Below are 230,686 nucleotides of genomic sequence, written 5' to 3' on the forward strand. Positions count from 1 at the left end.
ATTGGTATAGTGGGACTTAAAAAAGTAAGACGTCCAGTATTGTTTGGTGAAAAAGAAGTTTTAGAAGAGAGAGGATGGAAAAACGTGATGGACAAAAATAATGTATCTGAAAATACGACTAGTTATATAGGAGAGGGATGGAATAGCCCAATTGTACCGAGTCAACCGGTAAATAGTGACCAAATTGATTCAGATACGCAACATGTCTTCTCGAATGAAAATAGTAATGTGTATGAATCAAACAAGCATCGAAATGATTCCGCATTAAACCGCACTATTTCTTTTTTCGGGGACAATGTGAAATTGCCAAGGAAGGCAAAAGTTGAGCAAGGTAATTATGAGTTTCGTATTGACAACATAACTACTAAAGAAAATGTAGCAGGAAAATTCGGAATATATGACCAGTTTTTGATTACATTCTCCATTCAAAAAGTTGGTATGGAAGTACCAAAGCAAATCACTATTCCATATATCATATCAACAAAAGCTGAGTCAGCATTAATGGTATTCCTTGCTAGCTTTAAATCTATTTTTAAAGGGCAGAACATTACTATTACCCAGTTAGTTGGATTGATTGGAACATGTGAAATTAGTCATTTTGAAACAGCTTCAGGTGATGTATATGAAAGATTACTAGTTATAAGCGTAAATTCATAATTCTAATAAGTATTTTTAAGAGTAGGAATAGGCTCATAAAGCCTATTCCCTACCCAAGTAAGGAGAAATGACATGCTAGAAGTAAACAACTTGAATGATTATATTTCAAAATATCCAATTAGCAAAGTAAGGTTGCTAGAATCGACTACAAAAACAAAAACAAAAATACTGTCAATAGATATTAAAGAAAATCTTTCACTAATTGTTACAGCAGTTAAAATGGTTTCTTACGAAGAAGGTGCTGCCCTCTTCTCTGCTTTGATGAATCATGTACATGAAACAACAAGACAAGTTGCTAATGAAATGTACAATAATGCTAAATTAGTGTCTGAATCCCTTGTTCCGTTAGAACTACTGGAAGAATTAACACTTATCCTTATGGTTGGAAAAGCAGAGGAACGTGGGTATTTATATGATGAAAAGAAAAATAGCTACACGTTCAATGCCAATGCATTTGCAAAGCACTTTAAAAAAAGATGTAATGTACGCTCAACGAAGGATGGGCGATTGTTCCTTTACAACAGAAAAGGTGTGTATGAAGAGCTTTCTGAGGTTAGTCTTGGAAAGGTCATACGAACAATTATGCACGAGGGTAGATGGAACAGTTGGAAAAGTCCTTATGAATCGGAAGTAGTAAAAGCACTTCAACGTGAAGCAATTATAGTTAAAGAAATGAATACAAATCGTAACTACATTAATGTGAGGAATGGGATGCTCAGCTTGACAACATTTACACTTCATCCTCACTCACATGAATTTTTATCAACCGTACAAATTCCGATAGAATATAACCCTAATGCCACCGCCCCTCTTTTCATGAATTTTATGAAAGATATTACCATTGATGACAGCCAGCTAATTAATGTTCATCAAGAGTTAATAGGGTATTGGCTGACAGTCGAAACAAAAGCTGAAAAGGCAGTTTATTATTATGGTGGTGGGGCTAATGGCAAAAGTGTTATGGCTTCCATAGTTACTGCTCTTGTAGGTGAAGATAATGTTAGTAGTGTCCCTCTCTCAGAATTCAGCCAAACATTTGGCATGGAAAACCTTATTGGGAAATCGCTTAATATTGCAGCTGAGAATGAAATGGGCGGTAAAGCACTCAAAACCGAAAACTTTAAGGCAATTGTTAGTGGAGATAACATCACTATTAACATAAAGTATCGCCCAGCTATTAATTATCGACCATACTGCCGGTTGGTTTTCTTAGTCAATAATCTTCCCGACTCATCAGACGTAACAGAAGGCTATTTTCGGAAAATTATTATCGTTCCTTTTCCAAGAACCTTTAAAAAAGAAGAACGAAACGTAGAATTGAAAAACGAGCTTCTCAAAGAACTTCCTGGAATTCTTAATTGGGCTATTCAAGGATTGAAGCGGCTTAGAAGTAACAACTATCAGTTCAGTGAGTGTAAAGCTATTAAGGAAACCGAAAGTGCTTATCATGATGAGCAAAATCCAGTGAGAGAATTTTTCCATTCCCATGTAGTCCAAGTGGGCGGTTCCCGTACTAAGCAGTCTGACTTTTACAATATGTACAGCCAATGGTTAACTGTTCAAGGGATTGATGACAAAGGAACGAAATCTCGTCAAGTATTTTGGCGCTATTTCAAAGTAATTTTAGACAGTGAAAATATCCCGATTGTGAAGAAAAAAGTCAAAGGAACTGTCTACTATGATGGAATAAAGCTAATAGAGTTGGGAGATTTACACTTCCCTACTATAGCTGGCGATAGTATTCAGTTTTAAGGGGGATAGGGGGTGTGTGAAAACCAAAAAAATCATACAATACCTAAAGCTAAAAACTAAAATAAAAGAGTTTTGTTTTAGCTAACCACCCCTCCCCCCAGTTCTTTACAAGGAATTGAAATATATATTATTACTTCGATGAGGTGAGCTTATCATGAAAGAAAAAGAAGCTTCTATCAATGAATATCAAAATCTGTTAGATATCTTAGCAGAAATGGTCACAGAGTACCTTACTAAACAACCTAAAGGAGAAGAGTCCAATGATAAAAAATTATGAAATTGTACAGCAGAATCTAGACAATTTGGTAATCTACACTAGAAATACATCTTGGACCCAACCCGAGGGGTATCGAGTACACCGAAACATCCAAGTTTTAAAAGACAAATGCGAGCAGGCAGGATATCAAGTTAGCAGAGTTTACTCAGAGCCAAGTTCGGAATCTGCGTACAAAGTAAGACCAGTATTAAAGCAAATGTTGAAAGACGCCGCTAGTGGCTTGTTTGCAGTGTTAGTTGTATGGGATGTATTCACACTATCTCCTGATGGAGAGGAGCTTCAGCAAATAGAAAGAGAGTTTGCTGAATATGGTGTAGTGCTTTGTTCAGCAACAGAGTATTTTGATACTTCTACAGAAGAAGGAGTGAAAGTGTTTGAGTATATGTGCAAACTTCTAAATACTAAACATTTATCCTTATCAGCTATGCAAGGAATTCCATTGTCACAGGTAGCTCGTTGGTTAATAGATGACGACAATAAGAAAGGAGGTAAGAACGATGCCAAGCCATACGAGTCATGCGCGACAGCTAAACGACCAGCTTGACCAACTCAGCCAAATTGGAACACAGAAAAGAGCAGCTATCTATGCCCGAGTCTCCACGTTGGAACAGGCAGAAGAAGGGTACAGTATTGACGAACAGGTACGAGTTCTGAGAGAAATGTGCGAGCGAGAAGGTTACGTTGTTCATAAGGAATATGTGGACAGAGGTAAAAGTGGAAAAAATATTAAAGGTAGACCTGCCTTACAACAACTACTGCATGATGCCAATAGTAAAGACTTTGAATTAGTGCTTGTATGGAAGGTGAATCGCTTTTCTCGAAAGACGAAAGATTTGCTTAATATTGTTGAAGAACTTGAAGGGAAAAATATTGTTTTTCGCTCATATACTGAAAACTATGAAACAGCAACTCCTGCTGGAAAAATGCAGTTTCGTATGTTAGCAGTCATTGCTGAATTTGAACGAGACAATATCGCTCAAAACGTAAAAATGGGGATGTTGGCTCGAGCAAAGGAAGGTTCCTGGAATGGCGGTCAGGTGCTTGGTTATGATGTCGTAAGCGTACCAGGAGAAAACCGTAAGAGAAAGCTTTCTACCCTTGTGATTAATCCAACAGAAGCTCAAACGGTTCGAAAGGTATTTGACCTTTATGTTGAGGGGAATGGCTACAAATCCATCGCAAACAAACTCAACAATGAAGGACACCGGACAAAAAAGAACAAAGACTTCTCCATCAATGGGATAAAAACGATTCTAAGCAATCCCCTTTATGCAGGATTTATTCGCTATAATGTCCGGAGAGATTGGAACGAGAAGAGAAGAAACAATATTAATCCTCACCCTGTAATTGAAAAGGGGCAGCACGAAGCTATCATTACAGAAGAAACATGGGAAAAAGCAAAAAATATCATGGCGAGTAGAAGCGGCAAGCCTAATCGAATACATGACGGCGAGTTCCCTCTCACTGGTATCATGAAGTGTCCTGCATGTGGGGCAGGAATGGTGATTGGAAGGACAACGAATACACTCAAAGACGGAACAAAAAAGGTTCTGGAGTATTATGTATGTGGGGCTTGGAAGAATAAAGGTTCAGCAGTTTGTCGCTCGAATGGAGTAAGAACGGATTATGCAGACCCTTATGTACTTGAAAAGCTATCAAACATAGCTACAAGTGATGTGCTTATAGAGCAAATTGTTGAACGTATTAATAACAAGAAAGAACGAGATTCTTCTCCGCTTCAGCACGAATATGAGACCTTGAAAAAGGCACTAGAGTCCAATCAACAAAAGAAAGAGAAAGTCCTTGGTTTGTACGAAGATGATTTGATTCAAAAAGCTGACCTTGTGCAGCGGCTATCCACTTTGAATGAAGAAAAGGAACGACTTGAAGAAAGACTATCTCCAATTGAATTGCAAATGGGGGAAGGTGGTACACAACTTATAAACTTTTCAATGGTCAAACAGGTCATGCAGAACTTCAAAAGTGCCTATCAAGAGTCATTGACCAGAGAGCAGAGGAAAAGGCTGTTGCACCTGCTCATCCGTCAAATCACCATCAATGAGAACCGAAAGATTGATACGATACAAATACAACTCAATAAAGAAGTTGCAAAACACTTCACCTTTAAAGGGGGAGAGGATTCATCGATTACGGATGAGTTCTCTCCCCCTTTTTCTATTTTAATCGACCTATGAAAAGGAGCAAGTTAACCTATGAGCATAATTAATGTATTCAGGAATTACATGGAGGAGCATCACCCACACTTAGCGTGGAAGGAATGGAAAGCCGACGTTAGAACTCTTTCAGTGGAAGATAAGCAACGAAGCGGTAAAGGCTACTATTCCAGATGAAAATAGACCAGAACTAACATGTTGGGTATTCTTCTATGATGGCGGTGCATCAAACGTTGTGTACTTATTAAAGGATAAGCATGGTTTGAAAGATATCGGAATTTGTCTGTTGAAAGATGGTGAACTTGTTAAGCCTATTAGCTTCGTATGAAGAACTGGCAGTCGGAAAGGTAGAACAATCAATACGCTTAGAAGTCAGAGAGGTTTGCTCTATAAGAGTTTTCGTCTCTGTTTTCGTGTTTGATTTTCCGGTAAAGGAGGTGAGTTCATGACACCAATTGACCTATTCAAAGCAGGCGTGGCGTTTGGCGTATCAATTTACTTATATGTGAAGAAGAACACTAATCTAAAAAAATAATGGGGGAATAGTAATGCAATACTTTTTGTTGGGAACAGCTGTAGGAATTGTAGTTTCATTGGCAACAGAATTGACACAAAAACCAAATAGGAGCTAGTACTAATGAAAAAAATAAAATGTTTAAATGAGTTTAATAACCTTATAGAAGTGCTTCCAACTGAATTTATTGATTATTTGAATTGCGAATTTTATCACCTCTATGAATATCTAAGTAATAACGAAAAGCTGGAGGACTTCATATTACCAAGCTATCAGAATATGGTAATATTAGAAAGTGAAGAAGAGATTAATAATATATTGATTAATACATTAGACTTAGAGTTTATAGAAGAGGTTGAACTAAAAGAGGTTACAATCATAAGAATAGGTATAATTTGTTATGAAGATATACAACTCCACTATGTGGAAAAGAGATTAGGAGGAAGTATTTTATGAAAAAGGTTGAAACACTTGGGACAGTGCAAGATGTGGCTAATGTAATTCAAGAATTGTATCAGCATATGGAGATTATCATAGAAGGACCCGGTAGAGAAGAAGTAGGTGAAAGTGTTATAAAGGTATTAATAGATTTTAAAGTTACACACACTGAAAAAATAATAGATGAAGGTCGCTACATTAAAATTTATGACTGATAAAAAATAAGTATTTCACTGTTTATTCACATTATAAACAAGGAAGGGAAACATTCGTCTAATGGGTGATTTCTCTTCTTCTTTTTTAGTTTTATTGACTTAGGAAATGAAAGACTTAGTACGATTACAAAAAAATTAAAACGTAGTTTATGTAAAAAGAGGAATATTGTTACAGTATGTCGAAAGTATGGGTATTATAGTAATTCAGATGGAGGAAAAAAGTATGATACCTACTACTTTGACTGAACTAAATAGAGTAAGAGAAGAATGTAAAGCTATGGTTAACAAAAGGGCTTCGGCTTCAGCAGCAGCGGCAGTTATTCCAGTACCAGGTGCCGACGTTGGTGCAGATGTTATCATAATGATGGAGCTTCTACCTGCGATAAACAAAAAATTTGGATTGTCTCCAGAGCAAATTGACCAGTTGGATTCTGCAATTAAGGGAAGAATTGCAGTTATTATTTCATCAATTGGTAGTGAACTAGTAGGTAAATATATAACAAAACAGACAGTTACAATGTTATTAAAGAAAGTAGGAGCTCGTATTGCTGTTAAACAGGTCACAAAATATGTCCCATTTATAGGACAAGCAGTTTCTGCAGGAATTAGCTTTGGAGCAATGAAATACCTTGGAAATTCACATATTGACGAGTGTTTTGAAGTATGTAAAAGAATAATAGAAGTAAAGAAAACTGAATCTGCATAAGATTAATAGTTAACCTCTTAAGCGATTATGCTGAAGAGGTTTTTTAAAGAAGTATTACACATACCTATTGATAAAGTGAACAGAATGAAACAAACTTTTCATTGCCATCAATGAGAACCGAAAGATTGATACGATACAAATACAACTCAATAAAGAAGTTGCAAAACACTTCACCTTTAAAGGGGGAGAGGATTCATCGATTACGGATGAGTTCTCTCCCCCTTTTTCTATTTTAATCGACCTATGAAAAGGAGAAAATGACCTATGAGCATTATTAATGTATTCAGGAATTACATGGAGGAGCATCACCCACATTTAGCTTGGAAGGACTGGAAAGCGGATGTTAGAACTCTTTCAGTGGATGACATAAGCAATGAAGAGGTTAAGGCTACTATTCCAAATGAAAACAAACCAGAACTAACATGTTGGGTATTCTTCTATGATGGAGGTGCATCGAATGTTGTGTACTTATTACAGGATAAGCAAGGACTGAAGGATATCGGGATTGGACTCTTGAAAGATGGCGAACTTGTTAAGCCTATTAGCTTCGTGTGAAGAGTGGGCAGCCAGAAAAGTAAGATAATCAATACGCTTAAAAGTCAGAGAGGTTTGCTCTATAAGAGTTTTCGTCTCTTTTGCTGTGTCTAATATTACTTAAAGGAGGTGAGTCCATGACACCAATTGACCTATTCAAAGCAGGTGTGGCGTTTGGCGTATCCATCTATGTGTATGTGAAGAAAACAGTAGCCGAAAAATAAAAGGGGGGGATTGTAAGGCAATACTTTTTAATGGGAACAGTGGTTGGAATTGTAGCTTGTTTAGTATCAGAGCTTACACAGAATCCTTCAAGGAATTATCGCCGATGAAAAGGATTCAATGTTGAAAGACCTTGATAACCTTGTAGGTAAGATTCCAAATGAATTTTTACAGTACTTAAACAGCGAGTTTAATTGTCTCTATGAATATCTTAGCAATAGTGAGGAACTCGATAACTTCATAATAGGTAAATATCAAAATATGGTAATATTAGAGGAGGATGATGAGATTCTAAAATTTTTGCTTAATGTTCTAGACTTGGAATTTATTGAAGAGGTCAAGCTAAGTCAGATTACAATCATCAGAATTGGTTTGAATTGTGATGAAGATATACAGCTGCACTATGCAAAAAAAGGGGGAACATATATGCCAATTAGTTTTTTAGATAAAAATTTTGGAAGCACATTCTTTTCATTATTAGATTCAACAAAGAAAAAGATTCGAATTATTTCTCCTTTTATTGGTTATAAAACAGCATTAGCCTTAGTTAATTTTATTGAGCAAACGGATAATGAGTTAGACTGTGTATTAATTACACGCTTTGATAGAGAGGATTTTATTAAAGGTGTTAGCAGTATAACCGGTTTAGAGCTACTTAAAAGGGCTGGTGTGAAAATGTATGCACTTCAAGGTCTTCATACCAAGCTTTATATCTTTGATAATGAATCAATAATAATGGGCTCAGCTAATTTTACTTTTAATGGGTTTTATAAAAATCATGAGTTTGGGGTTTTCATGGAAGAAGAGCGTGAATTCTCCGTGGAGTGTAATAATTATTTTGATGGTTTACTTAAAGACATCAAGAATCATGGTGACTGGGAGATAACTCAAGACCTTATCGTAAAGGAAAAACCTTATTGTGATGATGCAGTAACAGGAAGAGCCCATTCGCAAAAGAAGGCTAGAAAAAACGAGTTACCTGTAACTATTCAGCCCAATAGAGTTAAATGGGGAGCAACTCTTGATATGAATGGTCAACAACGATTTGATAACAATATAGAAAAGGACATTGTAGAAGAAATTCTAAAAGAAGAATCCGAAAATCAAATTCAAATACGTAACACGGGTATTTGGTTAAAGTTTGAAGGTAACAGTGAAAATCGTATTCCCAACAACCTAACCTACTTTGAAAGAAGGAAAAAGGAACATAGAAGGCGTACATTTTTCCCAAAACCACCTTCTGGAATAAAAGGTGGTCAGCTATTGTTCATGACAATGGTAAGTACAGATAAAGAGGACAAAGGGACTCCTATAATAGTAGGTTATGCGATTACATCAGGGTTTAATGAAACTAATATTGTAGATGATAATGCACCTTTTAATTCCAAAGATAGAAAAGGTAGATATCCTTACTTTGTTGAACTAACAAGTGGACGGTTTTTAAAGGCTCCAATCAAAGAAGGGATTACATTAAGGGAGCTTGCTCGTGAGTTACAAACTGACTTGTATCCTAATCCAAAGTCAAACTTCAATGAGATTATTTATACTCATAGACAAAAGTCTCACCTTCAAGTAACAGAAAGAGCACATGACTATATAATGCAAAGGTTAGACTCATTATTTAAAGAATATGGTTATGAAGAGCTGTAAACAAACATTAATAAAAATTATTAAAAAGAGGTCGTTACGTTGAGAGAAGTTTCCGATGTTTATAACCTAATGAAAGAGTTAGAAAGAAGGAGTAAGATAATTAGGAGTTCAAGAATCGAAGCGTCAAAAAGATATAAAGAAGATGATAACTTTTACAGGTTTATAACGATATTTTACTCTATTATTGTTACTGTCGTCTCAATCAGATTTGCTTTTGGTTTGGATACTTTGAATCCAATCGGGAATCAAAAGCTCTCAATTCTTCTTTTAGTTATGTCAGTTTTCGTTACTTTATTTACGATGTATGTGTCCATAAAAAATGCTGGAGAAAAAGTAGGTAGATTTCAATCTAACTATATGGAATTAACAAGATTACTTGCAGATATTCAACTTGCTAACACTTCGTATACGAGAGAGAGTGAGTCAGAGTTAGAAATAGTTAATGAAGATTATAAGAAATTTTCAAATAGGTATGCTTCTTTACTTACGCAATCTGATAACCATGATGATATTGATTATTGGAGGGCGGTAAAAAGAGAAGAAGAAGAAAATACGGAAAAAGTAAAAATTGCTGATGAGAAAATAAAGGTCTTTAAAAGATGGAAGTATTTAAAAAGAGTAGTAGCATTTTTATCTGTACCTTTACTTTTAGTCCTCATATTTTTGATTGAGTTCTGTTTAAATTATTTTTGGTGAATGGAGGTTATTACAAAAAACCTCATTTAGATACATCACGGAGAACCGTACCACAAATAGTGGAAAATAGGAAAGTAGCAGTAGCAGTATATTCGAAAGACGTCTTAAGTTAATCTCTTTTAAAAGATAAATCACCCCTGCTTAATGCGCTTTAAGTTATAATATTGCACTTGGACCGACTCCTTGCAGATAAATATATCTGCTTTAGTATTCTCTGATAGGAGTTGGTGTGTTCGTTCAACAGTTATTCGAGCAGGTGTAACCATTCCAAAGGAAAATTCAATTTAGGATACTCTTTCTGTCTCACAAATAGGGCAAGTTTGGTGATCAGGGCTTTTTTATTATTTTATGACCACTTTTGCACCGTATCAGCTTGATGATATTGTTGGTATGCTTCAGCCTCGAATATGGCACAAGTTCGCCCCTAGCTATGCGCGCGGAGGCTCGACAATTTTAGAATCCTACTTCTTGAGTCCACTAGCTTTTATATGTAAGAGGTCGAGGAACGGTTGAGGTTTTAAAACCTTAGTCTTTATGCTTACGGATTCAGGAAGAAGCCGAAAAAATTCTAATATGCTACTGACACTGTTGTCAGTAGCATATTTATATATTGGAGTGAATCAAGAAGAATGAGGGGTGTGTTTTTATGAGAAGTACTGCTGATGCGTTGCAATTGTTTGAAAAGAGTGTGGAACGCTATTTATTTGAATTGGAAGACCTTACAATGGAACAGTTACTTGCAGCACCAAACGAGGAGGAGTGGTCCATTGGGCAGATGTTTGTGCATTTGATTCAGTCGACGCATTATATGCTGCGTAACGTTGAGCAATGTTTGGCTGGAGGCGATGATGTGACGGGGGTAACGAAGGGGAAAACGGAGGATGGCAAGGCTTTATTTGAGTTAGGAAGTTTTCCGCCAATTCGAATAAAAGTCCCAGCTTCGTCGTACACAACACCGCAGCCGGAGGGCAAGGAGCAACTGATAGAAGGACTTCGAGACGTATTGGAAAGGATGAAAAGAATAGAAAGAGTATTGAATCAGGCTCCTGACGGCAATAAAGCTATTCATCCAAAATTCGGTGCATTAAATGCTAAGGAATGGTTTTTACTGGTAGAGATGCACTTCAGGCATCATTTCTTGCAGCTTGAACGATTGTTAAATGTCCTAGAAAAATGACGATGTGGAATTAGTATCTGCCTCAAACAAATCTATTAGCGTTAAAAGTTGCAATTGAAGCAGCAAAAGCAGGGGAACAGGACAATTGAAGAAACAAATAGCATTGAATATATCTCAAGCTCTTGAAAAAGTCAAAATAGTAGCAGACAACAGTGTGAAATCAAGTCAAGAAAGTTCAGCATCAACTCAGGAACAGTTAGCAACAATGGAGGAAGTTTCTAGTTCTGCCCAATCTTTATCTTTCCTGGCGGAGGAATTACAGCAGTCTATCTCAAAATTCCAAACAAGATAAAGAGGAGTGTTTAAACTAACAAACATATAGATAAATTATTCTAATTAGACTGAACTATTCACTTGTAGTTTAGTCTTTTTTACAAGGTAAGAAAGCAAAATGGATTTGAACAAAAAAGTCCCCTGGGCTTGATACGAGGTGTCCGAAGCTGCGCAGCAGAAGGATCCTTAAATGAAGTATAAATGTTGAAAGAAATATAGTAATAAATACTCATTTAGTAAGAATAGCAAATTTATAAGAGTAACTTATTGAAATATTCTGATTTATAGTTTAACATTATTACTGAAAGCGCTTTCGTAATAATGTTAGCAAAAATCTATGAATATTGTTTTTTTTACCCTAATACTAACGCGCGTTAGTTAAATACTTTAAATTAACAGCTCTATTCAATAGACATCTTAAAGAAATTCAGTATATGTTAATTTTCAAAAATAGTAAGAGGCTCACTCCTACAAGAAAATTACATCTACAATGACACTTTTAATCAGGGTTATTATGAAAAAATGAGATAATTTTTTGCTTTGCTTTCTCTTCTAACCTGTATTGTTTACTTTGGAAAAAGAAGAAAAGTAAAAGAGTATACAAAGGATAGCTAGCATTAAGATCAATCTAGCGAAGTATAGTGAATTATTTTGTTTTGTAATACAAACTAAATTAAGGAGTGGTTATAATTAACATTTCCAATAAAATTAGACTTTTAATACTGACGCTAATCATGATGTCTTTTACAGTGGTGACTTATGCCCAAAACCCAGTAACAAAGGAAGAAGTTTATCATTCGTTTGATAGGCATGATGGGCAAAAATGGGAGATAGCTGATGGTTGGAGAAATGGTGATACTTTTTTTGGCTGTCATTGGAGTAATAATCGGGTCAATTTCTATAATGGTGCAATGGAATTGTCTCTTCGTGCAAATTATTCATATTCAGCACCATATAACTATGAGTGTGGGGAATATTCGACGAGTAACTTCTATGGCTATGGTTTGTACGAAGTATCAATGAAACCTGCAAATGTATCGGGCGTAATTTCTTCTTTCTTTACGTATACGGGTCCATCATTTAATGGAGCACCGTGGGATGAGATTGATATTGAATTTCTAGGAAATGATACAACGAAGATACAATTCAATTATTATACGAACGGTGTAGGAGGAAATGAGATTGTCCACGATTTAGGATTTGATGCATCACATAGTTTTAATACGTATGCATTTGATTGGCAAGAGGATTATATTAGCTGGTATGTTAATGGAGAGTTGGTAGCTACTGCAACAAATAATATTCCAAGTAACCCCAGTAAAATTATGATGAATATGTGGAATACTTATGGAATTGATGAATGGGCAGGTAGATATGGTGGAGAGAATGCAAACACCTCTTATGAGTGGGTCCGATATACACCGAATAGTGGAAGTGGGGGTTCAAATCCTTCAGTTGCGGCTGACTTTCAATTGAATGCGTGTGATTATACAGATTCAAGCGGGATAACATCTTGGAATTGTGGTGTAGGAACTTTTCATTCCGGTAACTGGATAAAATTTGATAACGTTGATTTATCTACAGGGTATAACGCATTTGCTGTTAGCTATGCCTCACCTGATAGTGGTAGTTTCGATATTAGACTAGGTAGTCCTACTGGACAAAGAATTGGAACTGTGAACTATGGTCCAACTGGTGATTGGTCTACCTATCAATGGAGTGGTACCCCATCATTGAATGCAGCTGTGAGGGGAATGCAGGATATATTTATTGTATCTACTAGTGGAGCAGCCAATTTAAGAGAATTTTGGTTTAAAAATGAATAGTTAAGTGGTTTTGAAAAAATAGTCACTTTATGCTTTCTATAACTTGAAGGAGGTTGTCCAGTAGGTTTATATGACCCTACGACAGCCTCTTTTTATATGAAAAGATGGAATAAGTCTACAATTCTCTAATAAGATAAATATCATTAATTATGTGGAGACTTTGTGCGTAGTGAGGACTTGGCTAAACTTCTAGGATTATCTAGAAGTACAAAATCAAGAGTTATTAATCATTATCCAGATATACCACCATCCACAAGAGAAAAGGTACTTAGAAGGGACAATTTTAGTGCAGCTCTTTATGTAGATATAAGATTCCGATATACCGCTAGAGTCTTTTTCCAAATTGAATGACGATACTATAAAAAAGCCTCACACACTATGCAGATGTGCAAGGCTTTGCTGTTATTGAGCTTTATGATGAAAAGGACACTCGCCCTTTACCGGTTCTACGTCATCTCCAATGAAGAATTGCTTCCATTCATTGTGGTCAGGATCTCCAAAGTGAGAAATATCGGGATGTGTAGGGAGGTTATCCCATTTTTCGACGCGTTCTCTCACTTTTTCACGAGACATAATTCCGCCTTTTTGTGTTCCTTCAAGTCCTTCAAAAATCTTTCGTGGTTGAAAACCAAGGATAAGGCTGTTACCGAGATCACGAGTTTTTCGTTGTTTGTATGCAGGTGCATTTCCAAACACAAAGATTGGTTCCCCACCAAAATGAAAGTCCCATAAATAATGATCAGGGTCTTTAGGTTTGTCATCTGGCCATTCCTGTGGATCATTTTCATGTAAGTTTTGTAAAATGTTCCAAAACCTTTTACGGTAATGTTCAAGGTCATCCTTCTCTTCTTCAGGTTCTACAAAGACAAAAAGACCATGACGTATGTATGGAGGTTCTTTAAAAAGAGTTAAAAATTCTTCAACAGCTTCAGGTAGGTTAGACCAATCTTCTTGCGTGATATAAGCATAACGAAGTTCACCCTTTGTCTCTGCTTTCATTCCAAAATAGCAGGGAAATGTTTTCTCCGTTACAATTTGATGGAAGGTGTTGTATTCATGTATTACCCATTCAGGAACAATCTCAGGGTTTGTGATATCTTCTTTGGTTAACAATACTTTGCTTGTTGCCTGCATGTCATTTCTCCTTTTACTAGTCTTTTCTCAATAGTTACCCAAAAATGTTTAACTTCAAACAAATGGAAGCCTTTACTATAATGAGAGGGCGTGCAGAAATAGTAACCTAAAAAGATTACCTACATATAGAAGGTGCGTATGATTTAGAAAGAAACGATCATTAAATAACCTATCTTGATATGTACTTTGTTTATATCTTATTATTCAGAGACGAAATATTATATGCATTTTAAACACATAATAATGATATACTAAAGAAAATAATGACTATTGGAGACTATATGTTAACATTTGAAGAGAAATTAGCCATAATTGAATCTTTCCCTGAACTTGAAAGAAATGATGTTTCATTAAAACGAGTGAATTTTCATTATAATGATAGTTCATATGACAATAAAAACGTTGTTTATCACTTACATCCTAATGGAAATGGTTTTGTGTATGCTGGAAAAATGACGGGGTATGAAACAAACGATAAAGGTATGGTCAATATCCGTGATTTTGCAGAGAAAGAATTACGTGAAATTATTAGAGATTCTATCTCTTCACTAACCTATAAGAAAATAGAGAATCCAGATGAGCCAACGGAAGAAGTGTGGATGAATGAGAATACGATTACACTTACCGTTTTAAACGAAGAGGATCTTTGGAATGTTTATTCAGAAGATGGTGGACTTGATGGTACGTTTAATACGTATAAAGAAGCAAGTAACTATCTTGAGACTGAAGGATTTTCTCGTATTTAATAGTAAAGCAACAAAGAGAAGTCGCTGTTTGACTTCTCTTTATTTACGTACTCTCCAATTTTTTTACTAAGCTCTGGTAAAAAGATGTGGCTGATTAATTGGTGAATACAGTCGTAGTCCTAGTTATGAAATTAGATTAAAGATGTATAGTTGAGGAATCGGGGTAGATGAGAAATTGATCAAAGTAATGACGATATTTGGAACAAGGCCTGAAGCTATAAAGATGGCACCATTAGTGAAAGAATTGGAAAGGACACCTAATATCCAGTCAATTGTTACGGTGACAGGACAGCATAGGGATATGTTGGATACTGTGTTAAAGGTATTTGAAATTGTTCCGGACTATGATTTAAATATCATGAAGGTAAATCAGTCACTGGCTGATATTACAACAGCTGTTATTCAGGGACTGGATAGGGCTATAAAGGAAGTTAGACCAGATCTAGTATTGCTTCATGGTGATACTACTACTACTTTAGCAGGGGGACTTGCTGCTTTTTATAACCAAGTTAAAATTGGACATGTAGAGGCAGGCCTCCGAACGAACGATAAATATTCTCCTTTTCCTGAAGAAATGAACAGGCAGTTAACTGGTGTACTAGCGGATTTCCACTTTGCACCAACTGCGCAAGCAAAGCAAAATCTGTTGAATGAAGGAAAAGATGAGAAATCTATCTTTGTCACGGGTAATACAGCTATAGATGCATTAAAAACAACAATTCAGCAGGATTACTGTCATGAGATTTTTGAAAAGATAAATAATGATAAGATCATCCTTTTAACTGTGCATAGACGTGAAAATATTGGCGAGCCTATGAGAAATATATTTATGGCAGTAAAAAGAATAATGAAGGAATATAAAAACATTCAAGTTGTTTATCCTGTGCATTTGAATCCTAAGGTAAGAGAGATAGTAGATGAAATGCTCCAAGGAAATAACCGGATTCATTTAATTGAACCATTAGATGTGATTGATTTTCATAATATTGCAGCGCGTTCTCATATTATCCTGACAGATTCAGGGGGAATTCAGGAGGAGGCACCTTCTTTGGGGAAACCTGTTTTTGTGCTGAGGAATATGACAGAAAGACCAGAAGGAGTAACCGCTGGTACGTTGAAGCTTGTAGGAACGCAGGAAGAAGATATTTATAGGTATACCAAAGAGTTATTAGATGATGAGGCTACGTATAATAAAATGGCCACTATACGAAATCCATATGGTGACGGAGACGCATCTAAGCGGATTGTAAAAGTGATCTTAACGCATTTATAGTACCTTAAGGTTGTGTGAACGATAAGTAAGATATGAATAAAGAGCCATAAACTCTTTGAATAGGAGTTATGGCTTTTTTGTATTTCTAAGGAAAGCTATTAGATAAGGCATGTCTCCTTTTTCTGTTTAATCTGAAAATAACGAAGAAACTACGCTAGATAGGGGATTCATATAAAAAATTTTATAGTCATTATTAATAGGTTAGTGATATAATTTCGATTATATATTTTTTGGAAATATTTGAATTTAAGCTGGATACGATATTGGGAGTATCTAACAAATAATGAAAAATAGGAGATTGGAATGCTTGAAAAAGAGAAATAGGAAACTAATTTTTTTCATTGTGATGTTTCTTTTTCTAGTAGCATCACTCTCAATATATATAACTACTTTTACGGAAGAAAACATATATCCCAACTCTAATAAACGGCATGCTATGCTCAGGCTCGAAGACGTGGGACCGGGTGGAGAATATAATAGTTTAGAAGCTTTAGGGAAGTTAAAAGCAGTTATACAATATATTGAGTCAGAAAATATCGCCTTTCATATAGCTGTTATTCCAAGAAGAATGGACCTTGACGAGGAAGGAACTTGGAATGAAAGAGGAATTGATGATCCAGATTCAGATAGGGTTAGTAGGTCATTTATTAAACTGCTAAAAGAAGTGCAACAGCAAGGTGGTATTTTAGGCATGCATGGATATAGCCATCAGTATGGTGACTCAGCGATGGAAGGGAACAATCAGAATTCAGGAACTGGTTCTGAATTTAAGGTGAATGGAGCTCCCGAAACAAAAACAGTATCCTATGCAGCCGAGCGGATAACAAACAGCCTAGAAGCCTTTGTTAAAAATGACTTACAGCCGGCTTTTTGGGAGTCGCCTCACTATCAAGATACACGTGAACAGGAAAAAGTATTTCGCTCTTTTATTGGGATACTGTATCAGCCAGATTATTACTCATTACGCTCTTTTAAAGATATAAATGCTCATGAAACAATAAACAGCTATGGGCAGGAAAGTTTGGGATCATTCTATGTGCCTGCACCTTTGGGTTACATCAGTGACCAGAAATCTGTTAATAAAATGCTATCAAAGATAGAAAAAAATGATGATTTAGCTTCATTATACTATCACCCATTTATGGAATTTCCTTATTTGGAGAAAGAAGTATTAGCAGATGGAAAGCCCAAAATTGAAGATGGATTACCGGTTTATAAATATAAGGAAACCGGTGAAAGTTCATATCTACACCAATTAGTAGAAGGCTTTAAAAAAGAAGGATACCAATGGATGACATTGCATGATATTATCCCGTTTACTCCGGCTCATCGTGTCAAAATACCGCTTAATGTAAAGGCCGAGCAAATCTTGATAGGGAATGTAAAGGGTCATAGGAATGCTGATATTGTGGTGCGAGAGAAACACCGTATCGTATTAATACCAGGAACTTATACACTACCACGCAATCGTCCTCAGAAGGCAACTGAGATATGGCTAAAGGAATCATTTTCTACTGAAGAACAAGTCATGCTTAGTGACCTCAATAACGATGGAAAACAAGATTTACTGGCGTATAACCAAAAGAAAGGTGATTTTCGGGTTAGCTGGGCTGGAGATGAAAGGTTTCTTAATCCTACACTGCTTGGTAAATTACCGCCGAATCTAGATTCCTTAAAACCTTTTCAATCGGAAAAAGGGAATGGATTAATAGCTTATGGTGATGGGCAAATTATCTACATTTATTATAGTGATAATCACTTGAATACAGAGAGGATAAATCATTCCTTTCCAGTAAACAATGGTCTCTATTTAGGGAAGTCTCAAGGCTTCACCCAAAGTGAATTTCTTTACGTATCATCTGATAACCAGAATGTTTTTAGCCTACAGAATTTAGGCAATCGTTTAACAACACCTCAAAAGATAAAGGGGGTTTCGTTAAATGAAGAGGATCAGTTACTCACGGGAGATTGGAATGGAGATGGAACGACTGATTTATTGATATATACAGCAGAAACAGGAGTTTGGAAAGAATATGTGAACGGAGGTGCAAATCAATATAATCCATTGAATAACTCCTTTGGTCCATGGGCACAGGGAGATGGCAGAATCGGGTTTGCTGCTGATTTTGATGGGAATGGAAAGACAGATGTTGCCTCTTTTGATGAAGTTAATAATGTTTTGGATATTGCACTATCATATCAAACACCGTAAGTGTGAAAGGAAGAAATCATGCAACACTTTTTCATTGTCATTTCAAATATCTTTCAGGTTCTTATTTTTTCAGTTAGTTTTTACCAAATTATTATTAGTTTGGCTGGTTTTAAGAGAAATAAAAAGGTTGTAAAAGAGCATCAACCACAAAAGTCCTTTGCCATACTCGTTGCAGCACATAATGAAGAAAAGGTCATTGCTCCTCTCTTAGAGAATCTCGCTAAGTTGCATTATCCAAAGGAGTTATATGAGGTTTTTGTTATCTGTGATAACTGTACAGACAATACTGTGCAGATTGCAAATATGCATCAAGTTCACGTGATGGAGAGGATTGACCCACTCCGAAGGGGGAAGGGTTATGCTATGGAATGGATGCTAGAAAAACTATGGCAAGGAAAACGTGAGTTTGATGCGATTGTTGTATTTGATGCAGACAATCTCGTTAGTAAAAATTACTTAAGTGAAATGAATAATAAGCTAGTGGATGGCCATCAAGTCATTCAAGGCTATATAGAAACGAAAAATCCATATGATTCATGGGTTTCCCTTTCTTATGCCATCACATACTGGTATATTAATCGAATGTGGCAGCAGGCAAGGCATAACTGGGGAATGGCCAGTACGTTAGCAGGCACAGGGATGTGTTTTGATTCAAAATTACTCAAGGAAATAGGCTGGAACGCAACGTCACTTACAGAAGATGTAGAATTTACAGCACGCTGCCTTGGTAATGATATCTATCCTACTTGGGCAAATAATGCAATTGTCTATGATGAAAAGCCTGTTACACTTATAAGTTCTGCAAGACAGAGATTACGCTGGATGCGCGGACACACGGATTGTGCCCGAAGATATATGAAGCCACTTTTTATAAAATCTATTCAAAAACGAAGTTTCACACAATTTGATGCAGTCATGTATTTATTTCAGCCCATCAGGTTTCTATTTGTAGCTGCTGTATGGGTAATGTCCTATTTACAACTAGCTACTCCATTATATAGCCAATTCGAACTGCTGAAGGTTGTTCCAGACTGGGGATGGATTGCGTTAAACGTGGCATTGTTTCTACAGTTTCCAATCGTCATGATGATGGAGCGAAGACCTATAAAGGCATACCTAGGACTGGTGCTATTCCCGGTATTCCAATTCACTTGGTTTCCGATCACTCTTTATGGTTTATTTACAAGTAATAATAAAAATTGGAACCATACAATTCATAGTCGTTCGATCCGAATTGAAGATTTGAATGGATAAATAATATAGATCTAGTTAAAAGGATAATAGAAGAGCTGTAGATCAGAGCAGAATGACAAATTCTGCTCTGATTTTTTATATAGAAAAATCATCTTCCTGCTTTTCTACCTTAGCCTTTATTTTATCCATAGCATTAGATCCATAGCCTTTTTTACATTGGTTCTAAGTGGTACAGTAAATAATAGGTAAAAAATTAGAAATAGCAAGGTAAGGTAATAAGAGGAAGGGGAAAAAATCCATGAATCTAGAAAAAGTACGTTGGGGTATTATTGGCTGTGGAGATGTGACAGAGGTGAAGAGTGGCCCGGCATTTCAAAAGGTAAAAAATTCAGAGTTAGTTGCTGTTATGCGAAGAACAGGTGAGCTAGCAAAAGACTATGCAAAAAGACATAATGTTCCCATATGGTATGATGATGCTGACGCACTAATTAATGATCCTGATGTAGATGCTGTTTATATTGCCACACCACCAGGCTCACATAAGGAATATACATTAAAAGCTGCAGGTGCAGGAAAGCCTGTTTATGTAGAAAAGCCTATGGCACTTAATTGGGCTGAATGTAATGAAATGATTGCTGCTTGTAAAAAAGCGGGTGTTCCTTTATTTGTTGCATACTACCGTAGGGCCCAGCCAAGGTTTGTAAAAATAAAAGAACTCTTGGAAAATAAAATGATCGGGGATATTCGTTTCGTATCAACAACACAGTATCAAAAAGCGAAGGAAGATGTGAAGGATTCAAAAAATCCCCCATGGAGAGTTCAACCTGTATTATCCGGTGGAGGTTTGTTTTTTGATTTAGCCAGTCATACTCTGGATATATTGGAATATTTGCTAGGACCTATCAAGGAGACAAAAGGATTTTCATCAAATCAAGCAGGTTTTTATCAAGCGGAAGATATTGTTACAGGTACTTATCGCTTTCAATCTGGAATCCATGGTGTAGGTAATTGGTGTTTTTCTGCTTTTGAAGATGAGGATGTGAATAAGATTGTCGGCAGTAAGGGGAGTATTACCTTTTCTACATTTGGGAATGACCCAATTGTTCTGAAGACTGAGAATGGACAAGAACAATGGAAATTTGAACGCCCTCAGCATGTCCATCAGCACCTAGTTGAAACTATTGTTACTGATTTAACAGGAGATACCAATTTGTGCCCAAGCACTGGAGAAACTGGTGCGAGAACGAACTGGATTATGGAAGAAATGGTTAAGGGTTAAGGATGAACATTTAGAGAACTTCACAGCAAAAAGGTTGCAGACGATCCCAATCAAAGGGAGATCGTCTGCAACCTTTTGCTATGTGTGGAAGCTAGCCTTTAATAAGGGTTAGCTCTCTATTCACATGATATCGTCCTATAGGGATGACTGAAGGAGATCCAGAAACAGGGTCTTCTATTACAGTGCAATGAAGTCCAAAAATGTCTTCAATTAATGTACTTGTAATAACCTTTGATGGCTCACCCTCTGCAACAAGTCTTCCTTTTTGAAGAGCGAAAATATAGTCTGCATAACGAGCAGATAAATTGATATCATGAAGAACCATAACAATGGTTGTTCCATATTTTCGGTTAAGATCTGTCAGCAGATCAAGAATTTCAATTTGATAAGTGATATCTAAATAGGTTGTTGGTTCATCAAGAAATAATATGTCTGTTTGTTGAGCTAATGCCATTGCAATCCAGACACGCTGTCTTTGACCACCTGAAAGCTCATCGATGCTTCGATCGGCAAATTCAGTGATGTTCATCATTTCCATTGCGTCACCAACTGCTTCATAATCCTTCTTTGTCCAACCCTTTAGAAATGTTTGATGTGGAAATCTTCCTCGTCCAACTAAATCTGCAACCGTTATTCCTTCAGGTACAATCGGTGATTGAGGTAACAGTCCCAATACACGTGCCAACTGTTTGGGAGGAATTTTATTGATTGGTTTTCCACCCAAAGTAACTTGCCCAGAGGTAGGTTTAATAAGTCTAGCCATTGTTTTAAGAAGTGTAGATTTACCACAACCGTTGGCTCCAATGATAATGCTTATTTTGTTGCTAGGAATCGTTATGCTTACATCATGTAAAATGGTTTTATTATCGTAGCCAGCAGTGATTCCTTCCGTTTGAAAAGCTTGTGTCGGTTTCATTATAAATCTCCCTTTCGATTCATTCGAATTAGCAAGTAAATCAAATATGGAGCTCCAAGTATGCCTGTGATTACACCTACAGGATATCTAGCCACGAATGCGAATTGTCCGATTAGATCTGATCCTAAAACTAAAATGATGCCAATAAGACCTGCGGGAATAATGCTTGAAAAACCTACTCCAACTAATCTTTTTGCAATAGGTCCAGAAAGGAACGCGACAAAAGCGATAGGTCCTGTTGTAGCTGTTGCTAACGCAATAATAAGGACCGAACTGATCACAAGTATAAATCGTGTTTTGTCAGTATCGACTCCAAGTGATGTTGCTGCTTGCTCTCCAAGCTCTAGCATATCTAAGTTCTTCCCGAGAACAACGATAATTGGTGCGAAGATAAGGACGGTAATCATTAATGGATAAAGATTCTCCATTTTAGCACCATTTAGACTGCCACTCAACCATCTCATTGCCGTAGGAACATCATTTTGCTGACCAATAAGTAATAAGTACGATATGACAGCGTTTAGCATGGCTTGAATGCCAATTCCTATTAAAATTAATCGACCAATTGAAAAAGAAGTACCTCTTGATAATAGAAAAATTATGATAACTGTTGCTAGTCCACCAATAATAGAAGCAATTGAAACAACGGTTGTGCTTGCTTGTAGAACGATGATACAAAACACAGCAGCTGCACTTGAACCAGCTGTGATACCGATGACATTTGGGTTTGCTAAAGGATTACGAAGCATTGTTTGAAATACATGTCCAGCAACACCAAAAGCAAATCCAGCAAAAACACCTGCAACCATTCTTGGAAAACGTATTGTTTCGACGGCAAATGATGCACCTTTTATTTTCTCACCGAGTAAAACACTTATAACATCGGAAAAAGGATAAATTGTGTTTCCTAGCATGAGCATTGTGCAGCAAAGTGCTAGGGAAATGATTGCAAGTAAGAAAGTGACAAGGAAAAAACGACGTTGTCTTTTTATTCTACCTACCATAATAAAATTCATAGATTCATTCATCATAAGGCACGCATTTTCGCTTTCATAGTTATTAAGATTAAAATAGGAGCTCCAATAAATGCTGTTACTACACCAACTTCAAGCTCGCCAGGACTTCCAAGAATTCTGCCGACCACATCTGATATTGTTAAGATAATAGCACCTAAAAGTGCTGACATTGGAATAATATAACGAATATCAGGGCCAATTAGAAGTCGAATAACATGTGTTGCTAATAATCCGATAAAGCCAATAGGACCTGCTAGTGCTGTTGCTACGCCACATAATAGCACTCCAGCAAACGCCGCAATAAGTCTAAGTGTTCCTGTACGTACTCCTAGTCCTGTTGCTACTTCATCACCTAAAGCGATTGCATTTAGTGATGGAGCGGAGAATAGGGCTATTAGTATTCCAATAATAAGAAAGGGAATAAAAATTGAGATAGAGTTCCAATTTCCTGCTCCGACACTTCCTACCTGCCAATATCTAAATTGGTCCATAACGTTTGAGCGAGGAATCATAATTGCCATCACGAGAGATGATAAAGCAGCACTTGTAGCAGCACCCGCTAAAACGAGTTTAAGGGGCGTGGCACCGCCACTCCCCATCGAACCAATTCCGAATACAAAAATGGCAGTTATGATTGCTCCTACTAATGCAAACCAAATGTATTGACTAGCGGAACCAATATTAAAGAAGGAAATTCCACAAACCACGAAAAGTGCAGCCCCTGTGTTCACTCCGAGTATGCTAGGATCTGCAATAGGGTTGCGAGTGACTGACTGCATGAGAGCCCCAGAAACTCCTAATGCTGCACCACACATAATACTAAATACAGTTCTAGCCATTCTTTGGCGAACAACATTTGCTCCGTGGGTCTGTACATCAGGATGGAATAAACCATCCATTAGTTCCTTCCATCCAACGAGACGAGACCCAAAAGCAAGAGAAGCCAATACACATATACCGAGTAAAACAATAGAAAGTATAAGTACTTTTATGAAATTTTTCGGTATATGCAACTGCTTATTTTCTGAAACGGAAGTATTACTCATATTATTTTACTTTGCTTACAGCTTCTGAGAGTAAAGTTAAGTATTCGTCAATTGAGTATTCAATTGAAAGTGGACTTGGAGTTCCTGATGCTGCAAGTGGTGTGTTATCTCCAATAATTACGACAGAACCTCTTTCAATTGCTGGGATTTTTGCAAGGATTGGATCAGCTTGTAAAGCTGCTAGTGTATTTTCATCACCATATGATACTAATATATCAGCACCGTTTAGCATATCTGCATTTTCAGCACTTACTTCTATAAAGAATTGATTTGGATCTGTAATTTGACTTGTCACACTTTCAGGATATTCCATGCCTAACTCACTAAGAAATGCACCACGTGGATCTCCAGGTGTGTATACGTAGAATTTAGATAAATCAGCAGCAGTAATACTTACGAAAGTAGCTTTTTTACCTTTGAGTTCAGGATATTCACTTGCTTTGTCAGCAATTAATTTCTCTGTATCAGCAATAAGTTGTTTCCCTTCTTCTTCAAATCCCATACCCATTGAATTGTATGTAACTTGTTCACGCCATGAAGCTACCCAAGGGCTAGTTTGATAAGCAACAACTGGAGCAATTTCACTTAATGTATCATATTCTTCTTGAGTAATACCAGAGTATGCTGCAAGAATAACATCTGGATTAGAATCAGCAATTGCTTCAAAATCTAAACCGTCTGTATCTTGATAGATATTTGGGCTTTCTTCACCAAGTTCTTTTAATTTCTCAGCAGTCCAAGGTAACATTCCGCTATCATCTTGAACACCATAGTTTGCAGCGGAGAACCCTACAGGTACAACGCCAAGTGCAAGAGCAACGTCATGGTTTGACCATGCAATAGTAGCAACGTTTTCAGGTTTTTCTTCAATTGTTGTTTCACCAAATGCATGCTTAATCACAATTGGATATTCTGTTGTTGATTCTTCGTTTTCAGCAGTTTCTGTATTCGTTTCTTCAGTAGATGGCTCAGATTTTGCATTTGATTGCTGAGCTGAATCTGAACAACCAACGAGTGCAATCATAAGCATAGCCATAAGTAATGATGTAAATAATTTTGCATTCATTTTATATATCATTCCTTTATATGAGTTAGTTGATAATAATTATCACTATCAATACTGTATATCCTCTTTAATAAGTTGTCAATACAAAATTAAAATGAAATATAGGCTAAACTACTTATAGGTGGCTCCTTTATATGTGCCTATTTCACTTAAGAATCACGAGTATAAGTAATTATAAAATGATGAAACCTAGGATGAATATATTGATCGACAAAGAAATAAATAGGAGTAGCACTAAAATACAATCACCGAAAAAAGACTTCAACTTTAACTAATTTTATTTGATATTATTTCGTAATCATAACTTACTACTCAAAGCTATTTATAAACCAAAAAGAAGTCATCAAAGACTTCATTTTGGTTTTTTCTCACATTTACTTTTTCACAAATAAAAACTGGACCAAGGTATTTCCTGGTCCAGTGCACTTGAGCCTTTGTTCTTAGTGTGTCATATTTCCTTGTGGTTGAGCCTTTGCATAAGCGCTTAACATTTGATTCATGTCTTGTTGCATTAGTTGTGGCACTTGGTAGTACCCATGTTTGTTTTGATATAAGAAAATTTCATAACTTAATTCAATAAAGTTCGGTACACTATCAGCCATAACACGACGCAATACTGGGTTTGTGATCTCTAGGGCAGACATTGCTAATAATGTTGATAATGATTTTGTGTTTCCAAGCATATATGCAGAAAGACCTTGATCGGAAAGTTCGTTAATAGATTTATTAGGTTTTTTCGGTTGACCAGGCTTTAATCCATATACAACCTCATTATTTTGATTCATTTTATATTGTTGAGTAGGAACAGATGGATCTTGTCCTGTAGAGAAAGTGTCAACAATTGTATTGTATGTTTGTGTCACAAATGCAGCTTGACGTTGAGCGATGCTTTTTAGCTCAGGGTCTTGAATATGCTGTTCGTACATTTGATACTGATCTAACATACTGATGATTCCTGCGAGTACTTCATGAGCATCAAATATTTCATGACCACCATGATTTTTACTAACCTGCATATTCGGTGCCATTTGTTGTTGTCCTGATTGGTTCATGTTTTGATTTTCCATACGTAAAACTCCCCCTCATGATTGAATATAACTTACGTATTTATAATGGCCTTTTTCCGGTTTGTCATGTATGACGAATAGTGGTTTTTTTTCTACATTTTACATTCAACAATTTGCTTATCGTAGAATGTTCAAAAACATTCTTAGTTCATCTAAGTTTGAGATATCAATTGAGTTAACATGTAACACTCATAAGGAAGTGCAGTAAGTAATTAAAAGTGGATAAAAAAATTATATGAATTTCATAAAAACAACAACTCGTTTGTTATTGCTAGCGATAGTCTTCTTATACATAAATTAATAACGAGAGGAAACGATAAAGAAGATAATAAAGAGGGAAGGCAGGAGAGGAACATGAAATCGTTCAAACCAAGTTGCTGGTCAGAACATGGGGAACTTGAAGTTGTTATGCTTTGCTCACCATCTAGTTTAGATATTCCAGATTTAAAAACAGCTGAAGATGTTCAGTGGAGTGCTCCTGTTAATCAATCCAAAGCACATGAAAATTTTAATGAGCTAAAAGCAGCGTTTGAAACGGAAGGAATACAGATCATTGACTATTCCGAAGAGTTAACAGAGGAAGAGAATCGATTAAGTAAACAGCTAATTAACCGTTTCTTTGTTAGAGACCTTGCTTGTGTATTTGGAGACATTATCATTCCAGGTGAACCTGGAATTTCAATGAGACGACCTGAATATATCCAATCACATCTGCTAATGAAAAAGTGGTTTCCAGAGCAATTTTTAATAAATGAAAATAATGATGTAAAAGCTCTAGAGTATGGAGATGTGCTTATTCTTAACAAAGATGCTGTATTTATTAATGTGGGGATGAGGACAAGTATTTCAAGTGTAGAGAGAATAAAGGACAAAATATTTCAAGCAGGCTTTTCTGAGATTGGTTTGATTGATTTACCACGTCGCTCAGATACACTTCACTTGGATATGAATTGTAATGTTGCAAACGAAGATCTTGTGATATCAAAAAGTTATTTGCGTTATTTCCCGGTAAATGTTTTAACTGAAACAGAATCTCGTTATGAAATGTCAGAACAATTTTTAAATCGTCATGGATTTGAGGTTTATTGGCTGAAAAATTATGAAACAATACCTGATATTAATTTTCTTAATATTAATCCAGAAACATTATTATTAAGTAAACAAGCACATAAACAGAGTATTAAAAGTCATCCTAAATTGCAAAAAAAGAACATTATTGAGATTGATGTCACAGAGTTAGAAAAATCTGGCGGAGGCATCAGATGTATGACATTACCGCTAAAGAGAAAATCTGCAAAATAATGCATATCTATTAAAGGTGTTCGATCCTGTTCTAATTCTTGCTCTTAGTCATTAGTGAGAAGGACGAAATGAAGATTGGTATTTTCCTGAGGATGTAGCTTGTACCAAAATCATAAAGAAAATCAAGCAGACTTAAATCTTTTGATAGTCTGCTCTTTCTATAAGATGTGGTTACTTTTAAATAAGCCTACTTTAAAAGCCAGAAAACTTGTTCTTCATACTAGTAAAAGGACATTTAGAAGGGCTGCTATCATCATCACTCAGAAAATACTGCTTCCATTCATGATTATCTTCTGCGCCATACCATTTTAAATCAGGATGACCAGAAACTCCATCAAACTCTACAAGCCGTTTACGAATAAGTTTTTTCATTTTACGCCCAAATACGGTTGAGTCATTTATTTCATCAAACACCCAGCGTGGTTGAAACGCCAACATCAAACAGGGAAAATAGCGGCTTTGACGTATTTGATGTGCAGGTGTGGCACAAAACGCAAAGTAAGGTTCTCCATCGAAACAAAATTCCCATTTATGGTCGGAAGGATCTGTTGGTATACCTTCTGGCCATTTTTTTTCGTCAAATGATGTTACGTTATTTAATATACTCCAAAATAATTTGCGATAATCCTCTACATTGTACCTCTCCAGAATGTCTTTAGGTGTTTCGACAAACACGGCTAAAGATGCATACTTACCCGTTTCACGAGAAATATTTCTATACTCTTTTAACGATTGTGCAAGCTCCTTTGCAGAACTTACTTCACGGGGGTCACCCATAAAGCTAAAACGAAGATTATTAGATAAAAATCCTTGTCTTGCTGGGATACAAGGATACGTATTTTCATTATCTGCAATAAGAGAAGAAAAAGCTTGATAAGCTTCTTTTTTCCATAAAGGGAGTGTTTCTATTTGTTCCTCTAACCACTCTTTATCAAAAAGTACTTTCATTTTTTTACCCTCCTTCTTTACACCAATACAATATTAAAGAAGGACTAAATGGGTGACTGTCTAGCTAATTATAGTTGATAATTAAACTGAGTTATGTTTTTTATGAGCTCTATGTCTGTTTCTTTGCTGAGAACAATTGCTATCTCTAAAGGAATAAGATAAAGAAACCATTTCAAACCCATAGCTCTATGCTTGAATCCTAAGATTTAGTGAATTCCACTTTTTGCTTATTTCAGTCTCTTGGAAGGACTTCACACTTTTTTATAAGCTCTAAATAGTTTATAATAATCAGATAATACTAGATATTTTAATCTATAAATAATTATAATAGGGAATATGATATGCTTATATAATTGATACAGAAAAGGTGTTTTCCTAGGTCGCTCCTGGCTATTTGTAACACCTAAGCAGGAGCGCCTGCAAATATAGGGGATAAGGAAGGGTATAATGAGCAACGTACAGAAAAAAACAGACGTTATCTTAATTGGTGCCGGTGTCATGAGTGCGACTTTGGGGACACTTCTGAAAGAATTAGTACCGGAATGGGAAATAACAGTGTTTGAGAAGCTCGCAAATTCGGGTGAAGAAAGTTCAAACGAATGGAATAATGCGGGAACAGGGCATGCGGCACTTTGTGAGCTTAACTATACAGATGAAAAACCAGACGGATCTATAGATATTAGCAAAGCTATAAAGGTAAATGAGCAGTTTCAAGTGTCAATGCAATTTTGGTCTTTCCTTGTAAATAACAATCTGATTAAAAATCCGCAGGACTTTATTATGCCATTGCCTCATATGAGTATGGTACAGGGAGAGCAAAATGTCACGTTTTTAAAGAAACGTTTTGAAGCATTAACAACTAATCCATTGTTTCAAGGAATGGAATTTTCTGACGATCCTGAGAAACTAATGGAATGGATTCCTCTTATTATGCAAAACCGTTCATTAAATGAATCGATTGCTGCAACAAAAATCGATACTGGAACTGATGTAAACTTTGGCGCTTTAACGCGAATGCTGTTTGATCATCTAAAGAATAAAGATGTTGATATAAATTATAACCATAGTGTTGATAATATAAATCGCAGCAGTGATGGATCATGGGAGCTAAAAGTACGTAATGTTGAAAGCGGTAACGTTGAACATCATTCAGCAAAGTTCGTCTTTATTGGTGGCGGCGGAGGAAGTTTACATTTACTTCAAAAGTCTGGCATTCCTGAAGGCAGGCATATCGGTGGATTCCCAGTGAGTGGAATATTCATGGTGTGTAATAATCCAGAGGTTGTTGCACAACATCATGCTAAAGTATACGGAAAAGCTAAGGTTGGCGCTCCTCCGATGTCTGTGCCGCATCTAGATACAAGATTCATAGAGAATAAAAAATCGCTGCTATTTGGACCTTTTGCTGGATTTTCACCTAAGTTTTTAAAAACAGGTTCAATCTTTGATTTAATCACATCTGTTAAACCAGATAACCTCATCACGATGTTAGCAGCAGGGGCAAAAAACATGTCTTTAACAAAATACCTAATTCAGCAAGTGATGTTATCGAAAGAAAAGCGTATGGAAGAACTAAGGGAATTTATTCCGAATGCACAAAGTGAGGATTGGGATTTTGTTGTAGCTGGTCAACGTGTGCAAGTGATTAAAGATACTGAAGCTGGTGGCAAGGGTACCCTGCAATTTGGTACAGAAGTGATAAGTGCTGCTGATGGCTCAATAGCAGCATTACTAGGTGCCTCTCCAGGTGCATCAACGGCTGTTCATGTTATGCTTGATGTGATTAAAAGATGTTTTCCACAACATATGGAAGAATGGGAACCAAAAATTAAAGAAATGATTCCATCTTATGGTATATCACTAATGGAAAACCCGAAGCTCTTACAGGAGATTCACACCTCGACCTCAGAAACTCTGGGTTTAAGTGAAAAAAAAACGGCCTATAGCTATTCTTGATATAAAAACAAAGGTATGAAATCAATAGATAAGCAACTTTGATAACTCTTTTCAAGAAGAAATCATTATTTCTTCAATATGGAACGAGTTTAATCAGAACCTATTTCTACTAGTAGGTGTTTGAATGGCACTATTAAAATATAAATACTTTTATTAAGGCTATAAAAGCTTAATGTTGATTTTTAGCACTTTGTTGATTGGGAGTGAAAGGCATGAGACTCCTGCGGGAGAAGCGTGTCGAAGGGAGACCCCACAGGCGCTTGCGCCGAGGAGGCTTCCGGACCTAGGAAAAAACGAACTGCATTTTTTCTCGGGAAAGCGAATGCCTGTAACGGAAATCAACAACAAAGTTTAACAGAGCCTTTTAAAAAAAACACCTTTATTAGTTAATTCTGATAAAGGTGTTTTTTTTGGTTATAGGTAAGTAATGATAAAGATCATAATTATTTTTGTTTAGGTACTTGTTCTTTACTCATTTTTTTCCTCCATGAAACATTGTTGTATACCTATGATTTATATGGATTAACGGAAAAAGATTGCTATAGACCCACATAACTCTCGCTTGGTAAACTATTCAAGCAGTGATTGGAGGAGAAGAAGTGAACGAACAAAAGTACTCAAACCTTAAATTAGGAGAGCGAGGAGCGATTATTAGTATAATTGCTTACTTATTCTTATCCATAGTAAAGTTAGTTGTGGCAAATCTTAGTCATTCAGAAGCTTTAAAGGCTGATGGGTTAAATAATAGCACGGATATACTGGCCTCAATTGCAGTACTAGTAGGGTTAAGGCTATCACAAAAACCAGCTGATGAAGATCATCCTTATGGTCATTGGAAGGCTGAAATGGTTGCTTCTATGTTCGCATCTTTTATTATGTTCGCTGTAGGTGTTCAAGTACTATTCAGTGCTGCTCATTCTATCTGGAATGGAGTAGAAGAAGCTCCTGATATGATTTCCGTATGGACAGGTTTACTATCCTCAGCCATTATGTATTTTGTTTACCGATATAATAAAAAACTCTCCCTTAAAATAAAAAGTCATGCGGTGATGTCAGCAGCAAAGGATAATCTTTCTGATGCATGGGTTAGTATTGGAACAGTGATTGGTATTGTAGGATCACAGTTTAATCTACCTTGGCTTGATCCTCTTACAGCAACAATCGTGGGTATGCTAATTTGCAAAACTGCATGGGACATATTCAAAGATGCTTCACATCAACTAACAGATGGCTTTGATCAAAGTTTAATCAGTGAATATAAAGAAGCTATAAGTGAAATCAATGATGTAAGAAACGTTAAGGATATTAAGGCAAGAAATTATGGAAATAACGTTGTTGTAGATACAGTAATAACTGTAAATTCTAATCTAGATATTCAAACAGCACATGATATATCTACAAAAGTTGAGAAAAAACTAAAAGAGGATTTTGAAATTTATGATGTACATGTTCATGTCGAACCTAATGAATACATATAAAGTAATGTACCCTTGGTAACGATTGGTTACTTTAGAGAAATAAAACAGCGAAATTTCATTTTTTCTAGCAGTACTTTTACATTAACTTACTGATATGATTAAGAAGGTCAAAGGTACTGACGAAGAGGAGGCATGCATCACGCCCTGAGAAAGAAGACAAAAAGGTCTGCTGTGGTGTTTATTATCTACTAATCAAATAAAAAAACAGGAAATCTTTACAATTTCCTGTTCGCACTTACTTTCTAATAAACAACAACTGGATCATAGATACTTAGATTATCGTAAACTGATTTCATCACACTAGGCGATACATTTACACAGCCTCCAGAACCTGCTGTAAGATAGGCATTGCTTGCCCAGTTGCTACGCCAACTAGCATCATGAAAACCTTGCCCACTGTTTGTAAATGGTGCCCAATAGTCTACTTCAATTGAATAATTAGGATTGCCTGCAGAACTACCCGACAGTGTGTAGGGAGATCTTTTATAAAGGATATACCACACTCCTGGTGATGTATCTTCTTGTGTGCTATGTTTTCCGGTCACAACATTAGTTGTGACAACCAATTTTCCTTCTTTGTAAATCCAGATACGCTGTTCTTTAATAGATACTTCAGCATAAGTTTCACCTATGCCATTGTTTGTGATCGTTTCATAGCCATAGCCCTCATTGCTCCAGCCATTTCCAATAATATTAGATGCCGCAATCGATTTTTCCCCTTTTTCAAAAATACCTTGAATAAGTGCTGTTTCCTTATCAACATCAAGTGCCCAGCCATACCCTTGTCCTTTAACTGATATGACTGATCCTGAATGGGTCTTAAAGGTAAAGTTTTTTCCTAATGTGGATTGAGAGATATTGATTTCACTGATTTTATTTTTGATATGACTTGGATCTATGGTAATTTTCATGTCCTTTGAAATTGAGGCATTTTTAATAAGGTCGCTTGCTTTTAGTGAGTAAACCTTATCTTGTACCTTATAATCAACACTATTCTCAAGGAGTTCTTGTAATTTCCTTTCTTCATTCATAACAATCTGACTATCTTCCTTAATAGGTTGCTTGAATACAGGATTTAGCTTAATTTCACTAATATATTCCTGTTTTTCGAACTCTTCTAGAAGTTTAGGAACATCATATTGTGTTCCATCAACACTTTTCGAAATTGTTATTTTTCCTTGCTCAAGAATCGCTTTTGCATCTTTAGGTGCTGTTAAATTTTTGTTCATTAGAAGGAGTTTTTCTTCCACTTCGGCTTTTAAGGTTTCGTTTCGGTATTGATCACTTTTACTAGGCAATAACGAATATTTCATTTCCTTAGTGGAAGGAAAGAATGTCCATTGACTTTTTAACAGTTTTTTAACCTGTGGTAAATCTTCTTTTGTAAACACCATTTGAGTATTTTTTCCATCTATTATTCGTTCTTGTCCAATATAAACATCATTATCTAGTTCAGTAGCTTGAAGTTTATTCAAGGCTTCTTCTGCAGACATGCCGCTAACGTTTACATTATTGATCGTTATATTTTGATTAAAGTGGTACATTTGATAATAGCTCATTATAGCTACAATGAGTGCGATAATAATGATAATGATTGTTGTGATAACCTTCCAGCTTTTATACCACTTAGTTTTTTTGTGTCTTGGTTTGTAAACTTCTCCAACTGATTGTTCTATAACATTTTCCATAATTGCCCCTCCACATACCCTTTAACATCTTTACCCTTTAAAATTATACTCTTTTATTATAATTCTACTAGATAGTATAGCGTAAACTTTGTCGTTATTTGTAATATTAAATATTTATTATGTAAAATTTTAGTAAGCAGAACAAGTTGTGGAATTACTCTTAAAAATGATTAATGGATTGTGTAAAAGGTATGAACCAATTAGACCATAAAAAGTCCTATATATCTATTAGATTGTTTAACAATTACTACCTTTAGAATAACTTGATCATTAGAAAAATAACATAAATTTACATTAGTTATTCGAGATGATGATATGCTTACAAATATAAAAATAGAACAATTTGCTGCTAATGTTTACGTGTGATATTTATTACATACCAGTACTAATTGTCATGTTATGATTTGTTCAATACTAAAGGATTTTGACAAGGCTCCTAGGTCGGCAGTTTTTTCAGAAAAGAGACATACTAAAAAACATCATGAATTTTGAAATTATTATATATAGATAGCTGAACTTTTAATAGAAAAAATATAAATAAACGGAGGAAAACAAAATGAATTTAACTCATGGAAATAAAGTAGTATTAGTTGGAACTGGGGCAGTAGGATCAAGTTATGCTTACGCATTAATGAATCAAGGCATATGTGATGAACTAGTTCTTATCGATTTAAATGAGGAAAAAGCAAAAGGCGATGTTATGGACTTAGATCATGGAATTGTTTATGCCCCAAGTGCCATGAATATCAAATTTGGTAACTATAAAGATTGTCAGGATGCAGCAATTGTTGTGATTTGTGCGGGTGCGGCACAAAAACCTGGAGAAACTAGATTAGATCTTGTAAGCAAGAATGTAAAGATTTTTGAATCAGTTGTTGGAGGTATTATGGAGTCTGGGTTTAATGGTATTTTCTTAGTAGCTACGAACCCGGTTGATATTTTGGCTTATGCTACATGGAAAATATCTGGTTTACCAAAAGAACGAGTGATTGGTTCTGGAACAGTTTTAGATTCTGCTAGATTTCGATATTTATTAGGTGAAGAATTTGAAACAGCTCCAACAAGTGTGCATGGATATATTATTGGTGAACATGGCGATTCACAGCTTCCAGTTTGGAGCTTAGCAAATATATCAGGAACACCCATTGCACAGAAGTTAACAGAAGAAAGAAAAGAAGAGATCTCAATACAGGTTCGTGATGCAGCATATAAAATTATTGAATCTAAAGGTGCAACTTATTATGGAATCGCAATGGGGTTAGCGAGAATAACAAGAGCCATTTTAAGAAATGAGAATGTTGTTTTACCAGTAGGAGCATTGCTAGAAGGTGAAAACGGGCATAGTGATGTATATATTGGTATTCCTTCAGTCATTAACCGAACAGGAATTAAAAAGGTTGTAGAATTAACATTGAACGAAAAAGAACAAGCGCAACTGGCGAAATCTGTGAAAACACTTAAGGATATCCAAGAGCAAATTTGGAAGTGAGATTCATTAAGATTAGAATTATGAAACTTGATTGGATAGGTAAATGAAAAAGTCTCCAAACTGAAGGTGTATTTAAGAAGGTTGTGACAAGATATGTTGCTAATTAATGGCTTTATCAGTTAGAAACAGTGTACTACCGGATAAAAGGTTTGTTTCTTAGAAAGAAAAGATGCCACTAGACTTGATAAAGAGTTGTTTCCATAACTATTCTAGAAAACAATAAAGATTAATAAAATAGCCATAATTAAAAGAGGGTAGGACATAAGTATTTAAGCTAATGATAAACCCGAATTATTAGGTGATATGTCAAGTAAACATTCGCCTAATAGTTCGGGTTTTTATTTGCTGTTTTTAATGATTTTTTTGATTTTGTATATTATTTTTAAGAACTAGTGGAATGGAGCGGAAGACAATCGACTCCTACGGGAATAGAGGAAAGGCTAAGACCCCGCAAGCGTAGCTGAGGAGGCTTAGCTTCCTCCCCGGCGAATGGAGTGTCTGCAGCGAAATGGATCGAACTTGTTCCTTTCAGCTTAATTAATTATGTCCCAGCCTATATTTTTAAAAATATTACATTATGCAGTGAAATTCCCATCATAACTTAACATAACGGCAGATTTAATGCCTACCATACTGGAAATCGTATTAATAAAATTCATGTCAGAGTTCTGTACACGGATTTCATAAGTAAGTTCGAAGTCATTCCCCGGCATAACAGACTTAGATTTGATCGTAAATTTATTAACATGCTCTGAAATAATGTGATTTAGTGATTTTTCAACACTAATGTCCTGATATCGTACAACTAATAAGTAAGGATTTTCAATTTTAATTTTATTTACAAAGATGATTAACACTAAACCGATCAGAACAGAGCCGATAATTGCTAAGATAATGAAGCCCGCTCCACATAATATACCGACAATAATAGCCCAAAAGAGATAGACAATATCCATTGGATCTTTAATAGGTGTACGGAAACGAACAATTGATAGCGCCCCAACCATTCCTAGTGACAGCAAAACATTTGAAGAAATCCCCATAATAATCAATGATGTTGCCATTGACATAATTATGAGTGAAATATTAAACGTGTGTGAATAGATAACACCCGAGAAGGTTTTCTTATAAACCACATAAATAAATAATCCAATAAAAAATGCGACAAGCAGACCAATCAACGAGTCGATAATTGAGATACTACCTGTTTTCTCCAATATACTTGATTTGAAAATATCTTTAAAATTCACTGTGTTTTCCATGTTTATTCCTCCAGTTGATGGTATTGATTAACCATACATCCTACTAATCTGATATTTTGAATAAGTGCCCATTCTTCTGTGTCCAATTTGCAGCAATTGCTTAATAACTGTGGGTAGAAACTCATCATATTTCACTTCGAGGATAACGATATCTGGATTTGTTTCAACCATTGCTAAATGAGGGTTAAGCACATCATTATTACGCAAACTAGTTTTAATAGAGCTATCAAATGTAACCCGTACATTGCCATATTGATAGATGAAGACTTCGCGCTCATAATCAACAACGGTTAATGGCTTTAGTTGAAAAAGAATACTTTGATAATATAAATCTCTTATTAGTGATCTTGTATCATTTTCCATCCAGTTGATATTGCCTACTCTCATTTGTTCATATTCCTCGGCCGTTATTTGACATTTTTGTTTGAATGTCAGGTTATTTCGTTTACTCTTCTTTTCGAGATGAAGAAATTTCATATTAAAATCGTAAAGTCGTACTCTAAATTTATCTCGATCATAAAACCCTTCTTTCTTTTGGTTAAGTACTTTGTTATCGAAGTTATCAAAATAAACACTTCTAATTAAATACTTCCCATCATCGTTTGCGTGAGGATCAACATTCATATAATGTTTTAACTTATTTCTAAGTAAATAACAGTCCATTTTAGTTATTTCATGTTTAATCTCTCTTCGGCCTTTACTACCATTCAGGCTAAATGTATCCATGCTTTTTTCTCCTTTGTTGATAAAATACAATTGTTGTATGTAAATATTCCTTAATGTACTTCTTAACTGCTTATTCACATTATTTAGGACAAACCTTAAATAAACCTTAAAAGAAATCCTTTGCTAATTTGATTGCTTATATTTGTTTCAGCGATCACAAAGAAGTGTTGTTTAAGAAGGATGTTTTTCGTCAACATTGTTGTTTTAACAACTCTAAGTAAATAGCACGTTAAAAAGACGATTGGCATCTTTTCTTCCTAGATTACTACCTTTTATGCTATAAAAATAAATGTTCCGATTGTATAATTAGGTCACAATCTTTCAGAAAAAAGTCTTTAACAAAGGTGTGAACATAACAAAAAAAGACCACAAAAATTGTGATCTTTTACTTCGGTAATTTGATTTTAAATGTAGTGCCTTTTTGGGGGTGTCGAATTACCTTAATCGTGCCATCGTGTTTATTCACAATCCATTGGGCAATTGATAGTCCAAGTCCACTACCACCGCTATCTCTAGATCGTGCACGATCTTCCCGGTAAAAGCGGTCAAAAATATGTTGAATATTTTCTTCTTTAATGCCAATGCCTGTGTCTGTTACTTCTAATACAAATCTTTGATCTTCAACATATGTTTTGATCCCAATACTGTCATTCTCGCTTGTATATTTTAGTGCATTATCTAATAATATGACGAGTAGTTGATGAAAACGAACTTCATCTACGCTTAGCTGTAAACGGCTACCTAAATTTAACCAGAAATGTTTATCCTGTGACTCTGCAATCTCAACATAAGGAGCACTTGCTTTCTCAATAAACGAGTCGATTGCTAGTGATTCTTTCATCAATGGGGTATCCGAATCTGCTCTAGCTAATGTGAGTAAATCTGTTGTCAGTTTTGATAAACGTCTTGTTTCCGATAGGCTTAGGGCAATATTTTCAAATTTGTTGATAATTTTTTCATGTGGTTGTGTGAGAAGTAACTCTAATTTGTTTTGAATAATTGTTAATGGTGTCCGTAATTCATGTGAGGCATTTTCCACAAATTCAGCTTGTTTATTCCAAGAGTAGATAATCGGTTTCATCATTCTCTTAGATAAAAGGTAACTTGCTGAAATCGATAAGATAATAAAAATGAAAGAGCATATAATGATTAATTTACCAAAGTTATTAAGAATTGTTTGTTCTCCATCTATATTAATCAATAACTGTGTATAGGCAATATCATTTTCTGTTGTAGTATCTTTAAAAGAGAGAGATCGGAAATGAAATTGTTCATCGATAGTTAAGTTAGTGATTGTGTTTAGATTGGTTTTATCAAGTGTGTAATCTTGTAAATAATTTTCATAAATTAACGTTCCAATTTGAGCTTGGTTGATAATTATTCCATTGTTATTAAAATGTAAAACAATAATTCTTGGATTTATTCTTCGTTGATCTTCAGGTGGTGGATTTCGGTCTGGTTCATTATCATTTTGATTTTTGGGTGATAATTTCTCACCTTTCATAGGAGAATCAACAATCATATTCTTAAACTCTACTAATTCTTCATCTGTTTGTGAAAATAAGGTGCGTTGTACTTGTCCGAAGATAATGACACCAAAAATGGTGAAGATAATCGTAAAGGCAATCATGTTTAAAATCATAAATGTGGCTTGTTGTTTACGAAACATTTTTTGTTTAAACATGACCTTCCTCATTTTCAGAAAGCATATAGCCTAATCCACGAAAGGTTTTTATATATTTGTCATAAGAAACAGCTTTAAGATTTTTGCGTAAATGGCTAGCATAAACCTCCACAACTGTTGTTGACGTATCAGATTCAAAGCCCCAAATTCGGTCGAAAATCTGTTCCTTTGTTAATATTGTATTTTTATTAGTAACCAAGTACTCCAGTAAATCAAATTGTTTACCATTTAACTTAATAAACTCTTCACCTAGCATAGCTGTCTTATTTTTCACATTTAATTTTAATTCTTTAAATGTTAGAGTATTTTCTTTTAACCCTCCACCTGATCTTCTTATAATTGCTTCTAATCGTAATAGTAGCTCTTCACGATGAAATGGCTTCACTAAATAATCATCTGCACCAACTTTGAAGCCATGAATCTTATCTTCCATTCCATCTTTTGCTGTAAGAATAATAACTGGTGTATGTATCTCCTTTTTTCTGAGCTCTTGTAGAACTTCGTAGCCGTTCATATTGGGCATCATGATATCAAGAATAATACAGTCAAATATATTTTGTTCTGCTAAATAAAGACCTTCTTCACCATTATAAGCTTGCTCAGTAGCAAACAAATCTTGTGTTGTTTCTTTAATGGTTTCAGAGAGATATTTGTCATCTTCAATAATTAATAACTTCATTTTTTATCTCCTTTTCCTCATCAAATAAGGTTAAGTAAGATTATAGGACGAAAATAGAGAGAAAAGCAAAATGTTTTTTTGTAATGGCTGATTGTTGCTATTTGACGTCTTTATCTGCTAGAAGCAGTGTTTTATTTCATAAAAGTTGCGATTTGTAGGAGAAAAGATGCCACTAGAGATGATACATGTTTCCATCAGGATTCTAAAAACAACAAAGTTTAACAGAGCCGAATTTTTAAGGTTTTATTAAGGTTCGTCCTAGATAATGGGAAACACAGGGGGTCTGACCCCACTAGGAATTAGGAGATGGAGAATATGAAAAGTCATTCTAAATATGTAAAAATCATCGTTGTTTTATTAAGTCTGGATTTATTGTTTGCTTGTAGTAAATCGGCAAATTTAAATGAAGCGAGTACAGGAAGTGCAGTTGTAGATGAAGAGGTAAGCAAAGTAATTAGTGAAAAAGTTCCTTATGATGAAGATGATTTTTACACAGATTGGGAAAGTGAAAATCCAACGTATATTGAGCTAGATGGAGCAAACGCAATCTTTGATGCATCAGCTGCTGTTATTTTTTCTAATCAAGTATTAACAATTAAGGCTAGTGGTGTATATGTTCTTAGCGGTAAATTGAATGACGGACAAATTGTTGTCGAAGCAGTGGATAAAAAAACAGTGAAATTAGTATTAAACGGCGTAGAAATTACTTCCTCAAATACTTCAGCTCTGCATATTAAGAATGCTGAAAAAACGGTTATCTCACTTGTGGATGGAACAGAGAATAGTATGACAGATGGTAAAGAATATCTTTCAACAGATTCTTCAGATGAACCGAATGCCACGATTTTTAGTAAAGATGATCTTACGATAAATGGGAATGGTAAGCTGAAAATCAACGGTAATTATAATAATGGACTTACGAGTAAGGATGAACTGAAAATAACAGGCGGAGATATAAGTATTAAAGCCACTGATGATGGTGTCATGGGTAGAGATCTTGTTGCAGTAAAAGAAGGGAACATTAGCATTAAAGCTGGTGGAGATGGAATAAAATCTACCAATGATGAAGATACAACAAAAGGCTCAATTGTCCTAGAAGGTGGATCCTTTGACATTGTATCTGGTAACGATGGAATCCAAGCAATATCATCACTAGCAATAAATGATGGATCCTATACGATTACAACAGGTGGTGGAAGTCCAGAAACAATAGCCAATTTCGATAGCAGAATGCAAGGATCAAGAGAGGATATGACAACAGAAACACCAGCATCTGAGGTTGAATCTGAAAGCTTCAAAGGCTTAAAAGCTTCAGTAGATTTAACAATTGCAGGTGGAACATTTGATATTAACTCATCAGACGATGCAGTACACAGTAATCAAAATATTATTATAGCTGGTGGTGAGATGAAAATTGCATCAGGTGATGATGGTATTCATGCAGATTCCTCTGTTGTTACAAAAGGTGGAGAAATCACGATTACAAAAAGCTATGAAGGAATTGAAGGTAATATTGTTACTATTAACGATGGTACGATTCGTTTGACGTCAAGTGATGATGGAATTAATGTTGCTGGTGGTAATGATGGATCAGGTATCGATATGAATGTAGCTTCTTCTGAAACTAGCATGCTCACAATTAATGGTGGAACAATTTTTGTTAATGCAGACGGTGATGGGCTAGATGCTAATGGCTCTATTACGATGACAGATGGTCAAGTGGTTGTGAATGGTCCAACGAATAGTGGGAATGGCTCACTAGATTATGATGGAACCTTTGACATAACAGGTGGAACAATCGTTGCATCAGGTAGTTCAGGTATGGCACAAGCTGCTTCAGAACAATCATCTCAATACTCGATATTAATGAGTTTTCCAGAAATACAAACAGCAGGTACATTAGTACATTTAGAAGATAGTGAAGGAAAGCAAATTTTAACCTACCTATCTGAAAAGGAATACCAATCGATCTTCTTCAGTTCACCTGATTTACAAAAAGACAGTTCGTATACATTATTTACGGAGGGCTCAGCTGATGGAGAAGAGATAAATGGAATATATATGGAAGATATTAACTATCAAGAAGGTACAAAGGTTCTTGATTTCACACTATCAACCTCTGTGACTTGGTTAAATGAATCTGGCATAACAACTGCTCACTCTTCAGGTGGTCCTGGTGTTGGTGGCTTTAATTCTTCTGGTGAAGGACATATGGGGGTACCAGAAAGAGGTAATATGACGGATATTTTTCAAGATTTAGATGAAGGAACGATAGAAAAAGTACAAGCAATAATGGATCAGGAAAGAGCAGGCACAATTACACGGGAAGAAGCTCAAGTTCAACTAGAGGAACTAGGAGTTGAATTATCTAGAGGTGGGGGAATACGACCATAAATAATGCTAAAAAGCCATTTGAGGTAAAACTCAAATGGCTTTTATATGGTTAATCATTTTGGCTTTTCCACATCTTCTATCGTTTCACCGTTACGAACACCATATAATCTACTTTTTGGTTCATAGATTTTTTGAGATGGCCATAATCCATGGTGACCTGAAAATAAGTAACTAACAAAACAAGCGATAAAAAAATACTCTAATCCTTTTCCATCAAACATTTCCATAGCTAATAGAAATGCTGCTAGTGGTGTATTGGTTCCACCGCTAAAAAGTGCAATCAAACCTAAGGCGGCGAGAAATGATAGAGGTAAATCCATAAATGTATGTAGAGTGTTACCCAATGTCGCCCCTATGAAAAATAATGGTATTGCCTCTCCTCCAACAAAGCCTGTACCAAGTGTGATTGCTGTAAAGATGAGCTTAACTAGAAAGGCAAAGGGAGGAACATCTTCTTGAAAAGATTGCTGCAGCATCTCTAAGCCCCGACCATTGTAATCCTGTGAACCAACTATTAAAGTGAAAATCACAATAATAATACCACCAAAAAAAGCTCTTTTTATATGGTTCTTCTTAAATAGTTTCTCAGTATACTTTTGTATTCCATGTCTCAGCTGGCAATAAAGCATACTCAACAATCCGAAAATAATGGATACTAGAATCACCTTTATAAAGATCATCATAGAATGTTCTGGCACACTTTGAATCGTAAACTTTTCGTGTTCATGTCCAAGCACCGCTGTTGTCATAAAGTGTCCAGCAAAACTTGCAACAATACAAGGTAATAGTGCTTCATATTTCAGCTTTCCTAAAGCAGCCATTTCCATTCCAAAAACAGCGCCAGTAATAGGGGTCCCAAAAGCTGCACCAAACCCCGCGCTAATACCACTCATAATTAAGATTTTCGTGTCTAGTACATTTACTTTAAATAGTTTATTGACAGCTTGAGCGACACTGCCGCCCATTTGAACCGCTGCTCCTTCTCTTCCTGTGGATCCTCCGAAAATGACTGTTATGAAGGTACCTAAATAAACGATCGGTCCCATTCTCTTAAGAACCTTTTTGTTTCCATGAACAGCTTCTATTACTAGATTATTAAGATCTGCAGCATCATGTAGTGTGTTATTGATATAAACTCTTCCATAATTTGTATATATATATCCAATTAATATCCCGCCAAATGGCAGAAGAAATATTAGCCAATCTCTTTTCTCTCTGACGTCACCTATATAATCATTGGTCTCTAAAAGGAACGTTGTTGTTGTACCTACAATTACACCAATAATAGTTCCAAGTAATATCCATCGAAAAAGTAAAGAAAAGAAGGTTGTGTATTTTTTCTTTATGTTCATTTTAGCTTTCCTCATTTTAAATTCTCAGGAATTTTTTTTATATGGTCGGACTTTTTCACTTCAGTAAAAAGATCATCATAGTCACTTGAATCTGCTGCTGTTTTACTAGATGAATTGGTTTGGTTCTTCTCAATTAATTCCTTTAACATCTGAATATCGTCTTTTGTTGCAACTTGTTTATTTGGTTTTACGATATATCCAAGTTGTCCGTTTGTTTCAATGGTTGCCCATTTCAAATCACTAATATTTTGGATACTTTGCTGTCTTAGTCGTACTTCAAGCATGTCGACAGTTAAGCGCAACTTTTTGAGATTTCTTTCATTAATTTTCCCATCTTCTACTACTATTAGAGATTTACCATAAATAAAAGATTCTAAAGAGTCATATTTCATAACAATATACTCAATAAAAAGGAGGGTCGATACCATTAAAAATGTAACCACCATCGTAATCCAAATGTTTCGGTCATTTACTGGTTGGATGATTAAAGATCCTACTGCGATCATCATGACAGTTTGAGCAACTGTTAGTTGGGAAATGGACTTTCTACCTGCTAAACGTAAAATTAACACGCCTCCAATTACAATGACGACAGCTTTCCATATAAAATTAAAATCCACAATTATTCCTCCGTAAACAACATCTTAATAGGTATAGAATGGCAGATAATGTCTTGGAATATTCGTAGTTAAACAGATGTTAGAACGTTTGGTGTGCGATTTTTTATTATATTTAACAGTCATTCTTTTATTACTAGAGCTAATTAATATCTTCAAATTTATTTCCCAGTAAATGAACGTAGTGTATTTTGTTAAATGTTTTAAATGTAATTCAGTAGGTTAAAGGAAAAAGCACTTAAATGAAGTTGGAGAAAATCATTTAGAGTTATCCTTTTTGAGAGGTGGACGACCAATGGGGAATTTTATTTACAGTTATAACAGTAGGTGGTGGTTTGCTAGTCCAACTCTTAAAACATACTTATCAAAGAGAAAGGCCATCGATTATAGAAGTAATTGATGCGGTTGGATATAGCTTTCCGAGTGGTCATGCTATGGTATCGCTAATTTTCTATGGATTTCTCACCTATATTATGGCAAGAAAAACAAGTTCAAAGGCATTAAAATGGAGTATTACTAGTTTAGCAAGCATTCTAGTCCTATCGATTGGACTTAGTAGAGTCTATTTAGAAGCCCATTATCCTAGTGAAATAGTTGTAGGTTATTTGGCTGGATCAGTATGGTTAATTCTTAATCTTATTACTTTTGAATGGGTGAAATGGCAAAGTGAAAGGAAGAAATCGGCAAGAATGTAATGAAGGAGGATGTGAAAAAAAATGACCCAAGCTATGATCTAGGCCATTTTTTCATTTCTTTACCATTGTTTAGGTTCATAATTCAATTCACTGAATAATCGAGTGCGCTCTTTTTTTGATAAATCTCGCCATTGACCAGGAGGAAGATTACCTAGGTGAATATTCATTATGCGAGTTCTTTGCAGTCTGAACACTTCGTAACCTAATTCAGCACACATGCGACGGATTTGTCTGTTTAATCCTTGTGTCAAAATGATTTGAAAATCAAATTTGGAAAGCTGTCTTACTTCACAAGGAAGTGTAACAGTATCCAATATTTTAACGCCCTCTGACATTTTTTTTAAGAACTCCGGAGTAATCGGTTTATCTACTGAAACGATATATTCTTTTTCATGCTTGTTTTCAGCACGTAAAATTTCATTAACAATATCCCCATCATTTGTAAGGAGAATTAAGCCATCAGAATCTTTATCAAGTCTTCCAATATTAAAAATTCTTAATGGATGATTGACTAAATCGACAATATTTCCTTTTACACCTTTTTCCGTTGTGCTAGTTATACCTACAGGTTTATTTAAAGCAATATACACATAATTGGGAGCTAATCGAACAGGCGCGCCATTAACTAAAACATCATCACCTGGCTCAACTTGACTACCAATTTTAGCAGGCTTTCCATTTATTGTGACCCTGCCTTCACTAATTAATTTATCTGCACCTCGTCTAGATGTTTTACCAGATTCACTTATATATTTATTAATACGCATCTTAACACATCCTAAGCAAAAGGGTTGTTCTTATGATACACAACTATACTTTATTTTTGAAAAATAATCAAAATCATCGGGTCTGACCCTTATTAAACGATTTCTTATAATACCAATTATAAAATGTGGTTGCTTCTTCTTTTGGTACTCCATATAGTTCACTTTCATATAATGGGTTTGCTTTGTTAGAAAACAGTAAAGTCGCCACACCAAATCGTCTTTGCAGCCAAGAATGTTTTATAGTTATTTGTTGAATTTGTTCTCGGTGAGTAACAAAGGTGCTATTCGTCAGTCCTCCTTTTCTAATTTGCACTGTATTGCCATGACGAATATAGCTTGTGAACAAATAATCTAGAACACGTAAAGAAATAGACAAAGTAAATATGATTGCTGAAAACCATAGCCACTCCTTTTTAAAGAGATATAGTCCAATAAGAGCAAGAATTGTTAGGTAATAGGGACGAAGAAGCTTTAGCCATAGAACCTTCATTGGAAATCGTTCCATATGTTCTTCAATAACATAATTAGGTAACATTTTATGTAGAATTTCATAAGCTTCATGTTTTGGCATAAAGGGGTATAAAGAACTTGTTTCTTGATCTTTCTCTTCAAATGATTTTGTGCTGATTAGCTTAATTGAAGCTAGTCCTAGGATTCGCTTGAGAATTGTTTGTTCGACAATAACTGCTTGAACTCTATTTTTTGGAATGGAAAAGCTTGTGAAGTTACCTATTCCTTTTTCAATAAAAATTTGCTCATGGTTATCGCTAATCACATAGTTTCCATACTTCATAGATGTCTTGATGAATCCTATGATTATTGATAAAGCTAGAGCAAAAATGAAGAGGATGATCAATATCCACCAATGAATAAATAAGTAATCAAGAGCACTTTCTGCTGTTTCTTCAATTTGAAAAAAATCCGCTAAGTTAAAATAAATAGCGCTTAGTAGAGGAAAGATTGCTAGAAAGCTTAGTGATGTAAATGATGCTTTCATTAAATCTTTCTTGGTTGATTGAAAATGAACGGTTCTTTCATCTACTGGATTCATTTTCTCTTCTTTTTCGCCATTTTGCTTTGCATCAAGTTTTGAAAGAATTCTTTTTCTTTCTTCTATTGTTATAACTGGAAAATCAATCGTTGAATGATCGCCAGTTGTACCGGTATCTAGTTCAAGCGAGGTAAGTTTAAACCAACGATGAACAAAGGTTGTCTTGGATGTGTGATTATGAATACGATTGAAAGCTACAGTACGTTGTTTTTTTATAAAAATACCCTCAAATAAATATACTGTATCGCTCGTGATTTCATAACGGGTCGTCATCCACTTCAAGATTATCGAAAACACTGTGAAAACAGATGCGATGATAAGTATATATCGTCCCCAAATGACCCAATTAGACGTAGAAGAGGCCTTAAGGATAAATAGGAAAAGGTAGAAACCAATGGAGTTTTTAATAAATGAAAGTAATTCAACTGCAATTAGAGCAGGATGATATCGTTTTCTTCCATCTTTCATGCACCTTTTTCTCCCTCATTGAAATCTTGATCTTGCAGTTTTGCCCATGTAGCAATTTGGAACTTTAAATCTTTTGCTTTCATAGCTGGAATTGCTGGAATCACGTGGCTCGAAGTTGTTGTCCCTATTTCAATATTATAAAGCTGATATCGTTTCATTAACGGGCCTTGCTCTGTACGAACATATTCAACTTTCTCCATAGGTATTAACGTGTGAACTTCTTGCCATTTTCCATGTTTTAGCTGAATAAATTGCTGGTCAATTTTATAACGCCATGTTTTTAGCAAATAAATTGGTTCAATTACTATCGAATAAACGGAAGATAGCATTAGAAATCCACCTAGAACATACAACACAATACCAATCCATTCATACCAATCAAATTTCTTTGTGCAAAGAATGAGTATCGCAATAATTAATAATGCTAAAGTGTGTCCTATTGTATTTGAAGTTCTCCATACTTTTACAGCGTGTTTTGAAATTTTCTCTGTTGGTTCATCAATTTCGATATACATTCTTCTATTCACCTCAATTTCTAATACGAGTATGAAGATAAAAAAGTTCCAGAAAATTGTATTTATGTAATGCTGTTTTTCAAGGGATTGTTGATAGTGAATTTCTTAGAGTGGAATGAAGCCGAAGACACTTGATCTCTCTGGGTGAACTAGAATAGGTCGAGACCTGACAGTAGAAGCTGAAGAGGCTCGACCTTTTTGACAATTGTGTTCAAGAAAATGGAACGGATTAATTACTAATAAAAAAACAAACAATGCCGTAAACAGTAAAAACATTCTATTGTTTGTAGAAAGAATTGAGCTAAAGAATAAGGCTATGTTAAAGCTTATGGTTGATTTTTAGCACTTGATTGAAGTGAAAGGCATGAGACTCCTGCGGGAGAAGCGTGTCGAAGGGAGACCCCACAGGCGCTTGCGGCGAGGAGGCTTCCGGACCTAGGAAAAAAGGTACTTTTTTCCCGGGAAAGCGAATGCCTGTAACGGAAATCAACCACAAAGTTTAACAGAGCCAAGAATAAAAAGAAAACAGCTGTTAAAAATGTTTCTCCAGCTGTTTTACATGTTCTTCAATTTTCAGTACGACGCCTAAACAATATAATGATGAAAATAAGCAGAATCGAAAGTGCACCACCTGAAAGAGAGAGAGAGGGAAAACTTGTATACGCAACAATAATACCTGAAAGAACTCCTCCAGTTGCTCCTGCTAAAGCAATGAATACATCAACTGATCCTTGTATTTTTGCCCTGTTTGATGGGTTTGTTGCATCGACGAGTAGAGCCGTACCACTTATTAAGCCAAAGTTCCATCCAAGTCCTAAAAGAGCAAGAGAGATTGTTAAGACAACCATTGAGTCAGTAGGAGCTATGGCGGCTAAAATACCTGCAGTAAGTAGTGTTACTCCTGATAAAATGCTCATTGGAATGCGTCCAATTTTATCCACGAGAATTCCTGTAAAGAGAGAAGGGAGGTACATAGCACCAATATGGACGCCGATGATCATTCCTACTTCATTTAAACCATGGCCATGATGTCCCATATGAACAGGAGTCATCGTCATAATTGCAACCATAACAATTTGCGTTAAAATCATTACCGAAGCACCAACAACAATCCCATGCTTAAGTACAGGTTGCTCTTGGAGTTTTACATCTGAAGTATTACTTGCTTTATTTTCTTTTGCAAAGGCAATCGCTTTAGCGACAACTAATGGATCTGGGCGAAGGAAAATAAGCAGGGTGAAACCAGCAAGTATATAAGCGACAGCCGCTAAGATGAATGGTCCTGCTAATGCAGGAATGCCAATTGAAAGGGCAAATTCACCCATAATACCTACTAAGTTCGGACCAGCAACAGCACCAAAAGTAGTTGAAACCATTGCGATACTTACTGCAGTTGCACGTTGTGTTGAATGTGCTAGATCAGTTCCTGCATAGCGTGTTTGTAAGTTTGTCGCAGTGCCTGCTCCATAGACTAGTAGTGATACAAACAGCAGGAAAATGTTATTGCTAATAGCAGAAATTATGACACCAGTCGCCCCAATACCACCAGTGAAAAATCCAATCGCTAATCCTGGACGTCGGCCATAACGTTGTGAAAATCGACCAACAAATAGAGCTGCTCCAGCAGATCCCAAGGTGAACAATGCAACAGGAAAACCAGAAAAACTATCAGTACCAAGCATATCCTTAGCCAGAAGCGCTCCAACAGTAATGCCTGCAGCAAGCCCTGCTCCACCAAAAATTTGCGCAATAACAATGATCATTAATGTTCTTCGATATAATCCGCGTTGTTTTTCTGTGTTATCAATGTAGCTTTGAATATTGGTTTGCTTTTTTTTTATAGCCTCGGAACTATTTGGGTTATCCACCATTTATTTATCCACCTTTAGTAGTATAAGGATGAGTGTTATGTATAAATTGTATTTTGTTAAAGTAATAGAAATGCCAAGATATACTAAATGCAATAAATATCTAATTCTATTGAGAGAAGACATTCTTTAAAACTAGTAATAAGTGAATTATAGAAGCAACAAAATTAGATAGTCAACAGTTAGCTCTAAGAATGAATAATCAAAGGCTCTTTTCTGAACGATCGTTGCTGTGTAACTAAAATTTGGAATAAAAAAAGTGTTTTACCACTATAAGGGTATTATTTTATGAAGAAAAGATGCCACTAATCTTAATACAGTGCTGATGCTTAGCCTATTTAAAAGCAACAAAGTTTGCGAAATAGCCTAAGCAAAAAAACCCGGACAAATGTTGGAATCAACGTTTGCACGGGTCTTGTGAAAAAGGTTCTATTCATTTGCATATTTTTTATATGGTATATGGATTAGCTTCAATTTTTTCAGCTTTAGAAACAGCTTCTTCTAGTGTCAGTCCGTAAAAGTTTTCAGCGTGGAAAAAGCGCCCGCTTTTTTTGTCATTAACAAATGCACCGACTGCAACTCCAGGTAATGCACTTTCAACTGAATTTGGTGCTTGAGAGCCACCAAGATCAGTTTTACACCAGTTAGGATCAGTAATATTGATCATGACATTTGTTCCTTCCAATCTAGAAGCTAAATCTTTTGTGAATTTATCAAGTGCCGCTTTACTTGCAGCATATCCTGCTTGTTCAGGCTCATTCTTAATACCACTTGTTGTGTTAATCACACGTCCAAAGCCACGATCAATCATTTTAGGAATTAAGCGATTACATATCGTAACCATTGCAATAAAATTAATGCGGAAGCTCATCTCGAAATCCTCGACAGGTGTGTTCCAGTAATCTTCTCTATAGGCAATTTGAACAGCAGCATTATTAAAGACAATGTCTACACGTGTTTCTTTAGCATCTATTTCATCAAGCATAGCAACAACTTCGTTATGATTAGCTAGCTCTGCCTGAACACGATAAGCAGCAACCCCAAGGGCCTTTACCTCTGCCTCGAGTTTTTTTGTGTTGTTTACATCTCTGCTATGTAAAATAAGATTACAGCCTTGCTTTGCCATAAAAAGGGCAGTTTGATATCCAATTCCCCGACTTGCACCTGTGATAAGAGCCCATTTATCTTTTACATTAATCAACGTAATCTCTCCCTTTATATAATGTTGAATAACATCCACTAGTAAAGATGATATTCAATTTTATTTTTCATAACCATTATAATAAAGTAATCGATAACTTTTCAGTTATAGCGTCTTGAGGATGATTTAACGACAAATAGTTATTGTTTTTCTCGTAAAATTGGTAATGTACAGCAACGGAAGGAACCACCTGATTTTATAATTTCAGTGATATCTACCTCAATAACTTCAAACCCTTTTTCACGAAGCTTCTTATTAATTTCTTTATTGACAGGAAGACTAATAATTTTGTTTTGACCTAGTGATAATATATTTGTACCAAGTGTAAATTGCTCTTCTGCTGAAACCTCTATTAATTCATAGCGAGAGGAAAGTAGCTCAATTTGCTCTTTTTCAAATGCTTCTTTAAATATGATGGCGACATTTGGAGAAATCACATTAAAAACACAGTCTAAATGTAAAAACTTTTCCTTAAACGGAAGGATCTTCACCTCATATTGTGTTAAAAGGCTCTGAAGGTGTTCAGCAGAGTATTTTGTCGTTCGGCTACTTAAGCCAATATAAATGGTTTCACCATCGATCATCACATCTCCGCCTTCTATGCGATCCTCAGCTAAGTTATAGTAAGAAAGAACTTCATCATCAAGCCATTGTTTTAACACATCTTCTTCACCCATTCTTACATCACTTGCCATTTTTGCAACGAAAATAGTTTGTCCAAGTGTAAAGCCGATATCGCGTGTAAAAACTTGTTCAGGAAATTTCTGATGATACGGAAGTAGAATCACTTCAACTCCATTTTCACGTAATGTTTTAACAAACTCCCTGTGTTGTTTTACGGCTTTGTCTATATGGATACCCACATCTTCAAATTGTTTTTGAGTCTCATTGATCACATCGCGTATTGTCATATATTGTGGCTCACAAAGAATGACTCTTTTCAATACATCATATTCGTTATGGCAAGAAGTCACTTTAATTTTTGAATGTACCTGCATTTTATCTCCTCCAAAAATCACCTGTTTTATTAATAGGTTTTACCCTATTTGAGAATAATATTTACCTGGTGTCTTAATAAAAATGTTTTAATTTAGCTTTTTTTCATACACTATGGTTGTTAGTCAACTTTAAGATTTTTTTGGGAGAAATTTATAAGTCTTGAAGAAGAGACACCTCACACAACTTATTTCCCTCATCACGACGAAATAAAACAATGTATAGGGAATATTTTAGATAATAAAGGTGAAATGCAAGGGTGTTTATATTTATATCATGCTTAATGTTAAAGGCAACTAAGTGGAGGCTGAATATATGGATGATAAAAAGTATGCTGATTTGAAATTGGGAGAACGGGGAGCAATCATTAGTATTATTGCGTACATATGCCTATCGGCTTTGAAGTTGTTTGTGGGGAACATTGGTGAATCAGAAGCATTACGAGCTGATGGATTAAATAATGCGACAGACATTTTAGCTTCTGTTGCCGTTTTAATAGGCTTAAGGCTCTCACAAAAACCAGCAGATCAAGATCACCCTTATGGTCACTGGAAATCAGAAATGGTTGCGTCATTGATCGCATCATTTATTATGATGGTTGTCGGTATTCAGGTTTTATTTGGGGCAGTAACCTCTATTTTTAGAGGCGGAAATCAACCTCCTGATTTGATAGCTGCATGGACAGGGATATTTTCAGCACTAGTTATGTATTTTGTTTATCGCTTTAATAAAAAGCTGGCTCTGAAAATAAAAAGTCAATCGGTTATGGCAGCAGCTAAAGATAATTTGTCTGATGCACTTGTTAGTATTGGAACAGCAGTAGGGATAATCGGCTCACAATTTCATTTACCTTGGATGGATCCATTAACAGCAATTATTGTAGGACTGATTATCTGTAAAACAGCGTGGGAAGTTTTTAGGGGGGCTTCCCATCAGCTAACAGATGGCTTTGATGAAAAATTAATTCGTGAATATAAAGAATCTATTCTAGAAGTAAAAGAAGTAAATGAAATTAAAGATATAAAGGCGAGGAGCTATGGTAACAATGTTGTGGTTGATATTGTGATTACAGTAGATTCTACGTTAGATTTTAATACGGCCCATGACATTTCAACAATGGTCGAGGAAAAATTAATGAAAGAGCATGAAATATATACTGTTCATGCTCATGTAGAGCCACAGTAAGGTAAGAGAAGCACATTCTTACAAGCATTTAAATGTACATCGTTTAATTATTTTATTAAGATAACACTATCTTAAAGCTGTTTTCGCATACGATGTTGTTTTTGGGAAGTTATTTCCACTGGGTGATCCCCTGGGCGCAATAATTTTGAAGTAAACAGCTAACTTAAAAGGAGGAAATAAAATGAATAAAAGTAATGAAGGTTTTTTATCACCATTTACATTTTCAAATGGAATTGAATTAAAAAATAGAATCGTAATGGCACCGATGACCAACTTTTCTTCTAATCAAGATGGAACTGTAACAGATGAAGAAGTGAAGTATTATGCAAGGCGTTCAAATGGGGTAAGCATGGTGATAACTGCTTGTACATATGTTACTGCTAATGGAAAAGGATTTCATGGTGAATTTGGAGCAGATACTGATGAAATGATTCCAAGCTTAAAGAAATTAGCTCAAGGTATTAAAGATCAAGGTGCTAAGGCAGTTTTGCAAATCTTTCATGGAGGAAGAATGTGTCCACCAGAATTAGTTCCAAATGGGGAAATTGTCAGTGCGAGTGATATTCCTGCAGAAAATGGAGGTGTATCAACTGAAGAGCCAGACGTGAAACCAAGAGCTTTGACAGAAACTGAAGTAGAAGAAATCATCAATGCTTTTGGTGAGGCAACTCGTCGTGCAATCGAAGCAGGGTTTGATGGAGTTGAAATTCATGGCGCGAATGGATATTTAGTGCAACAATTCTTTTCACCACATTCTAATCGTCGAGAAGACCGATTTGGAGGAAGTTTAGAAAAAAGAATGACTTTTCCTCTAGCAGTCGTAGATAAAGTGAAAAGTGTTGTAAAAGAGCATGCAGCTTCACCTTTTATCGTTGGCTATCGTTTCTCACCAGAAGAACCAGAAACACCTGGAATTACAATGGGAGATACGTTGACCTTGGTTGATGCTTTAGCTGATAAAGGGCTTGATTATTTACATGTATCTCTTTTTGAATTCTTTTCAAAGCCAAGAAGAGGTGTAGAAGATCTGACTAAGTCTCGCATCGCTTATTTACAAGAAACCATCAATAATCGAGTACCTCTTATCGGTGTAGGGTCTATCTATTCTGCAAAAGATGCTCGTGAAGCCTTTGAGGCAGGAGTTCCTTTATTAGCTCTTGGTAGAGAATTAATTATAGATCCTGATTGGGTTCAGAAAGTTGAAGAAGGAAAAGAAGAGGAAATCGTGACATCGCTTGATAAAGAGAAGCAGGAACAATTGGTTATTCCAGATCCTCTATGGAACGCTATTATTAACACACCAGGCTGGTTCCCAGGAGTATAATATTTCAGAAAACATAGATTACAGTGACTGCCCTAATCTCATGTTATATTAGAATAAAGTTATGGATATTGACTCTGTTCATTGTCTGTTGATTTTTGTTTTCATCAACAAAACAGCAACAAAAAATAGAGCTTATTCTAGCTTAAATATAACATGAGATAGAGGAGCAGTTATGAGTAAGAAATGGATTCTTCGCTGGTCTTTTTTTATTGTTGGGATACTAATTTTAGCATTAGGTATTTCATTAACGATTAAAGGCGAACAATTAGGAATAGGTCCATGGGATGTTTTTCACTATGGATTGTTTATTAGAATAGGGTTAACAATTGGTTCATGGTCAATTATCATTGGGTTTTTATTATTGTTTATCACATCAGTTTTTAATAAAACCTGGCCAAAAATAGGAGCCTTTATTAATATGTTGTTTCTAGGAATATTTATCGACTTTTTCAACTGGTTACTACCTACTATTGAAAGCTTTGCTGGAGCAGTTTTGGCATTTATTGTAGGTGTTCTTTGTATAGGGCTTGGTATTGGGCTTTATGTTTCTGCAGATTTCGGAGCAGGTCCAAGAGATAGTGTGATGCTTGTAATTGTTGAAAAAACCGGGTGGAGTATTCAGTGGGTAAGAAATGGGATTGAAGTACTTGTGTTTATTCTAGGCTGGATTTTAGGAGGCCCTGTTGGACTAGGTACGATTATTATTGCTTTTGGATTAGGACCCATTTTAGGGTTTTCAATACCGAGATGTAAAAGAGTAATTCAGTATTATTTGGATAAAATTGAGTCTAATGATCTTCTTATAGAACAAAACAGAAGGCTGGGACATAAGTATTTAAGCTAATGATAAACCCGAATTATTAAGTGATATGTTAATTAAACATTCGCCTAATAGTTCGGGTTTTTATTTACCGTCTTCAATAGTTTTTTTGATTTTGAAACTATCTTTAAGAATTAGTGGAATGGAGCGGAAGACACTCGACTCCTACGGGAATTGAGGAAAGGCTGAGACCCCGCAGGCTTGCCGAGGAGGCTCAGCTTCCTCCCCGTGGAAAGCGAGTGTCTGCAGCGCAATGGAACGAACTTGTTTCTTTCAGCTTAACTGAATTAGATTTATTCGTCTTTTTGTATGACTTCTTTAATTATGTCCAACCTCTTTTAGGTAAAGAGCCTAAAGAAATCACACCAGCAATGACAGCTTTCAAGCTTGAAATTATAGCTCTATATCTACACCAATGCTATCAACTCTACCTACTTCACGAATGAATGCAGCAACTGCTTGGTGATCTTCATTTGCAGTATATGCATCTAATGCAGCTTGGTTTTCAAAACGCACCATAAGGATTACTTGGTATTCTTTACTTTTTTCAGCTAAGTTTAAACCCGCATAAATTTCATTGATTCCTGTTAAAACATCTTTTAATGCTGTAAAACGATTGACAACTTCTTGGAATTGTTCTTGTGTTGTTGTTTCAGCAAATTTAAGAAGCACTGTACGTTGGATCATCTATTTTCCCTCACTTTTCATGTTATTCACCTTCTTCATTTTACAATTAGTCTTTTTTGATAGCAATTATTTAAATTAATTATAAGTGGACAGTTTAGTAAAAAGATATGAGTAGATTTTACAGGTCTATTGGATAAATAAATCATCTAGGTAATTCAGTAGAATACTGTTTTCTTAATAAACTTAATTTATCAAGGCGTTTTACATTTTCTTCTTTATCCTTCATTCCAATGGCAATAATTAAATTCTCAATAATAAATGTTGGAGCAATCATCGAATGAAAGTCTCTCATTTCACCTCTACTTGCAAACATGACAACATCAGCTTCTTTTGAAAAGTCTGAAACAAGTTGATCTGTAATCAATATCGTTTTAAATCCTACTTCTTTTGCGTAATCTAAGATTACTTTTGCTTCTGGTAGTAACCGGATAAACCCAAATAATACGATCACATCTTCTTTTTTTAAATGCATTAAACGTTCAAACAATTCACTACCGCCTTTATTTATTGTTTCAATTTCCATCCCGAATCTTGCCATACGATAGTGCATTAATTCCCCTAAGCCAACAGAAGGACCAGGGCAGTGTATATAAATCTTTTTTGCCGCTGATAAATATTCTACTGCATGTTGAAAGGAATCTTCTGATAATTCCTCAATTGTTTTATATAAGTGATTTATAGACAGAGAAAGCGTGTGATTTTGAACATCTTGACCTTCAACTCTCCTCATCACATTTTTAAATTTACCTGCTGGTGATACTTCTAATTGTGAGCTTATATTGAGTTTAAAGTCTTTTAAGTTTTTAAAACCTACAATTCGCCAAAAACGAGAAACAGAAGCGATACTAACCTTCACAGCTTCTGCTATTTCTTGTTCTGTCGAAAGTAATACTTTATGTGTATTTTTCTGTATATAATCAGCAATTTTATATTGACTTGGTGACATTGTTTTTATGTTCCAATGAAATTCCATGTTTTATAATTGCTCCTTCTTATGTTTGTTTTTCAAACGTATCATAGCACATTCATAAAAGTACAAAGTGGAAAATGATAGTTTTTTTACATAATGTTAAAAAATGATAAAAAATTTACAAGTATTTTACAACAAGCTTATATTTGTTTAATATCCAGGTTTTAGAATAAAGGTAATCGAATTAAAGGAGGTAATAAAAATGAGTCAAATCAATGAAAGATATGTTCTTACCCAGTCACAGAAAATGATGGTGTTTATTTTATCAATGTCTTTATATGGTTTATCTAACATGATTACTGAATTAGTGCCATCCGTGAATTTAGGTCCTATTGAATTTTCAATTGAGTATTTTGCATTTATTCCTTTAACTCTATGTATCTTGTTTCATCCACTGTATGCAGCAATAGGAGCTTCACTTGGAGAAATCATCTTCGGTGAAATTATGCTAGGACAGTTTGGTGGATTCGGTGAATTGGAAAAATTCATTAGTTTCTCCCTCGCTATGTTTATTGCAGGCTCACTAGTGAATGATCCAAAAAATAAAAGACAAGTGGGAATTGCTGCTATAACAGGTGTGATTATTCACCAAGCTCTTAGCTCAATGGTGGATATTGGAAAAGTGTGGATTGGTATTGAGGAATTAGAAACAGTCCCTGGATTAGCAGAAAGTGTAGTTGTCATTGAAGGCTTTTCCTTTTTGAACGATGTTTTATTTTCGGGTATCTTGTTTGCTTTATTACCCACTTTATATTTAGTTCCACGCTTATATGGAAAAATTGAACCTTTACTAGGAATGAAGCCTAGAGATATAAACATTAAATACTCGATGAAACAAGTACTTGCACCTAGGTTAATCGTTGTGGGCGTTATTCTAGCTTGTTCAGCGTTTTTGTTCGAATATTTATCAGAAGCAGGATTTAATGTGGAGTGGGAAGCTGATTTTGTTGAAACATATGGCGAATGGTTTATTTGGTTAAGTTTGGGTGTTGCGGCGATTGTTGCTTTTATGACTGTCATGATGTTAATCAAAAATAAACATAAAAATTCTCCAGAGAATGAACATGTAAGTAAGAGGATTTCTTGATGACACCACAGATTATGTTTGACAAAGTATCTTTTCAATATCCTGGCGGTGATGATCTTGTTCTTAAGAACATTTCCTTAACAATTAATAAAGGTGAGTTTGTTGCTGTTATGGGGAGTAATGGTAGTGGAAAGTCCACTCTTTGTAAATTGATCAATGGGTTAATTCCACATTATTATGTAGGTGATTTTTCTGGAAAAGTCATTGTGAATGAGAAGTTAACAACAGAGCATAAAGTAACAGAGTTATCTAAGCATGTTGGCTATGTTTATCAAGATTTTGAGAATCAACTTGTTTGCCCACGTGTGCTAGAGGATGCAAGTTTTGCGCCTTTGAATTACGGAGATCCGGATTTTAAAGAAAAAGGGAAAGAAGCTCTAAAATTGGTAGGATTGCAAGGACATGATGAGGAGTTTATATGGCAGCTTAGTGGTGGCCAGAAGCATTTGCTCGCTTTGGCAGGTGCCTTATCTCTTGATCCAGATATATTAATCATCGATGAACCAGTTGCACAACTTGATCCTTTTCATGCTGAGGAAGTATATAAAATTTTAGAAAAACTCAATACACAATACGGAAAAACAATCATTGTTATTGAGCATCATACGGAATTTATTGCTGAATATTGCGATCAGGCTATCTTGATGGACAAGGGAGAACTTATTTGGAAAAAGGAAACAAAAGATGCGTTAAGAGCAGTTGATCAATTGCTGAGAAGTCATATCTTTCCTCCACAGGTGACACAAGCTGCCTATAGAATAGGAAAGTCTCAAAATAGCAATTTACCAGTAACATTAGAAGAGGCAGTTACTTATTTCTCTGAACAAACAAGATGTTCAAGTGAAGAAACAATAAAGTTAAATTCTACGAGAGATATGGGAGAAGCTATTCTTTCACTAAAGAATGTCCATTTTTCATATAAAACGATTGATCGTATGAGGAAACAGGTATTAAAGAATATTAACTTGGATTTTCATAGGGGAGATTTAGTTGCACTTGTTGGTACAAATGGAGCGGGGAAATCATCGTTAATGAGACTAATAACAGGGCTTGTCAAACCTGAAAACGGTGATGTTATTGTAAAAGGAATGAATACTCACAAATATTCACCTGAAAAAATGGCTGATATTGTCACTTATATCTATCAAAATCCTGAAGAAATGTTTATTGAAGATTCTGTGCGAAAAGATGTAGAGTTTTTTTTGAAATCACGAAAAGTTCCAGAATTTAAAGCGTTGGTAGACAATATTCTCAATCAATTTGAATTAAATGATCTACAGGATAAAGATAGTCGATTAATGAGTGGAGGACAGCAACGAAGAGCATCATTAGCCATTGGAGTCGCAATGAATCCTTCTGTGATTTTACTGGATGAACCAACAGCAAATTTAGATATTGCTACCCGTAAACATATTACTAATTTAATCGCCTCATTAAAAGATAAAGTCGATACTGTATTAATTGCAACACATGATATGCAGCTTGTTGCAGAGTGGGCCAACCGAATTATTGTTTTGCATGAAGGAAGAGTCATTCATGATGGAGATCGTACATCCGTTTTCACTAATGAGGAGCTACTGCATTTTGCAGGATTAAATCCACCACAAATAGTAGAGTTAAGTAGAAAGTTAAATCTATCACCACTTACTTATACAGTAGAGGAATTTGTTCTTGCGATGAAGAGAGAGGAGAATGTAAGTGGAATTTACAAGACAACTGTCTGATAAGCTCTCCGTTGAACAAGTGAAGATTGAACTGTTAAATACCGCGTATGGAAATAATAGTACATATCTTGCAAAATTAGATCCTCGGACACTTTTTATTTGGTATCTATTTTTTGGCATCTTTCCATGGTTTATCCATAATCAAGCGATATTAATTGGGATGTTTGTTTTTATGATTGTGACAACATTCATGGCTAAAGTGAGTCCATTGATCGTTTTTATTCTGGTTTTGGGCTTATTGGGGCAAGGTGGTTATCTACTGATCGCTTCATGGTTTTTTGGTGGTGATTTAAGCGTCATTTTACCGCTTATGATTCTTACACTAAAACTATCAATTATTTCATTAGCGAGTATTACAGTTTTTTGTTCAATGGATCCTGAAAAATTAAGTAATGGGTTGCTTCGAATTGGCGTTCCAGGACAGGTATCATTTTGTATTGCTTATGGATATAGGATGTTACCTAGTCTTCTAGAAGAATATCATCATATCTTTCTATCTTTCCGATTACGAGGAAAAGCACCTGATAAGAAAGGGATCTTATATTGGCGATCTATTATCTATTTTTCAAAAATTGCTGTTTTATCATTCTATCCGTTGCTTTTAAGTACATCTAAAAGAGCAAGAACAACAGTAGAAGCATTAGAAACACGAGGTAGCTTTTATGCCTTTAATCATTCAGAAGTAAAACGGATCAAACTTGCTCATTTATCCTTTCGTACCCAAGATTATCTGTTCTTACTGTTTTCTACCTTGTATATTATCGGCTTATTTATGTTAGGAAGCTACTACTAAATAAATTTATCACGGAGGCTATTATGATAATAGATTTTCATACACATGTAAAAATCTCTAAAAAATCAATGTTTATGCCAGAATATTTTCAAGAAATGATGAAAGAGGCAAAAGCCAGTGGGTTAACAGCATTGGCAATGACAGAGCATTTTAATACATCTCGGTTCAATGATATCTACGATTTTCTAGATAAGCATTATGAATATAAGCAAGATTACTATGACATTGAAGGGTTAAAGCTATTTCCTGGTATTGAAGTAGATATAAAAGAAAATGGTCATATTTTATTAATTGGAAATAGACATGATATCGTAGAGATTCGAGCGAAATTAGAAAATCATACGAATGAAGAACAGTTTATTTACTATGATCAATTGTTAGATTTAGCAGAGCAATATAACGTCTTAAAAGTAGGTGCCCATCCATTTAGAGAAAGCACACCTCTTTATCATCTTAATAAAAAACAAATTCGTCGATTAGATGCATTGGATTTGAATGGTAAAGATTTATATGCGCAAGGCATAAGTGCTTATCGAGAAAAGCTAAGTAACTTTGCAGAAGAGTTGGACCTTCCTGTTGTTGGTGGAAGTGATACCCACCAATTTTTCCAATATGGCAGTGTTTATAATGATTTTGAGGAAGAGTGTTGTTCTGTCGATGAGATAAAGAGGTGCATTTATTCAGGCAAGTATGTGGTGAAAACATCCGATAGTCTTGAACTAAAAGTCAAAGCGGCGATTCATGTTAAAAGGCTTTTGAAGAAAGTGTTATCTGAGAAAAAGGAGCTTGTCTAACGATAGTTTGATAAGTTTAACGATATCTATGGGGGTGAAGAGAATTTTTCTTCACCCTACTTAACGTGAGTGGCGATCTTCTATGGCTCTTTTCTGAACGGTTGTTACTATGTAACCAAAATTTGGAGTGAAAACAGAGTTTTTTCACTATAAGGGTACTATTTCATGAAGAAAAGATGCCACTAGACTTAATATAGTGACCAGAATTTCTAAAGTTAGTACATTTTGTTTTCATCAGATGTCCTAATAACTAGCAGCAACAGTAGAGTAAATAGAATCAGTCGTTGTTTTTTTATTTTGTTCTTCTTTTAATAAGTTGTATGTAATGCACATTGGTTTGTTCGTACGAGGATCTTTGCCTATTTCTGCATCAATATGAAAAACCTCTTTAAGCACTTCATGAGTAATGACTTCCTCACAATCACCAGACTTTACAATATGTCCTTCCTTTAGAGCAATAATGTAATCAGCAAAGCGAGCTGCTTGGTTTAGATCATGAAGAACCATAACTATTGTGCGATCTTGTTCTACATTTAGTTTTTGTAATAGCTCTAGAACTTCTAGTTGATGGGCCATATCTAAATAGGTTGTTGGCTCATCAAGGAAAATGATATCTGTTTCTTGGGCAAGTGCCATCGCAATCCAGACTCTTTGACGCTGGCCACCTGAAAGGTCATCAACAGAGCGGAATTTAAAATCTATTGTACCAGTTACTTCAAGAGCCCAGTCAATAATATCGTAATCCTTCTTTGTTAATCGGCCAAAGCCCTTTTGATATGGAAAACGTCCATATGATACAAGTTCACCTACAGTTAGGCCGCTAGCACTTTCAGGTGTTTGAGGCAGAATAGCCATTTTCTTCGCAAGTATCTTTGTGTTTTCTTTTGAAATGTTTTGACCATCTAAAAGAACCGAACCAGATTGATGTGGGATGATACGAGTGATGGCTTTTAGCAAGGTAGATTTTCCACAACCATTTGAACCAATGATTGTTGTAATTTTTTTATCAGGAATTTCTACACTTAGATCTTTAACAATAAGCTGTTCCCCATAGCCAATTTGCAATTTATTTGTATATAGGCGAACCATTGTGTACCCCCATTTTAAGTATATTTTTGGTTCTAATTGAAAATAATTATCAGTGTTGATAATTAAATACTATCTTGCTTTTATACTGGTGTCAACTGCATTTCTTCTAAAAATATCCTTTTTTAGGAGAGGTATTGAAATTTGATTACATGATCTGTTAAGGAAAAAGCTTGAAACTCAAAAAAACTATTCTCGGAGTAAAAATTTTATTAGATTTTAAAATCGTGCTGGATTCATCAATAAAGTCTAATCAACAAGATTCACGAAATTATTATTTGTAAAACAATAATTATAATAAAAACAGCATTGAAAAAAATAAGAAATCATTGTATATTTAAATGAGAATGATAATCATTAGCTGTATAAATGAGGAGTGGAATGAAATGGAACAACATGAACTATTCGATGTTACAGTTATAGGTGGAGGCCCCGCAGGTCTTTACTCAGCTTTTTATAGTGGACTTAGAGAAATGAAAACAAAAATAATTGAATTTCAACCACAATTAGGCGGTAAGGTTCATGTATATCCTGAGAAGATGATTTGGGACATAGGGGGTCAGACCCCAATTTTAGGTTCAAATTTGATTAAGCAACTTGTTGATCAAGGGTTAACTTTTGATCCTACTGTTGTGTTGAATGAGAAGATTGAGTCTATTTCTCAAATCGATGATGGAACATTTGTGTTATCTGCTGCTTCAGGTATGAAGCATTATTCAAAAACGATTATTGTGGCCGTTGGTGGCGGTATTTTAAGTCCGCAAAAATTGGAAATTGAGGGCGCTGAGAAATATGAAGTGTCTAACCTACACTATACAGTTAAATCATTACAACGATTTAAAGATAAAACAGTGATTATCTCTGGTGGAGGAAACTCAGCTATAGATTGGGCCAATGAGTTAGAGCCAATTGCGAAGAAGGTTTACTTAACTCATAGGAAACCAGCATTGTCAGGACATGAAGCCCAAGTCACACAGCTGTTAAGTAGTTCAGCACATTGTTTCTTACAAACATCCATTACCAAATTAATGGCTTCTGATAATCATGAGGAAATCGAGCGTGTTGAATTAACAAATCTTGAAACTGGGGACATTACATATTTACCAATCGATGAAGTGATTATTAATCACGGGTATGAACGTGATGCCTCACTTTTAGAGAATAGTGAAGTGAAATTAGATCTAACAGATAACTTCTATATTACAGGGAGTACAACAAGTGAATCTTCTGTAGAAGGTATTTATGCAGCTGGAGATATATTAAAGCATGAGGGGAAACTTAACTTAATTGCGGGTGCATTTCAGGATGCTGCAAATGCGGTAAATAAAGCCAAATTGTTTATTCAACCCGAGGCTACAGCAATTGGAATGGTTTCTTCTCATAATGAAATTTTTAAAGACAGAAATCGTAAATTAATTAGAGAGATGGTTAAATAATAGGTATGGTTTTTATCTATAGCACCTGAGTCAGTGCGAAAGGCTTTAATAATATACTATATCTATAAATAAAGAGTCCTGCGGAAGCAAGACTCTTTGTATTAAGCTGTTTTTTCAAAAGATTGTTGTTTCGAATCATTATAGAAATGAAACGAATTTATGACAAACTAATAAACCACAAAGTTAGTGAAAACAACCTTATATTTAAAAGATTAATCTAGCGGAATTGTAATTTGGGAACCAATAGTTAATTCAGTAGGATCAACATTTGGGTTGGCTTCCATTATTTCATCTACTGTTACACCGTCATATACACTTGCTATTCCATAGAATGTATTACCTGGTTGTACAGTATGATACTCAACATTGTTTTCATTATCGCTATCGTTACTATTGTTATCACTATTTGAGTGTTCATCCATCATTACATTAACTTCTGATCCAATCATTAAATTGTATGGATCAATTCCTTCATTTAAATCATACAAATCATTTACAGAAACACCATCATATGTTTGGGCGATTTCATAGAGTGTATTTCCCGGTTGAACTGTGTGGGTTACCATATCTCCGTTATGACCAGAGTTTGTATTGCTATGATTTGAATCTAACTCTACCTCAGTTCCGATTGGAAGTGCATGCGGGTCCAAATGACTATTATACTTCATTAACTCTTCCACACTCACATCGTTTTCTTGAGCGATTCCCCAAAGCGTATCTCCGGACTCAATGGTTTCCGTCGCTGCACTTGCTGATAAACCACTTGCTCCGAACGCCATACCTAAGGCTAAAGTTGGTACTAATACTTTTGAAGTTTTCTTCATGATCAATTCCTCCTTTAGTAGTATACTAATCCATTACCTTAGTTGGACTGACACTAAACGTGGAATTTCGACAGATGAAGAAATTTAATATTTTTCCCGTCGTTTTTTTCACTGTTCACACACATCTCAACCAATCATTTCATCAGTTTTTGTATGAATACTAAAAGTCAGCTGATAATAAACCTAAGCTTCGCTACCATAATTTAATTATTTACATATTAAAAACGTTTTGGTACTATCATGTAGGAGGTCTGACAACAGACAATTTAGTAAGCGTTTACTTTAAGTTCAGTGTAGATCTAATCCAATTTAGGGATCCGCAACAAGAAGCATCCCATTGGGATATCCTTAGATGCCAAAGCTAACGAGAAGGCATCAAGATTGCCGTGAAAATCGAATGTTTGCAACGGAAATCAACAATGAAGCCAATCAAACCAAACCTTTAAACTAAAACTTCTAAGAGGTGACATGATGAATATACTATGGGGAATGTTTGGAATATTAACTGTTCTAGGAATTGGATTTCTTTTATCTAGTAGTAAAAAAATGATAAATTATCGCACGGTGCTTGGTGGCTTAACTATTCAAGTAATTTTTGCTTTTATCGTTTTGAAGTGGGAGACGGGTAGAGAGTTACTTAAAAGGATGACGATGGTCATACAACATATCATCGATTATGCTCAAGAGGGGATTTCATTCCTTTTCGGTCCGGCTGCAAATGTTGAAGAATTTGGTTTTGTATTTGCGTTTCAGATTTTAACAGTGATCATCTTTTTTTCTTCCTTGATTTCCGTTTTATATTATCTTGGTATTATGCAGTTCTTTATTAAATTCATTGGTGGCGGCTTATCTAAGTTATTAGGTACTAGTAAGCCAGAATCAATGTCAGCTGCAGCAAATATTTTTGTTGGACAAACAGAAGCACCGCTAGTTGTTCGACCATATTTAGAAAAAATGACAAAATCAGAACTGTTCGCAGTGATGACAGGTGGACTTGCATCTGTAGCAGGATCGGTCCTTGTTGGTTATGCTCTATTAGGGGTACCACTTGAATATTTATTAGCAGCAAGCTTTATGGCTGCACCGGCAGGATTAATCATGGCAAAGCTATTAATACCAGAGACAGAGGAAGTAAAAGCACAAGAGTTTAAAATGGAGAAAGATTCAGAAACCGTAAATGTCATTGATGCCGCTGCACGTGGGGCATCTGATGGATTAAAGCTAGCTTTAAACGTTGGGGCAATGTTACTAGCATTTATTGCATTAATTGCTTTAGTTAATGGTATTTTAGGTCTTTTAGGTGGAATATTTGGTTATAGTGATTTATCTCTTCAAGCAATCTTAGGTATATTATTCTCACCACTTGCTTTTGCTATAGGTGTACCATGGTCAGAGGCTGTGACAGCAGGTAGTTTTATCGGTCAAAAACTTGTATTAAATGAATTTGTAGCATATTCTGCTTTTGCACCTGAAATTAGTCAATTATCTGAGAAAACAGTAATTGTGGTCAGTTTTGCACTATGTGGTTTTGCAAATTTAAGTTCTATGGCTATTCTTTTAGGTGGCTTAGGTGGGTTAGCACCAAGTCGTCGAGCAGACATTGCAAAGCTTGGAATTCGTGCAGTAGCTGCCGGAATGCTTGCATCATTGTTAAGTGCTGCAATTGCGGGGATGTTTATTTAATTGACTATGTTAAAGCTTAATGTTTATTTTTAACACTTTGTGGATTGGAATTATCGTTTATTTCTACTCATTCTTCCGTTTAGACGTAGATGAATTCAATAGAGAAAAAAAGATAAAGAAAGCTTAGTTTGAATGATTAAGGATTGCTAAATATTGAAGATGAAATAGGTGACCTAGGAGTTTCATTCCTAAAGGGTCGCCTTTTTTCATTTTCGTTGAGATAATAATGATAAGCTTGTGAAAAAAATAGTATATCTTTTAATAATAAGTTAGCAAAGGAAACAAAGCTCTACTTCATCAAAAGGCGAATTGCATGCTCTTTTACAAACATAGCAGTAGTTTTGATTTAGTTAGAATGTTTGTGAATAACAGTGATCAAAACATCTTTTGAATAATAGAATGATTGAACGATACTATTGTGAATATAATTATACTAATCTAAGTTTGATTTTCAGGAGTTAATTCGTTTAAATAAAGTAGAGTTTGCAAAGGAGAAATAAAATGAGGGATAGAATAGCTGTTATCACTGGAGCTTCAAGTGGTTTTGGATTATTAACATCAATTGAATTTGCAAGCAATGATTACACTGTCATTGCAACTATGCGTGATCTTACTAAAAGTAAACATCTGATAAGTGAAGCAAACTCTAGAGGTGTTGCAGATAAAATACATACACATGAATTAGATGTTACAAGTAATCAATCTGTTCAAAAACTAAAAAACTATTTAATGTCATTAGGACGCATTGATGTATTGGTAAATAATGCAGGCTATGCTGGTGCGGGCTTTGTCGAGGAAATACCAATTGATGAGTATAGAAGACAATTTGAAACAAATCTTTTTGGTGCAATCAATGTCACTCAAGCAGTATTACCCCTTATGCGTCAACAGAAGAGTGGAAAAATTATTAATGTCAGTAGTATAAGTGGAAAAGTTGGGTTTCCAGGATTATCACCGTATGTTTCATCTAAATATGCTCTAGAGGGTTGGAGTGAGTCATTACGCTTAGAAATGAAGTCATTTGGAGTAGATGTTGTTTTAGTTGAACCAGGCTCTTTTCAAACAAATATATGGAGTTCAGGAAAGCATGTAACAAAGAAGTCACTACAAAAAGAATCTCCATATTTTGAAACAATGAAAATGCTTGAAAATCATATAATGAAGGGAAATTCAACATTCGGTGATGCCCGGGATGTTGCAAAATTAATTACAGAAGTTTCACAAAAAAAATCCCCATCACTACGTTATACAATTGGCAAGGGAGTTAAACTTACAATCTTACTCAAGTCGATCATGCCTTGGAAAATCTGGGAGAAAGTTGTGTTAAAACAGTTAAAATAATATCTTACAAAAGTCGTTGACATTATGTGCTGGAAAATTATACAATTATCTTCGTGAAGGAAATATAAAAATTGGAGGGTTATCAAATGAGAATTAGAATGGATTTATCTCGACAAATTTCATATGATGATGTGGCCTCCAACCAAGTACTTTAAAAAGCTAGTACGTTTTTAATCTAAATGCTAACGCAGGTCACTATTTTGATGACGTGCGTTTTTATATTGTCTTTATTTTAGGCATTATGCGATGTGACGCATAATGCCTTTTTAATGTGATTGAAGATGAATTGTGTTTGGGTTGTTACGAGCAATATGCTCGCTACAATAAATATTTTAGTTTGAAGGGAGATCGTTGTGAGATGAATAATGAAGCAATTAGACGTATTGATTTAGATTGGATAAAAGGTGGCTAATCATTCATCATGTTTTTTCGAATAAAGGGAGGGATAGTTTATGTTTTCAGTTTTAACAAAATTAAGTTGGTTTTTTAAAAAGTATTGGAGACGTTATACGGTTGCCATTACATTATTAATCATTGTTAGCTTTCTTGATGTTATTCCACCAAAGATTATCGGTATAGCAATTGATGATATTCAGTTTGGTCAAATGACAGCAGATCGTTTAAATGACTTATTGATCTTTTTCGGGATTCTTTTAGTTGTAAGTTATGCACTTACGTATGTATGGATGTATCAGCTGTTTGGTGGGGCACATTTAATTGAGAGAACGTTAAGATTTCGATTTATGAAACATTTGTTAGCAATGACACCAAGTTTTTATGAAAAGAGCCGTACAGGTGACTTAATGGCTCGTGCTACAAATGATTTAAAGGCCATTTCCCTAACTGCTGGTTTTGGAATTTTAACTTTAGTAGACTCAACTATTTTTATGATTATCATCGTTTTTGTGATGGGATTTACGATTAGTTGGAAGCTTACTTTAGCAGCATTGATTCCTTTACCATTAATGGCCATTAGCATCAGTTATTTTGGAAAGCTCATACACAAACGATTTACAATTGCACAAGATGCTTTTGGTGATATTAATGATCGAGTATTAGAATCTGTATCAGGCGTAAGAGTTATTCGTGCTTATGTCCAGGAAAAAGCTGATGAACAGCGATTTAATGAAATGACAGAAGATGTGTATCAAAAAAATATCTCAGTAGCTAAAATCGATGCATTATTTGAACCAACGATAAAAATTCTTGTAGGTTTAAGCTATTGTATTGGACTTGGTTATGGTGCATACCTAGTTTTTAACCAATCAATCACTTTAGGAGAATTAGTCAGCTTTAATATTTATTTAGGGATGTTAATTTGGCCTATGTTTGCTGTAGGAGAGCTTATTAATATTCTTCAAAGAGGAAATGCATCACTCGACCGTGTCAATTCAACACTATCATATCAGCAAGATGTAAAGGATGTTAGTCATCCAATCGGTGTCGATATACCGAGTACAATTAGGTTTTCAGATGTGACCTTCCGTTATCCATCCTCAAACGTAGATAACTTAAGAAACATCAACTTGGATGTAAAAAGAGGGCAAACAGTTGGTATTGTTGGAAAAACTGGCTCTGGAAAGACAACGCTTCTTAAACAATTTCTTAGAGAATACCCACTAGGTACAGGAGAAATAGCGATAGCTGGAAAGCCATTAGAAAACATTTTAATTGATTCCGTTCATTCGTGGGTAGGCTATGTTCCACAAGAACAAATTCTGTTTTCAAGAACAATCCGTGAAAATCTCCAATTCGGTAAAGAGCAAGTATCAGAGGAAGAAATTGAGCGATCATTGTCTTTGGCTGCCTTTGATAATGATTTAACAGTCTTGCCAAAAGGTTTAGACACGTTAGTAGGGGAAAAAGGTGTCGCTTTATCGGGAGGACAAAAACAACGTATATCAATTGCTAGAGCACTCATTAAAGACCCTGAAATTCTATTGCTTGATGATGCGATGTCTGCAGTTGATGGGAAAACAGAGGCGAAAATCATAGAGAACATCCGTAAAGAGCGCGCACAAAAAACAACCTTTATTACGGCCCATCGTTTATCTGCTGTTCAGCATGCAGACTGGATTATTGTGATGGATGAAGGAGAAATTGTTGAAGAAGGAACACATGAACAGCTCCTAAGTCTAGGAAAATGGTATAAAGAGCAGTTTGATCGACAGCAGACAGATTCTTATGGGGAGGTGGGTTAATATGAAACAACCATCAACAGGAAAACGTCTGGTTCAATATGCGCTCCATTATAAACGAACAATCTTTTTTGCATTAATCATGCTAACATTCGCTGTTGCGGCGGAACTGACAGGACCATTTATTGCAAAGAAAATGATTGATGATCATATGATGGGCATCGAAAGTCCCTGGAGTGAAGTGTTAAATAAAGATGATCAAACAGTCGCTTACAAAAATCAATATTATAAAAGAGATGACTATCTCTCCAAAGATGATCAATTGGGGAACAAAGAATTGCAAATTGTTCAAGTAGGACGTTCTTTTTATGCAACAGAAAAACACCTTACATTTGATGGAGAGCGTTCAATAACTGAAGAAACGCTAACGATTACAAGTGGAGAAAAAGAAGAAACTTATCTAGTAAATAAATTAAGTCAAAAAGAACTTTTAGCTTTTTATCAACCAGAAATTTCGCCAATTATTATTCTTCTTAGTATATATATAGGATTGTTATTTGTAGCAGCGATCTTTCAATTTGGTAAGTCATTATTATTACAAAAAGCAGCTAATCGAATCATCCAGAAAATGCGTACAGATGTTTTTGAGCATATTCAAAGAGTACCAATTACCTATTTTGATAACAGACCTGCAGGGAAAATTGTTTCACGTGTAACAAATGATACTGAAGCAATTCGTGAATTATATGTTAAGGTGCTAGCAAGCTTTTTTACAAGTGGGATTTATATGACAGGTATTTTTGTCGCGTTATTTTTCCTACATGTAAAGCTTGCGCTTATTACTATGTTGCTCATTCCAATCATTATGATTTGGATGATTGTGTATCGAAAAGTCGCCTCTAGATATAACCATTTAATTCGAACAAGAGTTAGTGATATTAATGGAATGATCAATGAATCGATTCAAGGCATGACAATCATCCGAGCATTTAGACGCCAAAAAGAGACATTAAAGGAATTTGAAACATTAAACGAAGAGCATTTCACATACCAAAATAAATTATTAAGTTTAAATTCAATGACATCTCATAATTTAGTTGCTGTTCTTCGGAACATCGCATTTGTCGTTTTAATCTGGTATTTTGGGGGTCAGTCTATTTCGGGTAGTGGAATCATTTCAATCGGTTTACTTTATGCATTTGTTGATTATTTGAATCGTCTTTTCCAGCCTGTTACAGATATTGTTAATCAGTTAGCGCAGCTAGAACAGGCAAGAGTTTCATCAGAAAGAGTCTTTCAACTTCTTGATGAAAAGGGGGAAGAAGTGGATGTAAAACAAATCCCTAGGTATGAGGGAAATGTAAGATTCGAGGATGTTTCCTTTTCTTATAATGGCGAAAATGACGTATTAAAACATATTGAATTTGAAGCTAAAAAAGGAGAAACAGTAGCATTAGTTGGTCATACTGGATCTGGAAAAAGTTCGATTATCAATCTATTGTTTCGTTACTATGATATTGATAGAGGAAAAATCACCATTGATGGAATAGATATAACAAAGCTTCCACGTCAGCAGTTGAGACAGCATATGGGAATTGTTCTTCAAGATCCATTTTTGTTTACTGGAACCATTGAATCAAATGTAAGCTTAGATAATCATGAAATTACTAAGGAAAAGGTCCATAAAGCATTACAAGATGTTGGAGCTGAGAGATTTATTAAACAACTTCCAAATCAGTATGAAGAGCCAGTACTTGAAAAAGGAAGTACTTTATCATCTGGAGAAAGACAGCTTATTTCTTTTGCACGTGCACTTGCATATGATCCTGCTATCCTTATTTTAGATGAAGCAACAGCAAATATTGATACTGAAACAGAAGCAATGATTCAGAAAGCTTTAAACATCGTAAAGCAAGGCAGAACAACGTTTATTATTGCGCATCGTTTATCAACAATTCGTGAAGCCGATCAAATTCTAGTATTAGATCATGGTGAAATTGTTGAAAGAGGTAATCATGAACAGCTATTGAATCAAAAAGGTAAATACTATCAAATGTATCAATTACAAATAGGAAAAGACAAAGTAAAGTTGTGTTAAAAAATGTTTACCTTCTGCTTTTAAAGGGGAACATACTTTAAAAGTAGGAGGTATAGGTACATGAAAAGAATACTAAAAAAATTAGTGAAATGGGCACCTATTATTTATCCAATTGTAAAAAAGATGATTAATAAGCGTAAAGGTAGAAGATGAATAAAGTGGATTTAGATTTGTGAAGATGATTATCAATTTAATAAAACTACTACCTTTGGCTTTCTTGTAGTAACAGCGTGTCTGAGCTATAGAGCCCATCATGGTTTTTGCTGAGATTATATATCACAGATAAATAGAAATCGAAGGTTGTTTTCTATTTATCTGATTTTGGGTTCAATGGAATATAGGTGGAATTTGAACTTTAAGATCATTCTTTAATGATATATGTAAGTCATGATTTTGGTTAATTGTTGCAAAAAAGACATGTTGAGAAGAAATAATTCCTTTGTTAGAAAGCTGTTGTTTTAACCATTTGTCATCTAAATCAAAATATTGAAGAACATTTGGAAATATCTCCCCATCCATAATTACAGGAAAAGAGATCGCTGTGATAGAGCGTTCAACACCCATGTCTTCGATCGTTACAAATTGTTTTTGTTTTTTCTTTAATACACTGCAAGATCCATTCGCTTCAATAATTGCTGTTTCTACGTCATTAATGTCAAAAACATTTTTTTCTCTTAGCATTTGTAGGATATTATCAATAGAATAGCGGATCGATTTAATATTTTCATTTAATAAGACCCCATCTTGTACAACGATAGTTGGTTCAAATGTTAGAAGCTTACCAACCTTCCGATTTGAAATCTTCCAATTTGCTACAACCCTTTGAAATAATCCAACGACCACAATGGTAAAAGCAGTAGGGATATGATGAATACTCGGGTCCGCAATATCAGCACCAACAACTGCTCCTAGTGTAATAATAATCAAGAAATCAAATATCGGTAACTCACCAATTGCTCTTTTTCCCATGAAAATCGTAATGAATAATAATAAAGGTAAAATCGTTATAATTCTCCCAAACACAATTAATATGTCTTTTAACATATCCTCCATAGTAAGCCTCATTTCTCTAGAAAAATACTCAATAGAAAAAGGCTCTCCCATTTTAGTTCAATCGATACCCTAATAACGGAGAATAGCTAATTTATATAAAATATTCTTACATTTGTAGTGAGTTTTAAACTTATAGGAAAAGAAAAAGAGACGAAAATAATCATCGTCTCCTGTTTATGGTTACTTTAAGATGTTTTTGGTTCAGGCACTCTAGAGAGAATGACCAAACCTATAATAAATAACAATACTAAACTAAATACACCACTACTTGAGTTACCAGTTAATTGTGCTGTAATTGCAACTAACAATGGACCCATAATTGATGCGAATTTTCCAAAGATATTATAAAAGCCGAAGAATTCATTTGCTTTATCTTTAGGGATAAGCTTGGCGAAATATGAGCGACTTAAGGCTTGGATTCCACCCTGTGATGTAGCAACTAACATAGCTAAAATCCAAAAATCTAATGTTGTTTTTAAGAAATAAGAGTAGATACAAACAATTATATAAATCGTAATCCCGACGTATAGCATCTTTTTACCGGTAAATTTTTCAGAAAGCCTACCGTATAAGATAGCAAAGGGTGCTGCAACTACTTGAGTCACAAATAAAACAATAAGTAGATTAGTTGAAGTGATGCCAAGATCTGTTCCATAAGCAGTTGACATTGTAATGATCGTTCCAACACCATCAATATAAAAGAAATAGGCAAGTAGAAATAAAAATACCGCCTTATATTTTTTTATTTCTTTAAGTGTTTTACCTAACCTTTTAAAGCTGTGAAAAACAGGGTTTGGTTCACGCTCTATGTAATACCGCTGATGTACATTTTTAAATAAAGGAATAGAAAATAGTCCCCACCATAATGCAGTAATGATAAAAGCAATTTTACTCGCTAACGTTGTAGATATTGGGATGATTCCATTTTGTGCTAAGACGATTATGCTAATACTAATAATGAAAGGGATGGTACTACCAATATATCCTAAACCAAAACCTCGTGCAGATATCCTATTCATTCTTTCTTCCGTTGTTACATCAACAAGAAAGGCATCATAAAAGACATTTGCTCCTGCTGAGCCAACGGCAGCTAAAGTGTAGCAGACTAATAAGAACCCCCATTTATCTGTAGGAATAAAAGCAAGTAGTCCTGTAAAAATTACGCCCATTGAAAAAAAGAATGTGAAAAAGCGTTTTTTATAACCTTGATAATCAGCAATCGTGCCTAAAATAGGACCTAACATTGCTAGAATGAATGTAGCTATTGCAATTGTATAGCCTAAATAAGCAGTTGAATTTGCTGAACTCACTCCTGCTTCTGTAGCAGCTGCTTTATAATAAATGGGGAAAACAGCTGTGGAAATGATGATTGAGTAAGCGGAGTTCGCCCAGTCATAAAACATCCAACTATTCTCTTCTTTAGAAAAACGCTTCATACTTTTTCCTCCATTAATAAACTTTCTAATAATTGTACATGAATTCTTGTATGGAAAACCAAATGTTGAAAAATTTAACATTTGGTTTACATATATTTAATAATATTTAGGATGAGTTGTGGGGTTAGCACTTTCCACTTTTCTATTGAATAGAGCATAATGTACAAGAGTTGATAGATCATTTCTTAACGGCTCATAAAAATGTTTTAACTTTCCTTTAAGTTTACAAGTTCAATCCCATGACAGTTGATAAATCTGAAAATCCAAGACTTTTATATAATGACTTAGCTGGATTTCCTGTATACACATTTAATATCACCTTTAAATATCCTTCTCTTCTTAAATCTTCAATCGCAAAATTCATTAATTTACGACCGACCCCTAGTTTTCGAAAAGCTGGGAATACATATATAGAAGTTATTGAAGCAGTTTTAACCTCGTTAATTGGGTTGAAATCTGGTCCTATAAGGATCCAACCTGCAATTTGGTTTTGTTCAAGGGCTACAAAATAATAAGCGCCACTGTTTAATAATGGAAGGAACATATTTAATCCTCTTTGATGATCGTTTTTCACTAATCCCATGGAACTTTCATTCATTGCTTGAATGGTCATATGAAGAAGAGTATTTGTTTCTTGCGTTGTTGCTTGCCTAATTATCATAAATTACACCCCACTATCATTACATAAACCTATCTTATGAGTTTTTTTTAGAAAAGTGATTGGTAATATTCATCTGAATATTCAGTAAGTAATTATTAAAATTAATTACTTAATCGTTGATCTTAATGTTCAAGTGTGTTCGAAGAGAAAAAATTGAATGAATGGTTAATTAGTTACTTTTAAATGAAAAAGTCGTTAAATATTGTACTATTGGATCAGTTTAAGTAATCGTTAACCTAAAAAGTTTATATAATATTTATACTTTTGTAAAAAATTACTTTTATTTGCTAAGTAATATAAGTATAATAGATTCGTAAGATAACGCTTACAGTATTCGTTAGTGCTTAGAAGGGGTGATAACTAAGCAGTGTTTTAGCTATCATTAACTAATTTTAGGGGAGGATTTTATGATGAAGGCAAAAAAACTACTATCAGTTTTCTTAACGCTTACATTGGTCTTTTCAAGCTTGCCATCTGTATTTGCGGCTGAGACTAGTACGCGTGAACTTGATTTAGTTGATTCTGGTGCATCAAATTACACAAAGTCCTTATTTGCTTATTTACAGGATATAAGTGGACAACAAGTTTTATTTGGTCATCAACATGCAACTGATGAAGGTTTAACAATTACAGGAAGTGGCACTCGTGTTGGTTCCACAGAATCAGAGGTGAAAAACTCAGTAGGTGATTATCCGGCAATTTTTGGTTGGGATACATTGAGTTTAGATGGTGATGAGAAACCAGGTTCATCAGAAAATAGTGATGAGCAAAATAGAAAAAATCTAATAGAATCAATGAAAGCAGCTCATAACCTAGGTGGAATTGTTGCGTTAAGTATGCACCCACCAAACTTTGCGACGGGTGGGCGTTATAATGATACGAGCAGTAAAAATGCAGTAGCAGATATCCTTCCGGGTGGCCCTGCAAATGATACATTTAATGCATGGTTAGATAATTTAGCTTTATTTGCAAAAGAGTTAAAAGATGATAATGGAGAGTTAATTCCAGTTATTTTCCGACCGTTTCATGAGCAAAACGGTGGTTGGTTCTGGTGGGGAGCTCAAACGACTACAACTAGTCAATATAAAGAGCTTAATAGATACACTGTAGAGTACTTACGTGATCAGCAAGGAGTATCAAACTTTTTGTATGCGTTTTCTCCGAATGGTCCATTTAATGGTGATAGAGAAGAATACTTAAAAACATATCCAGGTGATGATTATGTAGATATTATCGGATTAGATCAATATGATAATCAAGATAATCCTGGTTCTGAGGCGTTTATTAGTAAGCTTGTGAATGATTTAGCGATGGTTTCCAAGCTTGCAGAAGAAAAAGGAAAGGTGTCAGCTTTTACTGAATATGGTTATAGTCCTCAAGGGATGAAAACAGTAGGTAATGGTGATCTTGAATGGTTTTCTAAAATCTTAAATGCAATTAAATCAAATCCAGATGCAAAAAAAGTCTCTTATATGCAAACATGGGCAAACTTTGCACTAGGTGGTAATCTATTTGTTCCATACAAAGGGTTTAAAAATGCACCTGAGGGTGGAGAGAATCATGAACTTCTTCCTGATTTCACGAAGTTTTATGAAGATTCATATTCTGCATTCTTAAATGAAGTTGGTGAGCCCTACAGCATTGGTCAGTTAACAACTGCAGAAGAAAAGCCATTTATGCATGTTGTTACACCAACTTTAAATAGTGAGGTGAAAAACTCACCATTAAAGATTCGTGCGAAAGTTTTAAATGACACTCCCCAAAAGGTTGTATATCTAGTAGAAGGATCAGATACTGAAGTTCCAATGACACTTGATGAGAATGGTGTTTACTATACTGCTGATTGGAGTCCATCTGCCTCATTTAATGGTGGAACAGCAGATATTACCGTGAAAGCTACTTTGTCTGATGGAAATACTATTTTAGAAGAAACAAATACTGTTATCGTAAAAGTTTCAGAAATCGTTATGAAAACACTTAGCTTTGATGAGAATATTGATGGTGTAAAAAGTAATGGAACTTATCCTGAAGATATAAGCACAAGTTTTGAACATGCAACATTAAATGAAGATGGTAAATTAAAAATTAATGCTACAGGAATTGAGCAAACTCAAACATGGCAGGAGTTAAAGTTAGAATTAACAGACATATCTGATGTGAATTTAGCTGCGGTTAAACGAGTTAAGTTTGATGCACTTATTCCTATGTCTGCTAGTACAAGTAATGCAAGCTTAGAAGGAATTGCGATGCTACCTCCTGATTGGAGCACAAAGTACGGTGAAGGAACAACAGGTAAAATGCTTGCCGATCTTGAAAGGGTTAACATAGACGGAGTTGATTATGGGCAATATCCTGTTTCGATTGACTTAAATAATCCTACGAAAGCAGAAGAAGCTACTGGTTTAGCGTTATCTATAGTAGGTAAAGAATTGAATTTAGACGGAGCTATTTATGTTGATAATATTCAACTACTAAGTGTGTATGCAGAAGCGCCAAATGATCCAGCGCTAGTGGATGATTTTGAATCATATTTAGGCAGTGATGCGGCATTATCTTCAGAATTTGTTTCTGCAAATGGCGATGTATCAATTGGTCTAAGTGGGACAAATAAAAGTGAAGGTACCTATGGTTTAAAATATAATTATTCATTATCTAAAGGAAGCTACACTGGAATTACTAAGACGTTGAATAATGTTGATTGGTCTGAATTTAATCATTTGAGTTTCTGGCTTTCTCCAGATGGACAAGGTCAAAAATTGGTTATTCAAATCAATATCGGTGGAATCTCATTTGAGGCATATCCATCATTAACAGGAACGGAAGCTGGTTTGGTTAAAGTGCCATTTAACGAATTTAGTCCAGCACCTTGGGATACAGCTAATGCAGGAAAAGTCATTACAAAAGAAAACTTAAAAAATGTATCTAAATTCTCGATCTATATAAATGCACAAGATGATTTAAATACGGAATTAAATAGTACTCTATATTTTGATGATATTAGAGTAGATGATGATGGTACTGGTGGAGTTCCAAATGGTGGATCTGGTCCTGGAAGTATGCCAGAACAACCAGGTACATTATATGATTTTGAAGAAGATACTGAAGGATTTACTATTGATCAAAATACTGCAAATGCAACTAATGCTGCAGTGACATCTGATGAAGCTGCTAAAGGTAACAACTCATTATTCTCTGAATTTGATTTAGAAGGTACAAATGGCTTTGAATTTACAAAAGTACAAGCAGTTGATTTGTCTGCAGTTGATTCTATCAATGCAAAAGTAAAATTATCCACTGGAACAGCCAATGCTAGACTATACATCAAAACAGGCGCTGAGTGGACTTGGACAGATAGTGGTATTGTAGAAGTTGATAACACTGAATTTAAAACATTATCAATCTCAATAAAAGATGTGGCAAATACAAGTAGTGTTAATGCAATTGGGATAAAGGTTGAACCAACAAGTGGAAATGGTAAAGCAAAGGTTTTTGTGGATGATATTTCTCTTGGTGGAGATCCAGGCACAGAAGATCCAGGCACAGAAGATCCAGGCACAGAAGATCCAGGTACAGAGGATCCAGGCACGGAAGATCCAGGTACAGAAGATCCGGGTACGGAAGATCCAGGTACAGAAGATCCGGGTACAGAAGATCCAGGCACAGAAGATCCGGGTACGGAAGATCCAGGTACAGAAGATCCGGGTACAGAAGATCCAGGCACAGAAGATCCAGGTACAGAAGATCCAAGCACAGAGGATCCAGGTTCAAAAGACTCTGATGCAACAACATCACCAACTGTAAAACCGGTGACAGATAAAGAGTCAGATGAAGATGAAAATAAATTACCAGATACAGCGACAAACCAATTTAACTGGCTAGTGATGGGATCACTAATGTTAATTAGCGGAGTTATCCTTACAATTGTAAGAAGAAAAAAAGCTTTTTAATCAACTCTAGATTTTATTGAAAGTTCCATTACAAGAAAATGAAAGAAGACTCTACTGAGTTTTATACATCTAATCCTCCCTTCAAAGTGGATAGATGTGTGGAATCAAGTTGAGTCTTCTTTTTCTTGTTTAACCCTAATGACAAGCTTTCTTTAGGTATGAATAAGTATTGCAATTTTCTGTTTATGATCATTAAGTGGGGAAGGTCATCTAACCCCAGTGTGAATAAGTGCCTAAGTACTTACTTTTTGTAAGAAGTTTAATCAGTCTAAAGTACCTCACAAAATCAAGGTGTTTTTGTGTATATCATACTGTAGACATTTGAATTATATAGGAAAAAAGTTTCCTTTTTGTTTACATTTAAGTTTATATATGTAAATTAATGGGTAAATGTGGTATTGGTATATGTAGGGGATTTTGTGGTTGTATGACTACCATGTGTCTCTTTAAGGATTATGTTTTGTCAGTAAAAGGGTACTCTTAAATCAAGATAGATTGGATGCCAAATAAATTTAAGTGTGAGGGAGAGGAAGTAAATGTCAGGAATTATTCGCGTTACCCCAGCAGAACTAATCGATATGTCAAACCGTTATTCAGGTGAAAGCAGCCAAGTAGAAGATCAAATTGGCCGTCTTGACACAATGATTAGAGATCTTGAAAGCATGTGGGAAGGTGAATCTAGTAGAGCCTTCAATGAACAATATCAAACATTAAGACCTTCATTTGTTCAAATGCAGCAACTGCTTCAAGATATTTCTGAGCAATTAAATAGTACTGCTCAAGCTCTTGAAAATGCTGATCAACAAATTGCTAGCCAAATTAGAGGATAATAAAAATTAGGTAAGTAATGAAGGAGCGCCGTATTTTTACATAGGTGGCGCTCCTTCTCTATGAGGTGAATGAGTATATGTACATTGAAATTACTGTTGACTTAAAAAATTATCAAAGAGAGAGCTTTGATATTAGACTATCAAACTACCATTCTATAAGAAAAGTGATCAATATCGTTTGGCAAGCTAAAAAAATACCAGAAAGCCCAAAAGAAGGTTCTTGGGTAAGAGTTGTTAATAAACAGAAAGTGATACAGGGTAACACTCGATTACTTGATGCAGGCATTATGACAGGAGACAGAATTGAAATTTTATGAAGGAGACAATGGGAATGTCACAAAACGATATCTCATATTTACCAGAACAGCTTGAAGCAGATATTACACGCGAGGAAAATAGCATAATATTTACATTTCAGAAGGAGAAAATCAAGTTAGATGACTCTACAGAAATATCCTTTATAACAAACATCAACCCTACCATTAAGAAAGACATTCGTATGATGGATGATGCACTAACGATTCATTATACAATCCCTAATACATACTCTTTTCTTCCTCCTCAACTTAAGCAGTTAGATGAGAGAGAGCGGTTATTCCTTACATATAAAGTTGTACAACAGGCGAATCAACATGCTTTGTCAAGAATTCATCTACTTGTTTGTCCAGAAAATATCGCCCTTGATAAAGGATTAAATCCATACTTTCTTCATCATGGAGTAAAGGAAAGTTTACCTCCTTATGAAAAGAATCATGACCAATTACTAAAAGAGGTAAAGGCAACCGTGACGTCGATTGTAGAGTCACAATATACCTTTGAACAATATGTTCATTATTATCAAACATTAAAACTTTCTACTTTCGCTAAAAAGATATTTGAGGCAAGTTCTTACAATGATTTACTTGTCATTCTTGAGGAAAGAATTCAGATTCTAAACGAACAAAAACCGTTAATCAAGACAGTGAATAAGAAAGCCTGGAAGCTAAATCGCTATGTTTTATATGGTGTTACTTTATTACTGATTCCTTCACTCATTTATTGTTTTTATTCTTTATTTTCTATCCAACCAAAGCAAGCGAGCTTTATCCAAGCGCAGGAATTGTTTCTACAAAATAATTATAGTGAAGTTGTAACAGAGTTACAGCCCTATGATATCGATGATATGCCGAAGGTCACGCAATATGAGCTTGCGTTAGCTTACATCATAAATGAGTCATTAACAGAGGATCAAAAAGAAACAGTGCGGAACACGATTACATTACAATCTGATCCTCAATATTTTAAATATTGGATTTTAATTGGTCGTGGTGAAGCTGAAGAAGCTCTTGATATTGCTAGATATATGGAAGATCGCGATTTAATTTTATTTGGGTTATTAAAACATAAAGAGCAAGTAAAGTCTGATGATGATTTGAAAAGAGAAGAACGACAACAATTGTTGGCTGATATTGAAGATGAGATAAAAGAATATCAGCGTGAAGTTGAGGAAGAACTAGTCGAGGAAACAGAAGTCGACCAGCCTGTTTCAAATTCTGTACAGGAAGAATCAGCAACTGAAGAAGATAAAGAGATTAATAATGATGAAGAAAGCTCTAAGGCAAACATAAAAAAAGAAGAACCAACTTCAACTGACGAAAAACAAGATGTACCTGAGGATGAAAAAGTATCTCAATAATAGTTAAGAAAGAAATATAGGTGGTGATAATATGTCTATGCTTTGGGTTTTCCACAAAAATTCTTATCAGCATTTAAAACTTAAACAAAATACTAAGGAGCTTACGATAGGAGCTGGCGAGCAGCATACAATTGCTCTTCAATTATTAACATCACCATTTAAAATAATCAATAAAGCTGGGGCGTATTATATTGATAAAGGTGATAAGCATGAACAGGAACTTATCGAAGGTAACTTTTATCCACTATCTGTTAGTGAAGAACTTTCTATTTTTCTTTCCTCTACAGATAGTGAAAGTAAAACCTATTACATAGGTCACTTAGATGAATGTACATTTTCATTAACAAATGAGAAGGCAAATTTTTTCAAGAAAGCGGATGATTTGTATAAACAGGAATCGTTTTCACTAAATAGGCTTCAAGGACAATTAGAAGTATCGCCTGTAAATGGTGAATCTGTGTATATAAATGGCCAGTTAATCAAGGAAGCAACAAAGTTAAAGGTCGGGGATGTTATCCTCTGGCCATTTATGACAGTGACATTAATTGAAGATGATGTGATACAGGTTGATAGTATAACAGATTTTAAAACTAGTCTTCCTGAAATGATTAAACCTCAATCAGAAATGCTCAAAAAGTATCCATCATATCGACGAACACCAAGGATGGTTTATGACTTACCAAAGGAGAAGGTTCAGCTCTCCTTTCCAACACAAGATACAGAAGGGTCAAATCGCAGTTTGTGGCTAATCATCATGCCTCCATTGGTAATGTTATTGGTTATGGGACTTGTTGCTATTCTCGTACCAAGAGGGATTTTTATCATTGTATCCTTAGTGATGTTTCTGACAACGTTAGTTACCTCTACTGTTCAGTACTTTAAAGATAGAGGCACTCAAAAGAGAGCAAAAGAGCGTCGTAAACGCATTTATACCAATTACCTTAATGCCAAAAGACAAGAGCTACAAGAGCTTGCTGATAAACAGAAGGATGTGCTCACATTCCATTTTCCTTCATATGAACGAATGAAATATTTAACAAATCAAATTTCAGATCGTTTGTGGGAAAGAACGCTTGAAAGTCCTGATTTCCTTCAATTCAGACTTGGTACAGGTACTGTGCCTGCTAGTTACACAATTTCGTCTACATCCTCAGATATGTCAAATCGCGAAATGGATGAATTATTAGAAGAATCACAAACACTTGAGAAGTCTTATAAATATTTAAATAACTTACCGATTACTGCGAATCTTTCTGATGGTGCAATAGGCTTAATTGGTAAAGATGCAGTGTTGAAAAATGAATTACATCAATTGATCGGTCAGCTTGCCTTTTTTCATAGTTACCATGATCTGCGTTTTGTGTTTATTTTTGATGAACACGAGTATAAAGAATGGGAATGGATGAAGTGGCTTCCTCACTTTCAATTGGCTAATTCCTTTGCTAAGGGCTTTATTTATAATGAGAAAACAAGAGATCAATTGCTGTATTCTCTTTATGAAATGATTAGGGAAAGAGATCTTGAAGAAGACAAGGAAAAAATGAGGTTTTCACCACATTACGCATTTATTATTACAAATCACCAGCTTATTTCAGATCATGTCATTTTGGAATATCTAGAAGGAGAGCACTCCCACCTAGGGATTTCTGTTATTTTTGCCGCAGAAGCAAAGGAAAGCTTAACAGATAACATCCATACGCTTATTAGATATATCAATGACCAGCAGGGGGATATTTTAATTCAACAGAAAAAGGCAGTACGTATTCCTTTTGAGCTTGATGAACATAACCATGAAGGAAATGAAAGCTTTGCCCGAATGCTGCGAACTCTTGATCATCAAATTGGAATGACAAATTCAATTCCGACAAGTGTTTCCTTTTTGGAAATGATGAATGCAAAAAATATAGATGAACTACCGATAAAACAAAATTGGCTAACAAGAGAATCCTCCAAATCATTGGCTGTACCAGTAGGTTTAAAAGGGAAAGAGGAAACTGTTGAACTTAATTTACATGAAAAAGCTCATGGGCCACATGGATTGTTGGCAGGAACAACTGGATCTGGTAAAAGTGAATTTTTACAAACGTATATTCTTTCCCTAGCCGTTCATTTTCACCCACATGAAGTTGCCTTTCTATTAATCGATTATAAAGGTGGAGGAATGGCACAGCCATTTAAAAATATCCCACATCTTTTAGGAACAATTACCAATATCGAAGGAAGTAAAAACTTTAGCTTGCGAGCACTAGCTTCAATTAAAAGTGAACTAAAAAGACGGCAGCGTCTATTTGATCAGCATACTGTTACACATATTAATGATTACACAAAGCTTCATAAACAAGGGAAGGCTAAACAACCTTTACCTCATTTGTTTTTAATATCTGATGAGTTTGCAGAATTGAAAAATGAAGAGCCGGAGTTTATTCGTGAGCTTGTCAGTGCAGCTCGTATTGGTAGAAGTCTGGGAGTTCACTTAATTCTTGCTACACAGAAACCAGGTGGAGTTATTGATAATCAGATCTGGAGTAATGCACGCTTTCGAGTAGCTCTAAAGGTACAAAATACAGAGGATAGCCGTGAAATTTTAAAAAATGGAGATGCTGCCTCAATTACAGTGACAGGTCGAGGATACTTACAGGTTGGAAATAACGAAATATATGAATTGTTTCAATCAGCTTGGAGTGGAGCACCATACTATGCAGAAGAATCGTTTGACTTAGAAGATGAAGTTGCGATTGTAACAGATTTAGGACTACTACCATTATCTGAAGTATCATCACAAGAGCAAAAACAAAAGGAAACGTTAAGTGAGATTGCTGCTGTTGTGGATCGTATTGAACAGCTTCAAGAAGAGATGGAGCTTGAGAGAATACCAAGTCCATGGTTACCGCCATTATCTTCGCGGTTATGTCAAAATCAACAACTTATTGATGAACAAACAAAATCAAATATCTTATTTGCCATGATTGATGAGCCGGAAAAACAGAGTCAATCAAACTATACGTATGACATGATCGATGATGGAAATATCGGTATTTTTGGGTCAGCAGGTTATGGGAAAACGAATACCATGCTCACTCTATTATTAGGGATGGCAAGAAATTTCACTCCTAAAGAGGTTCATTATTATTTAATGGATTTTGGTAATGGTGGATTATTACCTTTAAAACAACTGCCACATACTGCTGATTATTTTTTACTTGATCAAGAGCGTAAAATAGAAAAGTTTATGAATATATTACGAGATGAAATTGCCAAGAGAAAGCAGTTATTCCAAAGACAAGAAGTGAGCTCAATTAAAATGTATAACACCCTAAGTGAGGAACAGCTCCCATTATTGTTTCTTGTGGTTGATAACTTTGATGTTGTGAAAGAAGAAATGATGGAGCTTGAGCAACAATTAAACACCTTTGCTCGTGATGGTCAATCATTAGGGATTTATATGATGTTAACGGCTACGCGTATTAACTCAGTGCGTCAGTCGCTTATGAACAACTTGAAAACAAAAGTTGTGCATTATTTAATGGATCAATCTGAAGGTTTTTCCGTGTTAGGCAGATTATCCTTCTCTCCAGAAGCAATACCAGGTAGAGCGATTTTGAAGAAAGAATCAGCGTATTTTTCACAAATTTATCTTCCGGTAGAAGGTAAAGATGATTTTGAACAAATGACTAATGTAAAAGCTCAGGTTCAAAACATGAAGGAAATCTATGAAAATGTAGAGAAGCCAAACCCTGTTCCTATGCTTCCTACTGAGCTAACCATTATAAATTTCGCTTCTTATGTGGAAAAGAAAAGAGGCTTATTACCAATAGGATTAAATGAAGAGCATGTCACTCCAGTGTATGTGAATTTCTTGAAAGTGAAACATTGTTTAGTTCTAGGGCAAGCACAAAAAGGAAAAACAAATGCTTTGAAGGCTCTTGTTTCTTCAGCTCTTGAACAAGATATAGAGACTTTGGGAGTTTTTGATTCAATTGACAGAGGTTTATCTACTTTTATTGGTGAGGAAAAGCTTGTCTATCTAGAGGGCAAAGATCATATAAACTCTTGGTTAGATAAAGTAGAGGAACTTTTGATTAGAAGAGAGGAAGAGTATCAGCAGAATATTCTTGTTGGAAAATCAGCACAAATATACTCACCAGTTCTACTAATGATCGATGGTTACGCTCGTTTTCTTCAAAATCTGGATAATCCTTTACAAGATCGAATTGTGAGATTTATGAAAAATTATAGTCATATCGGTTTTAATGTAATTGTTTCAGGAAGCAACAATGAATTATCAAAAGGATATGATCCACTTACAACAGAGATAAAGCAAATTCGCCAAGCCATTGTATTAATGAAAAAGTCAGAACAAACCATGTTTACTCTTACTTATGATCGCAAAGAAAAAGATATCCAGCCGGGATTTGGCTATTATGTAGAAAATGGAAAAGAACAAAGCATTCAAATACCGCTTGTTAATGTGGAGAGGAAGGTGCACGTATGAAACAATCAGCAACGATTATAAAATTACTTCTAGTTATTGCTTTAATCGTCATTACCCCTCTTCTCTTCTTTCGAATAATTGGTGATAATCCGTTCAAGGTAGAAAAGGTAAGTGCTGCACAAACGATTGCCATTATAAATGAAGATTTGGGTACCGAAGAAGAGGGAGAGCAAATCCAGTTTGGCCAAGATATAGCAACAATCTTAAAAGAAAATTCAAATTTTGAGTGGACAGTTGTAGGAAGAAGCGCAGGAGAAAATGGACTAAAAAGCCAAAAGTATGATGCGATTGTTTATTTGCCTTCTAATTTTTCCGAAAATGTCATGTCCTATAACGAAGCAAACCCAGTTAAAACAAATTTTCAATACAAAGTACAAAGTCAGCTGAATGCCATTAATAAAGAAAAGGTATTGTTAGAATTAGAAAAATCAACTAAGAAAGTTAATCAAAAAATATCAACGCTTTATTGGAATTACGTTTCTGCTGATATGGAAAATATTCGTCAAGAATTTGATGAAATTCTTGAAAAAGAAGTAGCTTTTCAGGAAGCAATGAAAGCCTTCTATCAACCGAGCTCAAAAGACCTTGCAGGACAGATAGAAGAACAAAAAGCGATGCTATCGAGTATTCAATCTTCCATTCAAGATGCTGGAAAAAGAACACCTGATCAGCAATCAATGCTAGAAGGCTATGAACAAAGTTTAACGAGTTTTGTAGAATATGTTGAGCAATACAAAGAATATCAAGATAAACAACAGCAAATATTAGCTGAAATTCAAAAAGAAGCCATTCAATCAGTAACAGATGCAACTACTAACCAGCAACCACTATTTCTAAACTCAAAAGATTTGTTTGAAGAAAAAGGTGGAGGCTTTATCGAAACGATGAAAGTCCTTGATTCTCAAATGGTCAGTTCACAACAGGTTTTTGGCCAACTAGCAGAACAACGCTATAGTCAAGTAGCTAGACAAATTAATGATTATTACAATTTGCAAAAAAAGCTCCTAGATTTTTATCAGCAGTTAAAAGATACAACAGAGCTTAATGCTGTTGAGGTTGAGCTTGCGAAGTATAGTGATAGCTTAAATGATCAGCCGGAAGAGCCGGGAGAGCCAGAAGAGCCAGAAGAGCCAAAACCTGATAAACCTGAGGAGACAGGAAAACCTGATGATGAAAATCCAGAAGAGAAAAAACCTGATAAATCAGCAAAGAGTAACTCAACTCTATTAGCAGCGAGCACTGAATCTAATGAAGATTCTCCTCCATCTGAAGAAGCAGGTGAAGATAATACGGAACAGCCTCCTTCAGAAGAAGAGTCTGAAATTCCGTCAGAACCAACAGATCCATCAGAACCAACGGAACCAACGGAACCAACGGAACCAACAAATCCAACAAATCCTCCAGATACAGAAACACCAGAGGAGAAATTTGTTGATTTAGGTGCTGAAAAAGCTGAGATTATGAGTATCGCTAATGAAATGACTAGTTTAAAAGAAACTCTATTAGCTCTTTTAGATCCTACTGCAGAGGATTTAAAAGATGCATTAGTAGGATTAGAAGGATTAAGTGGAAGGTTAGCGGATGTAAATGTTTCTTTAAGTGATAAAGAAAACGGAGAAAATCCGTTACAAAGTAAACTAGACGAGTTACAGAATACTCTTGCTGAAACCATTCGAACAACAAGTGAAAGAATTAAGGATCTTGAAGGTGATATTGGTGGTCTTGAAGCAGATAAGAAAAACCTTGAAGAAGAAAGGGATAATCTGATTGGAGATATCCTTGATCTTGAAAAATCTAAAGAAGAATTACAAACGCTATATGATGACCTTCTTACTAATTTCAATAAATTAGAAGCTGAACTTAATTTATATAAAGACTATGAAACTAGTATCAAGGAAGAAATAGAGAAAAAAGAACAATCGATTTTATCGTCAAAAGCATTATCTGAGACAAGAAAAGAAAAACTTAATAAAATCTTTTCCAAGGAAATAAACAGCAAAGATCTTCTAGAAATGATGTTTTATTATTCGTATTTGGATCGATATGAAGCTACTTTGATTAGCATGATATCTGAAGATCAAGCAAAAAAAGATACTTTGAGTAATGAAGAATTGCAAGAGGAAGCAAATAAGATTGTAGCTATTACAAGTGAAGAACAAGTAATTTGGGATCAACTCGAGGGAGATTTGCCAACAACGCAGGATGCTTTAAATACTATGGAGGATAACTTCACAGTCTTTATGGTTGAGTATCAAGTCACCGTTGATGAGCAACAAACAAAGCTGATTGAAAGTCTTGATAGTATTGCTAAAGAAGCACAAGAAGTATTGAACCAAATTCAACAGCCAGAAAAGATGTTATCTCAAGCACCTCCAACATCAACGATAGAAGGTCAAGAAATGATAGTCGGAACTGAGCGTATCAATGATCAAATGGAATCCATTCATACATGGCTAGATTCTGTGCAGGAAAGTCAAACAAGTATTATTGATTATACAGGTGAGCTTCAAGGAAGAGTCGGTGATGTTCAAGCAGACGCAGATAAATTAAATAATAAATGGGCAACAAATGTAGCATCAACTGAATTGATTAGAAACGACGTATTTAGCGTACTAGGTAATACTTTTGTTGATGGCCAATCCAACGGATATGTTTATGATTTCCTAACAAATCCATTAAAAATAAGTGGAGATATTCCAGAGGAAACGAAGAGTACAACAGTTAAAAATATCCCACCGGTCGTTGTTTTATTTATTGTTCTTGTATGTAGCTTGTTAATTGGTTATACAAGTTTCTACTTTAAACAGCCACCATTGTGGATTCAAGGTATCTTGTTTTTGTTATTAAATTTAATTGTTGGTTTTGTTATCAGTCTATTTGGCTTAGATATTTATCCTTTAAGAGAAGAAAGTGCTGTGGAGTGGACTATTTTTACAATCGTTCTTCTTACAGTAGGATCAGCATTAGTAAGAGTAGGCTTTGCTGTCCATCATTTAGTGGGGTTATTTATTACAGTAGGTATGGTGGTCTTCTATGTAACGCCATTGCTTGCTTTAACAACTCCAAACTTTAGCTTCCAGGATCCGATGTCTAAGGTGTATATGAGTATTCAATATGGAACAGAGTCTTTATTTACACAAGCAATGATTGTTCTTTGCTTATTACTTCTAGGTTTAGGAGCATTACAATACTTTATTGGCAGATCTCAGATGACTGTTGTCGAGAAAGGGTCTGAAACATATGAAGCATAAGCAAGTGAAACTAGTTTTCTTCTTTCTTTTGATGGTAACTGTATATCATCTCGCAGCTGCTAGTGTTGTGCTTGGTGTGGAAGAAAAGTCGAAGATTGATGAGCTTGTGCCAAATGATTATCAAAAAGAAAAATTTAAGATTAATAAAGATCTAATTTTAGATGAACAACAGCAAAACCAACGAACGACAATACCAGAGGAACAAAAGAAGCTAACATTTGAAGGTGAAAAAACCTCAAATGATCGTGAAGTGAAGCATAATTTATTTTCAAGTGAAGCAAAAGATTTAAATACAATTAAAGCAAAAGCTGTAAGTATGCAGCTTTTTTCAGAAAAAGAGCTGCTATCACAAAGTGCAATGGAGGAAGAGACAGATTCTTCCTCTTCTTCACCACTGAGCCTGTTAATTTGGGTTTTAGTAGCGATGTGCAGTATCTTGCTGATTGTTGTGCTTTTTGTATGGAATAAATCGACGACTTTAGAAAAACGGGTTTAAAAATAGCTAGTGAGGTGATTTTTCATGAGCTTATCAAGTGCGTTATATGCGATTCAACGAACAATATCTTCACAATCAAATGATCTTGATGAAAAAATTGAAAGATTAAGAAAAGCAAAAAATGAAATTAATAGAGAGCAAGGCTATTTGCTTCAAGAAATAACGAAGTTGAAACAACCAGATCTAGGCAAAGAATGGATAGGGAAAAGAGCCAATGATTATGATGATGAACGTGAAGAAGCCTATTCTATTATGCGGAAAATCGGTAACGTTGATTATGATGGATATCAGCAGCTTATCGAAAATAAAATCAATAGCTTAGAAATGGAAAGAAGTGTGCTTTCTTTTACACAAAATCTTGCTTATGAAGCAGGAAGATTAGTTGGTAAAGGTGAAGAAGCAGCAGATGAGCTATCAGATCGTATTAATGACTTAAGAAGGCGGTTATTTTAATGGTAACAATTAAATTAAACTATCAAGCTGTCATAAAAGATCTAAATGAAGCGAAATCTGCGCTTCAGCATGTGAAATTAGCTACACCAAGTTCAAGTGATCTTGGTAAGAACAAACTAGATTACACGAGGTATTTTCTTGAACGTGAAGCTAGAATTCATCAGCTAATTAACGAATATGTTTCCATTGTTGAAAAGAATCTCGAAGATACAAAAGTAAATGTCCGTTCATTAAAAGAACAGGATGAAGCCATTACGAGAAATTAATGGAAAGGGCAGATGCGGGCTGTGAAAGTATTTGAAGCAAAACCATTAATCGAGTCAATGGAAGACCGATCACAAAATTATGATGATTTAAGAGAAAAGCTTCAACACCTAAAAAAGAAATTTACAGATATTGTTCAACTAGATGATGCTCTTCAAGGTAAAGGTGCAGCAGCAATAAAAGGCTTCTATCAAGGTCAGATCGACGTTGTAGAAGCCTGGCTTCGCCTTATCGACCGAAATATCGCCTTTTTCAATGGCATATCAGGTATGACTGAAGATGTTGATTTAAGTGGTAACACTACTGTATACCTTCCCTTTCTTGAAGACGAACTATCCCATCATGAAACCAGCTATATCGCGATGGTCACAAGTCAGCAAGAAGAGCTCCAAACAATAGTCAATCAAATTGATGACCTTGTTCCTCTAAACGTATTTTCAATGGATCGCTTCAATGATCAACTAGCCCAGGCACAAAAGAAAAGACGTTCTACAATACAAGCAGTAGAATCACTTGATGCGGACTTAAAAACAGAATATATGCTTTCAGAGAACGATGAATATTATGCAGTTACACTTTTTCAGCAATTAATAGAAGCAACAAGACAAGGTGGCAATACAATTTCGCCAATCCATTTTAACGCTGAGGCTTATAAGTCGAGTGATGTTTATAAGTTGAAGGAGCAGGCCGAGCAGCAGGCGATTGAATATCTTTCTTACAAAGAAGAACAAGAGAAAATGAGAGAACAACTTAGAGAGTTAGAAGAATTGGAAAGGCGTCCTTGGTATGAAAAAGCAGCTGATACCGTAAGAACCTTTACAGGAGAATTAACAGGCTATTACGATTATATTCGTGCATCAGAAGGAGTTGACCCAGTTACAGGCGAAGAATTAACAGAGGGTCAACGAGTTGCAGCTGGTGCAATGGCAGCAGCTGGATTCATCCCCGTTGTCGGATGGGCAGGAAGGATCTTTAAAGGTGGCAGTGCTATATACAAAACAACAAAGGGAGTAAAAGCTGCAGACCAAGCATTGGATGTATATCGTAATAGCAAGACTTTTTCAAATTTAGAAAAAGCTGAGATGGGCATTTATGGGCTTGTCTCTGCAAACGGATTTAGTGAGTATCTTACAGGCAAAGATATGTTTGGAAATAAACTAACTGTCGAGCAACAAGAGAATAGTCTTTATCAGGCTCTAGGGTTACTGGCTGTTGGTGGTGGTGCTTATTATGTTAATAGGTTGCAGGCTGAGAATGGGATTTATCAGATACCTGGGAAAAATGATGGTAAAGTAACTCCTTATGAGGCTAGAAATAGTAGTGTTAATATTCATAGAATGAATGTAAATAGATCCGAATATTTACATGGGAAATTCGGAAAACTATCTAAAGAAGAATTACATAATAGGATAAATAATTCAAATTTGAGACGAATGTTAAAGGATTATAGTCCCTCTGATGTTGCTCAGAATTGGCAAGGTTCTAGTCCGTATTTTGGAGTAGATGAATACGTGGATAAATTATATACTAAAGGAACTATTTTGTATGCTGGTGAACCTTTTCCTTCAGGATATTTTTCTACCAAAGAAGCAATAATGGGATCTGGGAAGGACGCAACAAAGCTTTTTAAAGGAGTTCAAGTTAAACCTTTTTATCAAAAGGGTATGTCAAATGCAATTTATAGAGATACCATGGGGGCTTATCAGCTGAATATTGACTTGATTGGAGCAAATGGATTAGCAAAAGCAAATCCACAATTTGGTGAAGGTGGCTTAGAACAAATTTTCATGGCAGATTTCAATGAACTTATCCATAATAAGTTTATCACTAGAATAAAAGATGGGGAAATTAAGTTAAGTAATAATACTATAAGTATAGAAGAATATAAAGAAATTGAACAGAAAATAAGATCCTATGAATAATGGAAAAATGAAGATGGGAGGTAAGTTAGAATGGATGGGAAATCAGGAGAGATCTTAATTTTGAATACTATTATAAATAAAACTTTAGATAAAAATGTATTCATTAAGAATTTAGGAGTGTTTTTAGAAGACATTAAAGAAGAACAAGATGTTTTTGAATTCAAAGATGCTGTAGAAATTGAATCAATGAGGTTTTGGACTTGGATTATTTTTAATCATAATCATGTAGCAAGCATTATGCTTGAAAATGCAGATAAGGATTTACTAAACTCTTATACAAATTGGTCTAATCACAATGTTAAGAAAAAAAGACAATTACATGATGAATGGTTAATTGGTAATTTAGGTAGTGACTATGAGAAAACACCTACATCAATTATTTTTAAAAGAAATTGGGGAGAGGTCACCTCTTACACTGATATGAAGAGTGGGGAAGTTAGGATTTCTGTAGTATATTATTAAAAATAACAAGGGAAGGGCCTACCCAGAAGCTAAGCCCCTTCTCATTCTTCAAAACTCATCTTCACGATAGCAGTCTCATTCTCAACCACGTGCTGCCTTTTATCTATAATGATTGCACAGTTATTTTTTATCTAATATGACAAGGTTAGCATTTTTTCCTGCATCTCTTATTTCTTTGAACAGAGTACTTACCTTACTATTATATTTCTGTAGAAACAGGTATTTGAAATTAAGATAGGTCTATATCAATAAGGTTAAGGCGTTTTTAGTTGGAAGGAATGTTATCTCTATTTTAATGAAGGCTAGCCTATCAATTTTCTGATAAAAAGGTTCTTGCTCAAGTTCTACTTTAGAAACGGTTTTAAAGGTAGTTTGGTAAGAGCAAATAATTATAGGGGAATGATCATGGGTATTAATAATTTATTGTGGGACTCAGAGAAGGTAAGTTGGAAATATCTAACGAGCAAAATAGAGCTAAAACTATCTAACATTAACTTTGTGAATGTGGATCAATTAGAGAACCATATATATATAGTATGTGGTGAATGTTTTGCAGAAGATGAGATCTACTATTATACATTTAATGGTGAAAGAAAACTATCGTACAGTAAAATATCTGGAAAAATAATTTGGGAACACGATGGGAAATTAGTTGAAATTGATTGTAAAAATATAGTGAGTGCCAAAATGCAAAAGGATGATAAATTATTATGGGTATTAACGGAAAGCTCGAGCCAAAGAGAAAAACTATTAGTTTTTGCTTTAAATGGTGATTTACTATATGAATTGACTTCTCCTAAGGATTATAAATTTGTTTATCTATCATCTATAGATGGAGAACCTACTATTGTTTGTGAAGGTGCTAATGAAGATAAATATGGAAGAAATAGATGGCATTTTATTATAAATAAAACCACCGGAGATTTGGAGAAAGTAAGTTTGGCGTATTAAATTACACCATGTGTTGATTGCACTTGTATTTGATATATTTTGAATGTAAGTTTATTTGGTGTTTAAAGAGGTTGATATCATGGGGAAGTTTGCAAAATATCATGATAAAGTATATCCAGTTGTCTTTAGAAATGGAAAATACCGCTTGAAAAGTATCGCAAGAGAAAAGGGATTTAAAGAACTTGTTGATCTGGCGGGAAATGTACATCACGATATTTATGTAAAAGAAGTAGATTTTGAAGATCTTGAACTAATTTATGAAAGAAAGTACAGAATCATTTACCAAGGTAGAGAGTATAAACCTTTTGCTATAGGTGAATTGGTAATAGAAAATTGTAAAATTTCTTTGTTTAGCAGTGACTACTTAGATTATGAAAAAAACGGATTTATTAAAAAAGAACAGTTTGTTTTTATGAAGGAAGTAAGTATCAATGAAGTTGATAGTTTAGTTTTAATAAAAACTCCTATTGATAAATTTAAGGGACTTCCTGAAGAAAAGATAATTATACCTAGTAATGATATTTTGGATTATTATGAAAAAGTCATAAATAATTGATGTTTATCATAACTTATTAAGTTTTATAAAATTATAGTTATGCAAATTACTAATTGACGAACCTTGGTGGGTTAGCCTTATTCGAACGAAATACCGAAATCAGGTATGAAATAATAAGTCCATTTAAAATGTGACACAAAAAAATATACCCTTCCTTAAAGACGAATGGAGTGGTTTTTTAACTTGAACAAGTTTACTAACTGGTTGTTGGAGCCATATAAGATAGGAACAAATGAGATAAGGGATTTGAGAAAATTACAAAGGGAAACAACTGATAAAGGAAAAAAGAATAGATTACATGGTCTAATTTCATTTAATGTGATTATATTCATCATACATACTTCTTTACTTGCTATGATTGCGACATATATCGTTCTTACTTTTGTTAATGTATTTTCCTTTTTAGGAATAGCATTTATTATTCCAATTATCATGTTTCTAAAATGGTTCTATAGGAACAGATATATGAAATTCAGGAAGGTCTATATCAATAAGGACCCCAACTCGATAAAACATTTTTAGTTGTAAGAATTCATTTACTCCTAATTTACAAAAGTAAGCTTTTCAATTATTTGATCTTCGAGAGGAACCCCCTTACTCAGCAATAATAAAATTGTCTCTGAAGGGATAGGTATACGTGAAAAAATTTAGTTTAATCATCACATTTATTTTGATGCTTGTCGGTTGTAGTAGTGGTATTTCTTCAGAGAAGCAAACGGATTCGAAACAAGCAAGTCCTGCAAGTACATCTACAGATAATGAGTTATCATATGAAGAAAAACAAAAAGAAATAGTTGATTTTATCAATGAAGATATGAACGAAATTGCTAGCTATGAAAATGAAGGCAAATAAGGCATTAGCAAGTGTTTCTGCTGAAAACTTTAAGAACGATGAGGAGTTATACAAAGTTTTAACAAGTGAGGTTATTCCAGAGTACGAAAAGGCTCTTGAGAAAGCGAAATCACTTGAAGTAAGTGTCGAAGAACTAACGCCAATAAAAGATAAAATGGAAAAGGCTTTAATTATCTATTACGATGCACTACAACTTGAGAAGGAAGCTTTAGAGAAAACAGATAAGGCATTGATCGAGCAGTCAAATGCAAAAGGTAGTGAATATATAGAAGCGATCACAGAATATCATGTAGAGATGGAGAAGCTAGCGGAAGAATATGATGTTGATTATCAGAAATGCACAACAAGTTAATGTTGTTCAAACCAGCCTTTAAAAGACTGGTTCTTTATTTTACCTATCTTACAGTCTAGCATCTTAACTTAGTAATGGTAGATTTCTAAACGAGAAATAAAAAAAATTCACTCTGAGGTTATGAAGTTTATTAATTTGAAAAATTTTTCTTGTAAATAAGGAGAGCATAATATGAGGAACGGAAAAAGAGCTGTCTATAAAGGAAAAGAGTATGAATATATTACAACTGACGATATCGTTTACAAATTGTTTGTAAGGAAAGGATTTGATGCTCCTAATGATTTTGAAATAAATGAGAAGGGAAACTTTCAAAAGCTCGTCAATAGAGGAGAACTAGACGAAGTTTACTATATTCGGCAATTTGCCAAGTATAAAGGACATACTCTTCCAATATGGGAAAGTAGTGATGAAAAGTTACTATTAGGTGAAGGTAGCTATACTATTGCCAAAGAATTAGAGTTTGCTCCATCGGACTTACCATGGGAACGAGGATTATATAAGAAATGGGTACCAAGAGTAGAAATAGAAGAAATTGTAGAAGAAAGAACCCCAGTTTAGAAGACGTGCCTAAAGTCAAATTATTGTACAAACTTTACCGATTCTTCTTTAATCATACATGCTTAAAAGTTTGAGATTTTTAATACCTTCTCATCAAGAGCTGCAAGACTTTTTTCACTGAAATGATAGCAATATCTTAGTGGTATTTTCACACTGCGATATCCAAAACCCACTCACACAAAAAACGATGATTCACAATAGAAGCAATAGACTCACTACATTTGATTAATATGAAAGGAACATGGAAGTGGATATCAATCAATTACAATACATATGTAGAGATTTAGGAATAAATATTGTTATTATTAATGGAGAAATAAAAGAGAATAAAGGATATTATGAAAATTATCATCAATTACAAAAAGAAGGAGAAAATTGGTGCTATTCTGTAATGAATTTCGAAAAGAGAACAGTGCCAGAGAAAGAAGATATTATAAAGTTTTATGATGAAAAAGAAGCTTTAAAATTCTTTTTTATAAAAGTTTTATATCAGAAATATTCCTCAGAAATTTATCCGCCCAATAATCCTATAAATAAATTCAACAGATTAGATGAATTATTAAAACACTTTCAAAATATCGGTATTTCAGATGAGTTTTATAGTTTTAGTGTTATTGAAACTCAAAAGATATATGGAGAAATAGAAGACGAAAAGATTGTAGTTAGCTATATTGATGAAAAAAAGCAAAAGAAATTTACAACATTACCATTAGATAGTAAAGATGGGATATTTGAAATTTATAGGTTAACTTATTCTCTTTGGATATTAAAGACTTTAGAGGAGAAATATCTTGAAAAAGGTATTCTGTTAGAAAAATTTAATGATGAAGATATAGTACGATTTATAAAGTGATAATGATCAAAAAGTTTTCATGCTTAAACTATATCAATTTCTAATGATACCAACACTAACCCATATAGATGATGGTGTTAAAGGGAAGAGGTGATTTTGAATGAATATTATTCAAGTAGCAAAGCTATTAAATCGTGTGGGAAAGTTAGTGGAGATTAAAGATGGATATCTAAAAGAGAATGAATTCTATTCTGAAAATTACTATCAGCTAAAAGAGGTAGACGGTGTTTGGAAGTTTGGATTAGTTATGATAGAAAGGACATACAACCCAATAATTAGGAAGGAAAAAGAATTTAGTACAGAAACTGAAGGTGCAAAGTACTTCTTTTTAGATAGATTATCGTCTTTCTTTTTTTTAGAGAAAGTTCGTCCATTTATGATGGAGCATGATGAATTAGACATAGGAGGAGCAAATTTTGATATAGATATGTTATTTAAAACAATGTCTTTATTAAGCATTCCTTCTACCTTGTTAATAATAGCTAAGCAAAAAGTCAAACAAAGATCTATACAGTTAGAAAGAGTAGATGAAACAAATTATATTGTTTCTTTTATTGGTGAAAAAGGAGATAATATCCACTCGACAATCCCAATAAATTATCATAGAGCATTATTTATAGCTTTTAAAAAGGTATACATGCTTCACCTTTTTGAAGAAGAAGTAATTAAGCTATTAGAAGATGAAGAGATCATAAATGACTTCTCTGAAAATGATATAAGTATATTTTTACAATAACTCTGTAAGAGCTAAATGAGGTGAATAAATATGAACGATAACCAATTTACCAATAAGCTAGGAAATGATTTTAAGATAATAAAAGGGGATGGAATTGATCAATCAACTATAGATGTTTATCCAAAGAGTATTGATGGAAGTGCAAACCTTGATGTGGGTTTTAAATTAGTGGAGCAGAGATTTAACCAATCTTGGATGCTAAGGGAAGTTCAAAGAGAGAAGGAATATGAGTTAGGAAAGTTTAGTAGCCGGGAAATCGGGGTTTTAGCACTTTATACTGCGGTAAAAGGTAGATTTGATCATTTAAAGGTTAATAAAGATGTAAAAAAGAAGTTAAGGGAAAAAGCTGATACATTAATTATTGCAGATGAAATTCTTAAAGATACTATTGATAGTAAATATTTTTCTTTGAATCAAGAAAAAGAAGGAGCACTTAACTTAGAAGCAGAATCAAAAAAGTATAATATATATTATCTAACTTTTATGAAAGAAAAGGTAATTATATCAAAGGGCAGATCTTTGTCTAGTGCTCTTATAGTATTATATAATTATGGTCTATTACTTGAAAGATTTGAAAGTCAAATAAATCCGTTACTGAAACAATCATCAATACATTTGGCTGAAAAGGAAATTTTAAAAAGGGTATTTATAGGAAAGTGATTAAGTTCATTTCCCTAATTAAAGAAAGTGTGTACCAATGGAATTTCCGAATATATTATTTTTAAATAATATTAAAAAGACCTAGCCAAAAGCTAAGCCCCTTTCTCAATCCTCAAACGTCCCCTTCACTATTGCTATTCCGTCATCAACCATATGCTGACCTTTTGCCCAAACTGATTGAACATTTAGGTTATCATCCAATAAGACGAGATCAGCATCTTTGCCTACTTTTACTTCCCCTTTTTGATGAAGCTTTAACACTTTAGCTGGATTGCTTGTGATTACTTTAAGAGCTCTAGCAAGGTCAACGTTTTCTTCTTTAACTGCATCTTTTACCTCTTTGAACAAAGTATTTACCTTTCCAATTTTAAGACCGATCATCTCACCGTCTTTATCAAAATCAGGAAGGCTAGCTTGTCCATCTGAAGTGAACGTGATTTGTTCAATTGAAACACCTGCTTCTAGCATTCTTCTTAGTCCGATACTACATTTTACTTCCCCTTCTTCGAGGAATTTAGGAATGGTACTTGTAGTGAAATCAACCCACCCACCTTTTTTTGCGTATTCAATGCCAGCCTCAAATAGATGTGGATTTCGATTAATATGTGTTGGGTAAAATTGTCGGATAGGAAGGTCGGTTGATGACACAACTTGTAATAGTAAATCAAGGTGATCATGACTGTCTCCAACATGTATATTCACGATCCCTGCTTTGCCTGAAAGCATTCCACCAATTCTTGCTGCTGATGCAATTTTAGCCATTTCTTCGACTGTAGGCTGTGAAGAACGGTGATCACTAATCGCTATTTCTCCCACACCGATAATTTTATCAATTAAAATTAAGTCATCTTCAATTTTCCCAGTTAACGTTTTCACTGGTACCTGATAAGAACCTGTATGAACATAACAAGAAATTCCTTCTTCTTCTAACCCTCTTGCTTTTGCGAGTAAATTGCTCATTGTCCGAGTCGTTCCATCTGTTCCAATAACCCCTACTAGCGTTGTAATGCCTGAAGTTGTCACATCTGTTAATTGGATTTCAGGTGTGCGTGTTTTATAGCTACCTTCACCGCCGCCCCCAGTAATATGTACATGAGCATCGATGAATCCTGGTACCACTTTCATTCCATTTGCATCGATTACCTTCACATCAACAAACCCGTTAGGAATTGAAATTTCATCCTCTATAAAACCAATTTTATCGTGTGTAAGGAGGATATCTTTTTTACCTAAAAAATCAGGCGTATATATTTCTCCGTTTTTTATAAGTGTTAACATCTGACATGCCCCTTTCTAAGATGTATAGGTATAGGGGTCAGGTACCTAGATCGTTAGGTGTCTGCCCCCTATTGATTAAAATCCGGTAAACACCGCGATAAAGATAAAGATACTTGAGAGTAAGAACATTAACAACATGAACTTGATAATGAATTTTGCCCATGTGCCCCAGTCTACTCTTGCTGCGCCTAGTGCGCCCATTAGTGCTGCAGATGTTGGGACTAAGATGTTTGTAAGACCATCTCCTAACTGGAATGCTAAGACAGCTACTTGTCTTGTAACTCCTGCAATGTCAGCTAAAGGAGCCATTAAAGGCATGGTTAAAGCTGCTTGCCCAGAGCCTGATACAACAAAGAAATTGAAAATTGATTGGAAAATATACATAAACCATGCGGATAGTACTTCAGGATAATCACCGATTACTTGGCCTGCTCCATATAACATAGTGTTTAGAACAGATGGAGCATCTGGACTATCTCCACCAAGAATAATGACGATTCCTTTGGCCATGCCCACTACGAGCGCAGCCGGTAGTAAGTCTTTCGCCCCTTCAATAAATCCTTCAGCGATGTCGTTAACGCGCATGCCATTTAATTTAAATAAAACACCAATGACCCCAGCTACTAAACCAATTGTGAAAAATTGAGAAGCTATTTCTGGAATATAATATGCATGCTCAACAACTCCCCAAACAATCCATGCAATCCCTGCTGCGATGGTTAAAACGACTAATGTATGACCGAGCGTAAATGCTGAATTGACATTTTGCTTACTTGCTTCTTTTCGGAAATATCCATCAGATTCATATGAAACGGAACGAGTGGGATCTTTTCGAATGGATGAAGCGTATTTCCAAGTATAAATAATTCCAACTAATGTGAAAACAGCCCACATTGTCATACGAAATGGAGTTCCTGACAATACGGGCACATCTGAAACCCCTTGTGCAATAGCTACGCCAAATGGATTCATCCAAGATGTAGCAAAACCAATTTGTGTAGCAACATACGTAATCATTACACCAGTTATCGCATCATAACCAAGTGCAACCATTAAAGGAACAAGAATCATTGCAAAGGCAATCGCTTCTTCTCCCATCCCAAATACAGCTCCTCCAAGTGAAAAAAGGAAAAACATAATCGGAATAATTAGAACTTCTCTACCCTTTGTTTTATCAATAACCTTTAATATGCCTTCTTCAATCGCCCTTGTTCTCATGATAATTCCAAAGGCTCCACCTATAATCAAAATAAATGCAATGACTCCGACTGCTGATCCCCATTTATCACCAGATACAAGTCCTTCAAATACATAATTTAGAAAACCAGCTTCTCCGTAAGGCTCAAATAAACTAGTTCCAGGACGAACTAAATTTCCATCCTCATCTTTTACATATTCAAAGCTATCAGAAATTAAAACTGTTTTTGTACTTTCTTCTCCGTCAGAACTATATGTTACTTCCTCAGTTTGGAACTGTCCGACTGGAACAAGAAAAGTCATAATAGCAGCTAAAACCACGACAAAAAATACAATGACAAACGTGTGCGGCACTTTCCAAGTTTCGTTTTTCTTTTTCACTTTAAATCCCCCTCTTTCATTTTATATAAAGGCTGTTTTCTCAAACTTTGTTGCTTTTAAATACCCGAACCAATTAGCACTGTATTATGTCTAGTGGCATCTTTTCTTCATAAAATAGCACCCTTATAGTGAAAAAATATTGTTTTCACTTCAAATTTTGGCCATAGCAACAATCGTTCAGAAAAGAGCCTATATAAACTAGTAAGCAAGAACTGTGCCAATAGTAAAAAGTCAGAATATAAGGAAAAAAGATAGCGCTTTTGATATAATTGGTTGATATTAATCAACCTTTTATCAACCAATTAAACCTAAAAAACCTATTACTTATAAAGGGTGAAAATATAATGAGAGAACTTGTCCTATTAGCGGGAACATCAGAGACAAAAAGAACGTTAACAAATCAACTTCAATCGATCTTTGGTGAATTAGTTAAAATTAAAAGTTATGCTACTGAGGAATTTCTCCCAGAAAGCCTATCTAATCAATTAGTTGTTTATTCTTCTTACCTTATTAAGAAAGAAGTGGAGAATGTTGTTCAACAAAGCTGCAAGGTTATTATTGCTAATCGAACAATAAACTATGAGTTTATTGACCAACTTTTATCCGTTGCAGCAGGTACTGAAGTGTTATATGTGAATGATTTTCTAGAAACAGCACTCGATTCCATACGTACATTAAAGGCATTAGGAATTAATCATGTTACATACACCCCTTATCATCCAGGAGATCCTATTCCATCACATATAAATGTAGCCATTACACCTGGTGAGTTGGCTTTAGTTCCTTCTCATATTGATCAAAAAATTAATTTAGGTGTTCGTCTTATCGATATTCATACCATTTTTAAAATTGTTGATTACTTCGAATTACCAGATTCAATCAGCACTGAGCTAGCAGATCGCTATACTAAGGAAATCATTGACTTAACAAAAAAATTATCAAATGCTAGTCAAAAAGCTTCAACTTTAAATCGTTATTTAATGAGAGTGGTAGATGGAGTGAATGATGGAATCCTAGCTGTAAATAGTGTAGGTCATATTACAGTATTTAATGAAATTTTAGAACGTTTAACAGGTTTATCCCATGAGTTTGCAGTTGGAAAACCCTTGAATGCAGCATTTAAGAATGTAGAGCTTATTAGGTTCCTAACAAAGAAGGATATAGAAGCAAAAGAATACTTTACAATTAAACATTCTCCTTATATGGTTCACCGATTCTATATTAAGTCAGAAAAAACAGTTGTGGCTACTTTCAAAAACATTGATGAAACACTTGATATGGAAAAAGCAAGAAGATCAGATCTTCAGAAAAAAGGATATGTTTCAAAATATACCTTTGATCATATTTTAGGAAAAAGTAAAGTGATGAAAGAAACAAAAAACATTGCTTTTCAACTCGCAAAAACAGAAGCGCCAATCTTAATTTACGGAGAAAATGGAACAGGAAAAGAATTGTTTGCTCACGCCATACATCAAGCATCATCACGAATTAACAGCCCATTTGTAGCGATAAATTGTAGTGCTTTATCTGAAGATTTATTAGAAAGTGAGCTCTTTGGTTATGAGGAAGGAGCATTCACTGGTGCGAAAAAAGGTGGAAAAAAAGGCGTTTTTGAACAATCAGATGGTGGGACGATTTTCTTAGATGAAATCGGAGATATCAGTATAAAGCTGCAAGCACGTCTTCTTAGGGTTTTACAGGAAATGGAGATTCGTAGAATTGGTGGAGATAAAAATATTCCGATCAATGTGCGAGTACTTGTGGCTACAAATAAAAATCTGGCCAAAATGATAGAAGCTGGAGAATTTCGCGAAGATTTATATCATCGAATCAAGGTATTATACTTGAAAGTGCCACCGTTAAGGGAAAGGACAGAAGACATCCCCCTACTTATTTCAGCATTTTTAGAGCAGCTTAGCAGCACGGATAGAGTTCCAACACTAGAACCCTATTTATATCCCCTATTCCAAAAACATCAGTGGAAAGGCAACATTCGTGAATTGAAAAATGTGCTTCAGTATATGATAGCTGTTTCAGGAGGTGTTACTCTTACTCAAGAGCACTTACCAACCGATTTCCAAATAGAAAAATCAATAAGAAAGCCGGATGATCAGCTAACAACAGCTATGCAGTTTGTGCTCTCAAGCCTTTTTGAGCTACATCACGAAGGAATGGGTATCAGTAGAAAGAAAATTGTAGAATGGACGAAAGAAAATGGAGATGCATTATCAGAACAGCAAGTTCGAACAATTATGAGAAAATTAGCTGTGCTTGGCTTTATCATCATTCAGCGAGGTCGTGGTGGAACGGAATTAACGAAGAAGGCACTTGATTATATGAAGATAAACGAATAAAATGCTTTACACTTCAAATATTAATTACATAAAACCCATAATGAAAAACGCTTGAATACATACGTTTTTCATTATGGCTTTTTTTCTTGCATTAATGTTGAACAAGTTATCAAATATTCTTATGTGTTGGCTCCATTTTATGATTGTTCGCCTTTTTCTGAGATTGAAAAGTTCTAATCATACTCGGAACTCCTGCCAACATACTAACCATAAAGCTCCACATAACATAACGCCAATCTCCTGTAACAATCGATACGACAATAAAAAACACGAGCTGTCCCACAAGTGCAAACCACGAAGCGAACCAAGCAAATTTTAAGTTTTCTTTCACTTTCTTCCCCCCTACCCTGTAACTGATTTATTTTCATTCACTATTTATTATCTATTTTAACATAAAATTACAATTACCTGTGTACCTCAAAAGAGAAGATAAATCTAGAAATAGAATCCTAGAATATAATTCATTCGAATACGACCTAAAGGATTATATCAAAAACTAGCTCGTTAAATGTGTATTTTTACCTACTTTCAAGCTTGGTTTTTTAGGTAAATATATCTATAGAAAATTATATTTATAGGCAAATATAGTGGTTTTTATTACCATATAAGTATATTTGTGTATTTTACATTCGTTTTATGTTATTCGTATAAGAGGGAAAAACTGCATAATAAGGAGAGATGGAGATGAAGAAGAATATAATTTTGATTTTAATGCTTTTGTCCGTTTTGTTTGTCTTAGGAGGATGTGGATCAAATGAGACATCAAATGGAAATGAACAATCTGAAAAAGTAAAAGAGGATGAAGTTGAATCAGAAAAAAAAGATGAAGAAAGTAGCGATGATGATACAGCACAAGAACAAGAGGTATCAACAACTTTAGAAGAAATCATTGAAGAGACATCAGGTAAATATGCTGGCAATGCTTATAATGAAGCCATTGTACATAGAGATTTAGACGAAAATAGCTTTCAGGATAAAGATAGCTTCCAAGTTTACAATTATTTATTAAGTCTCATGAGTGAATCAGAAACGTATAAAGGCTTTTATGAGGATTTACAGAATTTCAATGATTCTATTGAGACATCAATTTCAAGCACTCCAGAAGGAATGAAGCTTGAAGGTGGCCAAACAATAAATGGAACATCAAATATTGCGATTTTGCTAGATGCTAGTGGGAGCATGGCTCAGAAAATTGGCGGGAAAACAAAAATGGAGCTTGCTAAGCAAGCAGTAAATGAGTTTGTTGCTTCAATGCCTGAGGGATCAAATATTTCCCTAAGAGTATACGGACATAAAGGAAGCAATAGTGACAAAGATAAAAAGACTTCATGCTCAAGTACAGAGTTAGTTTATGAATTAAATTCATATGATGAAACAACATTTAAGGAATCATTAAATAGTTTTAAACCAACAGGTTGGACACCGATTGCAAATGCAATCAATGAGACAAAGAAAGACTTTGAACAGATTACTAATGAAGCTCAAAATATCATTTATGTTGTGAGTGATGGAGTAGAAACCTGTGATGGAGATCCTGTAAAGGCGGCCAAAGAATTGCATGATTCAAATATAAAGGCTGTTGTTAATATTATTGGATTTGATGTTGATCAGGATGGTCAGAAGCAATTGCTGCAGGTTGCAGAAGCCGGTGGTGGAAAATTTGAAACCGTTGATTCGGCAGATGATTTCAAGAAAGTCTGGGAACGTGAACGAGTACGTCTTTATAATGAATGGAGCTCTTGGTCAGCAGAAAATTATAATGACATAGCTTCAGAGCAATCAAAAAAGATCAATGAATTATACGGTTCAAAATCAGATTTTTCTAATTTAACATATGACGAAAAGAATCACCTAAATGAAGCAGTATATTATCTAAAAGATAAAGAACAAATTAGTTCTGAAGTGAGAGAAGAATTATTAAGCTTAATTAAACAAAGACATACTATTTTAGATGAATACCAAGAAGAATATAAGGCATCAATAGAAGAGCTTGAAACAGAAGGTAAAAGGTTGAAGGAAGAGATTCAGGATAAAGGAAAAGAAATGAAAGATAAGTATAGCAATTAATTTGTGAAAAAGAGGTTGGGACATAAGTAATTTACCAAAATAGAAACCGAACAAAGGTTGTAGGTGTAGTTACGTCGCTCCTAAATATACTCCGCTAAGCTATTCCTTTGTTCGGAATTTTTGTTAATTACTTGTTCCAGCCTCTTTATAAAAATCGTGCCTTAATTATTATCTCTTTCTTCAAACAGCTTAACAATTTCAATAATAGTTTCGACTGACTTTTCCATATTTTCAATTGAGATAAATTCAAATTTACCATGGAAGTTTTCGCCACCTGTAAATATGTTTGGTGTTGGTAATCCCATGTAAGAAAGCTGAGAGCCGTCTGTTCCCCCACGGATAGGTTCGACGATTGGTTTTATGCCGAGGTTTTCCATCGCTTGGTGGGCAACGTCAACAATATATTTTACTGGCTCGATTTTATCCTTCATATTGAAGTATTGATCATTCAGTTCGAAAAGAATAGCTTCTTCTCCATAAAATGATTGAAATTCTGCCACGAGCTCAGAAATTGTGTCTTTACGGATTTGGAACTTCTCTTTGTCATGATCTCTTATTATGTAATGTACCTTTGTTTCTTCCACAGATCCCTCTATTGATATCAAATGATAAAACCCTTCATAGCCTTCTGTGAATTCAGGTGCTTCCATTGCAGGTAATTTACTTTGGAAAGCCATAGCCATTTTAGCCGAGTTCACCATCTTGTCTTTTGCTGTTCCGGGATGCACATTGTTTCCTTTAAACGTTATTTTAGCAGCTGCAGCATTGAAGCTTTCATATTGAAGCTCACCTAATGGACCGCCATCAATTGTATAAGCAAAATCTGCACCAAAAGCGTCAACATCAAATTTATGTGGACCTCTACCAATTTCTTCATCAGGTGTAAAAGCGACTCTTATTTTGCCATGCTTAATTTCTGGATGCTGGATTAAATATGCCATAGCCGTCATGATTTCTGTAATACCAGCTTTATTATCTGCGCCTAATAAAGTAGTACCATCTGTTGTCATTAGTGTATGGTTAAGATAATTTTCTAGGCTAGGAAATTGCTTGGGAGAAAGAATGACGTTTAATTCTTTATTTAAGACAATGTCCTTACCATCATAGTTTTCAAAAATTTGTGGGTTTACATTTTTACCAGTGAAATCTGTAGCGGTATCCACATGAGCTAAAAATCCAATTGTAGGTATCTGCTTATCTGTATTAGCAGGAAGTGTTGCCATCACATAACCGTTTTCATCCATTGTTACATCATCCATGCCGATTTGGTTTAATTCTTCTACTAACATGTTTGCTAATGTTAATTGTCCCTCTGTTGATGGACAATTTTCGTTATTTTCATTTGATTGTGTATCAACCTTTACATAGCTTGTTAAGCGATCAATTAATTCTCTTTTCATTTTATATCCCCTTCCTTATTGTAGGATAACTTTATATTATCATGCTCTATGCATTATCGCATTTTTAATAGCTATGAAAACAGTGCTAAAGGAAAAAAGGGATTTTTCTAAGGTTATCACTTACATATTTACTTGATTTGTACTGGTAACTCCTAATTTTCTAAGACCATTAAGATCTAAAATACTAAAACCGACCTTCGAGAAAATGGGTAAAATAATAAAAGCAGTGACATCTGTTAGTTCTTGAGTAAGTCCGAGACCAGATGGACCAATAATCCAAACTGTAGGATAACTAATCCAAAAAACAGTTAAATAAGCTGCTGTTTTTTTATAATGCTTTGATAATGCTAAACCTCTATTATCAGCAATATTTCGTAAAGGATACCAAATGACATATAAAATAATCATTAGGGCAATTACACCCAGAAAATACCAGATATATGTTGTAACACCGTTTGATAAATCTGCAATTAAGCCTGTTAAAATCATGAACACATCTGCAAATATAAGTGTAAATATAATCGTTTTGTTCTTTTTAACATAAAACATAGCTGTAAATGCCAAAGCCAGTAATAACATCGGTGTTGTAACGACCCAATCAATGTATCTAGCATAGTAAATAGTCTTTTCAGGTCTTTCTAGAAAACCTTGTCCAAGGGCAATCGATAGGTAGGCAGCACCAGACCATATTGGTATTAATATAGCAATTAAATATTCATATTTTGGAACTCCCCTAGGATCTCTACTTTGAATATAAAAGTAAAAAGCACCGATTAACATAACAGCAACATAAAAGTAATGAAGAAAATAAATAACATTGTTCAAAATATAGCCACCTTAATCATCTTTTTAACTAGGTATGTCCATAATTAAACGTTAATAAACTACTTTTGATACTGGAGAAGTCTTAGTTGAGAAAGAATGAATTAAATGTATTTAGGATTTACTACGTATATATGGTAAAACATTAAATAGAGGTAATTAATTTGGTATAAAGAAAGGAATACATAAATGAACTTTAAAGATAGAGTAGAGCCCATTCTCACAACAGATGATCCTTTTCTACAAGAATTTATTTCATATCTATTACATGATTATCCTGGCATAGAAAGTTCATGGCTAAAAAAGCTATTATATAAGGCAAAAGAAAATCCAGAAAGTGCTTCTACGATCTTATTACTTTTAAATGTCGATTCTGCTGATGAAGAGGTTGCACGTATGTTAGCTGAGGGAGTGATAAATGCAGATCCAAGCATTGCCCCACTATATTTACAGTTAGTAAACAAATTGTCACCAGATCTAGTATTAACACAAAAACAGCTGATTGAATCATATATCTCTAAAGAGGCTTGGGATTTTTACGAATTATTAAAGAATGGAACAGAAGATGATGTGTGGCCCGCATTCTTTGAGACATTATCGAAACTAGAGTCTAACTATAATGAACACGAAGAATTTCAGAAGGCGAAAAATATCGCTTACACACTTGTCCAAAGAAACTGGATTACGGTAGATACTGTGGTTCGGATATTTCAGGAAAATCTAGGGGAAGAGTCATTTTTCTACAGTGGAATTCTTGCTATCTATTTAATGAGATTAATGAAGTTAGAGCAGTATATGGAGGATTTAGCAAAACTGCTTGAACGAGAGGATGAAGACCTTCTATTAGATGAGGTTTGTGAAACATTAATTTCCTTTCAATCTCTTGCTGTTATTGAAGCAATCAAACCATATCTATCAGAACAAGAAACAAATATCTATGCTCTTTCGATTGCAGAAAATATTAAAATAGAAGAAAGCGTAGACGCGTTACGAAATGCCTACTATAAAGTGGAACGAAATGATAGCAAAGAAATGATCATCGAAGCTCTCGCAAATCAGCTTCATTTCGATGCAGAAAAAGAAATAAATGATTATGTAAGTAGAAGACAACAAGGTTTTATGATTGATCTTGATTTAACGTCATATGGCTATTATAAAATTGTAGGAATTCACCACCCACTAATGCCAAAATGGGTAGAAACTCTACATAATAGAGCTTGAAGAAAGAGGCTGGGACAAAATGAAAGAAATCAACTATTTTACCCAGCCTCTTTATGATTAATTCATGCTACATATTTTTGTTTCCCTTTACGATATCGTAATAACTCCTCAAATCCACCTGATCCAAGAACAACACCGAATATAATAAAGATAAATCCTAAAATCTGAGGAAGTGAGATCACTTCACCTAGAAATAACGTTGCCCCTACTAACGCAAAGAAAGGATTTAGATTTATGAATATAGCAGATTCTGATGGACCGACCTTCCCTATTGCATAATTGTAGATCATATGGCCAACTGAAGTAGCTAAAAAAGCTGATGCGAAGAAAAGTAACCAAATACCAATTGACCCATTCCCCATACTTTGTAATCCGTTCGGCTCTACAATTAGACTAATAGCAAATAAAATAACTGATCCAAAAAGCAACATGTACCCTGTCATTAATCGAGGATCCAATGTCCCTGAAATTTTCTTAATCATAATAAAGCTGATGGCTTGTAAAAAGATCGATAAAAACACATGAAAATCACCTAATGAGATGGCTTGAAGGCCTCTCCCGCTTTGAAAAATAATGAAAAAGATTCCGATAAAGCCGAACAATATTCCAGCAAACCTTAGAACGGTAACTTTATATTTTAATAAAAAGATAGCTAAAATTGTTGTCAAAATTGGTCCCATACCTAAAATGAGTCCACCATTTGAAGCAGAAGTTTCCTTTAATCCAACTGATAGGAAATAGTGGTGTCCAACTACATTAAAAAGTGAACAAAAAATGATGTATAATAGCTGCCTTTTTGAAGGCTTTTTTAAAAGACCTAAATAATACAACAAGAAAAATACCCCAACAGCTGCTGTGAAAATTCGAAAAGCTGTCATTGTTACAGGCATAAAACTGGTGACGAGAAGTTTTGTTGCAATAACATTAAGTCCCCAGATAACCATCACAAAAAACAATGTAATATAGATTTGTAGTTTACTATTTTTACTCATGAATTTACTCCTTTAAAGACAAAAGATGTTACAGTATATTTCATAAATCATATAGCAAACACTTTATATTGTCTAATCTGCGAATACATTTTTATATGATTGAGAAATAAGATGGTTTTAGTAGAAATGAATATTGATTTCGAAGGTTTTCACTATGTGATATCACAAAAGAAAAAAGGATACTATCTCAAGTATCCACCTTAATAATCTAGGCATCTTCACTCAAAGATTGCTCACCAAATGGTTTGATAACAGAATCTAAAAGCAACTTACTTTGTATCTTATTACCTGAAAAATTTAATATTCCAAGATTATTATTTGTTTCCAAAATTGAACCGTCTTCTATAGATTGATAGCTAATATCCTCTGACCATGATGGATGATCATTCTGTAGATATTTCGATTCTTGATTATGCGTGCTAACTTTCCGATCCTTTCCTTGAAGAGTATTAATCCAAACGATAAGATTTAATAAACTGCCAAACATGCATCCAAAACTATCATTGTTCATCGGACTACTGGTTAACTGATAAATGGAAAGATCATGATTGTTTATTTCGACATTTACTTTTGCAGTAAAGGCATAATGAACATCACCTGATAGTATAATGGTATCACTTGGCTGCCATTTTTTAAGTTGTTGTAGAAAAGACGAAAATCCTTTCATATTGTATCTCCATGCTTCAAAATCTAGCTTGTAATGAACAGGAACACCTAATGCACGAAATGGATAGATATTGTTTTGAAGAAAACGCTCGATCAATTGTACCCCGTATAAAGGTGTGGCTGATGCGATAATTAACGGCTCTCCTGTCTCCCATTGGGCTTTTGATAAAAGAGAATCAACAAGACTCCACCCTTTCTCTCCGATAAGTATTGGCGGTTTGCTTACTTCATCAACAAAGCTCAATAGCTTTACTTCTTCTAACGAAGCATCATATTCTCTTAGAGTTCGCGTATCAAGGAATAATGAAGCTGGTGTTGTAGGTGCTACAAAATGCCAGGATTGAAAAGAGAATAGCTGTGATACCCAATTTACATAAGAAGTTGCTCCAACACGATAGTTTTTAAAATAAGCTGTATGTGTTTGCATAAAAGCTTCATCATAAACGGCAGGCTGATTCCCCCACCCTTGAAACAGCCAGTATGAGGATAATCCGTTTGCGATTGTGTGTTTGCCCAGAGGTGAATCATATACATCTTCTTTCCATTGTGAAGAAATATTCCAATCATCCGTCAAATCATGATCATCAAACATCATATAGGTTGGAGTATTTGCTAAAACCCTTCGAACCCTTGAGATAGATTTCTCAAAGTTTTGAAGATCGTTTAATTGTTCAGCATATCGTTTTTTATTCTCGATATACTCTTTTTTATGTTCATCGTCTGAGGATTTCTGTGAAGTAAAATGAATTTGATTTTGCTCATATACATCATTATAAGATTTCACAGCTTTTTCTCCATGAGCTAAATTCCATAATTCAGGGCTCCAGCTTAGTAGATACATAACAGCATACTCACCTAGGGTTATTAAATGGTTATGCGCATTTGATGAAGTGAATTGACAAAGGTTGTTCATAATATCCTGTCTGCCACGAATTTTCTTAAGCTGTTGTTTCCGCTTTTGTTTTTTAAGTTTTGGTTCTACTGCAACTAAATTTTCATGCTGTGCACCGATCAACCTCCTACTTACATTATAGATAAATGGGAATATGGGGTCGGCTACATCATCGGCATATATTTGATCTCCCAGCATAAATAATGCACTTGGTCTTTGAGAAAGAACATTTGAGGTTTTGGCCAATATATGATCTGCTTCTGCTAATCGATCTGGACCTTTTCCGTGAAGCTTTCTGCATGAGCCATATAGAATGTAAGGATTTATTTCCGATTGAATAAAAAACGTAGGATATTGAAAATTCCTATATACAATTGAGTCAGGATTTTCTTGGTTAAGTAATTCAAGGTCGTGTAAATCAATAGAATTTTCACTATTTATAAAAGTGATGTTATAACCGAGAAGCTGGTCAGTAGGGAATTCACCGTAAAATGGTGTAACTTTAATGAGATTTATAAATAGATGATCGCCTGCTTTTACTGTTTTTTGATTTACTCGAACATGCAAATCGTCATATGCTAATGATTCTTCGTTTGTTTGAATGGTAAAAAGCTTAGCACTTATTGAAAATTCCTCACTTGTGGCTAACCATATATAAATATGTGCCGGCTCTACCCTCCGAAGAATCGGACCAGCCAATATAGTTGGAAAATCCATTTATGTTAGTCACCACCTGAAATAGGTTTTTATTAACGTATTCAGAATTAGGCAGTTTTGTGAGAATGGGCAGAGGATTTTCAAACAATTAAGCTAATGGAATTGATTATCTAGACTTTCTTCATTACACTTTAACTAGACATCACAACGATGGAGTGAAAAAATGGTAAATTATAATGAAAATGAGATTTTCGATATAATGGAGGTATGCTTGCTAGCTGGGAAAATCATGCTCCGAAGTGGCGCAGAGACATACAGGGTAGAAGATACGATGATGAGAATTGGGTCAGCTTATGGAGTTGAACAATCACATAGCTATGTAACACCAACGGGAATTATCTTTTCTGTTAGTAGTAAAACACCTACCCAATTAGTAAGAATTGAAGATCGTTCAACAGATTTACAAAAAGTTGAAAAAGTAAATAGTATTTCAAGGGAAATTAGCAATGGTGAGCTTTCTGTAGAGGAAGCATATAAACAGCTTAAAGTGATTGAACAAGCAGCACATGCTTACCCAATATGGGTGCAAATTGCTGCAGCCTCAATATCAAGCGGCTGTTTCCTCATTATGTTCAATGGTGGCTGGAGTGATTTTTTACCTGCTGTTATTGCTGCCGGAATTGGATTTTCCAGTCTCATATATATTCATAGGCTAGTTGAAATCAAGTTTTTTGCTGAATTTTTGGCATCCTTTGTTATAGGTTTATTAGCTGTTTTGATGGTTACCTTAAACATAGGAACAGAGTTGGATAAAATTATTATTGGATCTGTTATGCCTCTTGTACCAGGCTTATTAATCACAAATGCAGTGAGAGATTTAATGGCAGGCCACTTAGTATCAGGGATCTCCAAGGGTGCAGAGGCATTTTTAACAGCATTTGCGATTGGCGCAGGTGTGGCGGTTGTGTTTTCTATTTATTAGCAAGGCTCTTTTCTGAACGATTGTTGCTATGTAACCAAAATTTATAGTGAAAACAGTGTTTTTTCGCGATAAGGGTATTATTTTATGAAGAAAAGATGCCACTAGACTTAATACAGTGCTGAATGCTTCAGGTATTTAAAACAACAAAGTTTGCGAAAACAGCCATTAGTAAAGTTATTATTTTCAATATGGGGGCCTTACATGTGATTGAACAGCTTGTTACTAGCTTTATTGCATCAGCAGCATTTGGTGTCATTTTTAATGCACCTCAAAAGTCATTAATAAAATGCGGCTTAGTTGGAATGGTTGGCTGGATTATTTATGTAACACTTTATGAATATTCAAGTGATAGTGTTTTTTCCTCATTAGTAGCTTCCTTTTGTATTGCAATTATCAGCCAGTTTTTTGCTAAAAAATATCGTACTCCTGTGATTATCTTTAACGTGTCAGGTATTATCCCTTTGGTTCCAGGTGGATTAGCATATGATGCAATGAGACGGGTTGTTGAAAATGAATATAACGCAGCTATTTCGTTAGCAGCAGAAGCATTTATGATATCTGGTTCAATAGCAATTGGACTGGTTTTATCTGAAGTGATCAATCAAATCATTCGAAAAAAGAAGCTGAGGAAGGTTTCTTCAGAGGGTTTGTAGTAAGATTTCACAAAGAAAATACGAAAAAATCTTAAGGTTTTAAGTTAACTAATGTATAATGTTTTAATCACTTACAGAGAGGTTTGTATCATGAATTCATTTATTAAAGATCAAGTAGAACAATTTCAAGTACGTAACAAAAATCGTGGACGTTTATTAGTAAGCTGTCCTGACCAACCAGGTATTGTTTCGACCATTTCAAAATTCTTATTTTCCCATCAAGCAAATATCATTGAATCTAGCCAATATTCAACAAATCCAGAGGGTGGATCATTTTTTATTCGTATTGAATTTGAATGTCCGAATCTCGATGAAAAGGCAAGTAAAATGGAGCAGGAATTCACTGAGATTGCTGGAGAATTTTCAATGGAGTGGAGCTTCACACATGTGTACAATTTAAAGAAGGTAGCAATATTTGTTTCAAAAGAGCTTCATTGCTTGCTAGAGCTTCTATGGGAATGGCAAAGTGGAGATTTAATGGCAGATATCGCCCTTGTGATTAGTAACCATGAAGAAGCAAGAGAAGTTGTTGAGAACTTAAACATTCCGTTTTATCATATCCCTGCTAATAAAGATATTAGACAGGAAGTAGAAGAAAAACAATTAAAGTTATTAAAAGAATATGATATTGACTTAATTGTGTTAGCTCGTTACATGCAAATTCTGACACCAACATTTGTTTCGGCAAACCCTAATAAAATCATTAATATTCATCACTCCTTCTTACCTGCGTTTATCGGGGCAAGACCTTATGAAAGAGCTTATAACCGAGGAGTAAAATTAATTGGAGCCACATCACATTATGTAACAAATGATCTTGATGAAGGACCAATCATTGAGCAGGATATAAGCCGTGTCGATCATCGAGATAATGTTGATAAACTAAAGAAAATAGGTCGATCGATTGAACGTAGTGTGTTAGCTCGTGCAGTTAAATGGCACTTAGAAGACCGTATCCTGGTTCATGGAAATAAAACGATTGTGTTTTAAAAGTTGTTTTAGTTAATTTTGTTGTATATTGATATAATTTCATGCTTCTAGAGGACTTAGTAGCATTAATTATAGACAACAGCAAAAAAAGTAAAAAGAGTTCTAATGCACTACTAACGGGTTCCGACTAAGAGTGCAAAAAGCAGATCAACAAAGTAAAAGCGTGAATTCACATACGAATTCACGCTTTATTTTGCTTGGTAATTTAACATGTGGAAAGTTTTCAATGATTTTTCATATGATTTTCACAAACTATTTCTAGATATGAAGATGATTATTGGAAAGAGAAACTATCTGTGAAAACATGTGAGAAATATCTATTAACACAATTAAATTTGAGTATTCCCGTTATTGTCAATATGAAGAGAGAAAAAACGATTATATTATATGTGAAAAGACGAGAGGCTAAATTTGTCTCAGAGCATCAAAGTTGAAGGCTCCAATCCTTTTGTTGAAAGGGGGGAGCCTTCACTGCTTTATTTAGGTGCTATACCTGTCCAAAAAAGATCTACTAAAGACTGAGCTGTTTTTTCATATCCTCCTAATTCAGTTATTAATTCTGTTTTGTTTTTAATCATTGTTACGGTGGAAAATGCATGTGCTAGCAGCAATGGGCTAGTTGTGACGATTTCTCCATTTTCCATTGCCTGTTTAAATATATTTTCAAGGGCTTTATGGATTTCTTTCTCAGAGGCACGAATTTCACGGATATGATCTTCTGTAAGGGAAGAACTCGCTTCTTGTAATAATGTTTCAAAATCAACGTGAGGTCGCTGTAGATGTTCTAAAGTAACTTTATATAATCTGTTCTCTAATCCTTTCGAGCTGTTTAATAATTCCTCCACACGTTTTGTAATACGCTGAAACATGCTTGATACAGCTGTAGTGAATAGTGTTGCCTTATCTTTAAAATAGTAATAAACACTGGCTTTTGTAACATTGCTTGCGTCAGCTACTTGTTGCATCGAAACAACTTCGTATCCATATGTCATAAATAGGTGTGCTGCTGTTTTTGCAATTCGCTCCCTCGTTATATTCATTTCAGCCTTAACTCTAGGTCTGCCAGGTGTTCTCTTAGATTTCTTAGGGTCCATGCATAAGCTCCTCCTTCTAGTTCAAAAAATTGGCACATTTAAACTAGTTGATTAATTAACCTTCCGGTATATATAATTATACTTAGTGATATTTTAATTTTAATGTAATTTAGTAAAACAAACAAACATTGAAATGAGGGAGTTTATGTGAAGAAATCACCTTTAACCACAATCAGCCAGTATATGACAGGGAGAGTAAGTCGATGGATTGTCATTGCAGCCTGGATTATAGTAACTGTGGTATTAACCATTGCCTGGCCGCCTGTTAACGAAACTGAGGTTAATAATGCCCCGAACTTAAGTGAAGATTCACCTTCTGTAGAAGCAGATAATCAAATTAAAGAAGAATTCCCTAATTCTTCAGGAGTGCCGGCGTTACTTACATGGCATAATGAAGCAGGTTTAAATGAAGAAAATTTAAAAGCTGTTCAAAAAATGTCAGAGGATTTATCTGATAAACCGTTAGAAGGGCAATCATCTACACCTCCTTTGCATAAGATGCCAATACCTGCTTTGCAAGAGATGATTTCTGAAGATGGCACCACCCTCGTACAACCTATCTTTTTTGAAGAAAATATTGAGACTGATATTCTGGAAAAAAATGTAGATAAGGTCAAAGAGCAAGTAGAAGAGAAGGTTTCTTACGATTCTTTTGCTACAAATATTGATGATCCTGATAAACTAAGCACTCGAGTGACAGGGCCAGTTGGGATTCAGGTAGATGCTACAAGCCTTTTTGAAGGAGCAGATGTAACATTACTAATTGCAACAGTTCTATTAGTATTAATTCTCCTTCTTGTCATTTACCGTTCCCCGATTTTGGCGATTATTCCTTTAATTGGTGTAGGTTTTGCCTATATGGTCCTTAGTCCAATTCTGGGTATTTTAGCAGACAAAGGGTGGATTACGGTTGACTCACAAGCTATAGCTATCATGACCGTTTTATTATTTGGAGCTGGAACAGATTACTGCTTATTTATAATTTCTCAGTATCGTGATGAACTTCGAAAAGTAAAGGATAAGAGAAAAGCACTTATTCATGCATTCCAAGAAGCTTCAGGTGCAATAGCCATGAGTGGATTAACAGTAGTTATTGCTCTGCTAGTGCTAATTGTAGCGAAATATGGAGCTTACCATCGATTTGCTGTTCCTTTTAGCTTATCTATTTTTGTTATGGGAATAGCAAGTTTAACGCTTATCCCAGCTTTACTTTCTGTTACGGGAAGAGCTTCCTTTTATCCGTTCATTCCCCGTACTCCTGAAATGGAGGAAGAGCTGGCTAAAAAGAAAGGTAAGCCGATACGAATACGTAAAGAAAAGAGTCGTTTCGGAAATTGGGTCGGAACGATTGTGACGACAAAACCGTGGACAATTATTATCATTTGTCTCGTTTTCTTTGGGGCTTTCTCCATGTATTCCAGTCAAATTAAATATACCTATGATTTATTATCTTCTTTCCCTGAAGATATGCCATCACGGGAAGGTTTTCAGGTTATTTCGGATGCTTATTCCCCTGGTGAATTAGCACCTGTTCAAGTCGTCATTGATACGGAAGGAAAAACAGTAGACATAGAAAAAGAGTTACAGAAACATAATCTTGTTGATACAGTGTCTGCCCCGCAAAATGGTGTGGATCATGAAAATTTAAAGGTATATGATGTCAAACTTAATGTGAATCCTTATAGTGCAGAGGCGATGGAAGCTATTCCAGAGTTAAGAGATGCAGCGGTGCAAGAATTAACACAATCAGATATATCCTCTGCGGAGGAAAAAGTATGGATCGGAGGCCAAACGGCAACCCAATATGACACGATGATCACCAGTAATGAAGACACTAATCTCATAGTTCCATTAATAATTGTCTTCATATCTATTCTACTCTTAGTTTACTTACGTTCAATCATAGCCATGCTGTATTTAGTTGGAACTGTTGTTTTATCTTATAGTGCAGCTTTAGGGTTAGGGTGGTTTATTATCCATAATGTAATGGGAGTCGGTGCAATACAAGGAGCCATTCCTTTATATGCATTTGTTTTCTTAGTAGCTCTTGGAGAAGATTATAATATTTTCATGATCTCAAGCATATGGAAGAAAAGAAAGCACATGCCATTGAAACAAGCGATTAAAAAAGGGGTAAGTGAAACAAGTGGTGTTATTACTTCGGCAGGTATTATTCTTGCTGCAACCTTTGCCGTTCTAGCTACATTGCCAATACAAGTTCTGGTTCAGTTTGGGATTATCACAGCTTTAGGTGTTCTTTTAGATACATTTATTGTTCGCCCGTTCCTAGTACCTGCCATTACGACCGTTTTAGGGAAATTTGCTTTTTGGCCGGGGAAATTGAAAGGACTACAAGAAAAAGAAAATTAATAAAAAAAGGATGTGCCCAATCTTTGCACATCCTTTATCATTTCATAATGGAGTGAATCTACGATGAAAAGAAAATTGAAATACATGCTAATCGGCATTATTTTATTACTGGTCGTGTTATTTCTTGGATTTTTTACATGGTCACAACAAACCTATAAACCTTCTTCAGAGCTCGATACACTTTTAGATAAAAGTGAAATTCAATTTGAGGAAGATTGGATCATTTTCAATCAGCATTCAAGTAATATAGGGATTGTGTTATATCCTGGTGGAAAAGTAGAACCTGAAGCATACAGTTACTATGGAAAACAATTAGCAAACAAAGGGTATTTGGTGGTCATACCTAAAGTTCGTTTTAATTTTGCGCTGTTTGATTCTAACAAAGCTACTAAGATAATAGAGAACTACCCATCAATTGGAAAATGGGTAATAGGTGGACATTCATTAGGCGGAGTTGCAGCTGTTAAATTTGCTTATGAGCATCCTAAAAAAATAGATGGAGTTTTCCTATTAGGTTCCTATCCTAGTGAAGGGAATGATTTATCAAAAACGAACACTCCGATACTTTCGATCTATGCAGAAATGGACGGCTTAACCACAGTAGAAAAAATTAACGAAACTAAGAAGTTTTTGTCTAGTAATGCAACAATGCATGAAATAAAAGGAGGCAATCATGGTCAATTTGGTGTTTATGGTAAACAGAAAGGAGATAATGAGGCAGAAATATCTGTTAAGAAGCAACAAGATGAAATGGTGAGTGTTACTTCTGAATGGATAAAACAAATTAAATAATAAGGATAGGCAGCAGTAAGTATCAAACCCCATTGAGAAATGGGGTTTTTTAGCTTCTTAATAAATATAAACGTAACTTACAACAAAAGATGCGGTTAAAAATATTTTTGTGATTTTTTTGATGAGTGTGTGATGATATAACATGCGTATAAAACAATAGTTGTTAACTAAATGTGTAGTTCTTAACTGAAAAATTATTATTTATTGTTTTTTTATTTTTATCATACATTCTATTGAAACACTCGCTTATGATGTGAGGTAATCGGGTGCAAGAGTCAAAATGATAGCGTCAGCTTAATCTCTCTTTAACATAATTGTCATAGTATCACGATTAGCGAATATGATTCGACAACCATTAACTAGAAGATTAATTGATACTGCTACAAATGAAAATGCTCTGGAGTTTGTAGGGGCTTAATTTCGACTTCTTATTGGTACTTCAACGGTTGGAAAGGTTATTGGGAAAATTCTACTCCCAACTTTTATAGCTCTTTATTTTAAAGGGCAATTATTCATTTATTTGAGGAAAAATGCTCGTTCCGCTTTTTATGAAAAGGATATTCTCCATACAATACATAAAACGTGGCATAACACATTTTAGTCTACCTAAGTTTTGATACTTTCGGGAAGCCGGGGTTAAAGATATGCCAGTAAAATTATTTTTCGTATTTGTGATAATAACAGCATTTAATACAATCGGTGTATTAATTAGTTGCATTATATATGCTGCATACTAGCTCCTGAAAGAGCTTTTACGGCAATTATGGCATCGGTTTAATAAATGGTATAGCAACAACACTTTTGGTTATCTTTATTGACCTAAAAATATCTTTAATTGCAGACGATTTTGTTAATCAACGAGGGAGTTACAATAGGCTAAAAAGCATCTCTATAATGATGGTAACTTCAAGATTATTCGGCACATTACTTGTTCAATTTTTGTTTTATTGTGTAATCTTTAGTTAGATAACGGGTATTTTTTGTTTAAAAGCCATATTCAGCAAACAAAGCGCTTATGTGTAATAAGAAAGTCTAAAAATTCATCGTCACTAATTAATAAGAATAGATTATTTAATAGTTGAAACGAGTGTGTTGATGATCTAATTCACATTAGTCTCTAACTAAACTATGTTATATGCTTTTCGTTGGATATAAAAACGTTTAGGAAGAGAGGGAGGAAACATCCTATTATACTTATAGAATAAACTTCGTGTAAAATATTAGATATAAGAAATTAATTTTAAATTCTCTAAGATTGTTTCCAATTTGAAATACATTATTTTAATCTATTTATAAGATTCTTAAGTTTAAAAAACTTAGTGGAATGAAGCTGCAGACACTTGGGTTCCTCCCCAATGAGACTTGTGTCTGCAGCGAAATGAAAGGAGCTAATTTTTGCGCTAAATTAAATTAAAAACAATTTTTTAATAACGCTTCGACAATACAACAAACGAAGAAAATACCGTAATTATCATTAATGTTGCTAACAAACTAACAGTCTGATATCCACTTAGCTGAATGATTTCAAAATAAAGAAGCGGCATGAGTACGACCATATAACCTAATATAAAGAAATAGCTTACAAACATCCCTCTTTCTCGGATTCTTTTTGATCGTTCATCATTTTCTTTAAATTGCGGATAGAGGTACGATAAACAAAAACACATAACTGTTGAACCTAGAAAAACAAATTCATATCCAATAAAGAAAGAACCAGTGGATATACTCGCAAAACTTAGTAACAAGCTATAAAATAAAAATAACAAACCACTAAATAAGAAAAATCTTCTCCCAACTTTACTACTCATTTGCATAAATATTCCCCTCTCTACTAGCTTCGAAATAATCCTGTAAAACCTATTCCTTTCCTTCGTCTTCTAATAGAAAAACTTCTTCTACAATTGTGTTAAAACATCGTGCTATTTGAATAGCAAGAGGCAATGAAGGATTATATCGACCTTTTTCAATAGATATAATTGTCTGACGTGAAACTTCTAGCATCTCTGCCATACGTTCCTGAGAAATTCCATTTTCCTGTCTTAACTGTTTCATACGATTTTTCATTAAAATCACACTTCCTCTACAACCATTATTTTACTGTAAAGGAAACTTTACTGTAAAGTGTACTTTACATAAAAACAAACACAAATTGGTGTTACTTTATTTAAAATCTAATTTTCAGCTTAACTGGTTTTAGGAAATAACGAATTCGTTAATTTTCGCTTCGCAATACGAATTACCTTTGAAAAAACATCTAGTTTTAACATTTATATCTGCTCTACAGGTCTTTTTTATCTATTGTTTTATTAATCTAACCTAGAATGATGGTAAAATAATAGAAATGACTCATGACGGAGGGATTTTTTTGAAACGACTAAACGGTAAAACGATCGCACTTGTTGGACAAAGGAAATCTGAAGAATTAAGCAAGCTTGTAGAAAATTTAGGTGGAGTAGCACTCATTCGTCCTGCACAGGGTACTGTATTTCTAGATGAATCAAACGTTGAAAAGGAAATACACGCACTAGTAACAGGTGATTTTGATTGGCTGATCTTTACAACAGGTATTGGGACAGATAAATTATATCAAACAGCAGTAAATATGGGATTAGGCGAAACATTTATTGAAGCTCTGCAAAACGCAAAAATTGCAGCTCGAGGCTATAAAACGGTCAATGTATTAAAAAAATTAGGCATTAAAATAGATGTAAGAGATGATGATGGCAGTACAGCTGGTTTGGTAAGACAACTTGATGCTCATAAATTAACAGGTTGTCGGGTCGCTCTACAGCTTCATGGAGATCCTGCACCATTATTGATTGACTGGCTAAAGAAGCAAGGTGCTGAGTATCGTGAGATTCTTCCTTATCAACATATTCCACCAAAGCCTGAAGTAATGGAGCAGTTAATTGATGAAATTTTAAGTGGGAAAATTGATGCGGTTAATTTCACAAGCACACCACAAGCAAGGTTTTTACTGGCTTATGCGAAAGAAAAAGGCAAGAATCAGGCGCTTTTACATGCTTTTCGTACAAATGTGATTGCTGTATCTGTTGGTAAAGTAACAGCTCAAGCTCTTAGAGAAGTTGGAATAACTCGTATGGTTATCCCAGAAGAAGAGCGAATGGGAAGTGCGATTATAGCTTTAGTTCAGTTTTATCAAAAGCAAGAAGAAACGAAAATCAATGAGTAAACCAAGTCTATTTCACTACCATTTTTGGACACCTTATTTGGAGGAAACTGAGAAATTCTATGTACAGCATGGTTTTACAGTTACTCAAAGAATAGGGAAGTTTAATGGTGAATTTCAGTCATTTAATCCACCTTTACAATGGGATGATTTTCGTGCTGAAAAGATTCTCTTTCGAATTATTGAGTTAAAAAAAGGGAAAGTAAATATCTCGATCGGGTTTGGTAAGAAGGTCATATTTGATCATTTAGGCTACTTCGTAACAGTTGAGGATGTTGAAAAGATTTGTGAACGTGCTGAAAATTTAAACTGGAAAATCAATAAAGGTGATCGGAGAACCTTTATTTCAACTCCTTATCAGTTTAGAATAGAGCTACAAACAAATCGTGATGCTTTAGAAGATGTAAAAAGTAGTCTAGAATTAAAATCAATAGAATTAACAACAAAGAAACCTGGATTGGAAAATGACTTATTGTACCTTTTCCAACTTGATACAACAAATATAAAAACCAACACAGGTAATGAATTACACCTAAATACTGTTGAGATGAATGATATATCCATTGGGCTAAAAGATCCTAATAATGTATTCTTAAGATGAAAACGGCTTTTTTATAGTCGTTTTTTTCTTTTGAAATGGAACAAGGAAAATTTTTGTAAATTTATTGATTAGTACCTTGTAATGTTCACTAGTGAATGGTATGATATACTTGAAATTGGAAAAAACGTATTTTTTTGGTCCACTAGTAGACAATACACAGTAGTGATCAACATATAATAGGAGCTGACCGAAAATGAATGTTCAATTTAAGAAAGGTGTGCTAGAGCTTTGTGTTTTAGTACTGATCTCTCAAAAGGATCAATATGGATATGAACTAGCACAAAATATTTCAAAGAAGATAGATGTTGCAGAAGGGACATTATATCCGTTGCTTCGTAGATTAACAAAGGAAGATTTCTTTACAACATATCTAGTTGAATCTACAGAAGGACCGTCACGGAAGTATTATACCCTAACAGAGAAGGGCCGAGAGTATATGGTGAATTTGGTTGAAGAATGGCAGCAGTTTAGTTCAGGTGTAAATCAGTTAATTGAAGAGGGGATGACAAATGAATAAGCAAAAGTTTTTAGGTGAATTATCAAATCAGCTTAAAAGTGTGCCACAGCATGATCGTAGTGAAATGCTTTATGATTTTGAGGAGCATTTCAAAATTGGGATTCAGGAAGGCAAATCTGAAGAAGAAATCTCACAAGGGTTAGGTAATCCAAGAGTCATTGCAAAGGATTTACTTGTTGAATATAGAGTTACACAAGCAGAAACAGATCAATCAGTAAAAAGTATGTTCAATGTTGTGCTTGCAACAATAAGCTTAAGCTTTTTTAATATTATTTTCCTACTAGGACCGATTGTAGCCATTATAGGTGTATATATTGCTTTATCAGCTGTTGCTCTAGGCTTTACTCTCTCCCCAATTGCATGGATTGTATCATTATTTTTTAGTGGGCTGGGAGACTTTTTATTAGGCTTTTTTGCTAGCGTTATTCTTTGTAGTCTTGGTGTGTTAATGAGCATTGGTATGATTTATGTTGGTAAGTTTCTTTATAAAGTCATTTTAAAATACATAAGGTTCAATATAAGGATTGCAAAAGGGGGAGAAAGTCGATGAAAAAGGTAGCTTTAACAGCTTTAATCACACTTATTATTGGTATCATAGGTTTCTTTACTGTTAGTGGAAATGTGTTTTCAGTTGGAAAGAATACTAGTCTTAATGAAAGAGAAACATTTGCTTCTAGTAAAATAGATTCAATGATCATAAAAGTAGATGTCGGGGAAGTGAATATAAAGGAAGGTAAGAATGATGAAATCGATGTTCATTTACACGGTAGTATAGCAAAAAAGCTTAAAGATCAAATGGAATTTTCAGTTGAAGAAAAAGGATCTACAGTCGAGGTAAATGTTAGTCAAAGGAAAAATACATTCTTTTTGCAAATTCCGTTTATCAATGCTGATTTTAATAGTAAACGAGTGTTAGATGTAAGTGTCCCAAAAGAGTTGCTTAACAAACTTGATGTGAAAACAGATGTAGGTGAAATTGCTATTGATGGCATTGATGTGGATGAGTTAAAGGCACATAGTGATGTTGGGGAAATTTATGTAAATGGTTTCACTGGAATTGGTGATTTCCAATCAAATGTAGGAGAAGTTGAATTAGAGAATATAAGTGGGAAAATTAAAGCTCAAACAGATACTGGAGAAATTGACTTAAAAGTAGCTGAGATGACAGATGATATTGAACTTTCATCAGATGTCGGTGAAGTCACTGTAAGCTTTGCAAATGAACCTAGTAACATTGGATTTGATTTAAGTAGTGATATTGGTGAGGTTTCAATAAATGGTTTTAAAGGCTATGATAACAAATCATCAGGTAGTATTGTAACGCAAATTGGCAATGGTGGTCCAATGCTTAAGGTCAGTACTGATATTGGTGAGATTTTGGTGGAAAATTAATACCTATTTATTATAAAGGTTCACGATCTATATTCTAGTTATTGGAGCTTTAAGTTATATTAAAGCTCTTTTCTACAAGTTTGTTGTGTTTAAAGTATGTTGAATAAAACTATTTTGGATTGATTGTAGCGAAAGGTGCGAGACTCTTGCGGGAGGAGGCTCACCGCCCGCCTGCGGAAAGCGAGCAACCTGTAGCGGAAATCAACCAGCAAAATACTTTTTATAAAGCAACAAAGTTTGCTTGAAAATATAAATCTAAATGCTGCTGAATAATCGTCACAGTCCCTTTGATAGTTATATATAGAATGCTTTATGAGGTATCTATTTTTATATAGGTACCTCTCTTTAATAATCGCTATACATTTGATTTTGTTGTTTTATACACACACACAAAGTTTTTTGAAAAAATAAAAAAATACCTTGCAAAATCTTAAATTTCCTTTAAAATAGAAAATAATTTAATTTTACGACAATTTACGACAAACCTTATCAAGAGAGGCAGAGGGACTGGCCCTATGACGCCCAGCAACCACTATGTGAAAGAAAACATAGAAAGGTGCTAAATCCTGCAGAGCAATTTCTTGTTCTGATAGATAAGGAAGAGATCTTAATAAGACAACTCTTCCTGTTAAAGGGAAGAGTTTTTTATTATTTAAAAACGAACAATAAATAAATTTATGTTTATAATGTTTGTGTTTTGGGGTTTAATTTTCTCTAAAACTGTTGTATAGTTGTCACTATGATAAAAAATACCGAAGAAGGTGGAGCATCTATGAAAAAAATATTTGTCTTTTTAGCATTGTTTACATTACTTTTAGCTGGTTGTGGTGCAAATGAAACAACTAAATCTGCTGGTGATAAAGCATCAGAAGAAAAATCAAAGAAAATTGCACTAATTCTTCCTGAGAAAATTGGTGTGAATCCATTTTTCCAACAGATGGATGAAGGAGCTAAAAAAGCTGCAGAAGAATTTGGTTTCGAATTTAAAACAATTGAATCTACAGATATAACAGCAATAGAAGAAAACCTTCGTGTTGCAGTAGCAGAAGGATATGATCTGATTATTACATCTTCATTTGAATCAGAAGATTCACTTAAAAAGGTAGCAGGAGAAAATCCTGATCAACAATTTGCCATTATAGATACAACAGTTGATTTACCAAATGTGCGAAGTGTTAATTTTAGAGAACATGAAGCAGCGTACTTATTAGGAGCTACAGCAGGTTTATCAACAAAAACAAATACAGTTGGAATGGTCGCAGCAGTAGATATTCCACTTCTAAAAAAATGGACAGTTGCTTTTGAAGAAGGACTTAAATCAACAAATCCAGATGCACAATTTTTAGTGAATTATGTTGGTAGCTTTGATGATCCAGCAAAAGCAAAAGAACTTGCATTACTTCAATTCTCAAAAGGTGCTGACTTTATAGCTGGTGCTGCAGCGGTAGGAGATCTTGGGGTTTTTGAAGCGGCTAAAGAAGAAGGTTTCTATACAGCAGGACAAGATATCGATCGAACAGAGCTTGATCCTGAACATATTGTTCTTTCCCAACTAAAAGGTACAGATGCGGTAGCTTATGAAACAATTAAAGCTTTTGCTGAAGGAACGTATGAAGCAGGTGTTGTTGCTTATGGCTTAAAAGAAAATGGTGTTGGATTAACATATGTAACACATGACAGTAGCACACCTTTAAATGACTTTGTCGGTCAAGAAGCAATCGATAAAGTGAAGGTTATTAAAGATGATATTATCAGTGGAAAACTAGAAATTAAAAATCCATTAGAAAACTAATAAAATATGAATAAATGGAAACCGACTACTTTTATAGCAGTCGGTTTCCCATGCTTTTTGGGGAGGAGGAAGTTATATGGCTGTTCGTTTAGAAATGAAAAATATGACGAAAAACTATGGTAGCTTTAAAGCGAATGATTCAATATCTCTTTCGTTAAGTACTGGTGAAATTCACGCGGTTATTGGTGAAAATGGTGCAGGTAAAACAACACTAATGAGAATGCTTTATGGGATGGAACAGCCTACCTCTGGCGATATTTATTTAGATGGAACAAAGGTAGTGTTTTCTAATCCTAATGATGCAATCGAAAATAAAATTGGAATGGTCCATCAACATTTTATGTTATTTCCTGATTTTACTGCAGCAGAAAATATTGTCATCGGTCACGAGCCTCGTAAAGTTGGATTTTTTAATCGTAAAAAGGCGATTGAAGAGGTTCAGGGATTAGTAGATCAATATAAAATTCCTGTTAGACCTAATGCTAAGACAGCTACTTGCTCTTTAGGAGAACAACAACGGATTGAAATTTTAAAGGTTCTTTATCGAGGTGCTGACATTATTATTTTGGATGAGCCAACGGCAGTTTTAACTCCTTTAGAGGTTAAGGGCTTATTACAAACAGTTCGTGAGCTAGCAAATCAAGGGAAAAGTATTATTCTTATTACTCATAAACTACGTGAAGTGATGGAAGTAGCTGACAAAATGACTGTCTTGAGAAATGGTAAAGTAACAGGCTCTGTTTCAAGACAAGAAACATCAGTAGATGAACTAGCAAAATTGATGGTAGGCCGTGATCTCCAAAATTTAAGTACACTTACGCCAATGGATGGAAAGCCCATTCTTGAAGTAAAAAATATCACCATTCAAGAAAAAACGAACAAGCCTATTCTTGATGATATTTCCTTCACTGTGAATCAGGGTGAAATTGTTGGCATAGCGGGTGTTTCAGGTAATGGACAATCAGAGCTTCTTCAGGCTATAACTGGGCTAAGGTCCATAGAACAAGGAAATGTCTATTTAGATGGAAAAGAAGTGACAAATCAGCAAGTTGCAGCCATTCGTGAAGCGGGATTATCACATATACCAGAAGATCGTTACTTATGGGGTGCAGCTAAGGAAGCAACGGTTGAAGAAACAGCATTAATGGGGTATCACACAAAACCAATGTATCGTTCTAAATCCTTCTTACTAAAAAAGCCTTTCAGAAAATTAGTTCAGGATTGGATTAATAAATTTGAAATTAAAGCCGGTTTACTTGAGGAAGCAGCAGGGAATTTATCAGGCGGTAATCTGCAAAAACTGATTGTAGCAAGAGAACTTGGACAAGAAACACCAATTCTAATTGCGGCAGAACCAACTCGCGGTGTTGATATTGGGGCAATGGAATACATACATGAAGCTCTTCTTCATAAACGGAATAAAGGAGAAGCTGTTTTACTAGTTTCGTCAGAGTTAACGGAGATTATGGCACTTTCTGATCGTATTCTTGTGATGTATGAAGGAAAAGTTGTTGGTGAAATAGCACGCAAAGATGCTACTGAAGAAGCAATTAGTGTCTTAATGGCAGGAGGGGTTACAACATGACAGGCGTTCAGAATGGTATAAAGCGGTTATTTCACGCGCTACTACAACCCTTTTTTGCAATATTTTTAGGCTTGTTAACAGGAGCGATTGCGATAAGTATTGTTGGGGAACCTGTTCTTGCTTCTTATAAAGAAATGTGGAATGGTGCCTTTGGAAATTTTTACTTCCTCACATCAACACTAGCGAGAGCAACACCTATTATGCTTGTTGGACTAGGTGTTGCGCTAGCTTTTAGAGCAGGTGTTTTTAACTTAGGAGCAGAAGGACAAATGGTTTTAGGTGCAGTGAGTGCTGCATTAGCAGGTGTTTATATTCCTGGTACTGGAATTGGAAAAACGCTTCTCGTTTTGTTAGTTGGAATTCTTGCCGGTGGACTTTGGTCATTACTTGCAGGCTGGCTTGAAGCAAAATTTAAAGTTCAATTACTAATTTCTACGTTACTTTTAAACTATGTAGCTGTTTTATTTGCGAGCTATTTAGTATCAGATCCATTTCAAGATAAAACAGGATCAGGTGCTTTGGCGCAAACTCATATGCTAGATCAAAGTATTTGGCTTCCTAAACTTTTTCAAGGAATGAGTGTTCATTGGGGCTTTTTAATCGCAGTGGGTGCAGCAATTATTATGTTTATTATTTTTCGAACAACTTCTGCTGGATATGAAGTGAAAATGCTAGGCTTGAATCCATTCTTTGCATCATATGGTGGTGTAAACAAAGTAAAAGTGATGCTCACAAGTATGTTTATTAGTGGTGCTTTATCAGGCTTAGCCGGTACAGTTGAAGTGTTAGGCTCACAATATCGATTTGTAGATGGTGCTCTTACTGTCCCAGGATATGCATGGACAGGGTTGATGGCAACTTTACTAGCAAACTCTCATCCAATTGGTACAGCGATTACGTCTATTTTCTTGGCGGCAATTGAAACGGGTGCAATGGGCATGGAGCGAAATACGCAAGTTCCTTTAGAGGTTTCAAGCATCATTCAATCTGTTCTTATCTTATTTATTTCTGCAAAAATCACGTTAAAATGGTGGAAAAGAAAATCGAAAGTGGGTGGATCACATGGAACTCTTTGACCTTACATTACTTAGCTCAACCATTCGTATGGTTACACCCATTTTATTAGCTGCACTTGGTGGTGCATTATGTGCACGTGTTGGTTTATTTAATGTTGGTTTAGAGGGCTTAGTGCTAATCGGAGCCTTTTCAGCAATAGTAGGAAATCATTTAACGGGTAATGTGCTGCTAGCTGTTTTATTCGCAGCTCTTATGTCATTTTTATTTGCCATACTCTTTGCGGTTATGACCATTCAGTTAAAAGCAAATGATATTGTTGTTGGTGTTGCCATTAACTTTTTGGCACTGGGGCTTACAACATTTGCTTTGAGAACAATCTTTCAGGTAAAAGGTGCTTATTATGATAAAGATATGGAAGGACTTCCAAAATGGGATATTCCATTCATCCAGGAAATACCAGTTATAGGTTCTATTCTTTCAGGACATTCACCACTTGTTTATTTTGCCTTTTTAGCAGCCATTTTATTGTATGTATTTTTTTATCGAACAGTTATTGGGTTTAGAGTTTTATCTGTTGGAATGAATCCAACAGCAGCAAAAAGTATTGGTTTAAAAGTGAGTTCATTACAGTACTTAGCTATAGGTTTGAGTGGTGTTTTATGTGGACTTGCCGGTGCTCAGCTTTCACTTGGACAAGTGACTTTATTTACTGAAGGAATGACAGCTGGACGTGGCTTTATCGCATTAGTTGCCATGATGCTCGGTCAATCACATCCAATTGGGATTATCGGATCTAGTCTTTTATTTGGATTTATGGATGCAATCAGTATCCGACTGCAAGGCTTTTCCCTACCAACTCAATTTACGCAAATGCTACCATATTTAATTACGATATTAGCTATGTTCTTATTAAGAGATCGTGGAATGGGTTCACAGCTTGGTAATCAACAAAGTGGAAGATAAAAAGATAGTAGATATATAAATAACCTGAAAGGAAGATAAATAATGAATAAAGCAGATCGAATTAAACGCATGAAAGTACCTGCCGTCGATCCAAAGCTAGCAAAACGTTTACCACCTGGTCAGGTATTAACAGAGCGTTTTCCCATTTTACATGAAGGTGAAGTTCCTAAGTATGATCTTGAAAATTGGACATTAAAAATCTTTGGGGCTATTGATAAAGAAATAACTTTAACATTTGATGACATTATGAAACTCAATCAATCTTCTGTAACATGTGATATTCATTGTGTGACAAGATGGTCTCGTTTTGATAACACATTTACAGGAGTGCTTTTCAAGGATTTATTAAAAGAGCTGAATATTAATCCAAAGGGTAAATATGTGATGCTTCATGCAGATCAAGATTATACCGCAAACCTCGAATTATCTGATTTGGACCGTGATGATGTATTATTAGCACATTCATTTGAAAATGAACCTCTAACAGATAAACATGGTTGGCCACTTCGATTGGTTGTTCCTCATTTATACTTTTGGAAAAGTGTGAAATGGATAAGAGGAATAGAGTTCATTGACGAAAACAAACCAGGATTTTGGGAACAAAATGGGTTTCATATGAATGGTGATCCTTTCAAGGAAGAGCGCTTTTCTGGTGAAGATTTGCCAATACCAGAGGATGAATGGGAGAAAAAGGACTATGACTGAGTTATTGACAAATCTAAAAGTGAACTCAGATGAATTACCTAAAAAGGTACTAGTTTGTGGTGATCCAGCACGTGCAGAAAAAATTGCTAGTTTACTTGATGACTCTAAGCTTCTTGCAAAAAACAGAGAATATCATTCTTATAAAGGAAGCTGGCAAGGTGTTGAGTTAGCCATTGTCAGTCATGGAGTAGGATCACCAGGGGCTGCTGTTTGCTTTGAAGAGCTAGCAAAGGGTGGTGCCAAAACCATTATTAGGATAGGAACAGCAGGTTCTTATCAAGCGGAAATTCAGCCTGGACACATTGTGATCAGCACAGCTGCCGTAAGAAGAGATGGTTTAACAAGCCAGCTTGTACCAGAAGGCTTCCCTGCCGTTGCCAATCGTCAAGTTGTCGAGCAATTAGCTGATGCAGCTAATGCAAGAAATCAACAGATTCATGAAGGAATAACGCTAACATTGGATGTGTTTTATTCAGGTATCATCGAGTTTCCTCATGAACTTTATAAAAAGGCTGGAGTTTTAGCTGTTGAGATGGAAAACTCTGCTCTTTTTACAATCGGCGCGATCAGAGGAGTGAACACAGGGGCAATTCTTGCAATCGATGGTTACGCTGATGCTGATTTACGAAACGATTATAACCCTCATACAGATTTAGTTTCTGAGGCGATTGAACAGGAAGCGTTTATAGCTTTGGATGCGATTATTCATAGTAAATAATCATAAAGAGGTGGATGTGATGATAATGTTGAGTTATCTTTCATATTCACCTTTTTCAGTTGTTAAGAAGTTCAATTACTTTTGTTAACGCTTCAATTTTACTATAATGAACATATTATAGTAAAAATCAGGCATTGTAAGCGAAACAGTGCCTTTAAGAAAAGGGATGGTGTAGAGTATGAACTATCGTCAATTAGGAGACACAGAGCTTAAAGTTAGTGAGTTAAGTTTTGGTACATGGGCAATCGGAGGTTCTTGGGGTAAATCATCTGATCAAGAAGCATTAAAAGGATTAGAAAAAGCTATGGATGCAGGTGTTAACTTTTTCGATACTGCAGATGTTTATGGTGATGGACATAGTGAGGAATTACTTGCAAAAGCAACAAAAGGTAAAGAAGACAAAATACATATAGCAACAAAATTCTGTCGTGCTGGAGATGTTTTTGATCCAGAAACATATTCAGAAAAGACGGTTACAGAATATTGTGAAGCAAGTTTAAAGCGCCTTCAACGTGAAACAATCGATCTTTATCAAATTCATTGTCCACCAATGGAGATTTTAAAAGATGGACGTGTGTTTGAAGTATTAGATAAATTGCAACAACAAGGGAAAATTCGTCACTACGGTGTAAGTGTTGAAACAGTTGAAGAAGGCTTATTTTGCTTAGAGCAAGAAAATGTAAAAGCACTACAAGTTATTTTTAATATTTTCCGTCAAAAAGCCGTAACAGAATTACTTCCTCAAGCTAAGGAAAAGGGTGTTGGCATATTGGCACGTGTTCCTTTAGCAAGTGGTTTGTTGACTGGTAAATTCACAAAAGTAGCGAAGTTTGAAGAAGATGATCATCGTAACTTTAATAAAGATGGTGAACATTTCAATGTTGGCGAAACATTCGCAGGGGTGGAGTTCTCTAAAGGTGTTGAATTAAGTGAGCAGCTGAAGTGGATTGCTGAAGGTCGTGGCAATATGACGAGAGCTGCATTACGATGGATTATGGATCATGAAGAAATTACAACCGTTATTCCTGGTTTTAAAACATTGAAGCAGGTAGAAGATAACTTACAAGCAACAGAAGTTCCACACTTCAGTGAAGCTGAGCTTAAAAAGTTAACTGATTTTTATCATCATGATATCCACCCGAATGTTCGTGGTGTTTACTAATAAGTGGGAAAAGAGTTAAAGCTGAATTATGCGGCTTTAGCTCTTTTTTTGGGGGAGACTATTTAAAATTGAGTTGTCCGAGTATAGGTGGCGAAATTTGTCGAATGATGGAATAGTGAAGAAAGTTGAATGATTATCGTGAAAAGTTGAACGATTATCACCGAAAGTTGAACGATTATGGTGCAAAGTTGAATGATTACTGAACAATGAATGATACGGAAGCATCATATTGCATAAGATGGCACGAAAAAACCCCCTCTATAGTGAAAAATAGAGAAGGTTTTACTATTCTCTAATAAGTGGGAGCTGAATTATGCAGCATTAACTCTTTTTTTTGGGAGGCTTATATGAAGTTGAGTTGTGCGTGTAAAGATGGCGAAATTTGTCGAATGATGGAATATTTAAGAAAGTTGAATGATTATCGTAAAAAGTTGAATGATTATCACCGAAAGTTGAACGATTATGGCGAAAAGTTGAATGATTACTGAAAAATGAATGATACGGAAGCATCATATTGCATAAGATGGCACGAAAAAACCCCCTCTATCGTGAAAAATAGAGAAGGTTTTACTGTTCTGGCTTATAAATTTGCAGAAACGGGTGTAGAAGTTGCTCCTTTTTTCCTCTGGACCCAAGTGTAAATAGCGATAATTCCTATGACAAACAAGCCGGAATAGAAGTAGAGCACTTCATATCCAAGATGTGAAACTATGATACCAAGAATGTACGAACCAGTTGCTATACCGATATCAAAAAACGTGAAAAATGTAGCTGTTGCATGACCACTACGTTTCAAATCTGTTGATTGTATAGCGAGTGTTTGTAAACAAGGAACAAGTGAACCATATCCTAAACCGATTAAGCCCCCGGCTAAAAGGAAAACAAAAGTAGTTTGAGCGAAACTTAAAAGAATTAATCCGAGTACAAAGAAAATAAGAGCTGGATAAATGACACTATTTGGCCCTTTTGTATCAAATAAACGACCACTAAAAGGTCTAGATAAAATCATTACAACAGCGAATACAACAAAGAAATAGCTAGCAGCTTCTAATAATTCTAGCTCTTTTGCATACATAGAAATAAATGAAATCACACTAGAATAGGAGAAAGCAACTAAGCTTCCGATCAACGCAATAGGTAGTGCTTTTTTATCAAATAAATCTTCTAATGATATTTTTTTATCCGCTATTCTTTGACTAGCTGGCAGTTCCTTAATTTTACTAAATGATGTAAAAACAACACCGATGACCATTAATAAAGCTAAAACAAGAAAAAGAACGAAAAATGAAGAAAACTGTAATAAAGTTAATGAAATAAAAGGACCAAATACAACAGCTAAGTTCATGGACATGGCAAAATAACCAAGTCCTTCACCACGACGTTTATTTGGTACTAAATCTGCGGCAATTGCTCCAGTTGCAGTTGTGGCAATGCTAAACCAAATTCCATGGAAAAAACGTAGTGCTAGTAAAAGACCATAATGATCAATCCATAAATATAGAAAGGATGATAAAGTAAATAAACTGAGACTGAGCATTAAAACTTTTTTCTTTCCAAAGTCTTGAAGTAATTTTCCGGAAAAAGGTCTAATGATAATAGCTGACAAAAGAAAAATTGTTACAATTAATCCTGCGTCTACACTAGATCTATTGAGTTCATCAACAACGTATATCGGTAAAGAAGTTAATAGTCCATAAAAGGTGGCAAAGAGAAAAAAGTTACTTAAAAATATACTAATAAAGCTCTTTGTCCAAATCGGCTGTTTATCAAAGGTGTTCATTATTTTCATCATGCCTCCTTGGTATATTATGAAAAAGTAAATTTTACTTAGCTCTTTATGTCTAGTTTCAGACGTTATCGGCTCTAATCAAAAAAATAAGGTGAAGAGCACTTTCAATTCTTATTGCCTTATGTTTTTCGACTGCCACTTTTCTTATGAGTTTCCTAGTTTACTTAATAAGAAGTGCAAATATTCTTGTTCTTCTTCAGTTAATTTATCTAGCATTTGTTCTTCGAAGTTTGTAACACTTTTCTCAATTGTGGGTAATTGACTTTCAGCCTTTTCAGTAAGAAATACAAATCGTTCACGCTTATCTTTTCCGTGCTTTCGTGAGATCCATCCAGTGTCTTCAAGCTTTAGAAGTGTGCGTGTGACAGTAGGTGCTTCAACACCTAAATAACGCCATAATTCACTTTGTGTCATTGGACCATTACTTTTTAAGCAATAGACGATCGACCATTGAGAACTAAATAATTGATGCTTTTGTAAATGTTCATTAAGTTCTTTTGTCATATGCCTTGTTTTTTGATATAGCGTATGAAATAACTCACTTTTATTTATCATATATGTTCACCCCTAGAATTACTTACCTAGGTAAATAATTAACTTATACTACTATAACAGATTTATAGTGGATGTAAAGGATTCGAGATCACGTCTACTTACATCTAACTAACAACAAAAAAAGCCTAGCAATAGTCTGCTAGGCTTAGATTGGTTGATTTTGAAATTATATCTTTACTGCACGATCCTTCACGTTCCATGTTTTTCTCCATGAGAAGTTGGCAATGATTAAAATCGCGATTGCAGCAAGGGCGATACCTGAAAATGTGATAAACCCTGAAGAATATGATCCTGTCATTTCTTTTAATGTTCCTAAAATGTTTGGTAAGAAGAAACCGCCGATACCACCTGCTGCACCAACAATTCCTGTTACCATACCAATTTCTTTTTGGAAGCGTTGAGGTACTAATTGGAACACTGCTCCATTTCCCATTCCTAAGCACATCATTCCAACAAATAGTAATGCTGTGATCGCAAATAGTGGAGGTAATTGACTAACACCTAGCATACAAACAGCTACACCGATAAATAGAAATGATAGCACTTTGACTCCACCTATTTTATCTGAGATAAATCCTCCAACAGGTCTGAAAAAGCTTCCTGCTGCAACACAGAGTGTAACAAAGTCACCTGCTTGAACGGAGGAAAGACCATATTCATCAACGAAGAACATACTAAGGAAACTTGATAAACCAACAAAACCACCAAATGTCACACTATATAGTAAGCAGAAAAACCATGTATCTTTATGAGCAAACACTTTAAAGTAATTTGCTAAAGGCTGTGGTGCAGGCTGAGTTGGTGCGTCTTTCGCTAATATCATAAAAATAATAAAAGTAATAAGAAGTGGGATGATGGCAAGGCCCATTGTTACATGCCAACCAAAGTTTTCAGCTAAACGAGGGCCAAATAAAGTGGCAATTAATGTTCCACTATTTCCAGCACCCGCAATACCCATTGCTACACCTTGTAAATGTGGCGGGTACCATCTGCTTGCCATTGGAAGTGCAACAGCAAAGCTTGCTCCTGCTACACCTAATAAAATTCCTATCATATATAGCTCTGGAATGGTATTACCTGCAAATAACCCCCAAAGTAAAGGAATCGTTGTAATGCTCATTCCTAATATAGCTGTCTTTTTAGGACCAAAACGATCTGTTAAGATACCTAATACAATTCTGAATACGGATCCTGCAAGAATAGGGACGGCAACGATCATTCCTTTTTGAGAAGGTGATAAACCGAAATCCTGTGTGATAAAAACTCCTAGAGCTCCAAGAATAACCCAAATCATAAAACTGACATCAAAATACAGAAAAGACGAAAATAGTGTTTTCGGGTGACCGCTAGTTTTTAATTCTGATAACTTCATATAAAAAATCTCCTCTCATATTTGTTATTGTTAAAATTTTCTGTCTACTCATGTTCTGTGCTCATTATAAATCGCGAAAAAGAAGTAGAAAAGATACTTGTAATTAAATGTGACGCGAAATGTTAGAGAACATTATTATATCAATGCTTCGAAAAGGGTCCTTTTAAAAATGTTTGTTAGAAAATATTACAATAAACCAATGTGAAAGAGCTCTGTATGAAATAATAAGATCAATAAATTAGGTCAGACCATTTATGCTAGGAGGGTAATATGAAGCAAAAATTGGTGGTAGTCGGAAATGGCATGGCGGGTATCCGATGTGTTGAGGAAATTTTAAAGCATTCTTCAGACGTTTATGAAATATCAATTATAGGCAGTGAAAATCATCTTAATTATAATCGGATTTTATTATCATCGGTTTTGCAGGGAGAAGCAAAAATCGCAGATATCACACTTAATCATAAGGAATGGTATTTGAGTAACCAAATTAACCTATTTTCTGGTGAAACTGTGATGAATATCGATTCAAACCAAAAACATGTTTTAACTGACAAAAATCGGTTGCTATCATATGACAAACTTATTTTAGCCACTGGTTCTTCTCCTTTTATTCTGCCTGTTCCAGGTGTAGAAAAGGAAGGTGTCATCACTTTTCGAACAATCGAGGATTGCCAAAAAATGATTGAAACCTCTACAAATGATCGAAGTGCAATTGTGATCGGAGGAGGAGTATTAGGTCTTGAAGCAGCTTGGGGATTACTTCATCTTGGTTTAGATGTGAAGGTTGTTCACAATTCAGATTGTTTAATGCAGCGTCAATTAGATTCAGCTTCCTCACGACTACTTCAAAAGCAGCTAGAAAGAAAAGGTGTCCAGTTTTTATTAGGAAAAACAACAAAGGAAATCAAAGGAGAAAACAAAGTAGAGGAAATAGTTTTTACTGATGATTCTTCAGTGTCAGCTGATTTAGTTGTGTTGTCAGTTGGTGTTATGCCGAATGTCCAGCTTGCTAAAGCTAGTGGAATTCATACAAGTCGTGGAATTGTTGTAAATGACTTTATGGAAACAAGTGAAAAAGATATTTATGCTGTTGGTGAATGTGTTGAGCACAATGGTTTTGTTTATGGACTTGTTAAACCGTTATACGAACAAGGAAAGGTGCTAGCAAATCGACTTTGCAGTAATAAGAAGAAAAAATACAAAGGATCTGTGTTATCGACAAGCTTGAAAGTACCTGGAATCGATCTCTTTTCGATCGGAGATTTAAGAGAAGATGAATCAACGCAAACATTAACCATGCTAAATGAAATTAATGAAGTCTATAAAAAGATGGTCTTTCGTGGTGATATTATGGTTGGTGCTGTGTTATATGGTGATACGAAGAGCCAATCAAAAATAGCAGATGTCATCGTCAAAAGAAAGCATATAAATGATGAGGAAAAGAAGCAGTTAATGTATTCAACAGAAAAAGATTTTTCACTTTTGAGTTCGATGAAATTAAGTGAGGTTATTTGTAATTGTAACGGAGTATCTAAAGGAGCCATTATGGACGCAGTTCAAAATGATGGATTATCAACCTTAGCTGAAGTAAAACAATGTACAAAAGCATCTAGCTCATGTGGTAGCTGTAAATCGCTTGTTTGTGATTTACTTGAATATATTCATAGTGATGATTGTCATGAAGTGACAGAAAAGAAGACACTGTGTGCCTGTACAACCTTAACAGAAGATGAAGCTGTTTATGAGATTCAACAGCAGAACTTATCTTCAGTGGATGAAGTGATGGAAAAACTTAATTGGCTTACTAAAGAAGGTTGTTCAAAGTGTGTGCCGGCAATTTCCTACTATTTAGCGATGATTTATCCAAAGGTTGAAGCTGCTAACGCTTCTAGTTTTGAAAACCAGGAATTTTTGCTTTCTGCTCAAAAAGATGGAACATATAACCTTACCCCGAGAATATATGGTGGCAGAATTTCGGCTCAAGAATTAAAGAAAATGGCCAATGTTATTGAAAAATATCAATTGAGTGATGTTGGATTAACGTCAGCTCAAAACATACAAATAAAAGGAATAAAAAAGGATTATGTGCAAGCAATATGTGCTGAATTAAATATGAACTTTCATTCTTTAGAAAATAACACTGTTCAACATATTAATACGTTGTTTGGTGAACATGGTTGTGCTTGTGATTATGATGATGCCATGCAATTATCAATTGATTTAGAAAAAGGGATGGAAACAATTATCACTCCATATAAAGTGATATTGAGTGTTTCCGCTTGTAAGCATAGCAACGCAGATAACATTCAAAAAGACATTAATATCATTGGTGATGTTAGAGGTTGGGAAATTTACGTTGGTGGTCAAATTCTTTCGGTAGATCAACAGGAAGAGTTGTTAACAATTGCCCAAGATGTAATAGAAGTAAATCAAGTTGTTTTAGGTTTCATTCAATATTATAGAGAAACCGCAAATTATTTAGAACGTATTTTTGATTGGATTGAAAGAATCGGTTTGATCCATATAAGAGAGGTGCTCTTTGAAGATTCACTAAGAATGCAGTTAGTAGGAAGGCTAGAGTCGGAAGTGCAGCAAACGTTAAGTTTGTAATGATGAGGACTGTTTTTTCTAGATAGATTAATAGAGGGAGGTTACTATACATTGACTGATTTGTTATTAAAATATTTCAGAACAAAGCAGCAAGAAGTACAATCTGAAAAGGTGTATGATACGCAATGTCCATTTTGTAGTATGCAATGTAAAATGCAATTAATCGAACAATCTGTTGTATCTAGAAAAACATTTAAAACAGTTGGGAAAGATAATCCAACATCACAAGGGAGGTTATGTGTGAAAGGAATGAATGCACATCAACATCCTTTTCATAAGGACCGAATTATGCATCCTTTGCTAAAGGTTAATGGTGAGTTTGTTCAAATATCATGGGAAAAGGCGTTACAGCATATTAAAGAGCAATTCGAATCGATCCAAGCTACTGATGGTCATGATGCTCTTTCCGTTTATGGAAGTGCGTCAATTACAAATGAAGAAGCATATTTACTTGGAAAGTTTGCTAGAGTAGCATTGAAAACTCCTTATATTGATTATAATGGTCGGCTGTGTATGTCTGCAGCAGCAACAGCAGCTAATCAAACGTTTGGAGTTGATAGAGGTTTAACAAATGCATTGTCTGAAGTACCGCACACAAGGGTAATCATTTTAACTGGTACAAATATCGCGGAATGTCAGCCAACGATCATGCCTTATTTTGAAAAGGCGAAAGAAAATGGTGCATATATTATAGCAATTGATCCTCGTGAAACGGCAACAACAAAGCTTGCTGATTTACATTTAAAGGTGAAGCCTGGGATGGATGCGGCTTTAGCAAACGGTCTACTCAAAGTGATTATTGATGAAGATTTAGTAGATAAACAGTTTGTTCAAGAGCGGGCAACAGGGTTTGAAAAGGTGAAGGAGCATATTGATTCCCTTTCATTGAATGAAATTTCAACCTTAACAGATGTCCCAGTTGAACAGATTAGAACTGCTGCAATAAAATTCGCAAGTGAAGAATCTGGTATGCTTTTTTCAGCAAGAGGGGTAGAGCAACAAATTGATGGCACCCATGCTGTTCGAAATTTACTGAATATTCTAATCTCTACCGGTAAGATAGGGAAGAAATATTCTGGCTATGGAGCAATAACTGGTCAAGGAAATGGTCAGGGAGCAAGAGAGCATGGACAAAAGGCCGATCAGCTTCCAGGTTATCGATCAATTGAAAATGAAGAACATCGTGAACAGGTTGCAAAGGTTTGGGGTGTAGATAAAGATGAGCTTCCTCGAAAAGGTGTATCTGCATATGAAATGTTCCAAAAAATAGATGAGGGCAAAATTACGGGTATGTTCTTAATGTGCTCAAATCCTGTTGTCTCAAATCCTAATGCCAACTTTATTAAAAAGGCATTGAAAAAGCTTAAATTTTTAGTTGCGGTAGAAATGTTCATCTCTGAAACTGCAGAGATGGCAGATCTAATCCTGCCAACATCATCATATTTGGAAGATGAGGGAACAATGACAAATCTAGAAGGAAGAGTCACACTAAGAGAAGCAAGTCGCCCTTGTCCTGGAGAAGTTAAGCATGACTGGGAAATACTTTGCGAAATTGCGAAAGTTCTTGGTAAAGAGAAGTATTTTCCTTTTACTTGTGCAGAGGATATTTTTAATGAATTAAGGAAAGCGAGCAAAGGTGGAGCTGCAGATTATTATGGAATTACGTATGATCGAATTAGAAAAGAACAGGGGATTTTATGGCCTTGTCCAGATTTAGATCATAAAGGAACTGTTCGTTTATTTGAAAATGAATTCGCGCATAGTGATGGGAAAGCAAAAATGATACCTGTTTCAAATTTGTCAGAAATTCCGAAAGAGAAGGTTGATGAAGAATATCCATTATATTTAACAACAGGAAGAATTGTTTCACATTATTTAACAGGTGTACAAACAAGAAAAAGCTCAGCATTAGCAGCGAGAAACTTTGAATCTTACTTAGAGATTCATCCTGAAACGGCAAAGAGATACAGTATTGAGCATAACAATTTAGTATCTGTTACTTCTAAACGAGGAAATATTGTGGTAAGAAGTAAGTTGTCTGAGAAGATTAGAAAAGATACGGTGTTTGTTCCGATTCATTGGACAGATGCACAAAATGTGAATCTGTTAGTAGGTGAGGACCTTGATCCGAGCTGTAAAATGCCTGGGTTTAAAGTGAATGCAGTTAGGATTGCGCCTGTTTGATTTATCGATTTGATCCATTAATAATTACAAGGCTCATTTCGTAGAAAGTAATAGTGTTTTAACAAAGGGTGGTTGGTTGAGCTACAGGTTGTTCGCTTTCCGCGGGGAAAAATATTGAAAATGCCCAACTGCCGGCTTTTTCAAAAAGCAATTTTTCCTAGGGCGGTGAGCTTCCTCGGCGCACAGCACCTGTGGGATCTCACCTGTCCCGCTGCACCCGCAGGAGTCTCACACCTTCCGCACAACCAACCACTGCTATCGTAAATTGCTTAAGAATTTACAATAGAGAAACCTATAAGTTAGTCCTCTTTTTTCTCATTATTTTAGAAGATAATCAATTGACCTCTTCAAAAAGGGATCATTTATAAATATTAAGATCCCCTTCACCTTAAAATTCTGAAACCACAATATAACAATGAAGATAATCTATCATACAATCCTGCCAGATAACTTATATATTACATCTGCAAATCCCTTCATTCGAGTATTTCTTCATCCTTAATATCTTAAAACCGTTCTGAAAAGATGTAAAATACTGCTAATTTTCTTTAGTAGTACAAGCTTAACTTCTTATAACACAAAATTATCCTTTTAAAAGTAGATACATAGTTTTTTCTATTGTTCTTAGAACTTCTTAATTTAGCCTATTTTTTCAAGGATTATTTGATTTCACACACTATAGTGTAATGGAGCGGAAGACGCTTGACTCCTGTGGGTATAGAGGAAAGGCTGAGACCCCGCAGGCGCTTGCGCTGAGGAGGCTCAGCTTCCTCCCCACGGAAAGCAAGTGTCTGCAGCGAAATGAAACGAACTTATTTGTTACTCCTTAATTATTTCCAAAAACAATAAGTTCTTCGATTGGAATAGCCTAAATCCAAAAAACCATGTAAGGAAAGCTAACATGTATATAAAATAAATGATTTATCCGTGATACATTATAAGAAACTTTCCTAAGGGAGGCAATTCAAGTGGATAAAAAGAAATTAGTCTTAATTGGAAACGGAATGGCCGGAGTTAGAGCAATCGAAGAAATTTTAAAAATATCAAATGAACTATTTGACATTACAATCTTCGGAAGTGAACCACATCCTAACTATAATCGAATTTTATTATCAAAGGTTTTGCAAGGAGATACAGCTGTTAAAGATATAACATTAAATGATTGGAATTGGTACGAAGAAAATAATATTACGCTTTATACAGATGAAACAGTCACAAAGATTGACTCAGAAATGAAGGTTGTTTTATCAGATAAAGGTCGAGAAGTTGCTTACGATGAAGTGATTATTGCAACAGGATCCGTACCATTTATTCTCCCATTACCAGGAGCGGATAAAGAAGGTGTAACAGCATTTCGTGATATAAAAGATACCGATATTATGCTGGATGCATCTAAAAAATTTAAAAAAGCAGCTGTTATCGGTGGTGGATTACTCGGATTAGAAGCAGCTCGAGGTTTGCTGAATTTAGGAATGGATGTATCTGTTATACACATTTCATCTACATTAATGGAACGTCAGCTAGATGAAACAGCAGGTAAGCTTTTGCAAAAAGAATTAGAAAAGCAAGGAATGAAGTTTCTTCTAGAAAAAGCAACAGAAGAAATTTATGGAGAAGATCGAGTGGAAGGGTTGAAATTCAAAGATGGCACACATCTTGAAGCAGATTTAGTTGTTATGGCAGTTGGAATAAAGCCTAATATTCAACTAGCGAAAGAAAGTGGGTTAACTGTAAATCGGGGAATTGTTGTGAATGATTATTTACAAACAGATACTCCTAACATCTATGCTGTTGGTGAATGTGCAGAGCATAATGGCATTCCTTATGGTCTTGTTGCTCCTTTATATGAACAAGCAAAAGTATTAGCTCACCAAATATGTGATAAAGCTACAGCTCCTTATCAAGGCTCCGTTTTATCAACACAACTTAAAGTATCTGGTGTAGAAGTTTTCTCGGCCGGTGATTTTACAGAAGATGAAGAGAAAAAATCGATAAAAATCTTTGATGAGCAAGATGGAATTTATAAAAAGATTGTTCTCAAAGGTAATAAAATTGTTGGTGCTGTTTTGTTTGGTGATAGTAAGGAAGGAAATCGTCTGTTTTCAATGATTAAGAAAGAAGCAGATATTTCAGATACAGAGAAAATTAGCATTCTGCAGCCATTAGGAGCAGAGGCTGGAGAAAGCTTAGTTGCTACAATGAGTGCTGATGAAATCATTTGTGGATGTAATGGGGTTTCTAAAGGGGCAATTATTGAGGCCATTCAAGAAAAAGGCTGTACATCTGTAGATGATATTAAAGCATGTACGAGTGCTTCAAGATCCTGTGGAGGGTGTAAGCCACTAGTTTCAGATGTTTTACAATTTGCGTTAGGCTCTGATTTTGATGCATCTACCCAGAAAGAAGCAATCTGTAGCTGTACAACATTATCAAGAGATGAAGTTGTTGAAGAGATAAAAGCAAAAGGTCTTAAACATATAAGAGAAGTAATGAATGTACTTGATTGGGAATCTGAAGAAGGCTGTTCTAAATGTCGTCCAGCTTTAAATTATTACTTAGGTATGGTAAATCCAATTGAGTATGAAGATGAAAGAGAATCACGATTTGTAAATGAACGTATGCATGCAAATATTCAAAAAGATGGTACGTATTCAGTTGTTCCAAGAATGTATGGTGGAGTAACAAATGCGAAGGATTTACGCAAAATTGCAGATGTTGTTGATAAATTTGAGATTCCTTTAGTCAAAGTTACAGGTGGCCAACGTATTGACTTGTTTGGTGTAAGTAAGGATGATCTACCAAAAGTATGGCAGGAGCTAGATATGCCTTCTGGTTATGCATATGGAAAATCATTGAGAACAGTAAAAACCTGTGTTGGTGAGCAATTCTGTCGCTTTGGTACGCAAGATTCGATGGGACTTGGAATACGATTAGAACAAAAATTTGAAGGCTTGCAAACACCTCATAAAGTGAAGATGGCTGTATCTGCTTGTCCGAGAAGCTGTGCAGAATCTGGCTTTAAAGATATCGGTTTTATTGGTATAGATGGTGGCTGGGAAATTTATGTTGGTGGAAATGGTGGTACACATGTTAGAGGCGGAGATTTATTATACAAAGTCAAAACCGATGAAGAAGCGATGAGTATTACGGGTGCATATTTACAGTATTATCGTGAAACAGCAAACTATTTAGAACGTACATCAGCTTGGATTGAAAGAGTCGGCTTAGCACATGTTCAATCTGTATTAGATGATGCTGCTAAATGTAAAGAACTGAATGCACGTATGGATGAAACATTGTCTGTTTATAAAGATCCTTGGAAAGAAATTGTCGAAAGTAAGAAAACAACTAAAGAGTTATTTGAAACAGTGGGTAATGCTTGATTCTTATAAAATTGAATCGGGATTGCAAATTGCACACTTTAAAGACTGAATATTTCGCCAAAGGAGATGATCGATATGAAGGAAATGACAAAAACCAAGTTATATGTGGGACCTCTTTTAGAATTACCTGAGCGTGTTGGGAAAACGGTTATCATTGAAAAGGGAAAAGAAGTGGCAGTTTTTAGACTTTCAAATGGAAAAGTGAAAGCAGTAGAAAACAAATGTCCACATAAAGGTGGAGTATTAAGCGAAGGAATTGTAAGTGGAGACTTCGTATTTTGTCCAATGCATGACTGGAAAATTTGTCTTGAAGACGGTAATGTTCAAAAACCAGACTTCGGTTGTGTGAATAAGTATGAAACACTAGTAGAAGAAGGTGAAGTGTTCCTATTAATTTAATATAGAAAATAATGTATTTGGTATTTTAATATGTAGATTCTGTTAAAATGTTAATACAATACTTTAATTGAGCGGCAAAGTAAGGTATAAAGCGAGGAAATTCTTCCCTTACTTTAAACAAAATAAAATGTGAGGGAGAATGATGGATATGGGAAAGGTATATTTAGTAGGTGCTGGTCCTGGGGACAGTGAGCTTATTACAGTGAAGGGTTTAGAGACGATCAAAAAAGCTGATGTTATTTTATATGATCGTTTAGTAAACCCAGCTATCCTTGATCATGTACCATCAAATTGTGAGCTAATCTATTGTGGAAAGCTACCAACTCGTCATTTTATGAAGCAGGAAGAAATTAATACTGTATTAGTAGAAAAGGCATTAGCAGGTTTTACCGTTGTGAGGCTAAAAGGAGGAGATCCGAGTGTATTTGGAAGAGTTGGTGAAGAAGCTGAAGTATTAGCGGAGAACAACATTCCTTATGAAATAGTACCGGGTATCACCTCAGGAATTGCAGCTCCACTTTATGCAGGGATTCCTGTCACACATCGTGATTACGCAGGCTCCTTTGCCATTGTGACAGCTCATGATAAATCAAAAAATGGTAAGCCTGATATCGATTGGGAGGGTTTATCACGAGGAGTACAAACAATTGCCTTCTATATGGGGATTTCAAATTTAGAACATATATGTGAAAACCTACTATTACATGGTAAATCACCTGATACTCCTGTAGCAATTATTAGATGGGGAACATGGAGCCGACAGCAAACGGTTGTAGGAACATTGTCAACAATAGTTAAGATGGTGCGTGATCAAAAGATTGAAAATCCCGCTATTACATTAGTTGGCCAAATCATTGAAACAAGAGAAAAAGTAAAATGGTTTGAAAATAAGCCGTTTTTTGGCCAACAAATATTATACGTTCGGGGAAATCTTGATAGAGAGAGCTCTGTTAAAGAACTAACAGAACTTGGTGCTGATGTTATTGAATTTCCTAAATGGATTGTTAATGAAGCATCGATAAATAGCAATGATAAAAACAACATCTTACAATCAGAAAAAATGCTTTTTACTACTACATTTTCAGTTACCTATTTTTTAAAGATACTAAGAAAAGAAAAGATAGATCTTCGTCAAATAAAAGCTGATTTTTACTGTAGTAACAATCATACAAAAGCTCTGCTAGAGGAACACGGTCTTTTTGCTTTCTTAGAAGATGAATTAGTTGATAAAGAAAATGTGTTAGTTATAGGATCAACAAGGAGAAACATTCAAAATAGTAAAAACAACCTTGGTGTTTATGAGTATAGTAGTGATAGTAGATTTGAACCTATTACCACCAGAGCGATTTCTGATGCTTCAATAAATTCAATTATTTTAGATTCTAAAGAAGCTGTACATCTTTTAATGAAAGAATCAGTGAAATATCAGTTAGAGAACTTATTAGAATCATCGATCTTTGTTAATTGCTTAACAGAAGATGCATTTGAAGTGGCTAAGACTTATGGACTTCATGCGAAACGAATAGATGAAACCTATACACCATCTGTTACTACCTCTAACCAAGATAATAAAATGGTTGAATTATCTTTTAGTTGATTAATGAATGACTTTCCTATGTTTATAAACATTTAACTTAGTAAAGCAGACATATACACTGATCGTGCTAAACCTAAGTATTTGATTGGGTTAAATAACGGGTGACTTACTCTTTTTAGAGTAAGTTTTTTTATTTAGATCATAAAAAATCCGCTCAATATCGCTTCTGACAAAACAAAAGAATACTTGAAATCCTGTGTGCAAATTCCTTCAAGTAAGTATATTTTGGAAGATAATGTGGCATAATTTTTTCCTGTAAGAGTATCTTCTAAGGTCTTAAGCTAACCATGGATAAGTGTGTATTTCCATGGTCAGCATAAAACAGTTCATAACAAGATTAATACTCAATTTCTTCATAATCTTTTGGTTGGGGAACAGGTTGATCTGGAAGTGAAATGTTGTATTCAGAAAGGGCTTCTGATTTTCTTCTGTAAATTTTACCTTTAAGAGAGTTTGTTTGTTTATTGCTGTTTTGCTTTTCCATATAAACAACTCCTTTTACTTTATGATGGTTTTAGTTTAACCAAAATGGGTATTTAAATGTTTGTCAAGAGTATAATGTTATTGTTAAAAATTCACATTATTATTCTTTAATGTTGAACTTTTACTAGGCATTATCATTGTGTAGCTTGCTAACTAAAAACAACGATTGTGGAAGGAGACAGCAAGATATGAAAGATCTTCATTCGTTTGCATGGTATGCAAAACAAATTTCTCCTAAGCTGCCTAAAAGCGCTTTTAAACCTGTACCAAGTAGACTTTGGGGTGGTCTTGCCTATTTACTCATTGTTGTGGCAGGATTTATCACGATTGGGTTATTTCAACTACATCCTTTGATTTATCTGGCTATTTCATTTGTACTTGGGACAAGCTTTGCAGCAATGGGGTTTCTTGGTCATGAAATTTTACATGGAACGGTTGTAAGAAAAGCCTGGCTTCGAGATTTTCTTGGTGCGATTGCCTTTTGGCCTCTAAGTACGGGCCCTAAGTTATGGAGAAAATGGCATAATCTCACTCACCATCTACATACTCAGCATGAGGAACATGATCCTGATGCATGGCCAACCTTGGAAAGACTTTCTAGAACAAAATTATTAAGTTGGATTTATCGCTTGCCACATGGAGTGCGTGCATTTGGAAGCTTTGCTTCATTAACACTTATGTTCACACTTCATTCAGCAAGAATGTTTGCTGCCTATTTAAAAGAATTTAAACCAAAGCAACGTCGCTCAGTTTGGATGCAGTTCATTTTACCTTGGGTATTTTGGATATCGCTTTTATTTATTATGGGTCCAATCAAATGGGTGTTTGCTTTTTTCATTCCCTTGCTTATTGCTAATGCGATTGTGATGGGATATATTTCTACGAATCATCGTTTAAATCCAATCACTGAGATCAACGACCCATTAGCTAATAGCTTAACTGTGACCGTTCCGAAATGGGTAGATGTTCTCCATTTTAATTTTTCGTATCATACGGAACATCATCTTTTTCCAGGTATGAGTTCAAAATATTACCCATTAGTAAAAGAACATGTAAAAAGTATGTGGCCTGAGCGATACCATGAAATGCCGATCGGAAAAGCATTAGTCGCGCTTTGGAAAACACCCCGTCTTTATTATGAAGGAAATCAGTTAATTGACCCAAAACAAGGACATGTTTACTCAACGTTAGGACATGGCTTAAATATATCTAATATTACATTTCGTAAAGTGAACAAAGAAGAAGCTCTAGGAAGAATCATAAAGCTTTCAAAATCAAAAGTTGGACATGTACTGAAAGACAAATAAATGTGTGTTTTATAGGTGTATTCACTTATGAAAATGACGAAAGGGATAGACAATATTTGTCTATCCCTAATTAAAATCAACCTTTTTTAAAGCCTTTTTAGCAGGTCCTTCTATTACATCTCCACCTATATTAAATCGTGACCCATGACAAGGGCAGTCCCAAGAGCGATCACCACTATTCCACTCTACTTCACAACCCATATGAGTGCATGTTGTGTCAACAAGGTTAATGTTACCTTCAGCATCTTTATAACAACCTGCACGCTTTCCATTTACCATGACAATTGAACCTTCATCGTTTCCGATATCTTCAATGCTTTTGTCTGCAATATCAATTTTTCCTTCAATAAGATGACCAGCAACATCAAGATTTTGTTTAAGAAATTTCTTAATACTTGGATCTGCATAAAATCGTGAAGGTGAATACATTTCTTCATAAGGATTCGATTTTTCTGCAACAATATCTGCTAGTAGCTGTGCTGCAGCTGTTCCGTTTGTCATTCCCCATTTTCGATAACCTGTGGCAACAAGAATATTCTTTTTGTTTGATGTGATTGGCCCAACATAAGGCATCTTATCTAACGTATAAAGATCTTGTGCAGACCATCGATACTTTATTTCTTCGATGCCAAGAACTTCTTCTCCAAACTCTTCTAGTGCCTGATAATGCTTATATGTTGATTTTCCTTGACCTGTTTTGTGACCATCTCCACTTATTAAAATAAGCTTTTCTCCGTTCATAGGCGTGTATCGTAGAGATCTTGCTGGAGAATCAGCACTATAATACATCCCACCCGGGTAATCTAGCTTTGAACGTACGGCTAAAATATAAGATCGTTCTGCATGTAATCGTGAAAAATAAAAGCCTTTGCCATCGAAAAAAGGAAAATGAGAGCAAGCGATAGCATATTGAGATGCAACTCGATGCCCATCTCTAGTGATAATGGTGGGCTTTTGTGTGGTTTCATCAATATCAATGGCAGTCGTTTGTTCGTAAATTTCCCCACCAGCTTTTGTTATTTCATCTACAAGAGCTTTTAAATAATTTAGTGGATGATATTGTCCTTGAGACTTCATGATGACAGCACCCTTAACATCAATTGGTAAAGGAATATCTTCAACAAATTCACTATGTATACCTAGCTTTTGATAGGCATCAAATTCTTTGTGAATTTTCTTTGCGTATTCATCACTGACCGCGTACATATATGAATCTTCATCTGAAAAATCACAGTTTATTTTTAAATCTTTAGATGTTTGTCGAACAAAATTCAGTGCATCATTATTTGCTTCATAATACAATTTGGCTCTTTCAACACCCATATGTTGAATGAACTCATCATAAATAAGTCCATGTTGAGCAGTTACCTTTGCAGTTGTATGCCCTGTTGTACCATTTAATAATTTTCCTGCCTCTAGGATTGCTACTTTGAATCCTTGCTTTGTTAGTAAATAAGCAGTTGTGATTCCCGTAATACCACCACCAACGATGGCAACATCTACTTCTGTATCAATTTTAAGTGGAGAAAATGTATTGAGTTGAGATGTATCTCTCCAGAATGGCTCTGGTTCATAAGGCATCTTTCCTTGAGGAAATTCTTCAGTCATTGTTCATACCTCCCATATATACGTCCATTACATTTTTTCCATAATCAGCTAAAACATGTATGTTTTTTTGAAAAGACTGTTTTCTGAAGGCTCTTTTCTGAAAGATTGTTGATACTAACTAAAATATCCATTAGAAACAGTGAGTACTTGCATATAAGGATGCCATTTTTTGAAGAAAAGATGCCACTAGACTTAATACTGTGCTGATTTCTTCGGGTATGTAAAAGCAACAAAGTTTGCGAAAACAGCCTTTCTGAAAGATTGTTGCTTATTGACATTTTTATCTGTTAGAACCAATGTCTTATCGCATAGAAGGTACACTCTGTTGTTTCCAATAGAATTCTAAAAACAACAGAGTTTACGAAACAGCCTTGAATAAAGAACTTTTTAAGATATGAGAGTCTTATTCCTTCTACGCCTCAAGTCCTAGTACAAAATAAAGCTCAAGCTCGTTTTGAGCTTCTTACAAAATAGGTAAGATAAAGACATAGAAAAGAGCACAAGTAATAACGGAGATTAACTTAATCAAAAAAACTTGTGTAGAGCTTAAGTCATGAGACTTCAAGCTTTAAAAAAGAAAGGAGGAAAAAAAGATGAAGAAATTTGGTTATTTATTATTAGGTGGGGTGGCTGTTATTGTCCTACTATCAAATCTGGCACCAATGATTGCACTGGCATTAAGTCTTGTAATTTTGTATTACGCTTATAGAGGTTTCGTAAAAACAAATTCAACATTCAATAAAGTGTTGTTAGCTGTAATTGGAGTGATCGCATTATTTGCTTCAGCTTCAAACATCCCAGCAGTTTTAGGCTTTGTTGCTTTATATGTACTGTATGTTGTGTTTAAAAATTGGAATAAAGCTTCTAAGGTAAAAGAAAAAGAAGATGCAGATCCATTCACAAATTTTGAAAAAGAATGGAAGAACTTAAAAGGTAATTACTAATTAATTAAAAACCATATTTAAAGGAGAGAAAAATAATGGCAAACATTTTTTCAAGAATTAAAGATACAGTAGCAGCTGATTTACATGAGGCAATCGATCAAAAGGAACAAAAAAATCCTATTTCCGTTCTTAACCACTATTTAAGGCAATGTGAAAATGAAACGGAAAAAGTTCGTAAGCTTGTTGAACGTCAATATTTATTAAAAGAAGAATTTAATCGTGAATATAAAGAGGCGTTATTTTTAGCTGATAAGCGCAAACACCAAGCAGAAATTGCAGCAAAAGCTGGAGAATCAGAGTTGCATGAATTTGCTTTAAAAGAACAAGCACACTATGAGGAAAGAGTCGCACGTTTAAGCGAATCTCGCTCTCAAACGAGCCGTCAGCTTGAAGAACTAGAACAAAAGTATGAAGAAATGAAGCACAAATTGAAAGATATGCAAATAAAGCGTATGGAATTAATGGGTAGAGAAAACATGGCTAGAGCTCATCACCGAATGAACAAAGTGGTTGAGCAAAACAGTTATTCAACAAAAGCATTTTCTCGCTTTGACGAAATGGAAGGCTATCTTGATCGCCTTGAACATCAGGTAAACTCGACTTATCACCGTAATACAATCGACGCGCGAATTGCACAGTTGGAAAAACAATTAAAAACAGAAGAAACAAATACAGTTTCTTAAACAAAACATGGTATTCTTAATAAGGCGTAGTTATCTACGCCTTATTATGCATGAATATGATTAAGATTGCTTTCTAAAACTTTGTTGTTAAAAAAATTCTTAGTAAATAGCACTGTATAATTTTAGTGGCATCTTTTTTTCCTAGATTACTACCTTTTGTGCTATTAAATTAGTGTTTCGATTGCATAATTAGGTCCATTAACCACAATCTTTTAGAAAAGAGTCATTATTAACGAGAAATATTAAATAAATCTATTATCTATCGATTAAAATTTAGTAAAATATAAAAGGAAGGAGGATATCAATGATGATTCAAAATAACGTAAAATCTGAATACTTCAATTGGATGATTTTAATAGGAATTCTCCTCCTTTTTTTAGAGGTTTTATTTTTTAATGGTGGATTAATTATTACATTTATCTTATCGATTGGGTCTATTTATTTAGGGCGAAAATGGAAGCCGCGATTTAGTGGTAAGGTCTTTTTTTGGATAGGATGGATATGGTTTATTATTACAATCCTCAATATGATGACATTTCGTTACTTCTTATGTGTTGTTCTACTCTATTTTATCATTCAATTTTTCCAAACACAGCAGCGTCCAAAGAAAATTAAACCAGTTATTTTCGAGAAATCAAGTGAGCCTTCAACCGAACTGTTAAAAGAACGAAAAAAATTATTTAATAATCGCTTTTTTTCTAGTCAAGAAACACCTGAATATGTTTACGAGTGGAATGATGTCAATATTCAGGTAGGCATAGGGAATACAGTGATTGATTTAAGTGAAACTGTATTACCTAAAGGAGAATCGGTTATATCCATTCGCAGCATAGTAGGAAATGTTACAATTCTTGTGCCATATGAAATAGAGGTGCATATAAATCACTCAATAATAGCAGGATCAATGGTAATTTTTCAAGAAGAAGAGCAAAGGGTTGTAAATGAAAACCTTATTTATGAAACCGAAAATTACCACTCATCTGAACAAAAGGTAAAGCTTTTCACCTCACTTATCACAGGTAGACTTGAGGTGAAGCGAATATGAGCATTATCCAAAGGCAAATATTAAGTGGAGCCATTTTTTCGCTTGTTTTTTTTATCTTATTATCATTCATGTTTTTTATGGCTTTTCCTATCGGTAATTGGGGTTCATTATGGGAAGAAAAGGTACTGGACTTACCTTTTATATATATTGTTCCAAGTATTAGTATTTTAATAGGGGTTTCTTATGGAGTGATATCAGGATTGTATTGGCACAAACAGCTAAATTCAGTAGATATTGCCATGCGTGAGTTGGAGAAAGGTAGAGCCATTTCTGCTGAACCACACTCATTACCTGAGGTACAAAGTATTTGGAAAAAGATTGATAAGGTCCAAAAACAGATCCTAGAACAAACAAAGCTATCTCAAAAGCTAGCAAATGAGAGAGCAGAAGATCAAGAAAAAAGAATTCAAGAAATGGTCTCACAAGAGCGAAATAGATTAGCTAGAGAATTACATGATTCTGTTAGTCAGCAACTTTTTGCTGCCTCTATGATGATGTCTGCGATAACAGAATCTAGATCTTCAACAGATGATCGAGAATCGAAACAGTTGAAGTTGGTTGAAGAAACCATTCATCAGTCACAGCTTGAAATGAGAGCACTTCTTTTACACTTACGTCCCGCGGCATTAAAGGGAAAAACGTTACAAGAAGGAATTCAAGAGTTATTAGTTGAATTAATGCAAAAGGTGACGATGGATATTAAGTGGAAAATTGAGCCGATTTCTTTAGATAAAGGTGTAGAAGACCACTTATTTCGTATACTACAAGAATCAGTGTCAAATACATTAAGACATTCGAAGGCATCAAGTTTAGATGTATTACTAATTATTCGAGATGATTTTGTCATTTTAAGGGTATCTGACGATGGTGTGGGCTTTGAATTAGAGGAAGAGAAAACCGGGTCTTATGGTTTGCAAAATATGCATGAGCGCGCGATAGAACTTGGTGGATCTATGAAAATTGTCAGCTTGAAAAATAGAGGAACACGTTTAGAAGTGAAAGTTCCTGTACTTGCAGGAGAGGGTGATAAAGATGATTAATGTAGTGTTTGTCGATGATCATGAAATGGTAAGAATAGGGGTTTCCTCCTATTTATCCGCACAACCAGATATTGAAGTCATTGGTGAAGCAGATAATGGTAAAACAGGTGTAGAACTTTGTTTAGATCTCCGCCCTGATATCATTTTAATGGATTTAGTCATGAAAGAGATGGACGGGATAGAAGCGACTAAACAAATTATTGAATCTTGGCCAGAAGCTAAAATTATCATTGTGACAAGCTTTCTTGATGATGAAAAAGTGTATCCAGCACTTGAGGCAGGAGCAACAAGTTATTTACTAAAAACATCAAAGGCAAGTGAAATTGCCAATGCCGTACGCTCAACCTTTCATGGTCAATCAATACTTGAGCCAGAAGTCACTGGGAAAATGATGATGAAAATGAGGCAAAAAGATGTTATTTCTTTACATGATCATTTAACATCAAGAGAGATGGAGATTCTCATGCTGATGACACAAGGGAAGACGAATCAGGAAATAGCTGATGAATTATTTATTGCTCTAAAAACAGCAAAAACTCATGTGAGCAATATTTTAAGCAAGCTCGAGGTTCAGGACCGGACCCAGGCTGTTATCTATGCTTTTAAACACTCGCTTGTCAAAGAGTAATATCTTAATCATTTATATTATAGGCTCTTTTCTAAAACGATTTGTTGCTATGTAACCAAAATTCGTAGTGAAAAACAGTGTTATCCCGCAATAAAGGTACTATTTTATGAAGAAAAGATGCCACTATATACAGTGCTGATTGCTTAGGGTATTTAAAAGCAACAAAGTTTGCGAAAACAGCCATATGATAAAAACAATACAACTGGGGAGAGACGAAGGATGCATAGAAATAATGATTTATATGAATTTCTTTTGGAAAATTCTTGGCAGATGACAGAAGATTGGTATCAAAAAATAGATGATCAAGATCCATTTTCCCTCTATTCGACTGAAGATCCTACGATCATTAAGTCTTTAAAAGAACAAAATCAAGAATATCTGGTTCGTTTACATAAAATATTTGCTACAGAAGAGAATTCGTTTATTGAGGAATTTGAAAAATGGACGATTTCCTTAGCTCAAGACCAAAAGCATCTTGATACAAGTGTTCATTATGTTGTAAGAGAATTTAATCAAACACAAGAAGTGTACCTCTCTTATATTCAAAAGTTCTATCAAGAAAATCAAGAGGCAGTAACGTTGGACCAGTTCTTTACATGGTGTGAATTGGTAAGAAAAATCTTTAATATATCAATCTATATTTATATTGATGAAGCACACAAAAATACTAAGAATCAAATTGCTGCACAAAAGGAAATGATTAATGAACTAAGTTCACCTGTGATCCTTCTTCAAAATAATGTTGCTTTACTTCCGCTGATTGGAGATATTGATACAGCACGTGCCAAATTAATTCTAGAAAATACATTAGCACAATCTGCAAAGTTAGGGATAAGCAACTTATGTATCGATTTATCAGGAGTGGCAATTATAGATACGATGGTGGCACATGAAATTTTCAATTTGATAAAAGCACTTAAGTTATTAGGCATTTCATCGACTTTATCAGGCATTCGTCCTGAAATTGCACAAACAGCTATCCAGTTAGGACTAGACTTTGAGGAAGTACATACTTCTGCATCTCTTGCTCAGGCATTAGAGAAAATAGCAAGGGGTTAAAATGCAACACACCAAATGACTTCCTTTTGCTGAAATTGAAATCATTTTTAATTTTTACATACTCTTATGTTCATCAGCTAGCAGGCTTATACAATCTAAACAAGCATCACCTAGTAGAAAAGAGCTTTACATAAACACAAAAGCAGCTAGTAAGATTCAGCTGCTTTTTACTCATTTCAGTTTGAACTATTTTCTGCCGAATCCTCGATATCTCATACCTTTGTTACCCAATCTTCGTAAAAATTAGGTTCATGGCATACAAGGAGTTGACAATAGCATCCACTATGATCATACAGCCTTTTGAAAAATCTGGTTGCGAAAACAAATTAGATTTACGAAGTAAATACACTTATAATAGAACAAGGACTATGTGTATGTGAAAGGATGTTTAGATGAGTAAAACAGTTGTTTTAGCTGAAAAACCTTCTGTAGGAAGAGATTTAGCTAGAGTATTAAATTGTCATAAAAAAGGAAATGGATATCTTGAAGGAGATCAATATATCGTGACATGGGCATTAGGTCATCTCGTGACTTTAGCTGACCCAGAAACATATGGTGAAAACTATAAATCCTGGCGCCTAGAAGACTTACCAATGCTACCTTCACCACTAAAGCTTGTAGTGATCAAAAAAACAGGAAAACAATTTCAAGCTGTTAAATTTCAGCTTTTACGTAAAGATGTCGGAAATATTGTCATTGCGACTGATGCAGGTCGTGAAGGAGAGCTTGTTGCTCGCTGGATCATTGAAAAAGCACATGTAAACAAGCCAATTAAACGCCTTTGGATTTCATCTGTTACAGATAAAGCCATTAAAGAGGGCTTCCGTAAGCTGAAGAGCGGGAAGGAATATGAAAATTTATATGCATCAGCTGTTGCACGAGCAGAAGCAGATTGGATTGTTGGCTTAAATGCAACACGTGCACTAACCACAAAATATAATGCCCAGCTTTCTACAGGTCGTGTACAAACACCAACACTTGCCATGATTGCCCAGCGTGAGGAAGAAATTCGTAGCTTTAAGCCTAAGAAATATTATGGAATGAAGGCTGTAACAACTGACGGGTTATCACTTACTTGGCAAGATGCTAAAACGAAGGATACAAAAACATTTGCTGAAGAACAGCTTGATCAAAAATTAAAGAACCTAAAAAATAAATCTGCAGTCGTTGTTGATGTGAAAACAACGCCGAAGAAAACCTATTCACCAGCATTATATGATTTAACAGAGCTTCAACGTGATGCAAATAAACGATATGGGTATTCTGCAAAAGAAACACTTTCAATCATGCAAAAGCTATATGAACAGCATAAAGTATTAACATATCCAAGAACCGACTCTCGCTATTTAACAAGTGATCTTGTTTCTACATTAAAAGATCGACTTGAAGCATGTAGAACGAAAGAACATGCTGCGGTTATTGCAAAAATCACAAAACAGCCGATAAAAGCAAATAAATCATTTGTGGATGATCAAAAAGTTTCAGATCACCATGCGATTATTCCAACAGAAGAATCTGTACCAATGAGTGCATTAAGTGATAAAGAAAGAAAAATTTATGATTTAGTTGTGAAACGCTTTTTAGCTGTATTATTACCTGCTTATCAATATGACCAAACAGTTGTAACAGCAGAAATAGGTAATGAGTCATTTTTTGCAAGAGGAAAACGAATTGTGTCTCTTGGCTGGAAAGAGGTATACAGTGATTACAAAGACGAGGACAGTGATGATGAACAAACACTTCCTTCTTTATCAAAAGGTGACAATCTTTCACTAACATCATTATCAAAAACAACAGGTGAAACAAAACCACCAGCACGCTTTAATGAAGCAGCTCTTCTTTCTGCAATGGAAAACCCAACGAAATATATGGCAGGAGAAAGCAAAGAGCTGATCCAAACCATTGGGGAAACAGGTGGACTTGGAACAGTTGCAACAAGAGCAGATATTATTGAGAAATTATATAGTAGCTTCTTAATAGAAAAAAAGGGCAAAGAACTATTCATTACTTCTAAAGGTAAACAGCTGTTAACACTAGTGCCTGAAGATTTAAAATCACCAGTGTTAACAGCAGAGTGGGAGAGAAAGCTAACAAAAATCTCAAAAGGCTCTTTACCAAAGCAAACCTTTTTAAATGAAATGAAGCATTATGCTAAAGAGGTTGTAAATGAAATAAAAAATAGCAAGCAAACCTTCAAGCATGACAATGTAACAGGAAAGAAATGCCCAGAATGCAGTAAGCTTCTTCTAGAAGTGAATGGCAAAAAGGGAAAAATGCTTGTTTGTCAGGATCGTGAATGTGGCTATAAAAAGGGTGTTTCTAAAGTGACCAATGCTCGCTGCCCAAATTGCCATAAAAAGCTTGAACTACGAGGTGAAGGCGAAGGCCAAATGTTTGCTTGCCGCTGTGGTCACAGAGAAAAAATGTCAACATTCCAGGAAAGACGTAAAAAGAATCAAAACAGTAAAGTCTCCAAACGTGATGTTGCACAATATATGAAAAAGCAGGATGATGAGTTTACGAACAATGCACTAGCAGATGCGTTAGCTAAGCTTAATCTTAAGAAGTAATCTCTTGCAAGTGAACGATTTTTAGAATAGGAAGATTAACATGCCAATTATTAAAACGGATATGTTTATTTATGCACCGCGCCACATTTGCTTTGATGTTGCGCGGGATATTGATATTCACACACAGTCAACTAGCCAGACAAATGAACGTGCAATTGCTGGTGTAACGAGTGGATTAATTGGTTTAAATGAAACTGTCACATGGGAAGCGATTCATTTTGGCATAAAGCAAAACCTAACTGTTCGCATAACAGAATTAGATTTTCCAAACAGATTTGTTGATGAATTGGAAAAAGGTGCATTCAAACGCTTTTATCATGTTCATGAATTTATAGAGAAAGAAAATGGTACATTGATGGTGGATTCGTTTGATTACACATCTCCATTTGGCTTTATAGGTAAAATAGCTGACCGACTTTTTCTTGAGCAGTATATGAAGGAATTTTTAGTGACGCGAAATCGGTATATAAAGTTGATTGCGGAAGATAGGTATGGTGGGGAATAGGAAGTAGTGAATTGGGCCGCTTGGATGCGGCCTTTTTTGTGTTTGGGGAAATTGCTGGTGCAGCATAGATAGGAAGATAGCGGGTGGCTTGCTTTGCGAAATTTGTTAGTTGGTGTCGAATGAACGATTAATAGTGAAAGTTGAATGAATAATATCAAAAGTTGAATGATTATTGGCCAAAGTTGAACGATTCTAGGATTCAACTAAAATTTTATATAAAAGAGAGAGGTATTAGCTACTTTTTATAGAAGATATATGTCATAAATGAATGGGGTTGATGAAATGATCGTAAAAGCACGTGAAAAACCACTAGTTATTTTACAACTAGAAGCATTGGTAAGAAGGTTACCACCTGAACATGTTAAACTACCTAGGATAAAAGAGAGTTTATCGAAAAGAAATGCGGGATACAAAGGAGAAAAAGCTGTTGACTATCATCTTGAACAGCTTAAAGAAAAAGATTTCGCAATTTTGAATGATTTACGACTGCAAAATGATGATTACTACTTTCAACTAGATTCTATCCTTATCAATAGTAGCTTTATAATTAATCTAGAAATAAAAAATATTGCGGGAACACTCTTTTTTGACCAAAACTTTCATCAGTTAATCCGCACGTTAGATGGAAAAGAAACTGCTTTTCCAGATCCAATCATTCAGTCGCAGCAGCATGTTACAAAGCTTAAGAAGTGGCTAGTCAATAAACAATTTCCAGACGTTCCAATTATCCCTCTTGTTGTGGTAAGCAATACAAACACTCTCATCCGGACTTCTCCAGAAAATCAACGATTAAGTGACATTGTCATCAACATCAATTACCTTCCTTTTAAAGTCCTACAAATTAAAAAACTCTATTCAAAACAAATTCTTAATGACAAAGATCTGAAGAAATTAGCTAGACAATTGAAGAAAAACCACATCGAACAATTTCAACCTGTTTTACCTAGGTTTGAAATAGATGAAAAAGAGGTACTTAAAGGTGTAATATGTCCATCTTGTAAAACGTTAGGTATGGAAAGGATATTTGGGAGTTGGTGTTACCCGAGATGCCAAACAAAAGATAAAGACGCACATATTCTTGCATTAAATGACTACTATTTGTTGTTTGGTCAAGATATTACGAATAAGCAATTAAGAGAACATATATGTATTTCTTCTCCTACATTAGCTGTAAGAATCCTAAACTCTGTAACCCACTCATCTACCGGATCCACCAAATCAAAAGTGCACAAATTATCCTTACTTGTTAAAGAATAACTATCCAACTAATGCACAACCTCCCAGTACAGTAGTGTTTTTTCCAAAGAAGTGAACAATTTATGATCAAATTATTACGAATTCGTGATCATCCGTTGAACGTTGCATGACACTTCTTTTTATTGATTATCATGAAAGCGAGCATCTGATATTATGTGAGTAAGCAGTTTGTGTGATCTTTCACACAGTTTAATTTAAAATGATATCGAAAAGTAATAAGTTCACTTGTTCACAATTGCTTTTCGGATTTATGTAGCATCAAAAGAATAGATTGAGAGTTTATGTGTTTTTAATGAAAGGAGTACTTGTATGAAAATTAAATTGGCTTTATTCACAATTATTTTATCTGTTGTCACAGTGCTTTCAGGGTGTGAACCATTATTGGTATTAGATCCAAAAGGTCCTCAAGCTGAGAGGTTAGCAAGTGATATCTTACTATCAATGGGCATTATGGTAGGAATTGTTGTTGTTGTATTTGCATTATTAATAATGATGTTAGTGAAATATCGTGCATCTAAACAAGCAGATGATTATGAGCCACCACATATTGAAGGGAATATCTGGGTTGAAGTAATTATGATTGGTATCCCAATTCTAATTGTTGCTTACCTTTCATTCGTTTCTGTTCAGAGTAACTATATCGTAGAGTCAGCACCAAAGGGATATGAAGACAAAGAGCCATTAGTTGTTTATGCTTCATCTTCTAACTGGAAGTGGCATTTTAGTTATCCTGAAGAAGGAATTGAAACAGTGAACTATTTATATATACCGACAGATCGAGCTCTTGAGTTTAAATTGTATTCACATGGACCGATTACAAGTTTTTGGATTCCGCAATTAGGTGGACAAAAATATGCGATGAATGACCATGTCACAACCCTTCATTTAGCAGCAGATGCTCCTGGGGAATTTATGGGTCGAAATGCAAACTTCAGTGGAGAAGGTTTTGCTGAGAATATCTTTGATGTAACAGCCATGTCACAAGAAGACTTTGATGAGTGGGTAGATGAAGTAAAAGAAACAGCCAAACCAATTACAGAAGAAAAGTTCGATGAGTTATTAGAACCAGGACATTTAGGACGAATGACGTTCACTGGTACACATTTAGACTTTTCATCACCACCAGAACATCATCACGGTTCATCTGATCATGAACAAGATGAGACAATGACGGACGATGATATGGACGATTCACATGAAGAACATGATTCTCATGAGTCACATGAAGAAAAATCAGATCATAGTGGTCATTAATAAACGAAACTAGTTTTTCACAATAATTCACTTCCGAAAGGAGTCAAAAATAGTATGGAATTTTTCGAACGCTTTGCCATACCTCATCCAAGTTTACCTATATATATTGCGATGGTCTCTATTGGTCTGACTGTAATAGGAATCATAGCAGGGTTAACGTACTTTAAAAAATGGGGTTATTTATGGCGTGAATGGTTAACAACTGTAGACCATAAAAAGATCGGTATTATGTATTTACTTTCTGCTTTAGTCATGCTTTTCCGTGGTGGCGTTGATGCCATTATGATGCGTGCTCAGCTTGCTGTTCCTGATAATGTTTTACTAGATTCGCAGCATTATAATGAAATTTTCACAACGCACGGAATTGTTATGATTTTATTTATGGCGATGCCATTTATCATGTTCTTTATGAACTTTGTTGTTCCTTTACAAATTGGCGCACGTGATGTTGCTTTCCCACGATTGAACGCGTTAAGCTTTTGGTTATTCTTTATGGGTGCAATGTTATTTAATATTTCGTTTGTTGTGGGTGGTTCTCCTGATGCTGGGTGGACGTCTTATTTCCCACTTGCAGGGAACGAGTTTAGTAAGTCAGTAGGTACGAACTATTATATGATTGCCATTCAGATCGCTGGTATTGGTACATTAATGACAGGTATTAACTTTATCACGACGATTTTAAAAATGAGAGCACCTGGTATGACATTAATGAAAATGCCAATGTTCACATGGTCCTCATTAATTGCTAGTGCGATTATTGTGTTCGCATTCCCTGTATTAACAGTGGCACTTGCAATGGGAACAATGGACCGATTGTTTGGCACAAACTTCTTTACACTTGATAACGGTGGTATGGATATGCTTTGGGCGAACATCTTCTGGGTATGGGGACATCCTGAAGTTTATATCTTGATACTACCTGCGTTCGGTATTTTTAGTGAAATTATCTCTACATTTGCTCGTCGTAACTTATATGGATACAAATCAATGGTAGGATCAATGGTCATTATCTCGCTTCTATCATTTATTGTATGGGCTCACCATTTCTTTACAATGGGTCAAGGGGCATTTACAAACAGTATCTTCTCTGTTACAACAATGGCAATTGCAGTTCCAACAGGTGTTAAAATATTCAACTGGATATTAACACTTCGAAAAGGAAAAATCTCTGTGCCAACACCAATGCTTTACTCATTATTATTCCTTCCTCTATTCACATTAGGTGGGGTAACAGGAGTAATGCTTGCGATGTCTGCTGCAGATTATCAATATCATAATACAATGTTCTTAGTTGCTCACTTCCACAACGTTATTATTCCGGGTGTAGTTTACGCTATGCTTGCTGGATTCACATATTACTGGCCGAAACTATTTGGCTTCATGTTGAACGAGAAGATTGGAAAATGGACAGCATGGTTGCTTTCAATAGGCTTTATCTTAGCGTTTATTCCAATGTATATCACAGGATTAGATGGTCAAGCACGTCGTATGTACACGTACTCTGAGTCTACAGGATTTGGCCCATTAAACATGGTATCATTTGGTGGAGCAGCAATTATGGGAATCGGCTTTGTATTGATTGTTTATAACATTTACTATAGTTTCCGATATGCTTCAAGAGATATCAGTTCAGATCCTTGGGATGCTCGTACTTTAGAGTGGGCTACTCATACACCAGTACCTGAATATAACTTTGCGATTATTCCAGAAGTGAAGTCAGAACAAGCACTTTGGGATGCGAAGAAAAATGGTCACGTATTATTTAAAGGTGAATATGAGAAAATTCATATGCCTAACAACAGTGGCTTACCGTTTGTCTTAAGTTGTATCTTCTTTGTTTGGGGCTTTTCACTAGTATTCAGTCTGTGGATCCCAGCAATTGTTGCAACGATAGGAATTTTTGTATGTATGACTTTGCGTTCATTTGAAAAAGATCATGGACGTTACATTTCTGTGAAAGAAATTGAAGAAACTGAATCAGAATTGCGAGGTGCTTAACAAATGAAAATAGATAACTCGCTTCCACTTGAATATAGCACAGAAGAAAATCGGTTGAAGGTGTTAGGATTTTGGATATTCCTAGGTGCTGAGATTATGCTGTTTGCAACACTTTTCGCATCCTATTTCACATTAGCTGATCGTACGGCAAGTGGTCCAACTGGAGCAGAGATCTTTCATATTGCTCCAGTACTTCTTGAAACAATTTTACTTTTATCAAGTAGTTTTACAATTGGGCTAGCCATTCATGCAATGAGACTTGGAAGACAAAAAGCAATGTTAGGCTTTTTTGGAATTACCCTTCTTCTTGGTTTAGCCTTTTTAGGAGTCGAAATTTATGAATTTGCATTGTATGTTCACGAAGGTGCTGGCATTCAAACTAGTGCATTCACATCAGCTTTATTAACAACATTAGGAACACATGGTGCTCACGTAACACTTGGATTATTTTGGGGAATATTTATTATGATTCAAGTGAAGAAGCGTGGATTAACTCCAGAAACAGCGAATAAATCATTTATTTTCTCACTTTACTGGCATTTCCTAGATGTAGTCTGGATCTTTATCTTTAGCTTCATCTACTTGAAAGGAATGATGTAAGATGAGAGAGTTATTTCCAATGAAACAAGTCATGGGTTTTGCGTTTTCATTAGTTCTAACAGTTGTTGCACTTGCCGTATACTTCTTAGATATGTCATTCGCATTAGGTATGACCATTCTACTTGTAACAGCATTTATCCAAGCTGGACTTCAGCTAGTCGTGTTTATGCATGCTGGTGAAACTGAGGATAAAGCAGCGATTTATACAAACATCTATTATGGTATTTTTATCGCCCTTGTTACTGTTTTCGGTACATTGCTAGCAATGGTTTGGGATATGGGCGGTTATTAAACAAGGAAAGGTATGACTCAAATTTAATTTTGAGTCATACTTTTTTGTTTTTTATGGAGGGTAGAAGTTAACTTTGGAATTATCCAGTCTTATTTGTTTGTCTAAGGAGAAGAGTCTAAATAGGTAGAGGAGGTTAGATTTTTTTGTCGAAAATTGTCTAATCGAAGATAAATCACGAAAATCGATGATAAATTGGAAAAATCGAAGATAAATCCAAAAAATCGGAGATATTCTTCAAAAATCGAAGATAAAATGATCATCCCCTTTTTCCTAGGATCATTTATAAGGTGAAAAGAAATATAATAACGCTTTCATATCGCTCTCCCTACGAAATCCCAAACCAAAATAAAAAAAGACTAGCCAAAGCTAGCCTTTTTTCCTTCATACACAATGCATTTGACGTAGTTTACCCTCAAATTGTGTGTGTTTTAGAATTAGTAGATATAATCTGACACTCTTTTTGAAAAGTGGGATAGATACACGTATAATCCTGTTCCAAGAGCAGCTAGCACATTTAGGGCGAAGATGATGCCGAATAATGTGTATTCAAGTGTACCAAAATCAACTGTCATATATAAAGCAAACATTACCCACATTAATGCTATAAAAGGTATCTGGAGAATCGCAAGTTTTTTATTTTCATTCCATAAGAATAATGGTGTTGCACTTGAGAATAGTAAATAAGCAAAAAACACGTCCATTTTATATCAGCTCCTTTAATTGTTGACGCTTTCAGGTTTGTGTCAAAAAAAAGAATGTTTTGTGAACATTTTGTTACAATTAATATAACATAGGACTAGCTAATAAATAAAGTAGAAAATGAATGATTTTAAAAAGAATTTGGAATGTTAAGTAATATACATTGACTATATAATTTTGTTTGAGTATAAGTGAAGATGGAGTATTTAAATAAAAATATTAGTAGTGTTACTATTTATTTAGCCTTTTAGTGGATTTTTTAAACTTTACACATTAATCTCTAAGGTAAACCGCGTAAAAAGTTAATCTTAAGTTTATGAACAGGTTTCAGGATAAAATATAGAGTTAATGTAAAAATCAACCGGTAATTTTTACAAGTGTGGCAATAAAGTGAACACCACTATCTGATGCTCTACTAGTGAAAGGTGGTTTAAATGGTTAAAACTCAAGAATTATCTAGAAAGAAATTACTCGGTATTGCAGGGCTAGGCTGGATGTTTGATGCAATGGATGTTGGAATTTTATCATTCATTATTGCGGCATTGCAGAAGGATTGGAATTTAACAACTTCACAGATGGGTTGGATAGGAAGTGTTAATTCCATTGGGATGGCTGTAGGAGCTCTTGTATTTGGGTTAATGGCAGATAAAGTTGGTCGTAAACAGGTATTTATTATTACGTTATTATTATTTTCAGTTGGTAGTGGTCTTTCTGCTTTTGTTACATCTTTAACACTTTTTCTGATCCTAAGATTTTTTATCGGTGCTGGATTGGGAGGAGAACTTCCTGTTGCTTCAACTCTTGTTTCTGAGAGTGTACCAGCAAATGAAAGAGGGAAAGTTGTTGTACTATTAGAAAGCTTTTGGGCTGCAGGGTGGCTCATTGCCGCGCTTATTTCGTATTTTGTCATTCCGAGTTATGGTTGGCAGGCCGCACTTTTACTAAGTGCTATACCGGCATTTTATGCTTTATATTTAAGGGTTAAACTCCCAGATTCACCTAGATTTCAAGCTGTAAGTGTGTCAAAACAAAAAGAGTCTTCATTCATGAAAATAGCAAAGGTATGGAAAAAGCCTTATACAAAACAAACGACAATGTTATGGATTTTATGGTTTTGTATTGTTTTCTCCTACTATGGCATGTTTCTATGGTTACCAAGTGTTATGGTTATGAAGGGTTTTAGTTTAATTAAAAGCTTTCAGTATGTTTTAATTATGACTCTTGCTCAATTACCAGGATATTTTACAGCTGCATATTTTATTGAGCGAGCTGGACGTAAATTTGTTCTTGTTACCTTTTTAATCGGAACAGCAGTTAGTGCCTATTTCTTTGGTAATGCCGAGTCTCTTCCACTGTTACTAACATCAGGGATTTTCCTATCATTCTTTAACTTAGGAGCATGGGGAGGATTATATGCATATACGCCAGAACATTATCCAACCGAAATACGAGGTACAGGTGCCGGTTTAGCTGCTTCTTTTGGAAGAATAGGTGGTATACTTGGACCTCTTTTAGTAGGATATATGGTTGCTGCTGAAGTTTCTATTCATGTGATCTTCTTAATATTTGCTATCGCAATATTCATCGGTGCACTTGCTGTCTTGATACTTGGAGAAGAAACAAAACAAAAAGAATTAGCATAATGTATCAACCTGAGATTAGTTAAAAGCTAATCTCTTTTTCGATTACAGACATAGGCACATCCTTTAGGACATCCGGAGATTATCCTCCACTAGATCCTTCTATTTGGTTTTTTAGCATAAATCTTTATCATAAATTTTGATAAAAAAATTACCTGCTCAAGCTTCTAGTTATTTTTTTACGAGGCTGTTTCGTAAACTTTGTTGCTTTAACAACTCCAAGTAAAAAGCACAATATAAGCATAGTGGCATCTTTTCTTCATAAGATAGTACCTATTTTGCTATTACAACAATGTTTCCACTGCATATTTAAGTCAATTAGCATTAATCTTTCAGAAAAGAGCCTTACAAATACTATTCTTTCATAATTTTTATAAGCTATAATGAACTATGCACAGAAAAAGTAGGTGGAAAAAATGACTCTTCGTAAAAAGCTACTTCTTGCTTCAATTGGGATTATTACACTATTCATGGTTATCATTATGGTTTTGGTTGGAATAATTACGAATAAGATCCATCATACGTATGAACAAGAACAAGTCACAAAACAAATCAATCAAATACGTAATTTAATTGATAATGAACTAGTTCATTTAAATCAGGTGAATCTAGATTATGCTGCTTGGGATGATACAACTAATTTTATTAAAAATGAAAATTCTGAATATATAGAATCAAATTTCACAGAAGAAACCTATCAACAAAATCGCTTAGATACAGTGTTATTTTTAAATCAAAGTGGTCAGTTTATATATGGCAGTAAATTAAATGAAAATGGAAAGCTGGATGAGAATGTTGGTGAGCCAGAGTGGTTAGACATTTATGATCTAAAAAAGCCCCTTCCACCAAATGGGAAAATAACTGGAATTATTCAAACTAGTGAAGGAATCACGTTACTATCTGCTCATCCTATTTTAAATAGCTCTTATGAGGGTCCCTCAAATGGAATCCTTATATTTACGAGAAAATTTGATCAAGAGTTGATTAGTGAAATAGGAGATATGATTGGTTTAAAGCTCTCTCTTTTTCAGGAAATTCCTCAAGATCTGGAATCACTAAAGCTTGAGAAGCTAGAGAAAAATGATTTATTCATTCGTGAAATAAGTGAAACGAAAATCGCAGGTTATAGTTTACTTACTGATCTATTAGGTCATCCAATTAGCTATGTTGAGGTAACTAGCGAGCGAACCATTTACCATAACGGTAAGTTGTTAGTTTTATTAAATCTCCTTTCTCTTTTAGTTTTAGTGACAATCATATGTACAGTTATTTATTATACTTTTGATAAAATATTTGCATCAAGGATTATCAGGTTAAAAGAAAGTGTTGTTAGGGTGCGAGCGTGTAACAATCCAGGTAATCGTGTTGGTAAACATGGTGAAGATGAAATTGGCGATCTTGCCGACCAAATAAATGAAATGCTAGATTCTCTTGAAACTTACAATGAAAAATGGAAGAAAAGAGCAAATTATGACTCTCTTACAAATCTTCCTAATAGAGGTTATCTAACAAGATTAATATCTGATGCTATATTAAAAAAGCGAAACTTCGCTATTTTCTTTATGGATTTAGATGGATTCAAAGCTGTAAATGATACATTTGGACATGAAATGGGTGATACTTTACTCCAATTAGTTGCTGAACGCCTTAAAAATGTTGTTCGAAAAGGTGATACAATCTCACGACTTGGTGGAGATGAGTTTATTTTGTTAGTCGATAAAGCGAGTGATCAGCAAATGTTAGCAGATTTAGCCGAAAGAATCATTGAAATTATAAATGAGCCATATCATATTGAAACTCATTTAATTAAAGTATCTGCAAGTATAGGAATTGCAACATACCCTCAGCATGGAACAGATTATCAATCATTAATCAAAGTGGCAGATGAAGCAATGTACACAGCAAAGAAAAACGGTAAAAATAATTATTACGTATCGAAATAAAAACATAGAAAAGTAAAAGGGGTCAGACTTCTCCATTGTGAGGGATCTGACTCCTTTTACAATAGATACATATTAGAATAATATATAAATAGAATGTATAATTGGAAGGTATTAACATAGGGGGGGTAAATGGATGAGAAAGATAGTGATGATTATTTTTCAATTTTTTGCAGCATGTATAGGAATTGTTATATTCGGTGCGATTCCTTCTTTATTTGTCGCTATAAGCACAGAAGAAGGACCTTTAAAGATGTTTTTTCAAACGATTAAGACTATATTAACTAGTTTAGTTCATTTCCGAGAGTTAACTATTATTATTAGAGGAACTGAATATAAGGTATATCCGTTAATTCTAGAAGGGGCTTTTTATTCATTAACACTTATCATATGTGCATTGATATTAGCTTACCTAACGTCTATACTTTTAACGATCATGACTATGCAATTTCCCAAATGGTTAAGAGAGAAAATGAAGTTTATCATTCTCTTTTTTGAGTCTTTGCCAGATATATTAATTGTATTATTGCTTCAGTTAGCGGTTGTGATCATTTATAAAAAAACAGATATACTTCTTATGAAAGTAGTAACTGTAGGAGATAGTCAAGCCCTCTTACTACCTATTTTATGCCTAGCTGTTTTACCAACGATTCAGCTTTATCGATTAGCGATTCATCTTTATGAAGAAGAGCTACTAAAAGATTATGTTCTACTTGGTAGAGCAAAAGGTTTGAATCATACGTTTTTATTAATCATCCATGTTTTTAGAAACACTGCGATTTCTCTATTTTTTAACTTTAAGAAAACAATCTGGTTTATGCTATCCACCTTAGTAGTAGTTGAATTATTATTTGGAATTTTTGGGATTACCTATTATTTGACCACCTATATGGTTCCAGAAGTTTTTACATTTATATTGTTATTTTTATTTGTACCAATCTTTATTTTCTATCAAATAGTTAAAAGCATCATTGAAATCTCGATAAAGGGAGGTGAAGCTGTTTCATGAGTAAACTTTTTAAAAATCCTCTCTTTTTAATTGGGTTCTTATTTTTATTCATTCTAGTTACTGTGAGTTTTATCTATTCTCATGCTGTAAATAATGAGGTTAGGCAGATTTATCATATCTATGGTGAAGATAATGAGTTAGTTGATTCTGCACCAATAGCTCCTAGAAAAGAAGTGTTGTTAGGAACCGATAAACTTGGTTATGACATGTTAAGTAAAGTTCTCATTGGTGCGAAATTTACGATTTTAGCTGCGCTTGTTATTGCTTTATTGAGAATGGTGATTTCAGTTCCATTAGGATTAATGTTAGGAACGTATTTTACAAAAACAAAAAAATATGTAAATAGTTTAGTTGATGCCTTTCATTTTATCCCGTTAACAATCATAGCCTTATACTTACTAGGACCTGTTCTTTATATGCAGCCAGAAGGATTTTCTTACTCTTTAACAGAAAGAATGGGATTAGAAATTCTAGTGCTAGCTTTACTAACTGTACCTATTCTTTCCGTACTGATCGGAAATGAAACGAGTGAATTATTAAAGTCAGAATATGTGATGAGTGCTAAAACATTAGGTGGAACTAGATTTCACATTATTTTAAAACATATTGTTCCTATTCTAAAGGATCGTTTTTTTATCTTATTTGGTCAGCAATTTGTACAAACATTAATTGTTATGGCACACTTAGGATTATTTAATCTCTATTTTGGAGGAACGTTATTATCTTTTGATCCAATGGCAGCTGATCCACCACGATCGATAACAAATGAATGGTCAGGATTAATAGGCGGAACAAAGATTTTTTTACAATGGGCGCCATGGATTCCGTTAACTCCAATCGTTTGTTTTGCATTAACAATATTGGCTGTTACGTTTATGGTTGAGGGATTTTCTAGGGTGACAACTGGAAGGCCTGTTTATTTTAAGAAAAGAAAAGATCGTCATAATGGTAAAATTGATAACAAAAGCGTTGAAAATAAGAGTAATCAGTTTCAACTCTTGAATAAATCATCTTAAGTACTATTCAAAAGTATAAAGTTAAAAAAATAAGTAGGTGATCTAACATTTTTTCTTAATCGATCACCTATGTTTTTGTTTTCTGATATCTAGTTATTAGACAATCTAACGCTTGGCTGCACTTAATTGTGTCAGGGTGTTTAAGACCTTTAAACTGAGCAGTTGAAATCATTTCCATTCTAAGTAGTGAAATTTCTGCCTCTAATTTATCTAATCGGAGCTCTTTTTTTAACATATAAACTCTCCTTAAGGATACATAATCACTAGTATTATCTTATTAAATTAATTAAATCTATAGTAAAACAAAATAAACAAATAGATGAGATTTTCGACAATTGTTCTTATAAACTGACAGAATCATCAGGGTTTTTTAGAGAAAGAAGGCTTTGTCTATTAAGTTACTTATAACTTAACTGTAGTGTATCTTTAACTTGATAATAATTGTCAATCAAGTTTAAAGGTAAAATTTTAAAAGAAATTAGGAGCTGATATCTTGAAACAAAATCGTATTATTTTTATCTTGGCATTCATTTTCTTAGTGCTTATTGTTAGTTCATTTCTTACGATTCTTTTTGGAGAGAAAGATCCTTATAAATACTTTACAGGGTTAGGTAGTGAACTTGCTGTTTCACCGAATGATGAGGAAATCGCGTTTTCTTATTTTTTAGATGGTAATGAAGCTATTTATAAGGCAGGACTTGATGGATCTAATATTATAAAGGTAACGAAGGGCAGTAAGGGACGGTATCATACACCAAGATTCTCAGTTGATGGGAAGGAAATTCTTTACTTATCAAAAGATGATACAGGTATAAATCGTTTAACTCTTCAAAATTTGAACACATCAACAAAAGAACAACTAACTGAAAACACCATGCATGTGACAGATGCTGTTTTTTCTCAGACTGGCGAAAAGGTTTATTTTATAGGAATACAAGCAGAAGAATTTAAAAAAGCAGAAGGTGAAACACGAGAAGGTTATGATCTTTATCAAGTAGATGTTGCTAGTAAGGAAGTAACGCAGTTAACTGATCAAGATCATTTTTCGATGAATGATCTCTCTATATCTAAAGATGGAAAAACACTATATTATAGCTTATTTAATGAATTCGAACAGCTTTATAGCTACACGATTGAAAATGAAAAGCAAGCTCCTCTTGAAGCAACATCAAAGCTAAATCATGATATTTATTCTTCAGTTCTGTCTTATGATGAGCAACTTTTAGCTTATACTGCTGTTTCAGAGGAAACAGAGGACACATCTTTGTTTGCATATGAATTATTTGTAAAAAACCTAGAAACGAATGAAACGAAACGACTGACTGATTTACAGACAAATATTCATGCACCTACGTTTTTCCATCAATCAAACCAAATGATTTTTCTGGAAAATAAAAACTGGCCAGAAGAACCTGAAGAATATCAACTGATGACAATGTCTATAACAGATGATGTTCCAGAAGTGATAAATTTAGAGCTTCCTGTTTCAAAAGAAAATCATTTCATAATGAAGATTCTTGAGAGTTTATTAAGTGGAGTTGCGCTAGCTGTATATTACATTCTCTTTTTTAGTTGTTTCACTGTTTTGGCTCAGAGAAATTCTCGAAAAGTATTTTTACCGTTTTATATCAGTATAAGTTTGGCGGTTGTTCTTTTTCTTAGTAGCTTTGTTGTGGGAGCTTTAAGTAATCCGTGGAATGGGCTTGGTATTGCTATGCTTTCTGTAGGGATTCTTGGTTGCTCACTAGTATTGCTGTTATTGACATTTATCGTGAAAAAAATCGTAAAGCCTGTATAAATTTCAAGGTGTTTAACGACCGATTGAAGTAAGAGTTGAAGCTGGATGTTGCAGCTTCACTCTTTTTTTTAGGTGGAAAATTGTCCTTAGTTTCAGAATCTCTGTCTTTATCTCCTCTTTTATACGCTTTTCACACAAGGAATTCTTCATAGTTAACATGTACGCAATCATTAACATAAAGCATTATCACAACATGCTTTAAATGAGTGTAGTTTCATAAACCCCTTTTATCAGTTTGATCTATAATTTCTAGTTATCTGTCCAAGCGATGCTGGAATAGGTTTTATTGTAGGTGAAGATTAAACAAATATCAGGGAGGTAACTCATGTATCCATATCCTGTTTATCCATATTATGCAATGCAACAAAAAGTTAAACAAAAACCTATTGTGTTTCCACCACAGCATCAGGAAAGACAGCCTGGGTTTGAATATGAAATGATTCCAAGACCAATTTCTGAGTGGGCTGGATATAAAGGAAGTGGCAAGTTAAAAAATAAAGTGGCTATTATTACTGGTGGAGATAGCGGGATTGGTCGAGCTATCGCATATGCATTTGTTAAAGAAGGTGCATCAGTGGTGATTCCATATCTAAATGAACATAAAGATGCTCAAGAAACAAAACGAAGAATCGAGGAGCTTGGAGGAAAATGTCTCCTTTTCGCGGGTGATTTAGGTCAAGAACATACCTCTTATGAAGTTGTTAAAATGGCCATTCAAACATTTGGTAGGCTAGACATACTAGTGAACAACCACGCTATACAAATCGTTCAAGATAGCATATTAAATATTTCTGCACAACAGCTTGAAGCAACTTTCCGTACGAATATTTTTGCGTTTTTCTATATGACAAAAGCTTGTCTTCCATATTTAAAAGAAGGTAGTTCAATCATTAATACAACATCCATCACAGCTTATGAAGGAAATGAAAAATTAATTGACTACTCTGCAACAAAAGGAGCGATTATGACCTTTACTCGTTCTTTATCACTTTCATTAGTGGATAAAGGTATTCGTGTAAATGGAGTAGCTCCAGGACCAATATGGACTCCATTGATACCGGCTAGTTTTTCTGCAAAAAATGTTTCGACATTTGGAGCAGACACTGAAATGAAACGACCAGGTCAACCTTTTGAATTGGCTCCGTCATATGTTTATCTGGCATCAGATGATTCAAGATATGTCACTGGTCAAGTATTACATGTCAACGGTGGAAAATTTAGAACAACATAATATATACAATAACAATTTATGTTTTATACAGGAAAAAAGTAATAGATAAGTGGTGAAAAAGCCTGTGTATAACCTGTGAATAGCGTAATAAAGACCTACATATATTGTGGCGAACGAATGTACCCACACAAAATGTGGATAGAGTCTGTGGATATGTTGATAACTTTTGTGGATAAGTTGTTGTTAACTGTTAAAAACCATGTTAATATCTAAATTTTTAATTTGGGAAATAAAAATTTGTGGAAGAATAATAATTTTTTGTGTTTTTCAACTCACTTATCCACAATTTATTCTTTCTAGTACGTGCTGGGCCAATCGTATCTTAACAAAAGAGTAACTAACAATGGTTGTAGGTATAGTCAACGTCGATCCTGAAATATACTCCGCTAAGCTTTAACATTGTTCGGAGTTTTGTTAATCACTAAGTTATGTCCCAGCCCTCTTTAACTTTTGCTGTTTTCCCTCCAAATTTTGATGACATAGCAACAATCGTTCAGAAAAGAGCCTTAATTTTTATTACATTTCATTTGAAAAGGAATATAAATAGACCTTTGATGCATTCTAATTTATACGAAGTAAAAAAGGACGGATGAAAATGGTTGGGAGTAATTATGAATGCATCATTGTTGGAGGCGGAATTGCAGGATTACAAGCAGCTATTCAGCTTGGTAGATATATGCATAAGGTACTTGTGATTGATAATGAAGAGGGAAGATCAAATTTGTGTAGAGGATATCATAATATTCTTGGCTGGCCTGATGGTGTAAGTGGTCAAACACTTAGAGAATTAGGAAAGAAACAAGCAAAAAGCCTAGAAGTGGAATTTATAAATGATAAGGTCATTACCGCAGAGAAGCAAGATCATCAGTTTCTTTTACATACAAATTCCAAAAGAGAATTTAAGACAAAAACATTATTACTTGCAACAGGCATTAAAGATCGTATTCCTCCTATTAAGAACATTTATCCATGCTTAGGTATATCAATTTATGTTTGCCCAGATTGTGATGGATATGAAGTAAGGGACAAGCATGTTCTATTACTTGGATCTGGAAAAACAGGCGCCAGCCTCGCATTAACTCTAACGTATTGGACGAATAAAATGACGTTTATCAATCATGATGGCGAAAAGTTATCGACTGATTTAGTAGAAAAACTAAAAGAAAAGAACATAGAGGTGATAAATGAAAAAATAGCCTCTATTCTCACAGAAAATGAATCAGATTTTAAAGGTGTAATATTGCAAAATGGACAAACTGTAGCTGGAGAGAAAGGATTTATTGGATTTGGCGGAAATGCTGTTTCTTCAGATCTTGGTCATCAGCTTGGTGTAGAGCGTCTTGAAAATAAACACATGCTCGTAGATGCACGAACAAAGGAAACGAATATTACGAATGTTTGGGCTGCAGGAGATGTTGTTGCACATTCAGAACAAATAACAATTGCGATGGCAGATGGCTGTCAGGCTGCCATATTTATTCATAAACGACTGTTAAAGAGCTAGTACCTGTACCTTTTTAAAAATAGCTGAAATTAGTAAAGCAGACTTTTACATTTTTGGGGGAAATCTTGTATCATAGAAGCTAGGAGAAACAAAAGGGAGAGAAAGGCAATGAAAAAAGAAATAGAAGAATTATATGATGAAGTGTATGAAAAGCTTGCTGATTATCACCAACTATCACAGAATTATATGAGTAACCTAACATCAATTCCAAAAAATGAACGGGAAGAAGAGACGGAAAAGCTGGAAAGAATTGAGTTTGCTTTACAAGCGGCTAAAGATATTTTGGAAAACATGATGACTCCAGGAACAAAAATGACGATTATGCATCAAAAAGGATCCATTCAAATTGATTTAAATGAATAGTATGAATGGGTGAGGCTGAGACAAAAGTATTTTAACAAAATAGAAACCGAAAGATGGTTGTAGGTGTGGTGATAGCGCACCGCTCCTGAAATATACTCCGCTTTCCGCAGGAAGCTGGCAAGCCTCCTCGTGCTACGCACTGTGGGGTCTAGCCGTTGCTTTGCATCCTGCAGGAGTCTCCGTATATTTCATCCGCTAAGCTATTAATTTGTTTGGAATTTTTGTTAAGGCTGTTTTCGCAACCTTTGTTGCTATTAGCAACTTGAAGGAAACAGTTGTGTATCAAGTCTAGTAACTTCTTTTCTTCTCGTAATAGAACCTTTTATACGATAAGAACATTGTTTTCAACAGATAAATAGGCCAATTAGGAACAATCTTTCAGAAAAGCTCCTTTGTTAATCACTTAACTTATGTCCCAGCCGCATTTCTTAATCCTCATTACTTTGTCTGAGCTGACCTGGTGATTTTCCAGTAAGCTTTCGTGTGATTTTGTTTAAATAGTTGGCATTTTTGTAACCCACTAATTGAGCTACCTCATCAACAGAGTATTTTGTATGCTCTAATAATTCGATTGCTTTTTGCAAGCGGATATTTGTTAAATATTGAATCGGTGTCACACCTGTTTCTTGTTTGAACAGCCTAGAAAAATGATATTTCGATAGCTTTGATGCTTCAGCCATTTCTTCTGCGCCAATTTCTTCTTGATAGTAGTTTCTTGCAAATAGTACCGCGCTAATAATTCCTTCTGACCAATCATTCATTAGTTTGTCATTTGTTGAGAGATATAAATATAATTCTGTAATAAAGTGATAAGCTATGCTTGAGCCTTGATAGGCATTTGTGATTTTTCGTTCTTTTGCATCATCGTACATTTTTTTGACAAGCTTTACAGGTGCTGATTCTGGATGAAATCGCACAACCTGACTTTCTGAAGTTCTTACATATTCCCAACAACGTTTCGCTTCCTCACCATACAGTGTTAAGTAAATAAACTCCCATTTACTCGACCCCTTTGGTAAATAATAATGATAGTTACTTGGACTACTTACAATAAAAGCATGACCAGGTTTTAAGGAGTGGATTTTTCCATCAATTGAAATCTCTCCAGCTCCTGATAAGGTATATTGAAAGATATACTTGCCTTGATCCTTTCTTTCTGTCCCACTCCAATTATATAGGGAAGAATGCTGCTCATCCCAACCAACTGACCAAATTTGGGCAACAGAGTTTACATGGGGTTCATTGAAACGAAAGGCTATGGCTCCAGTTTGCTTATCCATAGCAAAAAACTCCCCTTTTTCTACCCTTTTTATCATATAAGCAAAAAAGGGTGTAAAACTTAAGATTATATTAGAGGCTGGGACATTACTTAGTGAGTAACAAAACTTCGAACAATGTTATAGCTTAGCGGAGTAACCCATATTTCTCGGTTTCTATTTTGTTAAAATACGTTTATCCCAACCTGATTTGTTTCGATTATCAATACATAATAAATAGCAAAAAAGTGCTAAAACCCTCCTTTAATTTTACCATTGTTTCCATAGAAAAAGGACTTTAAAATGAGCTTACATACAATTTGATTAACCACTTAGTAAAAATAAGGTAAATGATAACTAAATTACGATATAATGGAAGGTGATTTTCTTGAAAAAGCAACTGTTAGAACAATTCACACAAATATTTACGGCAAATGAACCAGTAAGATCTTTCTTTGCACCAGGTAGAGTGAATCTAATTGGTGAGCATACAGACTATAATGGAGGACATGTTTTTCCTTGTGCATTAACGTTTGGTACGTACGCATTAATATCAAAACGCAATGATCGTACCATTCAATTGTATTCAACGAATTTTCCGGATGTTGGTATCATTTCGCTATCACTTAATGATTCTTTCACGTTGAATAAAGAGCATGATTGGGCTAACTATCCTAAAGGTGTGATCAATGAATTTCTTCAAAAAGGGATAAAATTAGATCATGGCTTTGATATGCTTTTTTATGGAAATATTCCAAACGGTGCGGGTTTATCTTCATCAGCATCTGTTGAATTGGCTACTGCAGTAGCTTTACAGGCGATTTATGAAACAGACTTTTCACGTGTGGAGCTTGTGAAAATGAGCCAGCATGCTGAAAATGAATTTGTTGGTGTGAGCTGTGGGATTATGGATCAATTTGCGATTGGCATGGGGCAAGAAGATCAAGCTATTTTATTAAATTGTCAAACATTAGAATATCAGTACAGCCCAGTTGTTCTTCAAGATGCATCACTTGTTATCGCAAATACAAATAAACGTAGAACCTTAGCTGATTCTAAATATAATGAACGTAGATCTGAATGTGAACGTGCTTTAAAAGCATTACAATCAGAGGTTTCGATTGAATCGTTAGGTGATCTTACACCAGAGCAGTTTGAGAGCTACAGTCACTTCATTCCAAATGAAATAGATCAAAAACGTGCGAAACATGCGGTATATGAAAATGCACGTACAATTTTAGCTGTTGAAAAACTAAATAATGGTGATATTACAGGATTTGGTCAATTAATGTGTGAATCACACGCTTCTTTAAGAGATGATTATGAAGTAACTGGCTTTGAATTAGATACTCTTGTTGAAGAAGCAGTGAACCAAGACGGCGTGATTGGCTCAAGAATGACAGGTGCAGGATTTGGCGGCTGTACAGTTTCAATTGTGAAAAACGAACAAATTGAGAAATTCATTCAAGATGTAGGCAAGAATTATCATGAGAAAACAGGCTTAACAGCTGAATTTTATGTAGCTAATGTAGGAGATGGCGCGAAGGAAATTTAATAGCGCTGAATTCTTTTCTGATAGGGTATGTTAATGCTTATTGTTGATTTTGCAGTGGAAGTTAAAAGACTTTCTATTTTGTGAAACGTTCACATAAACAAGTAAGTATAACAAAGCCTTACTATAAAAAATGATTTTTGGAGGGATAAGGTATGGCAGTGTTAGTATGTGGTGGAGCAGGATATATTGGTAGTCACGCCGTGTCAGAGTTATTAGAACGAAACGAGGAAGTTGTTGTTGTAGATAACCTTCAAAAAGGACATTTACCAGCTGTTCTAGAGGGAGCGAAGCTTTACACAGGTGACTTACGAGATGAACGTTTTTTGAAAACCGTTTTTGAAGAAAATGATATTGAAGCTGTTATTCACTTTGCGGCCGATTCACTTGTTGGAGAAAGTGTTGAGCAACCTTTACAATATTATGAAAATAATGTATATGGAACAATGTGCCTTTTAAAAGTAATGACAGAATTTGATGTGAAGAAAATTGTGTTCTCTTCTACAGCAGCAACATACGGTGAAGTCGAGAATACACCAATTGTTGAAACAGATCCTACGGTTCCAACAAATCCATATGGTGAAACAAAGCTTGCTGTGGAGAAAATGCTGAAATGGAGTGAGCAGGCTTATGGTCTAAAGTATGTTGTATTACGCTACTTTAACGTAGCTGGTGCACATATGGAAGGTAAGCTTGGAGAAGATCACCAACCAGAAACACATTTAATTCCAATTATTTTGCAAGTAGCATTAGGTGATCGAGAGAAAATTATGATTTTCGGTGATGATTATAAAACAGAAGATGGCACGTGTATTCGCGATTATATTCATGTGACTGATTTAGCTGATGCTCATATTTTAGCGATTGAGAAGCTTAGAAAAGAAAATACGAGTGCAACGTATAATCTAGGTAACGGAAACGGATTTTCTGTTAAAGAAGTGATCGAAACAGCAAGAAAAGTAACAGGTCACCCAATTCCTGCAGAAGTAGCACCACGACGTGCAGGAGACCCGGCTATCTTAATTGCTTCATCTGAAAAAGCGGTAAATGAATTAGGGTGGAAACCAAAGTATGCTGATCTTCACACAATGATTGAAAGTGCCTGGAATTGGTTTCAAAAACATCCAAGAGGATATGATAAATAAAGGCTGTTTTCGCAAACTTTGTTGCTTTCAACAACTCCAAGTAAACGGCACTTTATCAAGCATAGTGGCATCTTTTCTTATTAAAATAGTACTAATTATGCAATAAGAAAATGTTTAAACGGCAATATCAGTGAAATTAGCAACAATCTTTCAGAAAAGAGCCTAAATAAATAATTTTAAAATGGGGGCTTGTACAGTTGTGTACATTGCCCCTTGTTATTAAAGACTATGTGCTTTTCTATTAGCTTTGCAATAGCACGATAATTTTTAAGAAAATAAGATCATAGAAAATACGAGGAGATGATAAAGTTGTCTATTAATATAGGGTATGAGATTGAGAGGCTATTGCAATTTGGGCAAAAAAAGCAACTGATTTCTAAATGGGACGTTGATCTTACTCGTAATAAAATACTTGAAGTTTTAGAGCTGAATGATGTAAAAAATGAATCTGTTGCAGATGAGAATTTGGACTCTCCAGTAACAATTCTTGAAAATATATTAGATTGGGCTGCTGAAAACCATCTTTTAAAAGAAAATACTGTCACGTACAGAGATCTTCTAGATACAAAAATTATGGGTTGTTTGGTTGGTTCACAAAGTGAAATTATTCGACAATTTCAGGATGTTTTTCAAAAAGAGACTCCTCAAAAAGCTACAGAAGCTTTTTATCAATTTTCAAAAAATGTCCATTATATACGTACAGACCGCATTGCTAAAAATGAAGAATGGCTTGTCAATACGGAATATGGCAATTTGCAAATGACAATCAATTTGTCAAAGCCTGAAAAAGACCCTGTTGCCATTGCTGCAGCTCGTGAGTTACAAAAAAGTGATTATCCGTCTTGTTTATTATGTAAGGAAAACGTTGGCTATGCAGGTCGCCTAGATCATCCCGCACGACAAAATCATCGCATCATACCTGTAACATTACAAAATGAGCAATGGTTTTTACAATTTTCACCTTATGTTTACTATAATGAGCATGCCATTGTTTTTGCAGGTCAGCATAAACCAATGAAAATCTCAAAAGATACATTTCATAAGCTGCTTGATTTCGTAGAGCAATTTCCACACTACTTCCTAGGATCAAATGCAGATTTACCGATTGTAGGTGGATCGATTTTAAGCCATGATCATTTTCAAGGTGGTCATCATACATTTCCAATGGAAGTTGCTGAAACAGAATCCACTTTTAAATTAAATAAATATCCATCAATTGATTTAGGAATAGTCAAATGGCCAATGTCCGTTCTTAGACTTCAAGGAGCAGACAAATCAGATCTTATTCAAGCAGCAGAAGATATTTTAATGCAATGGAAAAAGTATAGCGATCCGTCGGTAGAGGTTGAGGCGTTTTCAGGGGATATTCCTCATAACACAATTACACCAATCTCCCGAAGAAGAGGAGAACTTTACGAGCTTGATTTAGTATTGAGAAACAACCGAACAAACGATGAGCATCCATTAGGGATTTTCCATCCACATCAAGAAGTACATCATATTAAAAAAGAAAATATTGGCTTGATTGAAGTAATGGGATTAGCAGTTTTACCTGGAAGATTGTTAGATGAACTAATGAAGTTAGCAACTTTACTAGTAGAAGAAAATGCTCTTTCAGCTATTGCAGAAGATGAAGAGTTAAAGAAGCATTATGATTGGGCCAAGAAGATAAAGCAAAAGCACCCAGAGTTAAGTCAAGAAAATAGCTATCATCTATTGCTTGAAGAAGTCGGGAAAGTGTTCGCTACTATTTTAGAACATGCAGGAGTATTTAAGCGTGATTCAGAAGGGCAACAAGCATTTCAACGTTTTATAAATACATTGAAAAGTAATTTAAAATAAAAATGGAATTCACTAGTATAAGATAATCCTATTCTGGCGATAATGCTAGTAATCCCCCCTAATCTTTATATATGTATGTTCCTCCTTACACAGTAAGGAGGTTTTTTTATAAAAAGGTGTAATTTTCAACTCGTTTGAAAATTTAGTGCATGAATACCTAGAATAAAAGTTCTTTAAAGTAAACAAATGAGGCTAGGCAAACAGTGTCCCAGCCTCATTTGTTTAAGCATATAAATCAATGCCTTCTAGGTTACTGTGCAACAATAACTACTTTACCATCATCTAGTTCTTCTTCAAGTCTTACTGCTTCGCTTTGTGATAAACCGATGGATGCCATTCTAATTTGAAGATCTTCTCCTCTTGAGCGAAAGACCCTCGCTATTTTGTCAAAAATCCCTTCTTCTGTTAACCCAATATTATTGGTATCTGTATGCTCTGTTAAATGTTTAGAACGAGTAAGATCATGTGCAAAAAGATAAATTTCATCCTTTGTATATCCTTGACTTGTTAGCTCTGCTATCATTTCACTTGCTTGTACACCATTTTCAACAACAAATGTTTTCATGAATATCCTCTCCTTTTTTACTTAAAGTTATATTTCCCTTTCAGATTTAATTGAAACGTTAGATTTCTATTTAAATGTGCTCAGCTAGGGTTTCTTCGCAATTTATGATGTTGTGAGCGTCCTTATCACGGCACATCATAAGTCTCAAACCTTTAATCAACTATAAAACCATTAGAAAGTAGCCCTTAGTAACAATTAGTCTTTTATTGAAAAGGCTATATTCGTATTCTTTGTGCTTTTAGTCATATGACGAAAACAGCACGATTTTTACTCTAGGGTCATTTTTTCTTAATCGTTACTAATAGGAAGTAATAAACAACAATCCTGTCGAAAAGATTCTATATAAAAGGTGACAGAAGATTTTTCCTATTAAAGTTTGAGTACATTTTGTTAAAATAAAAGAACAATGTTGAAAAGGTGATGGGAAATGAAGATTTCGATCGTGATTGCAACTTATAATAGATTGGTAGAATTAGGTGAGCTTTTAGAAGCTATATCAAGACAGACTGTTCTTCCTTATGAAGTAATTATTGTGAATGATGGAGGAGATCGTGTTGATCGTCTTGTAGATTTATATAAAGAATTGCCGATTAAAACAATTGAATTAACTGAAAATGTAAAGCATGTTCAAGCTAGAAATATCGGTGTTCAACAAGTAACTGGTGATATTGTTATGCTATGTGATGATGACGATTTATTATCAGCTACTCACCTTGAGCAAGCACAACATTATTTAGATGAAGCTGATTTTATTTATTTTGATGCAGAAATTGTTTCTTTTGAAACAAAAAGCAAAACACGTTATCCCCTAACTAGACGTACATTTGCTTATGAGTATGATCTACAAGGAATGAAGAAATTCTCAACATATATACCATCAGGAAGTGCTTATAAAAGAGAGTTACATGATAAAATTGGTTTGTTTGATCAAGAAGTCCATAATTATTGGGATTGGGACTTTATTCTTCGAGCAGCAAAAGTGTGTAAAATAAAGCGTGTTCCAACAGCAAGTGTTATTTATGCCTTCTCTGAAGATGGTAATAACCAATCAGCAATATTAAATGACAAAAGAAAATCTTATTTAGATATATTGTGTGAAAAACATCATCTAGGAGATCTTCCTACAAAAAACTTCTTTGTTTTATTAGAAGAACCTTATATGAAGCTGCGAGAAGCGGAAACAAAGATTGTGTGGGATGGAGAGCCATTTCAATCTCGCCTTGCTAAATTGGAGGTAGAAGATGTTTCATCAAATTGAGAAAGAATGGCGCGTGCTACTTGAAAATCAAGGGAATAAAGAATACTTTGTTAATTTAATGAAATTTTTAGAAGAAGAATATCAGCAACACACAATATTTCCTAGGCAAGAGGATATCTTTCGTGCTTTAAATATGACAAGTTACCACTCAACCAAGGCTGTCATTTTAGGTCAAGATCCATACCATGGTGAAGGACAAGCACAGGGTTTGAGTTTTTCTGTTTCTCCTAGTGTGAAAGTTCCACCATCGTTACGAAATATTTTTATTGAATTAAAAGATGACCTTGGCTGTTCTACACCTCATAGCGGCTCATTAAAAAAGTGGTCAGAAGAAGGGGTGCTTCTTTTAAATACTGTTTTAACGGTTAGAAAAGGAGAGCCTAATTCACATAAAGGAAAAGGCTGGGAACAGTTTTCAGATGAAGTGATTAGGTTATTAAATGAACGAGTTGAACCACTAGTATTTATTTTGTGGGGTAAGCATGCTCAACAAAAGAAACACCTGATTACTTCACCACAGCATTTAATTATTGAATCTCCACACCCAAGTCCTTTTGCAGCAAGAAAAGGCTTTTTTGGAAGTAAGCCATTTTCAAAAACGAATGATTTTCTGAGGGAAAATCATACTGGTGAAATTGATTGGTGTTTAATGGATGTTTGAAGTAGGTAAAGGAAATGATTTAAAAGGAGTAATCATACATGAGTGAGACACCAATAAATTGCATAAAGTGTAAGCATTTTTATGTAACATGGGATTCTAAATTTCCTAATGGCTGTCGTGCATATGGTTTTAAATCGGCAAACAGACCAGCGATTATGGTGAAAAAATCATCAGGAATGTCATGCTTAAAATATGAGCTAAAAAAGTAAAACAGTTATATAACTTGGAGGAACGTTAAGTGAATATACATGTCTCAAAAATTTTAACAAAAATGCAAGACGAAATAGACAAGGCAAAAAATAGCGATTTAGAACATAATATAAAAGAGCATATTATGATTATACAATCACTGTGTGACTTGATTGTTGAAAACAAATCAAAGGCCCAAACACCAACACAACTATCTTCACCTATTTCTAGTGAAATCAGCCCTACAGAACTTCAAAAAATGATGGGTAATATTCCAACTGTTGCTAAACAAAAACCTGGTACAGAAAAGTCTTCTACTTACAAGGATGAAGAAGCAAATGGTCATTCGCTATTTGATTTCTAATTAGTTCTTTCGAAAGGGAAGATAGAAAGAAAGTATATTTCCAAACAAAAGCAAACTCTCCATAGAAAACCATCATAATCTCACCTAATCAGGACACAATGATAGTAATATTGTGAGGAGGTTAGGAAATGGTATTTGATGATTTATTTGATGTAGCAAGAGGAAGATCTTTTATGGGCTTATACAATGATGCTTCAGGATCAAAAATAGCCCAAGATCGTTATGATGTTTACGTTAATGAAGATTTTATTGGACAGAAATTTTTATTAACAGCACAAGAATCTGTTCAAGACATAGATGATTTCCTGAAAAATGAAGGAATCAATCAATTTGAATCTTTTGTTGATGGAGATCACTATTATATAAAAGCTGGAGAAAACAAACATAAAGTAGAAGATGTTCTTAAAGTATATTTACAAAATCGTTAAATATGTGAAGGGCCATTTCAATGATATGGCTCTTTTTTATAGGTTAGAATAGGGTTTTGTCGTTATTCCTAGGAAACAAGGATTTGAAGAAAGCCTATTCCGGTACATTGTATTCCTACTGCTTAAGCTGCTTTTCTAAATAATAAGTTGAAAATCAATTGATGTAAGGTAAGATGTAAGAGTAGAGATTTGAAGGACAAGGAGAGTGTGAATAAACATGAAGCTTTTTTTAATTTTAGGTGCGATTAATGGCTTTTTAGCTGTTGCTTTGGGGGCATTTGGTGCACATGGATTAGAAGGTAAAATTCCAGAGAAATACATAAAAACTTGGCAAACGGGTGTAACGTATCAAATGTTTCATGCAGGTGGCTTATTTGTTATCGCTTTTTTAATAGATAAGCTTGGAAATATTGGCTTATTAACTACAGCAGGATGGCTCTTTTTAATCGGAATGATCTTGTTTTCAGGAAGTTTATATGTATTGAGTGTGACGCAAATAAGCATCTTAGGAGCGATCACACCCTTAGGTGGACTGGCATTCTTAGGTGGATGGTTATTACTTGGGTATGTTGCCCTGCGCTATTTATAAACATAGTAGGAAAAGGCTGACTATTTTTTGTCAGCCTTTTTTTCTAGGTAAAATTATTTTCTATACTGTGGATAAGCACTTCATATCCAATCCAAACCACTAGCTCTTCGAGGGTTGGAAAGCACTTATGCTTTTCTATTATCTTGGTTGGTAAGATGCCATTTGAAATTGGGGTTCGTATTGTAGCTCTTCATCAAATGTTACATAATCTAAGTATACCATTAATAATAGGTAGCGCATGCCCGTTTGTGGGTCGCTTAGAATTAGGTGGTCACGACCAGCAGCTTCGATCACACCTTTAAATATTTTTGCATTCCACTCCCGATTATTTTCAAATGTCATATAAACAGTAGCGATTTTACCACGATTTAAGCGTAAAATATTCTCAATGTACGATTCCTCTAAAGGAAGCATACCTGGAATGTTCTGAGCGATTCCTTGTTGCTGTGGAAACGGAGGCACTTGAAAACCTGGTTGAGCATATGTAGCATAAGGTTGGTAACCTACTCCTTGCTGCTGCATTGGTTGTTGTTGGGGTACAGCTTGTTGAGTTCCTTGCACACCAGTCATATCATATCCGTAAGGTTGAGCTTGAAATCTTTTGTTAGCCATTATAAAACCCTCCCTGAAAATTTAATATACACCAGGACAATTTGCATGTTCTGGAGAGTAAAAACAATGTGATTTGTAGCGACCTGAATTCCATTGATTAAAGCATTGAGCAGGAAAGCTTCCAGAAGGTTTAAAGAACCATAAAGAATAGGATGCAGGATGATCCTTTTATCTCTTGAGAACTTGTCGTGCTAGTGGCTAATTCACTTTCACGAGCTCTTTGGTAAAAGTAACCCTTCTGTGTTGCTTCAAAGCCACCAGAACGAACACGATTCGCTCAGGTGTTGCCAACCATGAGCGTCCCAAGCTTACCTTCTCCCTAAGCTTCTGCACGGAGTAATCGTGCAAGTAGCTAAACTTCCTCTTTGATATAAGGAACAACCCCCATTTTCTCACCTACCTCTTAGGTTTAAGGTCATTGTTGTTTGGTAGTAGTAAGAGAGTAGAAGGAATTCCTTTCTTCAATCTTTGCTCATTCATACGTATGTGTAGGAAAAACAACTTATTCCATTACTGAGAAAATTAATTAAGGAGATGGAAGATTTGAGAGAAATTTCTTTTGAGAAAGTCACAGATAAATCAATACATATAGTGCAGGAAATTGTTCATTCAAATAAGGAATATAATGTTCTCGAAAATGGTAAGGAATGTCGATCAATAAAGGAGTTAAAAGAGGAGTTTATCAATGGGTTCTCACATAGTTTTCTTATTAAAGTTGGCTCTAATTATGTCGGCTTATTAGATTATTTAGAAGAAAATCCTAAGGATCATTTTCCGTGGCTTGGTTTATTAATGATAAGAAAATCTGAGCAAGGAAAAGGGTATGCAAAGAGTGCGTATGATTTATATGAAGAACGAATGAGGCGCACTGGAAAGTCAGCCATTCGTCTTGGAGTGTTGAAGGAAAACAAGAAATCAAAGAAATTTTGGGAAAACAGAGGTTTTAGTTATTTTGAAACTAAGCCTTTCCGTAACGGAAAAGAAGTCGATGTTTATCAAAGGCTCTTTTCTGAACGATTGTTGCTATGTAACCAACATTTATAGTGAAAGCAGTGTTTTTTCACTATAAGGATACTATTTTATGAAGAAAAGATGCCACTAGACTTAATACAGTGCTGATTTCTTCAGGTATTTTAAAGCAACAAAGTTTGCGAAAACAGCCTTATCAAAAAAACATCATGAATAAAGAGCTTTAACGAATTCGATCAAACACATGCTTCCTTAACACCCGAAAAAGTACAGTCTCTAGATCGATATCGTTATAATGAAATTAAAAATCACAATCTATGAAGAATTTAGCTAAAAAAGATGACTCATAGGCAGGATCAATTCCACTTAGAACAGTCCCTGCTGAGTCATCACACATAAAGTCATTATTTTACATGAAAGAAAGAATGTAGCTTAGATGAGCTTAGTAGGTTTCCTACAAAAAATGAACCAAACTCTCCATAGCGTGCACTTACTTCATCAAAACGCATTTCATATACAAGCTTTTTGAATTGAAGCACATCATCTGCAAAAAGTGTAACACCCCACTCGTAATCATCAAAGCCTACAGAGCCAGTAATTATTTGCTTTACTTTTCCTGCATAAGAACGACCAATTAAACCATGGCTTCTCATCATTTCTTTACGTTCATCCATAGAAAGCATATACCAATTATCATTACCTTGGCGACGCTTATCCATTGGATAGAAACAAGAATATTTTGATTGAGGTAGCTTAGGATATAGTCTTGAACGAATATGTGGGTTTTGATATGGATCTTCATTGCTCTCTCCAGCTAAATAGTTACTTAGCTCAACAACTGATACATAAGAGTATGTAGGGATTGTGAATTCGGCAAGCTTTGTTTTATTAAACTCAAGTTCAATTTCATTAAGCTCTTCCATAGTCGGACGCAAAATCATCATCATAAAATCTGCTTTTTGACCAACAACTGAATAAATAGCATGAGATCCTTGCTCAGCATCTTCTGTTGTGTTCCATTTTTCTAGCAATCCTAAAAATTCATGAATCGCAGCTTGGCGTTCATCGCTCGTTAAAAGCTTCCAAGCAGACCAATCTATTGAACGAAAATCATGTAAACAATACCAACCATCAAGCGTTTGTGCTGCTTCACTCATATATATTCACTCCTAATTAATATTCTTTAAATCCACTTTTACTATATCATAGTTTGTCCATACATCTCTGTGAATAAAACTTGAAAGTTATAAGGGTGTATCTAAGTCTATCTACCTTTGTAAAATAGTTGATATTTTATAGGATGCTTTCGTTTGCTTATGTCATGTGCGTCATCGGCTTGATGATTAGCTCGATGACGGACATTTCCACATGCTACCTTCACGCTCATGTCCGTCATCAGCTTAATGACGGACATTTGCGCAAGCATTCTTCATGCTCATGTCCGTCATCAGCTTAATGACGGACATTTCCGCATGCTTTCTTCACGCTCATGTCCGTCATCTGCTTAATGACGGACATTTGCGCAAGCATTCTTCACGCTCATGTCCGTCATCAGCTCGATGACGAGACTATTAAATACAACTAAATATGTCCTTTAATCCACCTTGATCATTCGTTTATACGATAATTTACACGAAATAAACATCAATAAGAGTAACTTTACATTTTTTGGTGAAATATATAAGTGATAATGAATGAAATTAACCACAATCTAGAGTAAATAATACTTTTCAGTTTATTTTGAAATTTAAGACTTTATTATGTAAGCGTTATTAGCTATTTGTATTGTTTGAAATTACAAATAAGTGGAGTATTCTAGTGGTAGAAGGGTATTCACATACCAAATGAAGGAGGTTTTTTTGTGTCAGATTTATTTGCGACATTAAAAGAAAAAGTGAGCGGTCAACAAGTGAAGATTGTTTTCCCAGAAGGATTAGATGAAAGAATTTTAACAGCTGTTAACCGATTAGCTGGAGAAGGTATTTTACAGCCTATTGTTATTGGTAATCAACAAGAGGTAACAAACAAAGCAAATGAGTTTAATTTAACATTAGATGGTGTAGAAGTATTAGATCCTCATACATATCCGGAGATGGACCAACTTGTAGCAGCTTTTGTTGAGCGACGTAAAGGAAAAGCAACAGAAGAAGATGCACGTAAAATTCTTTTAGATGAGAATTACTTTGGAACGATGTTGGTTCATCTTGGGAAGGCACATGGCCTTGTAAGTGGTGCTGTGCATTCGACAGCTGACACAGTGCGCCCAGCTTTACAGATTATCAAAACAAAAGAAGGAATTAAAAAGACTTCTGGTGTGTTTATCATGGTTCGTGGTGATGAAAAATATGTTTTTGCTGATTGTGCAATTAATATTTCACCAGAAGCCCAAGATCTTGCAGAAATTGCTATAGCAAGCGCGGAAACAGCGAAAATGTTTAATATTGATCCACGTGTAGCGATGTTAAGCTTTTCAACAAAAGGTTCAGCAAAATCTCCAGAAACAGAAAGAGTTTCAAACGCAGTTGAAATCGCAAAACAACTTAATCCAACGATTACTCTTGATGGGGAGTTCCAATTTGATGCAGCATTTGTACCATCAGTAGCTGAAAAGAAAGCACCTGGATCTGTTATAAAAGGTGATGCAAATATTTTCGTATTCCCAAGCCTTGAGGCAGGTAACATCGGTTACAAAATTGCCCAACGTTTAGGTAACTTTGAAGCAGTAGGACCAATTTTACAAGGATTAAACAAACCAGTAAATGACTTATCACGTGGCTGTAATGCAGAAGATGTTTATAAACTTGCATTAATTACTGCAGCTCAAGCTTAAAATATAAAACAAGGGATCAGACCCAAAATGCATGCGGAAGCAGCGGAATAGGTGAGACTTATATAGGCGAACAGCTATGAAAAGGCTCACCCCCGGCTGCCTTGCGGATAAACATTAATCTAAATAGAAAATCAATATTGCTTTATGACCCTCTACCATAACTCTTCGTAAATGATATAATGAGATAATTATTTTGTTAATTTTGTTAGGAGTAAAATATGAATATGTTAATCTCTTCTGCTTCATTAATTCATCAACCACAATGGCGTTTTATCGATCATTCAAGTTTAGGTCCACAATTTGATGCACAACATTCTTTTGCCATTGATGATACATTATGTGCGAGTGTTGGAAAAACAGATTCCCCTGCCATTGCAAGAACATGGGTTCATCACGATACGATTGTGCTAGGTATCCAAGACACAAAGCTTCCGTTTTTAAAAGATGGAGTAGAATTCCTGAAAAGCAGTGGCTACCACGTAATTGTTCGTAATTCAGGAGGACTTGCTGTTGTTTTAGATAAGAATGTTTTAAATCTATCACTTATCTTTCCAGATAGCGAAAAGGGTATTGATATTAATCGAGGATATGATGCGATGCTAGATTTAATTAAATATATGCTTAAAAGTCATGGAGCAAGAATTGAAGCACGCGAGATTCACGGCTCATATTGTCCTGGTAGCTATGATTTGAGTATAGATGGAAGGAAATTTGCAGGCATATCTCAAAGAAGACTTCGAGGAGGTATCGCTGTTCAAATTTACCTATGTGTCACTGGAAGCGGAGAAGAAAGAGCAGATTTAATCAGACAATTTTATGAGTTATCGTTAAAAGATGCTACAACAAAGTTCACTTTTCCGTTAATAAAACCTAATACAATGTCATCTCTAGGAGATTTACTTCAACTAGAGTTAACGGTTGAAAAGCTTTTGCTAGATCTTTTACTAACATTAAAGGATCACAGTGAAACAATCATTTCATCCTCATTAACTCCAGAAGAACAGTTGCTTTTCCAACAAAACCTAATAAGAATGAATGACCGGAATGATAAAGTTTTCTCAAAGTTTGAGTAAAGAGTCAGTGATGTCTATTGTGACAATTGACTCTTTTTTAGGTTTTCTTTTCTGAAAGATTGTTACTAATTTACACAATCTATTTTAAAGGCTCTGTTAAACCTTGTTGTTGATTTCCGTTACAGGCATTCGCTTTCCCGGGAAAAAAGTACCTTTTTTCCTAGGTCCGGGAGCCTCCTCGGCGCAAGCGCCTGTGGGGTCTCCCTTTGACACGCTTCTCTAAGCAGGAGTCTCATGCCTTTCACTCCAATCAACAAAGTGTTAAAAATTAAAATTATGCTTTAACAAAGCCAATTAAAAAACAAAATTATTATCGTATAAAAAGTATTTTCCTAGGAGAAAAAGATGCTACTAGACATTATATCAGCGTTGTTCATTCAGTTTCTAAATACAACAAAGCTTACGAAAATAGCCTTTGTTCGTATCCTAGAAGAGTAGGCTGATGCAGCTATTAGCTCTCAACTAGCTCCAGTTTTTCTAGTATTCTTCTTTTTCGATAAAGCATAATTCCTGCTTCTGATATATCAGAAATCATTGAGCGATTTGTCATTGCCCCAAATAGAATTCCTGCGATTGGGACCATTTGGAGGAGTTTTTTCCAACCAAATTGATCACGATACGTATACACAACTTCACGCCAGCCTTGAAGCTGTGAAATCACTTCATTTTTTGAATTTTGATCTCGACCATAATAGGATGATAGTTCATTTAAGATGGCTTGTTTTCCGACAATGTCAGCTGAAACGAACTGTAAGCATTTTAAAATGAAGATTCTTTCTTCACGCTCTTTCGGATCATATCCGTAGGCAATTGCTATTTCTTGAAGTGTTTTTAGTGATAAACCAAGTAGAACAGGGATATCAATAGCTAAGGTGAAAATTCCACCAACTCCAGTTGTAGCTCCTTGAATTGTAGCAAGATGACTTCTATTTGTTTTTAAATCTTGGCCAACAGTATCCATCGTCACTAATGGAAGTGTAGCGATGTCAGAAATAGCCGTGATTTCGTTATCAGAGTGCTTATTTATTTTCGTTAGTATCACTTTTTCTTGTGTTAAATATTGTCCCCCATTTTGTACAAATTGCCCAAGTTCATCAAGCAATACACTAATCTTTTTTTGAATAAAAGCGGGGGTTAATTTATCTAATAGCTTAAAAGGAAGTCTGCCTATCTTTTCCCAAAACCAAATACCATTTTGGTCTTTCTCCCATTTCTCAATCACTTGTAACTCACTATTCAACCAATCTTTCGTTTCCATGTTATCCCAACCTTTATGATTCAATCGTATTTATATGTTTTACGTTTTTAAAGGGTAATAAGTTTCATTGGTACAAAGAGAAAAAAGACGTGAAGCTACCACGTCTTTTTTCTCTATTAATATACCCGGAATTCAATTATTCAGCCATTTTTTCTAAATTACCATTGCGATCCATTTTAAAGGTTGTTGATACTGAACGATCTTCTTCATCAAATAATACTAGTTTTCTTGCACGGTTCATGATTTTCATCAGTGTTTCATAGTCTTCTTGAACAGTGACTGTATCTTGTTCTAATCTTGCAACTTTTTTACTTAAATCTTCATTTTGAGCATAAAGCTCTTGGTTTTCACGCTTTAATCGTCTATTTTCACTTATAAGTGCCTCAGATTGGTCATTACTTGATTGGTAGGACTGTAAAAAAGAGATCACCTGTTTCATTGTTAAACGACCAGTAGTAGAAGCAAATTGGTTCATGTTTGTATTTTTATTCATTGTCATCGTTGGTTGTGGAGCAACTTTAGGTGTAGCTGATGGTAAATTCGTTTTTACATCCTCATCATCTGGCATAACCTCTGCCATATGATTCTCTAAAGCTGACATCATAATAAGTTCTTCTTGTTCATCAATATCAACTTCTGAGTTCATTGAAGCTCCTTGGGGCATATCTGGTGTGTAAAGTAATTGCTTTTTAACAGGCTGACCTTTCCCTAGTGCTCTCATACGTTGTTTGCGTTGTTTTTTTGCTAGTTGAAGAGCTTTTTCATAATCATGTCTTACAACTGCGTTCCAACGGAATCCACATGCAGCAGATGTGCGATTTAGTTTGTCGCCAACTTCCTCAAACGCATTTAATTGTGTACTTCCTTCACGAACATGTCGTAATACTGTTTCTGCTAGTAATAAATCATTCTCTTCAGACCATGCATCTTGTCTTTGTTTCATTTTTTCCAACTCCCTATATAAATAGATGTTATTTAAAGGCTCTTTTCTGAAAGATTGTTGCTAATTGACCTAATTCTTTTTAGAAAAAGTGTTTTCATCACATAAAAGGTACTAATCTAGAAGAAAAGATGCCACTTGACTTTATATAGTGCTGTTTCCATCAAGTATTAAAAAGCAACAAAGTTTAATAAAAACAGCCTATTTAAAAATTTGTATTCAACTGTCATTAGCATGGACACATTTCAAATAATTTATACAACATCTTAAGAGGATAGTAGATTTTTTTTGTATACGTTCTAAAATCTAAGGTTTCTTGCATTTTTTTAATCTACTATAAGGTAGATATGAAGGGAAAAGTAACCGAATTTGGAAGCATAATTTATAACTGCTTTACTTGCATAGACATTTAATTAAAGGTAAAATACCATTTAGTGCAAATGGATAGTATCCACGGATTTAGGCTTTATTTATATCCTCATTTCTAGTATTTGGGATATAGACAAAGTCCATGAAGAAGAGAAAGGATCGATAATTGATGGCAAATGAATTTCGTATTTGTGATGATTGCCAAGCAACGAATATAAAAACGCTAGTTCCTCGTTTGAATAAAATAGATTCAGAAGCTAAGATAGATATTGCTTGTCAATCTTATTGTGGCCCTGGAAGAAAGAAATCTTTTGCGTTTGTAAATAATCGCCCAGTGTCTGCCCCAACTGAAGATGAACTTATAGAGAAAATCGAAAAAAAACTAGTGAAATAAAATCACCCTTGTGACTTTAACAAAGGTGATTTTTTTATTGAATATAAGAAACAAATTGGAACGAAAATTTCAATAATTTAATCAAAATTTAATAACATAACATTTGCAAAATATGGGTGTTCATGTCGAGTAGAAGTCGATATAATAGAGGCAGTCAATTTATTGAAATGATAGGTAAATAATTTCCATGTAAAGAAGTGTTCCTTTTACTATCCAATGTGAAAGGTCCATTTTTAAAGGTAACTATACTAAATAAAGTTAGAACGGAAGAGGGAAGACAATGATAAATGAAAAGTTGTCTGAGGAAAAGGTTTTTAAAGATCCCGTTCACCGCTATATTCATGTACGTGACAAGCTTATTTGGGATCTAATTGGAACAAAGGAATTCCAACGCTTGCGCAGGATCCGCCAGTTAGGTACAACTTACTTAACCTTCCATGGTGCTGAGCATAGTCGATTTAACCATTCCCTTGGTGTATATGAAATTGTTCGACGAATCGTCGATGACGTTTTTAATGGTCGTCCTGAGTGGGATGATGAAGAAAGATTATTATGTCTTTGTGCAGCACTTTTGCATGATTTGGGACATGGTCCTTTTTCACATTCATTTGAAAAAGTATTTCACCTTGATCATGAAGATTTTACGCAAAAAATTATTTTGGGTGAAACTGAGGTACATGCTGTTCTTAGTCAAGTTGATGATAGCTTTCCTAAGAAAGTAGCTGAAGTGATTGCAAAAACATATGAAAAGAAACAGGTTGTTAGTTTAATATCTAGCCAGATTGATGCAGATCGTATGGATTATCTGCAAAGAGACGCTTACTATACTGGTGTAAGTTATGGTCACTTTGATATGGAACGAATTCTTCGTGTGATGCGCCCAAGAGAAGATCAAGTGGTGATTAAAAGTAGTGGCATGCATGCTGTTGAGGATTATATTATGAGTCGTTATCAGATGTATTGGCAAGTCTACTTCCATCCTGTAACAAGAAGTGCAGAAGTGATTTTAACGAAAATTCTCCACAGAGCAAAACAGCTACATCATGAATTTTATACATTCAAGCATAACCCAATTCACTTTTATTCCATATTTGAAGATGAACTAACATTAGAAGACTATTTAAAGTTAGATGAATCGATTATTCTCTATTATTTTCAAGCATGGCTTGAGGAGGATGATCCAATTTTAAGTGATTTATGTAGACGTTTTATGAATCGTCAATTATTTAAGTTTGTTGAATTTAACCCTAATGTACAAATGATGACATTGATGGAGTTAACAACTTTATTTAAAAAAGCAGGAATTGATCCTGAATATTATTTAGTGGTGGATTCATCTTCAGATCTTCCTTATGATTTCTATCGCCCTGGAGAGGAAGAAGAGAGATTGCCCATCCATTTATTAATGTCGAACGGTGATTTAAGAGAATTATCAAGACAATCCGAAATTGTTGATGCAATATCAGGCAAAAGAAGAACAGATCATAAATTATATTTTCCACTAGACTTGATTGAAGATTTTTCCACAAAACGAACGGCTAAAAAGAAAATCCTTGAATTGTTAAATATGACAAAATAAACGAAAAATGACAGTAGCAGTAGTTATAAAGATTAGTTAGGAGATGACGGGGCTTTGATGAAAGAACACGCTAAACTGATGGAAGTCATTTCATCAGCTGGGGAAATCATTGGTCGGAAAAAATTACAAAAAATGATTTATATCGCAAAAAAGATAGAGCTTCCTTTCTATGAAAAATATAATTTTCACTTTTATGGTCCTTACTCAGAGGAACTCACTCTTCGCATTGAAGAGCTGTGTAATTTAGGGTTTCTAAATGAAATACATGAAAAAAAAGGCGGCTATTTTCAGTATCGTTACTCTTTAACAGACGCTGGAAGTGACTTTTTAGGACATTATGATCTAGATTTGCCACCATTAAAAGATTGTATGCTAAATCTAAATGAACAAAGCTCACGTTTTCTAGAGCTTGTTTCAACTGTTCTATATTTTGAAGGACATTCTGAAGAAGAAGTAAAAGAGAAGATCTTCACATTAAAAAGCAAGCAACGCTATACAGAAGAGGAAATAAAAGAAGCTTATCAATATATAGAAAAAGTAAAAAATATCGTTAAAAATGAAGTCGCCCAACATTGAGTTGGCGACTTTTTTTAATAATTATTTGTTCCCTGTACATACTATCTTTGAAAAAACGCATAAAGGAGTGATCATATGGAGTCACATGATAATCAAGGGTTTTCACATGATGAATTTAAGTTAGATAAAACAGGTTTTGATCCACAAATGCCAGGACATAATTCAAATCATCAAGACAAAATGATTTTACGCCAGGAACCAAGGATGGCAAGAAAAGAAGGTAGTGGAATTAGTTTACCTTATGAAACTCGTCAGGAAATGGGTTTACAGCTTGATGAGCATAATTGTGCACTAAATATTGCGCTAAACCAATATACAAAACATCATTGGTTAACAGAAGGAGCAGAATCGTTTGGTAGCTTGCATCATATTTTAGATGAACATATTGATGTAACAAAAAAGCATATTGATATGATTGGTGAACGAGTGGCGCGCTTAGGGATGGTACCAACAGCTCATCCTGTTACTCAGCATGAACTTTCATACATTAAGCATGAGGTAGAAGGTCGCTACACAATGAGAGACTTTTTACGAAATGATTTAGAACATGAAATTAAAATTCAAGGTATGATGAGAAAAACAATTAGTCGTGCTCATGAATTAAACGATTTTGGGACAGTACAGGTATTAGAAGAAGTGCTATTAAAACGTGAAGATTTTGGGTATCATATTTGGAGTCTGCTTGAGGATGACACTCTTGTACGCGGTATGAAACATCTTCTTGATGGTGAAAATGATATTGCATCTAATCGTAAATTAAATGACAATCTAAAGCATTGAGTAAGTTAAAGGGAGACTGGAACATAATTATAAAAGTCATATAAAAAGACGAATAAAGCTAAATTCAGTTAAGTTGAAAGAAATAAGTTCGTTCCATTGCGCTGCAGACACTCCATTCGCCGGGGAGGAAGCTGAGCCTCCTCGACGCAAGCGCCTGCGGGGTCTCAGCCTTTCCTCTATTTCCCGTAGGAGTCGAGTGTCTTCCGCTCCATTCCACTATTTCTTAAAAATATGTTACAAAATCAAAAAAACTATTGAAGATGGCAAATAAAAACCCGAACTATTAGGCAAATGTTTAAGTGACATATCACCTAATAATTCGGGTTTATCATTAGCTTAAATTTTCCAAACTCTTTTAATTACGGAGTTCTTATATTCTATATCTTGCCTATTCGTCACTTAAACGTTTACCGCCTAGTGCGTAATTGTTTTTGCTCATTTCTTCAATGAAGATAGCAATCTTTTCTTCTGGAGCACCTGTTGTTTCTGATACAGCTGCTGTAACCTTTTCAACTAAAGCTCTCTTTTGTTCCTCTGTTCGACCTTCTAGCATCTTAACTGTTACATATGGCATTGTACTCTCTCCTTTTACTTTCCCTTTTTACAAAGTTTTGTGAATTGTGTCGATGAAAAAATATGTATAAACCAACGATCAAAAGCATTTGTACAAGAAATTGAACCTTAAATATAGTATACTTTATTCGAAAATAGATTGCATTACATGTTAAGGTAGAAGGATATAGCAATGTATATAGAGATAAATCTTGACCTAAGTTGTTCATTTATCACCCTATATAAATAGTTAGTGATAGTTGATCTTCTCTACAGGTTGCTCGCTTTCCGCGGGGCGGGCGGTGAGCTTCCTCGGCGCTCAGCGCCTGTGGGATCTCACCTGTCCCGCTGCACCCGCAGGAGTCTCGCACCTTCCGATCCGATCAACTTACTTAGTTTTTGTTTTTAAATAAAGTATAAAGTTACAAGATCTATTTAAGAACCTTTTAAAAATAATACGGTGAAACATTATTTTTAAAGCCTCTTTTCTGAAAGATTGTTGCTAATTGACCTAATTATGCAATGGAAAGATTGTTGTTATAGCAAAATAGGTACTATCCTATGAAGAAAAGATGCCACTATGCTTTATATAGTGCAGTAAATTTGGAGTTGTTAAAGCAACAAAGTTTACGAAACAGCCTTTTTAAAAGATAAAAGGTCCTTATCTATGGAGATAAGATGCTCCATGCTTTATACAGAATTTCATATTTAGATTTATTACAACACGTCAATGTCAGCTCAAATTTTACATATAACAAAAGGAGAAATAAATGAACGATTTCAGCTTTTTAGCATTTCCTTTAGATTACATTCCATATGTTGTAATCACCTTAATTGTTGCCTTTACTCTTCATGAATTTGCCCATGCGTTTGTTGCCTATAAATTTGGTGACCCAACTGCACAAAGACAAGGAAGGCTAACACTGTCACCACTTGCACATTTAGATCCATTCGGTACAATATTAATTTTTATCGCTGGATTTGGATGGGCGAAACCAGTACCTGTTAATCGCTTCTTTTTTAAAAGACCTCGTCTTGCTGGTGTACTTGTTTCAGTTGCAGGTCCATTAAGTAATTTATTACTAGCCTTTTTAGGTATGGTTATTGTAAATATTCTTGTCGCAACGGGCATAATGTCTGTATTACCAGTTAACTATGCAGATCAGTTAGATTTATTTTTTGGAATATTTATCTCTTTAAATGTGATGCTATTTTTATTTAATTTACTACCTTTCCCACCTTTAGATGGATACAGAATCATTGAAGATCTTTCACCACCTACTATAAGATCAAAAATGACTCAATATGAAACCTATGGAATTGTTATATTTCTTATTTTAGTGATAACACCATTAGATTCATATACGATCCATCCATTTTTACAAACTGGTCAAACGATTGTGATGAGTATCTTTCATCTATTACTTAGCCCACTATTTTAATTTTAATAAGGGTATGTTAAAGCTTAATGTTGATTTTTAGCACTTTGTTGATTGGAGTGGAAGGCATGAGACTCCTGCGGGAGGAGCGTGTCAAAGGGAGACCCCACAGGCGCTTGCGCCGAGGAGGCTCCCGGACCGCCCGCGGAAAGCGAATGCCTGTAACGGAAATCAACAACAAAGTTTAACAGAGCCTTTCATAAGGAGGACTTTATATGGAACAAGATAAAAAGAAAAAAAGCATTGGCTTTAATATTATAAAAAATGACCCAACAGACGGTCATGGAGGATTTGGGATTGGTGCCCTAAGTCTTGATAATGTATCACCTGTTTTTATTGATATAGAAGAAGGAGAAGCTTTTGTTGATATAGGTGCGATGCATGCAAGAAGTGTTGTGGAAAAAGGGATAAAGTTTCTTAAAACAAAAGAGGAAGTTCCGAATGGTAAACCATATTGGCTCGTTTGGGTTACGATTGACCGAAAATCAGAGGGGCCATATTATGCTGGAGTAACAGCATGTGAGCTTACAGTTGACCGCGAAATAAGACGAGGCTACAAATCACTTCCAGAGCATGTGAATCGGATGGATAAATCAATGAAGCGTCATATTATCGTTGATCATATGGATAACCGTTCAAAGGACATACTTTCACAATACCTACATAATCATAATGAAACGATGTGGAATTTGTCAGAACAAAAATTAAAGGACGATTTAAGTACAACGTAATATGTGGCAAAGTAGTGACAATTTAGTGAACAACAAGGTAATTTCTTGTGGTTCTACAGTAAAATTAGTAGACTAAGATTACAGTTTTATAAAACTAGGACATAAAAAATCCCGAGCATTTTGTGCTCGGGGTTTTTTATTTAAATGGTAAAATTTAGTCCCACCATTTAAATAGCTTATCAAACCATCGATCTTCTTCTTTCTCATTTTTATGGGAATCATCTTCTTCTATTTCATTGATATGATCTTCACAATATTCGGTTGGTTCCGTTCCTGATAAATAGTAGGTGTATCTTTGTACAGGACATCCTTTTGTAGCAAGTTTGCCATTTTCGGGATTAATATAGACCCCTACAACACCGTCTGGTGGTCTAAATGCCTTTACGGATTGATCTTCCAACGCTTTTTCCATAAAATTAGACCAAATTGCTTTAGCGTAGCTGCGTTCTTGAACGAGATTGATTGTTTTTCCTTTATCATATCCTGTCCATACTCCAGTAACTAATTGCGGTGACATACCTACCATCCAGCTATCTGTCGAAGTTGTTCCTGATTTACCTGCGTAATCTCTTGTTAAAGAATTTGCGATACTATGACCTGTTACTGATGTGTAGCTATTTAAGTTTGTGTCAAACATCCCTGTCATCATATGTGTTGTGACAAAAGCTGCTTGTTCATTTAATACCTGGTCTTTACTTTTAGCAGCTTTGTAAATCACTTCACCTTCTGCATTTTCAATTTTCGTAACAAACGTTGGTGTGATCTTATTTCCACCATTTCCAAGCATTCCATAAGCATTCACAAGCTCAATAAGCCTTACAGGGGACGTGCCAAGGGCTGTTGATGGAATTTGTTTAATCTTAGAGGTTAGCCCGAATAGTTCTCCTGTTTTCGCGAGCTCCTCCATGCCAATGAACATATGTGTTTTTACAGCAAAGATATTATCTGACAAAGCGATTGCTTGCAGCATTGTAATAAAATCATCTGCATAATAATCGTTATAATTACTTGGTCTATAATTTGCCTTACCATTATCATATGTGAAGGATGTTGGCTCACTCTTCATTTCAGTTGAAGGAGTAAATCCCTTTGTAATGGCTGCATAATAAAGTAAAGGCTTGATAGAAGAGCCAGGCTGCCTTTTAGCCTGTGTTGCCCGGTTAAAAGGGCTGTGCTCATAATCACGACCACCTATTAAAGCTTTGACATAACCTGTTTTTGGATCGATTGAAACAAGTCCTGCTTGAATATCAGATTTTTCGTCAATCGATTTCGCAACAAGTTCTTCAGCAATTTCTTGCATATCGAGATCCAATGTTGTATAAATTTTTAATCCTTGTGTTTGAATCATTTGTTCATCAATTTGTAATTCAGTTTCTAAAGAACTGATCATCGCATCTTGAAAATAAGGAGCAATACCCTTTTGAATTTTATCTGCTTTTGTTTTATAAACAAGACGTTGATTTCGTGCACTTTCATATTGCTGCTCTGTAATATAACCTTCTTTTTTCATCATCTCTAGAATGATCGCTTGTCGTTTCTCCGCCTTATCTTGATTAATATATGGTGAATAAAGATTTGGTCCTTTTGGGATACCTACAAGAAGTGCTGCTTCAGCCAAAGTTAATGATTTAGAGCTTTTTCCGAAATAATAATTAGCTGCAGCTTCTATCCCATATACACCATGACCATAATAAATGGTATTTAAATAACCTTCTAAAATTTGATCCTTACTATAATTTTGCTCTAATCTAATGGTATATAAAGCTTCATTGAATTTGCGCTTCCAGGTTTTTTCATGCGCTAAATATAAGTTACGAGCGTACTGCTGTGTTATTGTACTCGCACCTTGTACCTTTGCCATTGCTTTTAGATCAGCGAGGGCAGCTCCTGCAATTCTTTTATAATCAAATCCATTATGTTCATAAAAATTTTGATCCTCAATGGCTATCGTAGCTTGCAGCACATGTTTTGAAACAGAATCAAGAGTGACCCAATAGCGTTTTTGTCCATTATGCAACTCACCTATTGTTGATCCATCATTTGCATAAATAATGGTTGATTGTGGCACTGCTAAAGAAGGAGCTCCTTGCCACTTTGCATATAAAACAACACTTAATACAATTGTTGATAAAAAAATAAAGAATAATATACTAATGAATGTAAGAGCGCGAATCGTTTTTAATGTGATTTTCATACGTTTAGGTGTAATAACATCCAATTTGCTCACCTCCTTATTTTTAATGACGGACGTGTATACTATTAGCCATTATGAGTTTTTTACAAGCTTTTTAAACATTTTGATAAAAAGTCATAGATTTTTCCTTGAATTTCTGCTAGATTCAACTATAGCTTTAAAGAATTAACAGTTCGTTTTATTGAGAAAGAAAAGCTTTTCCTGTCTAGTTAAAAACGAGATAAAAACCAATAGAAAATTACCGGATGCTATTTCGAACAACCGGTTAAAATAATATAAGACAAGCTATATACGAGGGCACTTTTCACTTTGAGTTTTAAATTTAAAGAGTAAGGATAAACGTATAGTAAAAGCTAGTTGAAAGGATGGTAAGAAGATGAGCGAATTATGGTACACAGAAAAACAGACGAAGAATTTTGGAATTACGTTAAAAGTTAAACAAACGTTACATACAGAACAATCAGATTTTCAATATTTAGAAATGGTTGAAACAGAAGAATTTGGTAACATGCTTTTCCTAGATGGAATGGTGATGACTTCTCAAAAAGACGAATTTGTTTATCACGAAATGGTAGCTCATGTACCATTATTTACACACCCAAATCCTGAAAATGTCCTTGTTGTTGGTGGTGGAGACGGAGGAGTTATCCGCGAAGTTCTTAAACACCCTCAAGTAAAAAAAGCAACACTTGTTGATATTGATGGTAAGGTTATTGAGTATTCGAAGAAATTCCTACCTGAAATTGCAGGGAAACTAGATGATCCACGTGTTGATGTAAAAGTGGGTGATGGCTTCATGCATATTGCAGAAAGCGAAAATGAATATGATGTGATTATGGTTGATTCAACAGAGCCAATGGGACCTGCAGTGAACTTATTCACAAAAGGATTTTATGCTGGTATCTCAAAAGCATTAAAAGAAGATGGCGTATTTGTTGCACAAACAGACAACCCATGGTTCACACCTGAACTTATTACAAATGTTCAACGTGATGTGAAGGAAATCTTCCCAATCACACGTCTTTATACAGCAAACATCCCAACATACCCAAGTGGATTATGGACATTCACAATCGGATCAAAAAAATACGATCCACTAGAAGTAAGCGAAGATCGTTTCCACGAAATCGAAACAAAATACTACACAAAAGAACTTCACAAAGCATGCTTTGTATTACCGAAGTTTGTAAGTGACTTGATTAAATAGAAAAGCGTAATCGCCTTGATTAGGCCCGACAAGCTTAAGGGGCTCAAGAATTGAAGGTGCACTTTACCTTCAACTCCCTGAGACACTTAAGACCTCGAGGGGCTAGGCGATGTAGCTAGCCAAATAGAAAAGCGTAATCGCCTGTACAGCCTCGGGCAAGCTTAAGAGGCGAGGCAAGTAAAGTGAGGGTTCATTCTCTCACTTTTTTTAAAGAACGGAGGAATTTTCATGAAATTTGATGAAGCATATTCAGGTAATGTATTTATAAAAAGTCATCCGAATTATGAGGAAAGTGAAGCAGTCATTTATGGTATGCCAATGGACTGGACGGTTAGTTATCGACCAGGCTCTCGTTTTGGTCCATCAAGAATACGAGAAGTGTCAATTGGACTTGAAGAATATAGTCCATATTTAGATAAAGAACTAGATGAAGTGAAATATTTTGATGCTGGAGATATTCCTCTTCCATTTGGTAATCCACAAAAAAGTATTGAATTGATTGAAGAATATATCGATTCTTTATTAAGAGATGACAAGTATCCGTTAGGAATGGGTGGGGAGCACTTAGTTTCTTGGCCTGTTATGAAGGCAATGTATAAAAAATACCCTGATTTAGCGATCATTCATATGGATGCACATACAGATCTACGTGATGATTATGAAGGTGAACCTTTATCACACTCAACACCAATTAAAAAGATTGCAAATTTAATTGGTCCTACTAATGTGTACTCTTTTGGCATACGTTCAGGAATGAAAGAAGAGTTTAAGTGGGCAAAAGAAGTAGGTATGCATATTTCTAAATTTGAAGTACTTGAGCCATTGAAAGAAATATTACCAAAGCTTGCTGGACGACCTGTGTACGTAACCATCGATATCGATGTGTTAGATCCTGCACACGCACCTGGTACAGGAACAGTTGATGCAGGTGGGATTACATCAAAAGAGCTACTAGCTTCAATTCATGCAATAGCAGCATCTGATGTGCGTGTTGTTGGCTCTGATTTAGTTGAAGTAGCACCAATCTATGATCCATCAGAACAAACAGCTAATACAGCTAGCAAGATCTTAAGAGAAATGATACTTGGTTGGGTACAGAAAAAAGGATAATAGTGTGGGGTCAGACTCTCGGGGTCTGACCCCATTTTTATTACGAATATGTGTAACATCTGTCATCTTAAGGTTATATTTTGTCATATTTTATAGTGAGTGAAAACTTGTCAACAATCATATATAACTAAAAAATTGGATACTGTTCCATTTTTTCCTGAAATATAGTTACTATTACATAGATTGAAATTTTTTAATGTTTTATATTTTTCCTAATAGAAAATAGGTATTTATATGTCAATTTTCCTATTAAGTAATCTGTTTTTTTATAGTTTGTTAAAATCTCCCTCAATTATGACAAAAAACCACATGTTACGATATGTGCGAAAGGCAGAGAAGAATTGGGGAGGATAAATGAAATGAAAAAGAAACTATTAGTATCAATCGTTGCTAGTGCAGCAATATTGATGGCAAATCCAATAGCTAATCAGGCGGATGCTGCCTCAAATACGACGTATACAAAGGTATATACTTATAAATCTAGTAATCTGAGTGCAGAACAAATAAATGCTTTATTTGAGAAGTATTTTAAAAATATTCACGTTCAACAGCAACCGGTAGAGCAACAACAGGTGACAACACCCGTTACACAACCTACTCAACAGCCTGTTCAGCAACAACCTGCTCAAAAAGAAGACACATCAAATGAACAAGCAGGTTACCAGCTTAATCAATTCGAACAGCAAGTGGTAGATTTGACTAATCAGGAGCGTGCTAAAAATGGTTTGTCAGCTTTAAAGGTTGATACTGCTCTTAGTAAAGTAGCACGTGAGAAATCACTAGATATGCAAAGAAACAATTATTTTTCACATACAAGTCCAACGTACGGTTCACCTTTTGACATGATGAAGAAATTTGCTATCACCTATCGTGCAGCTGGTGAAAATATCGCGAAAGGCCAGCGTACACCAGAAGAAGTTGTAAATGCATGGATGAATAGCGCCGGACATCGTAAAAACATTTTAAGTGCAAACTTTACACATATTGGTGTGGGATATGTTTCGAGCGGTAATTATTGGACACAGCAGTTTATCGGGAAATAACATGAAGGAAGCGGCTAGCATATGACTAGTCGCTTTTTTTGAGGTAGGGATTAGATTATTGTCGAATTATGTCGAAAATCTAATATATTGACTATTTCGGCAAATAAAATCAAAGAAACAGCAAATAAAAAGAACAAATCAGCAAATAAAATGCCCACTATAGCAAATAAACTCCCTCAAACAGCAAATAACATCATAAACGACGTTCCAATGACATGGAACACTCCCAAATATAAGTAGAATTCCCCCGTAATATCAACAATCTTCACCTTGCTAAGTTGCAAATCGTTCTTTATAATATTAAAGTTAAGGATATGAATGAAAAGGGAGTGTCTACATGACAGAAAGCACACCTGTTTCAATTAAAGTTGTTTCAGAAATTCATAATGAGAAAGATCACGACATCGAAAAGATTGAAGTGGATACAACAGGAGAGTATATCGAAAAGGGTCATTCCATTTACCTTCGATACAATGAAGAGCATGAGCTTGGATCTGTAAGGACAACTGTGAAGATTGGTGAAGATGAGGTTGTTGTGATGCGATCTGGTGCTGTGACGATGAAGCAACGCTTTATTCAAGCGATACCAACAGTGACAGACTATGGCACTCCTTTTGGGAAGCTACAGCTTCAAACATTTACACATAATCTACAATTTGAAAAAACAGAGCTTGAAGATAGGCTCGTTATTTTATATGATTTGCAAATAGATGAAAATGAAAAGCATGTACATAAACTAAGTATTTCGTATAAGGAGGATAAAAAATGAACATAGTTGAGCAAGTAAAAGAACGGTTAAAAGATGAAGTGAAAGCAGCAGTTTTAAAGGCTGGTTTAGCAGAAGAAGCGCAGATTCCAGATGTTTTATTAGAGCTACCGAAAGAAAAAGCACATGGTGATTATTCAACAAACATGGCGATGCAGTTAGCGCGAGTGGCAAAGAAGGCACCTCGTATGATTGCCGAGGAAATTGTTGCTAATTTTGATAAAGAAAAAGGCTCTATTGATAAAATTGAAATTGCAGGACCTGGGTTTATTAATTTTTATATGAATAATAGCTATTTAACAGACTTAATTCCATCTATCTTAAAAGCAGGAACAAGCTATGGAGAGACAAATGTAGGTAATAATGAAAAACTACAAGTTGAGTTTGTTTCAGCTAATCCTACTGGGGATCTGCATTTAGGACATGCGCGTGGAGCAGCTGTTGGCGATTCTTTATGTAATGTTTTAGCAAAAGCAGGCTATGATGTGTCACGTGAATACTATATCAATGATGCGGGAAATCAAATTAATAATTTAGCTCGTTCAGTTGAAGCTCGTTATCTACAAGCATTAGGTAAGGATGCGGAGATGCCTGAAGATGGTTATCATGGTCAAGATATCGTTGGGATCGGGAAAAAGCTTGCTGAAGAATTTGGAGATCAATATGCTAACCAATCTAGTGAAGAGCGTTTAAGCTTTTTTAGAGAATATGGCTTGAAATATGAAATGGGTAAACTGAAAGCTGACTTAGAGGAGTTCCGTGTGCCATTTGATGTATGGTATTCTGAAACATCTTTATATCATAATGGGAAAATTGATACTGCTTTAGCGGCATTAAAGGAAAAAGGTCATATTTATGAAGAAGAGGGAGCAACATGGTTCCGCTCAACAACATTTGGTGATGACAAAGATCGTGTATTGATTAAGAATGATGGATCTTATACGTACTTAACACCTGATATTGCTTATCATAAGGACAAGCTTGATCGTGGGTTTACAAAGCTTATTAACGTATGGGGTGCTGACCATCATGGTTATATTCCACGTATGAAAGCAGCAATTGAAGCGTTAGGATATGGCAAGGATACGTTAGAGGTTGAAATCATTCAGCTTGTTCATCTTTATAAAGATGGTGAGAAAATGAAGATGAGTAAACGTACTGGTAAAGCTGTAACAATGAGAGATTTGATTGAAGAAGTAGGTCTTGATGCAGTTCGTTACTTCTTTGCAATGAGAAGTGCTGATACACATATGGATTTTGATCTTGATTTAGCTGTTTCAAAATCAAATGAAAACCCAGTTTATTATGCTCAATATGCACATGCGCGTATTTGCAGCATGCTTCGCCAAGGTGAGGAACAAGGACTTACTTTTGAGGATAATTTAAAGCTTGATGAAATTTCATCAGAAAAGGAATTTGACCTACTGAAGAAATTAGGCGAATTCCCACAAGCTGTTACAGAAGCTGCACAAAAACGAATTCCACACCGAATCACAAATTATATTTTTGATTTGGCATCAACTTTACACAGCTTTTATAATGCTGAAAAAGTGCTGGATCCTGAAAATAAAGAAAAAAGTCGTGCAAGACTTGCGTTAATGAAATCAACACAAGTGACACTACAAAATGCACTAACATTAATTGGTGTTTCTGCTCCTGAAAAAATGTAACAGGAAAAAGATTGGGACATAATTAAAGATGTCATACAAAAAGACGAATAAATCTAAATTCAGTTAAGCTGAAAGAAACAAGTTCGTTCCATTGCGCTGCAGACACTCCATTCGCCGGGGAGGAAGCTGAGCCTCCTCGACGCAAGCGCCTTCGGGGTCTCAGCCTTTCCTCAATTCCCGTAGGTGCCCTAGTGTCTTCCGCTCCATTCCACTAATTCTTAAAAAAGGTTTCTAAAATCAAAAAATCTATTGTAGACGACAAATAAAAACCCGAACTATTAGGCGAATGATTAATTGACATATCACCTAATAATTCGGGTTTTTCATTAGCTTTAATACTTATTTCCCAGCCTCTTTTGTTCAAAAAATTAAAAGGATAAAGTTTTTACTTAGTTTTAGTGTCTAGCTCTATGATTTATCGGCTCGAGCCATAAGTCAAATAGGAATGTAAGACAAAGAGCAACTTCTATTTCCTATTTACATTATGCTTTACGCTGATAGGCGGGCACCTTGCGCTTTTTAAATTACCACTGAACTGTGTAACTACTATTCGATGATGGAGTATTCCAAACATTATTGCTTCCAGGCTCCCATGATTTCACTACATTATTTGAGCCTGCAACAACTGCTTTAAATTCATAATAACGATTTGCAGCTATATAAGCAGAGCCTCTCCAGTCTTGGTATGTGCTGTTCCATGTTAGCTTAATTTTTTTACCATCGGCATTATTCCACATGCCCATTTCCCAACGGTTTCCTGTTACATAAACGGTATCACCAGAAGAGGTAGGAGCATTTTTAACAATGAAATCAACTTTGATTGGTTGAAGAACTAAAATATCTCTAAAACGATCCATCTCAGCTGTTTTTGTTCCATTTGAATTGACTACATTTGCTAAGCGAAGTAGTGTAAATCCACTAAAGCCTTCGTTAAATAAATGTTGAGCAGTGTTGCGGTAGCGTGATTCACTATAGCTTGCATCAGAGCTTGAAATGGCTAATGCATTTTCACCATTCAAAACGATTCCTCTTTGAGTTGCAAGGTTAGCAATTTGTGTAACAAGTGATTTAGGAGCTGAATAGTATGGGCTTGTATAAGCCTGGCTATTGTCCATTTCCAAGCAAGTAAATGTTAGGTGTAGATTACTCGCTTTAAATTGATCTAAAATTTTCGCATAATCATAATATCCCGCAGAATATTCAGTTGCATGTGGCATGTATGGATCATTCATTTTCCAATGAAGTCCAGCAATCTTGGCACCAATTGGTACACCAAATGTAGAGTCGAAGTTTTGATGTGCTTTACTGCTAATTAAAGAAAGGTGTTTTGTTAAAACACTTTGGTACCAATTCATAAAGTCCTTACCATATTGACTATTGTAAGCAGCACCTGAAGTGAAGAAATTATCGCCATCGGATGGTGGATTCACTTGACTAAATGAAGATAAATTAGTGTTCCAAGCAGCGTTCAAGCTACTGATTGTTCCATATTTTGCTTGCATATTATTTCTGAAATCTGTTTTAGCTGTTTCTGTATAAGCTTGTAATTTTCCTCTTGATGGATAGCTCCACCCATCACCAGTAACATAGGATGGAAAACGTAGTTCACCAGCTGGTCCACCACTTAAATAGATTTTAACAATGATATCTTTATAATCTGAGAAGTTTTGAGCGAAAGATGCATAAAGCTCGTTATATTGAGTTGAGATCACATTTGTTGCCCATGGTGAGACGGTTTCTTTATTCACATAACCTGTTTCTGACTCGTGTGTTAACACATCTTCGCTAGCAAGATTCCAGACCCAGTTAGGAACAGGAATATTACAATCATCCCCAACATTTCCTCCACATTGGTGTGTTGAAATAATTGGCACCCATTTTAATCCTGAATCTCTGACAACCTGAGCATACTTACGATAATAAGACCAATCAAACTGATTATTGCCATTCTTTTCAACATCGCCCCACCAAACATCAGTTGTTAAGGCATAAACTCCATTGCTTTTTAAAGTAGCAAGCTGTTTTGCGAAATCAGTCCAATTTGTGATTTTTGTTAATGGGGCCATCACATACGCTTTGTAATCTGACTTAATATCAGCAGAAGCTGACGGATTAAAAAGTGTTGTTGTGGCTAAGAGAATAATAATAAAACTGATGCTAACTTGTTTGAGAAATCTTTTCACAAAAATACCCCCGATTGTTAGTAGTTTAATCGATCATGATCACGTGATCAGAAATTAAAACGCTTTCATTTTTAATGAAAAATAAAAGGCTTTAAAGTGCAAGCGCTTGCACAATTTTCTGAAAATTCTTGCTGTATCTATAGGTTATATAATTGAGGATGTATTAAGCAAGTGATATATGACCTAATTTTCGACAAAGGAAGTAGGTATTAATACCTATAAATCAAGTATAGGAATAGAAAGAAAGACTAACCTTTAAGTTAGTCTCACCACTGTATTGTTGCGCCACCAATTCGCTTTACACCTCTAATTTTAGAAATATCCTCACAAAGCTTTATTGCTGCAAGGTCTTTTTTCTTAGCTTCAATCATTAAGTCAACGTTTGCATTGTGGTTTTTTAAAAATAATAATAATGGCATAAGAAATTCAGCATCCACATAATCTGCGTGGCTTCTAAATTCCTTTTCTGTTTTAGGTGATGACACGTGAATTTTTGGATGAAGACCAACAGATGACCAGGTGTTAAAAATTTCTGGCAATAGATCTTCGAAATTTTCATCTTCTTCTTTATTGGCAATGTAATGATGATAATCAAATAACATCGGGACCTTTTCTTTTTGACAAATCTTTAATGTTTCAGTTGTTGTATATGTTTTGTCATCATTTTCAAGTGTCATTCTTTTTTTGATTTTATCTGGCAACTTTTTTATATTTTCATGAAAGCGTTCGGTAGCTTTTTCCTTATTTCCATAAGCTCCACCTACATGAATGTTAATTATTGCTTCATCGGCAAGACCCATTGCATCTAACAAATCATAATGATATTGCATATCACCAACAGCATTATCTGTAATATGAGGTTTGTCACTTGTGAATAATGTAAATTGATTAGGGTGAAAACTAGTTCTCATTTTATTTTTCTTCACTACCTGACCGATCTCTGTGAGTAAATCTTTAAAAGGCGTTCGGTAATCCCAAAGTACCTCTGGATGTGTAGCGAGCGGCACAATTGATGAAGATAGACGGTAAACATGAATTTCTTGAGCAATATTGTAATGAATCATACGTAAAGTATGCTCTAAATTTTTTCTTGTTACATATAAAAGTTGTTCTTTCCTCTCATTCTCGTCTAGCTGCTTCCATCGTGTAAATGTTAATGACTTTGCAGGAGAGCAATCCCATAAAGCGAGAGCGTGTGAAACATAACCAAAACGAATAATCATTTAACTTTCTCCTCATAGAAAATGTGAAATTATTGTTGCGAATACCTCTTTTATCTTTTTAGTAAGAGGTCTTTTTTGATAGGCGCTATACGTTAATAGCTCAGAGTGCTTCATATCTTCGTTGATTAATGAACGGACTTTTTCAATGAAAGCAGGATCGTATATTAAACAGTTCATTTCATCATTTAGAAACATACTGCGTTTATCGAAATTGGCTGTTCCAATATCGCAAAATTTATCATCAATGATAATCATTTTTGCATGAAAGAATCCATAGAAATATTGATATATTTCACACCCAGCTAAAATAAGTGGCCCAAAATAGGGAAGTGATGCTTCCTTTACAAATGGGTGGTCTTTACCCATAGGTACAACTACTTTCACCTTTACACCTCTTGATAAGGCTTCTAGTAGCTCATTTAAAACCCTTTTTCCAGGAATGAAATATGGTGTACAAATAATAATTTCTTGTTTGGCATTTTGGATAAAATCGATAAAATGATCTTCTAATTTTTCACCATAGGTTGAAATAAACATATGGCTGCTTTCCCCTTTAGGAGTTAGGGTAGGGAAGTGAACTTCATTAAGTTCATTTTCGCCTGTTGAATCAAACCAGTCTTTAAAAAATTGCTGTTGTAGATCAAGAGTTCCTTCACCTTGAATTTTTAGGTGATAGTCCCTCCAATAGCCAAACTTAGGATCTTGTCCAAGATATTCTTTTCCAATATTAAATCCGCCTAAATAGGACGTTTTTCCGTCAATAACGGTTATTTTCCGGTGATTCCGTGCTTGGGAAGTATAAAGCAAAAAAGGTAATTTAGGTTTGTGTGAAAAAGCGAATCGGACTCCCTGGTTTTTTAATATTTGAATTTTTTTCTTACCTAGTTTAGAGCCACCAACATAATCAAGTAATAAACGTACATCTAAGCCCTCTTCTGCTTTTTTACCCAAAATAGATAAAAATTCATGACTGATTTTATCATTTTTCATAATAAAAAATATCACATGAACATATGTAGTACTATTTTTAATGTTCTCGAAGTAATCTTTATAAAAATCATTTCCATCAATGAAGAGTGAAATGTTACTTTTTCTTAGAGGATACTGGGTGTATTTAGAAGTTAAAAGATGGTTTTTCCGACCGGCTTTATAGTCAAAGATCAACCAGCCAATTAGAATCGCCACAACGATAGAGCAGATGATTAACGTAGTCAAAGGCAATACCTCCTCCAAGTAGTAGCAGCAAATAAGAATGGGACCGTGATGAAAACAATTGATACAATGCGAAAATTTAAAGCTGACAAATTTATTTTTATTATCTTTAACGGTAACGAAGCTTTTTATGTACATGGCATCTAGATGTATTCGACATAATTCGGGGAGTGACAGGCACCAAAAAAACTATTGACTGAATGCTCATTCATTTATTATCATAGAGGTATAGTTAAAAAGGGAAGAGTTTTAGGGGTAGTGACCAAGAAGTATTGTTACAACTGGGAGATTGGGGGAAATTGAGATGGATGCACTTTTATGGGTGAATTTTATTGCATTCTTAATTGTAACCGCTTACGCTGTACATTTATTTGTTTACTTAATTCGTACAAGGATGGCTTACATTAAGCTTGGTAAAAAAGTTGAATTTGATGGTAAGGTAAAAGAAAGATTCGAAAAGATTTTGGTTAATGTCTTTGGACAGAAGAAGTTATTGAAAGACAAGAAAAGTGGAATTATCCATGTGATGTTTTTTTATGGCTTTATTCTTGTTCAGTTTGGCGCACTTGATTTTATTATTAAAGGACTGATACCTGGTGCACATTTGCCACTAGGGCCACTGTATCCTGCGTTTACATTTTTTCAAGAGATTGTCACATTCATGATTTTAGTTGCAGTTGTTTGGGCTTTTCATCGCAGATACGTTGAAAAACTTGTTCGACTTAAGCGAGGCTTTAAATCAGGTTTAGTGCTGATCTTCATTGGCGGACTTATGTTATCTGTATTACTAGGTAATGGGATGGGGCTTGTCTGGCATGGTCATGATTTAACATGGTCAGAACCAATTGCATCTTCATTTGCATTTTTACTTAGCTTTGTTGGAGAAACAGGCTCTATCGTTATATTTTATATTGCTTGGTGGATTCATCTACTATTCTTACTAACATTTTTAGTATATGTGCCACAATCAAAGCACGCACATTTAATTGCTGGACCGGCTAATGTTTACTTTAATCGAGTTTCAAATCCAGGAAAGCTTGAAAAAATTGACTTTGAAGATGAATCACAAGAATCATTTGGTGTTGGTAAAATTGAAGATTTTACTCAGCCACAGCTTATTGATTTATATGCTTGTGTAGAGTGTGGCCGTTGTACAAATATGTGTCCGGCAACTGGTACAGGTAAAATTCTCTCTCCGATGGATTTGATCCTAAAATTAAGAGATCATTTAACCTTTACAGGGGCAGCAGTTACTCAGAAGCAGCCTTGGGTACCTGCGGTTGCCTTTAGTGGAACAAAAGGAAATCAAATCGCTATGATGGCTTCAGGTGCTGGTGCAAATGAATCTGCAGCAACAGCTGTTGACTACAGTCCATCATTAATTGGTGATGTAATTACAGAAGAAGAAATTTGGGCATGTACTACTTGTCGTAACTGTGAAGATCAATGTCCGGTTATGAATGAACATGTTGATAAAATTATTGATATGCGTCGCTATTTAGTATTAACAGAAGGAAAAATGGATGCTGATGCACAACGTGCGATGACAAATATCGAACGCCAAGGAAACCCATGGGGACTTAACCGAAAAGAGCGTGAAACATGGCGTGAGGCTAGAGAAGATGTTGTTGTACCTACTGTTAAGGAAATGAGCAAAGCTGGAGAAGAGTTTGAGTACTTATTCTGGGTTGGTTCTATGGGATCTTACGATAATCGTAGCCAAAAGATTGCTCTTTCTTTTGCAAAACTACTTAACGAAGCTGGTGTGAAATTTGCAATTCTCGGTAATAAAGAGAAAAATTCAGGTGATACACCACGTCGTCTAGGAAATGAATTTTTATTCCAAGAGCTTGCAACAAAGAACATTGATGAGTTTGTGAAAAATGACATCAAAAAGATCGTTACAATTGATCCACATGCGTACAATATTTTTAAAAATGAATATCCTGACTTTGGATTAGAAGCAGAGGTTTTCCATCATACAGAATTACTTGCTGAGCTAGTGAAATCAGGTAAGCTAAAACCAAAGCTTGCTGTTGAAGAAACAATTACCTTCCATGATTCTTGTTATTTAGGAAGATACAATGAGGTATATGATGCACCACGAGATATTTTAAAAGCGATTCCAGGTGTTAAGCTTGTTGAAATGGAGCGTAACCGCGATAAAGGTATGTGCTGTGGAGCTGGTGGTGGACTGATGTGGATGGAAGAAGATACAGGCAGCAGAATTAATGTAGCGAGAACAGAGCAAGCATTAGCTGTTAAGCCATCTGTTATTAGTGCAGGCTGTCCATATTGCTTAACAATGCTAAGTGATGGAACAAAAGCAAAAGAAGTAGAAGAAACAGTTAGCACATATGATGTAGCTGAACTACTAGAAAAATCAATTTTTGGCGAAATAAAAGAATTAGTTTCTTAAGTTATTTAGAAAGAGAAACGATCATAAAATGAAGAGGGGGTAAGAACCCCTCTTCGCTAATGCTTGTTAATTGAGCGAGCGTTCAGTCAATTTTGAAAGCGTTTGCTAAAAATAGATTTTTTACAAAGGGGAGTGTTGGATATGGCAAAAACAGTGATTTTAAGTGGGGTAAGAACACCGGTTGGAAAGTTCGGAGGTACACTGGCTTCATTAACAGCTGCAGATCTCGGAGGAATTGCGATTAAAGAAGCTTTAAAAAGAGCAAATGTTGATGGTGAGAAAGTCGATGAAGTGATCTTTGGAAATGTGCTACAGAGTGGGCAAGGGCAAATTCCTTCTCGTCAGGCTGCCCGTGCTGCTGATTTGCCGTGGAATGTTAAAACAGAAACAATTAATAAAGTGTGTGCATCAGGATTACGAAGTGTGACAGTAGCTGATCAAGTAATTAGAGCTGGTGATGAAGAAGTGATTGTTGCTGGTGGAATGGAATCGATGAGCAATGCACCTTATTTATTACCAAAAGCACGTTGGGGTTTAAAAATGGGAGATAGTGCAGTAAAGGATTCTATGATTCATGATGGGTTAACATGTAGCTTTACAGGTGTACATATGGGCACATACGGAAATAGTACCTCAAAAGATTTAGAGCTAACTCGACAAGAGCAGGATGAATGGGCATTAAGAAGCCATCAGCGGGCAGTAAAGGCACAGGAAGCTGGACTTTTAGCTGAAGAAATTATAGCTGTACCTGTTCCACAACGAAAAGGTGATCCAATAATCGTTGATCAAGACGAAGCACCACGCAAAGACACGTCCATTGAGAGATTATCAAAGCTAGCACCAGTCTTCGATCATGATGGAACAATTACAGCTGGAAATGCCCCGGGAATTAATGATGGAGCAGCTGCACTTGTATTAATGAGTGATGAGCGTGCACAAAAGGAAGGCTTACAGCCACTAGCAACAATTTTAGCTCATACGGCAATCGCTGTTGAAGCAAAGGATTTCCCAAAAACACCGGGTCTTGTGATTAATGAACTTTTAAACAAAACAGGCAAAAATATTGAAGACATTGATTTGTTTGAAATTAATGAAGCTTTTGCAACAGTTGCACTAGCTGCAAATCAATTAGCTAACTTAGATCCCGAAAAAGTAAATGTAAATGGTGGAGCTGTTGCACTTGGGCATCCAATCGGAGCAAGTGGAGCTAGAATTATCATCACACTCATACATGAATTAAAACGCAGAGGCGGAGGCATTGGTATTGCAGCGATTTGTAGTGGCGGTGGGCAAGGTGATGCGATCATGATTCAAGTTTAAGATGAAAAGTTTGATCATTATTTAAGGAGGGATAAGATGAGTATTCAGAAAATAATGGTTGTTGGAGCTGGGCAGATGGGATCAGGCATTGCCCAGGTTTGTGCGATGTCAGGAATAGATGTTGTACTACATGACATATCAGAGGAAAATGTTGAAAAAGGGATAAATTCTATTGAAAAACAGCTTACTAGATTGGTAGAAAAAGGGAAAATGACCGAAATTCAGAAGAATGAAACACAACAAAGATTAACAACCTCAGTGGACCTCGGAAATGCAAGTTCCGTCGATTTAGTGATAGAAGCGATTGTTGAAAAAATGGAAATTAAAACAAAGCTCTTCAAGGAACTAGATAAACTAACACCAGATCATACGATTCTAGCAACAAATACATCATCACTGCCAATTACTGAAATAGCTGCTGCGACAAATAGACCAGAAAAGGTTATTGGAATGCATTTTATGAATCCTGTACCTGTTATGAAGTTAGTCGAAATTATTCGTGGTCTAGCAACAGCTGATGAAGTTTTTGACCAAATTAAGAATTTAACAGAGAAGATAAACAAAGTTCCTGTTGAAGTAAATGATTTTCCAGGCTTTGTTTCCAATCGTATTTTAATGCCGATGATTAATGAAGCAATATATACCGTTTATGAAGGGGTTGCTGAGGAAGAAGCGATTGATGAGGTGATGAAGCTTGGAATGAACCATCCAATGGGACCTTTAACTTTAGCTGATTTCATCGGCCTTGATACATGTTTATATATTATGGAAACTCTTCATGAAGGGTTTGGAGATGATAAATATCGTCCATGTCCATTGTTACGAAAGTATGTAAGTGCTGGCTGGTTAGGGAGAAAATCAGGTAGAGGCTTTTATACGTATTAAATTGCGATACTAGTAGATTTTTAAGATCAAAGGGGTTTTTTCAAAACGTGCAAAGTAACGCAAAGGGGTGGATTCACGTGAATCTACATTTCACAGAAGAACAAATGATGCTGCAAAAAATGGTGCGAGAATTTGCTAAATCAGAAATTGAGCCATTTGTTGAGAAAATGGAAAAGGGGATTTTTCCGAGGGAATTGTTAAATAATATGGCAGCACTAGGTTTAATGGGTATTCCTGTTCCTGAAAAATATGGTGGAGCGGGAATGGATTTTACAGCATATACAATCGCTATTCATGAAATTTCAAAGGCTAGTGCAACACTTTCTGTCATCTTATCTGTTCATACTTCAGTCGGTACGTATCCAATACTTGCTTTTGGTAATGAAAAGCAAAAAGAAAACTATGTAAAAAAACTCGCAACGGGTCAGTACTTAGGCGCATTTTGTTTAACAGAACCAAGCTCTGGCTCTGATGCAGCAAGCATGAAAACACGTGCTGTCAAAAAGGGAGATCATTATCTATTAAATGGATCAAAGATGTTTATCACAAATGGTGGTGAAGCAGATACGTACATCGTTTTTGCAAGGACAGGTGAAGGCAAAGGCAGTGAAGGAATATCAGCTTTTATCGTCGAAAGCGGCACTCCCGGATTTGTTATAGGTAAAGATGAACATAAGATGGGGTTAAATGGATCACGAACAGTTTCATTAATGTTTGAAGACGCAAAGGTGCCAGCAGATAATCTTCTAGGTCAAGAAGGAGAAGGCTTTAAAATTGCGATGGCTAATCTTGATGGCGGAAGAATCGGTATTGCAGCCCAAGCACTAGGCATTGCTGAAGCAGCACTAGAAAAGTCAATTTCATATGCAAAAGAAAGACAGCAGTTTGGAAAACCAATTTCCACGCAACAAGGAATTGCCTTTAAGCTAGCTGATATGGCAACAAAAGTTGAAGCAGCAAAACTACTAGTCTATCAAGCAGCATGGCTTAAAGAAAATAATCTACCTTGTGGAAAACAAGCAGCAATGGCAAAGCTCCTAGCTTCTAAAACAGCTATGGAGGTGTCAACTGAAGCCATTCAAGTGTATGGCGGCTATGGCTATACAAAGGATTATCCAGTTGAAAGATATTTCCGCGATGCAAAAGTATGTGAAATCTACGAAGGTACAAGTGAAATTCAAAAAATAGTGATTAGTAAGCATTTATTAAAATAAGGCTATATTTTGAAACTTGTTGCTTTTAAAAATCTGAAGAAAACACTTCATAAAATAAAATTTACCTGATTGTAATAGTCCGTTCCATTTCGCTCCAGAAACTTGCTTTCCGCGGGGAGGAAGCTGAGCCTCCTCGGCGCAAGCGCCTGTGGGGTCTCACCCTTTCCTCTGCGCCCGCAGGAGTCAAGTTTCTTCCGCTACATTGCACTATAATTACTGTAAATATTGTTGCTTAATTAACATCTTTAGAAAAATTGTTTTACCGGATAAAAATAAGATAATTTCCAACAAAAGGGGAGATACACTATGTTTTTTAAACTATCAGAAGAACATGAAATGCTAAGAAAAACTGTACGAGATTTTGCTAAAAAGGAAGTTGAGCCAACAGCAGCAGAACGAGATGAACAAGAGCGCTTTGATATGGATCTGTTCAAGAAAATGGCTGATTTAGGATTAACAGGTATTCCATGGGATGAAGAGTATGGTGGAATTGGAAGCGATTACTTATCCTATGTAATTGCGGTCGAAGAGCTTTCAAGAGTTTGCGCAAGCACCGGGGTTACATTATCTGCACATACATCATTAGCAGGCTGGCCTTTATATAAATTTGGATCTGAGGAGCAAAAGCAAAAATACTTAAAACCTATGGCACTAGGGGAAAAAATTGGTGCATATGGCCTAACAGAACCAGGCTCTGGCTCTGACGCTGGTGGAATGAGAACAAATGCCAAACAAGATGGAAATGACTATATTTTAAATGGATCAAAAATCTTCATTACAAATGGAGGAATTGCCGACATCTACATCGTATTTGCTATAACAGATCCTTCTAGTAAAAATAAAGGAACAACAGCCTTTATTGTCGAAAAAGATTTTCCGGGATTTTCAGTAGGAAAAAAAGAAAGTAAATTAGGTATTCGTTCTTCACCTACGACTGAAATCATTTTTGAAGATTGTAGAGTGCCAAAGGAAAATATGCTTGGTCAACTAGGTGATGGTTTTAAAATAGCGATGATGACATTAGATGGTGGCAGAAATGGAATTGCTGCACAAGCTGTTGGGATTGCTCAAGGTGCTCTAGATGCTGCAATTGCATATGCAAAAGAACGTGAGCAATTTGGTAAGCCAATCGCTGCACAGCAAGGAATTAGCTTTAAGTTAGCAGATATGGCAACAAACATTGAAGCAGCACGTCTATTAACCTATCAAGCAGCATGGTTAGAATCAGAGGGACTTCCTTATGGAAAAGAATCGGCTATGTCAAAATTATTTGCTGGTGACACGGCAATGCAAGTAACAACAGAAGCTGTACAGGTATTTGGCGGTTATGGCTATACAAAGGATTATCCTGTAGAACGCTTTATGAGAGATGCAAAAATTACTCAAATATACGAAGGAACACAGGAAATTCAACGTCTAGTTATTTCGAGAATGATTACAAAATAAATGATGCAACGTAAATCAACAGAACAAATTTCAAAGGCTAATGAATAGATAAGAAAAGAGGTGGGGAGGTAGATGGAAAAACGAGAAGTTTTAGCATCTGTAAAAGATGAGAAATTAATAGAGAAGCGACGAAATCAAATGATTAAAGGAGCGGTCACTCTTTTTAAGGAAAAGGGATTTCATCGCACAACAACAAGAGAAATTGCCAAAGCAGCAGGATTTAGTATTGGCACTTTATATGAATATATCAGACAAAAAGAAGATGTCCTATATTTAGTCTGTGACACAATTTATGACCAAGTTCATATGCGCCTTGAGGAAAATATTGATACAAAACTAGGGACGATAGAAAGCCTACAGCTGGCGATAAATAATTATTTTAAAGTGGTAGATGTGATGCAGGATGAGGTGCTAGTCATGTATCAAGAAGCGAAATCTTTATCAAAAGATGCGCTTCCTTATGTTTTAAAGAAGGAAAATGAAATGGCAGCTATGTTTAAGAAAATTATTGTAAGATGTGTGGAAAATCGAGAGTTAACACTTACAGAAGAGCAGTGTGATATGGTGGCTCACAATATTATTGTTCAGGGGCAGATGTGGGCGTTTAGAAGATGGACACTTCAAAAAAATTACACACTTGAAAAATACATTGAACTACAAACAAAGCTAATTCTACAAGGGGTTGTGGAGAAATAGTCTGCGGACACTTTTGGCTTATGCTTTAGGTGTTACGTAAAACATAGGGGTGGATGTTTATGACAATAACAGAAGTGTATAAGCCAAAGCATGCTGTTCGATTTGTAACAGCATCAAGCTTATTTGATGGACATGATGCTTCAATTAACATTATGCGTCGGATTTTACAAGCAAGCGGTGCTGAAGTGATTCATTTAGGACATAATCGTTCGGTCGAAGAAATTGTTGCAGCAGCGATTCAAGAGGATGCACAAGGAATTGCGATTTCCTCTTATCAAGGTGGTCATGTTGAATTTTTTAAATATATGCATGATCTTCTGCAAGAAAAGGGTGCAGGACATATTCGACTGTTTGGTGGAGGCGGTGGAGTGATTATCCCTCGTGAAATAAGAGAATTACATGAATACGGAATCGCTAAAATCTTTTCTCCTGAAGATGGTAGAGAGCTTGGTTTACAAGGCATGATTAATCATATGATTAAAGAATGTGATTTTTCAACAGTTGAAAATGAAGCATTTGACCTTGAGCAACTAAAAGAAGGGCAGCAAAAGGCGGTTGCGAAACTGATTTCGTATGCAGAATCAAAGGTTTCTCAAGGTGAGATTTCATCCAATATTGAGCATCTATTTCAAGAACTTCAACATGTTGATTCACCTGCACCAGTTATCGGAATTACAGGGACTGGTGGAGCAGGGAAAAGCTCATTAACAGATGAATTAATTCGAAGATTTCTAAATGAAGTGCCGAATTTAAAAATTGCTGTGTTATCGATTGATCCTACGAAACAAAAAACGGGTGGAGCATTATTAGGCGACCGAATTCGAATGAATGCGATCTTTTCTCCGCGAGTGTTTATGAGAAGCTTAGCAACACGTCAATCGAAATCTGAGCTTTCACTCGCTATTCATGATGCGATTTCTGTAGTGAAGGGTGCAGGCTTTGGATTAATAATCGTCGAAACAAGTGGAATTGGTCAAGGTGATGCTGAAATTGCGGAAATCTGTGATCTTTCTATGTATATTATGACAAGTGAATTTGGAGCTCCATCACAGCTTGAAAAAATCGATATGCTCGATTATGCGGATCTGGTTGTGATCAATAAATATGAACGAAAAGGTTCAGAAGATGCAAAGCGCCAAGTACAAAAGCAATATCAGCGTAGTCGTCTTTTATTTGATGAGCCATTAGATAACATGCCTGTGTACGGAACAATTGCAAGTCAATTTAATGATTTAGGGACAAACACATTATTTTCAAAGCTATTAGAATTAATCAATGAAAAAACAAATCAACAATGGACATCATCATTGCCGATCGTTAAGGATGTTGAGAAACAAAATGTCATTATTCCACCTGAACGTCGTTACTATTTAAGAGAAATTAGTGAAACGGTAAGAAGTTATCATAAATTTTCAGAAGAACAAGCAGAAATTGCTACGAAGTTATTTCAAGTAAATGGAACGATACAGGCAATCTCTGACCAAGATGAAAACGAAGATGTTATGAAAACTTTAGTCGCTTTAAAAGAGAAATTAGAAGGAAAGTTAACTGCCGATTCAAAAGCATTGCTTAATCATTGGAATGACCTAAAGGAAAAGTATAACGCAGATGCATTTACAACAGTTATTCGAAATAAAGAAATAGTGACTAAGCTAAAAACTATCTCCTTATCAGGTCTGATGATTCCTAAGGTAGCATTACCAAAGTATAAAAATGAAGGCGATATTTTGGCGTGGTTATACAGAGAAAATGTTCCTGGGGTATTCCCATATACTGCTGGTGTGTTTCCTTTCAAACGCGAAGGTGAAGATCCTAAGCGACAATTTGCTGGAGAAGGAACGCCTGAAAGAACAAATCGACGTTTTCATTATTTATCAAAAGATGATGATGCGAAACGATTGAGTACTGCATTTGATTCTGTCACGTTGTATGGTGAAGATCCTGCATATCGTCCAGATATTTATGGGAAAATCGGTGAAAGTGGTGTGAGTATTTGTACACTTGAAGATATGAAAAAGCTATATGCTGGCTTTGATCTTTGTGCTCCATCTACCTCTGTTTCTATGACGATTAATGGACCGGCACCAATTATTTTAGCAATGTTTATGAATGCAGCCATTTCTCAGCAGGTGAGCAAAAAAGAAGAAGAGCTAGGAAGACAGCTCACTCATGAAGAGTGTGAAGAAATAAAAGCTTTTACTCTTCAAACAGTAAGAGGAACAGTGCAAGCTGATATTTTAAAAGAAGATCAAGGTCAAAACACATGTATTTTTTCAACAGAATTTGCTTTAAGGCTAATGGGGGATATTCAGCAATATTTTATCGATTATAAAGTAAGAAATTATTATTCTGTATCAATTTCAGGCTACCATATTGCTGAAGCAGGAGCGAACCCAATTTCTCAGTTAGCTTTTACGCTTTCAAATGGCTTCACATATGTTGAGTACTATTTAAGTAGAGGAATGGATATTGATTACTTTGCACCAAATCTCTCATTCTTCTTTAGCAATGGACTTGATCCAGAATACACAGTGATTGGACGTGTGGCGAGAAGAATATGGGCTACTGTTATGAGAGACAAATATGGTGCAAATGAAAGAAGTCAAAAGCTTAAGTATCATGTCCAAACCTCAGGGAGATCTTTACACGCACAAGAAATTGACTTTAATGATATTCGAACGACATTACAAGCATTAATGGCTCTTCATGATAACTGTAATTCGCTTCATACAAACGCATATGATGAAGCGATCACAACACCAACAGAAGAATCTGTTCGCCGTGCGATGGCGATTCAAATGATTATTACAAAAGAACATGGCTTAACAAAAAATGAAAACCCACTTCAAGGCTCCTTTATTATAGAAGAATTAACAGATTTAGTAGAAGAAGCTGTATTAACAGAGTTTGATCGAATCAATGAACGTGGCGGTGTACTTGGTGCGATGGAAACTCAATATCAGCGTGGCAAAATCCAGGATGAATCGATGCATTATGAAATGAAAAAACATACTGGAGAGCTGCCAATCATAGGAGTGAATACGTACTTAAACCCAAATCCACCATCACAAGAAATGATGGATAACATGGAATTAGCAAGAGCAACAAAAGAAGAAAAGGAAACACAAATTCAAAATCTACAAAAGTTCCAAAAAGCAAACGAAGATAAAATCGAAGAAGCATTAAATAGATTAAAAAGAACATCAATAGAAAACGGCAATATTTTTGCAGAACTAATGGAAACAGTAAAAGTAGCAAGTTTAGGTCAAATTACAACAGCATTGTATGAAGTTGGGGGACAGTATCGTAGGAATATGTAAGGTTAACTAATTGAATCTCTACACTCGAACTTTTCTGCTTTATAACAAGTATTGTGAGTGGTTGATTTGCGCTACAAGGATCTTGAAACGTAGATTTCAAGATTGTTGCTCGTTTTCCGCGGGAGGAATATTGAGAAAACCAACTGCTTTTTTTCAAAAAGTGACTTTTTCTAGGGTGGGCGGTGAGCTTTCGGCATAACCACTGCACCCTCGGGAGTTGCGTACATCTTTTGCACCAATCAATCTCTCAAAAGATACTTTTTCATAAACTATGTTGATTTTTAGTCACTTGAAAGAAACTTACCATAGAAAGGTGAAATGAATGAAAGAGCATACTGTATTAGCAAACTAGTTAAAAACGCTAATTAAAACAAAATGTATCTGGAAAAAGTAACGGACATTTGTTATTTAATTTTGGTCAGAATAAAAAAGTTTATTTACCCACGATAAAAGATGGATCAATGAAGGAAATTTTAGCCTATATTTGTATTTAATCATATTATTTTTGATATTTTCGTAGACACGCTTTTAAAGTTATGAATAAAAATTTTGATCTAACATTATAAAGTGATAAATAATCAACATTTGAAGACGTCGACAAATTCATAAAAAAAAGATTGAAATTTTAAAAATTGTCGTTTAAAATAAATCTTGAAAGCGGTTTCCGTAATTTCAATAAAACTACTTTACTGCTTTAGCAAAAGATTTTATATAAAAGACATTAGTTTTTTTTACCCATCTACTAACGCGTGTTAGTATTAGCTGGAGGAGCTAGTTACTTTTATAAAATAACGAAGATTCCGTAATTGTTACAACGAGGTATAAATACCATTATTTTTAAAAAAACATATGATAAAAACCGGTTTCTTTGAGGAGGTGGTGATTACCAATAGCCCTGTAAAACTATACATTTTATTAAACGGAGGAAGATTATGAATATTAGAAAAATATTTTTTGTATTACTAGCAGTTATTCTTATTAGTTCCAGCTTTACCTTTAAAGGTAGCGTTTCTGCTGCAGAAAACACAGCAACGGATTCTACTCAAGTGACAGACGATTGGGAATTGGTTTGGTCTGACGAATTTAATGGCAACGATATAAACATGGAAAACTGGAGTTATGATGTTCCGACAAATGGCAGATATAACGGTGAAATACAATCGTATACAGAAAATAATGCCTTTGTGAAAGATGGCTCTCTTATTCTAGAGGCGAGAGAAGAAGATATTACAGAGGCAGATGGCCAAACGTATAACTACTCTTCTGCTAAACTAATTTCTAAAGGTAAGCAGAAATGGACGTATGGCAAAGTGGAAGTAAAAGCAAAAATGCCTTCAGGACAAGGGATTTGGCCTGCAATATGGATGATGCCTGAGGATGAACCTTTTTATGGCACATGGCCAGTTAGTGGAGAAATTGACATTATGGAGCTATTAGGACATGAACCTGATACAGTTCATGGAACGATCCACTTCGGTAAACCACATCAACAAAGACAAGGACATTATTATTTACCTGATGGTCAATCATTTGCTGATGATTATCATGTTTACAGTATAGAATGGGAACCAGGCGAAATTAGATGGTATATTGATGGTGAGTTATATCACACGGCAAATGACTGGTTCACTAAAAGTGACTCTAACGCAGATGACTATACGTACCCAGCACCATTTGATCAAGATTTCTTCTTAATTATGAACATTTCAGTAGGTGGGGGATGGCCTGGTAATCCTGATGAAACAACAGTATTCCCTCAACAAATGGCAGTTGATTATGTGAAAGTATTCCAAAAAGATGAGTACCCTGTACGTGAAAAACCTGTTAGTGAAGAGGAAGACCAAGGTAGAGCACCTTTAGAAGATGGTAACTATGTATACAATGGTGGCTTTAACATGGATGACCCTGAGGTAGACGGTGTAGAAGGTGTTCAGAATTCTGATTATTGGACATTTTCAAAAGATGGTGGTGCAGTTGCTAATCTTGTACCAAATAATGGTGCAATGGATGTGCAAATTGAATCAGGAGGTAATGTTGAGCACGGAGTTCAATTACTTCAAGCACCAATACATCTTATAAAAGGAGCAAAGTATAGAGCTTCCTTTAAAGCAAAAGCAGAAACTGAAAGACCGCTAAAAGTGAAGATAGGTGCAGATGGAGATCGAAGTTGGAAGGATTATGCTGGTCAAGATCCTTTTACTTTAACAACATCTTGGGAAGATTATTCTTTTGAATTCACGATGAATGATGAAACTGATGTTAAAGCTCGATATGAATTCAATATGGGTCTTAATAACGGTGATATTTCATTTGACGATGTGAAATTAGAAAAAATTGCAGATGCAGATCCTATTGATCCTTCAAAAATAGTAAGAGATCCACTTCCAACTGGAAATTATATCTATAATGGTACGTTTGACCAAGGTACAGAGAGAATGGGCTATTGGGAATTCAGAACAGACGGATCCGCAGATGCAACTAGATATATCGGAAGTGCTGTAAATGAAAGAAGATTTGAAGCACGAATCAGTAATGGTGGTAACAATGCAAATTCAGTACAATTAGCTCAAAAAGGTTTCAATCTAGAAAATGGAAAACCATATCAATTAACGTTTGATGCGAGTTCTGAAGCAGAAAGAGATATTCAAGTAGCTATAACAAACTCAAAGTCTGAAGTAGTTCATGAAGAAACGATAAGTTTATCCACAACTACAGAAGAATATACATTAGATTTAACTATGAATGCTGCATCTGATAATAATTCAGAGCTTCAATTTAATATTGGTGGTAATGACAGCGATGTTCACATTGACAATGTATTTTTGAAAAGACTACCTTTGGAGCAAGTAGAGGGAAATCTTGTGAAAAATGGAATCTTTGATGGTCTAGCTAATTGGAGAGCGGAAGCATATAATCCTGGTAAAGCAACTTTTGCTATCAATGAAGAGGGACAAGCTAAAGCATCTATTACAGATATAGGTTCTGCTGATTGGAATATTCAAGTATTCCAACAGGGAATTAATTTTGAGCAAGATGCTACTTATGAGGTTTCATTTGATGCAAAATCAACTGTTGATCGACCATTACGTGTACAAATTCAACATAATGGGGAAGAAGATAACAATTGGACAGGATACTTTGATCAAACAGCATCATTAACAAACACACTGAAAAACTATACTTACACATTTAAAATGACAGAACCATCAGATCCTGCCGCTAAATTTGGTTTTGCATTAGGGAAAGATGCTGATGGATTAACACCAGCAGAAGGACATGATGTTGTTATTGACAATGTTATAATTAAAAAGGTAGAAGAAGATAGTACGCCAGAAACGCCAGAAACGCCAGAAACACCAGAAACGCCAGAAACACCAGAAACGCCAGAAACGCCAGAAACGCCAGAAACGCCAGAAACACCAGAAACACCAGAAACACCAGTACCAAATCCAGGAGATGGAGAAGGTGAAACTCCAGGAGATGAAACTCCAGGAGATGAAACACCAGGGGTTGAAGAGACAGAAAAAGATCCTGTTAAAGAAGCTGGAAACATGAAAGATTCTAGCGACAAAGACGGTGAAAAATTACCAGATACATTCACATCTCTATATAACTATTTACTTATTGGCCTTTTAGCTCTTGCTTCTGGAATGGTTGTTTACTTTAGAACAAGAAAAAAGATACTAGAGTAGTAGAGAAATAGAAATACGTGGATTGCATGATTGATACATTGTGTCTAAGAGTGGAACAGAAAACTAATTGGGTTTTTGGTTAAATATGAATAAATAGAAAATGATAAAATAAGAACACCAACTAATTTCTAATTTAAAAGCTGTCTAAAAGGTTATTTTACTTTTTGAGACAGCTTCTTTTTATTAGCATTAGAAATGTGACATCAATAATGAGAAAAGCTCCATAGTTAAAATCTTACTTGTATTTGATATAATAGGAAATATTATTAGGAATTAGGTGAAGACATTATGCGTAGTGAAGATCTCGCAAAGCTTGTTGGAGTTTCTAGAAGTACAATAACAAGAGTCATCAATAATTATCCGGATATCCCTCAGGCGACAAGAGATAAAGTTTTGGAGGCGATTAAAGAGCACAATTATGCTCCGAATGCGTCGGCTAGAAAATTGGCAGGAGCAACGAATAAAATGATTGCTATTGTTTTGTTGGATGTAAAGGATGATGGTGTGACCCATCATGTCAAAATGACAGATGATACATTAATATCAAACAACTCATACTTTTCTCCAGTTATTAATTTCGTAACTGATCAAGCGAATAAAATGGATTATTATGTTATCATCTCTATTGCCTATTCGAAGGATGACTTAAAGAAAGTGAAACGTATTTTTGATCAAAAAATGATCGATGGCGCGATTTTTATTGGTACACAGGAACCAGAGAATGAGATGATTTTCGATCTTATTAAGCAAGGCCACAACATAGCACTGATTGATACTAATGAAGTACATAGCAAAAGTCATGATGCTATTTATATTAATTTAAATAACTATGAAGGCAGTGTTAAAGCAGTAAATTATCTAATTGAGCTAGGACATAAAAGCATTGGTATTATTACTGGGAACTTAAAGAAATTATCAGCGCAGGAGAGGCTAGATGGATTAAAAGAGACGTTACAGCATAATGGGTTGGAGCTTAGTAGTCACCATCTTTTTCAGGGAGATTTCACGGAAGACAGCGGGTATGAGGGAGTAAAGCATATTCTTGATACTCCTAATAAGCCCACAGCCATTTTTGTAAGTAACGACACGATGGCAATCGGTGCTTATAAAGCTATTGCAGAGCTAGGATTGAACATTCCAGAGGATATTTCCATTATAGGCTTTGATAATTCGTTTATATCGTCGTATCTTACTCCGCCACTAACAACCATTGATATTTCGTTTGCAGATATAGCTAAGAGAGCAACAACACTTCTAATCGAATCGATTGAACAGAAAAAGCAGTTTAATATTGTTGAAAAAAGCAAAGCTACGCTTATAAAAAGAGAATCATGTAAGGATATCCGAAAAGATTGAAATGAGCCTATGGGGCATAACCTACAGTTTTTTACTACTTTCAAATCGTATCGAGTAAATAAACAGAGAAACTTAAATGATTATCATTCACTAAGGCTGTTTTAGTAAACTTTGAGCTTTTTAATACTTGATGGAAAAAGCACTATATAAAGTCTAGTGGCATCTTTTCTTCTAGAATAGTACCTTTAATGTGAAGAAAACACTGTCTCTAACAGAGAATTAGTTCAATTAGCAACAGTTCTTCAGAAAAGAGCCTTCACTAAAAACTCCCATTTGAATAAAGCCTACCATTTGGTATTCATTCTGACACAAAGGTGCAGAAGCATTTTTGTGTATTTTTTACGTTATAAAGGTGGCATAAACTGCTAGAATTTGTTTATAATGAATGGTATGGTTTGTTGACTTTACAATTTGTACATAATGGTAACGAATAATACTAATGTTCTTATTTCTTAATTTATAGATTGATGACCTAGAAAGGGAGTGCCGTATTTGAGTCTAAAACAATTAACAGATGAGCAAATAAAAGAAATGGCAATGGTTGAGGTTGCATATGAGCTTTTTATAGAAGGTAAAAAGCCTTATGTATTCAGTGAATTAGTAGAGGAAGTAGCAACTTTACTAGGACTTACTAAAAAACAAGTAGAAGATAAAATTGCACAATTTTATACAGATATAAATATTGATGGACGCTTCATTTGTGTAGGAGAAAATATGTGGGGACTTCGTACTTGGTATCCATATGAACAAATTGAAGAGGAAATTGTACCTGTTACAAAACCTAAAAAGAAAAAATCTAAAGCAGCTGATGATGATGATTTAGAAGAAGTGTTTGATGAACTAGAGGATGATCTAGATTATGATGATTTAGATGATTTCGATGATAGTGATGATGACGAAGAAGATGATGATGATTTTGATGATATCGATGACGCGGATATCGACGAAGATGATGATGATCTTATTGATGATGATGACGAAGATTTAGATGATGATGAAGAAGATGAAGAAGAAGACGAAAAATAACGCTAAATCGTCTTGACTTTCTTTTTGCTAGTAGGTAGAATCTATTTTGGGCTCTTAAAAAGCTATCGTTTGTAATTTACCATTTACAGCTCCCTTTCAACTTGTTTGGAAGGGAGCTTTCTTATTTTATAAGGAAAAAAATTAACTTAAGCTCCGATCTTCTTCATAGAAAATCGATTCTTCATTTTAAGTTAGTGTAGAGACAAGCATTAAAAGCTGTTTTTTAAATGGATTGATTTAAAGCTGGCTATTGATTTTGTCGGAAATACAGGGACCTTTCGCTTTTCTACTAAGTTTTTCAAATTTATTTATTCATTTTTGTGCAATATAAAAACATATAGCTTCTTTAGGGGGAAGATCATGACAAAGTATATTTTTGTAACTGGTGGCGTTGTTTCATCTCTAGGAAAAGGAATCACAGCTGCTTCATTAGGTAGACTATTAAAAAACCGTGGCATGAGTGTAACGATTCAAAAATTCGATCCTTACATAAATGTGGATCCAGGAACAATGAGTCCATATCAGCATGGTGAAGTATTTGTAACGAATGATGGCGCTGAGACTGATTTGGATTTAGGTCACTATGAGCGTTTTATTGATGTGAACTTAACGAAGTTCAATAACGTGACAACTGGTAGAATTTATTCAACCGTTTTAAAGAAAGAACGCCGTGGAGATTATCTAGGTGGAACAGTCCAGGTTATCCCACATATAACAAATGAAATAAAAGAAAGAGTTTTCCGTGCTGGTAAAGAAACAGGTGCAGATGTTGTCATTACTGAGATTGGTGGAACGGTTGGTGATATCGAATCACTACCTTTCTTAGAAGCGATTCGCCAAATTAAGAGTGATATCGGCCGTGATAATGTAATGTACATCCACTGTACACTTATTCCTTATATTAAAGCCGCTGGTGAATTAAAAACAAAACCAACACAGCACAGTGTGAAAGAGCTTCGCAGCTTAGGTATTCAACCAAATGTCATTGTTGTTCGTACAGAAATGCCAATTTCTCAAGATATGAAAGATAAAATTGCTCTATTCTGTGATATTGACACAAACGCAGTTATTGAGTGTCGTGATGCTGAAACTCTTTATTCAATTCCGTTAGCTCTACAAGATCAGAATTTAGATTCTATCGTTTGTAATCACTTAAAGCTTCAGTGTAATGAAGCAGACATGACAGAGTGGACTGAGTTAGTAAAACGAGTAACGAATCTTTCTAAAACAACGAAAATTGGTTTAGTAGGAAAATATGTAGAATTACAAGATGCTTATATCTCTGTAGTAGAAGCACTTCGTCATGCAGGATATGAATATGATTCTGATATTGAGATTAAGTGGGTTAATGCAGAAACATTAACTGAAGACACAGTGAAAAGTCAGCTTGAAGATGTTGATGGAATTTTAGTTCCTGGTGGCTTCGGAGATCGTGGTGTTGAAGGTAAGATCTTAGCTACAACTTATGCTCGTGTAAATAAAGTCCCATTCTTAGGGATTTGTCTTGGAATGCAGGTTGCTTCCATTGAATTTGCGCGCAATGTAGTAGGCTTAAAAGGAGCAAATTCTTCTGAAATTGATCCAAGCACACAATACCCGGTTATTGATCTACTTCCTGAGCAAAAGGATATTGAGGACCTTGGTGGAACTCTACGTCTAGGTTTATCACCAAGTAAGCTACAAGAAGGAACTCAGGCTTATGAAGCATATCAAGATGAAGTGATTTATGAGCGTCATCGTCATCGCTATGAGTTTAACAATGAATATCGTCAAGTAATGGAAGAAGCAGGATTTGTATTCTCAGGAACAACACCTGATGGACGTCTAGTTGAAATTATTGAACTAAAAGATCATCCTTGGTTTGTTGCGTCACAATTCCACCCGGAATTCACATCAAGACCGACTAAGCCACAACCACTATTCCGTGACTTTGTGCGTGCATCTTTAACAGCAGCTGAAAAGATTTAAAAACATAGAACTTCGTTAGATCATGTAGGTTCTCATAAAATGAAGCTATCTATCCTTCTTTCTTTAAGAAATGGGAATAGATAGCTTTTTTAAGACTCTTTTCTGAACGATTGTGGCTATGTAACCAGAATTTGGTTTAAAAACAGTGTTTTTTCACTATAAGGGTACTATTTTATGAAGAAAAGATGTCACTAGCCTTAATACTGTACCGTTTGCTTCGGATATTGAAAAGCAACAAAGTTTGCGAAAAGAACCTGTTTTAATAACGTCTTAGAAATTGTACGCAGTATTGTCGTATAGTTCTATTGCATAATTTTTTTTAT

General features: G+C 35.1%; 194 protein-coding genes, 3 pseudogenes and 1 riboswitch (1 of these 198 running past the window's edge). Of the genes and pseudogenes, 141 read left to right on the top strand and 56 right to left on the bottom strand.

The features are described from left to right. From LC076_RS10945 to LC076_RS24495, 16 genes and pseudogenes are all read left to right on the top strand, one after another. Positions 1–10: the 3' end of a hypothetical protein gene (locus tag LC076_RS10945; RefSeq protein ID WP_226668714.1), read on the top strand. It extends 467 nt beyond the left edge of the window; only the last 10 of its 477 coding nucleotides appear in the window; the start codon falls outside the window, past its left edge; its stop codon occupies positions 8–10. After that, positions 10–657 (top strand): hypothetical protein, encoded by a 648-nt coding sequence (locus LC076_RS10950; RefSeq protein ID WP_226668716.1) that lies wholly within the window; start codon positions 10–12, stop codon positions 655–657. The genes LC076_RS10945 and LC076_RS10950 overlap by 1 nt, the downstream gene beginning before the upstream one ends. A 72-nt stretch (positions 658–729) precedes the next feature. Beyond that, complete coding sequence (locus LC076_RS10955) at positions 730–2,409, top strand: phage/plasmid primase, P4 family (protein WP_226668720.1); 1,680 nt, start codon at positions 730–732, stop codon at positions 2,407–2,409. A 154-nt stretch (positions 2,410–2,563) separates the two neighbouring features. Continuing rightward, positions 2,564–2,686, top strand: coding sequence for a hypothetical protein (locus LC076_RS24150; RefSeq protein WP_264191505.1), 123 nt, complete (start codon positions 2,564–2,566; stop codon positions 2,684–2,686). Next, a complete protein-coding gene (locus LC076_RS10960; RefSeq protein ID WP_226668723.1) occupies positions 2,670–3,230 on the top strand; it encodes a recombinase family protein in 561 nt (186 codons plus the stop codon). Before LC076_RS24150 ends, LC076_RS10960 begins: the two co-directional genes overlap by 17 nt. Beyond that, a complete protein-coding gene (locus LC076_RS10965; RefSeq protein WP_226668726.1) occupies positions 3,184–4,881 on the top strand; it encodes a recombinase family protein in 1,698 nt (565 codons plus the stop codon). Before LC076_RS10960 ends, LC076_RS10965 begins: the two co-directional genes overlap by 47 nt. Before the next feature lie 616 nt (positions 4,882–5,497). Next, complete coding sequence (locus LC076_RS10970; protein ID WP_226668728.1) at positions 5,498–5,830, top strand: hypothetical protein; 333 nt, start codon at positions 5,498–5,500, stop codon at positions 5,828–5,830. Continuing rightward, on the top strand, positions 5,827–6,027 hold the full coding sequence (locus tag LC076_RS10975; RefSeq protein WP_226668731.1) for a hypothetical protein: 201 nt from the start codon (positions 5,827–5,829) through the stop codon (positions 6,025–6,027). Before LC076_RS10970 ends, LC076_RS10975 begins: the two co-directional genes overlap by 4 nt. 223 nt (positions 6,028–6,250) lie before the next feature. Next, positions 6,251–6,733, top strand: coding sequence for a hypothetical protein (locus LC076_RS10980; protein ID WP_226668733.1), 483 nt, complete (start codon positions 6,251–6,253; stop codon positions 6,731–6,733). A 264-nt stretch (positions 6,734–6,997) separates the two neighbouring features. Further along, a complete protein-coding gene (locus tag LC076_RS10985; RefSeq protein WP_226668735.1) occupies positions 6,998–7,288 on the top strand; it encodes a hypothetical protein in 291 nt (96 codons plus the stop codon). A 627-nt stretch (positions 7,289–7,915) separates the two neighbouring features. After that, positions 7,916–9,139, top strand: coding sequence for a phospholipase D family protein (locus LC076_RS10990; protein ID WP_226668737.1), 1,224 nt, complete (start codon positions 7,916–7,918; stop codon positions 9,137–9,139). Positions 9,140–9,178: 39 nt separating this feature from the next. After that, positions 9,179–9,835, top strand: a complete 657-nt coding sequence (locus tag LC076_RS10995; protein ID WP_226668739.1) for an SLATT domain-containing protein — start codon at positions 9,179–9,181, stop codon at positions 9,833–9,835. 646 nt (positions 9,836–10,481) lie between these two features. Continuing rightward, positions 10,482–11,012: a DinB family protein gene (locus LC076_RS11000; RefSeq protein WP_226668741.1), complete on the top strand. Its 531-nt coding sequence runs from the start codon at positions 10,482–10,484 to the stop codon at positions 11,010–11,012. An 85-nt stretch (positions 11,013–11,097) separates the two neighbouring features. After that, a complete protein-coding gene (locus LC076_RS11005; protein WP_226669346.1) occupies positions 11,098–11,304 on the top strand; it encodes a hypothetical protein in 207 nt (68 codons plus the stop codon). Between the two features lie 670 nt (positions 11,305–11,974). Continuing rightward, positions 11,975–12,712 (top strand): annotated as a pseudogene (bglS, locus tag LC076_RS24490) (beta-glucanase); the annotation flags it as partial. 45 nt (positions 12,713–12,757) lie between these two features. Then, complete coding sequence (locus LC076_RS24495; RefSeq protein ID WP_413465979.1) at positions 12,758–13,111, top strand: carbohydrate-binding protein; 354 nt, start codon at positions 12,758–12,760, stop codon at positions 13,109–13,111. A gap of 402 nt (positions 13,112–13,513) precedes the next feature. Here LC076_RS24495 and LC076_RS11020 read toward each other — a convergent pair whose 3' ends face one another. Continuing rightward, positions 13,514–14,245 carry a YqcI/YcgG family protein gene (locus LC076_RS11020; RefSeq protein ID WP_226668749.1) on the bottom strand — a complete coding sequence of 244 codons (732 nt, stop codon included), beginning with the start codon at positions 14,243–14,245 and terminating at the stop codon, positions 13,514–13,516. A 281-nt stretch (positions 14,246–14,526) separates the two neighbouring features. On the opposite strand from LC076_RS11020, the gene LC076_RS11025 reads away from it, so the two are divergent. The 5 genes from LC076_RS11025 to LC076_RS11045 all read left to right on the top strand — a co-directional run bounded on the left by LC076_RS11025 (position 14,527) and on the right by LC076_RS11045 (position 20,949). Beyond that, complete coding sequence (locus LC076_RS11025) at positions 14,527–14,991, top strand: hypothetical protein (protein WP_226668755.1); 465 nt, start codon at positions 14,527–14,529, stop codon at positions 14,989–14,991. Positions 14,992–15,178: 187 nt separating this feature from the next. Continuing rightward, positions 15,179–16,264, top strand: a complete 1,086-nt coding sequence (gene wecB, locus LC076_RS11030) for a non-hydrolyzing UDP-N-acetylglucosamine 2-epimerase (RefSeq protein WP_319005519.1) — start codon at positions 15,179–15,181, stop codon at positions 16,262–16,264. 307 nt (positions 16,265–16,571) lie between these two features. Beyond that, on the top strand, positions 16,572–18,476 hold the full coding sequence (locus LC076_RS11035) for a DUF2334 domain-containing protein (protein WP_226668761.1): 1,905 nt from the start codon (positions 16,572–16,574) through the stop codon (positions 18,474–18,476). Between the two features lie 18 nt (positions 18,477–18,494). Then, the gene (locus LC076_RS11040) at positions 18,495–19,730 is read left to right on the top strand and encodes a glycosyltransferase family 2 protein (protein WP_226668762.1); all 1,236 of its coding nucleotides are present in this window, start codon (positions 18,495–18,497) and stop codon (positions 19,728–19,730) included. 238 nt (positions 19,731–19,968) lie between these two features. Then, positions 19,969–20,949 (top strand): Gfo/Idh/MocA family protein, encoded by a 981-nt coding sequence (locus LC076_RS11045; protein WP_226668765.1) that lies wholly within the window; start codon positions 19,969–19,971, stop codon positions 20,947–20,949. 91 nt (positions 20,950–21,040) lie between these two features. Here LC076_RS11045 and LC076_RS11050 read toward each other — a convergent pair whose 3' ends face one another. From LC076_RS11050 to LC076_RS11070, 5 genes are all read right to left on the bottom strand, one after another. Then, positions 21,041–21,865, bottom strand: coding sequence for an ABC transporter ATP-binding protein (locus LC076_RS11050; protein WP_226668769.1), 825 nt, complete (start codon positions 21,863–21,865; stop codon positions 21,041–21,043). Beyond that, positions 21,865–22,896 (bottom strand): FecCD family ABC transporter permease, encoded by a 1,032-nt coding sequence (locus LC076_RS11055; protein WP_226668772.1) that lies wholly within the window; start codon positions 22,894–22,896, stop codon positions 21,865–21,867. The genes LC076_RS11050 and LC076_RS11055 overlap by 1 nt, the downstream gene beginning before the upstream one ends. Further along, positions 22,893–23,927, bottom strand: coding sequence for a FecCD family ABC transporter permease (locus LC076_RS11060; RefSeq protein WP_226668775.1), 1,035 nt, complete (start codon positions 23,925–23,927; stop codon positions 22,893–22,895). The genes LC076_RS11055 and LC076_RS11060 overlap by 4 nt, the downstream gene beginning before the upstream one ends. Before the next feature lies 1 nt (position 23,928). Continuing rightward, entirely contained in the window at positions 23,929–24,993 is a 1,065-nt protein-coding gene (locus tag LC076_RS11065) for an iron-siderophore ABC transporter substrate-binding protein (protein WP_226668777.1), read from the bottom strand. A gap of 440 nt (positions 24,994–25,433) precedes the next feature. Beyond that, positions 25,434–26,060 carry a spore coat protein gene (locus LC076_RS11070; protein WP_226668779.1) on the bottom strand — a complete coding sequence of 209 codons (627 nt, stop codon included), beginning with the start codon at positions 26,058–26,060 and terminating at the stop codon, positions 25,434–25,436. A 354-nt stretch (positions 26,061–26,414) separates the two neighbouring features. Between LC076_RS11070 and LC076_RS11075 the strand changes: the two genes are divergently transcribed. Continuing rightward, complete coding sequence (locus LC076_RS11075) at positions 26,415–27,362, top strand: arginine deiminase family protein (protein WP_226668782.1); 948 nt, start codon at positions 26,415–26,417, stop codon at positions 27,360–27,362. Positions 27,363–27,554: 192 nt separating this feature from the next. Here the strand turns inward: LC076_RS11075 and LC076_RS11080 are convergent, their stop codons facing one another. Continuing rightward, positions 27,555–28,310: a YqcI/YcgG family protein gene (locus LC076_RS11080; RefSeq protein ID WP_226668785.1), complete on the bottom strand. Its 756-nt coding sequence runs from the start codon at positions 28,308–28,310 to the stop codon at positions 27,555–27,557. Positions 28,311–28,757: 447 nt separating this feature from the next. On the opposite strand from LC076_RS11080, the gene LC076_RS11085 reads away from it, so the two are divergent. Together LC076_RS11085 and LC076_RS11090 are read left to right on the top strand one after the other, a co-directional pair. Further along, entirely contained in the window at positions 28,758–30,266 is a 1,509-nt protein-coding gene (locus LC076_RS11085; protein WP_226668788.1) for a malate:quinone oxidoreductase, read from the top strand. A 599-nt stretch (positions 30,267–30,865) separates the two neighbouring features. Beyond that, positions 30,866–31,744 (top strand): cation diffusion facilitator family transporter, encoded by an 879-nt coding sequence (locus LC076_RS11090; RefSeq protein WP_226668791.1) that lies wholly within the window; start codon positions 30,866–30,868, stop codon positions 31,742–31,744. A gap of 242 nt (positions 31,745–31,986) precedes the next feature. Here the strand turns inward: LC076_RS11090 and LC076_RS11095 are convergent, their stop codons facing one another. Next, positions 31,987–33,435 (bottom strand): L,D-transpeptidase family protein, encoded by a 1,449-nt coding sequence (locus LC076_RS11095; protein WP_226669330.1) that lies wholly within the window; start codon positions 33,433–33,435, stop codon positions 31,987–31,989. Between the two features lie 553 nt (positions 33,436–33,988). On the opposite strand from LC076_RS11095, the gene LC076_RS11100 reads away from it, so the two are divergent. Further along, positions 33,989–34,921: an L-lactate dehydrogenase gene (locus tag LC076_RS11100; RefSeq protein WP_226668794.1), complete on the top strand. Its 933-nt coding sequence runs from the start codon at positions 33,989–33,991 to the stop codon at positions 34,919–34,921. A 575-nt stretch (positions 34,922–35,496) separates the two neighbouring features. Here the strand turns inward: LC076_RS11100 and LC076_RS11105 are convergent. The 4 genes from LC076_RS11105 to LC076_RS11120 all read right to left on the bottom strand — a co-directional run bounded on the left by LC076_RS11105 (position 35,497) and on the right by LC076_RS11120 (position 39,272). Continuing rightward, positions 35,497–36,183 carry a DUF4956 domain-containing protein gene (locus tag LC076_RS11105; protein WP_226668797.1) on the bottom strand — a complete coding sequence of 229 codons (687 nt, stop codon included), beginning with the start codon at positions 36,181–36,183 and terminating at the stop codon, positions 35,497–35,499. Between the two features lie 27 nt (positions 36,184–36,210). Then, positions 36,211–36,909, bottom strand: coding sequence for a polyphosphate polymerase domain-containing protein (locus LC076_RS11110; RefSeq protein WP_226668798.1), 699 nt, complete (start codon positions 36,907–36,909; stop codon positions 36,211–36,213). Positions 36,910–37,294: 385 nt separating this feature from the next. Next, positions 37,295–38,593, bottom strand: a complete 1,299-nt coding sequence (locus LC076_RS11115; RefSeq protein WP_226668801.1) for a sensor histidine kinase — start codon at positions 38,591–38,593, stop codon at positions 37,295–37,297. Further along, a complete protein-coding gene (locus LC076_RS11120) occupies positions 38,586–39,272 on the bottom strand; it encodes a response regulator transcription factor (RefSeq protein WP_226668804.1) in 687 nt (228 codons plus the stop codon). The genes LC076_RS11115 and LC076_RS11120 overlap by 8 nt, the downstream gene beginning before the upstream one ends. A gap of 315 nt (positions 39,273–39,587) precedes the next feature. On the opposite strand from LC076_RS11120, the gene LC076_RS11125 reads away from it, so the two are divergent. Continuing rightward, positions 39,588–41,666, top strand: a complete 2,079-nt coding sequence (locus LC076_RS11125; protein ID WP_226668807.1) for a carbohydrate-binding domain-containing protein — start codon at positions 39,588–39,590, stop codon at positions 41,664–41,666. Between the two features lie 53 nt (positions 41,667–41,719). On the opposite strand, the gene LC076_RS11130 is transcribed toward LC076_RS11125, so the two are convergent. Together LC076_RS11130 and LC076_RS11135 are read right to left on the bottom strand one after the other, a co-directional pair. Next, the gene (locus LC076_RS11130) at positions 41,720–43,018 is read right to left on the bottom strand and encodes a voltage-gated chloride channel family protein (RefSeq protein ID WP_226668808.1); all 1,299 of its coding nucleotides are present in this window, start codon (positions 43,016–43,018) and stop codon (positions 41,720–41,722) included. Between the two features lie 11 nt (positions 43,019–43,029). Then, positions 43,030–43,638 carry a DUF421 domain-containing protein gene (locus LC076_RS11135; RefSeq protein WP_226668811.1) on the bottom strand — a complete coding sequence of 203 codons (609 nt, stop codon included), beginning with the start codon at positions 43,636–43,638 and terminating at the stop codon, positions 43,030–43,032. Positions 43,639–43,970: 332 nt separating this feature from the next. On the opposite strand from LC076_RS11135, the gene LC076_RS11140 reads away from it, so the two are divergent. Beyond that, on the top strand, positions 43,971–44,330 hold the full coding sequence (locus LC076_RS11140; RefSeq protein ID WP_413465972.1) for a phosphatase PAP2 family protein: 360 nt from the start codon (positions 43,971–43,973) through the stop codon (positions 44,328–44,330). 59 nt (positions 44,331–44,389) lie between these two features. Here LC076_RS11140 and rluF read toward each other — a convergent pair whose 3' ends face one another. The 6 genes from rluF to LC076_RS11170 all read right to left on the bottom strand — a co-directional run bounded on the left by rluF (position 44,390) and on the right by LC076_RS11170 (position 51,198). Then, a complete protein-coding gene (gene rluF, locus LC076_RS11145; RefSeq protein ID WP_146949821.1) occupies positions 44,390–45,097 on the bottom strand; it encodes a 23S rRNA pseudouridine(2604) synthase RluF in 708 nt (235 codons plus the stop codon). Positions 45,098–45,170: 73 nt separating this feature from the next. Further along, on the bottom strand, positions 45,171–46,616 hold the full coding sequence (locus LC076_RS11150; RefSeq protein ID WP_226668815.1) for a PH domain-containing protein: 1,446 nt from the start codon (positions 46,614–46,616) through the stop codon (positions 45,171–45,173). Then, positions 46,613–47,131 (bottom strand): PH domain-containing protein, encoded by a 519-nt coding sequence (locus LC076_RS11155; RefSeq protein ID WP_226668819.1) that lies wholly within the window; start codon positions 47,129–47,131, stop codon positions 46,613–46,615. The genes LC076_RS11150 and LC076_RS11155 overlap by 4 nt, the downstream gene beginning before the upstream one ends. Positions 47,132–47,697: 566 nt before the next feature. Beyond that, positions 47,698–49,002, bottom strand: a complete 1,305-nt coding sequence (locus tag LC076_RS11160; RefSeq protein ID WP_226668821.1) for an MFS transporter — start codon at positions 49,000–49,002, stop codon at positions 47,698–47,700. Between the two features lie 445 nt (positions 49,003–49,447). Then, on the bottom strand, positions 49,448–50,200 hold the full coding sequence (locus LC076_RS11165; RefSeq protein WP_226668825.1) for an SDR family NAD(P)-dependent oxidoreductase: 753 nt from the start codon (positions 50,198–50,200) through the stop codon (positions 49,448–49,450). 140 nt (positions 50,201–50,340) lie between these two features. After that, positions 50,341–51,198 (bottom strand): dimethylarginine dimethylaminohydrolase family protein, encoded by an 858-nt coding sequence (locus LC076_RS11170; RefSeq protein ID WP_226668827.1) that lies wholly within the window; start codon positions 51,196–51,198, stop codon positions 50,341–50,343. A gap of 313 nt (positions 51,199–51,511) precedes the next feature. Between LC076_RS11170 and LC076_RS11175 the strand changes: the two genes are divergently transcribed. The 3 genes from LC076_RS11175 to LC076_RS11185 all read left to right on the top strand — a co-directional run bounded on the left by LC076_RS11175 (position 51,512) and on the right by LC076_RS11185 (position 54,549). Beyond that, a complete protein-coding gene (locus tag LC076_RS11175) occupies positions 51,512–52,381 on the top strand; it encodes a cation diffusion facilitator family transporter (protein ID WP_226668830.1) in 870 nt (289 codons plus the stop codon). Between the two features lie 181 nt (positions 52,382–52,562). Then, a complete protein-coding gene (locus tag LC076_RS11180; RefSeq protein WP_226668841.1) occupies positions 52,563–53,705 on the top strand; it encodes an NADH-dependent flavin oxidoreductase in 1,143 nt (380 codons plus the stop codon). A gap of 172 nt (positions 53,706–53,877) precedes the next feature. Then, entirely contained in the window at positions 53,878–54,549 is a 672-nt protein-coding gene (locus tag LC076_RS11185) for a YczE/YyaS/YitT family protein (protein ID WP_226668844.1), read from the top strand. Positions 54,550–54,918: 369 nt separating this feature from the next. Here the strand turns inward: LC076_RS11185 and LC076_RS11190 are convergent, their stop codons facing one another. Together LC076_RS11190 and LC076_RS11195 are read right to left on the bottom strand one after the other, a co-directional pair. Next, positions 54,919–55,212 (bottom strand): Dabb family protein, encoded by a 294-nt coding sequence (locus tag LC076_RS11190; protein ID WP_226668847.1) that lies wholly within the window; start codon positions 55,210–55,212, stop codon positions 54,919–54,921. A gap of 142 nt (positions 55,213–55,354) precedes the next feature. Further along, a complete protein-coding gene (locus LC076_RS11195; RefSeq protein WP_226668849.1) occupies positions 55,355–56,185 on the bottom strand; it encodes a MurR/RpiR family transcriptional regulator in 831 nt (276 codons plus the stop codon). Positions 56,186–56,384: 199 nt separating this feature from the next. Between LC076_RS11195 and LC076_RS11200 the strand changes: the two genes are divergently transcribed. The 4 genes from LC076_RS11200 to LC076_RS11215 are packed head-to-tail and all read left to right on the top strand — an operon-like array spanning position 56,385 to position 60,580. Further along, complete coding sequence (locus LC076_RS11200) at positions 56,385–57,269, top strand: cell division protein FtsQ (protein ID WP_226668853.1); 885 nt, start codon at positions 56,385–56,387, stop codon at positions 57,267–57,269. After that, positions 57,269–58,993 (top strand): ABC transporter ATP-binding protein, encoded by a 1,725-nt coding sequence (locus LC076_RS11205; RefSeq protein ID WP_226668855.1) that lies wholly within the window; start codon positions 57,269–57,271, stop codon positions 58,991–58,993. The genes LC076_RS11200 and LC076_RS11205 overlap by 1 nt, the downstream gene beginning before the upstream one ends. Continuing rightward, entirely contained in the window at positions 58,968–59,786 is an 819-nt protein-coding gene (locus tag LC076_RS11210) for an energy-coupling factor transporter transmembrane component T family protein (RefSeq protein ID WP_226668858.1), read from the top strand. Before LC076_RS11205 ends, LC076_RS11210 begins: the two co-directional genes overlap by 26 nt. A 23-nt stretch (positions 59,787–59,809) precedes the next feature. Continuing rightward, positions 59,810–60,580: a PHP domain-containing protein gene (locus LC076_RS11215; protein ID WP_226668861.1), complete on the top strand. Its 771-nt coding sequence runs from the start codon at positions 59,810–59,812 to the stop codon at positions 60,578–60,580. 243 nt (positions 60,581–60,823) lie between these two features. On the opposite strand, the gene LC076_RS11220 is transcribed toward LC076_RS11215, so the two are convergent. Then, the gene (locus LC076_RS11220; RefSeq protein ID WP_226668863.1) at positions 60,824–61,669 is read right to left on the bottom strand and encodes an ABC transporter ATP-binding protein; all 846 of its coding nucleotides are present in this window, start codon (positions 61,667–61,669) and stop codon (positions 60,824–60,826) included. A 383-nt stretch (positions 61,670–62,052) separates the two neighbouring features. Between LC076_RS11220 and LC076_RS11225 the strand changes: the two genes are divergently transcribed. After that, positions 62,053–63,102 carry an NAD(P)/FAD-dependent oxidoreductase gene (locus tag LC076_RS11225; protein WP_226668865.1) on the top strand — a complete coding sequence of 350 codons (1,050 nt, stop codon included), beginning with the start codon at positions 62,053–62,055 and terminating at the stop codon, positions 63,100–63,102. Between the two features lie 212 nt (positions 63,103–63,314). Here the strand turns inward: LC076_RS11225 and LC076_RS11230 are convergent, their stop codons facing one another. Beyond that, the gene (locus LC076_RS11230; RefSeq protein ID WP_226668867.1) at positions 63,315–63,926 is read right to left on the bottom strand and encodes a LysM peptidoglycan-binding domain-containing protein; all 612 of its coding nucleotides are present in this window, start codon (positions 63,924–63,926) and stop codon (positions 63,315–63,317) included. Between the two features lie 471 nt (positions 63,927–64,397). On the opposite strand from LC076_RS11230, the gene LC076_RS11235 reads away from it, so the two are divergent. The 4 genes from LC076_RS11235 (at position 64,398) to LC076_RS11250 (ending at position 71,186) form a co-directional block, all read left to right on the top strand. After that, positions 64,398–65,609 (top strand): NupC/NupG family nucleoside CNT transporter, encoded by a 1,212-nt coding sequence (locus LC076_RS11235; RefSeq protein WP_226668870.1) that lies wholly within the window; start codon positions 64,398–64,400, stop codon positions 65,607–65,609. 501 nt (positions 65,610–66,110) lie between these two features. Then, the gene (locus LC076_RS11240) at positions 66,111–66,950 is read left to right on the top strand and encodes an oxidoreductase (protein WP_226668872.1); all 840 of its coding nucleotides are present in this window, start codon (positions 66,111–66,113) and stop codon (positions 66,948–66,950) included. 452 nt (positions 66,951–67,402) lie between these two features. Next, entirely contained in the window at positions 67,403–69,151 is a 1,749-nt protein-coding gene (locus tag LC076_RS11245) for an ABC transporter ATP-binding protein (protein WP_226668874.1), read from the top strand. Between the two features lies 1 nt (position 69,152). Then, positions 69,153–71,186, top strand: a complete 2,034-nt coding sequence (locus tag LC076_RS11250; protein WP_226668877.1) for an ABC transporter ATP-binding protein — start codon at positions 69,153–69,155, stop codon at positions 71,184–71,186. A gap of 327 nt (positions 71,187–71,513) precedes the next feature. Here the strand turns inward: LC076_RS11250 and LC076_RS11260 are convergent, their stop codons facing one another. The 3 genes from LC076_RS11260 to LC076_RS11270 all read right to left on the bottom strand — a co-directional run bounded on the left by LC076_RS11260 (position 71,514) and on the right by LC076_RS11270 (position 74,336). Further along, positions 71,514–72,239: a DUF421 domain-containing protein gene (locus LC076_RS11260; protein WP_226668880.1), complete on the bottom strand. Its 726-nt coding sequence runs from the start codon at positions 72,237–72,239 to the stop codon at positions 71,514–71,516. A gap of 185 nt (positions 72,240–72,424) precedes the next feature. Then, positions 72,425–73,675: an MFS transporter gene (locus tag LC076_RS11265; protein WP_226668882.1), complete on the bottom strand. Its 1,251-nt coding sequence runs from the start codon at positions 73,673–73,675 to the stop codon at positions 72,425–72,427. A 223-nt stretch (positions 73,676–73,898) separates the two neighbouring features. Beyond that, complete coding sequence (locus tag LC076_RS11270; RefSeq protein ID WP_226668884.1) at positions 73,899–74,336, bottom strand: GNAT family N-acetyltransferase; 438 nt, start codon at positions 74,334–74,336, stop codon at positions 73,899–73,901. Positions 74,337–74,746: 410 nt separating this feature from the next. On the opposite strand from LC076_RS11270, the gene LC076_RS11275 reads away from it, so the two are divergent. The 19 genes from LC076_RS11275 (at position 74,747) to LC076_RS11365 (ending at position 97,647) form a co-directional block, all read left to right on the top strand. Continuing rightward, positions 74,747–78,283, top strand: a complete 3,537-nt coding sequence (locus LC076_RS11275; RefSeq protein WP_226668887.1) for a glycosyl hydrolase — start codon at positions 74,747–74,749, stop codon at positions 78,281–78,283. A gap of 536 nt (positions 78,284–78,819) precedes the next feature. Continuing rightward, a complete protein-coding gene (locus tag LC076_RS11280) occupies positions 78,820–79,113 on the top strand; it encodes a WXG100 family type VII secretion target (RefSeq protein ID WP_226668889.1) in 294 nt (97 codons plus the stop codon). Positions 79,114–79,190: 77 nt separating this feature from the next. Continuing rightward, positions 79,191–79,430 (top strand): EsaB/YukD family protein, encoded by a 240-nt coding sequence (locus tag LC076_RS11285; RefSeq protein WP_226668893.1) that lies wholly within the window; start codon positions 79,191–79,193, stop codon positions 79,428–79,430. Between the two features lie 14 nt (positions 79,431–79,444). After that, complete coding sequence (gene essB, locus LC076_RS11290) at positions 79,445–80,788, top strand: type VII secretion protein EssB (RefSeq protein WP_226668897.1); 1,344 nt, start codon at positions 79,445–79,447, stop codon at positions 80,786–80,788. Positions 80,789–80,819: 31 nt separating this feature from the next. After that, on the top strand, positions 80,820–85,280 hold the full coding sequence (gene essC / locus LC076_RS11295) for a type VII secretion protein EssC (protein ID WP_226668899.1): 4,461 nt from the start codon (positions 80,820–80,822) through the stop codon (positions 85,278–85,280). Then, entirely contained in the window at positions 85,277–88,531 is a 3,255-nt protein-coding gene (gene esaA / locus LC076_RS11300) for a type VII secretion protein EsaA (RefSeq protein WP_226668902.1), read from the top strand. The genes essC and esaA overlap by 4 nt, the downstream gene beginning before the upstream one ends. Then, entirely contained in the window at positions 88,521–89,027 is a 507-nt protein-coding gene (gene essA / locus LC076_RS11305) for a type VII secretion protein EssA (RefSeq protein WP_226668905.1), read from the top strand. The genes esaA and essA overlap by 11 nt, the downstream gene beginning before the upstream one ends. Positions 89,028–89,051: 24 nt before the next feature. Then, positions 89,052–89,480 carry a DUF5082 family protein gene (locus LC076_RS11310; RefSeq protein ID WP_226668907.1) on the top strand — a complete coding sequence of 143 codons (429 nt, stop codon included), beginning with the start codon at positions 89,052–89,054 and terminating at the stop codon, positions 89,478–89,480. After that, complete coding sequence (locus LC076_RS11315; RefSeq protein WP_226668910.1) at positions 89,480–89,746, top strand: YwqI/YxiC family protein; 267 nt, start codon at positions 89,480–89,482, stop codon at positions 89,744–89,746. Before LC076_RS11310 ends, LC076_RS11315 begins: the two co-directional genes overlap by 1 nt. A 12-nt stretch (positions 89,747–89,758) precedes the next feature. After that, entirely contained in the window at positions 89,759–91,666 is a 1,908-nt protein-coding gene (locus tag LC076_RS11320; RefSeq protein WP_226668912.1) for a ribonuclease YeeF family protein, read from the top strand. Positions 91,667–91,696: 30 nt separating this feature from the next. Next, positions 91,697–92,128 carry a hypothetical protein gene (locus tag LC076_RS11325; protein ID WP_226668915.1) on the top strand — a complete coding sequence of 144 codons (432 nt, stop codon included), beginning with the start codon at positions 91,697–91,699 and terminating at the stop codon, positions 92,126–92,128. A 405-nt stretch (positions 92,129–92,533) separates the two neighbouring features. Continuing rightward, a complete protein-coding gene (locus LC076_RS11330) occupies positions 92,534–93,079 on the top strand; it encodes a hypothetical protein (protein WP_226668917.1) in 546 nt (181 codons plus the stop codon). Between the two features lie 79 nt (positions 93,080–93,158). After that, complete coding sequence (locus LC076_RS11335; protein WP_226668919.1) at positions 93,159–93,635, top strand: hypothetical protein; 477 nt, start codon at positions 93,159–93,161, stop codon at positions 93,633–93,635. Between the two features lie 637 nt (positions 93,636–94,272). Beyond that, positions 94,273–94,488, top strand: a complete 216-nt coding sequence (locus LC076_RS11340) for a hypothetical protein (protein WP_226668921.1) — start codon at positions 94,273–94,275, stop codon at positions 94,486–94,488. Then, on the top strand, positions 94,475–94,840 hold the full coding sequence (locus LC076_RS11345) for a hypothetical protein (RefSeq protein WP_226668923.1): 366 nt from the start codon (positions 94,475–94,477) through the stop codon (positions 94,838–94,840). Before LC076_RS11340 ends, LC076_RS11345 begins: the two co-directional genes overlap by 14 nt. A 171-nt stretch (positions 94,841–95,011) precedes the next feature. Further along, positions 95,012–95,398 (top strand): hypothetical protein, encoded by a 387-nt coding sequence (locus tag LC076_RS11350; RefSeq protein WP_226668925.1) that lies wholly within the window; start codon positions 95,012–95,014, stop codon positions 95,396–95,398. A 247-nt stretch (positions 95,399–95,645) separates the two neighbouring features. Further along, positions 95,646–96,251, top strand: coding sequence for a hypothetical protein (locus LC076_RS11355; protein ID WP_226668927.1), 606 nt, complete (start codon positions 95,646–95,648; stop codon positions 96,249–96,251). 100 nt (positions 96,252–96,351) lie between these two features. Then, positions 96,352–96,987 carry a hypothetical protein gene (locus LC076_RS11360; RefSeq protein ID WP_226668930.1) on the top strand — a complete coding sequence of 212 codons (636 nt, stop codon included), beginning with the start codon at positions 96,352–96,354 and terminating at the stop codon, positions 96,985–96,987. Positions 96,988–97,017: 30 nt separating this feature from the next. Further along, positions 97,018–97,647: a hypothetical protein gene (locus tag LC076_RS11365; RefSeq protein WP_226668933.1), complete on the top strand. Its 630-nt coding sequence runs from the start codon at positions 97,018–97,020 to the stop codon at positions 97,645–97,647. Positions 97,648–97,752: 105 nt separating this feature from the next. On the opposite strand, the gene iadA is transcribed toward LC076_RS11365, so the two are convergent. Both iadA and yfcC read right to left on the bottom strand, forming a co-directional pair. Beyond that, complete coding sequence (gene iadA / locus LC076_RS11370; protein WP_226668936.1) at positions 97,753–98,925, bottom strand: beta-aspartyl-peptidase; 1,173 nt, start codon at positions 98,923–98,925, stop codon at positions 97,753–97,755. A gap of 75 nt (positions 98,926–99,000) precedes the next feature. Then, a complete protein-coding gene (gene yfcC / locus LC076_RS11375) occupies positions 99,001–100,503 on the bottom strand; it encodes a putative basic amino acid antiporter YfcC (RefSeq protein ID WP_226668939.1) in 1,503 nt (500 codons plus the stop codon). Between the two features lie 344 nt (positions 100,504–100,847). Here yfcC and LC076_RS11380 point away from each other — a divergent pair, with 344 nt between their 5' ends. Then, positions 100,848–102,857: a sigma-54 interaction domain-containing protein gene (locus LC076_RS11380; protein ID WP_226668941.1), complete on the top strand. Its 2,010-nt coding sequence runs from the start codon at positions 100,848–100,850 to the stop codon at positions 102,855–102,857. Between the two features lie 109 nt (positions 102,858–102,966). On the opposite strand, the gene LC076_RS11385 is transcribed toward LC076_RS11380, so the two are convergent. Then, the gene (locus LC076_RS11385) at positions 102,967–103,188 is read right to left on the bottom strand and encodes a hypothetical protein (RefSeq protein ID WP_226668944.1); all 222 of its coding nucleotides are present in this window, start codon (positions 103,186–103,188) and stop codon (positions 102,967–102,969) included. A gap of 353 nt (positions 103,189–103,541) precedes the next feature. Between LC076_RS11385 and LC076_RS11390 the strand changes: the two genes are divergently transcribed. Then, positions 103,542–104,924: a VWA domain-containing protein gene (locus LC076_RS11390; RefSeq protein ID WP_226668946.1), complete on the top strand. Its 1,383-nt coding sequence runs from the start codon at positions 103,542–103,544 to the stop codon at positions 104,922–104,924. Positions 104,925–105,085: 161 nt separating this feature from the next. Here LC076_RS11390 and pepT read toward each other — a convergent pair whose 3' ends face one another. Beyond that, positions 105,086–106,324, bottom strand: a complete 1,239-nt coding sequence (gene pepT / locus LC076_RS11395) for a peptidase T (RefSeq protein ID WP_226668948.1) — start codon at positions 106,322–106,324, stop codon at positions 105,086–105,088. 120 nt (positions 106,325–106,444) lie between these two features. Beyond that, positions 106,445–107,149: a bacteriorhodopsin gene (locus tag LC076_RS11400; protein WP_226668950.1), complete on the bottom strand. Its 705-nt coding sequence runs from the start codon at positions 107,147–107,149 to the stop codon at positions 106,445–106,447. A gap of 186 nt (positions 107,150–107,335) precedes the next feature. Between LC076_RS11400 and LC076_RS11405 the strand changes: the two genes are divergently transcribed. After that, the gene (locus tag LC076_RS11405; RefSeq protein WP_226668952.1) at positions 107,336–108,367 is read left to right on the top strand and encodes a hypothetical protein; all 1,032 of its coding nucleotides are present in this window, start codon (positions 107,336–107,338) and stop codon (positions 108,365–108,367) included. A 62-nt stretch (positions 108,368–108,429) separates the two neighbouring features. On the opposite strand, the gene LC076_RS11410 is transcribed toward LC076_RS11405, so the two are convergent. Both LC076_RS11410 and LC076_RS11415 read right to left on the bottom strand, forming a co-directional pair. Beyond that, positions 108,430–109,359 carry a DMT family transporter gene (locus tag LC076_RS11410; protein WP_226668953.1) on the bottom strand — a complete coding sequence of 310 codons (930 nt, stop codon included), beginning with the start codon at positions 109,357–109,359 and terminating at the stop codon, positions 108,430–108,432. Between the two features lie 208 nt (positions 109,360–109,567). Next, the gene (locus LC076_RS11415; RefSeq protein ID WP_226668956.1) at positions 109,568–111,634 is read right to left on the bottom strand and encodes a hypothetical protein; all 2,067 of its coding nucleotides are present in this window, start codon (positions 111,632–111,634) and stop codon (positions 109,568–109,570) included. A gap of 163 nt (positions 111,635–111,797) precedes the next feature. Here LC076_RS11415 and LC076_RS11420 point away from each other — a divergent pair, with 163 nt between their 5' ends. The 3 genes from LC076_RS11420 (at position 111,798) to purU (ending at position 114,199) form a co-directional block, all read left to right on the top strand. Further along, on the top strand, positions 111,798–112,556 hold the full coding sequence (locus LC076_RS11420; protein ID WP_226668958.1) for a threonine/serine exporter family protein: 759 nt from the start codon (positions 111,798–111,800) through the stop codon (positions 112,554–112,556). Positions 112,557–112,744: 188 nt separating this feature from the next. After that, positions 112,745–113,209 carry a threonine/serine exporter family protein gene (locus tag LC076_RS11425; protein ID WP_226669333.1) on the top strand — a complete coding sequence of 155 codons (465 nt, stop codon included), beginning with the start codon at positions 112,745–112,747 and terminating at the stop codon, positions 113,207–113,209. A 90-nt stretch (positions 113,210–113,299) separates the two neighbouring features. Further along, positions 113,300–114,199 carry a formyltetrahydrofolate deformylase gene (gene purU / locus LC076_RS11430; RefSeq protein WP_226668962.1) on the top strand — a complete coding sequence of 300 codons (900 nt, stop codon included), beginning with the start codon at positions 113,300–113,302 and terminating at the stop codon, positions 114,197–114,199. A 476-nt stretch (positions 114,200–114,675) separates the two neighbouring features. Here purU and LC076_RS11435 read toward each other — a convergent pair whose 3' ends face one another. Next, on the bottom strand, positions 114,676–115,293 hold the full coding sequence (locus LC076_RS11435) for a TetR/AcrR family transcriptional regulator (protein ID WP_226668963.1): 618 nt from the start codon (positions 115,291–115,293) through the stop codon (positions 114,676–114,678). Positions 115,294–115,440: 147 nt separating this feature from the next. Between LC076_RS11435 and LC076_RS11440 the strand changes: the two genes are divergently transcribed. From LC076_RS11440 to LC076_RS24500, 3 genes and pseudogenes are all read left to right on the top strand, one after another. Next, positions 115,441–117,663 carry an MMPL family transporter gene (locus LC076_RS11440; protein WP_226668966.1) on the top strand — a complete coding sequence of 741 codons (2,223 nt, stop codon included), beginning with the start codon at positions 115,441–115,443 and terminating at the stop codon, positions 117,661–117,663. Between the two features lie 63 nt (positions 117,664–117,726). Beyond that, on the top strand, positions 117,727–118,455 hold the full coding sequence (locus LC076_RS11445; protein ID WP_226668968.1) for an alpha/beta fold hydrolase: 729 nt from the start codon (positions 117,727–117,729) through the stop codon (positions 118,453–118,455). Positions 118,456–118,648: 193 nt separating this feature from the next. Then, positions 118,649–119,421: pseudogene (locus tag LC076_RS24500) on the top strand (lipid II flippase family protein). Positions 119,422–119,879: 458 nt separating this feature from the next. Here the strand turns inward: LC076_RS24500 and LC076_RS11460 are convergent. Beyond that, a complete protein-coding gene (locus tag LC076_RS11460; RefSeq protein WP_226668971.1) occupies positions 119,880–120,269 on the bottom strand; it encodes a hypothetical protein in 390 nt (129 codons plus the stop codon). A gap of 43 nt (positions 120,270–120,312) precedes the next feature. Beyond that, positions 120,313–120,519: a helix-turn-helix transcriptional regulator gene (locus LC076_RS11465; RefSeq protein WP_204954951.1), complete on the bottom strand. Its 207-nt coding sequence runs from the start codon at positions 120,517–120,519 to the stop codon at positions 120,313–120,315. Positions 120,520–120,820: 301 nt separating this feature from the next. Between LC076_RS11465 and LC076_RS11470 the strand changes: the two genes are divergently transcribed. The 13 genes from LC076_RS11470 to LC076_RS11530 all read left to right on the top strand — a co-directional run bounded on the left by LC076_RS11470 (position 120,821) and on the right by LC076_RS11530 (position 132,585). Beyond that, positions 120,821–121,648, top strand: a complete 828-nt coding sequence (locus tag LC076_RS11470) for a uroporphyrinogen-III synthase (RefSeq protein ID WP_226668972.1) — start codon at positions 120,821–120,823, stop codon at positions 121,646–121,648. Continuing rightward, complete coding sequence (locus LC076_RS11475; RefSeq protein WP_226668974.1) at positions 121,641–122,246, top strand: hypothetical protein; 606 nt, start codon at positions 121,641–121,643, stop codon at positions 122,244–122,246. The genes LC076_RS11470 and LC076_RS11475 overlap by 8 nt, the downstream gene beginning before the upstream one ends. A gap of 193 nt (positions 122,247–122,439) precedes the next feature. After that, positions 122,440–122,763: a PadR family transcriptional regulator gene (locus tag LC076_RS11480; RefSeq protein WP_226668977.1), complete on the top strand. Its 324-nt coding sequence runs from the start codon at positions 122,440–122,442 to the stop codon at positions 122,761–122,763. Continuing rightward, positions 122,756–123,313, top strand: a complete 558-nt coding sequence (locus tag LC076_RS11485; protein WP_226668981.1) for an HAAS signaling domain-containing protein — start codon at positions 122,756–122,758, stop codon at positions 123,311–123,313. The genes LC076_RS11480 and LC076_RS11485 overlap by 8 nt, the downstream gene beginning before the upstream one ends. After that, on the top strand, positions 123,310–124,155 hold the full coding sequence (locus tag LC076_RS11490; protein ID WP_226668983.1) for a DUF4097 family beta strand repeat-containing protein: 846 nt from the start codon (positions 123,310–123,312) through the stop codon (positions 124,153–124,155). The genes LC076_RS11485 and LC076_RS11490 overlap by 4 nt, the downstream gene beginning before the upstream one ends. A 483-nt stretch (positions 124,156–124,638) precedes the next feature. Further along, a riboswitch (SAM riboswitch) is annotated at positions 124,639–124,755 on the top strand. A 172-nt stretch (positions 124,756–124,927) separates the two neighbouring features. Further along, on the top strand, positions 124,928–125,947 hold the full coding sequence (locus LC076_RS11495) for a BMP family protein (protein ID WP_226668986.1): 1,020 nt from the start codon (positions 124,928–124,930) through the stop codon (positions 125,945–125,947). A gap of 76 nt (positions 125,948–126,023) precedes the next feature. Next, positions 126,024–127,532: an ABC transporter ATP-binding protein gene (locus LC076_RS11500; protein WP_226668989.1), complete on the top strand. Its 1,509-nt coding sequence runs from the start codon at positions 126,024–126,026 to the stop codon at positions 127,530–127,532. Continuing rightward, positions 127,529–128,608, top strand: coding sequence for an ABC transporter permease (locus LC076_RS11505; RefSeq protein ID WP_226668991.1), 1,080 nt, complete (start codon positions 127,529–127,531; stop codon positions 128,606–128,608). The genes LC076_RS11500 and LC076_RS11505 overlap by 4 nt, the downstream gene beginning before the upstream one ends. Continuing rightward, a complete protein-coding gene (locus tag LC076_RS11510) occupies positions 128,595–129,512 on the top strand; it encodes an ABC transporter permease (protein WP_226668994.1) in 918 nt (305 codons plus the stop codon). Before LC076_RS11505 ends, LC076_RS11510 begins: the two co-directional genes overlap by 14 nt. Before the next feature lie 42 nt (positions 129,513–129,554). Continuing rightward, complete coding sequence (locus LC076_RS11515) at positions 129,555–130,217, top strand: sulfite oxidase-like oxidoreductase (RefSeq protein ID WP_226668997.1); 663 nt, start codon at positions 129,555–129,557, stop codon at positions 130,215–130,217. After that, positions 130,210–130,935 carry a nucleoside phosphorylase gene (locus LC076_RS11520; RefSeq protein WP_226669000.1) on the top strand — a complete coding sequence of 242 codons (726 nt, stop codon included), beginning with the start codon at positions 130,210–130,212 and terminating at the stop codon, positions 130,933–130,935. Before LC076_RS11515 ends, LC076_RS11520 begins: the two co-directional genes overlap by 8 nt. Positions 130,936–131,113: 178 nt before the next feature. Continuing rightward, positions 131,114–132,097, top strand: a complete 984-nt coding sequence (locus LC076_RS11525) for an aldo/keto reductase (RefSeq protein WP_226669003.1) — start codon at positions 131,114–131,116, stop codon at positions 132,095–132,097. A gap of 347 nt (positions 132,098–132,444) precedes the next feature. Continuing rightward, complete coding sequence (locus LC076_RS11530) at positions 132,445–132,585, top strand: hypothetical protein (protein WP_226669005.1); 141 nt, start codon at positions 132,445–132,447, stop codon at positions 132,583–132,585. Between the two features lie 92 nt (positions 132,586–132,677). On the opposite strand, the gene LC076_RS11535 is transcribed toward LC076_RS11530, so the two are convergent. The 3 genes from LC076_RS11535 to LC076_RS11545 form a co-directional block, all read right to left on the bottom strand. Next, positions 132,678–133,886 carry an MFS transporter gene (locus tag LC076_RS11535; protein WP_226669007.1) on the bottom strand — a complete coding sequence of 403 codons (1,209 nt, stop codon included), beginning with the start codon at positions 133,884–133,886 and terminating at the stop codon, positions 132,678–132,680. A gap of 144 nt (positions 133,887–134,030) precedes the next feature. Beyond that, positions 134,031–134,441, bottom strand: coding sequence for a MarR family winged helix-turn-helix transcriptional regulator (locus LC076_RS11540; protein ID WP_226669010.1), 411 nt, complete (start codon positions 134,439–134,441; stop codon positions 134,031–134,033). A gap of 166 nt (positions 134,442–134,607) precedes the next feature. Continuing rightward, complete coding sequence (locus LC076_RS11545; protein WP_226669012.1) at positions 134,608–135,813, bottom strand: nitrate/nitrite transporter; 1,206 nt, start codon at positions 135,811–135,813, stop codon at positions 134,608–134,610. 270 nt (positions 135,814–136,083) lie between these two features. On the opposite strand from LC076_RS11545, the gene nirB (LC076_RS11550) reads away from it, so the two are divergent. The 5 genes from nirB (LC076_RS11550) (at position 136,084) to cobA (ending at position 145,986) form a co-directional block, all read left to right on the top strand. Further along, entirely contained in the window at positions 136,084–138,423 is a 2,340-nt protein-coding gene (gene nirB / locus LC076_RS11550) for a nitrite reductase large subunit NirB (protein WP_226669015.1), read from the top strand. A 51-nt stretch (positions 138,424–138,474) separates the two neighbouring features. Next, a complete protein-coding gene (gene nasC / locus LC076_RS11555; RefSeq protein ID WP_226669018.1) occupies positions 138,475–140,607 on the top strand; it encodes an assimilatory nitrate reductase catalytic subunit NasC in 2,133 nt (710 codons plus the stop codon). Between the two features lie 968 nt (positions 140,608–141,575). Next, entirely contained in the window at positions 141,576–143,990 is a 2,415-nt protein-coding gene (gene nirB, locus LC076_RS11560) for a nitrite reductase large subunit NirB (protein ID WP_226669020.1), read from the top strand. Positions 143,991–144,065: 75 nt separating this feature from the next. Next, the gene (gene nirD, locus LC076_RS11565; protein WP_226669023.1) at positions 144,066–144,389 is read left to right on the top strand and encodes a nitrite reductase small subunit NirD; all 324 of its coding nucleotides are present in this window, start codon (positions 144,066–144,068) and stop codon (positions 144,387–144,389) included. Positions 144,390–144,537: 148 nt separating this feature from the next. Next, positions 144,538–145,986 carry a uroporphyrinogen-III C-methyltransferase gene (cobA, locus tag LC076_RS11570; RefSeq protein ID WP_226669025.1) on the top strand — a complete coding sequence of 483 codons (1,449 nt, stop codon included), beginning with the start codon at positions 144,538–144,540 and terminating at the stop codon, positions 145,984–145,986. Positions 145,987–146,323: 337 nt separating this feature from the next. On the opposite strand, the gene LC076_RS11575 is transcribed toward cobA, so the two are convergent. Beyond that, complete coding sequence (locus LC076_RS11575) at positions 146,324–146,470, bottom strand: hypothetical protein (RefSeq protein ID WP_226669028.1); 147 nt, start codon at positions 146,468–146,470, stop codon at positions 146,324–146,326. A 187-nt stretch (positions 146,471–146,657) separates the two neighbouring features. Between LC076_RS11575 and LC076_RS11580 the strand changes: the two genes are divergently transcribed. After that, positions 146,658–147,776 (top strand): fatty acid desaturase family protein, encoded by a 1,119-nt coding sequence (locus LC076_RS11580; RefSeq protein WP_226669031.1) that lies wholly within the window; start codon positions 146,658–146,660, stop codon positions 147,774–147,776. A 66-nt stretch (positions 147,777–147,842) separates the two neighbouring features. Here LC076_RS11580 and LC076_RS11585 read toward each other — a convergent pair whose 3' ends face one another. Next, entirely contained in the window at positions 147,843–149,384 is a 1,542-nt protein-coding gene (locus LC076_RS11585; RefSeq protein WP_226669035.1) for an FAD-dependent oxidoreductase, read from the bottom strand. A gap of 593 nt (positions 149,385–149,977) precedes the next feature. On the opposite strand from LC076_RS11585, the gene LC076_RS11590 reads away from it, so the two are divergent. The 13 genes from LC076_RS11590 to qoxD all read left to right on the top strand — a co-directional run bounded on the left by LC076_RS11590 (position 149,978) and on the right by qoxD (position 163,259). Next, complete coding sequence (locus LC076_RS11590; protein WP_226669038.1) at positions 149,978–150,328, top strand: flagellar basal body rod protein; 351 nt, start codon at positions 149,978–149,980, stop codon at positions 150,326–150,328. Positions 150,329–150,363: 35 nt separating this feature from the next. Continuing rightward, the gene (locus LC076_RS11595; RefSeq protein ID WP_226669040.1) at positions 150,364–151,011 is read left to right on the top strand and encodes a PspA/IM30 family protein; all 648 of its coding nucleotides are present in this window, start codon (positions 150,364–150,366) and stop codon (positions 151,009–151,011) included. A 304-nt stretch (positions 151,012–151,315) separates the two neighbouring features. Then, positions 151,316–152,056: a cell wall-active antibiotics response protein LiaF gene (gene liaF / locus LC076_RS11600; RefSeq protein ID WP_226669043.1), complete on the top strand. Its 741-nt coding sequence runs from the start codon at positions 151,316–151,318 to the stop codon at positions 152,054–152,056. Then, complete coding sequence (locus tag LC076_RS11605; RefSeq protein ID WP_226669046.1) at positions 152,053–153,096, top strand: sensor histidine kinase; 1,044 nt, start codon at positions 152,053–152,055, stop codon at positions 153,094–153,096. Before liaF ends, LC076_RS11605 begins: the two co-directional genes overlap by 4 nt. Continuing rightward, positions 153,089–153,724, top strand: a complete 636-nt coding sequence (locus LC076_RS11610) for a response regulator transcription factor (protein WP_226669050.1) — start codon at positions 153,089–153,091, stop codon at positions 153,722–153,724. Before LC076_RS11605 ends, LC076_RS11610 begins: the two co-directional genes overlap by 8 nt. A gap of 219 nt (positions 153,725–153,943) precedes the next feature. Further along, a complete protein-coding gene (locus tag LC076_RS11615) occupies positions 153,944–154,783 on the top strand; it encodes an STAS domain-containing protein (protein ID WP_226669053.1) in 840 nt (279 codons plus the stop codon). Between the two features lie 392 nt (positions 154,784–155,175). Next, a complete protein-coding gene (locus tag LC076_RS11620; RefSeq protein ID WP_226669057.1) occupies positions 155,176–157,353 on the top strand; it encodes a DNA topoisomerase III in 2,178 nt (725 codons plus the stop codon). Between the two features lie 40 nt (positions 157,354–157,393). Then, entirely contained in the window at positions 157,394–157,858 is a 465-nt protein-coding gene (locus tag LC076_RS11625; protein WP_226669058.1) for an SRPBCC family protein, read from the top strand. Positions 157,859–158,140: 282 nt separating this feature from the next. Further along, positions 158,141–159,115: a nuclease-related domain-containing protein gene (locus LC076_RS11630; RefSeq protein ID WP_226669061.1), complete on the top strand. Its 975-nt coding sequence runs from the start codon at positions 158,141–158,143 to the stop codon at positions 159,113–159,115. Between the two features lie 309 nt (positions 159,116–159,424). Then, positions 159,425–160,369 carry a cytochrome aa3 quinol oxidase subunit II gene (qoxA, locus tag LC076_RS11635; protein ID WP_226669063.1) on the top strand — a complete coding sequence of 315 codons (945 nt, stop codon included), beginning with the start codon at positions 159,425–159,427 and terminating at the stop codon, positions 160,367–160,369. 54 nt (positions 160,370–160,423) lie between these two features. Then, on the top strand, positions 160,424–162,367 hold the full coding sequence (gene qoxB, locus LC076_RS11640) for a cytochrome aa3 quinol oxidase subunit I (RefSeq protein WP_226669067.1): 1,944 nt from the start codon (positions 160,424–160,426) through the stop codon (positions 162,365–162,367). Between the two features lie 3 nt (positions 162,368–162,370). Beyond that, positions 162,371–162,967, top strand: coding sequence for a cytochrome aa3 quinol oxidase subunit III (gene qoxC / locus LC076_RS11645; RefSeq protein ID WP_226669070.1), 597 nt, complete (start codon positions 162,371–162,373; stop codon positions 162,965–162,967). 1 nt (position 162,968) lies between these two features. Beyond that, positions 162,969–163,259 carry a cytochrome aa3 quinol oxidase subunit IV gene (qoxD, locus tag LC076_RS11650; RefSeq protein ID WP_226669073.1) on the top strand — a complete coding sequence of 97 codons (291 nt, stop codon included), beginning with the start codon at positions 162,969–162,971 and terminating at the stop codon, positions 163,257–163,259. Between the two features lie 434 nt (positions 163,260–163,693). Here qoxD and LC076_RS11655 read toward each other — a convergent pair whose 3' ends face one another. After that, on the bottom strand, positions 163,694–163,960 hold the full coding sequence (locus tag LC076_RS11655) for a spore morphogenesis/germination protein YwcE (protein WP_226669076.1): 267 nt from the start codon (positions 163,958–163,960) through the stop codon (positions 163,694–163,696). A gap of 432 nt (positions 163,961–164,392) precedes the next feature. On the opposite strand from LC076_RS11655, the gene LC076_RS11660 reads away from it, so the two are divergent. The 4 genes from LC076_RS11660 (at position 164,393) to LC076_RS11675 (ending at position 169,563) form a co-directional block, all read left to right on the top strand. Then, entirely contained in the window at positions 164,393–165,601 is a 1,209-nt protein-coding gene (locus LC076_RS11660) for an MFS transporter (RefSeq protein ID WP_226669080.1), read from the top strand. A 413-nt stretch (positions 165,602–166,014) separates the two neighbouring features. Continuing rightward, positions 166,015–167,541, top strand: a complete 1,527-nt coding sequence (locus LC076_RS11665) for a diguanylate cyclase domain-containing protein (RefSeq protein WP_226669094.1) — start codon at positions 166,015–166,017, stop codon at positions 167,539–167,541. Positions 167,542–167,674: 133 nt separating this feature from the next. Next, positions 167,675–168,547 (top strand): ABC transporter permease subunit, encoded by an 873-nt coding sequence (locus tag LC076_RS11670; protein ID WP_226669096.1) that lies wholly within the window; start codon positions 167,675–167,677, stop codon positions 168,545–168,547. Beyond that, a complete protein-coding gene (locus tag LC076_RS11675) occupies positions 168,544–169,563 on the top strand; it encodes an ABC transporter permease (protein ID WP_226669098.1) in 1,020 nt (339 codons plus the stop codon). Before LC076_RS11670 ends, LC076_RS11675 begins: the two co-directional genes overlap by 4 nt. A gap of 67 nt (positions 169,564–169,630) precedes the next feature. Here LC076_RS11675 and LC076_RS11680 read toward each other — a convergent pair whose 3' ends face one another. Then, positions 169,631–169,798: an aspartyl-phosphate phosphatase Spo0E family protein gene (locus LC076_RS11680; RefSeq protein ID WP_226669101.1), complete on the bottom strand. Its 168-nt coding sequence runs from the start codon at positions 169,796–169,798 to the stop codon at positions 169,631–169,633. A gap of 258 nt (positions 169,799–170,056) precedes the next feature. On the opposite strand from LC076_RS11680, the gene LC076_RS11685 reads away from it, so the two are divergent. The 4 genes from LC076_RS11685 (at position 170,057) to LC076_RS11700 (ending at position 174,459) form a co-directional block, all read left to right on the top strand. Next, the gene (locus tag LC076_RS11685) at positions 170,057–171,361 is read left to right on the top strand and encodes a TolB family protein (RefSeq protein ID WP_226669102.1); all 1,305 of its coding nucleotides are present in this window, start codon (positions 170,057–170,059) and stop codon (positions 171,359–171,361) included. A 325-nt stretch (positions 171,362–171,686) separates the two neighbouring features. Beyond that, positions 171,687–172,592, top strand: coding sequence for an SDR family oxidoreductase (locus LC076_RS11690; RefSeq protein WP_226669104.1), 906 nt, complete (start codon positions 171,687–171,689; stop codon positions 172,590–172,592). A gap of 595 nt (positions 172,593–173,187) precedes the next feature. Next, a complete protein-coding gene (locus LC076_RS11695; protein WP_226669107.1) occupies positions 173,188–174,096 on the top strand; it encodes an NAD(P)/FAD-dependent oxidoreductase in 909 nt (302 codons plus the stop codon). A gap of 108 nt (positions 174,097–174,204) precedes the next feature. Then, positions 174,205–174,459 carry a hypothetical protein gene (locus LC076_RS11700; RefSeq protein ID WP_226669108.1) on the top strand — a complete coding sequence of 85 codons (255 nt, stop codon included), beginning with the start codon at positions 174,205–174,207 and terminating at the stop codon, positions 174,457–174,459. Positions 174,460–174,887: 428 nt separating this feature from the next. Here the strand turns inward: LC076_RS11700 and LC076_RS11705 are convergent, their stop codons facing one another. Next, positions 174,888–175,739, bottom strand: coding sequence for an AraC family transcriptional regulator (locus LC076_RS11705; RefSeq protein WP_226669110.1), 852 nt, complete (start codon positions 175,737–175,739; stop codon positions 174,888–174,890). Between the two features lie 364 nt (positions 175,740–176,103). Here LC076_RS11705 and LC076_RS11710 point away from each other — a divergent pair, with 364 nt between their 5' ends. The 3 genes from LC076_RS11710 (at position 176,104) to galT (ending at position 180,254) form a co-directional block, all read left to right on the top strand. Continuing rightward, positions 176,104–177,270 (top strand): galactokinase, encoded by a 1,167-nt coding sequence (locus tag LC076_RS11710; RefSeq protein WP_226669113.1) that lies wholly within the window; start codon positions 176,104–176,106, stop codon positions 177,268–177,270. 152 nt (positions 177,271–177,422) lie between these two features. Continuing rightward, complete coding sequence (galE, locus tag LC076_RS11715) at positions 177,423–178,412, top strand: UDP-glucose 4-epimerase GalE (RefSeq protein ID WP_226669116.1); 990 nt, start codon at positions 177,423–177,425, stop codon at positions 178,410–178,412. 309 nt (positions 178,413–178,721) lie between these two features. Then, positions 178,722–180,254, top strand: a complete 1,533-nt coding sequence (galT, locus tag LC076_RS11720; protein ID WP_413465974.1) for a UDP-glucose--hexose-1-phosphate uridylyltransferase — start codon at positions 178,722–178,724, stop codon at positions 180,252–180,254. Positions 180,255–180,504: 250 nt separating this feature from the next. Here the strand turns inward: galT and LC076_RS11725 are convergent, their stop codons facing one another. Then, positions 180,505–180,819 (bottom strand): general stress protein, encoded by a 315-nt coding sequence (locus LC076_RS11725; RefSeq protein ID WP_226669121.1) that lies wholly within the window; start codon positions 180,817–180,819, stop codon positions 180,505–180,507. Between the two features lie 427 nt (positions 180,820–181,246). Here LC076_RS11725 and LC076_RS11730 point away from each other — a divergent pair, with 427 nt between their 5' ends. From LC076_RS11730 to LC076_RS11755, 6 genes are all read left to right on the top strand, one after another. Beyond that, positions 181,247–182,077: a glycosyltransferase family 2 protein gene (locus tag LC076_RS11730; protein WP_226669124.1), complete on the top strand. Its 831-nt coding sequence runs from the start codon at positions 181,247–181,249 to the stop codon at positions 182,075–182,077. Beyond that, positions 182,061–182,738 carry a uracil-DNA glycosylase gene (locus tag LC076_RS11735; protein ID WP_226669127.1) on the top strand — a complete coding sequence of 226 codons (678 nt, stop codon included), beginning with the start codon at positions 182,061–182,063 and terminating at the stop codon, positions 182,736–182,738. The genes LC076_RS11730 and LC076_RS11735 overlap by 17 nt, the downstream gene beginning before the upstream one ends. Positions 182,739–182,776: 38 nt before the next feature. Continuing rightward, complete coding sequence (locus LC076_RS11740) at positions 182,777–182,947, top strand: uracil-DNA glycosylase (protein ID WP_226669130.1); 171 nt, start codon at positions 182,777–182,779, stop codon at positions 182,945–182,947. A gap of 29 nt (positions 182,948–182,976) precedes the next feature. Beyond that, positions 182,977–183,291, top strand: a complete 315-nt coding sequence (locus LC076_RS11745; protein ID WP_226669133.1) for a YwdI family protein — start codon at positions 182,977–182,979, stop codon at positions 183,289–183,291. Between the two features lie 128 nt (positions 183,292–183,419). Next, complete coding sequence (locus LC076_RS11750; RefSeq protein ID WP_226669136.1) at positions 183,420–183,719, top strand: hypothetical protein; 300 nt, start codon at positions 183,420–183,422, stop codon at positions 183,717–183,719. A gap of 217 nt (positions 183,720–183,936) precedes the next feature. Continuing rightward, positions 183,937–184,308: a DUF423 domain-containing protein gene (locus tag LC076_RS11755; RefSeq protein WP_226669138.1), complete on the top strand. Its 372-nt coding sequence runs from the start codon at positions 183,937–183,939 to the stop codon at positions 184,306–184,308. 138 nt (positions 184,309–184,446) lie between these two features. Here LC076_RS11755 and gerQ read toward each other — a convergent pair whose 3' ends face one another. Then, positions 184,447–184,920, bottom strand: a complete 474-nt coding sequence (gene gerQ / locus LC076_RS11760) for a spore coat protein GerQ (RefSeq protein WP_413465975.1) — start codon at positions 184,918–184,920, stop codon at positions 184,447–184,449. Between the two features lie 21 nt (positions 184,921–184,941). Next, positions 184,942–185,308, bottom strand: a pseudogene (locus LC076_RS11765) (cell wall hydrolase). Between the two features lie 155 nt (positions 185,309–185,463). Between LC076_RS11765 and LC076_RS11770 the strand changes: the two are divergent. Further along, the gene (locus tag LC076_RS11770; RefSeq protein ID WP_226669141.1) at positions 185,464–185,964 is read left to right on the top strand and encodes a GNAT family N-acetyltransferase; all 501 of its coding nucleotides are present in this window, start codon (positions 185,464–185,466) and stop codon (positions 185,962–185,964) included. 329 nt (positions 185,965–186,293) lie between these two features. On the opposite strand, the gene hemQ is transcribed toward LC076_RS11770, so the two are convergent. Next, positions 186,294–187,046: a hydrogen peroxide-dependent heme synthase gene (gene hemQ / locus LC076_RS11775; RefSeq protein WP_226669145.1), complete on the bottom strand. Its 753-nt coding sequence runs from the start codon at positions 187,044–187,046 to the stop codon at positions 186,294–186,296. 704 nt (positions 187,047–187,750) lie between these two features. On the opposite strand from hemQ, the gene pta reads away from it, so the two are divergent. Together pta and LC076_RS11785 are read left to right on the top strand one after the other, a co-directional pair. Next, positions 187,751–188,719 carry a phosphate acetyltransferase gene (pta, locus tag LC076_RS11780; RefSeq protein ID WP_226669148.1) on the top strand — a complete coding sequence of 323 codons (969 nt, stop codon included), beginning with the start codon at positions 187,751–187,753 and terminating at the stop codon, positions 188,717–188,719. 224 nt (positions 188,720–188,943) lie between these two features. After that, complete coding sequence (locus tag LC076_RS11785; RefSeq protein WP_319005520.1) at positions 188,944–189,792, top strand: lipoate--protein ligase family protein; 849 nt, start codon at positions 188,944–188,946, stop codon at positions 189,790–189,792. Positions 189,793–190,243: 451 nt separating this feature from the next. Here LC076_RS11785 and LC076_RS11790 read toward each other — a convergent pair whose 3' ends face one another. Both LC076_RS11790 and LC076_RS11795 read right to left on the bottom strand, forming a co-directional pair. Then, positions 190,244–191,050 carry an EcsC family protein gene (locus LC076_RS11790; RefSeq protein WP_226669154.1) on the bottom strand — a complete coding sequence of 269 codons (807 nt, stop codon included), beginning with the start codon at positions 191,048–191,050 and terminating at the stop codon, positions 190,244–190,246. A gap of 136 nt (positions 191,051–191,186) precedes the next feature. Beyond that, a complete protein-coding gene (locus LC076_RS11795) occupies positions 191,187–191,993 on the bottom strand; it encodes an RsfA family transcriptional regulator (RefSeq protein WP_226669158.1) in 807 nt (268 codons plus the stop codon). 535 nt (positions 191,994–192,528) lie between these two features. On the opposite strand from LC076_RS11795, the gene LC076_RS11800 reads away from it, so the two are divergent. The 4 genes from LC076_RS11800 (at position 192,529) to LC076_RS11815 (ending at position 195,688) form a co-directional block, all read left to right on the top strand. Beyond that, the gene (locus tag LC076_RS11800) at positions 192,529–192,753 is read left to right on the top strand and encodes a DUF1450 domain-containing protein (protein WP_226669160.1); all 225 of its coding nucleotides are present in this window, start codon (positions 192,529–192,531) and stop codon (positions 192,751–192,753) included. 280 nt (positions 192,754–193,033) lie between these two features. After that, the gene (locus LC076_RS11805; RefSeq protein ID WP_226669163.1) at positions 193,034–194,332 is read left to right on the top strand and encodes an HD domain-containing protein; all 1,299 of its coding nucleotides are present in this window, start codon (positions 193,034–193,036) and stop codon (positions 194,330–194,332) included. Positions 194,333–194,386: 54 nt separating this feature from the next. Continuing rightward, a complete protein-coding gene (locus LC076_RS11810; protein ID WP_226669165.1) occupies positions 194,387–194,908 on the top strand; it encodes a YwgA family protein in 522 nt (173 codons plus the stop codon). A gap of 75 nt (positions 194,909–194,983) precedes the next feature. Further along, a complete protein-coding gene (locus LC076_RS11815) occupies positions 194,984–195,688 on the top strand; it encodes a Dps family protein (protein ID WP_226669168.1) in 705 nt (234 codons plus the stop codon). A 388-nt stretch (positions 195,689–196,076) separates the two neighbouring features. Here LC076_RS11815 and LC076_RS11820 read toward each other — a convergent pair whose 3' ends face one another. Continuing rightward, positions 196,077–196,262, bottom strand: a complete 186-nt coding sequence (locus LC076_RS11820; RefSeq protein WP_226669171.1) for a 2-hydroxymuconate tautomerase — start codon at positions 196,260–196,262, stop codon at positions 196,077–196,079. A 748-nt stretch (positions 196,263–197,010) separates the two neighbouring features. Between LC076_RS11820 and LC076_RS11825 the strand changes: the two genes are divergently transcribed. Continuing rightward, a complete protein-coding gene (locus LC076_RS11825) occupies positions 197,011–197,682 on the top strand; it encodes a site-2 protease family protein (RefSeq protein WP_226669174.1) in 672 nt (223 codons plus the stop codon). Positions 197,683–197,894: 212 nt separating this feature from the next. Then, positions 197,895–198,410, top strand: a complete 516-nt coding sequence (locus LC076_RS11830) for a YwhD family protein (RefSeq protein ID WP_226669177.1) — start codon at positions 197,895–197,897, stop codon at positions 198,408–198,410. 154 nt (positions 198,411–198,564) lie between these two features. Here the strand turns inward: LC076_RS11830 and LC076_RS11835 are convergent, their stop codons facing one another. Continuing rightward, positions 198,565–200,631 (bottom strand): transglycosylase domain-containing protein, encoded by a 2,067-nt coding sequence (locus LC076_RS11835; protein WP_226669180.1) that lies wholly within the window; start codon positions 200,629–200,631, stop codon positions 198,565–198,567. A gap of 352 nt (positions 200,632–200,983) precedes the next feature. On the opposite strand from LC076_RS11835, the gene speE reads away from it, so the two are divergent. The 5 genes from speE (at position 200,984) to argS (ending at position 206,403) form a co-directional block, all read left to right on the top strand. Then, positions 200,984–201,814 carry a spermidine synthase gene (gene speE, locus LC076_RS11840; RefSeq protein ID WP_226669183.1) on the top strand — a complete coding sequence of 277 codons (831 nt, stop codon included), beginning with the start codon at positions 200,984–200,986 and terminating at the stop codon, positions 201,812–201,814. 228 nt (positions 201,815–202,042) lie between these two features. Then, positions 202,043–202,924 carry an agmatinase gene (gene speB, locus LC076_RS11845; RefSeq protein WP_226669185.1) on the top strand — a complete coding sequence of 294 codons (882 nt, stop codon included), beginning with the start codon at positions 202,043–202,045 and terminating at the stop codon, positions 202,922–202,924. Positions 202,925–203,283: 359 nt separating this feature from the next. Continuing rightward, entirely contained in the window at positions 203,284–203,967 is a 684-nt protein-coding gene (locus LC076_RS11850) for a CAP domain-containing protein (RefSeq protein ID WP_226669188.1), read from the top strand. Between the two features lie 337 nt (positions 203,968–204,304). Then, entirely contained in the window at positions 204,305–204,736 is a 432-nt protein-coding gene (locus tag LC076_RS11855; protein ID WP_226669192.1) for a DUF1934 domain-containing protein, read from the top strand. Continuing rightward, positions 204,733–206,403, top strand: coding sequence for an arginine--tRNA ligase (gene argS / locus LC076_RS11860; RefSeq protein ID WP_226669195.1), 1,671 nt, complete (start codon positions 204,733–204,735; stop codon positions 206,401–206,403). The genes LC076_RS11855 and argS overlap by 4 nt, the downstream gene beginning before the upstream one ends. Positions 206,404–206,927: 524 nt before the next feature. Here the strand turns inward: argS and LC076_RS11865 are convergent. From LC076_RS11865 to cls, 3 genes are all read right to left on the bottom strand, one after another. Then, positions 206,928–208,586: a family 14 glycosylhydrolase gene (locus tag LC076_RS11865; protein WP_226669197.1), complete on the bottom strand. Its 1,659-nt coding sequence runs from the start codon at positions 208,584–208,586 to the stop codon at positions 206,928–206,930. Between the two features lie 266 nt (positions 208,587–208,852). Continuing rightward, complete coding sequence (gene uvsE, locus LC076_RS11870) at positions 208,853–209,809, bottom strand: UV DNA damage repair endonuclease UvsE (protein ID WP_226669200.1); 957 nt, start codon at positions 209,807–209,809, stop codon at positions 208,853–208,855. Positions 209,810–209,821: 12 nt separating this feature from the next. Beyond that, on the bottom strand, positions 209,822–211,024 hold the full coding sequence (gene cls / locus LC076_RS11875; RefSeq protein ID WP_226669203.1) for a cardiolipin synthase: 1,203 nt from the start codon (positions 211,022–211,024) through the stop codon (positions 209,822–209,824). 301 nt (positions 211,025–211,325) lie between these two features. Between cls and LC076_RS11880 the strand changes: the two genes are divergently transcribed. The 11 genes from LC076_RS11880 (at position 211,326) to LC076_RS11930 (ending at position 230,363) form a co-directional block, all read left to right on the top strand. Continuing rightward, entirely contained in the window at positions 211,326–213,440 is a 2,115-nt protein-coding gene (locus LC076_RS11880; RefSeq protein WP_226669206.1) for a (Fe-S)-binding protein, read from the top strand. A 141-nt stretch (positions 213,441–213,581) separates the two neighbouring features. Beyond that, positions 213,582–214,760 (top strand): acetyl-CoA C-acetyltransferase, encoded by a 1,179-nt coding sequence (locus LC076_RS11885; protein ID WP_226669208.1) that lies wholly within the window; start codon positions 213,582–213,584, stop codon positions 214,758–214,760. A 36-nt stretch (positions 214,761–214,796) separates the two neighbouring features. Next, positions 214,797–215,645 (top strand): 3-hydroxybutyryl-CoA dehydrogenase, encoded by an 849-nt coding sequence (locus tag LC076_RS11890; protein ID WP_226669211.1) that lies wholly within the window; start codon positions 214,797–214,799, stop codon positions 215,643–215,645. A 77-nt stretch (positions 215,646–215,722) separates the two neighbouring features. Continuing rightward, complete coding sequence (locus LC076_RS11895) at positions 215,723–216,859, top strand: acyl-CoA dehydrogenase (protein WP_226669214.1); 1,137 nt, start codon at positions 215,723–215,725, stop codon at positions 216,857–216,859. 306 nt (positions 216,860–217,165) lie between these two features. After that, a complete protein-coding gene (locus tag LC076_RS11900) occupies positions 217,166–218,305 on the top strand; it encodes an acyl-CoA dehydrogenase (protein WP_226669218.1) in 1,140 nt (379 codons plus the stop codon). 72 nt (positions 218,306–218,377) lie between these two features. Next, a complete protein-coding gene (locus LC076_RS11905) occupies positions 218,378–219,001 on the top strand; it encodes a TetR/AcrR family transcriptional regulator (RefSeq protein WP_226669219.1) in 624 nt (207 codons plus the stop codon). 59 nt (positions 219,002–219,060) lie between these two features. Then, a complete protein-coding gene (gene icmF / locus LC076_RS11910) occupies positions 219,061–222,321 on the top strand; it encodes a fused isobutyryl-CoA mutase/GTPase IcmF (RefSeq protein WP_226669222.1) in 3,261 nt (1,086 codons plus the stop codon). A gap of 932 nt (positions 222,322–223,253) precedes the next feature. Next, complete coding sequence (locus tag LC076_RS11915) at positions 223,254–226,013, top strand: carbohydrate binding domain-containing protein (protein ID WP_226669224.1); 2,760 nt, start codon at positions 223,254–223,256, stop codon at positions 226,011–226,013. A 288-nt stretch (positions 226,014–226,301) separates the two neighbouring features. Continuing rightward, complete coding sequence (locus LC076_RS11920) at positions 226,302–227,369, top strand: LacI family DNA-binding transcriptional regulator (RefSeq protein ID WP_226669228.1); 1,068 nt, start codon at positions 226,302–226,304, stop codon at positions 227,367–227,369. Positions 227,370–227,861: 492 nt separating this feature from the next. Next, a complete protein-coding gene (gene rpoE / locus LC076_RS11925) occupies positions 227,862–228,395 on the top strand; it encodes a DNA-directed RNA polymerase subunit delta (protein WP_226669232.1) in 534 nt (177 codons plus the stop codon). Between the two features lie 360 nt (positions 228,396–228,755). Further along, positions 228,756–230,363 carry a CTP synthase gene (locus LC076_RS11930; RefSeq protein WP_226669234.1) on the top strand — a complete coding sequence of 536 codons (1,608 nt, stop codon included), beginning with the start codon at positions 228,756–228,758 and terminating at the stop codon, positions 230,361–230,363. The last annotated feature ends 323 nt before the right edge of the window (positions 230,364–230,686 follow it).

Source organism: Metabacillus litoralis, from assembly GCF_020524045.1.
GTDB classification, from domain to species: domain Bacteria; phylum Bacillota; class Bacilli; order Bacillales; family Bacillaceae; genus Metabacillus; species Metabacillus litoralis_C.

What these genes read in the sequence shown, in the direction of transcription:
- LC076_RS10955 (WP_226668720.1), top strand. Translation starts at nt 730, where the DNA reads ATGCTAGAAGTAAACAACTTGAATGATTATATTTCAAAATATCCAATT.
- LC076_RS24150 (WP_264191505.1), top strand. Translation starts at nt 2,564, where the DNA reads ATGAAAGAAAAAGAAGCTTCTATCAATGAATATCAAAATCTGTTAGAT.
- LC076_RS10960 (WP_226668723.1), top strand. Translation starts at nt 2,670, where the DNA reads ATGATAAAAAATTATGAAATTGTACAGCAGAATCTAGACAATTTGGTA.
- LC076_RS10965 (WP_226668726.1), top strand. Translation starts at nt 3,184, where the DNA reads ATGCCAAGCCATACGAGTCATGCGCGACAGCTAAACGACCAGCTTGAC.
- LC076_RS10970 (WP_226668728.1), top strand. Translation starts at nt 5,498, where the DNA reads ATGAAAAAAATAAAATGTTTAAATGAGTTTAATAACCTTATAGAAGTG.
- LC076_RS10975 (WP_226668731.1), top strand. Translation starts at nt 5,827, where the DNA reads ATGAAAAAGGTTGAAACACTTGGGACAGTGCAAGATGTGGCTAATGTA.
- LC076_RS10980 (WP_226668733.1), top strand. Translation starts at nt 6,251, where the DNA reads ATGATACCTACTACTTTGACTGAACTAAATAGAGTAAGAGAAGAATGT.
- LC076_RS10985 (WP_226668735.1), top strand. Translation starts at nt 6,998, where the DNA reads ATGAGCATTATTAATGTATTCAGGAATTACATGGAGGAGCATCACCCA.
- LC076_RS10990 (WP_226668737.1), top strand. Translation starts at nt 7,916, where the DNA reads ATGCCAATTAGTTTTTTAGATAAAAATTTTGGAAGCACATTCTTTTCA.
- LC076_RS11000 (WP_226668741.1), top strand. Translation starts at nt 10,482, where the DNA reads ATGAGAAGTACTGCTGATGCGTTGCAATTGTTTGAAAAGAGTGTGGAA.
- LC076_RS11020 (WP_226668749.1), bottom strand. Translation starts at nt 14,245, where the DNA reads ATGCAGGCAACAAGCAAAGTATTGTTAACCAAAGAAGATATCACAAAC.
- LC076_RS11025 (WP_226668755.1), top strand. Translation starts at nt 14,527, where the DNA reads ATGTTAACATTTGAAGAGAAATTAGCCATAATTGAATCTTTCCCTGAA.
- wecB (WP_319005519.1), top strand. Translation starts at nt 15,179, where the DNA reads ATGACGATATTTGGAACAAGGCCTGAAGCTATAAAGATGGCACCATTA.
- LC076_RS11040 (WP_226668762.1), top strand. Translation starts at nt 18,495, where the DNA reads ATGCAACACTTTTTCATTGTCATTTCAAATATCTTTCAGGTTCTTATT.
- LC076_RS11045 (WP_226668765.1), top strand. Translation starts at nt 19,969, where the DNA reads ATGAATCTAGAAAAAGTACGTTGGGGTATTATTGGCTGTGGAGATGTG.
- LC076_RS11050 (WP_226668769.1), bottom strand. Translation starts at nt 21,865, where the DNA reads ATGAAACCGACACAAGCTTTTCAAACGGAAGGAATCACTGCTGGCTAC.
- LC076_RS11055 (WP_226668772.1), bottom strand. Translation starts at nt 22,896, where the DNA reads ATGATGAATGAATCTATGAATTTTATTATGGTAGGTAGAATAAAAAGA.
- LC076_RS11060 (WP_226668775.1), bottom strand. Translation starts at nt 23,927, where the DNA reads ATGAGTAATACTTCCGTTTCAGAAAATAAGCAGTTGCATATACCGAAA.
- LC076_RS11065 (WP_226668777.1), bottom strand. Translation starts at nt 24,993, where the DNA reads ATGAATGCAAAATTATTTACATCATTACTTATGGCTATGCTTATGATT.
- LC076_RS11070 (WP_226668779.1), bottom strand. Translation starts at nt 26,060, where the DNA reads ATGGAAAATCAAAACATGAACCAATCAGGACAACAACAAATGGCACCG.
- LC076_RS11075 (WP_226668782.1), top strand. Translation starts at nt 26,415, where the DNA reads ATGAAATCGTTCAAACCAAGTTGCTGGTCAGAACATGGGGAACTTGAA.
- LC076_RS11080 (WP_226668785.1), bottom strand. Translation starts at nt 28,310, where the DNA reads ATGAAAGTACTTTTTGATAAAGAGTGGTTAGAGGAACAAATAGAAACA.
- LC076_RS11085 (WP_226668788.1), top strand. Translation starts at nt 28,758, where the DNA reads ATGAGCAACGTACAGAAAAAAACAGACGTTATCTTAATTGGTGCCGGT.
- LC076_RS11100 (WP_226668794.1), top strand. Translation starts at nt 33,989, where the DNA reads ATGAATTTAACTCATGGAAATAAAGTAGTATTAGTTGGAACTGGGGCA.
- LC076_RS11105 (WP_226668797.1), bottom strand. Translation starts at nt 36,183, where the DNA reads ATGGAAAACACAGTGAATTTTAAAGATATTTTCAAATCAAGTATATTG.
- LC076_RS11110 (WP_226668798.1), bottom strand. Translation starts at nt 36,909, where the DNA reads ATGGATACATTTAGCCTGAATGGTAGTAAAGGCCGAAGAGAGATTAAA.
- LC076_RS11115 (WP_226668801.1), bottom strand. Translation starts at nt 38,593, where the DNA reads ATGTTTAAACAAAAAATGTTTCGTAAACAACAAGCCACATTTATGATT.
- LC076_RS11120 (WP_226668804.1), bottom strand. Translation starts at nt 39,272, where the DNA reads ATGAAGTTATTAATTATTGAAGATGACAAATATCTCTCTGAAACCATT.
- LC076_RS11125 (WP_226668807.1), top strand. Translation starts at nt 39,588, where the DNA reads ATGAAAAGTCATTCTAAATATGTAAAAATCATCGTTGTTTTATTAAGT.
- LC076_RS11130 (WP_226668808.1), bottom strand. Translation starts at nt 43,018, where the DNA reads ATGAACATAAAGAAAAAATACACAACCTTCTTTTCTTTACTTTTTCGA.
- rluF (WP_146949821.1), bottom strand. Translation starts at nt 45,097, where the DNA reads ATGCGTATTAATAAATATATAAGTGAATCTGGTAAAACATCTAGACGA.
- LC076_RS11150 (WP_226668815.1), bottom strand. Translation starts at nt 46,616, where the DNA reads ATGAAAGATGGAAGAAAACGATATCATCCTGCTCTAATTGCAGTTGAA.
- LC076_RS11155 (WP_226668819.1), bottom strand. Translation starts at nt 47,131, where the DNA reads ATGTATATCGAAATTGATGAACCAACAGAGAAAATTTCAAAACACGCT.
- LC076_RS11160 (WP_226668821.1), bottom strand. Translation starts at nt 49,002, where the DNA reads ATGGTGGATAACCCAAATAGTTCCGAGGCTATAAAAAAAAAGCAAACC.
- LC076_RS11170 (WP_226668827.1), bottom strand. Translation starts at nt 51,198, where the DNA reads ATGCAGGTACATTCAAAAATTAAAGTGACTTCTTGCCATAACGAATAT.
- LC076_RS11175 (WP_226668830.1), top strand. Translation starts at nt 51,512, where the DNA reads ATGGATGATAAAAAGTATGCTGATTTGAAATTGGGAGAACGGGGAGCA.
- LC076_RS11180 (WP_226668841.1), top strand. Translation starts at nt 52,563, where the DNA reads ATGAATAAAAGTAATGAAGGTTTTTTATCACCATTTACATTTTCAAAT.
- LC076_RS11185 (WP_226668844.1), top strand. Translation starts at nt 53,878, where the DNA reads ATGAGTAAGAAATGGATTCTTCGCTGGTCTTTTTTTATTGTTGGGATA.
- LC076_RS11190 (WP_226668847.1), bottom strand. Translation starts at nt 55,212, where the DNA reads ATGATCCAACGTACAGTGCTTCTTAAATTTGCTGAAACAACAACACAA.
- LC076_RS11195 (WP_226668849.1), bottom strand. Translation starts at nt 56,185, where the DNA reads ATGGAATTTCATTGGAACATAAAAACAATGTCACCAAGTCAATATAAA.
- LC076_RS11200 (WP_226668853.1), top strand. Translation starts at nt 56,385, where the DNA reads ATGAGTCAAATCAATGAAAGATATGTTCTTACCCAGTCACAGAAAATG.
- LC076_RS11205 (WP_226668855.1), top strand. Translation starts at nt 57,269, where the DNA reads ATGACACCACAGATTATGTTTGACAAAGTATCTTTTCAATATCCTGGC.
- LC076_RS11215 (WP_226668861.1), top strand. Translation starts at nt 59,810, where the DNA reads ATGATAATAGATTTTCATACACATGTAAAAATCTCTAAAAAATCAATG.
- LC076_RS11220 (WP_226668863.1), bottom strand. Translation starts at nt 61,669, where the DNA reads ATGGTTCGCCTATATACAAATAAATTGCAAATTGGCTATGGGGAACAG.
- LC076_RS11225 (WP_226668865.1), top strand. Translation starts at nt 62,053, where the DNA reads ATGGAACAACATGAACTATTCGATGTTACAGTTATAGGTGGAGGCCCC.
- LC076_RS11230 (WP_226668867.1), bottom strand. Translation starts at nt 63,926, where the DNA reads ATGAAGAAAACTTCAAAAGTATTAGTACCAACTTTAGCCTTAGGTATG.
- LC076_RS11235 (WP_226668870.1), top strand. Translation starts at nt 64,398, where the DNA reads ATGAATATACTATGGGGAATGTTTGGAATATTAACTGTTCTAGGAATT.
- LC076_RS11240 (WP_226668872.1), top strand. Translation starts at nt 66,111, where the DNA reads ATGAGGGATAGAATAGCTGTTATCACTGGAGCTTCAAGTGGTTTTGGA.
- LC076_RS11245 (WP_226668874.1), top strand. Translation starts at nt 67,403, where the DNA reads ATGTTTTCAGTTTTAACAAAATTAAGTTGGTTTTTTAAAAAGTATTGG.
- LC076_RS11250 (WP_226668877.1), top strand. Translation starts at nt 69,153, where the DNA reads ATGAAACAACCATCAACAGGAAAACGTCTGGTTCAATATGCGCTCCAT.
- LC076_RS11260 (WP_226668880.1), bottom strand. Translation starts at nt 72,239, where the DNA reads ATGGAGGATATGTTAAAAGACATATTAATTGTGTTTGGGAGAATTATA.
- LC076_RS11265 (WP_226668882.1), bottom strand. Translation starts at nt 73,675, where the DNA reads ATGAAGCGTTTTTCTAAAGAAGAGAATAGTTGGATGTTTTATGACTGG.
- LC076_RS11270 (WP_226668884.1), bottom strand. Translation starts at nt 74,336, where the DNA reads ATGATAATTAGGCAAGCAACAACGCAAGAAACAAATACTCTTCTTCAT.
- LC076_RS11275 (WP_226668887.1), top strand. Translation starts at nt 74,747, where the DNA reads ATGAAGGCAAAAAAACTACTATCAGTTTTCTTAACGCTTACATTGGTC.
- LC076_RS11280 (WP_226668889.1), top strand. Translation starts at nt 78,820, where the DNA reads ATGTCAGGAATTATTCGCGTTACCCCAGCAGAACTAATCGATATGTCA.
- LC076_RS11285 (WP_226668893.1), top strand. Translation starts at nt 79,191, where the DNA reads ATGTACATTGAAATTACTGTTGACTTAAAAAATTATCAAAGAGAGAGC.
- essB (WP_226668897.1), top strand. Translation starts at nt 79,445, where the DNA reads ATGTCACAAAACGATATCTCATATTTACCAGAACAGCTTGAAGCAGAT.
- essC (WP_226668899.1), top strand. Translation starts at nt 80,820, where the DNA reads ATGTCTATGCTTTGGGTTTTCCACAAAAATTCTTATCAGCATTTAAAA.
- esaA (WP_226668902.1), top strand. Translation starts at nt 85,277, where the DNA reads ATGAAACAATCAGCAACGATTATAAAATTACTTCTAGTTATTGCTTTA.
- essA (WP_226668905.1), top strand. Translation starts at nt 88,521, where the DNA reads ATGAAGCATAAGCAAGTGAAACTAGTTTTCTTCTTTCTTTTGATGGTA.
- LC076_RS11310 (WP_226668907.1), top strand. Translation starts at nt 89,052, where the DNA reads ATGAGCTTATCAAGTGCGTTATATGCGATTCAACGAACAATATCTTCA.
- LC076_RS11315 (WP_226668910.1), top strand. Translation starts at nt 89,480, where the DNA reads ATGGTAACAATTAAATTAAACTATCAAGCTGTCATAAAAGATCTAAAT.
- LC076_RS11320 (WP_226668912.1), top strand. Translation starts at nt 89,759, where the DNA reads ATGCGGGCTGTGAAAGTATTTGAAGCAAAACCATTAATCGAGTCAATG.
- LC076_RS11325 (WP_226668915.1), top strand. Translation starts at nt 91,697, where the DNA reads ATGGATGGGAAATCAGGAGAGATCTTAATTTTGAATACTATTATAAAT.
- LC076_RS11330 (WP_226668917.1), top strand. Translation starts at nt 92,534, where the DNA reads ATGGGTATTAATAATTTATTGTGGGACTCAGAGAAGGTAAGTTGGAAA.
- LC076_RS11335 (WP_226668919.1), top strand. Translation starts at nt 93,159, where the DNA reads ATGGGGAAGTTTGCAAAATATCATGATAAAGTATATCCAGTTGTCTTT.
- LC076_RS11345 (WP_226668923.1), top strand. Translation starts at nt 94,475, where the DNA reads ATGAAGGCAAATAAGGCATTAGCAAGTGTTTCTGCTGAAAACTTTAAG.
- LC076_RS11350 (WP_226668925.1), top strand. Translation starts at nt 95,012, where the DNA reads ATGAGGAACGGAAAAAGAGCTGTCTATAAAGGAAAAGAGTATGAATAT.
- LC076_RS11360 (WP_226668930.1), top strand. Translation starts at nt 96,352, where the DNA reads ATGAATATTATTCAAGTAGCAAAGCTATTAAATCGTGTGGGAAAGTTA.
- LC076_RS11365 (WP_226668933.1), top strand. Translation starts at nt 97,018, where the DNA reads ATGAACGATAACCAATTTACCAATAAGCTAGGAAATGATTTTAAGATA.
- iadA (WP_226668936.1), bottom strand. Translation starts at nt 98,925, where the DNA reads ATGTTAACACTTATAAAAAACGGAGAAATATATACGCCTGATTTTTTA.
- LC076_RS11380 (WP_226668941.1), top strand. Translation starts at nt 100,848, where the DNA reads ATGAGAGAACTTGTCCTATTAGCGGGAACATCAGAGACAAAAAGAACG.
- LC076_RS11390 (WP_226668946.1), top strand. Translation starts at nt 103,542, where the DNA reads ATGAAGAAGAATATAATTTTGATTTTAATGCTTTTGTCCGTTTTGTTT.
- pepT (WP_226668948.1), bottom strand. Translation starts at nt 106,324, where the DNA reads ATGAAAAGAGAATTAATTGATCGCTTAACAAGCTATGTAAAGGTTGAT.
- LC076_RS11405 (WP_226668952.1), top strand. Translation starts at nt 107,336, where the DNA reads ATGAACTTTAAAGATAGAGTAGAGCCCATTCTCACAACAGATGATCCT.
- LC076_RS11410 (WP_226668953.1), bottom strand. Translation starts at nt 109,359, where the DNA reads ATGAGTAAAAATAGTAAACTACAAATCTATATTACATTGTTTTTTGTG.
- LC076_RS11415 (WP_226668956.1), bottom strand. Translation starts at nt 111,634, where the DNA reads ATGGATTTTCCAACTATATTGGCTGGTCCGATTCTTCGGAGGGTAGAG.
- LC076_RS11420 (WP_226668958.1), top strand. Translation starts at nt 111,798, where the DNA reads ATGGTAAATTATAATGAAAATGAGATTTTCGATATAATGGAGGTATGC.
- LC076_RS11425 (WP_226669333.1), top strand. Translation starts at nt 112,745, where the DNA reads ATGGGGGCCTTACATGTGATTGAACAGCTTGTTACTAGCTTTATTGCA.
- purU (WP_226668962.1), top strand. Translation starts at nt 113,300, where the DNA reads ATGAATTCATTTATTAAAGATCAAGTAGAACAATTTCAAGTACGTAAC.
- LC076_RS11435 (WP_226668963.1), bottom strand. Translation starts at nt 115,293, where the DNA reads ATGGACCCTAAGAAATCTAAGAGAACACCTGGCAGACCTAGAGTTAAG.
- LC076_RS11445 (WP_226668968.1), top strand. Translation starts at nt 117,727, where the DNA reads ATGAAAAGAAAATTGAAATACATGCTAATCGGCATTATTTTATTACTG.
- LC076_RS11460 (WP_226668971.1), bottom strand. Translation starts at nt 120,269, where the DNA reads ATGCAAATGAGTAGTAAAGTTGGGAGAAGATTTTTCTTATTTAGTGGT.
- LC076_RS11465 (WP_204954951.1), bottom strand. Translation starts at nt 120,519, where the DNA reads ATGAAAAATCGTATGAAACAGTTAAGACAGGAAAATGGAATTTCTCAG.
- LC076_RS11475 (WP_226668974.1), top strand. Translation starts at nt 121,641, where the DNA reads ATGAGTAAACCAAGTCTATTTCACTACCATTTTTGGACACCTTATTTG.
- LC076_RS11480 (WP_226668977.1), top strand. Translation starts at nt 122,440, where the DNA reads ATGAATGTTCAATTTAAGAAAGGTGTGCTAGAGCTTTGTGTTTTAGTA.
- LC076_RS11485 (WP_226668981.1), top strand. Translation starts at nt 122,756, where the DNA reads ATGAATAAGCAAAAGTTTTTAGGTGAATTATCAAATCAGCTTAAAAGT.
- LC076_RS11490 (WP_226668983.1), top strand. Translation starts at nt 123,310, where the DNA reads ATGAAAAAGGTAGCTTTAACAGCTTTAATCACACTTATTATTGGTATC.
- LC076_RS11495 (WP_226668986.1), top strand. Translation starts at nt 124,928, where the DNA reads ATGAAAAAAATATTTGTCTTTTTAGCATTGTTTACATTACTTTTAGCT.
- LC076_RS11500 (WP_226668989.1), top strand. Translation starts at nt 126,024, where the DNA reads ATGGCTGTTCGTTTAGAAATGAAAAATATGACGAAAAACTATGGTAGC.
- LC076_RS11505 (WP_226668991.1), top strand. Translation starts at nt 127,529, where the DNA reads ATGACAGGCGTTCAGAATGGTATAAAGCGGTTATTTCACGCGCTACTA.
- LC076_RS11510 (WP_226668994.1), top strand. Translation starts at nt 128,595, where the DNA reads ATGGAACTCTTTGACCTTACATTACTTAGCTCAACCATTCGTATGGTT.
- LC076_RS11515 (WP_226668997.1), top strand. Translation starts at nt 129,555, where the DNA reads ATGAATAAAGCAGATCGAATTAAACGCATGAAAGTACCTGCCGTCGAT.
- LC076_RS11520 (WP_226669000.1), top strand. Translation starts at nt 130,210, where the DNA reads ATGACTGAGTTATTGACAAATCTAAAAGTGAACTCAGATGAATTACCT.
- LC076_RS11525 (WP_226669003.1), top strand. Translation starts at nt 131,114, where the DNA reads ATGAACTATCGTCAATTAGGAGACACAGAGCTTAAAGTTAGTGAGTTA.
- LC076_RS11530 (WP_226669005.1), top strand. Translation starts at nt 132,445, where the DNA reads ATGAAGTTGAGTTGTGCGTGTAAAGATGGCGAAATTTGTCGAATGATG.
- LC076_RS11535 (WP_226669007.1), bottom strand. Translation starts at nt 133,886, where the DNA reads ATGAAAATAATGAACACCTTTGATAAACAGCCGATTTGGACAAAGAGC.
- LC076_RS11540 (WP_226669010.1), bottom strand. Translation starts at nt 134,441, where the DNA reads ATGATAAATAAAAGTGAGTTATTTCATACGCTATATCAAAAAACAAGG.
- LC076_RS11545 (WP_226669012.1), bottom strand. Translation starts at nt 135,813, where the DNA reads ATGAAGTTATCAGAATTAAAAACTAGCGGTCACCCGAAAACACTATTT.
- nirB (WP_226669015.1), top strand. Translation starts at nt 136,084, where the DNA reads ATGAAGCAAAAATTGGTGGTAGTCGGAAATGGCATGGCGGGTATCCGA.
- nirD (WP_226669023.1), top strand. Translation starts at nt 144,066, where the DNA reads ATGAAGGAAATGACAAAAACCAAGTTATATGTGGGACCTCTTTTAGAA.
- cobA (WP_226669025.1), top strand. Translation starts at nt 144,538, where the DNA reads ATGGGAAAGGTATATTTAGTAGGTGCTGGTCCTGGGGACAGTGAGCTT.
- LC076_RS11575 (WP_226669028.1), bottom strand. Translation starts at nt 146,470, where the DNA reads ATGGAAAAGCAAAACAGCAATAAACAAACAAACTCTCTTAAAGGTAAA.
- LC076_RS11580 (WP_226669031.1), top strand. Translation starts at nt 146,658, where the DNA reads ATGAAAGATCTTCATTCGTTTGCATGGTATGCAAAACAAATTTCTCCT.
- LC076_RS11585 (WP_226669035.1), bottom strand. Translation starts at nt 149,384, where the DNA reads ATGACTGAAGAATTTCCTCAAGGAAAGATGCCTTATGAACCAGAGCCA.
- LC076_RS11590 (WP_226669038.1), top strand. Translation starts at nt 149,978, where the DNA reads ATGAAGAAATTTGGTTATTTATTATTAGGTGGGGTGGCTGTTATTGTC.
- LC076_RS11595 (WP_226669040.1), top strand. Translation starts at nt 150,364, where the DNA reads ATGGCAAACATTTTTTCAAGAATTAAAGATACAGTAGCAGCTGATTTA.
- liaF (WP_226669043.1), top strand. Translation starts at nt 151,316, where the DNA reads ATGATGATTCAAAATAACGTAAAATCTGAATACTTCAATTGGATGATT.
- LC076_RS11605 (WP_226669046.1), top strand. Translation starts at nt 152,053, where the DNA reads ATGAGCATTATCCAAAGGCAAATATTAAGTGGAGCCATTTTTTCGCTT.
- LC076_RS11610 (WP_226669050.1), top strand. Translation starts at nt 153,089, where the DNA reads ATGATTAATGTAGTGTTTGTCGATGATCATGAAATGGTAAGAATAGGG.
- LC076_RS11615 (WP_226669053.1), top strand. Translation starts at nt 153,944, where the DNA reads ATGCATAGAAATAATGATTTATATGAATTTCTTTTGGAAAATTCTTGG.
- LC076_RS11620 (WP_226669057.1), top strand. Translation starts at nt 155,176, where the DNA reads ATGAGTAAAACAGTTGTTTTAGCTGAAAAACCTTCTGTAGGAAGAGAT.
- LC076_RS11625 (WP_226669058.1), top strand. Translation starts at nt 157,394, where the DNA reads ATGCCAATTATTAAAACGGATATGTTTATTTATGCACCGCGCCACATT.
- LC076_RS11630 (WP_226669061.1), top strand. Translation starts at nt 158,141, where the DNA reads ATGATCGTAAAAGCACGTGAAAAACCACTAGTTATTTTACAACTAGAA.
- qoxA (WP_226669063.1), top strand. Translation starts at nt 159,425, where the DNA reads ATGAAAATTAAATTGGCTTTATTCACAATTATTTTATCTGTTGTCACA.
- qoxB (WP_226669067.1), top strand. Translation starts at nt 160,424, where the DNA reads ATGGAATTTTTCGAACGCTTTGCCATACCTCATCCAAGTTTACCTATA.
- qoxC (WP_226669070.1), top strand. Translation starts at nt 162,371, where the DNA reads ATGAAAATAGATAACTCGCTTCCACTTGAATATAGCACAGAAGAAAAT.
- qoxD (WP_226669073.1), top strand. Translation starts at nt 162,969, where the DNA reads ATGAGAGAGTTATTTCCAATGAAACAAGTCATGGGTTTTGCGTTTTCA.
- LC076_RS11655 (WP_226669076.1), bottom strand. Translation starts at nt 163,960, where the DNA reads ATGGACGTGTTTTTTGCTTATTTACTATTCTCAAGTGCAACACCATTA.
- LC076_RS11660 (WP_226669080.1), top strand. Translation starts at nt 164,393, where the DNA reads ATGGTTAAAACTCAAGAATTATCTAGAAAGAAATTACTCGGTATTGCA.
- LC076_RS11665 (WP_226669094.1), top strand. Translation starts at nt 166,015, where the DNA reads ATGACTCTTCGTAAAAAGCTACTTCTTGCTTCAATTGGGATTATTACA.
- LC076_RS11670 (WP_226669096.1), top strand. Translation starts at nt 167,675, where the DNA reads ATGAGAAAGATAGTGATGATTATTTTTCAATTTTTTGCAGCATGTATA.
- LC076_RS11675 (WP_226669098.1), top strand. Translation starts at nt 168,544, where the DNA reads ATGAGTAAACTTTTTAAAAATCCTCTCTTTTTAATTGGGTTCTTATTT.
- LC076_RS11680 (WP_226669101.1), bottom strand. Translation starts at nt 169,798, where the DNA reads ATGTTAAAAAAAGAGCTCCGATTAGATAAATTAGAGGCAGAAATTTCA.
- LC076_RS11690 (WP_226669104.1), top strand. Translation starts at nt 171,687, where the DNA reads ATGTATCCATATCCTGTTTATCCATATTATGCAATGCAACAAAAAGTT.
- LC076_RS11695 (WP_226669107.1), top strand. Translation starts at nt 173,188, where the DNA reads ATGGTTGGGAGTAATTATGAATGCATCATTGTTGGAGGCGGAATTGCA.
- LC076_RS11700 (WP_226669108.1), top strand. Translation starts at nt 174,205, where the DNA reads ATGAAAAAAGAAATAGAAGAATTATATGATGAAGTGTATGAAAAGCTT.
- LC076_RS11705 (WP_226669110.1), bottom strand. Translation starts at nt 175,739, where the DNA reads ATGGATAAGCAAACTGGAGCCATAGCCTTTCGTTTCAATGAACCCCAT.
- galE (WP_226669116.1), top strand. Translation starts at nt 177,423, where the DNA reads ATGGCAGTGTTAGTATGTGGTGGAGCAGGATATATTGGTAGTCACGCC.
- LC076_RS11725 (WP_226669121.1), bottom strand. Translation starts at nt 180,819, where the DNA reads ATGAAAACATTTGTTGTTGAAAATGGTGTACAAGCAAGTGAAATGATA.
- LC076_RS11730 (WP_226669124.1), top strand. Translation starts at nt 181,247, where the DNA reads ATGAAGATTTCGATCGTGATTGCAACTTATAATAGATTGGTAGAATTA.
- LC076_RS11735 (WP_226669127.1), top strand. Translation starts at nt 182,061, where the DNA reads ATGTTTCATCAAATTGAGAAAGAATGGCGCGTGCTACTTGAAAATCAA.
- LC076_RS11740 (WP_226669130.1), top strand. Translation starts at nt 182,777, where the DNA reads ATGAGTGAGACACCAATAAATTGCATAAAGTGTAAGCATTTTTATGTA.
- LC076_RS11750 (WP_226669136.1), top strand. Translation starts at nt 183,420, where the DNA reads ATGGTATTTGATGATTTATTTGATGTAGCAAGAGGAAGATCTTTTATG.
- LC076_RS11755 (WP_226669138.1), top strand. Translation starts at nt 183,937, where the DNA reads ATGAAGCTTTTTTTAATTTTAGGTGCGATTAATGGCTTTTTAGCTGTT.
- gerQ (WP_413465975.1), bottom strand. Translation starts at nt 184,920, where the DNA reads ATGGCTAACAAAAGATTTCAAGCTCAACCTTACGGATATGATATGACT.
- hemQ (WP_226669145.1), bottom strand. Translation starts at nt 187,046, where the DNA reads ATGAGTGAAGCAGCACAAACGCTTGATGGTTGGTATTGTTTACATGAT.
- LC076_RS11785 (WP_319005520.1), top strand. Translation starts at nt 188,944, where the DNA reads ATGTTAATCTCTTCTGCTTCATTAATTCATCAACCACAATGGCGTTTT.
- LC076_RS11790 (WP_226669154.1), bottom strand. Translation starts at nt 191,050, where the DNA reads ATGGAAACGAAAGATTGGTTGAATAGTGAGTTACAAGTGATTGAGAAA.
- LC076_RS11795 (WP_226669158.1), bottom strand. Translation starts at nt 191,993, where the DNA reads ATGAAACAAAGACAAGATGCATGGTCTGAAGAGAATGATTTATTACTA.
- LC076_RS11800 (WP_226669160.1), top strand. Translation starts at nt 192,529, where the DNA reads ATGGCAAATGAATTTCGTATTTGTGATGATTGCCAAGCAACGAATATA.
- LC076_RS11805 (WP_226669163.1), top strand. Translation starts at nt 193,034, where the DNA reads ATGATAAATGAAAAGTTGTCTGAGGAAAAGGTTTTTAAAGATCCCGTT.
- LC076_RS11815 (WP_226669168.1), top strand. Translation starts at nt 194,984, where the DNA reads ATGGAGTCACATGATAATCAAGGGTTTTCACATGATGAATTTAAGTTA.
- LC076_RS11820 (WP_226669171.1), bottom strand. Translation starts at nt 196,262, where the DNA reads ATGCCATATGTAACAGTTAAGATGCTAGAAGGTCGAACAGAGGAACAA.
- LC076_RS11825 (WP_226669174.1), top strand. Translation starts at nt 197,011, where the DNA reads ATGAACGATTTCAGCTTTTTAGCATTTCCTTTAGATTACATTCCATAT.
- LC076_RS11830 (WP_226669177.1), top strand. Translation starts at nt 197,895, where the DNA reads ATGGAACAAGATAAAAAGAAAAAAAGCATTGGCTTTAATATTATAAAA.
- speE (WP_226669183.1), top strand. Translation starts at nt 200,984, where the DNA reads ATGAGCGAATTATGGTACACAGAAAAACAGACGAAGAATTTTGGAATT.
- speB (WP_226669185.1), top strand. Translation starts at nt 202,043, where the DNA reads ATGAAATTTGATGAAGCATATTCAGGTAATGTATTTATAAAAAGTCAT.
- LC076_RS11850 (WP_226669188.1), top strand. Translation starts at nt 203,284, where the DNA reads ATGAAAAAGAAACTATTAGTATCAATCGTTGCTAGTGCAGCAATATTG.
- LC076_RS11855 (WP_226669192.1), top strand. Translation starts at nt 204,305, where the DNA reads ATGACAGAAAGCACACCTGTTTCAATTAAAGTTGTTTCAGAAATTCAT.
- argS (WP_226669195.1), top strand. Translation starts at nt 204,733, where the DNA reads ATGAACATAGTTGAGCAAGTAAAAGAACGGTTAAAAGATGAAGTGAAA.
- uvsE (WP_226669200.1), bottom strand. Translation starts at nt 209,809, where the DNA reads ATGATTATTCGTTTTGGTTATGTTTCACACGCTCTCGCTTTATGGGAT.
- LC076_RS11880 (WP_226669206.1), top strand. Translation starts at nt 211,326, where the DNA reads ATGGATGCACTTTTATGGGTGAATTTTATTGCATTCTTAATTGTAACC.
- LC076_RS11885 (WP_226669208.1), top strand. Translation starts at nt 213,582, where the DNA reads ATGGCAAAAACAGTGATTTTAAGTGGGGTAAGAACACCGGTTGGAAAG.
- LC076_RS11890 (WP_226669211.1), top strand. Translation starts at nt 214,797, where the DNA reads ATGAGTATTCAGAAAATAATGGTTGTTGGAGCTGGGCAGATGGGATCA.
- LC076_RS11900 (WP_226669218.1), top strand. Translation starts at nt 217,166, where the DNA reads ATGTTTTTTAAACTATCAGAAGAACATGAAATGCTAAGAAAAACTGTA.
- LC076_RS11905 (WP_226669219.1), top strand. Translation starts at nt 218,378, where the DNA reads ATGGAAAAACGAGAAGTTTTAGCATCTGTAAAAGATGAGAAATTAATA.
- icmF (WP_226669222.1), top strand. Translation starts at nt 219,061, where the DNA reads ATGACAATAACAGAAGTGTATAAGCCAAAGCATGCTGTTCGATTTGTA.
- LC076_RS11915 (WP_226669224.1), top strand. Translation starts at nt 223,254, where the DNA reads ATGAATATTAGAAAAATATTTTTTGTATTACTAGCAGTTATTCTTATT.
- LC076_RS11920 (WP_226669228.1), top strand. Translation starts at nt 226,302, where the DNA reads ATGCGTAGTGAAGATCTCGCAAAGCTTGTTGGAGTTTCTAGAAGTACA.
- LC076_RS11930 (WP_226669234.1), top strand. Translation starts at nt 228,756, where the DNA reads ATGACAAAGTATATTTTTGTAACTGGTGGCGTTGTTTCATCTCTAGGA.